This is a genomic window from Variovorax sp. LjRoot84 (assembly GCF_964254305.1).
Classification (GTDB): domain Bacteria; phylum Pseudomonadota; class Gammaproteobacteria; order Burkholderiales; family Burkholderiaceae_C; genus Variovorax.
Genome location: NZ_CAXUTE020000001.1, coordinates 3,572,347 through 3,796,824 on the forward strand (window position 1 = coordinate 3,572,347; position 224,478 = coordinate 3,796,824).

At 66.7% G+C, this 224,478-nt stretch carries 208 protein-coding genes, 1 tRNA gene and 2 pseudogenes (2 of these 211 cut by a window edge); 63 read left to right on the forward strand and 148 right to left on the reverse strand.

Annotated features, from left to right (window positions below; genetic code table 11):
- The 19 genes from ACSQ9I_RS17795 to ACSQ9I_RS17885 form a co-directional block, all read right to left on the reverse strand.
- Positions 1–35, reverse strand: the start of a protein-coding gene (locus tag ACSQ9I_RS17795; RefSeq protein WP_436292791.1) for a hypothetical protein. It extends 301 nt beyond the left edge of the window; only the first 35 of its 336 coding nucleotides appear in the window; its start codon is at positions 33–35; its stop codon lies off the left edge, out of view.
- A gap of 42 nt (positions 36–77) precedes the next feature.
- On the reverse strand, positions 78–920 hold the full coding sequence (locus tag ACSQ9I_RS17800; protein ID WP_436292790.1) for an ATP adenylyltransferase family protein: 843 nt from the start codon (positions 918–920) through the stop codon (positions 78–80).
- Positions 921–965: 45 nt separating this feature from the next.
- Positions 966–2,330, reverse strand: coding sequence for a sigma-54-dependent transcriptional regulator (locus ACSQ9I_RS17805; RefSeq protein WP_436313947.1), 1,365 nt, complete (start codon positions 2,328–2,330; stop codon positions 966–968).
- 7 nt (positions 2,331–2,337) lie between these two features.
- A complete protein-coding gene (locus ACSQ9I_RS17810; RefSeq protein WP_436313948.1) occupies positions 2,338–4,128 on the reverse strand; it encodes a sensor histidine kinase in 1,791 nt (596 codons plus the stop codon).
- 124 nt (positions 4,129–4,252) lie between these two features.
- Positions 4,253–5,248, reverse strand: a complete 996-nt coding sequence (locus ACSQ9I_RS17815; protein WP_093107978.1) for a cytochrome d ubiquinol oxidase subunit II — start codon at positions 5,246–5,248, stop codon at positions 4,253–4,255.
- Positions 5,245–6,663, reverse strand: coding sequence for a cytochrome ubiquinol oxidase subunit I (locus tag ACSQ9I_RS17820; protein ID WP_436309271.1), 1,419 nt, complete (start codon positions 6,661–6,663; stop codon positions 5,245–5,247). Before ACSQ9I_RS17820 ends, ACSQ9I_RS17815 begins: the two co-directional genes overlap by 4 nt.
- A 46-nt stretch (positions 6,664–6,709) precedes the next feature.
- The gene (locus tag ACSQ9I_RS17825; RefSeq protein WP_436292786.1) at positions 6,710–7,363 is read right to left on the reverse strand and encodes a DUF6781 family protein; all 654 of its coding nucleotides are present in this window, start codon (positions 7,361–7,363) and stop codon (positions 6,710–6,712) included.
- 10 nt (positions 7,364–7,373) lie between these two features.
- Positions 7,374–8,126: an acetoacetyl-CoA reductase gene (gene phbB, locus ACSQ9I_RS17830; protein ID WP_093107984.1), complete on the reverse strand. Its 753-nt coding sequence runs from the start codon at positions 8,124–8,126 to the stop codon at positions 7,374–7,376.
- Positions 8,127–8,166: 40 nt separating this feature from the next.
- Positions 8,167–9,351: an acetyl-CoA C-acetyltransferase gene (locus ACSQ9I_RS17835; RefSeq protein ID WP_436296302.1), complete on the reverse strand. Its 1,185-nt coding sequence runs from the start codon at positions 9,349–9,351 to the stop codon at positions 8,167–8,169.
- Positions 9,352–9,399: 48 nt separating this feature from the next.
- Entirely contained in the window at positions 9,400–10,869 is a 1,470-nt protein-coding gene (locus ACSQ9I_RS17840; protein ID WP_436313949.1) for a PHA/PHB synthase family protein, read from the reverse strand.
- Positions 10,870–10,881: 12 nt separating this feature from the next.
- Positions 10,882–12,216 (reverse strand): NAD(P)/FAD-dependent oxidoreductase, encoded by a 1,335-nt coding sequence (locus tag ACSQ9I_RS17845; RefSeq protein WP_436313950.1) that lies wholly within the window; start codon positions 12,214–12,216, stop codon positions 10,882–10,884.
- A gap of 32 nt (positions 12,217–12,248) precedes the next feature.
- Entirely contained in the window at positions 12,249–13,592 is a 1,344-nt protein-coding gene (locus ACSQ9I_RS17850; RefSeq protein WP_436304438.1) for a dicarboxylate/amino acid:cation symporter, read from the reverse strand.
- An 18-nt stretch (positions 13,593–13,610) separates the two neighbouring features.
- Positions 13,611–14,555, reverse strand: a complete 945-nt coding sequence (gene lipA / locus ACSQ9I_RS17855) for a lipoyl synthase (protein ID WP_436315772.1) — start codon at positions 14,553–14,555, stop codon at positions 13,611–13,613.
- A gap of 10 nt (positions 14,556–14,565) precedes the next feature.
- Positions 14,566–16,848 (reverse strand): NADP-dependent malic enzyme, encoded by a 2,283-nt coding sequence (locus ACSQ9I_RS17860; protein WP_436313951.1) that lies wholly within the window; start codon positions 16,846–16,848, stop codon positions 14,566–14,568.
- 42 nt (positions 16,849–16,890) lie between these two features.
- Positions 16,891–17,685, reverse strand: a complete 795-nt coding sequence (locus ACSQ9I_RS17865) for an alpha/beta fold hydrolase (protein WP_093107997.1) — start codon at positions 17,683–17,685, stop codon at positions 16,891–16,893.
- Between the two features lie 11 nt (positions 17,686–17,696).
- Positions 17,697–19,448, reverse strand: a complete 1,752-nt coding sequence (lpdA, locus tag ACSQ9I_RS17870) for a dihydrolipoyl dehydrogenase (RefSeq protein ID WP_436313952.1) — start codon at positions 19,446–19,448, stop codon at positions 17,697–17,699.
- A gap of 13 nt (positions 19,449–19,461) precedes the next feature.
- Positions 19,462–21,057, reverse strand: coding sequence for a dihydrolipoyllysine-residue acetyltransferase (gene aceF, locus ACSQ9I_RS17875; protein WP_436313953.1), 1,596 nt, complete (start codon positions 21,055–21,057; stop codon positions 19,462–19,464).
- A 13-nt stretch (positions 21,058–21,070) separates the two neighbouring features.
- Positions 21,071–23,743 carry a pyruvate dehydrogenase (acetyl-transferring), homodimeric type gene (gene aceE, locus ACSQ9I_RS17880; protein ID WP_436292776.1) on the reverse strand — a complete coding sequence of 891 codons (2,673 nt, stop codon included), beginning with the start codon at positions 23,741–23,743 and terminating at the stop codon, positions 21,071–21,073.
- Positions 23,744–24,044: 301 nt separating this feature from the next.
- On the reverse strand, positions 24,045–24,269 hold the full coding sequence (locus tag ACSQ9I_RS17885; protein WP_436296304.1) for a hypothetical protein: 225 nt from the start codon (positions 24,267–24,269) through the stop codon (positions 24,045–24,047).
- Positions 24,270–24,444: 175 nt separating this feature from the next.
- Between ACSQ9I_RS17885 and ACSQ9I_RS17890 the strand changes: the two genes are divergently transcribed.
- Complete coding sequence (locus tag ACSQ9I_RS17890) at positions 24,445–25,113, forward strand: nitroreductase (RefSeq protein ID WP_436313954.1); 669 nt, start codon at positions 24,445–24,447, stop codon at positions 25,111–25,113.
- Between the two features lie 9 nt (positions 25,114–25,122).
- Here ACSQ9I_RS17890 and ACSQ9I_RS17895 read toward each other — a convergent pair whose 3' ends face one another.
- Positions 25,123–25,947, reverse strand: coding sequence for a crotonase/enoyl-CoA hydratase family protein (locus ACSQ9I_RS17895; protein WP_436313955.1), 825 nt, complete (start codon positions 25,945–25,947; stop codon positions 25,123–25,125).
- Between the two features lie 97 nt (positions 25,948–26,044).
- Here ACSQ9I_RS17895 and ACSQ9I_RS17900 point away from each other — a divergent pair, with 97 nt between their 5' ends.
- Entirely contained in the window at positions 26,045–26,437 is a 393-nt protein-coding gene (locus ACSQ9I_RS17900) for a DUF488 domain-containing protein (RefSeq protein WP_436313956.1), read from the forward strand.
- Between the two features lie 92 nt (positions 26,438–26,529).
- Here the strand turns inward: ACSQ9I_RS17900 and ACSQ9I_RS17905 are convergent, their stop codons facing one another.
- Positions 26,530–27,432: an SDR family oxidoreductase gene (locus ACSQ9I_RS17905; RefSeq protein WP_093108013.1), complete on the reverse strand. Its 903-nt coding sequence runs from the start codon at positions 27,430–27,432 to the stop codon at positions 26,530–26,532.
- A gap of 103 nt (positions 27,433–27,535) precedes the next feature.
- On the opposite strand from ACSQ9I_RS17905, the gene ACSQ9I_RS17910 reads away from it, so the two are divergent.
- Complete coding sequence (locus tag ACSQ9I_RS17910) at positions 27,536–28,411, forward strand: CoA transferase (RefSeq protein ID WP_436313957.1); 876 nt, start codon at positions 27,536–27,538, stop codon at positions 28,409–28,411.
- 6 nt (positions 28,412–28,417) lie between these two features.
- Here ACSQ9I_RS17910 and ACSQ9I_RS17915 read toward each other — a convergent pair whose 3' ends face one another.
- Positions 28,418–29,398, reverse strand: coding sequence for a Bug family tripartite tricarboxylate transporter substrate binding protein (locus tag ACSQ9I_RS17915; RefSeq protein ID WP_436313958.1), 981 nt, complete (start codon positions 29,396–29,398; stop codon positions 28,418–28,420).
- Positions 29,399–29,492: 94 nt separating this feature from the next.
- On the opposite strand from ACSQ9I_RS17915, the gene ACSQ9I_RS17920 reads away from it, so the two are divergent.
- Both ACSQ9I_RS17920 and ACSQ9I_RS17925 read left to right on the forward strand, forming a co-directional pair.
- Complete coding sequence (locus tag ACSQ9I_RS17920; protein ID WP_436313959.1) at positions 29,493–30,002, forward strand: hypothetical protein; 510 nt, start codon at positions 29,493–29,495, stop codon at positions 30,000–30,002.
- Positions 29,999–31,351, forward strand: coding sequence for a GAF domain-containing protein (locus ACSQ9I_RS17925; RefSeq protein ID WP_436313960.1), 1,353 nt, complete (start codon positions 29,999–30,001; stop codon positions 31,349–31,351). Before ACSQ9I_RS17920 ends, ACSQ9I_RS17925 begins: the two co-directional genes overlap by 4 nt.
- Here the strand turns inward: ACSQ9I_RS17925 and ACSQ9I_RS17930 are convergent.
- Together ACSQ9I_RS17930 and ACSQ9I_RS17935 are read right to left on the reverse strand one after the other, a co-directional pair.
- Positions 31,348–32,064 carry a hemerythrin domain-containing protein gene (locus tag ACSQ9I_RS17930; RefSeq protein WP_093108023.1) on the reverse strand — a complete coding sequence of 239 codons (717 nt, stop codon included), beginning with the start codon at positions 32,062–32,064 and terminating at the stop codon, positions 31,348–31,350. The two genes, ACSQ9I_RS17925 and ACSQ9I_RS17930, sit on opposite strands and share 4 nt — an antisense overlap.
- Positions 32,065–32,208: 144 nt before the next feature.
- Complete coding sequence (locus tag ACSQ9I_RS17935; protein WP_436313961.1) at positions 32,209–32,373, reverse strand: hypothetical protein; 165 nt, start codon at positions 32,371–32,373, stop codon at positions 32,209–32,211.
- Between ACSQ9I_RS17935 and ACSQ9I_RS17940 the strand changes: the two genes are divergently transcribed.
- The 3 genes from ACSQ9I_RS17940 (at position 32,372) to ACSQ9I_RS17950 (ending at position 33,668) form a co-directional block, all read left to right on the forward strand.
- The gene (locus ACSQ9I_RS17940) at positions 32,372–32,773 is read left to right on the forward strand and encodes a toxin (protein ID WP_436313962.1); all 402 of its coding nucleotides are present in this window, start codon (positions 32,372–32,374) and stop codon (positions 32,771–32,773) included. The genes ACSQ9I_RS17935 and ACSQ9I_RS17940 overlap by 2 nt on opposite strands.
- Positions 32,770–33,084 (forward strand): helix-turn-helix domain-containing protein, encoded by a 315-nt coding sequence (locus ACSQ9I_RS17945; RefSeq protein ID WP_436313963.1) that lies wholly within the window; start codon positions 32,770–32,772, stop codon positions 33,082–33,084. Before ACSQ9I_RS17940 ends, ACSQ9I_RS17945 begins: the two co-directional genes overlap by 4 nt.
- A gap of 317 nt (positions 33,085–33,401) precedes the next feature.
- Entirely contained in the window at positions 33,402–33,668 is a 267-nt protein-coding gene (locus tag ACSQ9I_RS17950) for a hypothetical protein (RefSeq protein ID WP_436313964.1), read from the forward strand.
- A gap of 16 nt (positions 33,669–33,684) precedes the next feature.
- On the opposite strand, the gene ACSQ9I_RS17955 is transcribed toward ACSQ9I_RS17950, so the two are convergent.
- Positions 33,685–33,912 (reverse strand): hypothetical protein, encoded by a 228-nt coding sequence (locus tag ACSQ9I_RS17955; protein WP_436313965.1) that lies wholly within the window; start codon positions 33,910–33,912, stop codon positions 33,685–33,687.
- Positions 33,913–34,333: 421 nt separating this feature from the next.
- On the opposite strand from ACSQ9I_RS17955, the gene ACSQ9I_RS17960 reads away from it, so the two are divergent.
- Positions 34,334–35,245, forward strand: a complete 912-nt coding sequence (locus ACSQ9I_RS17960) for a DMT family transporter (protein WP_436313966.1) — start codon at positions 34,334–34,336, stop codon at positions 35,243–35,245.
- A 240-nt stretch (positions 35,246–35,485) separates the two neighbouring features.
- Entirely contained in the window at positions 35,486–35,743 is a 258-nt protein-coding gene (gene dfrB / locus ACSQ9I_RS17965) for a trimethoprim-resistant dihydrofolate reductase DfrB (protein ID WP_436315773.1), read from the forward strand.
- Positions 35,744–35,762: 19 nt separating this feature from the next.
- Here dfrB and ACSQ9I_RS17970 read toward each other — a convergent pair whose 3' ends face one another.
- Both ACSQ9I_RS17970 and ACSQ9I_RS17975 read right to left on the reverse strand, forming a co-directional pair.
- Complete coding sequence (locus ACSQ9I_RS17970) at positions 35,763–37,106, reverse strand: IS110 family transposase (RefSeq protein ID WP_436312701.1); 1,344 nt, start codon at positions 37,104–37,106, stop codon at positions 35,763–35,765.
- A 487-nt stretch (positions 37,107–37,593) separates the two neighbouring features.
- Entirely contained in the window at positions 37,594–38,907 is a 1,314-nt protein-coding gene (locus tag ACSQ9I_RS17975) for a hypothetical protein (protein WP_436313967.1), read from the reverse strand.
- Positions 38,908–39,090: 183 nt separating this feature from the next.
- Here ACSQ9I_RS17975 and ACSQ9I_RS17980 point away from each other — a divergent pair, with 183 nt between their 5' ends.
- Positions 39,091–39,537, forward strand: a complete 447-nt coding sequence (locus tag ACSQ9I_RS17980; RefSeq protein ID WP_436313968.1) for a universal stress protein — start codon at positions 39,091–39,093, stop codon at positions 39,535–39,537.
- Between the two features lie 18 nt (positions 39,538–39,555).
- Here ACSQ9I_RS17980 and ACSQ9I_RS17985 read toward each other — a convergent pair whose 3' ends face one another.
- Both ACSQ9I_RS17985 and ACSQ9I_RS17990 read right to left on the reverse strand, forming a co-directional pair.
- Positions 39,556–40,428: a hypothetical protein gene (locus tag ACSQ9I_RS17985; RefSeq protein ID WP_436313969.1), complete on the reverse strand. Its 873-nt coding sequence runs from the start codon at positions 40,426–40,428 to the stop codon at positions 39,556–39,558.
- 130 nt (positions 40,429–40,558) lie between these two features.
- Entirely contained in the window at positions 40,559–42,901 is a 2,343-nt protein-coding gene (locus tag ACSQ9I_RS17990) for a YgiQ family radical SAM protein (RefSeq protein WP_436313970.1), read from the reverse strand.
- Between the two features lie 165 nt (positions 42,902–43,066).
- On the opposite strand from ACSQ9I_RS17990, the gene ACSQ9I_RS17995 reads away from it, so the two are divergent.
- Positions 43,067–44,020, forward strand: a complete 954-nt coding sequence (locus ACSQ9I_RS17995) for a bifunctional helix-turn-helix transcriptional regulator/GNAT family N-acetyltransferase (RefSeq protein WP_436313971.1) — start codon at positions 43,067–43,069, stop codon at positions 44,018–44,020.
- Here the strand turns inward: ACSQ9I_RS17995 and ACSQ9I_RS18000 are convergent.
- From ACSQ9I_RS18000 to ACSQ9I_RS18010, 3 genes are all read right to left on the reverse strand, one after another.
- Complete coding sequence (locus tag ACSQ9I_RS18000) at positions 44,010–44,792, reverse strand: 3-hydroxybutyrate dehydrogenase (RefSeq protein WP_436313972.1); 783 nt, start codon at positions 44,790–44,792, stop codon at positions 44,010–44,012. The genes ACSQ9I_RS17995 and ACSQ9I_RS18000 overlap by 11 nt on opposite strands.
- Positions 44,793–44,895: 103 nt before the next feature.
- Positions 44,896–46,095 (reverse strand): patatin-like phospholipase family protein, encoded by a 1,200-nt coding sequence (locus tag ACSQ9I_RS18005; RefSeq protein ID WP_093108037.1) that lies wholly within the window; start codon positions 46,093–46,095, stop codon positions 44,896–44,898.
- Positions 46,096–46,139: 44 nt separating this feature from the next.
- Positions 46,140–46,589: a CHRD domain-containing protein gene (locus ACSQ9I_RS18010; protein WP_436313973.1), complete on the reverse strand. Its 450-nt coding sequence runs from the start codon at positions 46,587–46,589 to the stop codon at positions 46,140–46,142.
- 105 nt (positions 46,590–46,694) lie between these two features.
- On the opposite strand from ACSQ9I_RS18010, the gene ACSQ9I_RS18015 reads away from it, so the two are divergent.
- Positions 46,695–47,240: a DUF924 family protein gene (locus ACSQ9I_RS18015; protein ID WP_436313974.1), complete on the forward strand. Its 546-nt coding sequence runs from the start codon at positions 46,695–46,697 to the stop codon at positions 47,238–47,240.
- Here the strand turns inward: ACSQ9I_RS18015 and ACSQ9I_RS18020 are convergent.
- Complete coding sequence (locus ACSQ9I_RS18020; RefSeq protein ID WP_436313975.1) at positions 47,237–48,127, reverse strand: YihY/virulence factor BrkB family protein; 891 nt, start codon at positions 48,125–48,127, stop codon at positions 47,237–47,239. The two genes, ACSQ9I_RS18015 and ACSQ9I_RS18020, sit on opposite strands and share 4 nt — an antisense overlap.
- A gap of 77 nt (positions 48,128–48,204) precedes the next feature.
- Here ACSQ9I_RS18020 and ACSQ9I_RS18025 point away from each other — a divergent pair, with 77 nt between their 5' ends.
- The 7 genes from ACSQ9I_RS18025 (at position 48,205) to ACSQ9I_RS18055 (ending at position 52,049) form a co-directional block, all read left to right on the forward strand.
- A complete protein-coding gene (locus tag ACSQ9I_RS18025; RefSeq protein ID WP_436313976.1) occupies positions 48,205–48,792 on the forward strand; it encodes a chromate transporter in 588 nt (195 codons plus the stop codon).
- A 79-nt stretch (positions 48,793–48,871) separates the two neighbouring features.
- Positions 48,872–49,471, forward strand: coding sequence for a chromate transporter (locus ACSQ9I_RS18030; protein ID WP_436313977.1), 600 nt, complete (start codon positions 48,872–48,874; stop codon positions 49,469–49,471).
- Positions 49,472–49,491: 20 nt separating this feature from the next.
- Positions 49,492–50,457, forward strand: a complete 966-nt coding sequence (locus tag ACSQ9I_RS18035; protein ID WP_436313978.1) for an aldo/keto reductase — start codon at positions 49,492–49,494, stop codon at positions 50,455–50,457.
- Positions 50,458–50,548: 91 nt separating this feature from the next.
- Complete coding sequence (locus ACSQ9I_RS18040) at positions 50,549–50,719, forward strand: SoxR reducing system RseC family protein (protein WP_139191699.1); 171 nt, start codon at positions 50,549–50,551, stop codon at positions 50,717–50,719.
- Positions 50,720–50,841: 122 nt separating this feature from the next.
- Positions 50,842–51,279, forward strand: a complete 438-nt coding sequence (locus ACSQ9I_RS18045) for an Hsp20/alpha crystallin family protein (RefSeq protein ID WP_436313979.1) — start codon at positions 50,842–50,844, stop codon at positions 51,277–51,279.
- A gap of 14 nt (positions 51,280–51,293) precedes the next feature.
- The gene (locus tag ACSQ9I_RS18050) at positions 51,294–51,674 is read left to right on the forward strand and encodes an Hsp20/alpha crystallin family protein (RefSeq protein ID WP_436313980.1); all 381 of its coding nucleotides are present in this window, start codon (positions 51,294–51,296) and stop codon (positions 51,672–51,674) included.
- 63 nt (positions 51,675–51,737) lie between these two features.
- Positions 51,738–52,049 (forward strand): hypothetical protein, encoded by a 312-nt coding sequence (locus ACSQ9I_RS18055; RefSeq protein WP_436292757.1) that lies wholly within the window; start codon positions 51,738–51,740, stop codon positions 52,047–52,049.
- Positions 52,050–52,063: 14 nt separating this feature from the next.
- Here ACSQ9I_RS18055 and rlmB read toward each other — a convergent pair whose 3' ends face one another.
- Together rlmB and ACSQ9I_RS18065 are read right to left on the reverse strand one after the other, a co-directional pair.
- On the reverse strand, positions 52,064–52,816 hold the full coding sequence (rlmB, locus tag ACSQ9I_RS18060) for a 23S rRNA (guanosine(2251)-2'-O)-methyltransferase RlmB (RefSeq protein WP_436313981.1): 753 nt from the start codon (positions 52,814–52,816) through the stop codon (positions 52,064–52,066).
- Positions 52,817–52,837: 21 nt separating this feature from the next.
- A complete protein-coding gene (locus ACSQ9I_RS18065; RefSeq protein ID WP_436304470.1) occupies positions 52,838–53,539 on the reverse strand; it encodes an ABC transporter ATP-binding protein in 702 nt (233 codons plus the stop codon).
- 16 nt (positions 53,540–53,555) lie between these two features.
- On the opposite strand from ACSQ9I_RS18065, the gene ACSQ9I_RS18070 reads away from it, so the two are divergent.
- Positions 53,556–54,209: an arylesterase gene (locus tag ACSQ9I_RS18070; RefSeq protein WP_436313982.1), complete on the forward strand. Its 654-nt coding sequence runs from the start codon at positions 53,556–53,558 to the stop codon at positions 54,207–54,209.
- 77 nt (positions 54,210–54,286) lie between these two features.
- Here ACSQ9I_RS18070 and ACSQ9I_RS18075 read toward each other — a convergent pair whose 3' ends face one another.
- Positions 54,287–54,490: a hypothetical protein gene (locus ACSQ9I_RS18075; RefSeq protein WP_093108061.1), complete on the reverse strand. Its 204-nt coding sequence runs from the start codon at positions 54,488–54,490 to the stop codon at positions 54,287–54,289.
- A gap of 69 nt (positions 54,491–54,559) precedes the next feature.
- Positions 54,560–55,753 (reverse strand): PLP-dependent transferase, encoded by a 1,194-nt coding sequence (locus tag ACSQ9I_RS18080; protein ID WP_436313983.1) that lies wholly within the window; start codon positions 55,751–55,753, stop codon positions 54,560–54,562.
- A 48-nt stretch (positions 55,754–55,801) separates the two neighbouring features.
- On the opposite strand from ACSQ9I_RS18080, the gene ACSQ9I_RS18085 reads away from it, so the two are divergent.
- Both ACSQ9I_RS18085 and ACSQ9I_RS18090 read left to right on the forward strand, forming a co-directional pair.
- Positions 55,802–56,617 carry a helix-turn-helix domain-containing protein gene (locus ACSQ9I_RS18085; RefSeq protein ID WP_436313984.1) on the forward strand — a complete coding sequence of 272 codons (816 nt, stop codon included), beginning with the start codon at positions 55,802–55,804 and terminating at the stop codon, positions 56,615–56,617.
- A 71-nt stretch (positions 56,618–56,688) separates the two neighbouring features.
- Positions 56,689–57,132, forward strand: a complete 444-nt coding sequence (locus ACSQ9I_RS18090) for a VOC family protein (RefSeq protein ID WP_093108065.1) — start codon at positions 56,689–56,691, stop codon at positions 57,130–57,132.
- Between the two features lie 4 nt (positions 57,133–57,136).
- Here the strand turns inward: ACSQ9I_RS18090 and ACSQ9I_RS18095 are convergent, their stop codons facing one another.
- From ACSQ9I_RS18095 to ACSQ9I_RS18190, 20 genes are all read right to left on the reverse strand, one after another.
- Positions 57,137–57,661 carry a phosphoribosyltransferase gene (locus ACSQ9I_RS18095; protein WP_436304475.1) on the reverse strand — a complete coding sequence of 175 codons (525 nt, stop codon included), beginning with the start codon at positions 57,659–57,661 and terminating at the stop codon, positions 57,137–57,139.
- Between the two features lie 149 nt (positions 57,662–57,810).
- Positions 57,811–59,142 carry an adenylosuccinate synthase gene (locus ACSQ9I_RS18100; RefSeq protein WP_214697900.1) on the reverse strand — a complete coding sequence of 444 codons (1,332 nt, stop codon included), beginning with the start codon at positions 59,140–59,142 and terminating at the stop codon, positions 57,811–57,813.
- A gap of 20 nt (positions 59,143–59,162) precedes the next feature.
- A complete protein-coding gene (locus ACSQ9I_RS18105) occupies positions 59,163–60,314 on the reverse strand; it encodes an ATP phosphoribosyltransferase regulatory subunit (RefSeq protein ID WP_436313985.1) in 1,152 nt (383 codons plus the stop codon).
- Positions 60,315–60,358: 44 nt separating this feature from the next.
- Positions 60,359–60,547, reverse strand: coding sequence for a DUF2065 domain-containing protein (locus tag ACSQ9I_RS18110; RefSeq protein ID WP_093108272.1), 189 nt, complete (start codon positions 60,545–60,547; stop codon positions 60,359–60,361).
- A 94-nt stretch (positions 60,548–60,641) separates the two neighbouring features.
- Positions 60,642–61,541: a protease modulator HflC gene (gene hflC, locus ACSQ9I_RS18115; RefSeq protein ID WP_093108073.1), complete on the reverse strand. Its 900-nt coding sequence runs from the start codon at positions 61,539–61,541 to the stop codon at positions 60,642–60,644.
- A gap of 10 nt (positions 61,542–61,551) precedes the next feature.
- Positions 61,552–62,889, reverse strand: coding sequence for an FtsH protease activity modulator HflK (gene hflK / locus ACSQ9I_RS18120; RefSeq protein WP_436304478.1), 1,338 nt, complete (start codon positions 62,887–62,889; stop codon positions 61,552–61,554).
- A gap of 76 nt (positions 62,890–62,965) precedes the next feature.
- Entirely contained in the window at positions 62,966–64,135 is a 1,170-nt protein-coding gene (hflX, locus tag ACSQ9I_RS18125) for a GTPase HflX (protein ID WP_436313986.1), read from the reverse strand.
- Positions 64,136–64,189: 54 nt separating this feature from the next.
- The gene (gene hfq / locus ACSQ9I_RS18130) at positions 64,190–64,435 is read right to left on the reverse strand and encodes an RNA chaperone Hfq (RefSeq protein ID WP_093108079.1); all 246 of its coding nucleotides are present in this window, start codon (positions 64,433–64,435) and stop codon (positions 64,190–64,192) included.
- Between the two features lie 186 nt (positions 64,436–64,621).
- A complete protein-coding gene (gene der, locus ACSQ9I_RS18135; RefSeq protein WP_436313987.1) occupies positions 64,622–65,968 on the reverse strand; it encodes a ribosome biogenesis GTPase Der in 1,347 nt (448 codons plus the stop codon).
- Between the two features lie 18 nt (positions 65,969–65,986).
- Positions 65,987–67,129 carry an outer membrane protein assembly factor BamB gene (bamB, locus tag ACSQ9I_RS18140; protein WP_436304481.1) on the reverse strand — a complete coding sequence of 381 codons (1,143 nt, stop codon included), beginning with the start codon at positions 67,127–67,129 and terminating at the stop codon, positions 65,987–65,989.
- Positions 67,126–67,821 (reverse strand): YfgM family protein, encoded by a 696-nt coding sequence (locus ACSQ9I_RS18145; RefSeq protein WP_436313988.1) that lies wholly within the window; start codon positions 67,819–67,821, stop codon positions 67,126–67,128. The genes bamB and ACSQ9I_RS18145 overlap by 4 nt, the downstream gene beginning before the upstream one ends.
- Positions 67,822–67,827: 6 nt before the next feature.
- Positions 67,828–69,138, reverse strand: coding sequence for a histidine--tRNA ligase (gene hisS / locus ACSQ9I_RS18150; RefSeq protein WP_436313989.1), 1,311 nt, complete (start codon positions 69,136–69,138; stop codon positions 67,828–67,830).
- Between the two features lie 8 nt (positions 69,139–69,146).
- Positions 69,147–70,439 carry a flavodoxin-dependent (E)-4-hydroxy-3-methylbut-2-enyl-diphosphate synthase gene (ispG, locus tag ACSQ9I_RS18155; protein ID WP_436313990.1) on the reverse strand — a complete coding sequence of 431 codons (1,293 nt, stop codon included), beginning with the start codon at positions 70,437–70,439 and terminating at the stop codon, positions 69,147–69,149.
- Positions 70,436–71,386, reverse strand: coding sequence for a helix-turn-helix domain-containing protein (locus ACSQ9I_RS18160; RefSeq protein WP_436313991.1), 951 nt, complete (start codon positions 71,384–71,386; stop codon positions 70,436–70,438). Before ACSQ9I_RS18160 ends, ispG begins: the two co-directional genes overlap by 4 nt.
- On the reverse strand, positions 71,379–72,212 hold the full coding sequence (gene pilW, locus ACSQ9I_RS18165) for a type IV pilus biogenesis/stability protein PilW (RefSeq protein ID WP_436313992.1): 834 nt from the start codon (positions 72,210–72,212) through the stop codon (positions 71,379–71,381). Before pilW ends, ACSQ9I_RS18160 begins: the two co-directional genes overlap by 8 nt.
- A gap of 4 nt (positions 72,213–72,216) precedes the next feature.
- Positions 72,217–73,377 (reverse strand): 23S rRNA (adenine(2503)-C(2))-methyltransferase RlmN, encoded by a 1,161-nt coding sequence (gene rlmN, locus ACSQ9I_RS18170; protein WP_436292748.1) that lies wholly within the window; start codon positions 73,375–73,377, stop codon positions 72,217–72,219.
- Between the two features lie 19 nt (positions 73,378–73,396).
- Positions 73,397–73,816 (reverse strand): nucleoside-diphosphate kinase, encoded by a 420-nt coding sequence (ndk, locus tag ACSQ9I_RS18175; protein WP_436292747.1) that lies wholly within the window; start codon positions 73,814–73,816, stop codon positions 73,397–73,399.
- 150 nt (positions 73,817–73,966) lie between these two features.
- Positions 73,967–75,601, reverse strand: coding sequence for a pseudouridine synthase (locus ACSQ9I_RS18180; protein WP_436313993.1), 1,635 nt, complete (start codon positions 75,599–75,601; stop codon positions 73,967–73,969).
- Positions 75,598–76,353, reverse strand: coding sequence for an SMC-Scp complex subunit ScpB (scpB, locus tag ACSQ9I_RS18185; RefSeq protein ID WP_436313994.1), 756 nt, complete (start codon positions 76,351–76,353; stop codon positions 75,598–75,600). Before scpB ends, ACSQ9I_RS18180 begins: the two co-directional genes overlap by 4 nt.
- A gap of 129 nt (positions 76,354–76,482) precedes the next feature.
- Positions 76,483–77,499: an RluA family pseudouridine synthase gene (locus ACSQ9I_RS18190; RefSeq protein WP_436306312.1), complete on the reverse strand. Its 1,017-nt coding sequence runs from the start codon at positions 77,497–77,499 to the stop codon at positions 76,483–76,485.
- A gap of 23 nt (positions 77,500–77,522) precedes the next feature.
- Here ACSQ9I_RS18190 and ACSQ9I_RS18195 point away from each other — a divergent pair, with 23 nt between their 5' ends.
- Positions 77,523–78,332: an outer membrane protein assembly factor BamD gene (locus ACSQ9I_RS18195; RefSeq protein WP_436304490.1), complete on the forward strand. Its 810-nt coding sequence runs from the start codon at positions 77,523–77,525 to the stop codon at positions 78,330–78,332.
- Between the two features lie 38 nt (positions 78,333–78,370).
- Here ACSQ9I_RS18195 and ACSQ9I_RS18200 read toward each other — a convergent pair whose 3' ends face one another.
- Positions 78,371–80,371, reverse strand: coding sequence for an ATP-dependent DNA helicase (locus tag ACSQ9I_RS18200; protein WP_093108104.1), 2,001 nt, complete (start codon positions 80,369–80,371; stop codon positions 78,371–78,373).
- Positions 80,371–80,574, reverse strand: a complete 204-nt coding sequence (locus ACSQ9I_RS18205) for a DUF465 domain-containing protein (protein WP_093108106.1) — start codon at positions 80,572–80,574, stop codon at positions 80,371–80,373. The genes ACSQ9I_RS18200 and ACSQ9I_RS18205 overlap by 1 nt, the downstream gene beginning before the upstream one ends.
- Before the next feature lie 89 nt (positions 80,575–80,663).
- Here ACSQ9I_RS18205 and ACSQ9I_RS18210 point away from each other — a divergent pair, with 89 nt between their 5' ends.
- Positions 80,664–81,479, forward strand: coding sequence for a PP2C family protein-serine/threonine phosphatase (locus tag ACSQ9I_RS18210; RefSeq protein WP_436313995.1), 816 nt, complete (start codon positions 80,664–80,666; stop codon positions 81,477–81,479).
- A 21-nt stretch (positions 81,480–81,500) separates the two neighbouring features.
- Here ACSQ9I_RS18210 and ACSQ9I_RS18215 read toward each other — a convergent pair whose 3' ends face one another.
- The 8 genes from ACSQ9I_RS18215 to ACSQ9I_RS18250 form a co-directional block, all read right to left on the reverse strand.
- A complete protein-coding gene (locus ACSQ9I_RS18215; RefSeq protein ID WP_436304492.1) occupies positions 81,501–82,151 on the reverse strand; it encodes a hypothetical protein in 651 nt (216 codons plus the stop codon).
- Complete coding sequence (gene zapE / locus ACSQ9I_RS18220) at positions 82,148–83,245, reverse strand: cell division protein ZapE (protein ID WP_436313996.1); 1,098 nt, start codon at positions 83,243–83,245, stop codon at positions 82,148–82,150. Before zapE ends, ACSQ9I_RS18215 begins: the two co-directional genes overlap by 4 nt.
- A 4-nt stretch (positions 83,246–83,249) precedes the next feature.
- Complete coding sequence (gene lpdA, locus ACSQ9I_RS18225; protein WP_436304494.1) at positions 83,250–84,680, reverse strand: dihydrolipoyl dehydrogenase; 1,431 nt, start codon at positions 84,678–84,680, stop codon at positions 83,250–83,252.
- A gap of 11 nt (positions 84,681–84,691) precedes the next feature.
- Positions 84,692–85,966 (reverse strand): 2-oxoglutarate dehydrogenase complex dihydrolipoyllysine-residue succinyltransferase, encoded by a 1,275-nt coding sequence (gene odhB, locus ACSQ9I_RS18230; protein WP_436313997.1) that lies wholly within the window; start codon positions 85,964–85,966, stop codon positions 84,692–84,694.
- A gap of 51 nt (positions 85,967–86,017) precedes the next feature.
- Positions 86,018–88,903 (reverse strand): 2-oxoglutarate dehydrogenase E1 component, encoded by a 2,886-nt coding sequence (locus ACSQ9I_RS18235; RefSeq protein WP_436313998.1) that lies wholly within the window; start codon positions 88,901–88,903, stop codon positions 86,018–86,020.
- A gap of 167 nt (positions 88,904–89,070) precedes the next feature.
- A complete protein-coding gene (locus ACSQ9I_RS18240; protein WP_436313999.1) occupies positions 89,071–90,981 on the reverse strand; it encodes a propionate--CoA ligase in 1,911 nt (636 codons plus the stop codon).
- 515 nt (positions 90,982–91,496) lie between these two features.
- Positions 91,497–92,003, reverse strand: a complete 507-nt coding sequence (locus ACSQ9I_RS18245) for a type II toxin-antitoxin system YhaV family toxin (protein ID WP_436314000.1) — start codon at positions 92,001–92,003, stop codon at positions 91,497–91,499.
- Positions 92,000–92,326 (reverse strand): type II toxin-antitoxin system PrlF family antitoxin, encoded by a 327-nt coding sequence (locus ACSQ9I_RS18250; RefSeq protein ID WP_436294912.1) that lies wholly within the window; start codon positions 92,324–92,326, stop codon positions 92,000–92,002. Before ACSQ9I_RS18250 ends, ACSQ9I_RS18245 begins: the two co-directional genes overlap by 4 nt.
- A gap of 649 nt (positions 92,327–92,975) precedes the next feature.
- Here ACSQ9I_RS18250 and ACSQ9I_RS18255 point away from each other — a divergent pair.
- The 6 genes from ACSQ9I_RS18255 to ACSQ9I_RS18280 all read left to right on the forward strand — a co-directional run bounded on the left by ACSQ9I_RS18255 (position 92,976) and on the right by ACSQ9I_RS18280 (position 97,721).
- Positions 92,976–93,254, forward strand: coding sequence for a hypothetical protein (locus ACSQ9I_RS18255; RefSeq protein ID WP_162588573.1), 279 nt, complete (start codon positions 92,976–92,978; stop codon positions 93,252–93,254).
- A gap of 454 nt (positions 93,255–93,708) precedes the next feature.
- Positions 93,709–94,620, forward strand: coding sequence for a Ku protein (locus tag ACSQ9I_RS18260; RefSeq protein ID WP_436314001.1), 912 nt, complete (start codon positions 93,709–93,711; stop codon positions 94,618–94,620).
- Positions 94,617–95,456, forward strand: coding sequence for a tetratricopeptide repeat protein (locus ACSQ9I_RS18265; protein WP_436314002.1), 840 nt, complete (start codon positions 94,617–94,619; stop codon positions 95,454–95,456). The genes ACSQ9I_RS18260 and ACSQ9I_RS18265 overlap by 4 nt, the downstream gene beginning before the upstream one ends.
- Positions 95,457–95,593: 137 nt before the next feature.
- Positions 95,594–96,475, forward strand: a complete 882-nt coding sequence (locus tag ACSQ9I_RS18270) for a helix-turn-helix domain-containing protein (protein WP_436314003.1) — start codon at positions 95,594–95,596, stop codon at positions 96,473–96,475.
- A 158-nt stretch (positions 96,476–96,633) separates the two neighbouring features.
- On the forward strand, positions 96,634–97,047 hold the full coding sequence (locus ACSQ9I_RS18275; RefSeq protein WP_436314004.1) for a nuclear transport factor 2 family protein: 414 nt from the start codon (positions 96,634–96,636) through the stop codon (positions 97,045–97,047).
- A 26-nt stretch (positions 97,048–97,073) separates the two neighbouring features.
- A complete protein-coding gene (locus tag ACSQ9I_RS18280) occupies positions 97,074–97,721 on the forward strand; it encodes a hydrolase (protein ID WP_436314005.1) in 648 nt (215 codons plus the stop codon).
- A 73-nt stretch (positions 97,722–97,794) separates the two neighbouring features.
- On the opposite strand, the gene ACSQ9I_RS18285 is transcribed toward ACSQ9I_RS18280, so the two are convergent.
- The 28 genes from ACSQ9I_RS18285 to ACSQ9I_RS18420 all read right to left on the reverse strand — a co-directional run bounded on the left by ACSQ9I_RS18285 (position 97,795) and on the right by ACSQ9I_RS18420 (position 134,064).
- Positions 97,795–99,438, reverse strand: a complete 1,644-nt coding sequence (locus ACSQ9I_RS18285) for a hypothetical protein (protein WP_436314006.1) — start codon at positions 99,436–99,438, stop codon at positions 97,795–97,797.
- The gene (locus ACSQ9I_RS18290; RefSeq protein WP_436314007.1) at positions 99,435–103,022 is read right to left on the reverse strand and encodes a BadF/BadG/BcrA/BcrD ATPase family protein; all 3,588 of its coding nucleotides are present in this window, start codon (positions 103,020–103,022) and stop codon (positions 99,435–99,437) included. The genes ACSQ9I_RS18285 and ACSQ9I_RS18290 overlap by 4 nt, the downstream gene beginning before the upstream one ends.
- 2 nt (positions 103,023–103,024) lie before the next feature.
- A complete protein-coding gene (locus ACSQ9I_RS18295; protein ID WP_436314008.1) occupies positions 103,025–103,294 on the reverse strand; it encodes a hypothetical protein in 270 nt (89 codons plus the stop codon).
- On the reverse strand, positions 103,287–104,447 hold the full coding sequence (locus ACSQ9I_RS18300; RefSeq protein ID WP_436314009.1) for a prolipoprotein diacylglyceryl transferase family protein: 1,161 nt from the start codon (positions 104,445–104,447) through the stop codon (positions 103,287–103,289). Before ACSQ9I_RS18300 ends, ACSQ9I_RS18295 begins: the two co-directional genes overlap by 8 nt.
- A gap of 16 nt (positions 104,448–104,463) precedes the next feature.
- Positions 104,464–106,566, reverse strand: coding sequence for an eCIS core domain-containing protein (locus ACSQ9I_RS18305; RefSeq protein ID WP_436314010.1), 2,103 nt, complete (start codon positions 106,564–106,566; stop codon positions 104,464–104,466).
- 159 nt (positions 106,567–106,725) lie between these two features.
- Positions 106,726–107,322 (reverse strand): HEAT repeat domain-containing protein, encoded by a 597-nt coding sequence (locus ACSQ9I_RS18310; RefSeq protein ID WP_436314011.1) that lies wholly within the window; start codon positions 107,320–107,322, stop codon positions 106,726–106,728.
- Between the two features lie 12 nt (positions 107,323–107,334).
- On the reverse strand, positions 107,335–109,440 hold the full coding sequence (locus ACSQ9I_RS18315) for an eCIS core domain-containing protein (RefSeq protein ID WP_436314012.1): 2,106 nt from the start codon (positions 109,438–109,440) through the stop codon (positions 107,335–107,337).
- A 59-nt stretch (positions 109,441–109,499) separates the two neighbouring features.
- Positions 109,500–111,260: an eCIS core domain-containing protein gene (locus tag ACSQ9I_RS18320; protein ID WP_436314013.1), complete on the reverse strand. Its 1,761-nt coding sequence runs from the start codon at positions 111,258–111,260 to the stop codon at positions 109,500–109,502.
- Positions 111,261–111,374: 114 nt separating this feature from the next.
- Positions 111,375–112,235: a hypothetical protein gene (locus ACSQ9I_RS18325; protein WP_436314014.1), complete on the reverse strand. Its 861-nt coding sequence runs from the start codon at positions 112,233–112,235 to the stop codon at positions 111,375–111,377.
- Between the two features lie 11 nt (positions 112,236–112,246).
- On the reverse strand, positions 112,247–113,017 hold the full coding sequence (locus tag ACSQ9I_RS18330) for a hypothetical protein (protein WP_436314015.1): 771 nt from the start codon (positions 113,015–113,017) through the stop codon (positions 112,247–112,249).
- Between the two features lie 22 nt (positions 113,018–113,039).
- On the reverse strand, positions 113,040–115,184 hold the full coding sequence (locus ACSQ9I_RS18335) for a phage tail protein (RefSeq protein ID WP_436314016.1): 2,145 nt from the start codon (positions 115,182–115,184) through the stop codon (positions 113,040–113,042).
- A 6-nt stretch (positions 115,185–115,190) separates the two neighbouring features.
- Complete coding sequence (locus tag ACSQ9I_RS18340) at positions 115,191–116,180, reverse strand: hypothetical protein (protein WP_436314017.1); 990 nt, start codon at positions 116,178–116,180, stop codon at positions 115,191–115,193.
- 4 nt (positions 116,181–116,184) lie between these two features.
- Positions 116,185–119,007 (reverse strand): hypothetical protein, encoded by a 2,823-nt coding sequence (locus ACSQ9I_RS18345; RefSeq protein ID WP_436314018.1) that lies wholly within the window; start codon positions 119,005–119,007, stop codon positions 116,185–116,187.
- Positions 119,008–119,009: 2 nt separating this feature from the next.
- Positions 119,010–121,145, reverse strand: coding sequence for a putative baseplate assembly protein (locus tag ACSQ9I_RS18350; RefSeq protein ID WP_436314019.1), 2,136 nt, complete (start codon positions 121,143–121,145; stop codon positions 119,010–119,012).
- 4 nt (positions 121,146–121,149) lie between these two features.
- Positions 121,150–124,626 (reverse strand): putative baseplate assembly protein, encoded by a 3,477-nt coding sequence (locus tag ACSQ9I_RS18355; protein WP_436314020.1) that lies wholly within the window; start codon positions 124,624–124,626, stop codon positions 121,150–121,152.
- Positions 124,623–125,036 carry a GPW/gp25 family protein gene (locus ACSQ9I_RS18360; protein WP_436314021.1) on the reverse strand — a complete coding sequence of 138 codons (414 nt, stop codon included), beginning with the start codon at positions 125,034–125,036 and terminating at the stop codon, positions 124,623–124,625. The genes ACSQ9I_RS18355 and ACSQ9I_RS18360 overlap by 4 nt, the downstream gene beginning before the upstream one ends.
- Before the next feature lie 4 nt (positions 125,037–125,040).
- Positions 125,041–125,322 (reverse strand): PAAR domain-containing protein, encoded by a 282-nt coding sequence (locus ACSQ9I_RS18365; RefSeq protein ID WP_436314022.1) that lies wholly within the window; start codon positions 125,320–125,322, stop codon positions 125,041–125,043.
- A gap of 11 nt (positions 125,323–125,333) precedes the next feature.
- Positions 125,334–125,999, reverse strand: a complete 666-nt coding sequence (locus ACSQ9I_RS18370) for a phage baseplate assembly protein V (protein ID WP_436314023.1) — start codon at positions 125,997–125,999, stop codon at positions 125,334–125,336.
- 5 nt (positions 126,000–126,004) lie between these two features.
- The gene (locus ACSQ9I_RS18375; protein WP_436314024.1) at positions 126,005–127,198 is read right to left on the reverse strand and encodes a phage late control D family protein; all 1,194 of its coding nucleotides are present in this window, start codon (positions 127,196–127,198) and stop codon (positions 126,005–126,007) included.
- Positions 127,198–127,851 carry a CIS tube protein gene (locus ACSQ9I_RS18380; RefSeq protein WP_436314025.1) on the reverse strand — a complete coding sequence of 218 codons (654 nt, stop codon included), beginning with the start codon at positions 127,849–127,851 and terminating at the stop codon, positions 127,198–127,200. The genes ACSQ9I_RS18375 and ACSQ9I_RS18380 overlap by 1 nt, the downstream gene beginning before the upstream one ends.
- Positions 127,852–127,854: 3 nt before the next feature.
- A complete protein-coding gene (locus ACSQ9I_RS18385) occupies positions 127,855–128,595 on the reverse strand; it encodes a hypothetical protein (protein WP_436314026.1) in 741 nt (246 codons plus the stop codon).
- Positions 128,596–128,623: 28 nt separating this feature from the next.
- Positions 128,624–128,833, reverse strand: a complete 210-nt coding sequence (locus ACSQ9I_RS18390; protein WP_436314027.1) for a DUF6760 family protein — start codon at positions 128,831–128,833, stop codon at positions 128,624–128,626.
- Positions 128,785–129,150, reverse strand: coding sequence for a phage tail assembly protein (locus tag ACSQ9I_RS18395; protein ID WP_436314028.1), 366 nt, complete (start codon positions 129,148–129,150; stop codon positions 128,785–128,787). The genes ACSQ9I_RS18390 and ACSQ9I_RS18395 overlap by 49 nt, the downstream gene beginning before the upstream one ends.
- Before the next feature lie 16 nt (positions 129,151–129,166).
- Positions 129,167–129,592, reverse strand: a complete 426-nt coding sequence (locus ACSQ9I_RS18400; protein WP_436314029.1) for a phage tail protein — start codon at positions 129,590–129,592, stop codon at positions 129,167–129,169.
- Between the two features lie 11 nt (positions 129,593–129,603).
- Complete coding sequence (locus tag ACSQ9I_RS18405) at positions 129,604–130,785, reverse strand: phage tail sheath family protein (RefSeq protein ID WP_436314030.1); 1,182 nt, start codon at positions 130,783–130,785, stop codon at positions 129,604–129,606.
- A gap of 18 nt (positions 130,786–130,803) precedes the next feature.
- A complete protein-coding gene (locus ACSQ9I_RS18410; RefSeq protein WP_436314031.1) occupies positions 130,804–131,634 on the reverse strand; it encodes a Pvc16 family protein in 831 nt (276 codons plus the stop codon).
- Positions 131,624–133,789, reverse strand: coding sequence for an ATP-binding protein (locus ACSQ9I_RS18415; RefSeq protein ID WP_436314032.1), 2,166 nt, complete (start codon positions 133,787–133,789; stop codon positions 131,624–131,626). Before ACSQ9I_RS18415 ends, ACSQ9I_RS18410 begins: the two co-directional genes overlap by 11 nt.
- Positions 133,786–134,064: a hypothetical protein gene (locus ACSQ9I_RS18420; RefSeq protein WP_436314033.1), complete on the reverse strand. Its 279-nt coding sequence runs from the start codon at positions 134,062–134,064 to the stop codon at positions 133,786–133,788. Before ACSQ9I_RS18420 ends, ACSQ9I_RS18415 begins: the two co-directional genes overlap by 4 nt.
- Positions 134,065–134,400: 336 nt before the next feature.
- Between ACSQ9I_RS18420 and ACSQ9I_RS18425 the strand changes: the two genes are divergently transcribed.
- Entirely contained in the window at positions 134,401–135,447 is a 1,047-nt protein-coding gene (locus ACSQ9I_RS18425) for a sigma 54-interacting transcriptional regulator (RefSeq protein ID WP_436314034.1), read from the forward strand.
- Positions 135,448–135,491: 44 nt separating this feature from the next.
- Here the strand turns inward: ACSQ9I_RS18425 and ACSQ9I_RS18430 are convergent, their stop codons facing one another.
- Positions 135,492–136,523 carry an isocitrate/isopropylmalate dehydrogenase family protein gene (locus ACSQ9I_RS18430; RefSeq protein WP_093108128.1) on the reverse strand — a complete coding sequence of 344 codons (1,032 nt, stop codon included), beginning with the start codon at positions 136,521–136,523 and terminating at the stop codon, positions 135,492–135,494.
- A gap of 109 nt (positions 136,524–136,632) precedes the next feature.
- On the opposite strand from ACSQ9I_RS18430, the gene ACSQ9I_RS18435 reads away from it, so the two are divergent.
- Complete coding sequence (locus ACSQ9I_RS18435; RefSeq protein ID WP_436314035.1) at positions 136,633–137,763, forward strand: 3-deoxy-7-phosphoheptulonate synthase; 1,131 nt, start codon at positions 136,633–136,635, stop codon at positions 137,761–137,763.
- A 38-nt stretch (positions 137,764–137,801) separates the two neighbouring features.
- On the opposite strand, the gene ACSQ9I_RS18440 is transcribed toward ACSQ9I_RS18435, so the two are convergent.
- Positions 137,802–138,710: a LysR substrate-binding domain-containing protein gene (locus ACSQ9I_RS18440; RefSeq protein WP_436292729.1), complete on the reverse strand. Its 909-nt coding sequence runs from the start codon at positions 138,708–138,710 to the stop codon at positions 137,802–137,804.
- 146 nt (positions 138,711–138,856) lie between these two features.
- On the opposite strand from ACSQ9I_RS18440, the gene ACSQ9I_RS18445 reads away from it, so the two are divergent.
- From ACSQ9I_RS18445 to ACSQ9I_RS18465, 5 genes are read left to right on the forward strand one after another with little or no spacing between them, the layout of a single operon-like run.
- On the forward strand, positions 138,857–139,657 hold the full coding sequence (locus ACSQ9I_RS18445) for an ABC transporter permease (protein WP_436292728.1): 801 nt from the start codon (positions 138,857–138,859) through the stop codon (positions 139,655–139,657).
- Positions 139,654–140,682 carry an ABC transporter ATP-binding protein gene (locus ACSQ9I_RS18450; protein ID WP_436314036.1) on the forward strand — a complete coding sequence of 343 codons (1,029 nt, stop codon included), beginning with the start codon at positions 139,654–139,656 and terminating at the stop codon, positions 140,680–140,682. The genes ACSQ9I_RS18445 and ACSQ9I_RS18450 overlap by 4 nt, the downstream gene beginning before the upstream one ends.
- Before the next feature lie 41 nt (positions 140,683–140,723).
- The gene (locus ACSQ9I_RS18455) at positions 140,724–141,803 is read left to right on the forward strand and encodes an extracellular solute-binding protein (protein ID WP_436314037.1); all 1,080 of its coding nucleotides are present in this window, start codon (positions 140,724–140,726) and stop codon (positions 141,801–141,803) included.
- A 6-nt stretch (positions 141,804–141,809) separates the two neighbouring features.
- Positions 141,810–142,631, forward strand: a complete 822-nt coding sequence (locus ACSQ9I_RS18460; RefSeq protein ID WP_436315774.1) for an ABC transporter permease — start codon at positions 141,810–141,812, stop codon at positions 142,629–142,631.
- Entirely contained in the window at positions 142,582–143,130 is a 549-nt protein-coding gene (locus ACSQ9I_RS18465; RefSeq protein WP_436314038.1) for a TIGR00725 family protein, read from the forward strand. Before ACSQ9I_RS18460 ends, ACSQ9I_RS18465 begins: the two co-directional genes overlap by 50 nt.
- 24 nt (positions 143,131–143,154) lie before the next feature.
- Here ACSQ9I_RS18465 and ACSQ9I_RS18470 read toward each other — a convergent pair whose 3' ends face one another.
- Positions 143,155–144,681, reverse strand: a complete 1,527-nt coding sequence (locus ACSQ9I_RS18470; protein WP_436304514.1) for a CoA-acylating methylmalonate-semialdehyde dehydrogenase — start codon at positions 144,679–144,681, stop codon at positions 143,155–143,157.
- A 106-nt stretch (positions 144,682–144,787) separates the two neighbouring features.
- Between ACSQ9I_RS18470 and ACSQ9I_RS18475 the strand changes: the two genes are divergently transcribed.
- Positions 144,788–145,717 carry a LysR family transcriptional regulator gene (locus ACSQ9I_RS18475; protein ID WP_436314039.1) on the forward strand — a complete coding sequence of 310 codons (930 nt, stop codon included), beginning with the start codon at positions 144,788–144,790 and terminating at the stop codon, positions 145,715–145,717.
- Between the two features lie 15 nt (positions 145,718–145,732).
- On the opposite strand, the gene ACSQ9I_RS18480 is transcribed toward ACSQ9I_RS18475, so the two are convergent.
- Both ACSQ9I_RS18480 and ACSQ9I_RS18485 read right to left on the reverse strand, forming a co-directional pair.
- Positions 145,733–146,332 (reverse strand): isochorismatase family protein, encoded by a 600-nt coding sequence (locus tag ACSQ9I_RS18480; RefSeq protein WP_093108134.1) that lies wholly within the window; start codon positions 146,330–146,332, stop codon positions 145,733–145,735.
- 72 nt (positions 146,333–146,404) lie between these two features.
- The gene (locus tag ACSQ9I_RS18485) at positions 146,405–147,514 is read right to left on the reverse strand and encodes a PQQ-dependent sugar dehydrogenase (protein ID WP_436315775.1); all 1,110 of its coding nucleotides are present in this window, start codon (positions 147,512–147,514) and stop codon (positions 146,405–146,407) included.
- Positions 147,515–147,721: 207 nt separating this feature from the next.
- On the opposite strand from ACSQ9I_RS18485, the gene ACSQ9I_RS18490 reads away from it, so the two are divergent.
- Complete coding sequence (locus tag ACSQ9I_RS18490; protein WP_436292722.1) at positions 147,722–148,318, forward strand: C40 family peptidase; 597 nt, start codon at positions 147,722–147,724, stop codon at positions 148,316–148,318.
- A gap of 60 nt (positions 148,319–148,378) precedes the next feature.
- On the opposite strand, the gene lpdA (ACSQ9I_RS18495) is transcribed toward ACSQ9I_RS18490, so the two are convergent.
- Genes lpdA (ACSQ9I_RS18495) through aceE (ACSQ9I_RS18510) form a run of 4 tightly spaced genes read right to left on the reverse strand, consistent with a single transcriptional unit; the run spans position 148,379 to position 155,211 of the window.
- Entirely contained in the window at positions 148,379–150,196 is a 1,818-nt protein-coding gene (gene lpdA, locus ACSQ9I_RS18495) for a dihydrolipoyl dehydrogenase (RefSeq protein WP_436314040.1), read from the reverse strand.
- Complete coding sequence (locus ACSQ9I_RS18500; RefSeq protein WP_436304518.1) at positions 150,193–150,783, reverse strand: MFS transporter; 591 nt, start codon at positions 150,781–150,783, stop codon at positions 150,193–150,195. The genes lpdA (ACSQ9I_RS18495) and ACSQ9I_RS18500 overlap by 4 nt, the downstream gene beginning before the upstream one ends.
- Positions 150,780–152,438, reverse strand: coding sequence for a dihydrolipoyllysine-residue acetyltransferase (gene aceF, locus ACSQ9I_RS18505; RefSeq protein ID WP_436314041.1), 1,659 nt, complete (start codon positions 152,436–152,438; stop codon positions 150,780–150,782). The genes ACSQ9I_RS18500 and aceF (ACSQ9I_RS18505) overlap by 4 nt, the downstream gene beginning before the upstream one ends.
- A gap of 46 nt (positions 152,439–152,484) precedes the next feature.
- Positions 152,485–155,211: a pyruvate dehydrogenase (acetyl-transferring), homodimeric type gene (gene aceE / locus ACSQ9I_RS18510; RefSeq protein ID WP_436314042.1), complete on the reverse strand. Its 2,727-nt coding sequence runs from the start codon at positions 155,209–155,211 to the stop codon at positions 152,485–152,487.
- A 217-nt stretch (positions 155,212–155,428) separates the two neighbouring features.
- Here aceE (ACSQ9I_RS18510) and ACSQ9I_RS18515 point away from each other — a divergent pair, with 217 nt between their 5' ends.
- From ACSQ9I_RS18515 to ACSQ9I_RS18535, 5 genes are all read left to right on the forward strand, one after another.
- The gene (locus ACSQ9I_RS18515; protein ID WP_093108146.1) at positions 155,429–157,972 is read left to right on the forward strand and encodes a PAS domain S-box protein; all 2,544 of its coding nucleotides are present in this window, start codon (positions 155,429–155,431) and stop codon (positions 157,970–157,972) included.
- The gene (locus tag ACSQ9I_RS18520; protein ID WP_093108148.1) at positions 157,969–158,601 is read left to right on the forward strand and encodes a response regulator transcription factor; all 633 of its coding nucleotides are present in this window, start codon (positions 157,969–157,971) and stop codon (positions 158,599–158,601) included. The genes ACSQ9I_RS18515 and ACSQ9I_RS18520 overlap by 4 nt, the downstream gene beginning before the upstream one ends.
- Positions 158,602–158,678: 77 nt before the next feature.
- A complete protein-coding gene (gene folD, locus ACSQ9I_RS18525; protein ID WP_436314043.1) occupies positions 158,679–159,536 on the forward strand; it encodes a bifunctional methylenetetrahydrofolate dehydrogenase/methenyltetrahydrofolate cyclohydrolase FolD in 858 nt (285 codons plus the stop codon).
- A 34-nt stretch (positions 159,537–159,570) separates the two neighbouring features.
- Positions 159,571–161,619 (forward strand): M3 family metallopeptidase, encoded by a 2,049-nt coding sequence (locus ACSQ9I_RS18530; protein WP_436314044.1) that lies wholly within the window; start codon positions 159,571–159,573, stop codon positions 161,617–161,619.
- A 60-nt stretch (positions 161,620–161,679) separates the two neighbouring features.
- Positions 161,680–162,303, forward strand: coding sequence for a glutaredoxin family protein (locus ACSQ9I_RS18535; protein WP_436314045.1), 624 nt, complete (start codon positions 161,680–161,682; stop codon positions 162,301–162,303).
- A gap of 97 nt (positions 162,304–162,400) precedes the next feature.
- Here ACSQ9I_RS18535 and rpiA read toward each other — a convergent pair whose 3' ends face one another.
- Entirely contained in the window at positions 162,401–163,102 is a 702-nt protein-coding gene (rpiA, locus tag ACSQ9I_RS18540) for a ribose-5-phosphate isomerase RpiA (protein WP_093108156.1), read from the reverse strand.
- A gap of 40 nt (positions 163,103–163,142) precedes the next feature.
- Between rpiA and ACSQ9I_RS18545 the strand changes: the two genes are divergently transcribed.
- Entirely contained in the window at positions 163,143–164,210 is a 1,068-nt protein-coding gene (locus ACSQ9I_RS18545) for a quinone-dependent dihydroorotate dehydrogenase (RefSeq protein WP_436292713.1), read from the forward strand.
- 13 nt (positions 164,211–164,223) lie between these two features.
- On the opposite strand, the gene ACSQ9I_RS18550 is transcribed toward ACSQ9I_RS18545, so the two are convergent.
- From ACSQ9I_RS18550 to uvrB, 14 genes are all read right to left on the reverse strand, one after another.
- Positions 164,224–164,913, reverse strand: a complete 690-nt coding sequence (locus tag ACSQ9I_RS18550; RefSeq protein WP_093108160.1) for a phage holin family protein — start codon at positions 164,911–164,913, stop codon at positions 164,224–164,226.
- 42 nt (positions 164,914–164,955) lie between these two features.
- Positions 164,956–165,264 (reverse strand): glycine zipper domain-containing protein, encoded by a 309-nt coding sequence (locus ACSQ9I_RS18555; RefSeq protein WP_126837873.1) that lies wholly within the window; start codon positions 165,262–165,264, stop codon positions 164,956–164,958.
- Between the two features lie 93 nt (positions 165,265–165,357).
- Positions 165,358–166,455: an NAD(P)/FAD-dependent oxidoreductase gene (locus ACSQ9I_RS18560; protein ID WP_436304526.1), complete on the reverse strand. Its 1,098-nt coding sequence runs from the start codon at positions 166,453–166,455 to the stop codon at positions 165,358–165,360.
- Positions 166,456–166,488: 33 nt separating this feature from the next.
- On the reverse strand, positions 166,489–166,635 hold the full coding sequence (locus ACSQ9I_RS18565; protein ID WP_093108166.1) for a stereocilin: 147 nt from the start codon (positions 166,633–166,635) through the stop codon (positions 166,489–166,491).
- Between the two features lie 117 nt (positions 166,636–166,752).
- Positions 166,753–166,827: transfer RNA gene (locus ACSQ9I_RS18570), tRNA-Val, on the reverse strand.
- An 86-nt stretch (positions 166,828–166,913) separates the two neighbouring features.
- Entirely contained in the window at positions 166,914–167,633 is a 720-nt protein-coding gene (dnaQ, locus tag ACSQ9I_RS18575; protein ID WP_436304544.1) for a DNA polymerase III subunit epsilon, read from the reverse strand.
- Complete coding sequence (gene fdx / locus ACSQ9I_RS18580; RefSeq protein WP_093108170.1) at positions 167,633–167,971, reverse strand: ISC system 2Fe-2S type ferredoxin; 339 nt, start codon at positions 167,969–167,971, stop codon at positions 167,633–167,635. The genes dnaQ and fdx overlap by 1 nt, the downstream gene beginning before the upstream one ends.
- An 8-nt stretch (positions 167,972–167,979) precedes the next feature.
- Positions 167,980–169,836 carry a Fe-S protein assembly chaperone HscA gene (hscA, locus tag ACSQ9I_RS18585; RefSeq protein ID WP_436314046.1) on the reverse strand — a complete coding sequence of 619 codons (1,857 nt, stop codon included), beginning with the start codon at positions 169,834–169,836 and terminating at the stop codon, positions 167,980–167,982.
- 93 nt (positions 169,837–169,929) lie between these two features.
- The gene (gene hscB, locus ACSQ9I_RS18590; RefSeq protein ID WP_436314047.1) at positions 169,930–170,448 is read right to left on the reverse strand and encodes a Fe-S protein assembly co-chaperone HscB; all 519 of its coding nucleotides are present in this window, start codon (positions 170,446–170,448) and stop codon (positions 169,930–169,932) included.
- Between the two features lie 61 nt (positions 170,449–170,509).
- The gene (gene iscA / locus ACSQ9I_RS18595; protein WP_093108176.1) at positions 170,510–170,833 is read right to left on the reverse strand and encodes an iron-sulfur cluster assembly protein IscA; all 324 of its coding nucleotides are present in this window, start codon (positions 170,831–170,833) and stop codon (positions 170,510–170,512) included.
- 1 nt (position 170,834) lies between these two features.
- Positions 170,835–171,248: a Fe-S cluster assembly scaffold IscU gene (iscU, locus tag ACSQ9I_RS18600; protein ID WP_436292707.1), complete on the reverse strand. Its 414-nt coding sequence runs from the start codon at positions 171,246–171,248 to the stop codon at positions 170,835–170,837.
- Positions 171,249–171,270: 22 nt separating this feature from the next.
- The gene (locus ACSQ9I_RS18605; RefSeq protein ID WP_436314048.1) at positions 171,271–172,491 is read right to left on the reverse strand and encodes an IscS subfamily cysteine desulfurase; all 1,221 of its coding nucleotides are present in this window, start codon (positions 172,489–172,491) and stop codon (positions 171,271–171,273) included.
- A gap of 80 nt (positions 172,492–172,571) precedes the next feature.
- On the reverse strand, positions 172,572–173,108 hold the full coding sequence (iscR, locus tag ACSQ9I_RS18610) for a Fe-S cluster assembly transcriptional regulator IscR (RefSeq protein ID WP_093108182.1): 537 nt from the start codon (positions 173,106–173,108) through the stop codon (positions 172,572–172,574).
- 220 nt (positions 173,109–173,328) lie between these two features.
- Positions 173,329–175,461, reverse strand: coding sequence for an excinuclease ABC subunit UvrB (gene uvrB, locus ACSQ9I_RS18615; RefSeq protein WP_436309339.1), 2,133 nt, complete (start codon positions 175,459–175,461; stop codon positions 173,329–173,331).
- Between the two features lie 110 nt (positions 175,462–175,571).
- On the opposite strand from uvrB, the gene ACSQ9I_RS18620 reads away from it, so the two are divergent.
- From ACSQ9I_RS18620 to ACSQ9I_RS18630, 3 genes are all read left to right on the forward strand, one after another.
- Positions 175,572–176,768, forward strand: a complete 1,197-nt coding sequence (locus ACSQ9I_RS18620) for an amino acid aminotransferase (RefSeq protein ID WP_093108186.1) — start codon at positions 175,572–175,574, stop codon at positions 176,766–176,768.
- A gap of 96 nt (positions 176,769–176,864) precedes the next feature.
- Positions 176,865–178,253 (forward strand): polyhydroxyalkanoate depolymerase, encoded by a 1,389-nt coding sequence (locus ACSQ9I_RS18625; RefSeq protein WP_436314049.1) that lies wholly within the window; start codon positions 176,865–176,867, stop codon positions 178,251–178,253.
- Positions 178,254–178,265: 12 nt separating this feature from the next.
- On the forward strand, positions 178,266–178,886 hold the full coding sequence (locus tag ACSQ9I_RS18630; RefSeq protein ID WP_093108190.1) for an RnfABCDGE type electron transport complex subunit B: 621 nt from the start codon (positions 178,266–178,268) through the stop codon (positions 178,884–178,886).
- Positions 178,887–178,925: 39 nt separating this feature from the next.
- On the opposite strand, the gene ACSQ9I_RS18635 is transcribed toward ACSQ9I_RS18630, so the two are convergent.
- From ACSQ9I_RS18635 to scpA, 7 genes and pseudogenes are all read right to left on the reverse strand, one after another.
- Entirely contained in the window at positions 178,926–179,402 is a 477-nt protein-coding gene (locus ACSQ9I_RS18635; RefSeq protein ID WP_436304550.1) for a VOC family protein, read from the reverse strand.
- Positions 179,399–180,433, reverse strand: coding sequence for a biotin synthase BioB (gene bioB / locus ACSQ9I_RS18640; protein ID WP_436315776.1), 1,035 nt, complete (start codon positions 180,431–180,433; stop codon positions 179,399–179,401). Before bioB ends, ACSQ9I_RS18635 begins: the two co-directional genes overlap by 4 nt.
- On the reverse strand, positions 180,433–182,490 hold the full coding sequence (locus tag ACSQ9I_RS18645; protein WP_436314050.1) for an acetyl-CoA carboxylase biotin carboxylase subunit: 2,058 nt from the start codon (positions 182,488–182,490) through the stop codon (positions 180,433–180,435). Before ACSQ9I_RS18645 ends, bioB begins: the two co-directional genes overlap by 1 nt.
- 15 nt (positions 182,491–182,505) lie before the next feature.
- Positions 182,506–184,038: an acyl-CoA carboxylase subunit beta gene (locus ACSQ9I_RS18650; RefSeq protein ID WP_436314051.1), complete on the reverse strand. Its 1,533-nt coding sequence runs from the start codon at positions 184,036–184,038 to the stop codon at positions 182,506–182,508.
- On the reverse strand, positions 184,035–185,120 hold the full coding sequence (gene meaB / locus ACSQ9I_RS18655; protein WP_436315777.1) for a methylmalonyl Co-A mutase-associated GTPase MeaB: 1,086 nt from the start codon (positions 185,118–185,120) through the stop codon (positions 184,035–184,037). Before meaB ends, ACSQ9I_RS18650 begins: the two co-directional genes overlap by 4 nt.
- Before the next feature lie 162 nt (positions 185,121–185,282).
- Positions 185,283–185,492: pseudogene (locus ACSQ9I_RS18660) on the reverse strand (GIY-YIG nuclease family protein); the annotation flags it as partial.
- A 73-nt stretch (positions 185,493–185,565) separates the two neighbouring features.
- Positions 185,566–187,725: a methylmalonyl-CoA mutase gene (scpA, locus tag ACSQ9I_RS18665; RefSeq protein ID WP_436314052.1), complete on the reverse strand. Its 2,160-nt coding sequence runs from the start codon at positions 187,723–187,725 to the stop codon at positions 185,566–185,568.
- Positions 187,726–187,850: 125 nt separating this feature from the next.
- Between scpA and ACSQ9I_RS18670 the strand changes: the two genes are divergently transcribed.
- Positions 187,851–188,498, forward strand: coding sequence for a GntR family transcriptional regulator (locus ACSQ9I_RS18670; protein ID WP_093108204.1), 648 nt, complete (start codon positions 187,851–187,853; stop codon positions 188,496–188,498).
- Positions 188,499–188,611: 113 nt separating this feature from the next.
- Here the strand turns inward: ACSQ9I_RS18670 and dusA are convergent, their stop codons facing one another.
- Positions 188,612–189,613, reverse strand: a complete 1,002-nt coding sequence (dusA, locus tag ACSQ9I_RS18675) for a tRNA dihydrouridine(20/20a) synthase DusA (protein WP_436314053.1) — start codon at positions 189,611–189,613, stop codon at positions 188,612–188,614.
- A 95-nt stretch (positions 189,614–189,708) separates the two neighbouring features.
- On the opposite strand from dusA, the gene ACSQ9I_RS18680 reads away from it, so the two are divergent.
- From ACSQ9I_RS18680 to ACSQ9I_RS18690, 3 genes are all read left to right on the forward strand, one after another.
- Complete coding sequence (locus ACSQ9I_RS18680; protein WP_436314054.1) at positions 189,709–190,926, forward strand: site-specific integrase; 1,218 nt, start codon at positions 189,709–189,711, stop codon at positions 190,924–190,926.
- Between the two features lie 59 nt (positions 190,927–190,985).
- Positions 190,986–191,639, forward strand: coding sequence for a hypothetical protein (locus ACSQ9I_RS18685; protein WP_436314055.1), 654 nt, complete (start codon positions 190,986–190,988; stop codon positions 191,637–191,639).
- Between the two features lie 476 nt (positions 191,640–192,115).
- A complete protein-coding gene (locus ACSQ9I_RS18690) occupies positions 192,116–193,342 on the forward strand; it encodes an IS110 family transposase (protein ID WP_436314056.1) in 1,227 nt (408 codons plus the stop codon).
- Here ACSQ9I_RS18690 and ACSQ9I_RS18695 read toward each other — a convergent pair.
- From ACSQ9I_RS18695 to ACSQ9I_RS18735, 9 genes are all read right to left on the reverse strand, one after another.
- Positions 193,339–194,919, reverse strand: a complete 1,581-nt coding sequence (locus ACSQ9I_RS18695) for a PepSY domain-containing protein (protein ID WP_436314057.1) — start codon at positions 194,917–194,919, stop codon at positions 193,339–193,341. The genes ACSQ9I_RS18690 and ACSQ9I_RS18695 overlap by 4 nt on opposite strands.
- A gap of 7 nt (positions 194,920–194,926) precedes the next feature.
- Positions 194,927–197,119, reverse strand: a complete 2,193-nt coding sequence (locus tag ACSQ9I_RS18700) for a TonB-dependent receptor (protein WP_436314058.1) — start codon at positions 197,117–197,119, stop codon at positions 194,927–194,929.
- Positions 197,120–197,251: 132 nt separating this feature from the next.
- The gene (locus tag ACSQ9I_RS18705) at positions 197,252–198,118 is read right to left on the reverse strand and encodes a hypothetical protein (protein WP_436314059.1); all 867 of its coding nucleotides are present in this window, start codon (positions 198,116–198,118) and stop codon (positions 197,252–197,254) included.
- Entirely contained in the window at positions 198,115–198,462 is a 348-nt protein-coding gene (locus ACSQ9I_RS18710) for a nitrile hydratase accessory protein (RefSeq protein WP_436314060.1), read from the reverse strand. Before ACSQ9I_RS18710 ends, ACSQ9I_RS18705 begins: the two co-directional genes overlap by 4 nt.
- 11 nt (positions 198,463–198,473) lie before the next feature.
- Entirely contained in the window at positions 198,474–199,103 is a 630-nt protein-coding gene (gene nthA / locus ACSQ9I_RS18715) for a nitrile hydratase subunit alpha (protein WP_436314061.1), read from the reverse strand.
- Positions 199,100–199,867: a nitrile hydratase subunit beta gene (gene nthB / locus ACSQ9I_RS18720; RefSeq protein WP_436314062.1), complete on the reverse strand. Its 768-nt coding sequence runs from the start codon at positions 199,865–199,867 to the stop codon at positions 199,100–199,102. The genes nthA and nthB overlap by 4 nt, the downstream gene beginning before the upstream one ends.
- Positions 199,864–200,886 (reverse strand): CobW family GTP-binding protein, encoded by a 1,023-nt coding sequence (locus ACSQ9I_RS18725; RefSeq protein ID WP_436314063.1) that lies wholly within the window; start codon positions 200,884–200,886, stop codon positions 199,864–199,866. Before ACSQ9I_RS18725 ends, nthB begins: the two co-directional genes overlap by 4 nt.
- Positions 200,887–200,896: 10 nt before the next feature.
- On the reverse strand, positions 200,897–202,603 hold the full coding sequence (locus ACSQ9I_RS18730) for an MFS transporter (protein WP_436314064.1): 1,707 nt from the start codon (positions 202,601–202,603) through the stop codon (positions 200,897–200,899).
- On the reverse strand, positions 202,600–203,358 hold the full coding sequence (locus ACSQ9I_RS18735) for an alpha/beta fold hydrolase (RefSeq protein WP_436314065.1): 759 nt from the start codon (positions 203,356–203,358) through the stop codon (positions 202,600–202,602). The genes ACSQ9I_RS18730 and ACSQ9I_RS18735 overlap by 4 nt, the downstream gene beginning before the upstream one ends.
- Positions 203,359–203,609: 251 nt before the next feature.
- On the opposite strand from ACSQ9I_RS18735, the gene ACSQ9I_RS18740 reads away from it, so the two are divergent.
- A complete protein-coding gene (locus tag ACSQ9I_RS18740) occupies positions 203,610–204,983 on the forward strand; it encodes a sigma-54 interaction domain-containing protein (RefSeq protein ID WP_436314066.1) in 1,374 nt (457 codons plus the stop codon).
- Here the strand turns inward: ACSQ9I_RS18740 and ACSQ9I_RS18745 are convergent.
- Positions 204,931–206,484 (reverse strand): PLP-dependent aminotransferase family protein, encoded by a 1,554-nt coding sequence (locus tag ACSQ9I_RS18745; protein WP_436314067.1) that lies wholly within the window; start codon positions 206,482–206,484, stop codon positions 204,931–204,933. The genes ACSQ9I_RS18740 and ACSQ9I_RS18745 overlap by 53 nt on opposite strands.
- 84 nt (positions 206,485–206,568) lie before the next feature.
- On the opposite strand from ACSQ9I_RS18745, the gene ACSQ9I_RS18750 reads away from it, so the two are divergent.
- The 5 genes from ACSQ9I_RS18750 to ACSQ9I_RS18770 all read left to right on the forward strand — a co-directional run bounded on the left by ACSQ9I_RS18750 (position 206,569) and on the right by ACSQ9I_RS18770 (position 210,106).
- Positions 206,569–207,201, forward strand: a complete 633-nt coding sequence (locus tag ACSQ9I_RS18750) for an FMN-binding negative transcriptional regulator (RefSeq protein WP_436314068.1) — start codon at positions 206,569–206,571, stop codon at positions 207,199–207,201.
- Between the two features lie 22 nt (positions 207,202–207,223).
- Positions 207,224–207,568 carry an antibiotic biosynthesis monooxygenase family protein gene (locus tag ACSQ9I_RS18755; RefSeq protein ID WP_436314069.1) on the forward strand — a complete coding sequence of 115 codons (345 nt, stop codon included), beginning with the start codon at positions 207,224–207,226 and terminating at the stop codon, positions 207,566–207,568.
- A gap of 80 nt (positions 207,569–207,648) precedes the next feature.
- Entirely contained in the window at positions 207,649–207,960 is a 312-nt protein-coding gene (gene sugE / locus ACSQ9I_RS18760; protein WP_436314070.1) for a quaternary ammonium compound efflux SMR transporter SugE, read from the forward strand.
- A 75-nt stretch (positions 207,961–208,035) separates the two neighbouring features.
- A complete protein-coding gene (locus ACSQ9I_RS18765; RefSeq protein WP_436314071.1) occupies positions 208,036–209,157 on the forward strand; it encodes a trans-sulfuration enzyme family protein in 1,122 nt (373 codons plus the stop codon).
- Positions 209,158–209,218: 61 nt separating this feature from the next.
- Positions 209,219–210,106, forward strand: coding sequence for a LysR family transcriptional regulator (locus tag ACSQ9I_RS18770; RefSeq protein ID WP_436315778.1), 888 nt, complete (start codon positions 209,219–209,221; stop codon positions 210,104–210,106).
- Positions 210,107–210,126: 20 nt separating this feature from the next.
- On the opposite strand, the gene ACSQ9I_RS18775 is transcribed toward ACSQ9I_RS18770, so the two are convergent.
- The 9 genes and pseudogenes from ACSQ9I_RS18775 to acuR all read right to left on the reverse strand — a co-directional run bounded on the left by ACSQ9I_RS18775 (position 210,127) and on the right by acuR (position 219,906).
- Complete coding sequence (locus ACSQ9I_RS18775) at positions 210,127–211,332, reverse strand: trans-sulfuration enzyme family protein (protein WP_436314072.1); 1,206 nt, start codon at positions 211,330–211,332, stop codon at positions 210,127–210,129.
- Positions 211,333–211,393: 61 nt separating this feature from the next.
- Positions 211,394–212,134: an amino acid ABC transporter ATP-binding protein gene (locus ACSQ9I_RS18780; RefSeq protein ID WP_436314073.1), complete on the reverse strand. Its 741-nt coding sequence runs from the start codon at positions 212,132–212,134 to the stop codon at positions 211,394–211,396.
- Between the two features lie 18 nt (positions 212,135–212,152).
- A complete protein-coding gene (locus tag ACSQ9I_RS18785; protein WP_436314074.1) occupies positions 212,153–213,244 on the reverse strand; it encodes an amino acid ABC transporter permease in 1,092 nt (363 codons plus the stop codon).
- A 2-nt stretch (positions 213,245–213,246) separates the two neighbouring features.
- Complete coding sequence (locus tag ACSQ9I_RS18790; RefSeq protein ID WP_436314075.1) at positions 213,247–214,470, reverse strand: amino acid ABC transporter permease; 1,224 nt, start codon at positions 214,468–214,470, stop codon at positions 213,247–213,249.
- Positions 214,471–214,497: 27 nt separating this feature from the next.
- Positions 214,498–215,517: an amino acid ABC transporter substrate-binding protein gene (locus tag ACSQ9I_RS18795; protein WP_436315779.1), complete on the reverse strand. Its 1,020-nt coding sequence runs from the start codon at positions 215,515–215,517 to the stop codon at positions 214,498–214,500.
- A 142-nt stretch (positions 215,518–215,659) separates the two neighbouring features.
- Positions 215,660–216,453 (reverse strand): annotated as a pseudogene (locus ACSQ9I_RS18800) (aldolase).
- 126 nt (positions 216,454–216,579) lie between these two features.
- The gene (locus ACSQ9I_RS18805) at positions 216,580–218,220 is read right to left on the reverse strand and encodes a thiamine pyrophosphate-dependent enzyme (protein ID WP_436314076.1); all 1,641 of its coding nucleotides are present in this window, start codon (positions 218,218–218,220) and stop codon (positions 216,580–216,582) included.
- Positions 218,221–218,233: 13 nt separating this feature from the next.
- The gene (acuI, locus tag ACSQ9I_RS18810; protein WP_436314077.1) at positions 218,234–219,220 is read right to left on the reverse strand and encodes an acrylyl-CoA reductase (NADPH); all 987 of its coding nucleotides are present in this window, start codon (positions 219,218–219,220) and stop codon (positions 218,234–218,236) included.
- 20 nt (positions 219,221–219,240) lie between these two features.
- On the reverse strand, positions 219,241–219,906 hold the full coding sequence (gene acuR, locus ACSQ9I_RS18815; RefSeq protein ID WP_436314078.1) for an acrylate utilization transcriptional regulator AcuR: 666 nt from the start codon (positions 219,904–219,906) through the stop codon (positions 219,241–219,243).
- 276 nt (positions 219,907–220,182) lie between these two features.
- Here acuR and ACSQ9I_RS18820 point away from each other — a divergent pair, with 276 nt between their 5' ends.
- The 4 genes from ACSQ9I_RS18820 to ACSQ9I_RS18835 are packed head-to-tail and all read left to right on the forward strand — an operon-like array spanning position 220,183 to position 223,737.
- Complete coding sequence (locus ACSQ9I_RS18820) at positions 220,183–221,166, forward strand: Bug family tripartite tricarboxylate transporter substrate binding protein (RefSeq protein WP_436314079.1); 984 nt, start codon at positions 220,183–220,185, stop codon at positions 221,164–221,166.
- 23 nt (positions 221,167–221,189) lie between these two features.
- Entirely contained in the window at positions 221,190–222,392 is a 1,203-nt protein-coding gene (locus tag ACSQ9I_RS18825; protein ID WP_436314080.1) for an acyl-CoA dehydrogenase family protein, read from the forward strand.
- The gene (locus ACSQ9I_RS18830) at positions 222,389–223,051 is read left to right on the forward strand and encodes a CoA transferase subunit A (protein ID WP_436314081.1); all 663 of its coding nucleotides are present in this window, start codon (positions 222,389–222,391) and stop codon (positions 223,049–223,051) included. Before ACSQ9I_RS18825 ends, ACSQ9I_RS18830 begins: the two co-directional genes overlap by 4 nt.
- On the forward strand, positions 223,048–223,737 hold the full coding sequence (locus ACSQ9I_RS18835; RefSeq protein WP_436314082.1) for a 3-oxoacid CoA-transferase subunit B: 690 nt from the start codon (positions 223,048–223,050) through the stop codon (positions 223,735–223,737). The genes ACSQ9I_RS18830 and ACSQ9I_RS18835 overlap by 4 nt, the downstream gene beginning before the upstream one ends.
- 44 nt (positions 223,738–223,781) lie before the next feature.
- Here the strand turns inward: ACSQ9I_RS18835 and ACSQ9I_RS18840 are convergent, their stop codons facing one another.
- Complete coding sequence (locus tag ACSQ9I_RS18840) at positions 223,782–224,390, reverse strand: helix-turn-helix domain-containing protein (protein WP_436314083.1); 609 nt, start codon at positions 224,388–224,390, stop codon at positions 223,782–223,784.
- 18 nt (positions 224,391–224,408) lie between these two features.
- Positions 224,409–224,478, reverse strand: partial view of a PDR/VanB family oxidoreductase gene (locus ACSQ9I_RS18845; protein ID WP_436314084.1) — the end only. Its footprint extends 881 nt past the window's final position; the window shows 70 of its 951 coding nt (coding positions 882–951); its start codon lies off the right edge, out of view — the gene reads right to left on this strand; the stop codon is at positions 224,409–224,411.

Genomic DNA, 224,478 nt, shown 5'->3' on the forward strand with positions numbered 1-224,478 from the left:
ACGACCTGACCGGATGATGCGTGGGGGAGTGCCATGCGGGGCAGTTTGGCAAGGTGGGCTTACGTTGTCCAGATCGGTCATACGTCATGAGGCACGTCCTGCGGCATCGCCACCGCGCGCAGCACCTGCATTGGTCCCACTGCGTGGACGCGGTCCAGTTCCTCTTGCGAACGCAAGAACAATGAGCCAGCGAAGCCGAGCCCGTTCACGGAGATCGATTCGAAGCATGCGCGCGAACGCGGCACGACGAGCATCCAGCCTCGGCGAATCAGCAGGTTGTAAGGTGCCGACTGAACTTCGCCCTCTTCGGCGGCGACAGCGGAAATGCCGCACCGATGAAGCAGCTCGCGATAGAGGACATGCAACTCGGGAGCCGTCGCTTGCGGCGCCAGACGTGCGAACGCATGCCTGAACGGCAGCGGTGAACCGCTGCCGAGCACCCGCTCCATCGGCACTTGGTCCGGGCTTTCGCGTGTAAGCGGGAGCGGCACAAGCTGCAGGTGCTTATGCCGCTGGCTGGCCCCGGCTTCGACGCCCCCGTTGTAGAAGCCGAGTCCATCGACCTCGCTCAGGCAGGCGATGAGCGCCGCGAAATCCTCAACGGTAAGGAGGCGCTCCTGGCGTTCGAAGCGGCGCGTGACGAGCAGCACATGGCCGGCGAGCAGTTGGAACTTGTTCAGCAGAATGTAGTGCGAAGGCGCGAGGTCACCTACGAACAGAGAACGGTCGTAGTCGCCGAGTGGATCCGTGGCCGCCGCGACATGGCGCGCCTTGTCCTTGCGCGCGAGGCTCGACACCGTGCGCACGACGAACCGAACGCCATCGCTGTCGAGGAGGATGGTCTGAGTCTCGATCGGCTGCAGTGCACCGTCTGCCAGGGCGCGCTGCCTTGCGTTCTGGACGACGGACAGGGAAAACATGCCGTCATTCTCGACCCGTTCCGGGCAACGAGGCACGCCCAGGCACTAAGACTTGAATTCTTCCGCCGTGATACCGAGCTTGCGCAGCTTGTCGTGCAGCGTCTGCCGCGCGATCGCCAGCGCGCTGGCGGTGGCCGGCTGGTCACCCTGGTGCTTGCGCAGCGCCTCGACGATCACCGCCCGCTCGAAGGACTCGACCTGCTGCGGCAGTCCGCGCGGCAAGGCCGGCATGCCTTCGGCGTTGCCGCGCGCCTGCGTCAGGCGCTCGCCCAGCAGGCCAAGCACGAAGCGGTCGGCCACGTTACGCAGCTCGCGCACGTTGCCGGGCCAGGCGTAGGCCATCAGGTCGGCCACCTGCGCGCCGCTCAGGATCGGCGCGACGCGCTCATAGCGCGCGGCCGCCAGCAGCGTGAAATGCTCGAACAGCAGAGGGATGTCCTCGCGCCGTTCGCGCAGCGGCGGCAGCTCGATGAAGGCAACGCCGAGCCGGTAGTACAGGTCGGCCCTGAACTTTTGCCGGTCGCTCATATCCTTGAGGTCGTCCTTGCTCGCGGCCACCACGCGGCAGTCGAAGGGTATGGCCTTGTTGGAGCCGATGCGCTCGATGGAGCGCTCCTGCAACGCACGCAGCAGCTTGATCTGCACCGCCATCGGCATGCTCTCGATCTCGTCGAGAAAAAGCGTGCCGCCGTTGGCGTATTCGAACTTGCCCACGCGCACGCGGTTGGCGCTGGTGAAGGCGCCGGCCTCGTGGCCGAACAACTCGCTCTCGGCCAGCGCCTCGGGCAGGCCGCCGCAGTTGAGCGGCACGAAATGCTGGCGCCGACGTTCGCTGTGCTCGTGCAGGCAGCGGGCGACGAGCTCCTTGCCGGTACCGGTTTCGCCGTAGATCAGCACGTCGGCCGAGGTCTCAGCCAAGGTCATCACGGTGCGGCGCACCTGCTGCATCTGCGCCGAGCGGCCGATCAGCACTGCCTGGATGCCGTGCCAGTTCTCCAGCGCATCACGCAGCGCGCGCACCTGCAGCGTGAGCTGCCGGCGCTCGATGGCGTGGCGCACGATGGCCACCAGCCGCTCGGAGCTGAAAGGCTTCTCGATGAAGTCGTAGGCGCCCTCGCGCATGGCCTGCACTGCCATCGCGATGTGGCCGTGGCCGGTGACCAGGATGACGGGCAGCTCGGCGTCGGCGTTGTGGAGCTCGATCAGCCATTCGGTGCCGCTCAGGCCCGGCAGGCGCACGTCGCAGACCACGATGGCAGGCACGCCGAAACCGATCTGCGCGCGCGCGCGTTCGGCGCTCGCGAAGGATTCGACCTCGAAACCGGCCAGGGTCAGCACCTGGGTCGTGCTGATTCGGACGTCTTCGTCGTCCTCGACCAACAGCACCCGGATGGCAGGGGCTTCACTCACTTTTTGATCACTCCTGTGGGGTGGGGGTAAGGATGGTGCGGATGGCGGCCGGCAGGTCGACCACGAAGCAGGCGCCGCCGTCCGGCAGGTTGGCGGCACGCAGCGTGCCGTCCATGGCCCGCACCAATTGTGCCGAGATCACGAGGCCCAGGCCCAGCCCGGTGCCCGCCGGCTTGCTGGTGACGAAGGGCTCGAACAGGCGCGGCAGGATGTCGGGCGGAATGCCCGGCCCGGTGTCGCTCACGCGCAGGATCACGCGGCCGTCCTGCGGTCGCGCTTCCAGGCGCAGCGTGCGCCGCGGCGATGCCTGCATGGCGTCGATGGCGTTGCGCATCAGGTTGACGAGCACGCTACCCAACGCGGCCTCTTCGGCCATGACGCTCAGGGTGGCGGGCTGCACATCGACCTCGATGACGATGCCGTTCTTCTTCGAGGCTTCGGCGACGATGACCTGCGCGTCGGCCGCGACCTGCGCCATCGGCACCGGCGCGAGCGGCAGCTCGCTCTTGTGCGCGAAGGTCTTGAGCTGCGAGGTCAGGCGCGCCAGGCGATCGACCATGCCGCGGATGCGCTGCAGGTTGCCGCGCACGTCATCGAAGCGGCTCTTGTCGAGCAGGATGGCGGCGCTTTCCGAGAGGGTGCGCATCGCCGTGAGCGGCTGATTCAGCTCGTGCACCACGCCGGCCGACATCTGGCCCAGCGCCGCCATCTTGCCGGCATGCACCAGCTCGCCCTGAGCCGCGCGCAGCTGGGCGGTGCGCGCGACCACGGTCGACTCGAGGGAGTCGTGCGCCGCCTGCAGCGCGGCCTGGTTGGCCAGCTTCTGCCGCACGGCGCGGCGGCGCTGCCACAGCGTGACGGCGATCAGCAGCAGCACCGCCATCGCCAGGCTCGCTGTGATGGCCGCGTAACGTGCACCGACGCGCACCGGCGCCAGATCGTCGAGCACCACCAGCTGCCAAGGCGCCCCGCGCAGCGCGCGCGTCGAAGCGAGCTGGTCCACGCCGTCGAGCGCGATGACCTGCACGTTGCGCGCCAGCGCCTCTTTCTGCGTCCACTGCAGCGGCTGCAGGCCGGCCTCGCCGTAGGGGCGCGAGCGCTGCACCTCGGCGCGCTGCGAAGCGTCGAGCGGCCACAGCGGCCGGAACTTCAGGTCCTCGCGGGTGGCGAGGATCACCACGCCGCGCTGGTCGATCAGCGCCACGTTGCCTGGCAGCATGCGCCAGGCGCGCTCGGACTCCTCGAGATTAACCTTGACGGCCACCACGCCGCGCGCGGGCTGGTCGTGGCGCAAGGCGTACGAGAGGTAGTAGCCGGGCTTGCGGCTGGTGATGCCGACGCCGTAGAAGCGGCCCCTGCCCTGCCCCAGCGCATCGATCACGTAGGGCCGGAACGACAGGTCCTGGCCGATGGTGGTGCCGGGCCGGTCCCAGTCGGACGCCGCCAGCGAGGTGCCGGCGGCGTCGAGCACATAGAGCATCTCCGCGCCCGCGGTGGCGTTGACGCCGTCGAGGTAGCGGTTGACCGCGTCGCGCAGCCTCGAGTCCGACGGCGTGCCGAGCAGCGCCGGAACGATGGGCGTCATCTCCAGCAGCGCTGGCAGATACTCGAAACGGGCCAGGTCGGCATCGAGCCCGGTCGCGAGCATGTCGAGCCGGTGGTCGGCCGCCTCGCGCAGCCGCGCCAGGCCGTTCTGCATGGCGAGGTGATGGCCGGCGACGGCGGCCAGGGCCACCAGCGCCAGCGCGCCGCACCAGCGCGGCAGGCCGCGCCAGCGTCTTTGAGTGTCGGAAGGCAAGTCGAAGCGCCGGGCCGGCTCCCGTGAATTCATGAACCCGTTATTGCACAAGGCCGCGCGGGCCGCATCAGTGGCTGCCCGGTGGCGCGTGTCACGGGTGGTTTCATTCAGGCCCAGTGTCTGCTCAGGCATAGCGCAGTTCGCCGGTCTTGCCGCGGAAGACCCGGTAGGAGAATACGGTGTAGCCCACGATGGCCGGCACCGAGATGCACACGCCCACCAGGATCACCTTGAGCGCCGGTGCGCTGCTGGCCGCCTGCCAGATCGTGAGCTGGCCGATCACCACGTAGGGATAGATGCTGTAGGCCAGCCCCAGGAAGCCGAGCACGAACACCATGACCAGCAGCACGAAAGGCAGCCAGCACACCGGCCCGCGCACCATGCGCGTGTTCAGCAGGCCGCGCACGGCGAGCAGCGCCGCGCCGGTCATGAGCGGAATGGCGGCCAGCGCCAGGATCTCGGGCAGCGCGAACCAGCGCTCGCGCACCTCGGGGCTGATCCAGGGCGTGGCCATCGAGATCAGCAGCATGCCGCCGACCATCGGCGCCCAGGCGGTGCGTGCCCATTGCACGGCGCGCTCCTGCAGCGCACCCTCGGTCTTCATGATGAGCCAGGCCGCGCCCATCAGCACGTAGGCCATCGGCAGCGCCACGGCGATGGCGGCGGCGAACAAGGGATAGTTCCAGCCGGATCCGAAGCCGCTGATGTAGCGCCCGAGCATCCAGCCCTGCGCCACCGAGGCCAGGGTGGAACCCGCGAAGAAGAGCCGGTCCCAGGTGCGCTTGTGGCTGTCGCGCGCCTTCACGCGGAAATCGAAGGCCACGCCGCGCAAGGTGAGGCCGACGAGCATCAGCGCCACCGGCAGGTAGAGCTCGCCCAGCACCAGGCCGTGCGCCTTCGGGAAGGCAACCAGCAGGATGCCCACGCCCAGCACCAGCCAGGTCTCGTTGGCATCCCAGAACGGGCCGATGGAGGCGACCATCACGTCCTTCTCGGCGTCGCTCGCGCGGTGCATGAGCATGCCCACGCCAAGGTCGTAGCCGTCGCTGACCACGTAGACCAGCATCGAGGCGCCCATCAGCACCATGAAGATCACCGGCAACGCGGCGTCGAAGCTCATGCGCGGCCTCCTTCGGCCATCGGCGCGGTGATCGCGGTGATCGCGCCCGGCGGCGTCGCGGCCCGCTCGACGGCCTCGGTCACCAGCACCTCGTCGGGCTTCTCGGCCATGTACTTGAGCACCGCGACGTACGCCACGATGAGCGCGAGGTACAGCGCGATGTAGAGCGCGAGCGTGAGCCCGATCATCGCGGGCGGCACCTTCGACACCACGTCGGCCGTGCGCACCAGCCCGTAGACGATGTAGGGCTGGCGGCCGATCTCGGTGACGTACCAGCCCGCCACCGTGGCTATCCAGCCCGAGAAGGTCATCCCCGCGAACAGCCACAGCAGCGCGCGCGGCAGCAGCGCCGGTTGCCAGCGCGCGCGGCGGTACAGCCACCAGCCGAGCCAGCTGGTCGCGAGCATCAGCACGCCCATGCCGACCATGATGCGGAAGGCGAAGAACATCGGCAGCGGCGGCGGATGCGCGCCGGCAAAGTCGTTCAGGCCGCGGATCTCGCCGTCGGCCTCGTGCGTGAGGATCAGGCTCGCGCCATTCGGCACCGCGATCTCGAAGCGGTTCCTGCGCGCCTCGGCGTCGGGAATCGCGAACAGCAGCAGCGGCACGCCGCGCCCGGTCTCCCACACGCCTTCCATGGCAGCAATCTTGGCGGGCTGGTGCTTGAGCGTGTTGAGGCCGTGCATGTCGCCCACGACGATCTGCACCGGAATCAGCACCGCCGCCAGCGTGAGCCCTACCCGCATCACGCGCGCCGCGCTGCGCTGTCCCACGCCGCGCAGCACCTGCCAGGCCGACAGGCCGATCAGCAGGAACGCGCAGGTCAGCGCGGAGGCCAGCAGCATGTGCACGAAGCGGTACGGAAACGACGGGTTGAACACCACCGCCGGCCAGCTCGCGACATGGAATTCGCCGTTCACGACCTCGTGGCCCGCGGGCGTCTGCATCCACGAGTTGAGAGCAAGAATCCAGAAGGCCGACAGCGTGGTGCCGAAGGCCACCATGAAGGTCGACAGCAGGTGCACGCGCTCGCCGACCTTGCCGTGGCCGAACAGCATCACGCCGAGAAAACCCGCCTCCAGGAAGAACGCGGTGAGCACCTCGTAGCCCAGCAGCGGCCCCGCCACGTTGCCGACGCGCTCCATGAAGCCCGGCCAGTTGGTGCCGAACTGGAAGCTCATGGTGATGCCGCTGACCACGCCGAGCGCGAAGGTCAGCGCGAACACCTTGGTCCAGAAGCGGTAGGCGTCGAGCCAGCCCTGCGCCAGCGGTGCATTGCCGCCGCCGCGCGTGCGCAGCCAGCGCCAGCGCAAGAACAGCAGCAGCCAGCCCAGTGCGATGCTGATCGTGGGGAACAGGATGTGGAAGGTGATGTTGGCCGCGAACTGCATGCGGGCGAGGATCAGGGCGTCCATCAGGTTCCTTTCGGGCCGGCGGCGGCGCGGCCGCCGCCGGCCTGGGTCATCGCTTCGCCGCCCCGCCCTGCTTCAAGGCTTCCGACATGCCGATGAGCACGCCGCTCACCAGCGCCGAGTAGCTGTCGATCAGCGCCTGCGAGGCGCGCAGGCCCATCGCGCGGCCGTCGCGCAGGCTCTTCTGCGTGTCTTCCATGAGCTGCTCGAGCGCCGCCGTGGCGCGCGCGCCGGTGCCGGTGCCCTTGCCCTGCATCGCCTGGAAGACGCCGCTCCACGGACCGTCGGCCGGCGCCGCCTTGCGCACGCTGGCGAACAGCGTCTCCTCCATCTTCTCGATGTCGGCGAGCGCCTTCTTGAGCTGCGTCTCGCGCAGGCTCACGCCCTGGTCGACCAGCTGTTGCAGCGCGCGCTGGTTGGCCAGCACGGCCTGCTCCAGCGCGCCGTCCATGCCGGCAAAGACCTTGCCGAGCAGGCCTTCCACATCGGGCGCGGGCAGCTTGCTGCCGGCCGCGCCGGCCGAGGCCGTCCTGGTGACCGTGCCCAACACCTGCCGGATGTTCGCCAGCGTGAGCTCGCGGCCCTGCAGCGCCTTGAGCGTGGCCTCGTGCACCGCCTTGCGCACGGTCTCGCCCTGCTTGGCGGAGGCCTCGGAGAACTTCTTGATCAGTGCGACCTGATCGATGCCGTTTTTGAGGATCATGGTCGTTTGCTCATTGCATGTGCTGGCCGCCATTGATGGCGATGTTGGCGCCGGTCACGAACGCCGCCTCTTCCGAGGCGAGGTAGATGATCAGGCCCGCCACCTCCTCGGGCTTGCCGAGACGGCCCACGGGGATGTGCGGCAGGATCTTGCTGTCGAGCACTTCCTTCGGAATGGCCGTGACCATCTTGGTGCCGATGTAGCCCGGCGAGATGGTGTTCACGGTGACGCCCTTCTTCGCCACCTCGAGCGCCAGCGCCTTGGTGAAGCCATGCACCCCGGCCTTGGCGGCCGAGTAGTTGGTCTGTCCGAACGCGCCCTTCGAGCCATTCACCGAGGACACGTTGATGATGCGGCCCCAGCCGCGGTCCACCATGCCGTCGGCCACCTGCTTGCTCATGTTGAACAGGCTGTCGAGGTTGGTGCGCAGTACCGCGTCCCAGTTGATGCGGTCCATCTTCTTGAAGGTCATGTCGCGCGTGATGCCGGCGTTGTTGACCAGCACGTCGACCGGGCCCAGCCGCGCCTGCACCTCCGACACGGCGCGCGCGCACGAGTCGAAGTCCGCCACGTCGCAGGGCACGGCCAGAATCTCATAGCCGCGCTGCGCCATCTGCGCCACCCACTCGGCGTGCGACTTGTTGCCCGGCGAATAGGTCACCGCGAGCTTGTAGCCTGCATCGACCATCTTGGTGGAGATCGTCTCGCCCAGGCCACCCATGCCGCCGGTGACCAGGACCACTTGTTGCTGCTTCTCGCTCATCTGCTTTCTCCTTGGTACGTTGTGTGACTAAGAAAATCGGTCAGGCGCGCTCGACGGCCAGCGCCACGCCCATGCCGCCGCCGATGCACAGCGAGGCCAGGCCCTTGTTGGCGCCGCGGCGGCGCATCTCGTGCAGCAGCGTCACCAGCACGCGGCAGCCCGAGGCGCCGATGGGGTGGCCGATGGCGATGGCGCCGCCGTTGACGTTGATGCGGCTGGTGTCCCAGTCCATCTCGCGGTTGACCGCGCAGGCCTGCGCCGCGAAGGCTTCGTTGATCTCCATCAGGTCGAGGTCCTGCGCCTTCCAGCCGGCCTTCTTCAGCGCCAGCTGCGAAGCGGGCACCGGGCCCATGCCCATGAGCGACGGGTCCAGCCCTGCGCTCGCGTAGGCGCGGATCACCGCGAGCGGCTGCAGGCCGAGTGCGGCGGCGCGCGAGGCCGACATCACCAGCACCGCGGCCGCGCCATCGTTCAGGCCCGAGGCATTGCCGGCCGTCACCGAGCCGGTCTTGTCGAAGGCCGGGCGCAGGCCGGCGAGCGCATCGGCGTTGGTCTTGCGGTTCACGAACTCGTCGGCCGCAAAGACGACGGGGTCCCCCTTCTTCTGCGCAATGCTGAAGGGCAGGATCTCGTCGTCGAAGCGCCCCGCGTCCTGCGCGGCCGCGGCCTTCTGCTGCGAGGCCAACGCCAGCGCGTCCTGCATCTCGCGCGTAATGCCGTACTTCTTCGCCACGTTCTCGGCCGTGGTGCCCATGTGGTACTGGTTGTAGACGTCCCACAGGCCGTCCACGATCATGGTGTCGACCAGCTTCCAGTCGCCCATGCGCTGGCCGTTGCGCGAATTGGGCAGCACGTGCGGCGCAGCGCTCATGTTCTCCTGGCCGCCGGCCACCACGATCTCGGCGTCGCCGCACTTCACGGCCTGCGCCGCCAGCATCACGGCCTTCAGGCCCGAGCCGCAGACCTTGTTGATGGTGAGGCCCGGCACGCCGACGGCCAAGCCGGCCTTGATCACGGTCTGGCGCGCGGGGTTCTGGCCCGAGCCGGCCGCGAGCACCTGGCCCATGATCACCTCGGACACCGCATCGCCCGGCACGCCGGCCTTCGCGAGCAGGCCCTTCACCACATGCGCGCCCAGCTCGGGCGCGGCCGTGCCGGCGAGCGAGCCGCCGAACTTGCCGACCGCCGTGCGTTGCGCGGCCACGATCACGATATCGTCTGACATGAGAGTCTCCTTGGGGGTTGATGCGAAGGGAATGACGACGGCCCGGCTTCAGGCCGCCTTGGCTTTGACATAGCGCCCGGGAGCGGGCTCGATCACGGGAAAATCCGCGCTGCCCAACGCGCGGCGGGCGGCGACCTTCGCGCCGGCATGCGCGGCGAGCCAGTCGCTCCACGCGGGCCACCAGCTGCCGTCGATGCTCTGCGCGCCATCGAGCCAGGCGCCGGCGTCGGACGCGAGATCGCCGACCCAGTGGTTGCGCTTCTTCTTCGCGGGCGGGTTGATCACGCCCGCGATGTGGCCGCTGGCGCCGAGCACGAAACGCGTGTCGCCGCCGAGCAGTTGCGTGCCGGCATAGGCGGTTTTCCACGGCACGATGTGGTCGTCGCGCGAGGCGTAGACGAAGGCCGGCGCATCGACGCGCGATAGATCCACCGGCACGCCGCACTGCACCGTGCCGCCGGGTACGCGCAGCCTGTTCTCCAGGTAGGTGTTGCGCAGGTACCAGCAGTACATCGGCCCCGGCAGGTTGGTGTCGTCGCCGTTCCAGTACAGCAGGTCGAAAGCCGGCGGCGCCTTGCCTTTGAGGTAGCCGTTGACCACGTAGGGCCAGATCAGGTCGTTGGCGCGCAGCGCGGCGAACACGGTCGCGAGCTCACGGCCCTTGAGCAGGCCGCCGCGGCCGATGGTGGCTTCGCGCGCGGCCACCATGGCCTCATCCACCATCAGGCCCAGTTCTCCGGTGTCCGAGAAATCGAGCATCGCGGTCAGCAGCGTGACGCTGGCGGCCGGCGTTTCACCGCGCGCGGCGGCTACGGCCAGCGCGCTGCCCAGCAGCGTGCCGCCGATGCAGAAGCCCAGCGTGTTGACCTTGTCGGCACGGGCGATGCTCCGCGCGACATCGAGCGGCCGCAGCACGCCTTGCTCGACGTAGTCGTCCCAGCCCAGATGGCCCTGCTCGGCCGAGACATTGCGCCACGACACCAGGAAGACGGTGTGGCCCTGTTCGACCGCATAGGCAACCAGCGAGTTACCCGGCTGCAGGTCGAGGATGTAGAACTTGTTGATGCAAGGCGGCACGATGACCAGCGGGCGCTTGTGGACCTTCGCCGTGGACGGCGTGTACTGCACGAGCTGCATCAACTCGTTCTCGAACACCACGCTGCCGGGGCTGGTCGCGACGTTGCGGCCGACCTCGAAGGCCTCGTCGTCCGACATCGAGATGCGGCCCTTCGCCACGTCCGCCAGGAAGAGACGCGCACCTTCGAGCAGGCTCGCACCGCCGGAGTCGAGCGCGGCCTGCATCGCCTCGGGGTTGGTGGCGAGGCTGTTGGCCGGGTTCATGGCATCGACGACCTGCCGCAGCGCGAAGTCCATCTGTGCCTTGCCGCGCGCGTCGAACGGCGCCGCCTCCAGCGCACGGCGCATCAATGCGCCGAACTGCGTGTGCCCCTGCGACAGGCCCTGCTGCCAGGCTTGCAACCACGAGGTCGCATCGAGATCGGGTGAGGGTTGGGTCATGGCCGTGACTGCTCAATGCAGCTTGACGTGGGGTTCGGTGCGCCGCGTGATGAGGCGGGCGAGCGTGTCGAGCGAGACCTTGACGACGCCGTGCAGCGCCAGCTCGTGCATCTTGTAGAGCGACATGTACATGAGCCGCGCGAAGCGGCCTTCGATCATCAGGCTGCCGCCGACGGGCCCGCCCATCATGTTGCCGACGGTGCTGAATTCGCCGAGCGACACCAGCGAGCCGAAGTCGCGGTAGCGGTAGGGCTTGAGCGCCTTGCCCGCCATGCGCCGGCGGATCTGCGCCGCGACGTGCGAGGCCTGCTGGTGCGCCGCCTGCGCGCGCGGCGGCACCAGGCCGCCCTTGCCGTCGTTGGCCTCGGGCCAGTCGCAGGCCGCACAGTCGCCGATGGCGAAGATGTCGGCATCGCGCGTGGTCTGCAGCGTCGGCAGCACCGCGAGCTGGTTGCTGCGGTTGGTTTCGAGTCCCGCGATGTCCTTCATGAAATCGGCCGCCTTCACGCCCGCGGCCCACACCACCAGCTCGGCCGGCAGCGTGCGGCCGTCGGCCAGGCGCACGCCCTCGGGCAGCACCTCGGCCACCCTGGCCGAGGTGTGCACGTCCACGCCCAGCTTGCGCAGGAGCGCCTCGGTGGCGGCCGACATGCGCGGCGGCAGCGCGGGCAGGACGCGATCGGCGGCCTCGATCACGCTGACCTGGATGTCCTTCTCGGCATCCACGCGATCGAGCCCGTAGGCCACGACCTCGCGCGTGGTGCGATGCAGCTCGGCCGCCAGCTCCACGCCGGTGGCGCCCGCACCGATGATCGCCACGTGCAGCTGCTCGGGCCGCAGCGGCGCGGTCTGCGCGTGCGCGCGGATGCAGGCGTTGACCATGCGCTGGTGAAAGCGCTGGGCGTCCGCCTTCGACTCGAGCCGCAGCGCATGCTCGCGCACGCCGGGCGTGCCGAAGTCGTTGCTGAGACTGCCGATGGCGACGACCAGCGTGTCGTAGCCGAACGCGCGCGCCGGCGTGACCAGCCGGCCCTCGTCGTCCATGTAGGGCGCGACATGCACCTCGCGCCGCTCGCGGTCGATGCCGGTGAGCTCGCCGAGCCGGAAGCGGAAGCGGTGCCAGTGCGCCTGCGCGAGATAGTCGACCTCGTGCGCACTCATGTCCATGCTGCCCGACGCGATCTCGTGCAGCTTGGGCTTCCACACGTGGGTGCGGTGCTTGTCGATCAGCGTGATGTCCGCCATGCCGCGCTTGCCCAGCGTATCGCCGAGACGCGTGGCCAGCTCCAGACCGCCGGCACCGCCGCCCACGATGACGACTCGGTGCCTCTGCACGGGGCTGTTCATGGTTGGCTGCTCCGTACAGGCATGTGGTCGCTTCAGCGCGGCTGGGCCACGGGCATGTGGGTTTCGACCTGATCCAGCACTGCCTCGGGCGCGTCGGCCTCGGCCGGCGTCTCGTTGTCCAGGATGCGCTTCATGCGGGCGGCGTCCAGGTCGTTGGTCCACTTGGCGACCACCACCGTGGCGACGCCGTTGCCGATCAGGTTGGTCAGCGCGCGGGCTTCCGACATGAAACGGTCGATGCCCAGGATCAGCGCCAGGCCCGCCACCGGCACGTGCCCCACTGCCGACAGCGTGGCGGCCAGCACGATGAAGCCGCTGCCGGTCACGCCGGCCGCGCCCTTGGACGTCAGCAGCAGCACCAGCAGCAGCGTGATCTGTTGCGTCACCGTCATGTCGGTGTTGGTGGCCTGCGCGATGAACACGGCCGCCATCGTCAGGTAGATCGAGGTGCCGTCGAGGTTGAACGAGTAGCCGGTCGGGATGACCAGGCCGACCACCGACTTCTTGGCGCCCAGGTTCTCGAGCTTGGCCATCATGCGCGGCAGCACCGATTCGCTGGAGGAGGTGCCCAGCACGATCAGCAGCTCTTCCTTGATGTACTTGATGAACTTCCAGATCGAGAAGCCGTGCGCCCGCGCGATGCCGCCGAGAATGACGAAGATGAACAGCAGGCACGTGGCGTAGAAGGTCGCCATCAGCTGGCCGAGCTGCAGCAGCGAGCCGACGCCGTACTTGCCGATCGTGAATGCCATCGCGCCGAAAGCGCCGATCGGCGCCACCTTCATGATGTAGCCGACGATGACGAACAGGACGTGGGAGAACTTCTCGATGAAGTCGAACACCAGCGTACCGCGACCGCCGAACTTGTGCAGCGCGAAGCCGAACATCACGGCGAACAGCAGCACCTGGAGAATCTCGCCCTTGGCGAACGCGTCGACCACCGTGCTCGGGATCACATGCAGCAGGAAGTCGACCGTGCCCTGCATCTGTCCAGGCGCTGTGTAGGCGGCGATCGCCTTGGTGTCGAGTTGGCTCACGTCGATGTTCATGCCGGCGCCGGGCCGCACGACGTTGATGATGACCAGCCCCACCACCAGCGCAATGGTGCTGACGATCTCGAAGTACAGCAGCGCCAGGCCGCCGGTCTTGCCGACCTTCTTCATGTCCTCCATGCCGGCGATGCCGACCACCACCGTGCAGAAGATGATCGGCGCGATGATCATCTTGATGAGCTTGATGAAGCCGTCGCCCAGCGGCTTCATTGCCGCGCCGGTCTGTGGATAGAAATGGCCCAGCAGCACGCCGATGACGATCGCAGTGATGACCTGGAAGTACAGGGACTTGTAGAAGGGCTTGGATACGGGTTGGTGGTCCACGAATGTCTCCTAGAAAATTCAGACGCCGGCGGCATGCGCCTGCCGGTCGGCGTGGTAGCTCGACCGCACGAGCGGTCCGCAGGCGGCATGGGCAAAGCCCATGGCGTGCGCCTGCTGCGCAAGAGTTTCGAATTGCGCCGGAGCGACGTAGCGCGCAACCGGCAGGTTGCCGGGGCGCGGCTGCAGGTACTGGCCGACGGTGAGCATGTCGACGCCATGGCGGCGCAGGTCGCGCATCACCTCCAGCACTTCGTCGTCGGTCTCGCCCAGGCCCAGCATCAGGCCCGACTTGGTGGGCACGCCGGGGCAGCGCGCGCGGAACGACTGGAGCAGCCGAAGCGAGTGCATGTAGTCGGCGCCGGGTCGCGCCTGGCGGTACAGGCGCGGCACGGTCTCGAGGTTGTGGTTCATCACGTCCGGCGGGTCGGCCGCGAGGATGTCGAGCGCAACCTCGGCGCGGCCGCGGAAGTCGGGCGTGAGCACCTCGATCTGCGTGCCGGGCGACTGCCTGCGCACCGCGCGGATGCAGGCGGCGAAATGCGCCGCACCGCCGTCGCGCAGGTCGTCGCGGTCGACGCTGGTGATCACCACGTACTTCAGGCGCAGCCGAGCGACCGTGTCGGCCAGGTGCTGCGCCTCCTGCGGATCGGGCGGCTGCGGACGGCCGTGGGCCACGTCGCAGAAAGGGCAGCGACGCGTGCAGAGGTCGCCCAGCACCATGAAGGTGGCGGTGCCCTTGCCGAAGCATTCGCCGATGTTCGGGCACGAGGCCTCTTCGCACACGGTGTGCAGGCTGGCCTCGCGCAGCGTGCGCTTCACCTCGCGGAAGCCCTCGCTCTGCGAGACGCGCACGCGGATCCAGTCGGGCTTGGGCAGGGCCGGGCCTGCCTCGGCCACGCGGATCGGTATCCGGCGCGTCTTGGCGGCGCCGCGCTGCGGGCCATGGAGCACGATGTCGTTCATGGCCGTGCCGTCAGGACGCGCCGCGGTGCGAGTTGGCATCGACCACCGTCAGCGCCGTCATGTTGACGATGCGGCGCACCGTGGACGACGGCGTGAGGATGTGCACCGAGCGCGCGGCGCCCAGCAGGATGCCTCCCACCGTGATGCCGCTGCCGGCCGCCATGCGCAGCAGGTTGTAGGAGATGTTGGCCGCGTCGACGTTGGGCATGATGAGCACGTTGGCTTCGGTGTCCAGCGCCGAGTCCGGGAACTCGTGGTCGAGGATCGACTTGGACAGCGCCGCGTCGCCGCGCATCTCGCCTTCCACCGCGAGCTGCGGATCGCTCGCCTTGATGAGCGCGAGCGCCTCGCGCATCTTCACGGCCGAGGCCGCATCCGAGCCGCCGAAGTTCGAGTGCGACAGCAGCGCCACGCTCGGCGTCACGCCGAAGCGGCGCACCTCTTCGGCCGCCAGCAATGTGATCTCTGCGATCTGCGCCGCATCGGGGTCGCGGTTGACGTGCGTGTCGCAGATGAAGAGCTGGCGTCCCGGCAGCATCAGCATCTGCATGGCGGCCATGGTCTTGGTGCCTGGGCGCAGGCCGATCACGTCGCGCACATGGCGCAGGTGATCGCCGTAGCCGCCCAGCGTGCCGCACAGCATGGCGTCGGCCCGGCCCTGGCGCACCAGCATCGCCGCGAGCAGCGTGCCGCGGCTGCGCATCTCGGTCTGCGCCACCAGGCGCGAGACGCCGTCGCGGCGCTTGAGCTGGTAGTAGGCCTCGGCGGCGTCGCCGTGCACGGCGGGGTCGAGCAGGTCGACGGCCTCGCAGTCGGTGCCCAGCGCAAGGCGCAGGCCGTACTGCGCGATGCGCTCCGCGATCACCTCGGGGCGGCCCAGCAGCAGCGGCCGCGCCAGGCCTTCGTCCACCACCACCTGCGCGGCGCGCAGCACGCGCTCGTCCTCGCCCTCGGCGTAGACCACGCGCTTGGGCGACTGCTTGGCGGCTGCGAACAGCGGCTGCATGCTGCTGCCCGACTGGTAGACGAACTGCGACAGGCGCTGGCGGTAGGCCTTCATGTCGGCGATGGGCCGTGTCGCCACGCCGCTGTCGACCGCGGCCTGCGCCACCGCGGGCGCGACCGCCTCGATCAGGCGCGGGTCGAAGGGCTTGGGGATCAGGTAGTCGCGGCCGAAGCGCAGGCCGAGCGCGCCGTAGGCCTGCGCCACCACTTCGGGAATCTCGGCATGCGCGAGCTCCGCGATGGCGCGCACGGCGGCAAGCTTCATCTCCTCGTTGATGGTGGTCGCGCCCACGTCGAGCGCACCGCGGAAGATGAACGGAAAACACAGCACGTTGTTGACCTGGTTCGGATAGTCCGACCGGCCGGTGCCGAGGATGGCGTCGGGGCGTACGGCGAGCGCGTCTTCCGGCAGGATCTCCGGCGTCGGGTTGGCCATGGCGAGGATGATCGGATCGCGCGCCATCTCCTTCACCATCTCCGGCTTGAGCACGCCGCCGGCCGACAGGCCGAGGAAGATGTCGGCGCCGCCGATCACGTCGGCCAGCTTGCGCGCCGAGGTGTCCTGCGCATAGCGGGCCTTGTTCGGGTCCATCTGCTCCTTGCGGCCGGTGTAGACCACGCCCGCGCTGTCGGACACGTAGATGTTGTGCAGCGGCAGGCCGAGGCTCACGATCAGGTCGAGGCAGGCCAGTGCCGCCGCACCGGCGCCCGAGGCCACCAGCTTCACCTCGCGGATGTCCTTCTTCACGTGCCGCAGCGCGTTGAGGATGGCGGCGGCCGCGACGATGGCGGTGCCGTGCTGGTCGTCGTGGAAAACCGGGATCTTCATGCGCTCGCGCAGCTTCTTCTCGATGTAGAAGCACTCGGGCGCCTTGATGTCTTCGAGGTTGATGCCGCCGAAGGTGGGCTCCATGCGCGCGATGGTGTCGATGAGCGCGTCGGGGTCGGTCTCGTCGAGCTCGATGTCAAAGACGTCGATGCCGGCGAACTTCTTGAACAGGCAGGCCTTGCCTTCCATCACCGGCTTGCCGGCCAGCGCGCCGATGTTGCCGAGTCCCAGCACCGCCGTGCCGTTGGTGATGACCGCCACCAGGTTGGCGCGCGAGGTGAGATTCATGGCCTCGGCCGGGTCGCGCGCGATCTCCATGCAGGCGTCGGCCACGCCGGGCGAGTAGGCGAGCGCAAGATCGCGCTGGGTGGCCATCGGCTTGGTCGGGTTCACCGAGATCTTGCCGGGCGTGGGAAAGCGGTGGTAGTCGAGGGCAGCTTCGCGCAGGTTGTCGGACATGGTTTTGTCTCCGTGTGTCTGTCTGTACTGAGGGTGTCGGGATCAGCGCGGGGCGAGCGCGCAGGCGTCGCCCAGCCAGCCGTGCAGGCCGCACAACAGCGCTTCCGGTTGATCCGCGTGCACCCAGTGGCCGGCCTCGGTGATGTGCTCCAGCTGCGCGCAGGGGAACATCGCCTGGATGCGTGGAAGCGAATCGGGTCGCACGTAGTCGGACTCCGCCGCCGCGAAGAACAGGGCCGGCCCGTCGTAGCGTTCGCGCAGCAACTGTTCCGGGAACCCGCAAAGGTCCGGCATGCACAAGGCCGTCGCCATCAGATTGAGCCGCCAGTCGAAACGCTCGGTCTGGCGCCGCAGGTTCTGCATCATGAAGTCCACAGGTGCGGTGCCGCCCAGACCGTCCAGCAGCGCCTGGCTGATCCGCCGGCGGCTTGCCGCGGCAGCGGTGTCCAGGCCTCGCATGGCGGACACATGCGAGGCGAACTGGTCGGCATAGCACTCGGGCGCGATGTCGATCACCGCGACGCCGCCAATGGTCTTTGGGTGGCCGAGCGCCAGGGCCATGGCGGTCTTGCCGCCCATGCTGTGGCCGACGACGAACGGCCGCTCCAGCTGCTCTCTTTCGATGAGAGCCAGCACGTCGAGCGCCATGTCGGTGTACGACATGGTCTCGGCCCACGGCGAAGCACCGTGGTTGCGGGCATCCGGCAGGTAGACGCGGTAGCCGGCGGCCAGCGACTGGGCGATCTGCGTCCAGTTGCGGCCGGCGCCGAACAGGCCGTGCAGGATCACCATGGGAGGCCCCGATCCGAGTGCCTCGAAGGCAAGTTGAACTGGCATGGCAGCGCGTCCTACTTCTTCTTCACCGGCGGCAGATCGGTGCAGACGCCCTCGAACAGCTCGGCCGCCATGCCAATCGATTCGCCCAGTGTCGGATGCGGATGGATGGTCTTGCCGATGTCGCCGGGCTCGCAGCCCATCTCGATGGCCAGGCACAGCTCGCTGATCAGGTCGCCCGCATGCGTGCCGACGATGCCGCCGCCGACGATGCGGTGCGTGGCCTCGTCGAACAGCAGCTTGGTGAAGCCTTCGTCGCGCCCGTTGGCGATGGCGCGGCCCGACGCCGCCCAGGGGAACACGGCCTTGCCGACCTTCAGGCCCTCGGCCTTGCACTGCTCCTCGGTCTTGCCGGCCCAGGCCACCTCGGGGTCGGTAAAGGCCACCGAGGGGATCTGCCGCGCATCGAAGAACGCCGCTTCGCCGTGCGCCGCCTCGGCCGCCACGTGGGCCTCGTGCACGGCCTTGTGCGCGAGCATGGGCTGGCCGACGATGTCGCCGATGGCGAAGATGTGCGGCACGTTGGTACGCATCTGTTTGTCGACGTCGATGAAGCCGCGCTCGGTGACGGCCACGCCGGCCTTGTCGGCGCCGATCTTCCTGCCGTTGGGGCTGCGGCCCACGGCCACGAGCACGAGGTCGTAGACCTGGGCCTCCTTCGGCGCCTTCTCGCCTTCGAAGCTCACCTCGATGCCAGCCTTGGTGGCCTTGGCGCCGACGGTCTTCGTCTTGAGCATGACGTGGTCGAAGCGCGGCGCGTTGAACTTCTCCCACACCTTGACGAGGTCGCGGTCGGCGCCCTGCATCAGGCCGTCGAGCATTTCGACCACGTCGACGCGCGTGCCCAGCGTCGAGTACACCGTGGCCATCTCCAGCCCGATGATGCCGCCGCCGACCACCAGCATGCGCTTCGGAATGCTCTTGAGCAGCAGCGCGCCGGTGGAGTCGACGACGCGTTCGTCCTCGGGCATGAAAGGCAGCTCCACGGCCTGCGAGCCCGCGGCAATGATGGCCTTGGCGAACTTCACCACCTTCTTCGCGCCGCCCTCGCCCACCACCTCGACATGGTGCGGATCGAGGAAGCTGCCGACACCGGTGACGACCTCGACCTTGCGCGCCTTCGCCATGCCGGCCAGGCCGCCGGTGAGCTTCTTGACGACACCGTCCTTGAAGCCGCGCAGCGCGTCGATGTCGACCTCGGGCGCGGTGTACTTGATGCCGTGGTGGCCCAGCAACTTGACTTCGTCCATCACGCTTGCGGTATGCAGCAGTGCCTTCGACGGAATGCAGCCAACATTGAGGCACACGCCGCCGAGCGTGGCGTAGCGCTCCACGAGCACGGTCTTCATGCCGAGGTCGGCGCTGCGGAAGGCGGCCGAGTAGCCACCCGGGCCGGCGCCGAGCACGAGCACCTCGCACTCGATGTCGGCCTTGCCGGCGTAGCTGCCGGCCGTGGGCGCGGGTGCGGCGGCAACGGGAGCCGCCGCGGCGACAGCGGCGGCCGGCGCCGCTGCAGGCGCGGCCGCCGATGCCTCCACCACCAGGATCACCGAGCCTTCGCTCACCTTGTCGCCGAGCGCGACCTTCAGTTCCTTCACCGTACCCGCATGGCTCGACGGAATCTCCATCGAGGCCTTGTCGGACTCCACCATGATCAGGCCGGTATCGACCGCGATGACCTCACCGGGCTTGACCAGCAGCTCGATGACCGCGACATCCTTGAATTCGCCGATGTCGGGGACCTTGACTTCCACCATGTGTGCCATTTGGGAGCTTCCTTCAGAACAGCACGCGCCGCAGGTCGGCGAGCACGTTGGCGAAATAGACGTTGAAGCGCGCAGCGGCGGCGCCGTCGATCACGCGGTGGTCCCACGACAGCGAAAGCGGCAGCGTGAGGCGCGAGGTGTAGGTCTTGCCGTCGGAAGAGTGCTGCTTCCAGTAGCTCTTGCACACGCCCATGATGGCGACTTCGGGCGCGTTGATGATCGGCGTGAAGTAGATGCCGCCGATGCCGCCGAGCGAGCTGATGGTGAAGGTGCCGCCCGACATCTGGTCGGGCTTGAGCTTGCCGTCGCGCGCGAGCTTGGCGAGCTCGCCCATCTCCTTCGCGATCTCGGGCACGGTCTTGCGATCGGCATCGCGGATCACCGGCACCATGAGGCCGTTGGGCGTGTCGGCCGCGAAGCCGATGTGCCAGTAGTTCTTGAGCACCAGCGCATCGCCGTCGAGGCTGGCGTTGAACTCCGGGAACTTCTTCAGCGCCGCCACGGCCGCTTTCATCATGAAGGGCAGCATGCTGATCTTCACGCCCGACTTTTCCAGCTCCTTGTTCATCTGCACGCGGAAGGGTTCGAGCTCGGTGATGTCGGCCTCGTCGTGCGTCGTCACGTGAGGAATGACGACCCAGTTGCGGTGCAGGTTCGCTGCGCTGATCTTCTTGATGCGTGACAGTTCCTTGCGCTCGGTCGGTCCGAACTTGGCGAAGTCGACCTTGGGCCAGGGCAGCAGGTCGATGCCGCCGACGCCACCGCCCGCAGGGGCTGCAGCGGCCTTGCCAGCGGCCGGCGCGGCAGTTGCACCGCCACCCGTCGCGAAGGCCTCGACGTCGGCGCGCACGATACGGCCGTGCTCGCCGGTGCCCTTGAGCTTTCCGAGATCGACACCGAGTTCGCGCGCGAGCTTGCGCACGGCGGGGCCGGCGTAGGCGAGCGCGAAGGCAGCTTCGTCGATGGCGCCGCCGACGGCCGCAGCGGACTGCGCCGGTGCGGGCGCGGCAGATGCTGCCGGCGCCGGTGCAGCGGCGCTCGCCGCAGGCGCATCGCCGGTCGCGAGCGACAGGATCACCGAGCCCTCGCTGACCTTGTCGCCGATCTTGATGCCGATGGCCGTCACCACGCCCGAGAGCGGCGCGGGCACGTCCATCGTGGCCTTGTCGGATTCGAGCGAGACGAGCGGGTCCTCGGCCTTCACCGTGTCGCCGACCTTCACGAAGATCTCGATGACGGGCACGTCCTTGAATTCGCCGATGTCCGGCACGCGCACCTCGGCCACGCCGGCAGGCGCGCTGGTGGCCGACGGCGCCGCACTGACGCTGGGCTTGGCGGCTTCGGCCGGAGCGGGCGCAACCGCGCCGCCCTCGGCCTTGAACGTCATGATGACGCTGCCTTCGCTGACCTTGTCGCCCAGCTTCACGGCGATGGACTCGACCACGCCGCCGCGCGGGGCGGGCACGTCCATCGTGGCCTTGTCGGATTCGAGCGAGACCAGCGGGTCCTCGGCCTTCACCGTGTCGCCCGGCTTCACGAAGATCTCGATGACGGGCACATCGCTGAAGTCGCCGATGTCGGGAACCTTGATGTCGATTGCGTTGCTCATGTTCTGCCTTGCCTCAGACGGTCCAGGGGGCGGCGCGCTCGGCTTGGAGCCCGTATTTCTCGATGGCCTCGGCCACCACGGTGTGCTTGATCACGCCGTCGTCGGCCAGCGCCTTGAGCGCGGCCACCACCACGTGCCAGCGGTCGACCTCGAAGAAGCGGCGCAGCTTGCGGCGGTAGTCGCTGCGGCCGAAGCCGTCGGTGCCCAGCACGGTGTAGCGCCGGCCCGCGGCCTGCACGTACTCGCGCACCTGGTCGGCATAGTTGCGCATGTAGTCGGTGGCCGCGATGACGGGGCCGTCGTGGCCGTCGAGGCATTGCTCGACATGGCTCCGGCGCGCGGGCTGGGTGGGATGCAGGCGACTCCAGCGTTCGGCGGCCATGCCGTCGCGGCGCAGCTCGTTGTAGCTGGTGGCGCTCCACACGTCGGCCGCGATGCCGAAGTCGCTCTTGAGCAGCTCGGCCGCGAACATCACCTCGCGCAGGATGGTGCCGCTGCCCATCAGCTGCACGCGGTGGCCTTTCTTCGGCGTCTTGCCGCCCTCGCTCAACTGGTAGAGGCCCTTGAGAATGCCCGCCTCGCTGCCCTCGGGCATGCCGGGGTGCGGGTAGTTCTCGTTCATGAGGGTGATGTAGTAGTACACGTCCTCCTGCTCGGCGTACATGCGCCGCATGCCGTCGCGCACGATGGCCACCACCTCGTAGGCAAAGGTCGGGTCGTAGGAGACGCAGTTGGGAATGGTGCCGGCCAGGATGTGGCTGTGGCCGTCCTCGTGCTGCAGGCCCTCGCCGTTGAGCGTGGTGCGCCCCGCGGTGCCGCCGAGCAGGAAGCCGCGCGCACGCATGTCGCCGGCCAGCCAGGCCAGGTCGCCCACGCGCTGCAGGCCGAACATCGAGTAGTAGATGTAGAACGGAATCATCGGCACGTTGTTCGTGCTGTACGAGGTGGCCGCGACGATCCAGCTGGACATCGCGCCGCCCTCGTTGATGCCTTCCTGCAGCACCTGCCCGTCCTTCGACTCGCGGTAGTACATGAGCTGGTCGGCGTCCTGCGGCTTGTAGAGCTGGCCGAGCGAGGACCAGATGCCGAGCTGGCGGAACATGCCCTCCATGCCGAAGGTGCGCGACTCGTCGGGCACGATGGGCACCACGTGCTTGCCGATGGCCTTGTCCCGCACCAGCGTGCCGAGCATCTGCACGAAGGCCATGGTGGTGGAGATCTCTCGCTCGCCGGTGTCCTTGAGCAGGCGCTCGAAGGTGGCCAGTGGCGGAATCTCGAGCGCGGTCGACTTGCGGCGGCGCTGCGGCAGGTAGCCGCCAAGCGCGGCGCGGCGCTCGCGCAGGTACTTCATCTCGGGGCTGTCTTCGGCGAGCTGGATGAAGGGCACGTTGGGCAGCTCTTCATCGGACACCGGGATCTGGAAGCGGTCGCGGAAGCCGCGCAGCGCGTCCTGCGTCATCTTCTTGGCCTGGTGCGCGATCATCTGGCCCTCGCCCGATTCGCCCATGCCGTATCCCTTCACCGTCTTGGGCAGGATCAGCGTGGGCTGGCCCTTGTGCTTGACGGCGGCGGCATAGGCGGCGAACACCTTCTCCGGGTCGTGGCCGCCGCGGGTCAGCGCCCAGATCTGCTCGTCGCTCATGTCGGCGACCAGGGCCTTCGTCTCGTCGTACTTGCCGAAGAAATGCTCGCGCACGTAGGCGCCGCTCTTGCTCTTGAAGTCCTGGTACTCGCCGTCGACGCACTCTTCCATGCGCTGCAGCAGCTTGCCGCTCTTGTCCTTGGCGAGCAGCGCGTCCCAGCCGCTGCCCCAGAGCACCTTGATGACGTTCCAGCCGGCGCCGCGGAACACGCTCTCGAGCTCCTGCACGATCTTGCCGTTGCCGCGCACCGGCCCGTCGAGGCGCTGCAGGTTGCAGTTGATGACGAACACGAGGTTGTCCAGGCTCTCGCGGCCCGCGAGCGAGATGGCGCCGAGCGATTCGGGCTCGTCCATCTCGCCGTCGCCCATGAAGGCCCAGACCTTGCGCGGCGCGGTGTCGGCGAGGCCGCGGCCGTGCAGGTACTTGAGGAAGCGCGCCTGGTAGATCGCCATCAGCGGGCCGAGGCCCATCGAGACGGTGGGGAACTGCCAGAAGTCGGGCATGAGCCAGGGGTGCGGGTACGACGGGATGCCGCCACCATCGGCCTCCTGGCGGTAGTTGAGCAGCTGCTGCTCGCTCAGGCGGCCTTCGAGGAAAGCGCGCGCGTAGATGCCGGGCGAGCTGTGGCCCTGGATGAAGAGCAGGTCGCCGCCATGCGTGTCGGTGGCGGCATGCCAGAAATGGCCGAAGCCAATGTCGTAGAGCGTGGCCGCCGACTGGAAGCTCGCGATGTGGCCGCCGAGTTCGGACGAGTCCTTGTTGGCGCGCAGGATGATCGCCATCGCGTTCCAGCGGATGATGGAGCGCAGGCGGTGTTCGATCTCGCGGTTGCCGGGAGACTTTTCCTCCTTCTCGGGCGGGATCGTGTTCCTGTAGGCCGTGTTCAGCGAACGGGGCACGTACACGCCGTCGCGGCGGCCCTCGTCGACGAGGCGATTCAACAGAAAATTCGCGCGCTCGCTGCCGCGGTGTTGTTGAACCGCGCCAAGCGCGTCGATCCACTCGCCAGTTTCCGTGGGGTCAAGATCACCCATGGTGCTCATCGGTTTGTCTCCTGTGTCATGGCCAGGATCCGCATCGGGCGACGCGGTCGGCCTTGCTACAGAGCAATCGATGTGCCACGCGGCGCGCGGCGCGCAAAGCACGCTAAGTCGTTGATTTCATGAGGGATGAGCTGAGGATGGGGCGAGTGCTCCGCCGATGATCCGGATGCGGAGCGAAGAGGCCGTCCGAATCGCCGGACCGGTGATCCGGGCAAACCCTGGGGTCACTCAGGCGTGCGAGACGGAGACCGCCGTGCTCCATCACGCCGCGGTCAGCATGCGGATCAGGGCGACTTGGCGGCTAGCGCCGCGGAAAGCGCTTGATCATGCTGTGTCCCAGCGAGGTGATGGCGATGACAGTGGCCGGCGGCTGGTTGTAGCCGTCCAAGGTCCGCACGGGTTTGGGGATGGACGCCCTGACGTGACCCGCGAGGCTCAGCACGCGCACGGCATCGACGTCCGAACCGTGGTTGACGGCGACCGGCAGATCGTGTTCTGCCAAACGATGAAGCAGGATGATGGGCACCCAGCGAGTATGCCGGCTCGCGGCGTCAGGTCTGCGACAGGCTTGTAGGGCGAATACAGCAGGCAACGCGCGTCGATGCCTGACTGCCGGCCCGCCGCGAAGGCCGGTAGGCGCCGGCAAGCGCTGACGACGCGGAGCGTATAGGCTTGGCCCATTTTTTCTGCGGGCCGATCCCATGCACGTTCAAGAAGCTGTTGCGAGCCGCCATTCCATCCGGGCTTTTCTGTCGACGCCGGTCGACGGCGAGACGATCCGCCGCGTGCTGACGGCCGCCGCTCGCGCGCCTTCCGGCGGCAACCTGCAGCCTTGGCACATCGACGTGCTCGCGGGGGACGCGCTGGCCGAACTCAGGCAGCGCATGCAGGCGCGGCTCGCTGCCGGCGAAACGGAGCCCGCCGCTTACGACATCTATCCCAGAGAGCTGCGCTCGCCCTGGCGCGAGCGGCGCTTCCAGGTCGGCGAGGCGATGTACGCGCGCCTCGGCATTCCGCGCGAGGACAAGGCGGCGCGGCGGCGCTGGTTTGCCAACAACTACGGATTCTTCGGCGCGCCGCTCGCGCTGTTCTGCTCGGTCGATCGCTCGATGGGCCCGCCGCAATGGTCGGACCTCGGCATGTACCTGCAAACCGTCATGCTGCTGCTGCGCGGCGAAGGCCTCGACAGCTGCCCCCAGGAGTGCTGGGCCATCTACCCGGACACGGTCGCGAGCGTGCTGCGACTGCCGCCCGAACGCATGCTGTTCTGCGGCATGTCCATCGGCCACCGCGATCCCGAGCATCCGGTGAACGCGCTTGTCAGCGACCGGGCGCCCGCCGACGAGTGGCTGCGCTTCCACGGCTTCTGACGAAAGCGTTCAGGGTTCCGGCACAAAACGCGGCGCGCGCCGCTCGATGTTGGCACGCACGGCCTCGGTCTGGTTGGCGCTGCCGACCAGCGCCTTCTGTTCGACCGATTCGGCCAGCAGCAGGTCGGCGGCGCTGTGCGCCATTGCCGCGTTCAGGAGCCGCTTGCCGGCGCGGATCGCATCGGGACTCTTCTGCGCGATCTCGTGCGCCATCTGCAAGGCATCGGCCAGCGGATCGGCCGACACCCGCGTCGCGAAGCCGAGCGCCACCGCCTCCTCGCCCGAGAAGATGCGGCCGGTGAAGGTGAGCTCGCGCACCACGTCGGTCCGCGCCAGCTCGCGCATCAGCACCATGCCGCCCATGTCGGGCACCAGGCCCCACTTGATCTCCATCACGGACAGCTTGGTGTCGGGCGCGACGAGCCGCACATCGGCACCCAGCGCGACCTGAAGGCCGCCGCCGAAGGCCACGCCGTGCACCGCGGCGATCACCGGCACCGGCACTTCGCGCCAGACCATCGCCACCTGCTGCGCGGCGTTGGCGATGCCGTGCGTGCGCGCGAGCAGGTCCGCAGCGGCGCCTGACCCGATGACACCGCTCGCGCCGCCCTGCCCCATGCGCTCGAAGGACTGCATGTCGAGCCCGGCGCAGAAGGCCTTGCCGCGGCCTGCAAGGACCACCGCGCGCACGCGCGTGTCATCGCCAAGCCGCGTGCCGGCATCGATCAGCGCATCGAACATCGCGGGGTCCAGTGCGTTCATCTTGTCGGCGCGCGAGAGCTGGAGTTCGACCACGCCATCGGCGTGGCGGATCGATTCGATGCGGTCGTTCATTGGATGTCTCCGGGTTGGATCGATGCAAGTATCGGCGCCCGGCGATGATGGCGCCTGTCTCGCAGCCAACAGTACAGTCCATCCAGGAGGAATGCCCATGGCCATCCGCATCGTTCGCCTCGGCTCCGAACGCGCACCCGGCGAGGGCCTGCGCATCGGCACCGTGCGCCGCCCGCCGCGCGGCGTGCCGAAGACCGAGTTCGCCTCGCAGAACTGGTACGACGTCTGGTACCCGAATCTCGCGCCCTCGGTCGAGACCATGAAGATGGCTCAGGCCGCCGAAACCCTGGCGCAATGGGCGGCCTTCGGCCGCAAGTTCAAGAGCGAGATGGCCGAGGCCGACGCCAGCCGCAGCCTCGACCTGCTGGCCGCGCTGTCGCACCAGAGCGCGTTCTCGATCGGCTGCTATTGCGAAGACGAGGCGCACTGCCACCGCTCATTCTTGCGCGAGTTGCTGGCCGAACGCGGGGCCGACATCGCCAAGGACTGATCCGGCCGCCGCCGGGCCGCCCAAGGCGGCCGGGCCTCCCCCCCGGGGGGTGGAGTTACACGCAGCGAAGCGGAGTGAAAAGCCGGGGGGCCTTATCTTTGCGCCTTGTCCTTCTGGTTCTGCGCCTCGATGCGCTCGCGCGCCTCCTGCCAGTCGGCATCGCTCCACTGCCGCAGCTCGTAGAAGTTGCCGCCGGTCGCCAGCGCGTTGCCGCCGTCCATCATGATGCTCTGGCCGGTGAGCCAGTCGCACTGGCCCGGCGCCATCAGGAAGGCCGCGAGGTTCTGCAGCTCGCTCATCTTCCCGGTGCGCGCCATCGGGTTGTTGGCCTTGCTGCGCGCGCCGGGCTCCTCGCCCGGGTTCAGGCGCTTGCTCATGCCCTCGGTGGGGATCTCGCCCGGTCCGACGGCATTGAGCCGGATGCCGTGGCGCGCCCATTCGATCGCGAGCGACTTGGTCATCACCTCCACGCCGGCCTTGCTCATCGCCGAAGGCACGACGTAGGGGCTGCCGTTGTCGACCCACGTCACGATGATGCTCATGACGCTGCGGTACGGGTCGCCCGCCTTCCACTGCCCTGCCTTGGCCTCGGCGATCCAGCGCTTGCCCACCGCCTGCGTGACGTAGAAGCTGCCATGGAAGACGATGTTGGCCACCGCGTCGAAGGCGCGCGGCGACAGGCTCTCGGTCGGCGCGACGAAGTTGCCGGCCGCGTTGTTGATGAGCCCGGTCAGCCCGCCAGATTGCCAGAGGGCTTCGACCATCTCTTCCACGCTCTGCGCGTTGCGAATGTCGACGCCGAAGGCATCGATGCGCCGCCCCGGAAACTGGGTGCGCCATTCGGCCGCCGTCTCCTCGACCACCGCCTGACGCCGGCCGCAGATCGCAACGTCGGCGCCCAGGCCCAGGAAGCGCTCGGCCATCGCCCGGCCGAGGCCGGTGCCGCCGCCGGTCACGAGAATGCGCCGGCCGGCCATGAGATCGGATTGGTACATGTGGGTCTCCTTGTCTTGGGTTTGAGGGCTGTGCAAGCCGCATCGTAGAGCGGCCGGCCCGAGCCGGTAAGCTCCCAAGGTGACACCGCCGAGGACACCCAGCATGCCGACTTCCCCTGCCCCCGCCTTCGCACCGCTCGCCGGCGTGCGCGTGCTGAGCCTCGCGCTCAACCTCCCGGGCCCCGCCGCGCTGCTGCGCTGCCGTGCCATGGGCGCGAGCTGCGTGAAGTTCGAGCCGCCGACGGGCGACCCGATGGGCCACTACAACAAGGCCGCCTACGCCGCGCTGCACGAGGGCGTCGACGTCCGGACTGCCGACCTCAAGACGGAGGCCGGCCAGGAAGAGCTGCATCGCACGCTCGAAGAAACCGACGTGCTGCTGACTTCGTTTCGCCCTTCGGCCCTCGACAAGCTGGGCCTGGGCTGGGCGGCGCTGCATGCGCGCCATCCGGCGCTCTCGCAGGTGGCGATCGTCGGCGCACCCGGCGCGCGCGCCGAGGAGCCGGGCCACGACCTCACCTACCTGGCCGAAAGCGGCCTCGTCACCGGCACCGAGCTGCCGCCCACGCTCTATGCCGACATGGGCGGTGCCGTGCTCGCGAGCGAGGCGGTGCTGAAGGCCCTGCTCCATACCCGCGCCGCGCCGGGGACGGGCGCGTACCTCGAAGTCGCGCTCAATGCCGCGGCCGACTGGCTCGCACTGCCGCGCACCTGGGGCCTGACCCGGCCCACCGGCGCGGTCGGCGGCGCGCATGCGGGCTACCGCGTCTACCCCTGCGCCGATGGGCGCGTGGCGGTGGCTGCGCTGGAGCCGCATTTCGCCACGCGCCTGTGCGAAGCCGCCGGCGTGGCCTCGCGCGACATGCTGGCGCCAGGCACCCGCGAAGCGCTCGCGGCCTGGCTGCGCACGCGAACGCGCGCCGAGCTGGAGGCGATGGCCAGCGAGCGCGACGTGCCACTGCTCACGCTGGCCGACTGAACCAACTCAAAGCTTGATGCCCGCGCCTTTCACCGTCGGGCCGAGCACGCCCACCTGCTCCTTCACGAAGCTCTCGAAGCGCGCCGTGCTCTCGGGCTTGCCGACGATGCCCAGCTCGACGAGCTTCTTCTGCACCTCGGGCATCACCAGCACCTCGTTGCAGGCGGTGTTGAGCCTGGCGACCATGTCCGCGGGCAGCTTCGCCGGCCCGCTGAGCCCGAAGAAGTTCTCGAGCACCAGCTTGGGCTGGCCGAGTTCCACCACCGTCGGCACCTCGGGCATGAGCGGCGAGCGCGCACTGCCGGTCACTGCCAGCGGCACCAGCTGGCCGCTCTTGAAGAAGGGCACGTAGGCGGTGATGACGTCTATGCCGACCGGGATCACGTTGGCGATCAGGTCGGTGGTCATCGGCGCGCCGCCGCGGTAGGGCACGTGCACCAGGTTGGCGCCAGTCGTCTTGCGGATCAGCTCGCCGTGGATATGGCCGATCGATCCGGGACCGCCCGAGCCGAAATCCAGCCGCCCTTCCTTGCGCGCTCGCGCGTCGAGCTCGGCATAGCTCGCGATGCCCGAGGGCTTGCTCGCCATGATCGCCAGCGGCGCCGAGCCCAGGTAGGCGACGTGCGTGAAGGCCTGCAGCGGATCGTAGGGCTGCTTCTCCAGCGTGAAGGGCCCGAGCGCGATCGGCGTCGTGTTCGAGAGCATGAAGGTGTAGCCGTCGGCCGGCGCCGCGGCCACCAGCGCGCCGCCGATGGTGCCGCCGGCGCCGGGCTTGTTGTCCACCACGACGGGCTGGCCCAGCTTCTTGCCGAGCTGCTCGGCCATGACGCGCGCCAGGATGTCGCTCGACCCGCCGGGCGGGAAGGTCACGATGATCTTGATCGGCTTGTCGGGCCACTGGGCAAAGGCCGGCAGCGCCAGCGAGGCGGCGCCGGCGGCCAGCAGTTGAAGCGCGCCGCGGCGCGTGGAGCGGGTGGTGAGGGTCATGGCGCTTCCAAGCAAAAGCGATGCCCGCGCGCAAATCATGCGGCGAAGCGCCACTTTGAACCACAATGCCCCTCTTCCCGCTCCAGGTCCTTTCATGACCGCCGCCCCTCCACCGCTGCTGCTGAGCCCCGATCGCATCGCGATGATCGGCAAGGGCGTGTCCGCCATCGTGGCTTCGCGCAACGCTGCGCTTCGCCCGAGCCTGATGCGCGCCGTCGGCACCGGCATCTCGGCCGAGGGCTCGGAGATCACCGTGTACCTCGCGCGCACCCAATCGCGCCAGCTGCTGCAGGACCTGGCTGCCACCGGCCATGTGGCCGTGGTGTTCAGCGAGCCGCTGAGTCACCGCACCGTGCAAGTCAGGGCCAAGGCGGTGCGGCTTCGCGCTGCCGACGACAGCGACCTGCCGGTGCTGCGCCGCTACCTGGCCTCGATGGAACACGAAGTGGGCTGCGTGGGCTACGGCGCCGTCTTCGTGCGCGCGATGCTCGCCTGCCAACTCGGCGACGTGGTCGCCGTGAGTTTCTGCCCCACCGAGGCCTTCGACCAGACGCCCGGCCCGCGCGCAGGCAGCGCCCTGCCCGCTTCGTCGGCCGCGCCATGACCGCAGGCATCGCGCCCTCGCTGCCCGCAATCCGCGCCTGCTTCGAGGGCGCGATCCCGGCCATGATGGCGACCTGCGCCGAGGATGGCACCCCCAACGTGGCATACATCTCGCAGGTCTATTACGTGGACGAGCGCCATGTCGCGCTGTCCTTCCAGTTCTTCAACAAGACGCGCCGGAACATCCTGGCCAATCCGCACGGCAGCGTGCTGGTGATGGATCCGGTCACGGCCGGCTTCTACCGACTGCAGATGCGCTACCTGCGCACCGAAACCGGGGGCCCGCTGTTCGAGGGCATGAAGGCGCAGCTCGCGGGCATCGCCTCGCACTCGGGCATGGCCGGCGTGTTCCGGCTGCTCGGTTCCGACATCTACGAGGTCGAGGCCGTCGAGCGCCTGGAAGGCGAATGCCTGCCGGCAGCGCCGCGCCCGGGCCTGCTCGCCGGCGTGCGGCGCGCGGCTGAAGGCCTGGCCGCCTGCAGCGCGACCGACGAGCTGCTGCAGGCCGCGCTGGCCGCGCTCAACGACCACCTGGACATCCGGCACGCGATGGTGCTGATGCTCGACGCGGCGACGCAGCGCCTCTATGCCGTGGCGAGCTGCGGCTACGCGACCTCCGGCGTCGGCTCCGAGATCGAGATGGGCCATGGCGTCATCGGCGTGGCCGCGCGCGAACGCACGCCGGTGCGCATCGGCCACATGACGAACGCGGCCGCCTACAGCCACGCCGTGCGCAGCAGCATGCGCGAGAGCGAACCCGGCCTCGCGCTCGACACCGAGATCCCCTTCCCGGGCCTGGCCGAGCCGCACAGCCAGCTGGCCGTGCCCATCCTCTCGACCGGCCGGCTGCTCGGCGTGCTGTTCGTCGAGAGCCCGCTCGACATGCGCTTCGGCTTCGAGGACGAGGATGCGCTGGTCGCCATCGCGGGCCACCTCGGCGCGGCGCTCGATCTGCTACACACCGTGGCCGAGCCCGCGGCGCCCGAGGAGCCCGTGGCGGCGGCTGCGCCCTCGGCCAGCGGCCCGCCCTTCCCGGTGCGGCACTACCTCGCCAACAACAGCGTCTTCATCGGCGAGCGCTACCTGATCAAGGGCGTGGCCGGAGCCATCCTCGGCAAGCTGCTGCGCGAGCACGCGCAGCAGGGCCGCTCGGAGTTCACCAACCGCGAGTTGCGGCTCGACCCGGCCATCCGGCTGCCCGACCTTTCGGACAACCTCGAGGCGCGCCTGGTCCTGCTGCAGCGCCGCCTGGTCGAGAACTGCCCGCACATCCGCATCGAGAAGACCGGGCGCGGCCGCTTTCGCCTGCGCGTGGACCGGCCGGTCGCGCTCGAAGAGATCCCTGCTTAGGCGGCAGGCAGGCCCAGGCTCGCGCCGAGCTTGGCCCATTCGCGTTCGCTCAGGTGCGGGCGCACCACGTCGAGTGCAGCCGCGAAGGCCGGCGCCGGCGCATGCGCGCGCATGTCGGCCAGCATGGCGGCACGCTCGGCGGGGTTCATGAAAGGCACCAGCCAGCGCAGCACGAACATCATCTCTTCGGGCGGGATCGATGCGACCAGCGCGTTGTGGATCTCGATCAGCTCGGCATCGGTGTAGCGCGCCCACAGCACCGCGTTGTGCGCCGTTTCCTCCACGTGCATGTGCTCGAAGTTGTGGGCGACGAAGAGCGAGAGCGCCCGGTACAGCGCGAGCGCGCCAGCCGCCCGGTTCGCCGCGCTGTCTTGCAGCAGCGCGGCGGTCTGGTTCGCGAGCACCGCGATCTCTTCCTCGTGCTGGGCATGCTCGTGGGCGATCTGGCCGCTGGCGCCGGGTGCGCGAGCCTCCATGGCAGCATGCACGAACTCGTTCTCGTGCCGCAGGTGCGAGCGGCAGAAGTCGAGCAGCTGCATCACGCGCTGCGCAACCTGCGCCAGTTCGAGTGCATCGTCGCTGTCCATCCGCCCGACGGCCAGCAGGGTGTCGGCCATCAGCGCGCGCAGCGCCTTGTGGATGCCGGCGTAGAGGTCGACGCGGGGCATGGCCGCCTGGGCGACATTGCGCATCTCGCGCTGATCGATGTTCATGGGGTGTCCTTCTTTTCGGTGAGCGGCCGGTGCACCATGCACCGGCCTACTGGAAAAGAAGTCTAGGAATCCGAGGCCCGCGGCGCCGCTAAGAATTGCTTAAGCAATCCCTCACGAAACCTTAAATTTCGCGAGGCCCGGGCTTCAGGGCGCCGGAAGCCGCAGTTCGCCGAGCTTGCGCTCGAAGCGCAGCAGCCAGATGCGCGTCGGCCGCTCCAGCTCGCTGCCGCGCATGATGCGCGCACCGACCGCGCCCGCCGGGCAGCCGCTGACGATCGCGCCGGCGGCGTCCACGGTGCAGTCTTCCATGCTGCCAGCCACGCGCTGGCCGCTACTTGATTGCCATACGCAAGTTGCGTATACTTCGAGCGTGAAAGCTGTTTTCGTCGAACTACCCGCGTTCCAGCGCCTGCGCCAGAACTACCTCGACGATGATGGGTTTCGCGGCCTGCAAGGCGCCTTGATGAAGAACCCGGAAGCGGGGGACGTTATCGAAGGCACTGGTGGTCTGCGCAAGCTGCGACACGGCGATGCCCGGCGGGGCAAGGGAAAGAGCGGCGGCCTGCGGGTCATCTACTACTGGTGGGATGGCGGCTCGCAATTCTGGCTGTTCACCCTCTATGACAAGGATGAGGCGACCGACTTGAGGCCCGACGAAAAGAAGGCGCTCAAGAGCATGCTGAAACGCGAACTGGAGTCCAGAAAATGACGAAGCGAAACCTCTTTGCCGAGATTGCTGAGGGTTTCGAGGCCCTCGCAGAGCATCGCGCCGGCAAGCGCACGCTGCGCACGCATGAAGTTCAGGACATGCCGGCGCCAGCGATCCCGGCGAGCGAGTTGATCGCCCTGCGCGAAAGCCTCCATTTGTCCCGTCCTGTATTCGCCCGCTACTTGCGCACCAATCCGAGGACGCTGGAGAACTGGGAACAGGGCCGCGCCAGGCCGAATGCGCAGGCTGCACTTTTGATCCGTCTTGTCCAGCGCTTCCCTGATACGGTGGATCGGCTCGCATCCGTTTGAGTCTTGTCGATAAACGATGGCTGATGTCCGTCGCCGGGCCAGAACCAGACCTTCGCACCTCAACTCCAGTTCGACTTCAATTCAAATCGCATGGCTCCAAGCATCCAGGTAGACCTCGCTGACGGCTCGGTGAAGCTGCCCGCCCTCGCGCTCGTGATTCGCCGAGGCATGAACCAAACGAGCGCGGAGACAGAGGATGGCGCCCGAGCGGGGCCGTCTTCTGCTGCGGAATCAGCCGTCAACCATGACGTTGCTCCCGTTGCGTCCGGTCAGGAGTGGCGCAATACTGGGCTGCAGAAGCCTCACCTTGACCACCGATGAACATTTCCCCGGCGCGCGACCACGCCGATCCGCCTGCTGCTCCACCGGATTGGACAATCGAGGTGGGATCCGAGCCCGTGGGCGAAGGCATTTACTTCTTTGCCGATGTGAAGCGGGCCGGGGAAATGATGTTCCGGGTCGGAGTTGGCGGCGTATCCGAAGAGGCAAAAGCGCGGAAGCTGCTTGCGACCAAGGCGCGCGAATGGATCGACGAGTTCCTGATCCGAGAACAGCAATCTGGCGCTTCGTCCCAAGGCAACTGAGCCGGTCAGCCGCTGCTCAGTCCTCGTCGTCGAGCAGGTCCAGTTTTGGATCTTCCATGCCCATGCGTGATCGAAGTGCCGCGCACCCCGCTTCCCAGGCGCTCTCATAGGTTGGGAAGCCGAGATCCGAGCGGGCCAAGGGCTCAAAGTCGGGCACGTCATCGAAGGATTCGAAGAGCACCCATTCGAACGCTCCAGACTGGAGTGCGTCAACCATCAATATAAGAAAGCGGAAGCGGCTCATGCAAGCAATGCTGGGCGTGTGCATTGCCCTTGCCGTAAGCCGGCGCCTTCGTTTGATGGAAGGAAAGCTCGCCGCGCTCCATGCTGAGTGGCGCGGCCCTGGCCGGCGCAGCCCGGCTGGTCGTGAGACTGTCGTCGACTATGCTGCGGCGCCATGGGAAGGCAGTGACTGCAGCGGTAGAGGCGAGGGCCCTCGCGCTTCATCATTTGAAGCCTGCCGCCGAGTGACGGCTAGTCAGGTCATCAACCCTTCAGCGACAGACATGCCCCGCCACCCGGCGCGCGCACAACGACCGAGAAGCTTTTTTCGGCGATCACGCGCGCCGCGGGTAGCAGGCGACCGGCGAAGCGGGGGCTGGCGGCAGCGGTCAGACCCGAGGTGCCACAATATTGGCACTCACCTCCTGACCAAAGCGTCCCCTTTGAGCAAGAACAACAGAACGACCGGCACGCTCCAAATGATGGCGGCCATGCTGATTTCCGGAACCATCGGCTGGTTCGTCGTCTACTCTGGGCAGCCGATCATTCAGCTGCTGTTCTGGCGCTGCGTCTTCGGGGCGGCGACGCTGCTGGTGGTGTGTGCCCTCACAGGATCGCTGGGGGGAGCACTCACGCTGCGGCAGGTAGGCTGGGCCGCCCTCGGAGGCGCGGCCATCGTCCTCAACTGGCTTCTGATCTTCGCCTCCTTTTCCCGGGCCTCGATCTCCGTCGCCATCGCGGTCTACAACACGCAGCCCTTCATGCTGGTCGGCCTCGGCGCGATCTTTTTCTCCGAGCGCATCACTGCCACGAAGCTCGTGTGGCTTGGCATCGCTTTCGTGGGCGTCCTGCTCATCGTCCAGGCGAGGCCCTCCGCGGCCGCCTATGCGGGTCCGGACACGGCCTACATGGCCGGGGTTCTGATGGCACTCGGCGCCGCGTTCTTCTACGCCATTGCGGCGATCGTGACCAAGAAGCTCGACGGTACGCCGCCGCACCTCATCGCGCTGATCCATGTCTGCGTCGGGATCCTGATGATTGCGCCCTTTGCGGACCTGACGCATCTTCCGACCGACTATCGCGCCTGGGGCGATTTCGTGGTGATGGGCGCGGTGTATACCGGCCTGGTATTCGCCCTTCTGTACGGGGCGATCCAGAAGCTGCCGACGCACTCGGTAGGCGCGCTGTCCTTCCTCTACCCGATCGTCGCCATGGTGGTGGACTTCATCGCCTTCGACCACCAGCTCAAGGCGCTGCAGTTCGTCGGCTCCGCTGCCATCCTGGTCGCCGCTGCTGGGATGACTCTCCGGTGGCCTTTGCATCGCACCATAACGCCTTCCCGCAAGCTTGAGTGATTCACTAGCCCTTGTCCCAGCTTCGGCTAGTACCGGCCAAGAGCGGCAGTCCGCCAAAGGCCGCTTAGCGGCACGCCAGCATGATTGCTTCGATTTTGCTGTTTGGCCGTCAACGCCAATGGCGCCGGCCGAGCGCGGGGCTCATCTCGCGCTGCATGGCCCGCCTTACCCGTTCAAGGCCGGCGCACAGTAGATATGGATCAACAGATCACCTCAAGACATTCACAAGAAAGGTTAGGTATGGATCAAAGTAGTAATGAGGTCAGTACTCCAGTTGCTGGCCAGTTTGCGCTCCCATTGCGCGCCACGTTTGGCCTGGGAGATCGCGTACGCAAGAAATCTGGCGCCGCTTGGCAGGGTCAAGTTGTCGGCTGGTACTGCACAAAACTGACCCCTGAAGGCTATGCCGTCGAGTCCGAGTCTCACCCAGGCTCAGTACAAATTTATCCCGTGGCTGCGCTTGAACGCGTGGCCTCTCAAGAAACACCGCGCAAGTGATTGATTCTTAACGGTGTATTCATGCGGATTGAGCGACGGGCACGATCTGCATGCCGAGTTTCTTTGCGCGTTCGGTGAGGTTTCGCAGCACGCGCTCGCGGTAGCGCGCCTCGAAGTAGTCTTGCCCTGCATCGGTGTATTCCTCGCCCTTGGTGAGCATCGCGTAGATCAGCCGTGCGAGTTTGTGAGCAGCGGCAGTGACAGCTTTTCCTTTGTCCATGCGTGAGCACAGACGCCGGAAGTACGCACCCAATGCCGAGTGACTGGAGCGCAGCGCGGCGGCTGCCAGACGCAGGGCCTGTGCGGCGCGGTTGGCGCAGCGCTTGGTCTTGCCGCTCATCACCTTGCCTCCGGTGATCTTCGTTCCTGGACACAAGCCCAGCCACGAGGCGAAGTGTTTGTCGCTGGGGAAGCGTGCCAGGTCGGCACCGATCTCGGAGATGACGACCAGTGCAGTGGTGACGTCAATGCCATCGATGCGGGTCAAGTCCACCCCGCACATCTGGAACAGTTGCTTGCGTAGATCGAACCTCGGGGCATTGCGAGCGCGGCCACGCTTCTTGCCCTTGGCGGGGTCGCCATCGTGGGTGTGCAGGCGCTGCAGTTGGGCCTCGATCTCGCTGTCGCATTGGCCGAGCTGGGTGCCGCAGAAGTCGAAGGCGTCCAACGCCTGCTTGAGTGCGAACAGATGTTCTGCGCGCCAACTGCCCTGCAAGCTGGCGGCGATCTCGCTCTCGCTGGCGTGAATGCGGGAGTTCTTCAGTGCGGCGAGCTTGCGACCGTCGCGCTCGCCAGCCACGATGGCGCGCAGGATCTTCTGTCCGGTCTCGCCGGCCACATCGGAGATGGCGTTGGCCAGTTGAATGTTCATCTGCGTCAGCGCCTTTTGCATGTGCTGCACATGGCGTGCCTGAGTGCGCAGGATCGTGGCGCGCTGGCGGGTCAGCGCACGCAGTACGCAGACCTCATCGGCCGGGCGGAACGCGCCGCGCAACAGCCCGAAGCTCATGAGTTGTTGCAACCACTGGCAATCCATGACATCGCTCTTGCGCCCCGAGACGTTCTTGACGTGACGCGCGTTGACCAATAACACGGTGAAGCCGCGCCGCTCCAGCAGTTCAAACAGCGGTATCCAGTACACGCCGGTGGACTCCATGGCCACGATGTCCACGCCGCAGGCATCGAGCCAGTCGCCCAGGCGCTCGAGATCGGCGGTGAAGCTCTTGAATTCGCGCACGGGCTCGTCGTCGCGCTCCGGTGGCACCGCACAGAAGTGCGAGGCACAGCCGATGTCGATGCCGGCCGCGTTGGGGTGGGTGAGGCTGAGACCGCCTCGGGAGATCATCCGGTTGCGTTGCGCCATGGGGTCCTCCATGATTGAGGTTGGAACGTGGCGCCGGATCGGGTACGTCGTCTTGATCACTCTCTCAAACGGGATATCGCCGTGCGAGCCAACAACCCGCATGACGATTCACCAATGTCGATGACGCAGCCCAAGACCACGCTAACCCGCGGGCAATTTGCACCATTGCTGCTTCGGTCTTCCCCGGCGCCACGCTCCACCGTGCCACGATCTGGCGCGACACGCCACGTGTTTCTTCGGGGCGATTTGCGGCGCAAGCGGGCCGATTACTTCGCTAACCCCTCAATCGAGAGGACGTCGCCCGGCAAGCCGGGCGCCGCCTCTCATCTCGAACGTCAGCTTTCGCTCTCCGGTTTCGGCATCCGCACTGGCCGCTCAGGGCCCATTCCAGCCCGCCAGCGGACATCATGGTTGCCGGAAAGCGGTCGTCGGCGGCGCCAGCCAACCCGCGACCAGGTCGTGCGGACGGGCAACCGGAAAATTCAATCTATGGTGAAAAACCCGCCCGAAAATTCAATGTGTGGCGAACAGCGGGTTCAAAGTAGCGTGCGGAACCGGCGCCTAACACCTTGATGCGCAAACGGTCGGCGGAGCCATCATGGGCGCCGATCGACAACAGCACGTTGCGGGCCTTGTCGAGCACCATCGTCTCCGGGTCGAGGCCGTTGGCGTCGAAGCCGGCCTTGGCGGCGTCGAACACGTAGTTCTCGGTCAGCGGCGTCTCGCCGGTGGAGCCCACGCCCGACTGCGGCGGCAGGCCGGTGAGCTTGCGCGCGGCATCGAGCCTGAGCGGCGTGCTCGACTGCAGCACCGCGCCGTTCTTGCCGACGGTGACCACGCCGAAGCTCGGCGCAAAGGACGGCGCCGGGAACACCTTGCTGATGTTGGTGGCGCCGCCGCCGCCGGGCACGGGCGCCGTCGGGCCGTCGCCGTTGGGGCCGCGCTCGGTGATGGCGTAGAACTCCAGTGTGCCGTCGGCCGCCGTGCCCTTGAAGGCCAGACCCGAACCGTAGGCTGGCAGGAAGCCGTCCGCGAACTCGGCGCGGGTCTTCTCGTTGCTGCCTTCGTAGGGCACGTAGAACTTCTTGTCGGCCTGCAGCTGATGGCGCGTGACGTTCACCGCGATGCTGCCGAGCGCGTTGGTCTGTGTCGAAGCTTCGGTCACCGGCGTGCCCAGGTTGGCGGCCAGCGTGTTCTCGAAGTGTTCGCGCGCCAGCAGGCGGCGGCCGGCATCGATCACGCGCGTGCTGTACGGGCTGGGCAGAGCTGCGAGCAGCGTGCCGAGCTTGGCGTCGAAGGCGCTGGCCTCGGCGTCGAAATCGAGCAAGCCGGCCGTGAGCGCCGCCTTCAGCGCATCGGTGATCTTGATGCCGTTGGAGGGGGCGCCGTCCTCGTCGAAGCTCTGCAGCGCGAACAGGCGATTGACCACCTTGTCGGCCTTCACGCCGGCCGCGGTGGCTTGCAGATTGGCCAGCGTGAGCGGGGTGATCGCAGCACCGCAGGTCGCGCTGCCGAGCACGAGCGCACCCAGGCTGAAGCGCACCGTCTCGCCTTCCTTGCAGACGAATTCGCCCTTGGCGGAGGTGACTGCCTTGGCGGACGAGCCCGCCATGTAGTCCAGGCCTTCGACGGCGGAATCGAGGAACACGCCGGTGACGCTCCTGGCTGCAGGCGGTGCATCTCCACCGCCCGACGACGGCGCGAAACCGCCCCCGCCCCCGCCTCCCCCGCCGCCGCATGCCGTCGCCACCACGCCGGCAGTCATCGCTGCCAGCCACCCCATCCTCGATCGCTTGTTCATTCTTGTTCCTGCTGGTTCGCCCCGCGCACCGTGCGCGAGCCCCGGGGATTGAGGCGAAGCTTTGTGACGCTGCGGTGAAACGCTAGGCTGGCCCGCCTAGAACGCGCCGGATGCCTTGCTCGGCACCGGTCCGCGCATTAACCTGCAAGCAGGGGCGGGGCCCCTCCCGCCCGGGAGACCGCCATGTATGAACGCATACTCGTCGCCACCGACGGTTCCGAACTCTCGGAACAAGCCGTGACCAGCGCGATCGACCTGGCCATCCTGATGAAAGCCGAACTGGTTGCCGTCAAGGTGGTGCACCACTACCCCACCGGCTATTTCGAGGGCTCGCTGCTCTTGAACCAGATGGAAGTCACGCGCCTGCAGGAACAAGCCGATGCCGAAGCGCAGCGCGTGGTCGATACGGTGAAGGAAAAGGCGCTGGCCAAGGGCGTCGAGAGCACCAAGGCGGTCGTCATGAAGTCCGAGCTCGTCTCGGAAGCCATCATCGAAGCCGCCCGCAACTTCCGCTGCGATCTGATCGTCATGGCATCGCACGGCCGGCGTGGCATCAAGCGCCTGCTGATGGGCAGCGAAACGCTGCACGTGCTGACGCACTCGCACACGCCGGTGCTGGTGCTGCGTTAAGCGGATAACAGGGTCTGGTCAGCGCGCCGCGCCGGCTTCGCGCTGCCGGTCCTCGTGCTTGTGCGCGAGGTAGGTTGCGAGGTCGATCTCGTGCAGCTGCTCCGGATATTGCTCGACGGCTTCGAACCAGCGATGCAAGCGCTTCTCCGAGCGCTTCGCTGCCGGCACCTTGAGGCCGGCCAGGTAGGCATCGAGGGTGAGGAAGTAGCGCATCGCGTTGCGCTCCATCAGGCCGCGCAGTCCGCGGATGTATTCGGGCTGGCCGTTCGGCGCCTTTCCGACCACGGTGAAACCCACCTTGTGGCTGCCGAAGGTCGCGAGGTAGGCCATGGTGGCGTAGCGCGCCATCATGTTGTGGTCGTAGGCGTAGCCGAAGTGCAGGAAGGTCTGGCGCTCGCCGAGCGGCGTGGCCTCGAGCATCACGCGGTAGCGGCTGGTGCCGAGCGGCCCTGCTTCCGCGGACAAATCGATCGCCAGGTAGTCGCGCGTGGCGCTGGCGGTGCGATGGGTGAAGGGGAGCTCGAAGGCCTGCTCCACCGGCGTGTCGTAGCGCCGCACCACGCTGAGCGTGAGCACGTCGCCGTCCGGCTGCCGGACCACGCGGCAACGCCGGTTGTTGATGTGCAGGCGCAGCATCTCGCACCACTGAGACGCATTGCCGAGCGCGGCGCGCACCTCGCCCAACGGGTGATCGACGACGGCATAGATATCGCCTTGGAGCCCGTTCTCCGTTTCCACCGATTCCAGATGCATCGGCCGCTTCAGCGGGCTGCGTGCGAGCTGGCCGGCCAGCTTCTGGTGCAGCTCGCGCAGGGCCTGCGCCGAGCCGGCCTCTTGCGCAATTGCCTGCGCGCCGAGCGCCCAGGCACCCAGCGCGAGCCACAGGACCATGCGAGATACGCAGCGACACGAAGCGGCCAAGAAGCTGTTCATGTCCGACACCATACAACGGCTCGGCTTTCAGCCGCTGCCGGCGCGCCTGCGCCGCGTGCGCGAGAGACAGGCTTAGAGGCCGCAGCGCTCAGCGGCTCTTGCGCAGCGGCTTGCCGCGCCCGGCGCCGTTGTCGCGCGGCGGCAGCCCGGTGTGCTGCGTGAGGATGCGGCCCTTGACGGGCTGCACGGGCTTCAGCTCGACCGTGGTCGAGTTCTTGCGCCGGGCGCTCTGGTAGCTGCCGTCGGTCAGCGGCTGATAGGTCGGGATCAGGTGGTGCTTGCCGTTGCCGATCAGGTCGGCGCGGCCCATCTTCTTGAGCGCCTCGCGCAGCAGCGGCCAGTTGTTGGCATCGTGGTAGCGCAAAAAGGCCTTGTGCAGGCGGCGGCGCTTGTCGCCGCGCACGATGTCCACCGTCTCGCTCTCGCGGGTGATCTTGCGCAGCGGATTCTTGTTGGTGTGGTACATCGTCGTCGCGGTGGCCATCGGCGACGGATAGAAGGTCTGCACCTGGTCGGCGCGAAAGCCGTTCTTCTTGAGCCAGATCGCGAGGTTCATCATGTCCTCGTCGCTGGTGCCCGGATGCGCAGCGATGAAGTAGGGGATCAGGTACTGCTTCTTGCCCGCTTCCGCGCTGAACCTCTCGAACATCTGTTTGAACTTGTCGTAGCTGCCGATGCCGGGCTTCATCATCTTGGTGAGCGGGCCCTGCTCTGTGTGCTCGGGCGCGATCTTCAGGTAGCCACCCACGTGGTGCTGCACCAGTTCCTTCACGTACTCGGGCGACTGCACGGCCAGGTCGTAGCGCAGCCCCGAACCGATCAGGATCTTCTTGATGCCCTTCAGCGCACGCGCGCGGCGATAGATCTTGATCAGCGGGTCGTGATTGGTGTTGAGGTTCGGGCAGATGCCCGGGTACACGCAGCTGGGCTTGCGGCAGGCCGATTCGATCTCGGGGCTCTTGCAGCCGATGCGGTACATGTTGGCCGTCGGCCCGCCGAGGTCGGAGATGGTGCCGGTGAAGCCTTTCACGCTGTCGCGGATGGCCTCGACCTCCTTGATGATCGATTCTTCCGAACGGCTCTGGATGATGCGGCCCTCGTGCTCGGTGATCGAGCAGAAGGTGCAGCCGCCGAAGCAGCCGCGCATGATGTTCACGCTGAAGCGGATCATTTCCCAGGCCGGGATCTTGGTCGCGCCGTCGTGGCTGCCGTGCTCGTCGGCGTAGCGCGGATGCGGGCTGCGCGCGTACGGCAGGTCGAACACGTGGTCCATCTCTGCCGTGGTGAGCGGGATCGGCGGCGGGTTGATCCAGACGTCGCGCGCGGTCGTGCCCTCGCCATGCGCCTGCACCAGGGCCCGGGCATTGCCAGGGTTGGTCTCGAGGTGCAGCACGCGGTTGGCATGGGCATAGAGCACCGGGTCGGCACGCACCTGCTCGTAGGAAGGCAGGCGGATCACCGAGCGCTCGCGCGGCGGGACCTTGAGCTTGCTGCGACCCTGCAAGGCCGGGTTGGGCACGAAGTTCAGCGGCTTGATGGCTGGGTTGACCGAAGCAGCCGCCTGCGCCGCAGCGGCCACCGCCTCGGCCTCGTCTTCCTTCGCACAGGTCGCGCCATTCGCCTTGGCCTGCTCCGAGACCATCAGGTAGGGGTTCACATGGGCTTCGACGCGGCCGGGCTCATCGACGCTGGTCGAGTCGATCTCGAACCAGCCTCGGGCCGACTCGTCGCCATTACGCCGCACGAAGGCGGTGCCGCGCACGTCCGTGATCTGCGCCACGGGCTCGCGCGCGGCCAGGCGGTGCGCGATCTCGACGATCGCGCGCTCGGCATTGCCGTAGAGCAGCAGGTCGCACTTGGCGTCCACCACGATGGATCGGCGCACCTTGTCCTGCCAGTAGTCGTAATGGGCGATGCGGCGCAGCGACCCTTCGATGCCGCCGAGCACGATCGGCACCTCGTTCCAGGCTTCCTTGCAGCGCTGCGAATAGACGATGGCCGCGCGGTCGGGCCGGCCGCCGCCGACGTCGCCGGGCGTGTAGGCATCGTCGCTGCGGATCTTGCGGTCGGCCGTGTAGCGGTTGATCATCGAATCCATGTTGCCGGCGGTCACGCCGAAGAACAGGTTCGGTTTGCCCAGTGCCTTGAAGGGCTCGGCGCTGTGCCAGTCGGGCTGCGCGATGATGCCGACGCGGAAACCCTGCGCCTCCAGCATGCGGCCGATCACCGCCATGCCGAAGCTCGGATGGTCGACGTAGGCGTCGCCGGTGACGATGACGATGTCGCAGCTGTCCCAGCCGAGCGCGTCCATCTCCGCGCGCGAGGTGGGCAGGAATTTCGCCGTGCCGAAGCGGGCTGCCCAGTACTTGCGGTAGCTGGTCAGCGGCTTCGCAGCACGCTGGAAGAAAGAGACGTCGACAGGGGCGTTCATCGGGGGAAGGGGTGGCGGCTGGACATGCCGCGGCGGCCCGTTTTCGGGCAACCGGCGATTTTACGGGTTCGGGGTGGGTCTGTCGCCCTAAAGGCCTTGGCGGGACGCGAAGGCGAGTCCCGCAAATGCTTGCTCGAGTCAACTATTCAATTGACAATAGCAAGCATGTCCGTCGAAACACCTTTTCTTTCCGACGTGGCCGCCGTCAAGGCGGTGCGCCAGTTCAACCGCTTCTATACGCGCCGCATCGGTGCCCTCGACCCCTACCTGGGCAGCGAGATGTCGCTGACCGACGTGCGCGTGCTCTACGAGCTTGCCCACCGCGAGAGCGCGGTGGCGAGCGAGATCGGCAAGGACCTCGGGCTCGACGGCGGCTACCTGAGCCGCATCCTGCGCCGCTTCGAAAGCGCCGACTGGCTCACGCGCGAGACGCATCCGAAGGATGCCCGCCAGAGCCTGCTGCGCCTCACGGAGGCCGGCCATGCGGCCTTCGCGCCACTGCAGCAGAAATCGCGCGACGAGGCACGCGCCCTGCTCTCGGCGCTGTCGGCGCCGCAGCAACGCCAGTTGATCGATGCGATGCACACGGTGCAGGCGCTGATCGAACCCGCGGCCAACGCGCCGGCCAAGCCCCGCACCGCCGTGCTGCGCGATCCGGGCCCCGGCGACATCGGCTGGGTGGTGCAGCAGCATGGCGAGATCTATGCGCGCGAGTACGGCTGGAACGGCGAATTCGAAGCGCTTGTGGCCGAGATCGCAGGCCAGTTCCTGCGCAAGTTCCAGCCCGAATGGGAGCGCTGCTGGATCGCCGAGCTCGACGGCGAGCGCGTCGGCGCCGTGTTCCTGATGCGCAAATCGGCCACCGTCGCCCAGCTGCGGCTCCTGATCCTCACGCCGCAGGCGCGCGGCCTGGGCCTGGGCGCCCGGCTCACCGACGAATGCATCGCCTTCGCGCGCCACAAGGGCTACAAGAAGATGCTGCTGTGGACCAACAGCTGCCTGAGCGCCGCACGCGGCATCTACGCCGCGCGCGGCTTCAAGCTGGTCAAGTCCGAGCCCTACGAAGGCTTCGGCCAGCAGCTGGTCGGCGAGACCTGGGAGCTCAAGCTCACTGCATGAACCAGCCGTGGCTCACGACCAGCGACTGCCCGGTAAGCGCATTGGTCGGGAAGGCCGCGAACATCAGCGCCACGCGCGCCACGTCGTCGGTGGTGGTGAACTCGCCATCCACCGTCTCCTTGAGCATCACGTTCTTGATCACCTGCTCCTCGGTGATGCCCAGCGTCTTGGCCTGCTCGGGGATCTGCTTCTCGACCAGCGGCGTGCGCACGAAGCCCGGGCAGATCACGTTGGCGCGCACGCCGTGCCTGGCCCCCTCCTTCGCGACCGTCTTGGCCAGCCCGATCAGGCCGTGCTTGGCCGTGACGTAGGGCGCCTTGAGCAGCGAGGCTTCCTTGGAATGCACCGAGCCCATGTAGATCACGCTGCCGCCGCGGCCCTGCGCGTACATGTGCTTGAGGCAGGCCTTGGTGGTGAGGAAGGCGCCGTCGAGGTGGATGGCCAGCATCTTCTTCCAGTCGGCGAAGCTGAACTCCTCGACCGGATGCACGATCTGGATGCCGGCATTGCTGATCAGGATGTCGATGCCGCCGAAGGCCTTGGCGGCTTCCCCGACGGCGGCATCGACCTGTTCTTCGCTGGTGACGTCGACGCCGACGCCGATCGCCTGTGCGCCGGCCTCCTTGAGCTCGGCGGCGGTGGCGTCGGCCGCCTGCTTGTTGAGGTCGGCGATCACGATCTTCGCGCCTTCCTGCGCGAACAGGATGGCGATCTCCTTGCCGATGCCGCTGGCCGAACCGGTGATGAAAGCGACCTTGTCCTTGAGTTGCATGGGATCTCCTTGGGATGAAAGGTGAAGAGAGGATGGCGCGTGCAAGCTGCGTGCCTGTGACGCAGCCTGCGCCCGAAGTCTTGAATGAAGCTGACCAGTGCCCTCAGCGACCCGCCGGAATGGCCGGCACCCGCATCGGATGGCGAACGCGCGGCGCGCTGGGCTGGGCCAGGTCGAAGGTGGTCACGCCGTTGACCTGCGAAGCGCTCTGCAGCAGTTCCGGATGCTCCAGCGTGTTGCAGATGTCGCGCAGGCCGGACTCCCAGTGCTCGTCGACCGAGGCGCGCGAGAACTCGTAATCCTTGGAGTCGAGCTCGTAGGGCTTGTCGCGGTAGATCAGGTGCACGATCTCGATCGGCTGGTGCGTCAGCTGGGCGCACACGGCGGCGACGCTGGCGTCCTTGCGCAGCGCGGCGGGCAGCCTGGCGATCAGGTCGGCCACCGCCTGCTGCAGGTTCATGTTCGAGGCCATGGCGTCGGTGTTCATGCGCGTGCGGCTCGAGTAGGTAATGTCCTTCTGCCGCTCCAGGGTCTCGGCCAGCGTGCGCGGCATGATGCCGCGGGCGCTGAACAGGTCGACCTGCAGCACCATCAACGGCTCGCTGCGCGGATGCGTGTCGAGCACGTACTGCAGGGGCGTGTTGGAAACGATGCCGCCGTCCCAGTAGTCCTCACCCTCGATGTGCACCGGCGCAAAGCCGGGCGGCAAGGCGCCGCTGGCCATGATGTGCTCGGGGCCGATGCGCTGCTTCTTGTTGTCGAAATAGACCGAGTTGCCGCTGCGCACGTTGACCGCGCCCACGCTGAAGCGGATCTCGTCGTCGTTGAGGCGGTCGAAATCCACCAGCCGCTCGAGCGTGGACTTCAAGGGCGCGGTGTCGTAGTAGCTCAGCACCGGCGCCGCGCCGCCGAGCAGCAGCGCCGGGCTGCGGCGCGGCGTGAAGAAGCCCGGCACGCCGAATACCGCGGCGGAGGTGGCGCTCCACTGGTTGAAGAGCGCGCGGTCGCCCCAGCCCGGCGGCAGGCGCTGGGCCGGGCCCGATGAGACGAGATCCCAGAACTCGCGCAGGCGGGCGACGCGCAGCTCGGGCGCGTTGCCGGCGATCAGCGCGGCATTGACCGCGCCGATCGACACGCCGGCCACCCAGTCGAGCTCTTTGTGCTTCTCGAACACGCCGGCGTACACGCCGGCCTGGTAGGCGCCCAGCGCGCCGCCGCCCTGGAGCACCAGGGCTTTCTTGGCGGTCGTGATGTCGACGCGAGGGGTGGAAGGATGCGAGTTCGGTTTTTTGGCGGCGGGCATGGATCAATTTGACACCATGCGCACCGCCGCCGCGGCTCGCAGGGCTACATCTTCGGCAGCATCTGCCCGCGGATTTCGCCGCCAGGATTGGCCGCCGTGTGGATGTTGGCGTACCACTTGCCGGCCATGAGGTCGGCGGCCTGGGCCGGCGTCAGCGTGGCCTGGCCCTCGATCGGGCTGGCCGGACTCGCGAAGGGCAGCACGATGCCGGCATTGTCGCCGGCGGCGGCCGGACCGTGGAAGTGCGCCGCGGTGGCCGGACCGCTCAAGCCGGTATAGACGATCTTGTACTTGAGGACATTGGTGTCCTTGTTCAGCCAGGCCTCGGCCAGGCCGCTGCCGCGCGTCATGTTGGGGGGCACCTGGCTGGCCGCATTCATGCTGCCGCTGAAGCTCGCCGTGTTGGACTTCGACATCATTCCGCAGCCCGCGAGTGCCGCGGTCGCGACGCCAGCCACGAGGGCCATGCGCAAGAGGGTCCCATATTTGTTCATTGCGATCTCCGTCAGTTTCAAGAGCACCCAGCATAGACAGCGCCCGGCGGGCAGCGTGTCGGCCACGAGCCCGACTTCGGGGCACCCGATGGCATCATCGAGCCCATGAAATCCCTGCCTACAGCCCACGATGTCGCGACCTTCTGGACCGAGGCCGGACCGAAGCGCTGGTTCGCCAAGGACGAGGCCTTCGATGCCGAATTCAAGTCGCGCTTCGAAGCCGCCCACCATGCCGCCGCCATCGGCGCGCTCGACGCCTGGGCGGCCGATGCCGAAGGCGCGCTCGCCCTCATGGTGCTGCTCGACCAGTTCCCGCGCAACGCGTGGCGCAACAGCGCTCACATGTTTGCCACCGACGGCAAGGCGCGCGCCATCGCGGGTACGGCGATCGAGGCCGGCCTGGACCGGCAGGTCGAAGCCGCGCTGCGGCCCTTCTTCTACCTGCCCTTCATGCATTCCGAATCGCTCCAGGACCAGGAGCGCTCCGTCGAGCTGAATGCCGCGCTCGATGCCAACACGCAGCGCTACGCGGTGCTGCACCGGGACATCATTGCGCGCTTCGGCCACTTTCCCCATCGCAACAAGGCGCTGGGCCGCGAGACCACGCCGGAGGAGCAGGCGTTCCTCGATGAGGGCGGCTTCGCCGGCTAGGCGCGCGTCGGCGAGGAAGGCGCGCCCGGTCGCGCGACGTCGTGCAGCGATCCGTACTTGTGCGCGTAGACCCAGGTGAACTCGGCGCCCAAGAGGAAGATCTGCGCCGAGTAGTAGACCCACACCAGCACCACCACCAGCGAACCCGCGGCGCCGTAGCCCGAGGCCACGCTGCTCTTGCCGATGTACAGGCCGATCAGGTGCTTGCCCACGGTGAACAGCAGCGCCGTGACCGCGGCCCCCACCCACACGTCGCGCCATTGCACGCGCACGCGCGGCATGATCTTGTAGATCATCGCGAAGCCGACCGTCACCATCGCGAAGCTGAAGACGAAGTTGACCGCCTGCGCGAGCGTCGCCCAGCCGCCGAAGACCGGTGCCCACCACTTGCTGAGCGCCGCCAGCGCCGCGCTGGCCACCAGCGACACCATCAGCAGGAAGCCAATCCCCATGATCATGCCGAAGGACAGCAGGCGCACCCGCAGCAGGCTCAGGAGACCGCTGCTCTCGTCGCGCGCAGGGGCGCGCCAGATGCGGTCGAGCGCATCCTGCAGTTCGCCGAACACCGTGGTCGCGCCGATCACCAGCAAGGCGATGCCGATCACGGTGGCGACGATGCCTTCCTTCGGCTTGTTGACGGCCTCCAGCATGCCCTGCACCGCCCGCGCGCCCTGCTCGCCCATGAGGCCCGAGAGCTGCGTCATGATCTCGCCGCGCGCCGCTTCCTGGCCGAACACCAGGCCGGCCACCGAGATCACGATCAGCAGCAGGGGCGCCACCGAGAACACCGTGTAGTAGGCCAGTGCCGCGCCCATGCTCGGCGCGTAGTCGGCCTTCCAGGACATGAGGGCCTCCTTGCAGAGATCGAAGAGTTCGCGCGGCTGCATGGCGCGAGTGTCGCAGCATGCGCAGCGCCGGCGTGTCGGCAAACGGCCCGCCCGACCTGCCCCGATAATCGAGCGCGATGCACCCGGCCCCTACCGATGCGGCGGCACCCGACCGCCCGCAACCCCGATCCACCCGCGACCTCTTCGTTTCGTTCACCTGGCTCGCATTGCAGGGCTTCGGCGGCGTGCTCGCGATCGTGCAGCGCGAGATGGTCGAGAAGAAGCGCTGGCTCACGGCCGACGAATTCCTCGAGGACTGGGCAGTCGCCCAGGTGCTGCCGGGGCCGAACGTGATCAACCTGGCGCTGATGATCGGCGACCGCTACTTCGGCCTGCGCGGCGCCGTGGCCGCGGTGGCTGGCATGCTGACGGTGCCGCTGGTCGTGATCCTCGCGCTGGCCGTGCTCTACGCCCACTACGCCGGCAACCCGCAGGTCGCCGGCGCCTTGCGCGGCATGGGGGCGGTGGCCGGCGGGCTGATCGCCGCCACCGGTATCAAGCTGATCCCGGCGCTGCGCCGGCATCCGCTCGGCTTCGGCGCCTGCCTGGGCTTCGTGGCCCTGGTCTTCGCTGCCATCGCGTTCGCGCGCATTCCGCTCGGATGGGTGCTGCTGGCGGTGGGCGGCGTAGCCTGCGTGTGGACCTGGCGAAAGATCGGACCATGAGCATCGCCGGGCCGCCCCAAGATGCGAGAGCCCCCTCGGGGGGCAGCGAGCACACGCCAGTGCCGAGCGTAGGGGCCACATGACCATTGCCATGCACTGGCACGACTGGCTGGCCCTTTTCGGCCAGTACCTGCTGCTCTCGCTGCTCTCGATCAGCGGCGCCATCACCACCGTGCCCGACATGCACCGCTACCTGGTCGCCCAGCACGGCTGGCTGACCGACGCGCAGTTCAGCTCCTCGGTCGCGATCGCGCAGGCCGCGCCGGGGCCCAACGTGCTCTTCGTTGCGTTGATGGGGTGGAACGTGGGCCTCAATGCCGGCGGCGGCATCGGTGCCGGCCCGCAGGCCTGGGGGCTCGGCCTGCTCGGGCTCGCGGTCACGATGGTCGGCATCATGCTGCCGAGCACCACGCTGACCTACGTCGCGACGCGCTGGGGCCATCGCAACCGCACGCGGCGCGAGGTGCGCGCCTTCAAGCAGGGCATGGCGCCGGTGGTGGTGGGCCTGCTGATCGCGACCGGCTGGGTGCTCGCCGCCGGTAACCATGGCGGCGGTGCGCCCGCCTGGCACCTCTGGCTGCTGACCGGCGTGGCAGCATTTATCGTCTGGCGCACCCGCATCCATCTGCTCTGGCTGCTCGGTGCCGGGGCGCTGCTGGGCGCGCTGGGCTTCGTCTGAGTCTTCAAGGAAAGCATCCCATGCAACTTCGCCCCCTCGGCCGCTCCGGCCTCCAGGTCTCGCCGCTCGCCTTCGGCGGCAACGTCTTCGGCTGGACCGTCGACGAGGCGCTCTCGTTCCGGCTGCTCGATGCCTGGCTCGACGCCGGCTTCAACTTTGTCGACACCGCCGACGTCTACTCGAGCTGGGTGCCGGGCCACAGCGGCGGCGAATCGGAAACCATCATCGGCAAGTGGCTGCGCCAGACCGGCAAGCGCAACCGCGTGGTGCTCGCGACCAAGGTCGGCAAGCCGATGGGCGAAGGCAAGAAGGGGCTTTCGCCGGCCTACATCCGCGCGGCGGTCGATGCGTCGCTCAAGCGCCTCAAGACCGATCACATCGACCTCTACCAGTCGCACGACGACGATGCCGAGACGCCGCTGGCCGACACGCTCGGCGCCTTCGCCGACCTGATCAAGGCCGGCAAGGTGCGCGCCATCGGCGCCTCGAACTACAGCGCGCCGCGGCTGGCGGACGCGCTCGAGGTCGCCGAGCGCGAAGGCCTGCCGCGCTACGAGAGCCTGCAGCCGCTCTACAACCTCTACGACCGCGCGATGTTCGAGGACGCGCTGGAACCGCTGTGCCTCGAACGCGGCGTCGGCGTGATCAACTTCTACGCGCTCGCGGCCGGCTTCCTCACGGGCAAGTACCGCAGCGAGGCCGACGCCGCCAAGAGCGCGCGCGGCGCGAACACCACGAAGAAGTACCTCAACCCACGCGGCCTGCGCATCCTGGCCGCGCTCGATGCGGCGGCCAATGCGCATGGCGCGACGCCGGGCCAGGTCGCGATCGCCTGGCAGATCGCGCGCCCCTCCATCACGGCACCCATCGCGAGCGCCACTTCGCAGAAGCAGCTCGACGAGTTGGTGGCCGCGGCCAGCCTTGCGCTCGATGCCGAAACCATCGCCGCGCTCGACGCCGCGAGCGCCGAGACCGCGGCGCGGTAGGCACCCTCCCACACGCATTGGCGGCACCAGCCGCCGTGCCTGGCCGATTCCCCGGACACACTGGCTCGATCCAAACATCGGAGAGAGAACCATGTCCTTTGCGCTCTACCTGATCGGTTTTCTGATCTTCCTGGCCGGCGTGGCCTGGGGCGCCTCGGTGGCCGGCGTGCCGACGCTCTACATCGGCATCGGCGCGCTCATCCTGCTCGGCATCGGCATCTTCACCGCCGTGGGGCGCACGCGCAGCAAGGATCCTTCCTGAGCTTTTTTTAGCGCTGCCCCGCCTCTTGAAATCCGCGCGGGCCGGTCCTACCTCCTTGACCGGAAGCGCCGGAGGCGTCTCCGGCGCTCCGTTTGTCTCTTCAGCCAAATGGAGGTTTCGCCATGTATCGATCCCTGTTCCCACGCGATCTGTTCGCCGAGATGGAGCGCCTGCAACGCGAAATGCAGCAGGCCTTCGATCTGTCTCCGAGCATCCGAGGTTTGGGCCGCGGCGGTTTCCCGGCCCTGAACGTCGGCGGCACGCCGCAAACGGTAGAAATCTACGCCTTCGCCCCCGGCATTGATCCGGCCACGCTCGAGGTCCAGCTCGACCGTGGCTTGCTGACCATTGCCGGCGAGCGCAAGTCGTTGCTGCCGGAAGACGACTCGCCTTCCACCGTGCACATCCACGAGCGTTTTGCGGGCAGCTTCCGCCGCGTTCTCACGCTGCCGGAAGACGCAGACCCCGACGCCGTCGACGCCAAGTACCGCGACGGCATCTTGCACATCACGATCCAGCGGCGCGCTTCCGCGCAGCCCCGTCGCATCGCCATCCAATGAAAGGAGCACTTGCCATGAACGAGCTTGACACCCTCGCCCGCAAGGACAAGGCGGGCTACGGCGAGGCGGCGCTCACGCCGCCGGTGGACGTGGTGGAGGACAGCACCGGCATCACGCTCTATGCCGATCTGCCCGGCGTCTCCAAGGACAAGCTGCGGCTCCAGGTGGAGTCCGACACGCTCACCATCGACGCCGAGTCGGACCTGGCCGTCCCCGAAGGCCTGCAATCGAGCCACGCCGAGGTCGGCCTCGCGCGCTTCCACCGCGTCTTCACGCTGAGCAAGGAGCTCGACACCGAGAAGGTCTCGGCCGAGCTGGCCAACGGCGTACTGACGCTGCGCATCCCCAAGGTGGAACAGGCGCAGCCGCGGCGCATCGACATCAAGGTAGCCTGAGCGCTCGGACCGCCCCCGGCGGTCAAAGCAAAGTAGGCCCATGCGGAAGGTTTAAGCTTCCGCATGGATCAATTCGGCCATCGGAACAAAAAGACCTTGAGCGAGGAAATCATGAATGAAGACGGCGAAGTCAAACGCTTCGTCTATGCGGACTGGGAGATTCGCGTCTGCCTGAGTGCCCTGGGGGTCGATGGTCAGACGGCCGGACATGCCGATCTGTGGCGAGAAGGAGCCCACCTGTGCCGCGTTGCGCTGTCGGGCCGCTTTGAGGACGACGCGCAGGCCTGCGACGCCTTGGAACGCAAGGCCAGGGATTGGGTCGACGACTGGAGTTCCCGCGACCACACCGGCAACACCGGCTTCGTCAGCCTTTAGGGCCTGAACAGGCCCTAAGCCGCGAGGCTGCGCTGCCGCATCGCTTCGTAGAGGCACACCCCGCTCGCGACCGAGACATTGAGGCTCTCTACCGCGCCGGCCATCGGAATGCTCACCAGCGCGTCGCAGGTCTTGCGCGTGAGCTGCCGCATGCCCTCGCCCTCGGCGCCCAGCACCAGCGCGAGCGGGCGCCTCAGGTCGCTCTGGTAGAGCGTGCCCGGCGCGTCGTCGCTGGTGCCGACACACCAGATGTTGCGTTCCTTGAGTTCGCCCAGCGTGCGCGCGAGGTTGGTCACCATGAAGTACGGCACCGTCTCGGCCGCGCCGCTCGCCACCTTGGCCACGGTGGCGTTGATGCCGGCCGCATGGTCCTTGGGGGCGATCACCGCGTGCGCGCCCGCGCCGTCGGCCACCCGCAGGCAGGCACCCAGGTTGTGCGGGTCGGTGACGCCGTCGAGCACCAGCAGCAAGGGCACCGTGCCGGCCGCCTCGAGGCCTTCGAGCAGCTCGTCGAGCGAGTGGGTCTGCGGAATCGGCTCCACGCGCGCAGCCACGCCCTGGTGGCCGTGGCTGCCGCTGAGCTTGGACAGGCGCAGGCCGTCGGCCTCGACCAGCCGCACGCCGGCCTCCTGGGCCCGGGCGACGAACTGCCGCATGCGCGCATCGCGCCGGCTGGCATCGAACAGCACCTCGATCACCGATTTGGGCGCGGTCTTGATGCGCACGCCCACGGCATGGAAGCCGAAGATCACTTTGGGGGAAGACATGCGGGGATTATCGAGCCGGGTTCAGACCCCGTTTTCGTCCCCGGGGACCACGCGTCCGGCCTCGATCGTGATGCGGCGCTCGCACTGCGCGGCGATGCCGCGGTCGTGCGTCACGAGCACGAGCGTGGTGCCGAGCTCGCGGTTGAGGTCGAACATCAGCCGCATCACCTGCTCGCCGGTCGCGAAGTCGAGACTGCCGGTGGGCTCGTCGGCCAGGAGCAGCGCCGGCTGCACGACGAAGGCGCGGGCCAGCGCCACGCGCTGCTGCTCGCCGCCCGAAAGCACCTTGGGATAGTGGCGCAGGCGCTGGCCGAGGCCGACGCGGCCGAGCATCTCGGTGGCGGCCTTGCGTGCGTCGCGGCGGTCGGCCAGTTCGAGCGGCAGCATCACGTTCTCGAGCGCGCTCAGGTTGCCGAGCAGCTGGAAGCTCTGGAACACGAAGCCGACCTTGCGGGCGCGCAGCGCGGCGCGCTCGTCCTCGTCGATCGCGAACAGGTCTTCGCCCGCGAGCCTCACCGTGCCGCGGGTGGGTGTGTCGAGGCCAGCGACGATCGACAGCAGCGTGCTCTTGCCCGAGCCCGAAGCGCCGACGATGGCGGCCGTCTCCCGGGCGCCCAGCGTGAAGTCGATGTCCTGCAGAATGTCCAGCGTGCCGGCGGAGTCGGTGACTGACTTGAAAACATGTTCGACGGCAACAATTGCTTCGGATCGGGTACTGGACATTGAAAGGTTTCGCGTGGTGAATCGACGTCACTTTATCTTGACCGGTGCGCTCGCCGGCAGTGCGGGGTCATGGCTCCATGCCCAGGCCCAGCCAGCGGCCGGCAAGAAGCCCGTGATTCTCGTTGTCGGCGACTCGCTTTCCGCCGAATACGGCCTCAAGCGCGGCGAGGGCTGGGTCCCGCTGCTGGAGAAGCGGCTGGCCGAACAGAAGATCGCCGCTACCGTGATCAATGCCAGCATCAGCGGCGACACCACGGCCGGCGGCCGCGCCCGGCTGGCGGGCCTGCTCGCGCAGCACAAGCCGACGCACATGGTGCTGGAATTGGGCGCCAACGACGCGCTGCGCGGCCTGCCGCTCGCCAGCACCGAAGACAACCTGACGCAGATGACCAAGGCGGCGCAGGCCGCCGGCGCGCAGGTGCTGATCGTCGGCATCCAGGTGCCTCCCAACTACGGCCGTGATTACACGCGGCGCTTCGACGCGGTCTTTACCAAGGTGGCGGGCAGCACCAAGTCGCCGCTGGTGCCCTTTCTGCTGAAGGGCGTGGCGGACGGCCCCGACGCGGCGGGCCTGTTCCAGGCTGACCGCATCCATCCGACGGCCGCGGCCCAGCCGCGCATGCTGGACAACGTGTGGCCGGCGTTGCGCAAGCTGCTCGCCGGCATGTGACCCGAAAAGGAAAAAGCCGCCGCAGGCCCTGCCCGCGGCGGCTTTTTCGTGGGTACCGTGAATCCGGGTCGAACGGATCAGCCGTTCTTGGTCGGCAGATTCGGAATGGTGGGCGGATCGTGCTCCAGCGAGGCCACATCGGTTTCCGGATCGCCCTGGGCCAGGCCTTCGCTGCTCGGGCTGAGCTTGCGGGCGGCCTTTTCCCGCAGCTTGTCTTCCTTCTTCTTTTTCTTGGCCAACTCCTTCTGGCGCTTCTCGTAGCCGTAATTGGGTGTTGCCACTGCTTCTCCTTGAGGCGAGGCAGTCACGATGACTGCACGTGTCCGACTGTACGCGATAACCGGCGCGCTTCAGAGGGCCGCGAGGGCCTGTTCGAGGTCGGCGCGCAGGTCGTCAACGTCCTCCAGCCCGACTGAAAAGCGCACCAGCGTGCCCTTGTGCGGCCAGCGCGCAACGCTGGCATCGCGCATGAGGCCGATGTCGTAGGGCACGACCAGGCTGATCGGCCCGCCCCAGGAATAACCAAGCCGAAAAAGTTTCAGGCTGTCACAGAAACGATCGACCTGCTCGGCGCTGTAGCGGGCATCGAACACCACCGAGAACAGGCCGGCCGCGAGGTCGCTCGCGCCGCACAGCCGCAGCCAGTGCGCATGGCCCGGCGAGCCCTCGAGCGCCGGATGCAGCACCTGCGCGATCTCTGCACGGCCGTCGAGCCACATGGCGAGTTCGCGCGCGCTGCGGTCGTGCGCCTGGTAGCGCAGCGCGATGCTCGGCAGCGAACGCAGCAGCGTCTCGACATCGCCGACGCCGATGCCCAAGCCCATGCGCATGTGGCTCAACTTGAGCGCGCGGTGCAGCCGCTCGTCGCGGGTGATGACGCTGCCCATCAGCAAGTCGCCGCCGCCGCTGGGGTACTTGGTGAGCGCCTGGACCGAGATGTCGACGCCCTGCCCGCTGCCGTTGAAATCGAAGGGCGCAAAGGCGAGACCGGCGCCCCAGGTGTTGTCGAGCGCCGTGATCACGCCGCGCGCGCGGCAGGCGCCCACGAGCGCCGGCAGGTCCGGGAATTCCATCGTGACCGAACCCGCGGCCTCGACCCAGACCAGCCTGGTGCGGTCCGACAGCTTGGCCGCGAGGTCGGCCGGATTCATCGCGTCATACAGCCTGTGGGTGATGCCGAAGTTGGCCAGCTCGCCGTTGCACAGCGCCTTGTTCGGGCCGTAGGCGTTGTCGGGGATCAGCACCTCGTCGCCGGTTTTCAGGAAGGCAAAGGCCACCAGCGCGATGGCTGCCAGCCCGCTGGGCGCGAGCAGGCATTCGGTGCCGCCTTCCAGCGTGGCGAGCCGCTCCTCGAGCGTGAAGGTGGTCGGCGTGCCGTGCAGGCCGTAGGTGTAGCCGGCCTTGGTCTTCCAGTCGCGCGCGCGCATCGCAGCGACGTCGGCGAAGAACACGGTGGAAGCCTTGAACACGCCGGGCTGGGGCGCGGCGAATTTCGCGGGCGGGGTGTAGGGATGGTGGATCAGGTCGGTGATGGGCTTTCGCATGCCGCCATGCTAGTCGACGCGAAAAGCCGGGTGCCGGACAATGGCCCGATGCTGCTGACGCGCGCTCCCGCCTCCTGGCTGCGGCCTTACGTCCGATCGATGTGGGCGATGGTGCCTGCCGCCACGGTGTCGAACACGCCGCTGCGCGAACACGTGCTGCCGACCGGCGACATGCACCTGGTGTTCCGGCTCTCCGGCCCGCCGCTGCGGCTGTTCGCCGATGCCGAGGACCGCACTGGTTACACGGTGGGCTATGCGATCGTGGGCGGCGCGCGTTCGGCCTTCTACGCGCGCGACGTGTCGGTCGCGACGCATTCTGTGGGTGCGCAGCTGCGGCCCGGCGCGGCCCGCGCGCTGTTCGGCCTGCCCGCTCATGAACTGGCCGAACGCCACACGCCGCTCGATGCGCTCTGGGGCACAGCGGCCGCGCATGCCCTCGAACGCATTCATGCGGCCGGCGCCCTCGAAGCGCAACTGGAAGTCTTCGAGGCCCTGCTGACCGAGCGCCTGCGGTCCCGCCCGCAAGCCATGCACCCCGCCATCGCGCAGGCCCTGGCCCGGCTCGGCGGCGGCGCGCCCATCGGCGAACTGGTAGCAGCCAGCGGCTACAGCCACCGGCGTTTCATCTCGCTGTTCCGGGACGCTGCCGGGCTCCCGCCCAAGCGCCTGGAACGGGTGCTGCGCTTCCAGTGCGTGATGGCCGCATGGACCGGCGCGCGCACCCTGCCCTGGGTCGACCTCGCCCTGCAGGCCGGCTACAGTGACCAGCCCCATTTCAACCGCGACTTCCTTGAGATCACCGGCATGACGCCGCAGGCCTATGCCCGAGCCGCGCCCGCTTCGCCGAATCACGTGCGGGCCTGAGGTCAATTTCCTTCAAGACGGGCAGCGTGCGGCATGCGCAGAATCGCGACCAGACCCCACAGGAGACTCCGATGGCCACCCACGAACTGTTTGCCTACCTCTGCGTGAACGACACCGCGGCGGCGATCGCCTACTACGGCGAGGTGTTCGGCGCGCGCGAGAAGTTCAGGCTGACCGAGCCCGGCGGCCGCATCGGCCATGCCGAGCTCGACTTCGACGGCGCGACGCTGATGCTCAGCGACGAGTTTCCGGAGTACGGCATCCTTGGCGCCAAGGCGATCGGCGCCACCGCCGTCACCATCCACCTGCACGTGGACGATGCAGACGCCGTGATCGAGCGCGCGCTGAAGGCCGGCGCCACGCTCGAGATCCCGATACAGGACCAGTTCTACGGCGAGCGCTCCGGCTCGTTCCGCGATCCCTTCGGACATCGCTGGAACGTCGGCCACAGCATCGAGGAGGTATCGACCGACGAGATGCAGCGGCGCTACACCGCGATGCTGAAAGCGGACTGAGCCCTTAGACGGACCACTTCTCCAGCAGCTTTTCCGCGCCCATCGAGTCATAGCCTTCGAAAGGCTGATGGATCCATGGGTTGGTCTGCAGGAACTCGACCGAATAGTCCGGCGTGAAGGTCGACAAGGCCTTGGTCCAGATCACGGCGCTGCGCAGCTCGGTGATCGGCGGGTACTTGGTCCTGAGCATGTCCACCACGGCATGCAGCGTGTAGCCCGAGTCGGCGAGGTCGTCGACCAAGAGCACCTTGCCGGCGATCTCGCCCTTGGGCGTGGTGATGTAGCGCGCGATGTCCAGGTGGCCCTGGATCGTGCCGGCATCGGCGCGGTAGGAGCTGGTGGACATGATCGCCAGCGGCTTGTCGAAGATGCGCGACAGCACATCGCCCGGCCGCATGCCGCCGCGCGCCAGGCACAGGATGGTGTCGAACTCCCAGCCGGACTGGTGCACCTTGATCGCGAGCTTCTCGATCAGGTTGTGGTACTCGTCGTAGCTCACGTAAAGGTGTTTGCCGTCTTCGGTCAACATGCGCTCTTCTCCATCATTGCTTCGGTAGGGGTCTCGATGTCTTCGCGGGAAACACCGCGCAATCGGCTTTGCCAGCCCGCTGGTGTTGCCCCCTGCAAGAGGGTTGGCGGAGCGACACGAAGTGCGCGCAGCCTGGGGGTGTGCGTCATTCAGTCGGCGAGATAGGGGTGGCGCATCATGATCGTGTGATCGCGGTCCGGGCTGGTCGACACCATGTGAATCGGCACGCCCGTGACCTGCTCGATGCGCTGCAGGTAGAGCCTCGCGTTGACCGGCAGCTTGTCGTACTGGGTGATACCCACCGTGCTCTCGCTCCAACCCTCGAGCTTCTCGTAGACCGGCGTGCAGCGCTCGATTTCGTCGGCGCCCATCGGCAGGATGTCGGTGTACTCGCCGTCGAGCTGGTAGCCGGTGCACAGCTGCAACTCCTCGAGGCCGTCGAGCACGTCGAGCTTGGTGATGCACAGGCCGCTCAGGCCGTTGACCTGCGCCGAGCGCTTGAGCAGCGCCGCGTCGAACCAGCCGCAGCGGCGGCTTCGGCCGGTGGTCACGCCCTTCTCGGCGCCGACCGTGCTCAGGTGGTAGCCGACGGTGCCCGGCGTCGCCCAGTCGAGCTCGGTCGGGAAGGGCCCGCCGCCGACGCGCGTGCAGTAGGCCTTGGTGATCCCGAGCACGTAGTGCAGCATGCCCGGACCGACGCCCGAGCCGGCGGCCGCATTGCCCGCCACGCAGTTGCTGGAGGTCACATAGGGATAGGTGCCGTGGTCGACGTCGAGCAAGGTGCCCTGCGCTCCTTCGAACAGCAGGTTGGCGCCGGCGCGGTGCGCGTCGTTGAGCTCGCGCGAGACGTCGGCCATCATGGGCTTGAGCAGCTCGGCATGGCGCATCGCCTCGTCGTAGACGGCATCGAACTCGATCGCGGGCGCGCTCAGCACTTGCGTCAGCACGTGGTTGTGCAGGTCGAGCAGCACGCGCAGCTTGGCGGCGAAGCGCTCGGGATGCTTCAGGTCCTGCACGCGCAGCGCGCGGCGCGCGATCTTGTCCTCGTAGGCCGGGCCGATGCCGCGGCCGGTGGTGCCGATCTTCTCGACGCCGCCCTTCTCGCGGTAGGTCTCGCGCGCGATGTCGAGCGCCGCATGGAAAGGCAGGATCAGCGGGCAGGCTTCGCTGATGCGCAGGCGCGATCGCACCTCGACGCCGGCCTTTTCCAGCCCTTCGATCTCCTCGAACAGCTTGGCCGCCGAGAGCACCACGCCGTTGCCGATGTAGCACTTGACGCCGGGGCGCATGATGCCGCTCGGGATCAGGTGCAGCGCGGTCTTGACGCCGTTGATGACCAGCGTGTGGCCCGCGTTGTGGCCGCCCTGGAAGCGCACGACGCCCTGCGCGCTCTCGGTCAGCCAGTCGACCAGTTTGCCCTTGCCCTCGTCGCCCCATTGGGTGCCGACGACGACCACGTTTCGTCCGGTGGTAACGCTCATGATGTTCCGCTTAAGAAGATTCAGATGGCTTGCACGCGCCACTGCCCGTCGCGCTCGACGAGCTCGCGGTCGCAGTGGAATTCGTCGATTTCGCTTTCGTGGCCGGGCAGCACGCAGACCACGGTCTCGCCCTGGCTGCGCAGTTCGGCGATGGTCTTGCCGAGGCCCGCGGCATCGCTCCAGGGCGCGCGGATCGCGGCCCGCAGCGGCCGCGCCGGCAGCACGCCGACCAGCTCGCGCACGTCGAGGCTGAAGCCGACCGCCGGGCGGTTGCGGCCGAACACGGCGCCCACCTCGTCGTAGCGGCCGCCGCGCACCAGCGCGTCGCTGGCGCCGTCGGTGTAGATGCCGAAGCGCATGCCGCTGTAGTAGGCGTAGCCGCGCAGGTCGGCCAGGTCGAAGCTGACGCGGGCGCCGTCGAGCCGGCTCGCCAGCTGCTTCAGGTCCGACAGCGCTGCGCGCACGCCGGCCGAGGCCGGGAGCACGCGATCTGCCTCGTCGAGTACCGCGGCATCGCCGTAGAGCTGCACGAGCGCGAGCAGACCTTCGCGCGACGCTGCGGGAAAGCCCTCCGTGAGTTCGCGCAGGGTGCTCGTGTCCTTGGCCGCCAGTGCCGCATGCACGCGCGCGATGGCCGCCGCATCGACCGGCACGCCGGCGAACAGCGCGCGCACGATGCGCGCATCGGCCAGGTCGACGATGACCGGGCCCTGCACGCCGGCTGCGTGCAGGCAATCGAGCCCGAGGCGCAGGACCTCGGTATCGGCTTCGAGCCCCGCATGGCCGTAGATCTCGGCGCCGAACTGGAGCGGCTCGCGCGTCGCGTGCGGGCGGTCGGGCCGGGTGTGCACCACCGGGCCGCAGTAGCAGAGCCGCGCCACGCCGCGGCGGTTGAGCAGGTGCGCGTCGATGCGCGCGACCTGCGGCGTGGTGTCGGCGCGCAGGCCCATGCTGCGCCCGGACAGCTGGTCGACCAGCTTGAAGGTCTGCAGGTCGAGCGCCTCTCCGGTGCCGGAAAGAAGGGATTCCAGGTGCTCCAGCAGAGGCGGCATCACCAGCTCGTAGCCATAGCCACGGGCGGTATCGAGCAGCTGGCGTCGAAGTTCTTCGATGTGGCGCGCCTCGGAAGGCAGCACATCGGCAATGTGATCCGGGAGGACCCAGGCGGACATGGGGATCGGGGGCGTGGTTAAACCGGGATTCTACCGGCCCCGGGTCACCCCAGAATCCAGAGCAGGAAGAGGCCCAGCAGGATGCTGCACAGGCCGAAGAAGCGCAGCTGCCCGTCGCGCAGCTGCAAGAGCTGGCTGAAGCCGCGCCGCCAGCTGCCCGGCGAAAAGAAGGGCAGGAGGCCTTCGATCACCAGCACGAGCGCCAGTGCGCTCCAGAAGGTTTCTGCGCTCACGCCTAGGTCGCCGCCAGGCCGCCCCAAGGCGGCCGAGCCTCCCCCTCGGGGGGTGGCGAAGCACACGAAGTGGCAAGCCGGGGGGCAGTCACGGTTATCGACGAGGAGCAGCCGCGGCCGCGCCCGACCCCTGCATCGCGCGGAAGAAGTCCGACGAAGGGTCCAGCACCATCACGTCGCTCTTCTTGTTGAAGCTCTGCTTGTAGGCGTCCAGGCTGCGATAGAACTGTGCGAACTGCGGATCGCGGCCGAAGGCGCCGGCGTAGGCAGATGCCGCGCTGGCATCGCCCTCGCCCTTGATCTTCTGCGCGTCGCGGTACGCATTGGCCACGATCACCTCGCGCTGGCGGTCGGCATCGGCACGGATCTTTTCGCCTTCAGCGAAGCCGGTCGAGCGCAGCTCGTTGGCCACGCGCTTGCGCTCGGCCTCCATGCGGCGGTAGACCGATTCGGTGATCGCCTCGACGTAGTCGACCCGCGTGATCCGCACGTCGATGATGTCCACGCCCCAGGGCTTGGCGCCCTTCACCACGGCCAGCACTTCGCGCTGGACGTCGGCCATCAGGGCCTCGCGGCGCACCGAGATCAGGTCGCGCACGGTGCGCTTGTTGACGTTTTCCTGGAAGGCGTTGCGCACCACGCGGTTGAGCTGCATGGCGCCAGCGTTCTCGTCCAGGCCGACGTTGCGGATGTACTCCGAGGGGTTGGTGATGCGCCAGCGCACGTACCAGTCGACCACCACGCGCTGCTTCTCCGCCGTGAGCATGGGCTCGGGGTCGAGGCTGGACAGCGTGAGCAGGCGCTTGTCGATGTACGACACGTTCTGGAACGGCGGCGGCAGCTTGAAGTTCAGGCCCGGCTCGGTGATCACTTCCTTGATCTGACCAAGGGCGTAGACGATGCCGAACTGGCGCTGGTCGACCACGAAGAGCGTGGAGCTCAGGAGCGCGAGCACCACGAGGATCGACGATGCGATGAATCCGATTCTGTTCATGAGTGTTTCCTCAGCGCACGTCGCGGTCACGCGAGCGGCCGTCGCGCGCACGCGCGTCGCCGGATGAAGGCGGTACGACCGGAATCACGGACGACTGCGGCGGCGCGGTGCCGGCGACGTTGGGACTGGCGCCGTCGACCGGAGTGCCGGCGGCGCTCTGGCCGCTCATCTGCACCAGCTTGTCGAGCGGCAGGTACAGCAGGTTCGAACCCTGCTTGGAGTCGACCAGCACCTTGGTGGTGCTGGCGTAGATCTGCTGCATGGCGTCGGTGTACATGCGGTCGCGGGTGACCTGCGGCGCCTTCTGGTATTCGGTCAGCACCGAGGCGAAGCGCTGGGCATCGCCCTGTGCCTGCGCGATGATCCGCGCCTTGTAGGCCTCGGATTCCTCCTTCAGGCGCGAAGCGGTACCGGTGGCACGCGGCACCACGTCGTTGGCATAGGCCTGCGCTTCGTTCTTGGTGCGTTCGCGTTCCTGCCCGGCCTTGAGCACGTCGTCGAAGGAGGCCTGCACCTGCTCCGGCGGGCGCACGCCGCCCTGCTGCAGGTTGATGCCGACGACCTCGACGCCGACCTTGTAGCGGTCCAGGATGGTCTGCATCAGGGCGCGCACGCGCGGCGCGATCTGGTCGCGTTCCTCGGCGAGGGCCGCGTCCATCTTCATCTTGCCGACCACTTCGCGCACCGCCGTTTCGGCGACCTGCACCACGGTGTCGGCCGGTGTCTTGCTCTCGTAGAGATAGGCGCGCGCATCGCTCAGGCGGTACTGCACGGCGAACTTGATCTCGACGATGTTCTCGTCTTCGGTCAGCATGGCCGATTCGCGCAGGCCGGTGGAACGCACGATGGTGTCGCGCCCCACGTCGGTGGAGCGGATCTGGGTCACGACCACGAGCTCGTGGCGCTGGATCGGGTAAGGCAGCCGCCAGTTGAAGCCGGCGCCCACGGTTGCCTTGTAGCGGCCGAACTGCGTGATCACGGCCTGCTGGCCTTCGTTGACGATGAAGAAGCCGGTGCCCAGCCAGATCAGCACGGCCACCGCGGCGACCAGGCCCAGGCCGACGCCCGCATTCTTCATGTCGGGCTTGAGGCCACCGCCGTTGCCGCCGTTCGGGCGCCCGCCGTTGCCATTGCCGCGGCCGCCGAACAGGCCGCCGAGCTTGCGGTTGAAGTCGCGCCAGAGTTCGTCGAGGTCCGGCGGCCCCTGGTTCGGGCCCTGGCCGCGCGGGCGATTGTTGTTGCCGGGCGGAGGCGTCGGCTCGTCGTCGGGGCGGTTCGCATTCGGACGGTCGCCATTCGAGGAGGGCTCATCGCCCCGGCCCCATCGTCCGTCGTTCAGGTTGAACATGCCCTGAAATCGTCTCCACACTGGCTTTGCATTCATTCGGTTCTGTTCTCTCGTCAGTGAGGGGGGATTGTGCCAATCAGTTGGCGGCATCGTGCAATTCGGTGTCGTACTCTGGGGTCATGGCCTCGTTCATCGACTGCGACCGTTGCGCGAGTTCGGCGCGGAGCGCCGGAACCCCCTCGCCGGTGTGGGCGCTCAGGAAGACGCGAAGCATCTGCACGCCATCGACGTCGATCTCGTCGCGCAGATGCAGGGGGTGTTGCGTACTTTCAAGTGCGTCGAGCTTGTTGAACACCAGGAGCTGCGGCACCGTGTCGGCGCCGATTTCCTTGAGCACTGCCTGCACCTCGGCCATCTGCTCGGGATGGTGGGGGTTGGAAGCGTCCACCACATGCAGCAGCAAGTCAGCATCGACCGCCTCCTGCAAGGTGGCCTTGAAGGCATCGATCAGGCCGTGAGGCAGCTCGCGAATGAAACCCACGGTGTCGGAGATCGACACCTTGCGGCGAGCATCGCCCAGGTACAGGTGCCGCGTGGTGGTATCCAGCGTCGCGAACAGCTGGTCGGCCGCATAGGCGCGCGCCTTCACCAGCGCATTGAACAGCGAGGACTTGCCGGCGTTGGTGTAGCCGACCAGCGAGATGTTGAAGGTGTCGCGCCGCTCGCGCTGGCGGCGCTGGGTGCCACGCTGGCGATGCACCTTGGCGAGTCGTTCGCGCGTGCGCTTGATGGACTCGCCGATCATCCGGCGGTCGAGTTCGATCTGCGTTTCGCCCGGGCCGCCGCGCGTGCCGATGCCGCCGCGCTGGCGCTCCAGGTGAGACCAGCGCCGCACCAGCCGCGTGCTGAGATACTGCAGCCGCGCCAGTTCTACCTGCAACTTGCCCTCGTGCGAACGTGCGCGCTGGGCGAAGATTTCGAGGATCAGGAAAGTGCGGTCGTACACCGCCACCCCGAGCTGGCGCTCGAGGTTGCGCTGCTGCGCCGGGCTCAGCGCCTGGTCGAAGACCACTTCGCTCGCGCGATGCAGATCGGCCAGCTCGCGGATTTCGTCGGCCTTGCCGCTACCGACGAACAGCGCCGCATCGGGCGCCTTGCGTTTGCACACCAGGCGCGCGACCGGCTCGAGGCCTGCGGTCTGCGCGAGCAGGCCGAGTTCCTCGAGTTCGCCGTCGAAATGGGGCAACCCGAAATCGACACCGACGAGTACGACGGCGCCCTCTTCCCGGGAAATCAGTTCAGACAAGCGGAATCAAATTGGAAGAAAGCGCGGCGGGCGAGCCGCCGCGCTCCGTGCCGATCAGGCGGCTGCTTCGTCGTTCTCGGCAGCCGAGAAGTTGACGGCCCGACCCGGCACGATGGTGGAGATGGCGTGCTTGTAGACCATCTGGGTCACCGTATTGCGAAGCAACACGACGTACTGGTCAAACGACTCGATCTGACCTTGCAGCTTGATGCCGTTGACCAGATAAATCGAAACCGGCACGTGCTCGCGACGCAAGGTGTTCAGGAAGGGGTCTTGTAGGAGTTGCCCTTTATTGCTCACGATATTCTCCGTGTTCAAGAGTAGTTGTTGGAACCGGTCACCTTACCACAGCACTTCCGCACTGCAGCACGAAACCCGAATAGCCTTCCAAAAATAACGGCACCTAAAAGCGGGAACTTCGGGCGCCGGCATCGCTCAACGGTGGTCAATGGAGGCCAAGCGCCCCATCCGGGGGGCACGGGGTCTTCAGCCCTCCTTGTCTGCGTACGGATTGTGCGAGGTCTTGAGCTCGATGCGCAAGGGCGTGCCGACAAGGTCGAATTCCTTGCGGAAGCGCCCCTCGAGAAAGCGCTTGTAGGCGTCGGTGACGTGTTCCAGCGAGTTGCCGTGGATGACGATCACCGGCGGGTTCATGCCGCCCTGGTGGGCGTAGCGCAGCTTGGGCCGGAACATGCCGGACTTCTTGGGCGCCTGGAACTGCACCGCCTCCATCAGCAGCCGCGTGAGCACCGGCGTGGACATCTTGCGGGTGGCCGACTTGTGAGCCTGGGCGATGGCCTGCCAGACCGGCCCCAGCCCCTGGCGCTTGATGGCGGAAATGAAGTGCAGCGCGGCGAACTTGAGGAAGGGCAGCCGGGTCTCGATCTGGCGCTGGATCTGCTCGCGCTGGTAGCTATCGATCGCGTCCCACTTGTTGATCGCGATCACCACCGCGCGCCCGCTTTCGAGGATGTAGCCCGCGATATGGGCGTCCTGATCGGTCACGCCCTGCGTGGCGTCGAGCAGCAGCAGGACCACGTTGGCCGATTCGATCGCCTGCAGGGTCTTGACCACCGAGAACTTCTCGATCGCCTCGAACACCCTGCCCTTGCGGCGCAGTCCCGCGGTGTCGATCAGCTCGAAACGCTGGCCGTTGCGCTCGAAGGGCACGGCGATCGCGTCGCGCGTGGTGCCGGGCAGGTCGAAGGCGACCAGGCGCTCCTCGCCGAGCCAGGTGTTGATCAGGGTCGACTTGCCGACGTTGGGGCGGCCCGCGACCGCCAGCTTGATCGGCTTGTTGTTGGCCTCTTCCTCTTCGGCCTCCTCGTCGGGATCGGGCAGCCCGAGCGGCTCGAGCGCGAGTTCGACCAGGCTGCGGATGCCTTGCCCGTGCGCCGCCGAGATGCCGTGCACCTCGCCGAAGCCGAGTTCGTAGAAGTCGACCAGCTTCGCGCCATCCTGCATGCCTTCGGCCTTGTTGGCCACCAGCACGCAGGGCTTGCCCAGCCGGCGCAGTTCATTGGCGATGTCGTGGTCCTGCGCCGAGATTCCCTCGCGCGCATCGACCACGAAGATCACCACGTCGGCCTCGGCCACGGCCTGGCGCGTCTGCTTGGCCATCTCCTTGAAGATGCCGCTGCCCGCGTCGGGCTCGAAGCCGCCGGTGTCGATCACGATGAACTCGTGCTTGCCCTGGCGGCCGTTGCCGTAGTGGCGATCGCGCGTGAGGCCTGCTAAGTCGGCGACGATGGCGTCGCGCGTCTGGGTGAGGCGATTGAACAGCGTCGACTTGCCGACGTTGGGACGCCCGACCAGCGCAATGACCGGTTTCATGGTCGGGCTCTCGATCGATTATTCAGGCCGATAGCCGAACACGCCGCCATTGCGGGTGACGACCACGACCGTGTTGCCGGAAAGCACCGGCGTCGCGGCGATGGCCGAGCCATCGGGGGTGAGGCGGTTCAGCGGCGCGCCGTCCTCGCGCGAGATCAGATGCACGAGGCCGGTGCTGTCGCCGATGACCAGCGAGCGGCCGACCGCGAGCGGCGCGGTCAGGGTGCGGTACTTGAAACTCTCGATCTGCCAGGCGCGCTCGCCGTCGGCGCGGCGCCAGGCCACCACATTGCCGTTTTCCTCGGTGCCGTAGACGAAGCGGTCGTCGCCGCTCACGCCGTCCGCGCCCGTGGCGGGCTTGCTCCAGAGCAGCGCGCCGCGCGAGGTGTCCACACAGCCGACGCTCGCATAGTAGGCGCGCGCGCAGACGACATCGCCGACACGGCTCACGCTGCCGGTCAGGTCGACCAGGCGCTCGACGTCGTTCGTGCCGCGCGGTGCGGCGATCGGCGATTCCCAGCGCGAAATGCCGTTGGCCGGATTGATGCCGGCGAGCCGGCCGCCGATACCGCTCACCAGGGTGTCGCCCACGGCGATCAGCACCCCGGGCCTCTTCAGCACCAGGTTTTCGGCGGTGCGCTGCTGTGCCCAAAGGCGACGACCGCTCTGGCCATCCCAGGCGCTGGTGCTGCGGTCGGCAGCCTGCACGAAGACGCGACGGCCGGCCACCAGCGGCGCGGTGTACGCCTGGGCCGTGAGCCGCTGCTTCCACAGCACCTTGCCGCTTTGCATGGCGACCAAGTCGTTGTTGGCGGTGACGACGGCAACCAGCGATCCATCGCTGCCCACGCCGGCCACCAGCGGCGCACCGGCACTGGCACGCCACGATTCCTGCCCCGAACGCGCATCGATCATGACCACCGTGCCGTCGGTGGCGGCCACCGCCACCATGTCGCCGCTCACGTTGGTCGCCAGCGGGAAGCTCACCGCCGGAATGCGCACGCTCCAGGCCTGGCGAACGCCCAGGAGTGCCGGGTTGGCCGACAGTTCCGCGGGCTTGGGCCTGGGCGTGCCCGAGCAGGCCGCGAGCGCGGCGACCACGACCGCGGCCGCACCAGCGCGCAGGATGAATGCAGGAGTCACGAAACGCTTGAAATTCATGGTGTGGTCTTGGCAGGGGTGGCGGTGCCGGCAGCGGCCGGTGCCAGGCTCTTCGGGTCGACGCCGACGGCGTTGAGCTTGATCTCGACCAGGCGGCGGTAGTCGGTGCCGGGCGCGAAGGCGGTCCAGGCCTTCTGGTACTCGGCCTTGGCCTCGTCGCGCTTGCCCTGCGCCAGGTGGATGTCGCCCTTGCGGTCGGCCACCAGCGCTTCGAACTCCTTGGGAACGTTGCCCGAAAGTTGTTTGAGCGCCTCGTCGTAGGACTTGGCTTCGAGCAGTTCGGCGGCCAGGCGCAGCTTGGCGACGGCCTGGTAGCCCGGATCGACGGCATGCTCGGCCACCCACGCGAGCGCTGTGCGCGAGGCGTCGGCATTGCCCTTCTCGTTCAAGGTCTTGGCCGCCAGCAGGCCGGCCTGCTGGGCGTAGGCGGTGCCGGCGAACTTCTCCTTCATGTCGGCCAGCGCGCGCTCGATGCGAGCCACGTCGCCTGCCTGCGCGCTGCGTTCGATCTCGTCATAGAGCACCGAAGCGCGCGCCGCCTTGTCGCGTTGGAAATACTGCCAGCCGTTCCACGCCATGAAGGCGCCGGCCGCCAGCAGCACGAACCAGGTGATCAGCGTGCCGTAGGTGTTCCAGAAATGCCGGAGCTGGTCGAGCTGTTCCTGTTCTTCGAGGTCGAGATGGGTTGCCATGCGCTGTCAGTTGTTGGGAGCCGGGGATTGTAGGGTGGCGGCCCAGGCGGGCAGCTCGGCCAGCGGGCGGGCGATCTGCGCCCCGCTGCCGTCGCGCAGCGCCTTGACCGTGACCTCGCCGCGCGCGAGTTCGTCGGCGCCGAAGACCAGTGCGTGCGCGGCGCCGCTGGCGTCGGCCTTCTTGAACTGCGACTTGAAGCTGCCGAGGCCGTCGGCGGTGGCCGCGTGCATCTGCACGCGCACGCCGGCATCGCGCAGTTGCTGCAGCGTGCGCAGCGCGACCGGCATCGCCGCCGCATCCGGCACCACCGCATAGGCATCGGGGGTCGAAACGGGAACCGCGGTCCCCTGCTCCTTCAGCAACTCGAGCACACGCTCCACGCCGATCGCCCAGCCCACCGCCGGCGCGGGCTTGCCGCCGAGCTGCTCGAACAGGCCGTCATAGCGCCCGCCAGCGCACACCGTCCCCTGCGAGCCGAGCCGGTCGGTCACGAATTCGAAGACGCTGAGGTTGTAATAGTCGAGGCCGCGCACCAGGCGCGGGTTGATGGTGTAGGCGATGTCGTTGGCGTCGAGAATGGCCTTCAGCCCCTCGAAGTGCGCCAGCGACTCGGCGCCGAGAAAGTCGATCAGCTTCGGCGCCGACTCCACCACCGCCTTCATCGCCGGATTCTTGGTGTCTAGGATGCGCAGCGGATTGCTGTGCAGGCGGCGCCTGGCATCCTCGTCGAGCTGGTCGGCGTGCGCGTCGAAGTGCGCGATGAGCTGGGCACGGTGCTGGGCGCGCTCGGCCGGCTGGCCCAGGCTGTTGATTTCCAGGCGCACGTCGGTCAGGCCGATGGCCTTCCACAGCCCGCTGGCCAACAGGATCAGTTCGGCATCGACGTCCGGCCCGGCGAAACCCAGCGCCTCGACGTCGATCTGGTGGAACTGGCGGAAGCGCCCGCGCTGCGGCTTCTCGCGCCGGAACATCTGGCCGATGGCCCACAGGCGCTTGCCGCCGTCGTAGAGCATGTTGTGCTCGATCGCGGCGCGTACGATGCCGGCGGTGTTCTCGGGGCGCAGCGTCAGGTGGTCGTTGTCGCCGTACTTGTCCGAGCGGTCGTGGAAGGAGTACATCTCCTTCTCGACGATGTCCGTGACCTCGCCGATGCCGCGCACGAAGAGCGCCGTGTGCTCCAGGATCGGCGTGCGGACGTTGCGGTAGGCATAGCGCGCCATCAGCTCGCGCACGGTGGCCTCGAGCCACTCCCAGCGCGCCGATTCGGGCGGCAATATGTCGTTCATGCCTTTGACGGCATTGAGTTTTTCAGCCATTGCTTGTGTCAGGCGACTTCGGTGGCGTGGCCGCCGAAACGCTTCTCGATGTAGTTTTCGACCAGTTGATGGAACTCGGCGGCGATGTTCTCGCCGCGCAGCGTGAGCGCCTTCTCGCCGTCGATGAAAACCGGCGCCGCGGGCGCTTCGCCGGTGCCGGGCAGGCTGATGCCGATGTCGGCATGCTTGCTCTCGCCCGGGCCGTTGACGATGCAGCCCATCACGGCCACCTTCATCGTCTCGACGCCCGGGTACTTGGTGCGCCAGACCGGCATCTGCATGCGCAGGTAGTCGTCGATCTCTTTGGCGAGTTCCTGGAAGGTGGTGCTGGTCGTGCGGCCGCAGCCCGGACAGGCGGTGACGCTCGGCACGAACACCCGCAGGCCCAGGGCCTGCAGGATCTCGTTGGCGATCAGCACCTCCTGCGTGCGCGATTCGCCCGGCTGCGGCGTCAGCGAGACGCGGATCGTGTCGCCGATGCCTTCCTGCAGCAGGATCGACAGCGCCGTGGCCGAAGCCACCGTGCCCTTGGTGCCCATGCCCGCTTCGGTCAGGCCCAGGTGCAGCGCGTAGTCGCCGCGCTTGGCGAGTTCGCGGTAGACCGAGACCAGATCCTGCACGCCGCTGACCTTGCAGCTCAGGATGACCTGGCTGCCGTTCATGCCCATCGATTCGGCGAGCTGCGCGGAATCGATCGCCGAAGTCACCAAGGCCTCGTACATCACCTGCTTCGCGTCCCACGGCTCTGGGCGCTGGCTGTTGATGTCCATCAGGCTGGACAGCAGTTCCTGGTCGAGGCTGCCCCAGTTGACGCCGATGCGCACCGGCTTGTTCCAGCGCATGGCCGCATCGATCATCTGGCCGAACTGGCGGTCGTGCTTGTCGCCCTTGCCGACGTTGCCGGGGTTGATGCGGTACTTGCTGAGCGCCTCGGCACAGGCCGGATAGTCGGTGAGCAGGCGGTGGCCGTTGTAATGGAAGTCGCCGATCAGCGGCACGTCGACGCCCATGCGATCGAGCTGTTCGCGGATATAGGGCACCTGCGCCGCCGCTTCCGGCGTGTTGACGGTGATGCGCACCATCTCCGAGCCGGCCAGCGCCAGTTCCTTGACCTGGATCGCGGTGCCGATCGCGTCGACGGTGTCGGTATTGGTCATCGACTGCACGCGCACCGGGGCGTCGCCGCCCACGGTGACGGTGCGCGGCCCCCAGACCACGCTGGCCTGGCGCGAACGGCGCGGCCGCGGCGCAGCGGACTCGATCGGCAGGCAGCTCAGGGGGCTCGACGTGTCGTCGTTCATGGCTTGACCTCGAAACGCGCGACGCCGCCCGAACGCGTCAGGGGCGCCAGGTCGAAAGCCTTGCCGCGCACTTGCACCTCGATACCCGAGGCACGACCGACGACCACCGACAGGGGTGGCGCGCCCGTCACCCCGACGGTCTCGCCGGCCTGCACCGTGCGCCGCAGCAAGGACTTGCCGTTGGCTTCGTTCACCGTGACCCACGAGTCTTCGCGCGCGACGAAGACGATCAGGCTGGCACCGGCCACGGCAGGCGCTGCTGCCGCCGTCTGGGCCGCAGGTGCCGCGGGAGCCGCTGCCGGCGGGATGATGGGCGCTGCAGGAGCCGCAGCGGCAGCGACTGGTGCCGCGGGTGGTACCGCGGGTGGTACCGCCTCGACGACCGTGCCGCTGACCACTGCCGACCGTTCCGTCGACGGCGACGCCTCGATGTTGTTGCTGGCGGCCGTCAGGCGAGAGATCGACTCGCCGATCCGATCGAAGACCGACTGCGGCAGCCAGAACAGCACCGCGGCGCCGATCAGCAGCAGCAGGACCACGATCAGCAGCGCGCGCGACGGTTGCCCGTTCGAACCGCCGACGCCGCCCGAGCGCGGCGCGGCCGAGCGCAGGCTCTTGCTGATGGTGCGGTCGGCCTCCGCCAGGCCCGCGGGCTGCGCGCCGGGCAGCTTCGCCAGCACAGGAGCCGGGTCGATCCGCAGCGCCCGGCACACGCTCGCGGCCAGGGCACGCGCGAACACTGGATCGGGCAAGGCGTCGATGTCGTCGGCCTCCAGTGCCGCCAGCTTCTGCGTCGACACCTTGAGCGCGGCCGCCACCATGTCGATGTGCAGACCGTGGGCCTCGCGCGCCTCGCGCAGCATGTCGCCGGCCGTCATGAAGGTGCTGTCGCCGCTCACCAGCGGCACCGCGGCCGAAGCCCCGAATTCGCTGGCCTTCTCAATCATTGAAATTCCCGCGCTCGTACGCAATCGCCTCCCGCGACTGGGGGAAGCGCCGCTGCAACTGGCTCGCGAGTTGCGTGATCGCTTCACGGTTGTTGAGCCGGCGTTCTATCTTGATGCCGAGCCAGAGCGTCTCGGCATTGGCCGACGGACTGTTGTTGACGCGGCGGATGTAGAACTGCGCGCGCGACCAGTCCTCGCGCTGCGCGAGCAGCGAGGCCAGATTGAAGCCGACCACCGGGTTGCCGGCATCGAGTTCGTAGGCCTGCGTCAGGCTGCGCTCTGCCTCGGCACGCTGGCCGGCGCGGAGCTGGCACACGCCCTGCGTCATGAGCGTCTTGGAACGGTCGCCGTAGGCGGGGATGGCCAACGCGGCCGAGAACTGCTGCTGCGCGTCGCCGAAGCGGTTCTGCTGGCACAGCAGCCATCCGTAGTTGTGCAAGGTGTTCGCCTCGCGCGGGTTCAGCGCGATCGCGCGGCGGAAGCTGTCTTCGGCCTGAGGCGCATCGTCGAGACGCATGTAGACCAGGCCGCGCAGGTTGTAGGCATCGGCGAAGGTCGGATCGTTGGCCAGGGCCTGCTTGATCTCGTCCAGCGCCACGGTGGTCTGCCCCTGCTCGAAGTAGCCGATGGCCAGTTCGACGCGCAGCCGGGCGCGCTTGCGGGCGTTGGTTTCGTCCGAGTCCGTGATGATGGGTGCGGCATTGCTGCTGCCCGTGCCCGGCGCGGAAGGGTCCTTGGTGGCGCAGCCGGCGAGCAGGAACGCGGCCGCAAGGCCGAAGAGCGCTTGCATCACTCGCTGGTGCACGATCGGAAAGGCCTGGCTCATCGGTTCATGGCTCCTGGGCAGTGGAAGTGGCGGCCTTCTTGCGGGCCGGGTGCAGCACGACGGTGCGCCGCTGCGCCATGCGCTCGGCCGCATGGGTCCGGTCTTTCACGTCGCCCGCCAGCTGGCCGCAGGCCGCATCGATGTCGTCGCCGCGCGTCTTGCGCACGGTGGTCACGATGCCGGCTTCGCTCAGCACCTTGGCGAAGGCCAGCACGCGCGGCTGCGGCGAACGCAGCAGGCCGGACGCCGGGAAAGGATTGAAAGGAATCAGGTTGAACTTGCAGGAGATCCTCTGCGAGCGCACCAGATCGACCAGTTGGCGCGCATGCTCGGGCTGGTCGTTCACGCCGTCGAGCATGCAGTACTCGAAGGTGATGAAGTCGCGCGGCGCGTGCGCGAGGTAGCGCTGGCAGGCCTCGAGCAGTTCGGCGATCGGGTACTTGCGGTTGAGCGGCACCAGGTCGTCGCGCAGCGCGTCGTTGGGCGCATGCAGCGACACCGCGAGCGCCACCGGGCAGTCGGCGCCGAGCCGATCGATCATCGGCACCACGCCCGAGGTCGACACCGTCACGCGGCGGCGCGACAGGCCATAGGCGTTGTCGTCGAGCATGGTGCGCAGGGCCGGCACCAGCGCCGCATAGTTCTGCAGCGGCTCGCCCATGCCCATCATCACGACGTTGGAGATCACGCGCCCTTCCTGATCGGGAGTGCGCTTCAGGTGCTTGCGCAGGAAATGTTCGGCGAACCACAGCTGGGCGACGATCTCGCCCGTCGTCAGGTTGCGGCTGAAGCCCTGGTGCCCGGTCGAGCAGAAACGGCAGCCGACGGCGCAGCCGGCCTGCGAAGAGACGCACAGCGTGCCGCGGTCGTCCTCCGGAATGAACACGGCCTCGACCGCATTGCCGTCGCCGACGTCGAACAGCCACTTGATGGTGCCGTCGGCCGATTCGTGCTGCGTGATCATCGGCAGCGCCTCGACGCGCGCGCTGCCCGCGAGCTTCTCGCGCAGCGACTTCGCAAGGTCGGTCATGTGCGCGAAATCGCTCGCGCCGCGCTGGTGGATCCAGCGGAACAGCTGGGTGGCGCGGAAGCGCTTCTCGCCGAGCTTTTCGCAGAACGCAGCCAGCCCCTCGAGATCGAAATCGAGCAGGTTGGCCGTGGTCATTGCGTGGGAAGGCTCCGCCTCAGCGTGCCTTGAGCTCGGGGAAGAAGAAACCGATTTCGACCTTCGCGGTGTCGACGGCGTCGGAGCCGTGCACGGCGTTGGCATCGATGCTGTCCGCGAAGTCGGCGCGGATCGTGCCCGGGGCTGCCTTCTTGGGATCGGTCGCGCCCATCAGGTCGCGGTTCTTGATGATGGCGTCCTCGCCCTCCAGTGCCTGCACGAACACGGGGCCGGAGATCATGAACTCGACCAGATCCTTGAAGAAGGAACGCTCCTTGTGCACCGCGTAGAACTGCTCGGCGTCGGCGCGCGACAGATGCACCAGCTTGGCCGCCACGATCTTGAGGCCGGCAGCCTCGAAGCGGGAGACGATCTTGCCGATGACGTTCTTCGCCACGGCGTCGGGCTTGATGATGGAGAGGGTGCGTTCGATGGCCATTGAGTTGCTTTCCTGAGAGCTTGGATTTCGATGAGTTCTGTCAAGCCGCAACGCTTCGGTTGCACTGCCTTGACAAAGCCTCTGATTTTAACCGGCGCGCTCGACACCACCCGTGACGGGCCAGTGAAAGACCGCGACCGATGCGCGATTTCAGCGGCCGCGGCGGCGCCCGCCGCCCTGCCCGCCGAAATTGCCCCCGCCCCCGCCGGGCGGGCCGCCGCGTCGCGGGCCGGAACGCTGTTCCTTGCGCTGGCGCGAGAAGCTGTCGGCCCCGATATAGCCGAGCGAAGTCTTCATCGGATCGGGCTGGTTGGCGCCGCTCGGCGGACGATCCTCGCCGCGGTTGCCGCCCTGTCGGTCGTCGCGGCGGTTGCGGCGGCCCTGCTGCGGCGGACCGCCATTGCCGCCTCTCCGATTCCGGTCGTCCCGCGCCGCCGGACCGCTGCCCAGCGGATTCGGGATCGGCGGCTCGCGGCCTTCGGCCTGCGCGCCGCCGCCGTTGTTGCGATTGCCGCGGCGCTTGCGGTTGCGGTTGTTGCGGCCGCCGCCCTCCTGGCCCGGTCCCTTCGGGCCGCCGCCCGCGCGTCCCGGCCGTTCGCCGGCACCGCCGGCTGCCTGGAACAGCGCGCGGATGTCACGCTCGTCGAGCTCCATCCAGGCGCCGCGCTTGAGGCCGCGCGGCAGCACCATCGCACCGTAGCGGATGCGGATCAGGCGGCTGACCGCGTGGCCGACCGATTCGAACAGGCGACGCACTTCGCGGTTGCGGCCTTCGGAAATGGTGACGCGGTACCAGCAGTTCGAGCCTTCGCCGCCGCCCTCTTCGATGGTGCCGAAGTGGGCCATGCCGTCGTCGAGCCGCACGCCTTCGAGCAGGCGCTGTTTTTCCTCGCTGCTGAGGGCGCCCAGCACACGGACCGCGTACTCGCGCTCCAGCCCGAAGCGCGGGTGCATGAGCTGGTTGGCCAGTTCGCCCGAGCTGGTGAAAAGCAGGAGGCCTTCGGTATTCAGGTCGAGGCGACCGACCGATTGCCACTTGCCCTGCTGGAGGCGCGGCAGCTTGCGGAACACCGTCGGACGGTTCTGCGGATCGTCGTGCGTGACGACTTCGCCGACCGGCTTGTGGTAGGCGATCACGCGCGCCGGCGGCGGCGCGATGCGGTAGCGGATCGGCTTGCCGTTGATCTTGACCTGGTCGCCGAACTGGATGCGCTGGCCGATGTGGGCCGGCTCGTTGTTGACGGAGATGCGGCCCTGCAGGATGAGCTGCTCCATCTCGAGCCGCGAGCCGAGGCCGGCCTGCGCCAGCACCTTGTGCAGCTTGGGCGAATCGGCTTCAGGCAGCAGCACGCGCTTGAGCGGCGGGACCTCGGGGCTTTCCTCGTCGGCATCGAACTGGCCCGAGATGACATCGGCAAAACGGATCGGCTCGGGCGGCGGGGCATTGCGCTGCTCGCGCTCGGCGGCGCGGCGAGCCCGGTCGAGGTCGTCTTCCTCCTCGTCCGGCTCTTCCTCGTCGTCCAGGTCGTCCTCGGCCACGTTCTGCGCTTCACCGGCCGCCGGCGGGGTGAATTCGGCCGCTTCCACCGCCATCTCGACGGGGGCCTGGCCAGCGGGCTTGCGCCGGCGCGGCCGCCGCTTGCGAGGCGCCTCCGCCTCGCCTGCGCCTTCGGGGGTCGGCTCGGTCACGCCGTCCGCGGGCTGTGCGGGGGTCGCCGCCGCACGATCTTCGGAAACAGGTTCGGCCGGCAGCGTCGCTGCATCATCGGGATCGGATGGGCTCATGGTCGGGTTCCGGAGGAGACGACGGTGATGTCAACCTCATCGGGCTCGGCATCGGGCTCGATGGGGGACGAGGACTGGAGTTCGGGCTCGGGCTCGGGCTCGGGCAAGGTTTCGGCAACCGCCTCGGTTTCGGCCTCGCTCACGGCCTCTGCGGTCTCGACGGAAGACTCGTCGATCGGCAAGGCCGGCTGGTCGCCGCCGGACGCCTGTTCGAGCGCGTCGATCAAGGCACCCTGCTGCGCCGGCGATTCGATGACCGGCAATTGATCCAGCGAAGCCAGGCCCAGGTCGTCGAGAAACTGGCGCGTGGTCGCATAGAGCGCCGGCCGGCCGACCGTCTCGCGATGCCCGATCACCTCGACCCAGTTGCGGTCTTCGAGCTGCTTCAGGATCAGCGAGTTGATGGTGACGCCGCGGATGTCTTCCATGTCGCCGCGCGTGACCGGCTGGCGGTAGGCAATGATTGCCAGCGTTTCGAGCGCGGCGCGGGTATAGCGCGGCGGCTTTTCCGGGTGCAGGCGATCGAGATGGTCGCGCAGTTCGGGACGGCTCTGGAAGCGCCAGCCGGTGGCGACGCTCACGAGCTCCAGGCCGCGTTGCGACCAGTCTTCCTGCAGTTCGAGCAACAACGACTTGATCGTGTCGGCGCCCAGTTCGTCGTCGAACAGCACGCGCAGTTCGCGCACCGGCAAGGGCTGCGTCGAACAGATCAAGGCGGTTTCGAGAATGCGCTTGGCATCCGCCGTATTCATGGTTCGCGGTATCCGGGAAAAAGGCGCCACGAAGGACGCTTGATTTCAGAAGGATGAAGAGGCGCTGCCGGCCCGCAGGCGCTTTGCAGCAAGGCCGGCATCGGGTGGCCGGCGCGGCCCTCGGGGCCGTCAGGCACGATTGTAATCCAGCCCCCAGGCCTGCAAAGCCTGCACCAGATCGGGCGGGGGCGGCGCGCGAAACTCCATCGGCTGATGCGTGACCGGATGCACGAACGCGAGCCTGAAGGCGTGCAGCGCCTGCCGTGCGAGGCCGGCCGCGGCAGCGCCGCCGTAGAGCGTGTCGCCGACCAGCGGATGGCCGATCGAAGCCATGTGCACGCGGATCTGGTGCGTGCGCCCGGTCTCCAGGGTGCAGCGCACGGCACAGCCCTGCTCGTTGCTGTCCAGCGCTTCGATCAGCGTGCGCGCGGGCTTGCCCGAATGCCGCTGCAGATCGACCGCCGCCATGCGCAGCCGGTTGCGCGGGTCGCGCCCGATCGCGGCGTCCACGTGGCGCGCAGCGGCGCCCTGCCAGCTGCGATGCGCGAGCGCGAGGTATTGGCGCGTGACCTCGCGTGCCGCAATCAGCGCCACCAGCGCATCCATCGCGCAACGGCTGCGCGCGACCACCATCAGGCCGCTGGTGTCGCGGTCGAGCCGGTGCACGATGCCGGCGCGCGGCAGCAGCGCGGCCCGCGGGTCCAGGGCCAGCAGGCCATTGAGCAGCGTGCCGCTCCAGTTGCCGGGCGCCGGATGGACCACGAGACCGGCCGGCTTGTCGATGACGCGCAGGTGTTCGTCCTCGTGCAGCACGGTGATCGGCATCGGTTCGGGCCGGAAAGCCTGGCTCTGCGGCGTGGGCCGCAGCTCGATGCGCCCGGCAGCGCCCGCATGCACCGTGGTCGAAGCCTTGGTGAGCACGCGCCCCTGGATCGCCACCATGCCGGCTTCGATCAGTTGCTGCAGGTAGCTGCGCGAAAACTCGGGCACCAGCGCGGCCAGCGCACGGTCGAGCCGCTGCCCATGCTCGTCCTGGCCGAACAGAAAGTTGCGAATCTCGCTCGGCTCGGACAGCTCCGCGCCCTCGTCGTGCTCGACCGCGCCTGGGGATTCGTCCAGGGGGTCGGCCGATATAATTGACGGCACCTGTTTCACGAAAGCCTTATGTGATGTTTCGCGCCAAATTATCGGTTGTCCCCGGCTGGCTGGCTCTTTGCGCGGCCGCGTGGCTCGTGGCCGGCTGCTCGTCGACCACCGTCGATCGGACCGCGAACTGGAGTCCCAACCGCATCTACTCCGAAGCCAAGGAAGAAGCCAGCTCCGGCGCCTACGACAAGGCCGTGCCGCTGTTCGAGAAGCTCGAAGGCCGCGCCGCCGGCACGCCGCTCGCGCAGCAAGCACAGCTGGACAAGGCCTATGCGCAGTACAAGGCCGGCGAAAGGCCCGCGGCCATCGCGACCCTCGATCGCTTCATCAAGCTGCACCCGGCCAGCCCCGCCCTCGACTACGCAATCTACCTTAAGGGCGTGATCAACTTCAACGACGACCTCGGCCTGTTCGCGTGGATGACGCGGCAGGACCTGTCCGAACGCGACCAGAAGGCGGCCAAGGAGTCCTTCGAGGCGTTCAAGGAACTGATCACCCGCTTCCCGGAATCGCGCTACACGCCCGATGCGCGCCTGCGCATGAACTACATCGTCAACTCGCTGGCCCAGTACGAAGTGCATGTGGCGCGCTACTACTACACGCGCGGCGCCTACCTGGCGGCCATCAACCGCGCCCAGCTGGCCCTGGCCGACTACCGCGAAGTGCCGGCGCTCGAAGAGGCGCTGTACATCATGGTCCAGTCCTACGACGCGCTCGGCCTGACCGACCTGCGCGACGACGCCAAGCGCGTGCTGACCAGCAACTACCCGAAGAGCGAATACCTGACGCGCGGCTTCAGGGCCAAGGACGACCCCTGGTGGAAGCTCTGGTAACGACTCCAACAAAGGCCCTTTCCGGGCCTTTTTGATTTTCAGCCCGCGAGTTCCAGCAGCGCGGCGTCGAACGCGTCTTCGCTGTCCAGCCTGCGCATCGGCGGCAAGGCCGCCAGCAGCCGCCGCCCGTAGCCCATCGCGACCAGCCGCGTGTCGCAGATCACCAGCACGCCCCTGTCGGTTTCGCGCCGGATCAGGCGCCCTGCGCCCTGCTTGAGGGCCACGGCCGCTTCCGGCAGCGAATAGTCGCTGAAGGCGCTGCGACCTTGCGATTCGAGGCGCTGCGAACGCGCTTCGACGAGCGGATCGTTCGGCGGCGGAAAAGGCAGCTTGTCGATCACGACCAGCTGCAGCGCATCGCCAGGCGCATCGAATCCTTCCCAGAACGAGGCCGAGGCCACCAGCACGCAGCCCGCACGCCCGTCGGCCGCACCTTCGCGGAAGCGGTCCATCAGCGCGCGCTTGGGCAACTCGCCCTGCACCAGCACCTCCGGCCGGCGCCCGGCTTCCAGCCGCTCGAACTGCTGCTTGATGGCATCGCCGATGGTGCGCAGTGCACGCAGCGTGGTCGTGAGCACCAGCGTGCGTCCGCCCAAGGCCTCGGCGCCCCGGGCCGCGAGCGTCGCCACCTGCACGCTGTGTGCCGGATCGCTGGGTTTGGGAAATGCGCGCGGAACGTAGAGCGCAGCCTGGCGCGCGTAGTCGAAGGGACTCTGGACGCGCAGCACCTCGGCGTCGTCGAGCCCGCAGGGTTCGGTGAACCAGCGCAGCTTCGGATCGTCGCCGAGCGTGGCCGAGGTGAACACCCAGGCACGTCCCTGTTCTTCCGGATCGACCGCGTCGGCCTTGAGCACGCGCGTGCGCACCGCCTCGGCAATATCCAGCGGCGACTCCACCAGCCGCAGCTGCGTGCCCACGTCCACCCATCGCACCGATTCCGCGGGGCAGGCCTGGGCAAAACGGGTCGCGCGTTCCGCGAGCTGTTCCGCGCGCTCGTGCAGGCGCACGAAATCGGGCGAGAGTTCGCTCACCGTGTCGAGTGCCCGCGCTGCGTGCTCGAAGGCCTGCTGCAGGGCGTCGAGCGCGGCCTGCCAGGCCTCGGCAGGCACGGCCTCCGGCGACGCGCCTGCCCAGCGCAGCTTGGCACCGGGCCACTGCTTGCCGGCCGCGAGCCGCAATTCGCGCGCGCCGCGTTCGACTGCAGCCACCAGCTGCTGCCAGTCGACCAGCCCGCGCGCCTGCTGCAGGCCGGCGGCCAGCATGTCGCGCGCGAAATCCAGCGCCTGCCCGCTGCCGAGCTGCACGCCGAGGAACTGCACGCCGGTCTCGTTGAGCTGGTGCGCTTCGTCGAACACGACCACGCGCACGGTCGGCAGCAGTTCCGCCATGCCCGATTCACGCACCGCCAGGTCGGCGAAGAACAGGTGATGGTTAATGACCACCACGTCGGCCGCCATCGCCTCGCGGCGCGCCAGGTTGACGTGGCAGGGCTTGAACTGCGGACATTGCGCGCCAAGGCAGTTCTCGCGCGTGGAGGTCACCAGCGGGATCAGCGGCGAGCGCTCGTCCAGGCCCGGCAGCTCGGCCAGGTCGCCGGTGCGGGTGGCCTTCGACCACTGCTCGATCTTCGCCAGCGTGCGAACGCTGCCGCGTTCGGGCAGGGACGCGTCATGGCGCGCCAAGTCGAGGCGATGCAGGCACAGGTAGCTCGCCCGCCCCTTGAGCAGCGCGGTGCGCACCGGCAGGCCCAGCGCCTCGACCAGCCGCGGCAGATCGCGCCCGAAGAGCTGGTCCTGCAGCGTCTTGGTGGCAGTCGAGAGCAGCACGCGCTCGCCGCTCAGCAGCGCCGGCACCAGGTAGGAGAAGGTCTTGCCGACGCCGGTGCCGGCCTCGACCACGAGCACACCGCCCTGGTCGATGGTGCGGGCCACGGCCAGAGCCATCTGGGTCTGGCCTTCGCGCTCGCGGAACTGTTCGGCCGCGTGCGACAGCACACCGTCCTGCGCGAAGGCGTCGCGCACCATTTGATCGAGCGACATCAGGCGGGCTCTTGCGGATCGAGCATGCGCTCCAGGCGGACGATCTGGTCGCGCAGGGCGAGCCGCCTTTTCTTCAAGCGCCGCAGCAGGAGTTCGTCCTGCGGCACGGCCTCGACGAGTCGGTCGATGGTGGCGTCCAGGTCGGCGTGCTCGATGCGCAGTTCGATCAGCTGACGGGAAAAGGAGTGAAGATTGGAGTCCAACGGGGGCGATGCGAAGACGATGCAACGGCGATTCGGGCTTCGCGCGGGGTTGACTCGATAATACGTCTTCGTTTCCATCACACGACCACATGAAAGACCGAGCCACCGTCGCCTCCGCGCCCACGACCCCAGGCTTTCGACTCGCAGCGGCCACCGGTCTTCACAAGGGGGACCGCCCCTACCAGCAGGACCAGGTCCTGATCATGAACCACCCGCGCACGCCGGGTTGCGTGCTCGGCGTCGTCGCCGACGGCATGGGTGGACGCAGCGGGGGGCGCAAGGCATCGGACCAGGTGCTGATGACAGCACGCCAGTTGTTCTCGCGCTACAAGCCGGGTCGCGACGAGGCCGTGGCCACACTGCGCCAGCTGCTGGAAGACGCCAACACGGTGATCAAGCTCACCGCGATCTCCAGCGAGGAGGAGCCGCACAGCACGCTGGCGGCGTTCCTCATGAATCCTGGAGGCGACTGCGTCTGGATCCATGCGGGCGATTCGCGCATCTACCATTTCCGCAACGGCCAGCTGATCAAGCGAACCAAGGACCACTCCTACGTGCAGGCGCTGGTGGACCGCGGCGAGATCAGCGAGGCGGAAGCCAACATCCACCCGCAAGGAAACATCCTGCTCGGCTGCCTCGGCATGAAGTCCACGCCGCCGCCGGTCGACATCCACCTGGTTCCCAAGCTGGAACCCGACGATCTGCTGATGGCCTGCAGCGACGGGCTCTGGCACTACTTCACGCCGGAGGAGATGGGCAGGGTGCTGCACGAACAATCGCCCCGCGCGGCAGCCGAACTGCTGGTGTCGGAAGCGCGGCGCCGCGCGCGCGGCACCGGGGACAATATTTCGCTGGTCGTGCTGAAGCTCGAAGCGCTTCCGGTGGCTGCGGACGCTGCGGACTGAGGCCGAGCCGCCGGCACGCGCTCAAGGCGGCGTCGGCAAGGACGGCGAACGGGCCTTGTCCTTCGTCTTCTCGGCGTTGCGGCGCTCGCGATCGGCGCGATGCTCCTCTGCCTTCTGCTGCTTGCGCTCGTAGGCTTCGCGCTCGACCGGCGCCTCGGCACGCCGGGCAGCAGCCTTGGCCTGGTTCTCGGCATGCGCGCGCTGCTTGTCTTCGAGCTCGCGTTTCCGCAGGGCGGCATCGGAGGCCAGGCGGGCGCGGCTCGTCGCATGATCGGCCGAGCGCTGCTCGCGCTCCTCCTGGTTCTTGATCGACTGCTCGCGCTGCGAGGGTGTGTCCTGCGGGCGCGGGCTGGCCTTTTTTTCCTCGAGCCGATCGAGCGCAGCGGCCCCGCGGCGCTTGCGTTCGATGTCGTTGATGGCGGCTTCCTGGCGCTTGATGTCGTCGGTGGCGGTGCGCCGGCGCCGGCGACTGTCTTCCAGGCAGCCCTCGACCGCAAACTTCTGGTAGCAGGCCTTCTGCTCGGTCTGGAAGCGTTCTTCGACCACCTTGCGCTCCTGCGACAGGCGCGCTCGCTCCGCTTCGAAATCGGTGTTGCCGGTCGTGGCGGTGGACTGCGCCCACAGCGGCAGCGCGGTCAAGGCCATCAAGAGTGCAAGGACGGTGTTCTTCATGTGAGGCGGGTGTCGACGACGCGGCGCTCGAGCGCCAGGAATTCGGCCGACTGCATTTCATTGAGTCTGGACACGGTGCGAGGAAATTCGTGGGCCAGCGGACCCTCGGTGTACAACGCCTCCGGCGGAACCTCCGCCGACATGATGAGCTTCACGCGCCGATCGTAGAACACGTCGACCAGCCATGTGAAACGACGTGCTTCAGAGGCCATGCGCACCGGCATGTACGGCACGTCGGAAAGGAGCACGGTGTGGAACTGGGTCGCGATCTCCAGGTAGTCGTTCTGCGAACGCGGACCGCCGCACAGGGTCTTGAAGTCGAACCAGACCACGCCGCCGGCCTTGCGGCGCGCGTGGATCTCGCGCGACTCGATGTGCAGCACGGGGTTCTCGTCCGCGCTTTCGGCGAGGCGCTCGAAGGCGTGGCGCATCTCCTTGTCGGCCGCCGCGCCGTTGGGCGTGAGGTAGAGGCGTACCTGCTCCAGCGTGCGGCGGCGGTAGTCGGTGCCGTTGTCGACGCCGATCACCTCGAGCCGCTCGTTGAGCAGCGCGATCGCAGGCAGGATGCGGTCGCGATGCAGCCCGCCGGGATAGAGATCGTCGGGCTTGAAATTCGAGGTCGTGACGAAGCCCACCCCGTTCTCGAACAGCGCCGTCAGCAGCCGATGCAGGATCATGGCATCGGTGATGTCGGCGACATGGAACTCGTCGAAGCAGATCAGCTTGTAGCGCTTGGCGATCCGGCGCCCGAGTTCGTCGAGCGGGTTGACCGTGCCCTGCAGCTCGGCCAGCTCGCGATGGACCTCGCGCATGAACTCGTGGAAGTGCAGCCGGGTCTTGCGCCTGAGCGGGACCGCGTTGTAGAAGCAATCCATCAGGAAGCTCTTGCCGCGCCCCACCCCGCCGTACATGTAGACGCCGCGCGGAATGTCCAGCCGGTTGATCAGCTTCTTGAGCGCATTGGAGCGCCGCGCCTTGTAGTCGCCCCACTCGCTCGCGCAGCGATCGAGCGCTTCGACGGCGCGCAGCTGCGCGGGGTCGCTCTGGTACCCCCTCGCAGCCAGCTCCGCTTCGTAAGCCTGTTTGACGCTCAAGTGGTCAGAAATTGAGCGTGCGCTTGTCGACGGCCAATGCAGCTTCCTTGGTCGCTTCGGACAGCGATGGATGCGCGTGGCAGATGCGCGCGATGTCCTCGGCGCTGGCCTTGAACTCCATCGCCACCACCGCCTCGGAGATCAGCTCGCTGGCCATCGGGCCGACGATGTGAACGCCGAGAATCTCGTCGGTCGCCGCATCGGCGATGAACTTGACCATGCCGGTCGTGTCGCCGAGCGCACGGGCGCGCCCGTTGGCCATGAACGGGAAGGTGCCGGCCTTGTAGGCGCGGCCTTCGGCCTTGAGCTGCTGCTCGGTCTGGCCGACCCACGCGATCTCGGGCGAGGTGTAGATCACCCACGGGACGGTGTTGAAGTTCACGTGCCCGTGCTGGCCCGCGATGCGCTCGGCCACCGCCACGCCCTCTTCCTCGGCCTTGTGCGCGAGCATCGGGCCGCGCACTACGTCGCCGATGGCCCACACGTTCGGCAGGCTGGTCTTGCAATCGTCGTCGACCACGATGGCGCCGCGCTCGTCGAGCTTCAGGCCGACCGCCTCGGCGTTGAGGCCGATGGTATTGGGTACGCGGCCGATCGAGACGATGAGCTTGTCGACCTCGAGCGTCTGCGCTTCGCCCTTGGCATTGGTCCAGGCAACGCTGACGCCCTTCTTGCCTGACTTGACCTCGCCCACCTTGACGCCGAGCTCGATCTTCAGGCCCTGCTTGGTGAAGGCCTTGTGCGCTTCCTTGGCGATCTGCTCGTCGACCGCGCCGAGGAAGGTCGGCAGCGCTTCGAGCACCGTGACCTCGGCACCCAGGCGGCGCCAGACCGAACCCATTTCGAGGCCGATGACGCCGGAGCCGATCAGACCCAGCTTCTTGGGCACGCCGGTTATGCGCAGCGCGCCGTCGTTCGAGAGGATGTTCTCCTCGTCGAAGTCCGCGCCCGGCAGCGGGCGCGGATTGGAGCCGGTCGCCAGGATGATGTGCTTGCCCTCGATGGATTCCTCGGCCGTGCCCGTCACCTTCAGCTCATAGCCGGCGCCGGACGCCTTCACGAAGGAGCCGCGGCCGTGGAAGAACGTGACCTTGTTCTTCTTGAACAGGTAGGTGATGCCGTCGTTGTTCTGCTTCACGACCGCGTCCTTGCGCGCCAGCATCTTGGCCAGATCGAGGCTCAGGCCCTCGACCTTGATGCCGTGGTCGGCAAAGTGATGCCCGGCGTGGTCGTAGTTCTCGGACGACTGCAGCAGCGCCTTCGAGGGAATGCAGCCGATGTTGGTGCAGGTGCCGCCCAGTGCCGGGCCGCCCTTGCCGTTCTTCCACTCGTCGATGCAGGCGACGTTGAAGCCGAGCTGCGCTGCGCGGATGGCCGCGACGTAGCCGCCGGGGCCGCCACCGATGACGATGACGTCGAATTGCTTGTTGGACATCAGGTGGCTCCTCAGATGTCGAACAGCAGGCGGGCAGGATCTTCCAGCGCCTCCTTCATGGCCACGAGGCCCAGCACGGCTTCACGGCCGTCGATGATGCGGTGGTCGTACGACATCGCGAGGTAGTTCATCGGGCGCACGACGATCTGGCCGTTCTCGACCACGGCGCGGTCCTTGGTCGCATGCACGCCGAGGATGGCGGACTGCGGCGGGTTGATGATCGGCGTCGACAGCATCGAGCCGAACACGCCGCCGTTGGAGATGGAGAAGGTGCCGCCGGTCATCTCCTCGATGCCCAGCTTGCCGTCCTTGGCCTTCTGGCCGTACTCGGCGATCTTCTTCTCGATGTCGGCAAAGCTCATCTGGTCGGCATTGCGCAGGATCGGCACCACCAGGCCGCGCGGCGAACCGACGGCGATGCCGATGTCGAAGTAGCCGTGGTAGACGATGTCGTTGCCGTCCACCGAGGCGTTGATCACCGGGTATTTCTTCAGCGCATGCACCGCGGCCTTCACGAAGAAGCTCATGAAGCCGATCTTGACGCCGTGCTCCTTCTCGAACTTCTCCTGGTAGCGCTTGCGCATTTCCATCACCGGCGCCATGTTGACCTCGTTGAAGGTGGTCAGGATGGCGTTGGTCGCTTGCGACTGCAGCAGGCGCTCGGCGATGCGGGCGCGCAGGCGGCTCATCGGCACGCGCTCTTCCGGACGCTCGCCGAGATCCGGCGCGCGGGCAGGCGCAGCGACCTGCGGCAGCGCCGTCTTGGGCGCGCCCGTCGGGATGGCCACCGGCGCAGCCACCTTGGCCGTGACGCCGGAGGCGACCGCACCGAGCACGTCGCCCTTGGTGACGCGGCCGTCCTTGCCGGTGCCGGCCACGTCGCCCGTCGTGAGCTTGTTGTCGGCCAAGAGCTTGGCTGCCGCGGGCATCGCGACATCGGACTTCGAGCCACCGGCCGGGGCGGCAGCGGCGGCTGCCGCGGGAGCCGGAGCGGCCGCTGGCGCTGCCGCCGGAGCAGCGGCGGGCGCGGCTGCCGCGCCCTTGCCCTCGGTGTCGATCTTCGCGATCAACTGGTCGGCGACGACGGTGGCACCGTCGCCCGCCACGATCTCGGCCAGCACGCCGGCGGCCGGCGCCGGAACTTCCAGCACGACCTTGTCGGTCTCGATCTCGATCAGGATCTCATCGACCGCGACGGCTTCGCCGGCCTTCTTCTTCCACTGCAGCATCGTGGCTTCGGCCACGGATTCGGACAACTGGGGGACTTTGACTTCAACGATAGACATTACTGATGTGCTCCGCTTCGTGTTTCTTCGTAGGTGTGAATGTGGTTCTTCTTACTTGGTCAGCACGAAGCCCTTGAGCTTGGCAAATGCGCCGTCGACCAGCGCCTTCTGCTGTTCCTGGTGCAGGTGCGAATAGCCGACCGCGGGCGACGCCGAGGCGGCGCGGCCCGAGTAGCCGAGCTTCTGGCCTTCCAGCATGTTCTCGTGGATGTAGTGCTGCACGAAGAACCAGGCGCCCTGGTTCTGCGGCTCGTCCTGGCACCACACCACGTCGACGAGGTTCGGGTACTTCCTGAGTTCCGCGGCGAAGGCCTTGTGCGGGAACGGATAGAGCTGCTCGACGCGGATGATCGCCACGTCGTCGGCGCCCTTTTCCTCGCGCTTCTTCGCCAGGTCGTAGTAGACCTTGCCGGAGCAGGCAATGAGGCGCTTGACCTTCTCGGCCTTCAGGTCCTTGTTGTCGGGAATGACGGTCTGGAAGCTGCCCTTGGTGAACTCGGACAGCGGGGAGGTCGCGTCCTTGTTCCGCAGCAGCGACTTGGGCGTCATGATGACCAAGGGCTTGCGCAGGTTGCGCACCATCTGCCGGCGCAGCACGTGGAAGATCTGGCTCGCGGTGGTGGGCTGCACGACCTGCATGTTGGCGTCGGCCGACAGCTGCATGAAGCGCTCGAGGCGCGCCGAGCTGTGCTCGGGGCCCTGCCCTTCGTAGCCGTGCGGCAGCATCAGCGTGATGCCGTTGACGCGGCCCCACTTCACTTCGCCCGAGGCGATGAACTGGTCGATCACGACCTGCGCGCCGTTGACGAAGTCACCGAACTGCGCTTCCCAGATCACCAGCGTGTTCGGATCGTTCGACGCGTAGCCGTATTCGAAGGCGAGCACCGCCTCTTCGGAAAGGATGGAGTCGATGACGACGAAGGGCGCCTGGTTGTCGGCCACGTTCGAAAGCGGCACGTAGGTGCCCTCGTCGAACTTCTCGCGGTTCTGGTCGTGCAGCACGGCGTGGCGGTGCGTGAAGGTGCCGCGGCCGCTGTCCTCGCCCGAAAGGCGCACCGGATAGCCGCTGGCCACCAGCGAGGCGAAAGCCATGTGCTCGCCCATGCCCCAGTCGACGTTGACGTCGCCGCGGCCCATGGCCGCACGGTCGTCGAGCACCTTCTTGACCAGCGGATGCACGGTGAACTTTTCCGGCGCCCTGGTGATGCGCTCGGCCAGGCGCTTCCATTCCGCGGTGGGGATGGCGGTGTCGCCGGCGTCGGTCCACTTCTTGTTGAGGAAGGGGCTCCAGTCGACCGCGTACTTGCTCTTGAAGTTGGTCAGCACCGGATTGGTGGTGTTCTTGCCGGCGTCGAAGGCCGCACGCTGCGTCTTCACCATGTCGTCGCCGAGCGTGTCGCCCAGGCCCTGGGCGGCGAGTCTCTCGGCATAGAGCTTGCGCGTGCCCGGGTGCGCCGCGATCTTCTTGTACATCAGCGGCTGGGTGAGCGAGGGCGTGTCCTGCTCGTTGTGGCCGAGCTTGCGGAAACAGATGATGTCGACCACCACGTCCTTCTGGAACTCCATGCGGAATTCGAGGGCGAGCTGGGTCGCGAGCACCACCGCTTCGGGGTCGTCGCCGTTCACGTGCAGCACGGGCGCCTCGACCATCTTGACGATGTCGGTGCAGTACAGCGTCGAGCGGCTGTCGCGCGGGTCGCTGGTGGTGAAGCCGATCTGGTTGTTGATCACGATATGGACCGTGCCGCCGGTGGAATAGCCGCGCGTTTCGGCCAGCGCCAACGTCTCCATCACGACGCCCTGCCCTGCGAAGGCGGCGTCGCCGTGCACGATCACCGGCAGCACCTGCTTGCCGAGCGGGTCGGCACGGCGGTCCATGCGCGCGCGCACGGAGCCTTCGACCACGGGGTTCACGATCTCGAGGTGCGAGGGGTTGAAGGCCAGGCTCAGGTGCACCGGACCGCCGGGCGTCGAAACGTCGGAGCTGAAGCCCTGGTGGTACTTGACGTCGCCGCTGGGCAGGTCTTCAGGCGCCGTGTGGTCGAACTCGGCGAACAGGTCGGCCGGCATCTTGCCGAGCGAGTTGACCAGCACGTTGAGACGGCCGCGGTGGGCCATGCCGATCACGATCTCCTGCACGCCCTTGACGCCGGCCTGGCTGATCAGCTCGTCCATCGAGACGATAAAGCTCTCCCCGCCTTCGAGCGAGAAGCGCTTCTGGCCGACGTACTTGGTGTGGAGGAAGCGCTCCAGGCCTTCGGCCGCCGTCAGGCGTTCGAGGATGCGCTTCTTCTGCTCGGTGCTGAGCTTCGGGTTGGTCCGCGCGCTCTCGAGCCTCTGCTGCCACCAGCGCTTGTGGTTCTGGTCGGTGGTGTACATGTACTCGACGCCCATCGTGCCGCAGTAGGTCTCGCGCAGCGCGTTGAGCAGGTCGCGCAAGGACATCGTGTCCTTGCCGAAGAAGGTGTTGCTCGTGTTGAACACCGTTTCGAGATCGGCATCGGTGAAACCGTAGAACGAAGGCTCGAGTTCCGGAATCGACGGGCGCTCCGCGCGCTTCAACGGGTCAAGGTCGGCCCAGCGGACGCCGACGTTGCGGTAGGCCGCGATCAGCTGCTGGACGGCGGTGCGCTGGCGGCCCAGCTCCGAATCGGCGCCGCTGGCCTGCACCACCCTCGTGGTGCCCTGCTTGGCGCGCTCGGCGAAGGCATTGATGACCGGCTGGTGCGGCACGTCGCGGGTGGTGCTGCCGTCGGTGGCGGGCACGTGCTGCAGCGCATCGAAGTACGAGCGCCAGTTGTCGGGCACGCTGCCGGGATTGCTGAGGTAGTTTTCGTACATCTCCTCGACATAGGGCGCGTTGCCGCCGAAGAGGTAGGTGTTGCCTTGGTAGGCGTGATAGACGGACGCGCCGGGCGTCGACGATGAATCGCTCATATTCCGCTGACCTTCGCTTCCCTGTAGGAAGCATTAGCTGGTTTAAGAAACCTTCCGCGACACGGCTGAACCGGATGGCGGATGCGACTGTGGCTGGGGAAGGGCCTGAGTACCCTGGCATTGTGCCATGGCAACTACGTGACGGCGGAAAGCGCCTTCGCAAGCCCTCAAGGGGATAGCGATTGCCTGATCTGCTGGAGGGCGCCGGGGTCTTCTATCGTGGTTAGGTCGCCCGGGTCGCGCTGTTCGCACACGGCCTGGATCGCGCGGCGCAGCAGCTTGCCGCTGCGCGTCTTGGGCAGCGCGCTCACGAAGCGCACGCGCGCGGGACGCGCCAGCGCGCCGAGCTGGTCGGCCACCTGCTTCATGATTTCCCCTTCGAGGAGAAGGGCTGCCTGGTCGTCGCCGAGCGCTGCACCATCCTTCGGCACCACGAAGGCCATCGCCACCTGCCCCTTGAGCGCATCGGCTACGCCGACGACCGCGACTTCGGCGACCTTCGCATGGCCCGAGATCGCTTCCTCGATCTCGCGCGTGCCGAGCCGATGGCCGGCGACATTGATCACGTCGTCGGTACGCCCGAGGATGTAGAAGTAGCCGTCCTCGTCGCGGATGCCCCAGTCGAAGGTGGAATACACCAGCTTGCCCGGCACGCTCTTCCAGTAGGTGTTGACGAAGCGCTCGTCGTCCTTCCACACGGTCTGCATGAAGCCCGGCGGCGTCGGCCCCTCGATCACCACCACGCCCTTCTCGTTGGCGCCGCTCAGTTCCTCGCCGGTCGCCTCATGGAGGATCTTCACCTTGTAGCCGTACATCGGAACGCCGGGGCTGCCGAACTTGCTTCGCGTCTGCTCAACCCCGTTGGCCACCGTGAGGATGGGCCAGCCCGACTCGGTCTGCCAGTAGTTGTCGATGATCGGCACGCCCAGGCCCTCGCTGATCCAGCGCGCCGTGGGCTCGTCGAGCGGCTCGCCGGCCAGGAACAGCGCGCGCAGGCTCGAGAGGTCGTACTTCTTCAAGAGCGCCGGGTCCTGCTTCTTGAGCACGCGCACCGCGGTGGGCGCGCTGAACATCACGGTCACCTTGTATTTTTCCACCAGCCGCCACCAGATGCCGCCGTCGGGTTGCCGGTCGAGGCCCTGCGTGGGCAGGCCCTCGTACATGAGGGTCGCCATCCCCGCGATCAGCGGGCCGTAGACGATGTAGCTGTGGCCCACCACCCAGCCGATGTCGCTGGTCGAGAAATAGGTTTCGCCGGGCCGGCCGTCGAAGATGTGCTTCATGCTGGCGGCCAGGGCCACGGCATAGCCCCCGGTGTCGCGCTGCACCCCTTTGGGCCGGCCGGTGGTGCCGCTGGTGTAGATGGTGTAGCTGATGTCGGTCGCGTCCAGCCAGGCGCAGGGCACCTGCGCATCGCGGTGCTTCTCGACCAGCGCGGCCGCCAGATGGTCACGCCCTTCGGTCAGGGCCATCGGCGCCAGGCCGCGATCGACCAGCAGCACCGACTCGGGCTTGTGCGAGGACTGCCGGATCGCCTCGTCGAGCAGCGGCTTGTACGCAAGCACCTTGCCGCCGCGCGACCCGGCGTCGGCGCTGACGACGACTTTCGGCGTCGCATCCTCGATGCGCGAGGCCAGCGAGCCGCTGGCGAAGCCGCCGAACACCACGCAGTGGATCGCGCCCAAGCGCGCGCAGGCCAGCATCGCGAAGGCGGCCTCGGGAATCATCGGCATGTAGATCAGCACGCGGTCGCCCTTGCCGACGCCGAGCTCCATCAGGCTCGCCGCAAAACGCTGCACCTCGGCATGCAGTTCCTTGAAGCTGTAGCTTTTTTCGGTGCCGGTCTCGGTGGAAACGGCGATCAGCGCGGGCTGATCGCCGCGGGTGGCGAGGTGGCGATCGACCGCGTTGTGGCAGAGATTGGTCGTGCCGCCCGCGAACCAGCGCGCGAAGGGCGCGTTAGAGGCATCGAGGATCTGCTGCGGCGGCGTTTTCCAGTCGATGAGCTTGGCCTGTTCGGCCCAGAAGGCCTCCGGCGCATCGATCGACTGGCGATAGAAGTCTGCATAGCGGCTCATGGGCGTGTCTCCAGTTCTGGCTTTGACTTGTCGTAGAAACTGAATTCATAATTATGAGGGCCGTGCTTGCAGCAGGCTGACAGGCAGTCGGACCACCTGGTGCGAGCAAATAGAGTGTAAGAACGCGAAATAGAGTTCCAAACTCAGCCCTGATGCCCGATTGAGACGACAAATAGAGTGCCAAACGTGGATCGGCGGATCCCTCAACGCCCGCGCCCGAATGGATCACTAAGCTTCCCTCCCCTGCGCAGAGAGACCGCACAATCGAACGATCGCTTCAGGGCATCCTTTGCGTCCGCTCAAGGGCGGCTATGGGCCCTTGCGGTCCTTCACGTCTGTGGAAGCGGAAGTTCGGTGCGATGGTCGACAGAATGCTGCGCAGGGCTGGCCGCCCGCATGACGACGACAGTTTCTTCACCCGGCCCTCGCCAGTCCAGGGAGGCAATCTCGGCCAGCGATTGCCGGGCTGAGATGGCAGCCTCAAACCCAGAGACGCTGTCCGCCTCCACCGGGACCTACTTCGTCGCCGCTGCCACCTTGGCCAGCCGCTCGATCTGCTCCCGTCCCTCCTTCAGCAGCGCATTCCAGCTGTCGGGCGGGTTGCCATCCTTGAGCATCTTTCGGAAGGTCTTGTAGGCATCTGTATCACTCTCATAGGCACGCCTTGTGTCCTCGTCGTTCACCCAGGCCAGCAGGATCGTCTTGGTCTCGGCGTGGTAGCGGAAGAACAGGCGGTACTGCTGCAGGAACTTGGCACGGAACCAATGCTTGTACTCGTCTCCCAGGGTGTCGCCCTGGCGGAACTGCAGATGCGTAGGGTCTTGAGGGATCAGTTCAAACGCGACCTTCGTTACCGCAGCCAGGCGCTTGGCCGCGTTCTTCTTCATCCAGCCCTTCGAGTCGCGCTTCTTCAGCGCCTCCACCTTTTGCGCGAGTTCCTCGAGTTGGTCCAGGAAGAGCGGGTGCGCGAAGATGTTCCAGCCGTTGATGATCAGAGGCCTCGGTTCAGCGGCCTCGGTCATTCGTCGTCACACGACAGCGCAGCGTCCAGGTCGACATCGACGCCTTCGGTAAGGCCACGCAGGCGCTCCACGAACCCGGCGTCCACGGCCTTCACGCGCTCCGGGTGGGCAGCGATGTCCTTGGCCAGGAAATTCAAGAACTGGCCCATGACAGGATCCGCCTCGGCGGCTGCTTCGGCTCGGCTGATCACGACGTTACCATCCTTCAGCTCGTAGTGGATCTTGTCGCGCTTGCCCAACCGCAACGCCTGCCGAATTGGCTCGGGCACTGTGGTCTGGTAGCGGTCGGTGAGGGTGCTTTCAGCTTCGAGGGTGGCAGCCATTTCGGCCTCCTGAAAATGTTGCTTCCCCGGATAGTAATGCAATTGCATTGTCTTGGCAATGCACTGCATTGTCAGCAGCGCTGCTCGCCGCTCTCACCGGTCCCGCGGGTTCTGAGGTGCCGTCGCACGCCCGCTTATGGCCGTCACTTGCCGTTTGGTGGCCTAATGGCCGCGACTTTGTACACCACGTCATTCTTGTCGTAGGTCGTCCACGTTCCGAGGTGCGCTCCACGCTCAAAGGAGCCCTGCCAGCTTCAAACGACACAGCGCCGAAGAACTCCGAAGTCGAACCGTCAAGGTCGGTCTTTGCAAACACGCAACGCGCCTTGACGGGCGCCCGAGACAACGGTCGACAACTTTGGACATGACCACCGAGGCCACGAACTCGGAAGGCGAGACCGGGGCCTGTCGCGCCTGCGTCAAGCCCTGCGAGCATCCATGAACGTCAAAATGTAATGCGAATTGACTAGTTCAACATCGCGGCCGTTAAATGGCCAAGGCTACCCACCTCGCCCTGGCCTGAAACCACCAATGAGACCCACATGAACTTCGTCGACTGGTGTCCAAGCCAGACTGGCAACCTTGGCGCGTAGCAATCAGGCTTTCAAAGTTCCAATCTGAGCGGGTGCCTGCTCAAAGGAGAAATGACATGCCCAAGGTAGTAATCACAGCGCAGATTGAAGACCCGGACAAGTGGGAGAAGGGCTTCCGGACCCACGGTCCGCTTTTCAGGAGCCAAACCGTAACCAAGCCAATTAGTTTCGCGACCATCGCAGGCAATCAAGTCGCGGTGTGCGCCGAGCCCGATGACTTGGACGCGTTCATGAAGGGCATGGATTCCCCCGCGACGGCGGAAGCCATGGCCTTCGATGGCGTAAAGAGAGAGACCGTCAAGATATTCGTCCTGGACAAGGAATTCAAGGTCTAGTGAGCGTCTCGCGCGAGATATTGAACACGCGCTCGCCGTTGGGCATCGCCATCGTGCCGGGACGCTCCGCGCGGGCGGTTGTGCAAAGCGGCACCTGCGCCTCAGGTCGCGGACTGGATGCGGTGCGCGTAGCAGCCGCTTGCAATCCTCAAGTTCGAGGAGCTGTCTCGCGTGGGGCGCGCCTCGCAGTGCGCGTCGCGCATGAGATTGCGGCATGCGCTCCGATGTTGTCCCTGCCGGAAATAGGTCGTTTTGAAACTCCCAAGCGGCTGAGATGCGAGCAGCACCAAGGCCCTCTGCGCTCGGCAACGCCTGTCGAGCTCCTTCGGCACCATATTTCGCGTGACCACCACCACCGACCGCGGCGGCGCCTCCCCTTCGCTCTGTTCGAGGACTCAGGAAAGTGGCATCCTCAGGCCAGGAGGTGCCGGCCGCACGTCCAACGGAGGTCGGCATGCCCGCTCGTTCCATCGCGTCCTTGTCTCTCAGCTTCGGATTGGTCTCCATCCCGGTCAAGTTGTATTCCGCGACCGAAAGCGCCGCAACGGTCAAGTTCAACTTGCTGGCCAAGGACGGCTCTCGCCTCAAGCAGCAATATGTTTCGGAGAAGGATCAGACCACCGTCGTTCCCCGTTCGGAAATGGTCAAGGGGTACGAGTTCGAAAAGGACCGCTACGTCCTGTTCACCCCCGACGAGTTGAAGGCCGTGGAAGAAAGCGCGACCCACACGATCGACATCGTTGCCTTCATCCCGGAAAAGGCGGTCGACCCCCTCTATTACGACAAGGCGTACTTCATCGCACCCGACAAGCGCGGCGCCAAGCCGTACACCCTCTTGCGCGCGGCGATGCGCAAGAGCGGCCGCTGCGCGCTCGCGAAGTGGGCCTGGAAGGGAAAGCAGTACATTGTCCAGGTCCGCGCGGCAGAGGACGGCCTGGTGCTGCAGCAACTGCTCTATGCCGAAGAGGTGCGGTCGATGAAGGACCTCGAGATCGAGGAGATCACGCCTTCCGATGCGGAGGTGAAGCTGGCGCTCCAGCTCATCGACCAGATATCCGAGGAAAGCTACGACCCGACGCAGTTCGAGGACGAAGAGAAGAAGCGAATCCTGGCAGCCATCGACGCGAAGATCGCCGGGAAGCAAATCGTCGCCGTGGAGCAGCATGAGCCGCCTGCGAGCGGCCAGATCATCGACCTGACCGAGATGCTGCGCGCCAGCCTGGCACGCGGCGGCGCGAAGCGCCCGAGTCGCGTGCCGGCCGCAGAGGCAGTCACGGCACTGGCATCGAAAGAGCGCAAGGGCGCGAAGCGAGCGCCCAAGACCGCCGCTCCAGCTTCCCCGGCAAGCGCGCGATTGAGGAAGTGAGCAACGATCCGTCGGAGGCACCGCACACCCTGCGCAGCATTCAGGAGATGTTGGGTCTCTCCCGAAGTGCGATTGCAGGGCTGATAGCGAACGGCTTCGTGAGTCCCTCGCGCGGACCGCGCAACGAGTACCGTTTTTCCTTTCGCGATGTCGTGCTTCTGAGGACCGCCCATCAGCTGCAAGCGGCCGACATCCCGACTCGCAAGATCGTGCGCGCGCTGCAGCGACTGAAGGCGACGCTTCCTGCGGAGTTGCCGCTGACCGGACTGCGAATCACCGCGGTGGGAAACACGATTGCGGTCCGTGAGCGCGACAGCCAATGGGAGGCCGAATCAGGCCAACTGCTCATGGACTTCGAGATCGCCGCAGCGCGCGGTTCAGTGGCCTTCGTGGAACACCTGCGCAGCGAGGATCCGAGCTTGGGGCAAGCTCTTGCAGACGAGCTGTTTGCACAAGGAGAAGACCTCGAAACCAGAGACAGCGAAGCCGCCGAGCTCGCCTACCGAAAGGCGTTGGCCTTCGCTCCCAACCATGCGGATGCCTATCTGAACCTCGGCGCGATGCTGTGCGAATCCGAACGGCATGCCGAAGCCGTGGCTCTCTACGACGAAGCCCTCGCCCACTGCCCGCGTGAGGCGCTGCTGCATTTCAATCGCGCCGTGGCACTGGAAGATCTGGGGCAGCTGACCGACGCGCTCCAATCCTACGAGCGATGCCTGGAGCTCGATCCCGCCCTCGGCGACGCGCATTTCAATGCCGCCAGGTTGCATGACCATCTCGGCCACAAGCAGGAGGCCATTCGGCACTTCAGTGCCTATCGGCGCCTCCAGAAATAGTCGAGCGCAATGCGCGCTTGCCGCCCGGCAAGCCAGCCGTTTCGCCAGCCGTGCAAGGGAGACAGCGTTTGAGCTTTCTTGTTTGTCGGAATACAAATCACGACGTGACCACTCCTCAACACTCAGAGCCGCCACCCTTGTCCACCCGCATCGCCCGCCTGACCCCTTTGCCAGAGAATGTGCTGAGCCTGTCGGCGTCGGGGCGCGCATGGAACGGCGTGCACGTCGACATCACCGAATTCCATTGCGCGGGCCGGGTGGTTCATCACCTGTGCTACGAGACCGAAACCCGCCTAAGCGTTCTGCTGGAAGAGGTCGGAAGCCACTGCGAGCCCCGCCTGCGCGAGGACCAGCCCTGTCCGATCGGCTACATGCCCAGGCACATGCACTTCGCGCCGGCCGGCATGGAGATGTGGGGCTACAGCGCCGACACGCGCTTCGTGAAGGACACCACCCTGAGCTTCGATCTCGCGATGCTGGGCGAGCGGCTGGCTGTCAAGTTCGACGCCGATGCGACCGCCACGCCGCGGCTGCGCTTTTCCGACGATCGCATCTGGACCCTGGTCAGGCTGCTGTCCGACGCGGTGAACGACCCCGACCCGTCGACGCAACTCTATGGCGACGGGCTGACCGCAGCGATCACGGCGCGACTCTTCGCCCATCCACCGGAGCCCGGCGCGGACGACAAGGGCCTGGCTCCCTGGCAGCTTCGGCGTGTCGTCGAGTATCTGGACGCGCAGCTGCCCAAGCGCGTCGACCTCGGGCAGCTGGCGGCGCTGGCGGGTCTGTCGCAGTCGCACTTCAGCCGGGCATTCAAGGCCTCGACCGGGATGGCGCCCTACCGCTGGCAACTCGACGCGCGCATCCGGCGGGCGCAGGCTCTGCTGATCGACACTCGCGCCTCGCTCGACCAGGTCGCCGAGGCCACCGGCTTTGCCGATGCAGTGCATTTCGGGCGGACGTTCCGCAAACTCACCGGAGCAACGCCGGCGGCGTGGCGACACGACCGTAAAAACTGATCACGATTCCGCAGCGGATTCGGACTGCGAATCGCAGAATCGAACAGTGCCTTGCGCAAAGCGGCATGACAACATTCACTCGACCGGACAGGCGAGTGAAACCGTACTGAGCGTTTGACGACACGCGCCTCCCGGAACCCTGATCCCGGAAGGCGGAGATGATCGATCAACAGAAGTCCACATCCCATCGGGCGACGCCGGAAGCGCCCATCGACTATGACCGCCTGATGCAGGCGAACCTCGCACGCGTGTTCGGCGAGCGCGACCCCGGGCGGCGCATCGAGGCGATCCGCGAGCTCTATGGGGAAGACGCGGTGCTGCATGAGCCGCATGCCTCCGTCCGCGGCCATGCCGCAATCTCCGAAACCGTGACTGCGCTGCTCGCCAGCCTGCCGCTGGGCTTCGTCTTCAGCGCGGCGGGTCCGGCTGTCGGTCACCACGGTGTCGGGCGCCTCCAATGGCGCTCCGGCCCGCCCGATGGCCCTGTCACCGTCACCGGCACGGATGTCGCCCATTTCGAGGGCGGCCTCATCCGCGCCCTCTATGTCTTTCTCGATCCCATCGGCGCCTGAGCGTCAGTTCACCCAAGGAGTTCCAATTGCCCAAGACCGGCCTCGACGCCCTGCTTCGCCCCGAAGACAGCATCCTCGTGCTGGTCGACCATCAGCCGTATCAGTTCACCAACCTGAACAGCCACGAGCCGACGATGATCATCAACAACGTCATCGGCCTCGCCAAGACGGCGAAAGTCTTCAACGTGCCGACGATCCTGACCACGGTGATCGAAGAACGCGGCGGCTATCTGATCAAGGGGCTTCAGGATGTCTTTCCGGACCAGAAGCCGATCGACCGCACGTTCATCAACACCTGGGAGGACCCGAAAGTTGTCGACATCGTGAAGAAGAGCGGGCGCAAGCAGCTCGTGCTGGCCGCGCTCTACACCGAGATCTGTCTCGCCATGCCGGCGATCCAGGCGCTCGCCGAGGGATACGACGTCTTCATCGTCACCGACGCCTCCGGTGGCGTCACCGCGGAAGCCCATGACATGGCCGTGCGTCGCATGGTCCAGGCCGGCGCGGTGCCGATCACATGGCTCGCCGTGCTGGGCGAATGGCAGCGTGATTGGGCGCGCGAGGAGACGGCCGCCGGCGTCGCGAGCGTCGTTCTCGAACATGGCGGCGCCAGCGCTGTCGCCTTGGCCTGGGAGCTGCAGCTTCTCGCTGGCCGAGCTGGCGCGGGCGTCTGACATGCCTGCTGCGTCAGCGCCCATCCGTATCGGGTACTGCCTGTCGCTGACCGGTCCGCTTGCGGGCAACAGATCACGCATGCGCCGTAGCTGAGGGCACGCGCAGCTCGTGCACGACACGCGCCGCGGTGCCAGCCAGCCCCTTCGCCGACGGATAGCAGAGCGCCCCGCAGATCGCCGGATGCCCCGTGTTGCGCCGGCGGAACCGTTCCTCGTCCTCACCCGAGGAGCGGAGCGCCTCGGCATACTCCTCGCGCGCCAGCCGGCGTGCCTTGAAGAGATCGAGCATCACCCGGCTCTGCGCGTTGACGGCGCCGTCGCCGGTGGTTTCGATGGCGCAGAAGATGGCCTGCGGGTACTTCTCCGTCACCAGCGACTGCACGCCGTCCGAGACGCCCGATGAAGGCATGCAGCCGAAGGGCTTGACGCTGATCACCATGTGCGACTTGCGCTGGTCGACGCTCTGGATGAGCTTGCCGATCTCCATGTGCCCTTCCCCGCCTCGCAGGTGGTTGTCGTAGTACTGATGCGAGATCGTCGCGATCTCGTCCATGTCGGGCAGCCGGTGGGCCGTCAATCCGACCAGCGTCGCGTAGAGGCCGAAGACGCCGCGCAGGGCAAAGTCGGCGGCGCGGAGCACGGCGAGCCTTCGAAGCGGATGCTTGCCGGCCAGGCCCTGCCTCGCATCATCGAGGCCCGGGAGCCGCATGCGGCGCAAGGTGTCCCAACGCACCTGCCAGAGGTTGTAGAGCAGCCAGGCCGTGACCGGCTGGACGTCGACCTCCGCACCTTCGGCCTCGAGGAAGCGCTGCAGCCTGTAGTTGCCGTCGCCCTCGGTGGTCATGGCCCAGAACTCGCCGATGATGCAGACCTTCGGCTTGACCTTCAGCCGATCGACGGCAACCTGATGCAGTAGCCGGCGGCATCGCCAGAGCGCGACCGCCACGCTTCCTCGCCGTGCCAGCGCGTCGTGCAGCAGGGCCTTGCAGCGTTCCAGCGCAGCGTCCGTCGCGCCGGGCACCGTTTCATAGGGCCGCAGCCGGTAGCCGATCGCATTCAGCACATCGCCCGCCATGACCGCCCGCAGCAGGGCGAAGAAGAACGCCCTGTTCAATTCCAGCCCATCGCCCTCGCCGCAGGCCTGCCGCAGCCCGCCCTGCTGCTGGAACAGCATGACCCTGAAGCCCTCGAAGCCCGCATCGCGCAGCGCCTTGCGGTACTCGGTGGCGTAGGTGCCGAAGCGGCAGGGGCCGCAGGCGCCGGCGGTCACGAAGACGTGGCCGTCGACGATCTCGCTCGTCGCCATGCCCTGCTCGTCACGCAGGTGGATCAGGTACTTCACCAGGTTGCCGACGGTGAAGTAGGTCGGGTTGCATTGGCCCCTGTTGCCGAACTCGCGGCCGACGCGCAGGGCCTCGTTGTCCGGCGTGTCCAGCACCTTGACCCGGTAGCCGATGCCACGGAGGGCACCCTGGATCAGCAGGTCCTGTGCCTGCGTCAGGCCGCCGCACAGCAGCGTCGTGTGCTCGCGCTGCGCGCGGGTGAAGCGCTTCGGATTCGGGTCGTGCCAATGCGCCGCGGGTTCCTCGGGCAAGCCGAGCCGGGCGCGCTGCTGCCGTTCATAGCGACCCAATTCCTGCTCGATGTCGTCGAAGGCCGCGGCCTTTTCATGGCGCCAGACCACTGCATGCTCCCGCGCTTCGACGGACCGATTCATATCCGGCTCCTTTGCCGATGAATGGTGATCGGCTTGATGCTCGGCTGTGCCGGCATCGAACTTTCGCAGGCCCGGTTCTCCCGGGGTTCGACCGGCCCGAGCCGGACGGCCTTCTCTGCGCCCTGGCACTCGGCATAGGCGAGGTCCATGGCGGCGTCCACGGCCGCGGCGGCATTGCGGCGCGCCTGCAGCTCCTGGCGCTTCGCGTCGACCAGGCACTGCAGCTCCGTGCGGCTGGCCTTCAGCTCCTGCAGCCTGTCGGCATGCCGGCGCAACGCGTGTTCGTAGGTCCGCACCCGGATCTTGATCGAGCCGCCGGGCTTGTTCGCATCGATGTCGTGCAGCGCCGCGTACGGCGTGCCGCTCGCGGAGATGATGCTGTCGATCATTCCGTAGGTCGGTGCATCGTGGCCGCATTTGAAGCTCGAAAAATCCAGCACCACGAGGTTCGGATGACGGGCGGCGAACTTCGCGGCCCACACCTTCTCGGCGCTGTTGGTCGAATAGGCCTCGGGCCACACGTCGGAGATGGCCAGCGGCGCCATGCCGTCCGGTCCCTGCGCGAAGAAACGGCGCAGCCATTGCGCATCCTTGGGAATCGACCGGATCGACAGCAGCGGATAGCCGAGCGCCTGGAACTCGTCGAGCACATCGTGGTTCAGGCCGGGGTCGTTGTGATAGGGCCGCCCCAGCACCAGGATGCCGACCCGGTTCTCCTGCTCGAGCTGCTCCAGCAGCAGCAGGCCGCGGCGCTGCATCTCGGCATCGAAGCGCCGCATCGCCGCGAAGGCCTGCCCGACCGCGAAGTCGCTTTCGTCCGAACTCACCCGAAGCCGTGGGCCCCAGGCATCGAACATCTGCCGCTTCAGGTAGCAAGGCTCGGTCAGCGTGAGCGCCGGGTCGACGAACTCGACGCCGGCGCGGGCGAAGTGGTCGCCTTCCTTGGTGAACGCCGCGCGCATGACCTTCGGCGCGCCCGCGACGATCGGGCAGGCGGTGCTGTCTGGCATGCCCTCGACGAAGCTCGGCAGATGGGTCAGGCAGGGAAAGAAGATGAAGTCCAGCGGCGCCTTGACGTGCTTCGCGAACAGCAGGTCGTGGATGTGCGCCTGCACCACCTTGGATGGAAAGCACGGGTCGATCGATCCGTAGCGCCCGCCCGCCTCCCACATCTCCGGGCTCGTCGGGTCGGAGAAAACGATGTTCCGGCTGGCGACGCCCAACGCCTCGAAGTACGTTCGCCAGAAAGGCCCGGTCGAGTACATGTTCAGCACGCGCGGCATGCCGATGCGCAGGCGGCCGCGATGCGCCTGGCAGTCGTCGTCGGAGCGCTGGAAGCCGCGCGTGAAGGACTTGCGCTCGACGCCGCCATACCAGGACCGTCGAACGCGCACATCGGCCACCGGCGTGCCTTCGTCGGGCAACGCGTCCGCGGGATGGAATTGCTTGAACGCCAGCTGCGCTTCATAGTCGACCAAGTTCGGGAACTGCGCCTTGAGCGACTTGCGGTGCAGGGCCAGCGTCTTCAGCGCGTCCCTGGATTCGACGGTCCCGTTCTCGCAGGAGAAGCCCGCGATGTACCGGCTGCTCTTCCCCTGCGGCGTCATCGCGTCGATAAAAGTGCGCCTGCACGCGTTGGGGCAGAAGTGGCAGACGGTGCTCTCGTCGTTGCGCGTCGTGTAGGCCAGCCCGATCGCGGCCTCGAGACCGATGAAGCTGCTGAAGCCCCGGCGCTGGGTGGCCCGCCGCGCGTCCAGCGCGGCGCCGATGGCACCGGCCTCGCCGCAATGCGGATGCACGCGCACGACCGCATCGGGCACGCGCTGCACAATGTAGTCGTGCTGCGCCTTGACGGCGGCGAGGTTGTGCTGCGTCCCGCCTTGAAGCACGAACACACGGCCCAGTTGCGCGAGCCGCGGCATCTGCACCACGTACTGCCAGATGTTCTTCGGCAGCACCAGCGCGAGGCCGGCCATCAGCTCTTCCTTGCGATAGCCCTCACGCTGGAAATTCACGCGGTCGGTATCCAGGAACACCGCGCAGCCGTAGTTGAAGGTCGGGCTCCGTTTCGCCTCGAAGGCCAGCTCGGCATAGTCTCGCATCGGCACGCCGAACTGGCTGGCCATCGCCTGCAGCAGCATCCCGTTGCCGGCCGAGCACTGGTTCGACAGGCGGAAGTTCCGGATCCGGCCCTGCTCCATGAACAGGACCTTGATGTCCTGCCCGCCCACGTCGCAGATCACGTCGGCGTCGCTGAAGCAGCGCGTCGCCGAGATCATGTGCGCCACGGTCTCGACGATGTTCGCGTCGGCGCCGATGGTTTCCTCGAGGATGTCGGCCGCATAGCCGGTCGCGCCGACGCCCAGCACTTCCAGGCTCGCGCCCTGGTCCGCGGCGAAGGCGCGGATGCTTGCAAAGATCTGCTTCGCATCGGCGATCGGATTGCCTTGCGAGAGCTGGTAGTGCTTGCAGAGCACCTCACCCTCTTCGTCGAGCAGGACGGCCTTCGACGAGGTGGAGCCGCCGTCGATGCCGATGTAGCCCCTGAGCTTCTGCCCCGGCGACAGCACCGCCGGCACGAAGGCGGGGACGCGGTAGCGTTCGACGAACGCATCCCGTTCCGCCTCGCTGGCCACCAGCGGCGGGCCGTCCGCGCGCTCGCGTCGAGGGCCTTCCCGCATGGATTCGGCCAATGCGTCGAGGCCCCTGAAGCGCCCCACCTCCTCCGGCTCCTGGAGCCCGTAGACCGCGGCGCCGTAGGCCGCATACAGCTCGGCGTTCGCGGGGACGAAGACCAGCGCATCCGCCGCCAAGTCGCGGGGATAGTCGTAGCCCCTCGCCTGCCAGACCTCGAGAATGCGCTGCCGCCAGCATCCCTGCAGAAATGGCAGGTAGGTGTTCGGCCCACCCAGCAGCAGAACGCGATGCTGCAGCGTATGGCCGCGTGTCAGCACCGAGAGGTTCTGCATGACGATCGCATCGGCCAGCGAACACATCACCTCCGCTGCCGGAATACCCGACTTCAAGAGGCCGACGATGTCGGTCTCCGCGAACACGCCGCACTTCGCGGCCACGGGATGCAGCTTGTCGGGATTCCAGGCCAGCGCGCCGAGCCTGTCGGCCTGCATGCCGACCTTGATGACGCACTTGTCGATGGTCGCACCCGTGCCCGAGGCGCATTTGTCGTTCATCGAGGCGATCACGCGCCGCTCGCCGGCCTGCGAAGTCTTCTTGTAGATGATGATCTTCGCGTCCTGCCCGCCCAGCTCGATCACGCTGCCGGCCTCGGGATGGAGCACATCCACCGCGATGGTGACCGCATTGACCTCCTGCACGAACTTCGCGCCCAGCGGCTGGATCAGCGGCCCGGCGCCGGAGCCCGTGATGAAGGCGCGCATCGCCGACGAGTCCACGTGCGGGAAACGTTCTTGCACGGCCGACAATTGCCGCGCCACCGTGGCCACCTGGCGTGCTTCATGGCGCCGGTAGTCGGACCAGAGGATTCGCCTGCTCGCGGCATCGACGGCGACGGTCTTGACCGTGGTCGATCCGACGTCGATGCCCAGAAGCAGCGCGTCGGCCATGGTCAATGCTTCGCTTCTGAAGACCGACCCGACAACCGACCCCAGGCAGCGGCCAGCCTTTGCAGCAGATGGGGCGCCGGCGTTGGAAGCTCCTTGGTCTGCGACGGCGGCAGCCGGGGCGTCAGCAGCCGTGCCACCTCGCGGTTGCCGATGGTCTGCTGCAATCGCAGCACCGTGCGCACGGGCAGCGCACGGCCGGCCTGGAGAACGCGCTCCGCCTGGGCGAAGGCCGAGATCTGCGACGATGGAATCCGTGGCGATCGATCAGGCATGCAGGGCCCCCTTCGCTGGATCGGGTTGCGGCGCGTCGCGCAGGATCAGATGGAAGACGCCGTGGCGACCGGGCCGCAACTCGGACTGATGGCGCGCGCAGGCGAGATTCATGATCAGGCCCGCCAGCGCCCGCGCTTCGCCTGGCGTCAGGCTGCGGTCGGCACGCGACAGCGAATACAGCACGGCCCGTGCCTCGCGCAGCCGGCCCAGCGATTGCGTCGAGATGCCGATGGACTGCGAGGTTCGGCGTACCGACACGGCACCGCGCTCCGATGCGGCCAGCCTCTTGATGATGTCGGCCACTTCACCCGCATGATGAGGATGCAGCACCTCATACTGCGCCCGTCGCGTGCCGGCAAGAACAAGCATCGACGCGGCGGCGCCCAGACCCATCGCGAAGTGCCAGCCCGACCATGGAAGCCGCCCCTGCCACTCGCCGAGCATGACGCCCGCGATCAAGACCAGCGAGGTCCACTGCGCCTCGGAGAACCTTCCCCAGTAAGGCCGCGCACCGTCGCCGCGCAGCTCCTCGAGCCAGATGCGCACGGCCGAGTAAGTGACGACGTAGGTGGACAGGACGGTGCCCGCCGGCCTGTCCTGCAGGAACTGCCAGGTGCCCGCGGCGACGATCGAGAGGACGACCAGCGCTTCGATCGCCTGCACCGGGAAGAGCCGCACGCCCACATAGCAGGCCGGGAATCCTTCGGCTGCATGTTCCTCGCTGTAGCGCACGCCCCAATGGTGCGGCCTGCCGTGGCAGCAGCCCACCATCAGGCAACCGCCGCGCCCGCAACTCAGAAAGACGCCGAGCCACAGCGCGTTCAGGTCCAGGTAGGGCAGCACCGGCAGGCCGAAGGCGGACAGCACGGCAGCGGCGCAAAGCAGGATGGCGACCTCGTGGTGGTAGTAGATGAGGGTTTCGTTTCCGGTGAGCGCCTTGGTCGCCATCGCGAGAACGAGAAAGGTGATGAGCCCGGTGGCGAGAAGGCCGGCGGCGACCACCTGCGAGAGCCCGGCGTGCGCCGTCAAGGCCAGGGCCAGGGCGGTCGCGAGCAGCAACCCCATCACGCCGCAGGCTCGGAAGCTGTGGACGCGCCTGCCGAACAGCACGAGGGTCGGCCGAATGGGAAGGGTGTGCCTTTCGGATGTCATGGCGACTGCGTCCGGGTTACTTGGGGATCTGGATCTCGTACCGGCGGATGTACTTGTCGACATACGCCTGCTTTTCTTCTTCGGTGGCTGGCGCATGCGCCGTGGCGAAGAGCTTTTCCATCAGCGATGCATACCGGTCGGGGTCATTCGCTCTCAGCGGCAGCAAGGGCTTTGCAGGCTCCGCCAGCGCCTTCGAGAACTCCTTCTTTCCGATGAACTCGCGACCCTTCAAGGGCTCCAGATTGCCGATGAAGTCCGCCGGCGCGCCGGCGGCCTTCATCTCCACCAGGGTCTGGTCGGTGATCACGAAAGGCCTGCCGGGGAAATCCTCGGAGTTCTCGGCCAGTCCGCGCTTGATCTGCGCCTCCGAAAGCTTGGCACCCATGGGATGCGCGTCATAGCGGTCCTGATCGGCCTGCTTCCCTTTAGTCCTCTTGACCGCGTTCTCGTACCGCCAGGGCGAACGGGCGTGCACGCTTTCATTGGTCCAGTTCACCTTGGTGCCGACAGGCGCGTTGGCCCACAAGTCGTCGAACTTGCCGCCCTCGAGCCCCATCTCGATGTTCTCACGCACATGGGTTTGCCTCTCGAGCCCGGTCGTTTCTTGCGGCCGCAGCCGCAGGTTGCTGAACTTGCTGTCGAAGTCGGTGTTGGACAGCGTATGACGCCACGCGTAAAGCCAAGTGAGCTCCGTGAACAATGCGCAATCGCACTCCCAGCGATCCAGGTGTGCGAACAGCTGGTCCACCGACACATGGGGCTCCTTGGTCGGCTCGAATGCGACCCGGTACTTTCGAACCTCGTCCCCGTGGGTGATCTGACGCCAGTATTCCTTGTCATAGCGCCAAGCCTCGGCGGGCTTGTCGCCGGGGAACGCGCAGCCCTTCTCCTTACCCTTTTTGCCGACGGAATCGTTCAGCAGATCGAGCCCCTCCTGGAACGCAGCCTCCCAGCTTTGACGAAGCACCTTGTCGGTCTGAAGGTTCGGCGCTGCGGCCGGCTTCTTCGTATTGCCACTGCAGCGCTGCAGGCGCAGGCTCGATCTGAGGCCGGGCTGCGACGGCTTGGCCGCCGCGCGCCCCTGTCCCTGGCGTCCGCTCCAAAGCGCCGTCACAGCGCCTACTGCCGCGGTATCGGCCTCCTCCTCGAGCGCGCCCTCCCCCGGGCCGCTCTTCGCCTGGGGCGGGCCGGCCGTGCGACCGCCCTGCTGCAAGACATGCGCGAGTTCATGCGCCATCAGTGCATCGCCGACCAGCGTGCCCGGCCGGTATTCGCCAGCCCCGAATGCCACATGCTCTCCGAGCGTGAACGCGCGTGCATTGAGCTGCTCCGAGAGCTGCGCCGCTTTCGCATCGGTATGGAGGCGAACGCCGGCGAAGTCCGCGCCGAACGCTGACTCCATCCGCGTGCGCACCGCGCCCGGCAGAGAACGGCCACTGCCGAGCTGGTCACGAACCGAAACCGGGTCCGCTTCGCGCGCACCGCCAGGCCGGGCCTTGAAGAACATCCCGCCGAACGCGTCGAGCATGCCGCCGCCCGGCATGGCGTTGCCCGGCAGATCCTCGGGCATGCCTTCGATCTCCCCCGTGCGGGCCCAGGTGTCCACGCTTCGGCTCACGCGCGCCGTCACGAACCGGATGTAGTCGCGCGCGCTTGCCGCGGAAGCGGCCTCGGGCGCGTACTTGAGGATGGCCCGTTCGAGCTGGGCGGCGCTGCGGCCCTCGTAGTGGCCCAGCCAGTGATCGATCCACGGGCAGCCCTGCGAGTCGCGCCCCGTGCCGCGCAGACCCGCATCCACCGTCGCGCACACCTGGGCGCGCAGCGCGGCCATGAATTCGCTCTTGCGCATCCGGTCGCCGGCGGCGTCGGCATCGTCTTCGGCGAGCAGGTCCGATGCCGCGTCACGGCGCGCGACCGCCGGCGCCGTCTCCGCCTCCGCCACGCTAGTCTCGGCGGGCGCCTCCGCCGCCGGACCCTTCGGCGCGAGCCGCACTTTCTCCTCTTCTTCCTTACGGTCCTCTTCTTCCTTGCAGGCAGCGCACTGGCGCTGGATCGAAGCGTCGGACGACGATGCCGCCGACCACTCCGAACGGTAGCTCTCCAGCGCCTTGCCGGACATGACCGCATCCGCCACGCGGTCCGCTTCGCGCTCGAACGCGTCGCCGGCAGGCCCAATCGGCTCCTTGAAGCCGAGCGAGGCCGCGCGGCGAGCGCCGCCGTTTCCCCTGCGTCGCGGGCCCGGGGATCTGGTCGATTGGCTCATCTTCGTCTCGCCCGGTCAGCGTCTTGCCGGATCGCCGATGCCTGCAACGCGGATGAGCGTGCGGACCTCGTCGTCCGTCTCACGCGCCAAGTGCTCGCTCAGCGCGGCGCGCGCCGCGGCATCGTCCATGCGGATGAGCCCGACCGCGGCGGCGTGGCGCCGCGATGCATCGTCGCTGGCGAGGAGCTGGCGCAGGGGCGCGAGCACCGCAGGCGCGCGCGTATGCCCGGCAAGCATCGCGGCGTGCTTGACGACATCGGGATTGGGATGGTCGAGAAGCGCGACCAGCTCGCCGACGGCCTCCGGCGTGCGGAAGGCTGCCAATGCCTCCATGGCTCCCGAACGGACGATCGGATCGTCGCGGCGAAGCGAGCGATGCAGGGCGGCGCGGATCACGGGGATCGTCTGCTCGACACCGAGCTCGCCGAGGATCAGCAGAATTCGCCGGTGTGCCATCAGGCCGAGGCGCTCGTCCTCCAGCCCGTCCAGGAGGAGCGGGATGCCCTGCGCGCCCTGCGCGATGAACGAACGCCTGGCCGCGTCATGGATGGCCCATGCATCGCTCGCCAAGTCCATGAGCTGCACAGCCGGGAGGTTTCGAGGCGTGGTCATGCGTGCCCTTTCCTACGGACTCGCGCCGAAGACGAGCTTGACCTGTTCGGCGAAGAACTTCTTGTCGCGCTCGAGGATGTTGGGCGATGCGTCCACCCTTCGCTTCAATTCCGCGACCACCGCCCTGGCCACCTCGGGATGCAGGTTCTTCTTCAGTTCACCGAGCTGGCGGGGCACGTCCACGTCCGGCTGGTCGGTGGGATTGGGCGGCGCGGTCCCGGTCTCGGGCTTGCTGTAGCGCCGCTCCCGCAGCTCCGCGAAGATCTCCGTCTCGGCGTACTCGTAGACCATGAAGAACTTCTGTCTGAGCGTGGGGTCCGTCTTCCATTTCTCGCGCTCGGCCTCGGGCAGCTTCTCCAGCGCCTCCATCATGATCTCGGTCGCGTACGCCTTGCCATATTCGAAGTGGCCGCCCAGTTCATGCGCGACGTTGGGCCAGACGTTCTTGGGATCCTTCTCGGCGAGATCCACCCACATCATCCCGACGTTCAGCTTGTTGCCGAGCTGGGCGCCGAAGTAGTCCTGCTCCAGCGCTTCCTTGGGAACGAAGTTCAAGCTCTTCCCCTTGACCACCTTCTCCAGCTCCGTGCCCGCCACGCTGGCGACCACCTTGGTCCAGGCAGCCGCTGCGCGCTTCTTCCAGTCCTCCTGGGTCTTCGCATCGAGCTTGGTCCATGCGTCGGCCGGCTTCGGCGGATCGGCGGCCTTCGTCTCCTGCTTGATGATGTCGTCCACGGTCACCGTGGGCGGCGTGACCGGCGGCGGCAGTCCGGACTTCTTCGCGGCCTCCTCCGCCTCCTTGCGCTTCTTGTCTTCCACCTCCTTGCGCTGCTGCTCCAGGAAGTCGTACTGCAATCCGCCCAGGCGCTCAACTTCCTTCTGCCGCTCCGACTTGCCGCAGCGGCTCAGCCGCAGGCCGGTGCGGATGCGGGGCGCGGCATGGACGCGCACGCTGCCCATCGATGCCTTCGCGCCGCTCCAGAGCGAGGACACCGCCGCGACGGCCGAGCGATCGGCGTCCGCCTCCAGGCGTCCCGCGCCGTCGGGCGACTTGGCCACCGGGTCGGCCGCTTCGGCGCCGCCTTGCTGAACCACGTGCGCCAGCTCGTGCGCGATGAGCGCGTCTCCCGCCGGCGTGCCCGGGCGAAACTCGCCCGGGCCGAAAGCCACGTGCCGCCCGAGCGTGAAGGCGCGCGCGTTCAGCTCGTCGGAAAGGCGCGCGCCCTCGGCATCCGCGTGCAGGCGCACGCCCGAGAAGCTGGTGCCGAAGACCGGCTCCATGCGGCTTCGCAACTGCGCGGGCAGCGCTTGCCCTTCGCCCATTTGCTCGCGCACGGAGCCCGCCTGCTGCGCCGGGCGCGGCCCGCCGGGCCGGGCCTTGAAGAACATTCCGCCGAAACTGCCCAACAGCCCGCCGCCCAGCATCGCGCCGCCGGGCATGTCCTCCGGCACGCCGGTGATCTCGCCTGTCTTCGCCCATATCGTGGCGCTGCGCTGCACCCTGGCTGCGACCGACCGGATGTAGACATCGGTGCTGGTGGCGCCGCGTGCTTCGGGTGCGTAGCGCTGAATCGCGAGTTCGACCTGGCTCGCGCTGCGCTCGCGGTAATAGTCCAGCCAATGGTCGATCCACGGGCAGCCCTGCGAGTCGCGTCCGGTGCCGGCGAGCGCGCCGTCGACGGCGGCGCAGATGTCCACCCGCAGCGCGGCCAGGAACTCGCTCTTGCGCATCTGGCCGCCGGTCGCTTCGGCATCGTCTTCCGTCAGCAGAGTCGGGCCGGTCTGGGCGGCCGGCTTCGTCGAAGCCGCGGGTGACGCGGGCGCGGCTTCGGCCGTCGGTTGCGGGGCCGACTCCTTGGCTGCCCGCTGGATCACTTCCTCCGGTGCAGCCGCAGCCGACCAGCCCAGGCGACCCGCGCGCGCCGGCCCGCCTTGCGCCACCACGTCAGCGATGCGGTCCGCTTCCCGCTCGAACGCATCACCAGCGGGTCCGATCGGCTCCTTGAAAGACCCTGCCCCTGCGCGACTGCCCAGTTCAGAGCTGAAAGGGGACGCACGAGGCAGCTCCTCGCCGCCCCTGCGTCGTCGCGTGCCCATGGGTTTCGATGAGTTGCTCATCGCAGTTTCCGCGCGGATTGGATTTGTTTCGAACAGGTGCTCTTGTTCACTCCGTCTGGCTACAGGTCAAGTGCGCACTCCTTCTTGCCCGTCTTTGCGGCACCGACGTATTCCCGGGCGGTCTTGCAAATGTCAGCGTTCACCGCCTCATCGACAGCTTTGTTATACGCGCCACTGGGCTGCATGACGGTGCCCGCTGGCCCATGGGTTCCGATACCCATTGCATGCCCAAGTTCGTGACCCACGATGGTGGGGTCACTGCCATCCACCAGGATGATCTTCGCGCTTGCAAGCCCAAAGTCTTTTGTGGTGCCACCTCCAGCAACCATCTTGCCGGCATTGGCTCCTCGCCGAATCGTGTCGACGATCGCCAGTTGCACGCCGCCAGCGATACCCGCGTCCGCAAAGAGCGCGCTTTCCTCGGCAGTCAGGGGCGCGCCGGAACCTGCATCGTCGATCTCCTTATAGGCACTCTTGCTCACCGTCACCGGGGCATCGCCCACCACATTGATGCAGCATTTGCTCCAGACACGTTTCGCCGACGCCAACGACGGCACGCTCGTCGGGGCTGAACCGTCGTCCTCCGCCACTCGAATCGGCTTGATGCTCACCTGCAATGTCTCCTTGGATTCGTTTTTTGAGCATCGCGACAGCTGGAGACCGGACTTGAGGCCCGGTCTCAAATCGGCAATGCCTCCCTTGACTCCGCCCCAAAGGGAAGCAACCACGCCGATTGCCGAGCGATCTGCTTCCATTTCCAGACGTCCTGTGCTCTCGGGTGCCTTGGCCATCATGGTCTGCGACTCAGCGCCGCCTTGCTGCACGACATGCGCCAGTTCATGTGCGATCAAAGCGTCTCCAGCGATGCTTCCCGGACGGAACTCGCCCGCACCAAACGCGATGTGCGGGCCTACTGTGAAGGCCCGCGCGTTGAGTTGATCCGACAGTTGCGCGCCCTTGGCGTCCGTATGGAGTCTGACGCTGCCGAAGTTCACGGCAAATGCGGATTCCATGCGCGTCCTCAGATCGCCGGGCAGCGCTTGCCCGCTGCCAAGTCGTTGACGCACCGACCCCGGGTCTTCGCGGCGCGCCCCGCCAGGTCGAGCCTTGAAGAACATCCCCCCGAACGCGTTGAGTACAGCCCCTCCTGGCGACTCGCTTGCGGGAACGTCTTCCGGAACCCCTGTGATCTCGCCAGTCCGTGCCCATACCTCCGCGCTGCGTCGAACACGTGCCGTCACGATCCGGATGTAATGCTGAGCACTGGTCACCCCGCGGGCTTCAGGGGCGTACCGCTGCAACGCACGCTCGACCTCGACGGAACTGCGAGCCCCGTAGTAGCCCAACCAATGATCGATCCAGGGGCAGCCCTGCGAATCTCTCCCTGTGCCGCTCAATGCATCATCGACCGCCGCGCAGACATCTGCGCGAAGCGCGGTCAGGAACTCGCTCTTTCGCATCTGGCCGCGGCTCACTTCGGCATCATCGTCGGTCAGCAGATGCATTGCGGGCTCGGCGCGCGCCTCCGAGGGACTCGCGGGGGTATCGGCCACCACGGCAGTCGGCCCGGAAGGCAGACCGGCCTCCTGCGTTTGCGCCACGGATTCCGTAGCCGACTCCCTTGGCGCACGCCGTATCTTCTCCTCCTCTTCTTCCTCGCACTCTGCGCACTTGCGCTGAATCGTTCCGTTCGACGTGGATGCGGCGGACCACCGCGGCTGGCCGCCCGACCACGCGTCGCCTTGCATCACCGCATCCGCGATCCGGTCCGCCTCGCGCTCGAAAGCATCGTTCGCTGGACCGATCGACTCCTTGAACAAGCTTGCGCGAGCCCCGGGCAGCGCGGCCCCGGAAGACTGCCCGCGCTGCGCGCTCGCGGCCTGGCTGGTGGAACTGCTCGACCTGCTCACCAGTGCACCCGCTGCGGCATTGCTCTACCCGATCGGCGGCCGCGTCCCGCCGCCGCCGGTTGGCGCGGGAGCAGGTACGGGTGCCGGCGCCGGCGCAGGCGCAGGCGGCGCCACCACGATCGGCGGCTCATTGCATTTCCACCAGTACGGCGCCAACGACAGCAGCATGCGCCGGCACTTGCAGTTGTCGATCTTCGAGACCACGCCCTTGGCGTCGGTCGTCACCTCCGCCAGCACCACCCAGGGATCGGTCGGACAGGGAATGCAGTCCGGAATGCCGCTCGGCTTCGTGAGCTTGTCGAGAACGGGCGGCTCGGCATGCGAATCCGGGCAGTGGTCGAGCACGCAGATCTCGTAGCCGTCGCGCCAGCGCGAGTACTCGCAGCTCGTATCGTCGCAGCCGCATCCCACGGGCTGCACGCGCACGGGGCGCGAAGGCATCTCCTTGTAGCGCACCGCGATGTACCACGGCGTGTTCGCCTCTCGCGCATCCAGCGTACGGTCGGAGCACAGCGGATCGACGATCTCGTCGCAGGCATCGATGCTGTCGACCTCCACGCAGCGCGTGCGCACGTCGAAGCAGATCTCGCGCTCGATCACGATCTCGTCGCCGTAAGGACCGAGGATGTAGCCCGGCTGGACGATCACCTTCCAGGGCTTCTTCGCTTCGACCACGCGCGTGCCGCAGACCACGCCCCAGCCGTGGAGGTAGCGGTTGATGCGCCGCATCTTGTGGCGGAAGTAGTCCTGGCCCAGCGTCAGGTCCTCGGAGGTCACCAGTTGCCGCGCGAAGAAGCGCGGCCGTTCGATCGACCCTTTGCCGGTCGCGGCATCGGATGCGGCCGTCGATCCGCAGCCGCAGGTGCTTTCGGTCATCTTTGCCATGGTCGTTCCCCTCAGTGCTTGCCGGTGCGCCGGTTCTGCGTTTCATGACTCAGCGAGAGCACGAGCTCCCACAGCAGGTCGAGGCTGTAGACAATCGGGCGCACCGATATGTCGATGTGCGAGAGCTCGACCGTCCCGTCGCCCGAAGGCAGGCGGATGTTGGCCAGCGTGATGCACGCGCTGCCGGAGCGCCGACCGCAGGGCGCGCTCACCCACCGCGCCAGCGCGCGGTAGTCCACGTTGTTGCCCTTGATCAGGTCGGGAATGCTCGAATCGACCGGGATGTCGGGCGCTTTGCCTGGCTCCAGGCGAAGCTCGTAGCCCTCGCGGATGGCGCCCGGCGAGCAGCGCTCCGGCCCCTCGCAGCCGCCGGACAAAACCGGCTCCGGATCGGTCTTGCATTCGTCGTAGCAGATGACGAGGTGCACCCAGTCGTCGTCGCAGCCGTCGTTCTTCTTGCCATTGCTGCCGTTGTTGCCCTCATCCACTGGCTTCGGCTCGATCGGAATCTCCTTCGACCGCGAAGGCACGACGATCTCGCGGCCGCGCTTGTCGAGCGCCACCCCCGGCAGCACGACGACGCTGTGATCGTCGTCGCCGACCTGCACGTCCAGGCCGCAGACCACGCCGAAGCCGGAGATCAGGCGGTTGAGCATCCATTGCTTGCGTTTGAAGTAGGCCTGCTCGGACTCGAAATGCCGAACATCGAGCAGCTGGCCATGGAAGTAGCGCGGGCGCGAGAAGCTTCTCACCGCGTCCGCTGCTGCATAGTCGTCGTCCATTGCTTTCTCCTTGATCAAGAAACTACAGCTGCGTACCCGTTCCCAGCCGGCTGTCGATGCCCAGCTTCGCGCGGGGCTGGCCGTCCAGCACCAGCGCGGATTCGCCCAACGGGCCCGGCGCGGGGCCACCGCCCAGCAGCGTGTCGATGCCCAGCCTGGCCTGCCAGCCGATGCGGATGCCGACGTCGATGACGCACAGCTCGTACAGCGTGTGCGCCGGCTTCTCGCGCTCGACGATCGCCCTCACCTGCTCCAGCTTGCCGGCGCACGCCAGCTCGCGGGCATAGAGCCGCACGACGAAGCGGTAGGCCGCGGCGTCGAAGAGCGGCGTGCCGAAATCCTCTTGCGCGATCAGCTGGGAGCCGTCCAGCGTCGCGGTGGTGCCGACCACCGCGCCCTGCGGCTCCGCCGCCGCCAGCACGGTGTTGAAGCCGAGGATCGAATCGCCGCCGTCGACCCAGGTTCCGGCCTCGCCGGGCTTGCAGCTGGTCGAGAGCGCGGGCATCGACCACCAGCCCATGGCCTGCAGGGGCTCGTCGATCCACGCGCGCACGCCGGCCTCGGCGCGCAGCGCCTCGCGCAGCCCCTCCACGGTGCCGCGCCGCGCATAGCGCGCGTAGGCGCCGGCGATGGCCTCGCGCTGCGCGTCGTCGTTCTGGACTTCGGGCAGCGGGAGCGCGAGGAAGCTCGCGAGCCAGGGCAGCGCATCGCCCGGCGCCGCGGCAGGGTCCAGCAGCGCCGGCAGGTCCTGGATGCGCGTCTCGAATTCGTCGAAGAAGCTTTCGAAGAGGCTGACGTAGCGCAGCAGGAAGTTGCTGTTGTCGGCCTTCAGCAGCGTCGGTGCATTGGCGGCCCAGTCCTTCTCGCGATAGATCTCGGGCAACTGAGGCAGGTAGCTGGCCTGGTCGAAGTCGAGCCGCGCCTGCGACAGGACAGGCGTCGCATGACTGTCGTTGGCGAAACGCGCGCCGATCCACAGCGCCTCCTGGCGCGTGTCTCCGAAGCTCAGGAAGAAGTCGCTCACGTCGTCGCCCACGGCGCGCCACGGCGCGGCGAAATGGCCATCGGCTGCGGGCGAAGGCGGCGGTGCGTTCGCCGCTCCCGCATGGACGAAGAACTGCACATGGGCGTCCGCCGGCAGCGCGATGTCCGCATGCAGGCGGTTCCAGAAATGCTTGACCGCATCGACCGTGATCGCGCCGCTCCAGAGCCAGCCTTCCGGCCTGAAGCTCTGGTCGATGCGCAGGCGCAGCGGCGCGATGCAGCAGCCGGGCGACACCAACAGGCCGCCCGCGCGATCGGGCGCAAGCGCGGCCACCGGTCCTTCGTAGCCGGCCGCGTGGCCCGCGAACTTGTAGGCGCCTGCACGGTCCCGCCGCAGCACGGTGATGCGGCGGCGCTCCGGATCGCCCACGTAGAGAACGCCATCAACCACCGTGAATACGCTGGCCCCGCTGATCGCTGTTTCGGCTTCCTCGATCAAGCCGGCTGCAGAGAAGACGCAGATGTTGTGCGTCTGCCCATCCAGCAGGTAGACGAGATCCTCCTCCCCTTGTCGTTCGCAAGCCACCGCGAGCGGGTCGGTGACCCGGCCGCTGGCCTGCGCCATCTCCCAGAACGCGGGAACCGGGTCACCCGCGATGCTGAACTGGTCGACGCGCTTTACTTCGGTATCGACGACGTAGAGATTGCCGTCCTCGTCCAGGGCGATCGACACGGGCCGCTTGAACCCGTCCAGGATCTCGATCAGCGCCATCGTGCCCAGGTCGAAGACCTGCACGCGATGGTTGCCGACATCCGCCACGTAGAGCGCGCGCCGATGGCTGGCTACCCCCAAGGCCGCCGGCTCGCACATCTGCGTCGCGCCCGAGCCCTTTCCGCCGATGCAGGCCGCCGCCTCGACCTGATCGAAGCAGCCGTCGATGCGGCGGATGACCGCATGCGACGGGTCGGAGAAGTAGATGCTGCCCTCCTCGTCGATGGCGACGCCGCCGGGCAGCTGCACCGATGCAAGCCGCTCCAGCTGCGGCGGCAGGACGCCATCGAGCCGCGGCACGGGCATCAGGCGCAGCGCGCCGTCGGCGCCCAGTTCGAGCCCGGCCCAGCCAAAGCCCGGCCATGCGCCGTCGTCGTTCAGGTGACGGTAGGGCCGCGTGTCTTGCGTCATGGCGTCTCAACCTTCCACGCCGATCCAGTCGACCGTCCAATTGGTGTTGGTCTGATCGACCAACTGCTTCTCGAAATTCGGGTCCGTCTGCGGATTCGGATCCGAGGGGTCTTCCGGCACCTTCGAAAGCAGCGAATCCGGAACGAGCAGCGAGAAATCGAAGCCGGACTTGTTCGCCGCCAGCAGGATGACGAAGCCGTCGAGCACGCGCTTGACGTCCCGGTTCTTCACCCGGAAGGTGAATTCCCGGCTGCCCAGCAGTTGCGCCGAATAGCACGGCGGCGTGCGGAAGCCGGCGGCCGTGGCGTCGATGCTGGCCGTGAGCTGCAGCCCGACCCCCAGCGAGGTCGGCCCGTTCGGCAGTTTCCATTCGAGCTGGGTCGCGTTGCCGCAGGCGACATAGGGCTGCTCCGCCGGCTTGGCGTTGCGCCGCTGCGCGAGCGACAGCGGCAGGTCCAGCTTGCAGTTGAGCACCTGTGCGCGCGCCAGGCGCAACTGCAGGCCCTTGACCACCGCATCGCGGAGCGTCTTGTCGGTGGGCAGCCGGTCCGGCGGCGCGCCCAGGCGCACCCAGCAGAACACCGGCGCCTCGCGCAGGCGGATGGCGCCCCTCGCCGCGCCGCACACGCCATCGCGCGTCTCGGCTGCATTGAGCGCGCGCTCGTCGGGATAGGACACGGTCAGGTCGAAGAACACCGGCCCGCCGAAATCATCGCCCGCGACCGGCGGCACGGGCTCGATCGCGGTTTCGGTCAGCACGATCTCGCGTCCTTCGGCATCGATGGCATAGCCCGGCTGGATGACCACCTGGCGGTCGCCCTTGTTGCCGCTGGTGGCGAAGCCGGCACCGATGCCCGGCTGGTGCAGGCTCTGGTTGTGGAGCCAGCGCATCTGGCGGTTGAGTTCCTCGACCCCTTGCAGATCCGAGGCGAACAGGCGCTGGCCGTTGAAGAACTGGTTGCGCTCGACGAAACGGGTGTCACCGATGATCGACATGGTTTCAGTCCTCCGAAGAGTTGTCCTGCCCGCAGGGTTCGGCAGGCTGCCGCCCGGGGCAACCGAAGGCCGGCGTGAATTCCTGCACGCAGCCGGTCCAGCGCACAGAGAGCTTCTGCTTCTGCGCGAAGGTCGCGAAGGCGCGTGGAAACTCGGTGTTGAAGCTCGTGATCAGCGACAGCGTTTCGGGCCGGAAGCGAAAGGCCGCGTTCGCATCCAGGCGCAACAGCCCGACCCGTCCGCTCGCGGCTTCGATCAGGATGGGGAACACGCTGCTCGACACGAAGCGCCCGCTCAGCAGGTCGAGGCCATAGGCCACCGAAGGCGCCGGGCGTTCGAGGCCGTCGCTCGTCTCCATGCGGACGAAGGGCTGCAGCTGCGAGGGAAAGGACTGCTGCGCCCCCGACAGGTAGCTCACGGCCGCGGGGCCGACGATGCCGCCGTCGATCCAGCCTTCGTTCACGATGCCGTCGCCGTGCTCGATGCCGGGCAGCGCGAGGGTCAGGATGTTGCCTGCGACTGTTTCGACCAGGCCGGGGTTCGAGTTGTCGGCGTAATGGGTCAGCATGCCGACGACGTCGTTGTCGCGAAACTCGAGCTCGCCGTCCACTTCGATCTCGGTCGGGTCGATGCTGCCGACGGCCGTCAGCAATACGCGATCGCGCCAGTGCACGCAAGCGAGTTGCTGCCCCGGGCTCAGGGGTCCGGGCGATTCGCTGAGAACGATCTGCGTGCCGCTGGCCGCGACGACCTGCACCACCGATCGCGCGGCCGCCGTGCCATCGACCGGCAGCAGCACGACGCTGTCCCCGGGAGCGAGGCGACCCGGCTCCGCGACCACGATCCGTTCTTCCTGCGCGTCCTGCGCGACCACCGTGGCGATGCCGGGGAACACGCCGATGGCGAGGGTGTCGAGCCGTTTCAGTTCGGCGAAGGGCGTGGCCAGCGTCAGCGTGGCACCCTGCACATTCGTGACCGGCACCGGCGCGGAGAACTCGTCCCCGATGCGCAGCACCACGAAGGACCCCGGCACCGCCGCGTTTGCGCGACCGACGACGACGCGGGTCGTCGCCGGGACATCCACGCCGCTGACCGTGGTCGCGCAGCGCCAGTTCGCCGCCACCACCTGCTCGCCGACCTGGACCTTGTCGAGCGTCGACCCCAGCTCGAGCTGCTTCTTGCCGGCGTTGATCTTTTCAACGAGAGCGATCTGCCCGGGCCGGCCGACGACGGACACGAAATCGCCGACGTCAAAGGGGCCGACGGTCTGCACCTTGATGACGCTTCGGCTTGCGGGCTCCAGGCTCTGGACCGTGATGGACGCTTCCGCGGGCGCGACGCGCTTGAGCGCGGCGAGCTCCCCCGCCGGCAGCAGCGGCTCGGCCTCGATGACGGCGCCGCTGCGGCTCGTCACCTTCGCGATGGTCGCGAAGGGAAGCTTCTGCGCATCGAGCAGGACAAGGGTCATGCCGACCGCGACGGCATGGCTCGCGGGCTTCAGTTCGATCGACATCTTCGAACCGTCCGCGGACAACGCTGCGCTCTTCACCTCCACCGATGCGGCCATGCGCGCAGCCGTGAGCGCGTCCGTGGTCTTCCAGTCGTCGAAGGGCTCGCCCACCGTGAGCTTGCCCTGCGCGACGCGATCGATGACGGCGAGCTTGCCGTCCGCCGTGCGCAGCAGGACATCGCCCTTCTTCACGGGCGGCGCGACGGTGAACGTTGCGAGCACGGCGGGGTCTGCGGGCTGCACCTCCACCACGGCGGCGACGCGCGGCAGATTGCCCACCGCCAGTTCGCTCCCCGGCCCGGCGCCCTCCAGCGGCGCCTCCAGCGACAGCTTGCTCGCCGAACTCTCCAGCACACGCACCACCGAATCCGCCCGCGGGCGCAGTTGCGCGACCATGTCGCCCTTCCTGAAAGCCGCGGTCGCGCCCACCTCGACCTGCAATCGATCGCCGATGCCGCGCGTCGTCGCGGCCGCGCGCGAAGAATCGAACCAGGCGCTGTAGCGCCGCCGCGCGATCTCCGTCATCAGGAGCCGGAAGGTGAACCCGTCCACGGTGGCATCGGCGACATGAGGGAAGAAGGCCGGCGCGAACTCGGCCTTGGCAAGATCCCACGCCTGGCTCTGGATCGTGGCGATATAGCAAGGCGTGCGCGTGAAGCCGGCGGCCGAGGTGTCGATGCGGGTCTGCACGCCGACCACCTTGTTGCGGAATCCACCCTTGCCGTCGGGCTCCTGGATGGTCCAGGGCTCCCACGGCGTGTCGCCGCGCACCGTCTCGCCGCGGGCCAGCCGGGGCTTGGCGAGGGGCCTCGCCTGCCGGGAGCGGAAGTCCGGGTCCAATGCGCCTTCGGCATTCAGCTTCGCCAATGCCACGCCTTCCACCGGCTCGAAGACACCCTTGACCCAGGCCAGCTCGAAGTCCGCATCGAGCAGCAGCGCTTCCTCGGGGACGCAGGCGGGGTCGGAGCTCGTGCAGCAGGAAGAAGAATCGGAAGAACCCTTCGCAATCTTCCTTGGACGCAGCAGCAGCCAGCCGGCCTCCATCGGCACGGTGATCCGGCGCGGGCGCTGCAGCAGCAGCTCGCGCCCGCGGCAGTCGTAGGCCATGCCGCAGGCGACCTCGTAGATCGCCAAGTCGTCGCTGACCGTGGTCACGCCGAGGCCGAAGCTCACGCCCTCCGTCGAATGGAGCGCGCGGTTGTGCAACCGGCGCCGCAGCGCATCGAAGCGGCGCTGGTCGCGATCGTCGGCGGCGCGAAGCGTCTGCCCCTGCCAATAGCGCAGCCGCTCGAACTCGATGCGGTAAGGCGTCGACATGGTCATTGCACCTCGATCTCGTGGCTGCCCGCGGCCACCAGCCAGGTGGGTTGCAAGCAGAGGTTGCCGCAGGTGGGCTCGCAGCCCTGCGCCATCAGCTCCAGCGACAGCACGTGGTCCACGCCGGGCGTCTCGTCGATGACCTGCATCAGCTCCGCGCGGTAGACGTCGCGGCCCAGCGGCCAGCCGGTCTTGTCCGGGCCGCCGGTCAGCGGATGGAAGAATGCGTCGATCGCCGCGGCCACCTGCCGGGCCAGGCGCGCCTTGTCCTTGCCGTCGAACGCCCTCAGCCGCGCGCGCACGGCCACTTCGAGGTAGCGCGGTGCGCTGACCACAACGCGCGTGCCGATCATGCGGCGCCGCTCCAGCCGCGTGCTGACGGCGCCGATCAGTCCCGTGCTCGGCGAGGGCCGCGACGCGGGCAGCGAGGGCAGCACGATGACGGTCACCACGCCCGGTGCGCTCACGCACTGGAGGCCGGGGTACAGGTTCGGCCGCGCGATGGCGCGCGCGACCCGCATGCCCGGCGTCGCGCGGGCCAGGGCTTCGAAATCCTCCACGGTCACCGCACGCAGGCGCGCCTCGCGCGACTCGATCCCGCGGCCGATCGCATGGCTCAGCGTTTCGGCCGCCTCGCCGGCTGCCAGCTCGATCGGCGGGCTCGCGGTGATGCGCCCGATCACGCCGGGGTCGGCCAGCAGCACGCGGTTGCGCGGCGTGTCGGCGATGCCGGACACACGCACCATCGCCGGGGCCGGCTGCATCGCTTCGTAGAAGGCGAAGAGCAGGCAACCGGCGGGCACGACCCGGCCTTTCTCACCATCTCCGAAGCTGATGTCGCCGCTTGTCGGATCGAGCAGGAAATGCGCGTCCGCACGTTTGGACGCGGCCAGATCGTCGACCTGCCGCCACGACCGCCAGCGCGTGCCTTCGAGGCTGAAAAGGCGCAGTGTCGATTCCAGCAGCGGTCGTCGGCCGAGCGTGATCACCTGGCCGGGCTCGGCACTGCCCGTGCCGGCCAGCATGGCCTGCACGGTCAGCAGCCCGGAGGCGCCGGCAGTGGGCGCGACATAGCCCAGCACCATGAAGCGCGGCGCGTCGGGGTCGTCGTCGACCGAGAGCTCGGAGAGCTCGCCGCCCTGCATCTTCAACCGCAGGCCGGTCTCCTGCCCGGGGGTGACCGGGCCCGAGACCACGGCGCCGCGCGCGATGGTCCACGACTGCCAGACCGGCACCGACTGCACCAGCTCAACCGCGTTGGCCAGCACGCGCCCGGCGCGCGGCGCTTCGTCGAAGGCGCCCTGCGTGAAGCGGCAGCGCAGGTAGCAGAGCGCTTCGCTCACCGCGCCCACGGCCATGGCCTTCATCGGCTTCGCCGGGCTGACGCGCACCGCGCCGCTGAGGGTGAACGTGCGCGTGTCGTCCCGCGATTCGAGCGGCAGCCATCGCGCGGACCCGCCGACATCGGCGAGGTATTCCCACACGGTGCGCGCGCTGTGATGGCGAAGCATCCCGGCGGCGTTCGTGTCGGCTTGAATGCGCCGGCGCTCTTCGGAACTCGCCAGCGTGCCGCCGACGAAGAAGTAGAGCTGCGCCCACGCGCCGACGGGCAGCGGCTGGTCGAAGCCCAGGTAGATCTCGGCGCCGGGTCGCGGGTCTTCGCCGAACAGCGCGATCGCTTCACGCCGCGTCCATGCTGCCGTGATGTTCTGGAAGCCGTCGGCGTCCTTGCGCTGGATGGCGCGCAGGGCGGCCGGCCCTACGTCGATCGCGGCCGTCGACGTCAGGACAGCGGCCGTGCCGTCGAGCCTCGCGCCGGCAAACTCCAGCGATGCGGGAAGCGCCACCGGGCTCGTGCCCGTGGCGATCTGCAATGCGACCACCACCGTGGCGGGCCGCGGTGGCTTCGGCCGGATGTCCATCAACTGGAGCAGGCGGCGCTTCTGCCGGTCGGTCAGGCGGTTGAGCCGGAAGACGTCCGTCTCGGTCACCCAGGCGAACAGCTCCATCAGCGTGATGCCGGGGTCGGAGGCGTTGTGGTCCGTCCATTCGGGCGCATGCAACGGGATGAGCGCGCGGCCCTGCTCCACCAGGTCGGACCAGCGGCGATCGTCGAGGTTGGGCAGCGAGATGGACATGGCGCTATCGCTCCGCCTCGTTGAGCCGCAGCAGGATCGTTCCGGCGGCGACCACTTCATCGTCGGCCACGCGCACCGATTCGCCTTGCGGCACGCCATCGATCACGAGCGCCAGTTCCTCGATGTAGTCGACGCCCGGCGTGCGCTCCAGTTCGGCGGCGATGTCCGACATGAACACGTCGCGGCCCAGCTCCCATCCTGCCCCGCCCGGCCCGCCGAAGAGCGGATGCAGAAAGAGTTCGAGCGCCGCGCGCACCGCCTTCTCGACCGCGCCGGCCCGACTGGGATCGGTGGGCGCGATGCGGGCCGAGACGCCGACGGCGAGGTAGGTCGGGCCCGTCACATGGATGCGGTGCAGCGCCGCGATATCCGCCGGCGCACGCTGCTCGATGAACTTGCGCACCTGCTCGCGCAGGCCGAAGGACGGATAGGGCCGCGGGTCCTTGCTGTAGGGCACGATCAGCACGGTGACCCAGCCGGGCAGCGTCTGGCCGGAGGCACAGCGGCCCGGGATCGCGCGCACGACCTTCACCGCGGGCGAGGCTTCGGCAGCGAGCGCTTCATAGTCGGCCGGCGCCAGCGCGCGGCCGCGGTGGCGCACGGTGCGAGGGCCCCGTTCGAGCACCGCCGAGCCCGGCTCGCCATCGGCACCGCCCTCCGCGGCGCGGGGATTGAAGACCTCCTGGATACCCGGCACCACGCCCAGCAGCTGCGTGATCTTGCGCGCTTCGACGTTGCCCTTGGAGCCGCCGCCCACGCTCATCTCGCGCACCAGGATGGCCGCGCCGGCGGGCGGCACGCGGCCGTTCTCGCCGTCGCCGAAGTGCAGGCGCCCGACGCTGCCGTCGAGCGCGTAGTGGCGATCCGAAGGGCCGGAGAAGAACAGCTGCTCGCGGCGCTCCCACAGCACCCAGGCCTCGATCACCTGCTTCTGCCGGTTGCGCCGCAGCCGGAGCGGGCCGAGCGACACCTCGGTATCCTGGCTCTCGCGCGCGAGCCTCTGCTCCAGCTCGGCCAGCACCGTGCTGTCGCCGCCCCAGAGCTCCATCGCCAGGATGCGCCATTCGACATTGGCGCGGGCGCCGCCGAGCTCGCGCACCTCGATGCGCTCGCCCGCGAGGATGGGCGTCTGCGTCAGCGAGAAGACCTGGCTGGGGGTGCCGTTGCTCGTGCCCACCGGCAGGTCGCGCATCGTGTGGCGCTCCGATGCCCACACGGCGTTGACGTGCAGGCCGGTGAAGACCGGTTCGCCGGGCGGGCCGTCTTCCTTCAGGCGGGCGCGCAGCCAATGGAGCGCGCGGCCGAAGCGCGCCAATTCGGCGTCGTCCGATTGCGCGAGAAGGTTCACGATGCCGGGTCGCCGCAGGTAGCCGGTCTCGTCGTCCACGGGCGTGCGGCGCCACTGCGAACCCTCGCCCCAGTATTCCCAGACCAGTGCCGGGCCCGCGGCGCTGCCGGGCGCCTCCACCACGTCGAAGAACAGGCCGAGCTGATCCGCGGGCGGCTTCTTGTCGAATCCCAGGTACAGCGTGGGCGTCAGGTCCGCGACGCGTTCGAACGGCGCAAAGGTCGTCCCCGGCCACATCGCCTCCGAGGTCCGCTCCCGATAGGCGAAGTCGTTGTAGGCGAACACGCGCTCGGCATGGAAGGGGCCGTGCTGCCACGTATAGCCGATGGCAAAGGCGGCGAGCACCGGCGGCTGCGCGGCCACGTAGGTGAAGGTGCTGTTGGGGCCGGCCGGCGGCGGCGCGTCGGTCTTGAAAGCGATGGTCTGCTTGAAGCCGTAGGAGCCGCTTTGCAGGCGCACGCGCACCCAGCGTTCTTCCTTGTCGTTGACCTTGACCGGCTCCATGTCGATCGGCACGGTGAAGTCGATGACCTCGGTGCGGTTCAGGTCGAGCTGCGAGCCGACGAAGTTCGAACTCACCTCGAGCGGCGCCCACAGCCGGCCGTTCCAGTAATCCCAATCGACCTGATGGTCCAGCGTCTCGGCGCCGGACACGGCGCCTGCGTCCTGCGGCGACAGCGTGCGCGCCAGGTAGATGCGCACCTTCGCGAGCGGCTTGGTGAATGCTTCGGCGTTGGTGAAATAGAAGGTGGAGCCGGGCTGCTGCTGCTGGCCGAGCGGATAGAAGGGCTTGCTGGGATCCAGCGCCGTGGCGTCGGCGAAGGCCTTGTCGGGCGCGAGACCTTCGATCGACAGGCTGAGGTTCACCACCGGTTTGGCTGCCGAGGCCTGTTCCTTGGGCCGGCGCGTCTCCTCGGGCCCGGAGAATCGAATGTCCGCGAAAGCGACCTCGAAGAGATAGGGCCGGCTGAAGTTGACGTTGGGGATCTCGTAGATGCCCTTGTCCGTGGTGGGCTGCGAGCTGTACGCCGGCCGGGTCGGGTCGGCGGTGTCGGTCAGTTGCACCACGGCGCCTTCGACCGGCTGCCCCGCATCGTTGGTGACCGTGCCGCGCAAATCGGGCGGGGCCGAGGCCGGCGCCGCCGAGATCGAACTCGCGGCCAGGAACACGGTGCCGGCTCCCGTCGAGACCGACGGCGGGCTGGCAGGCTCGGCAACGGCGATCCTTCCACGCAGCGCCCCGTTCACCGTGCTCGACAGGCGGATCGTGTCGACCTCCGGCAGCGTCTGGTCCGGATCGGACAGAAGCGGCTCGGTGAGCCGTGCGCGCAGCCAGTAGCCCTCGACTTCGTTGACCTTGATCCTGGCCGCCGCCGCGCAGTCGGCTTCCAGCAGGTAGCTGCCGCTTTGCGTAAGGCCGTCGGTGCTGTCGAGGTCCTCGGCCTGCTTGCCGCCGCATTCCTTGCTGCTGGCGATGAAACCGCGCCAGGTTTCGCCGTCCCAGTATTCCCAGACCAGGTCGAGGTGCTCGGCAGCGCCGTGCTGCAGTTCGAACTCGACCGCGAGCTGCACCTTGCCGGACAACGCGAGCAGCACCGGGTGAGAGAGCAGCAGATGGTGCGGGACCGGCTGGCGCAACCGGGCCGCGAAGGGCTCGACGGGCGCGCCCGCCTCGAACGCCGCGCTGTGATCGATGTACTCGTCGCGGCCCGGCCAGAGGCTCACGATCTGCGCGATCCTGCCCGCGGTGACGCCGAGGGCGCGCTCGGTCTCGAAGAGGATCTGCTCGCTGCTGCCCGCCGGCGGTGCCGCGCCTACCGGCGTGCGGGCCGGCGCCGAACCGCCCGCGGCCTGGTCGCCGAGCCGGAACACGACCGGCGCGCGCGCCGCCTGCGCAGCGATGAGGCTCAGCCCGGCGATATCGAGGAAGGCCATCTTCAATTTCTCGGGCACCTGCCCCAGCCGCTGCGCCAGGGCCTCCAGGTAGCGCGCCGCGATCGCCGCCAGCGCGCGGCCGGCCGTCTTGTCCGACGCCAGCCACTCGGGCGTGTAGCCCGCGCGGCGCGCGAGGATCGCCGCGAGCAGCGCTTGCGCGTCGCGGCGATCGAGCTCGATGGAAGGCTTCGTGTTCACCGCGCCGATCCTTCCTCGAGGTAGAAGGGATACACGAGGTTGTGGTGCGAGTTGGTGGCGCGCACGCGGTAGCTGACCTCGATGAGCACCTTGCCCTCGCCTCCCGCCGCTGCGCTGGCGCTGACCTTCTCCACGTCGATGCGTGGCTCCCAGTCCACCAGGGCCTCATTCACGCGCCGGCGCAGCGCTTCCATCGTGGCCGGGTTCAGCGGCTCGAAGACGAAGGCCCGGAGCCCCGCGCCGAAGTCCGGCCGCATCACGCGCTCGCCGGGATCGGTGCCCATGATGATCAGGATGGCCTGCTCCACATCCTTGTCGTAGGCCGCGGTGGCGGTGAGCCCGGCTTCGATGACGACCGGGAACGCCCAGCCCCTGCCGAGGAAGGGTGGAGAGATTCCGGATGCGTTCATGCGCCTAGCCTCCGATCTCGACCAGGGGCATGCCCATGACGATGGGCGCGCCGCAGCCACTCATGTCGCCGACGCGGGCCGCGGGCCGCCCGCCGATGAGCACGGTCATGCTGCCCTTGGCGATGGGCGTCGGCGGATGCGGACCCGCGACCGGCGGCATCGAGCAGGCATGCATGTCGCCCATCACGGCCGCCGGCATGCCGCCGATGAGCACCGTGGCCACACCCGGCCCGGTGATCACGCCCGGATGGGCCGTGGGGTCGCCGACTCTGGCTGCGGGGGGCATGGTCCGCTTCCTCAGTTCAGCTTGATCGGCAGGCCCTGCACGGTGCACGGGCCCGACGACTGGATGTTGACCATGGAGCCCTTGATGTCCACCTGCACGCCCTCCAGCGAGATCTGCGTGGCCTTGAGCTCGATCTTCAGCGCCGACTGCACGCTGACCGTCTGCGATGCGTTGTCCAGCGCGATCGACAGCGTGCCCGCGGTGTTCTCGATCTTGATCGAGAGCGGGTCGATGGTGATCTTCTGCTGCGTGCTGCTGGTGATGGTGATGGACTGCGTCAGGTCGTCGAAGACCACCTCGTGGCCCAGCCCTCCCGCCATGCCGGTCTTGATGACGCGCTTGACCAGGAAATCGTTGGGCAGCGTGAGCGGCGGCCGGTCGGCGGTGCTCCACAGGCCGCCCAGCACATAGGCCGCGCTCGCGTCGTTCTGCGCAAAGGCCACCAGCACCTCGTCGTTGATCTGCGGAATCCACAGGAAGCCGCGCCCCGAGCCGCCGCCCATCGAAGGCATGCGCGCCCAGGGCTCCATGGCCGGGATCGACGGAATGCGCACCTGCACGCGGCCTTCGGAGATGGCGTCGAGGTTGTTGGTGACGATGCCGGGCGCGATGGCGAAGCCTTCGGTCACGGACTCCGGGCCCAGTTGCTCCAGCCGTTCGAACAGTGCTTCATCCATGGTGTTCAGACAGAAAACTGCCCCTGTAAACGCACCAGCCCGCCGGCCCCCTTGGGTGCGGGAATGGAGCCGAACCAGACCTCCTTGCGCGCCTGGAAGCTGGTCTTGTAGCCGCCGCCGTCGATGGTGTGGGTGGCCGAGGTGATGCGGTAGAGGCCGCCGAACTGGCCGCCCAGGCCTTCGAGGTTCACCACGCGGCTGGCCTTGATGCGCGGATCGCCCGTCGTGCTGCCCGAGCCCGTGAGCCGGTTGTTCAGCTTGGGCAGCAGCTCGTTCAATATCTTGCGCGGCGCCGTGGCGTAGCTGGCCGGCTTGATCGTGGTGACCTTGCCCGGCGCCAGCAGCTCGCCCAGCTCGCCGCCGGGCGTGATGGAGAGGTTGAACATCGCGCGGTCGTAGTCCCAATTGAGCGCGATGACGAAGTCCATCTTGATGCTGTCGACCCAGACGCGCGCCGCCACGCCCTCGATCTCGCCGACCGTGGACAGCCGCGGCGTGAAATCCATCAGCGAGGCGCCCCACTTGAGCGTGAGGCTGGGCGCGTAGTCCTGGATCAGGAACTGGAACTTGAGCACCCGGCCGTGCGGCTGGGCCGTGTGATCGATGTACATCTGCCAGCCGTTGTCCTTCGCCACCTCGGTGAGGAACTGGAAGTCGTTGACGCCGCTCTGCTTGCGCACCGACATCTGGGCGAACTGCGGAAACGCGAGGAAGGTGGCCAGGCCGATCAGCGTGGACAAGGTGCCGCCGACCGGATCGAGGTCGGGAATCAGGCCATTGGTGCCGCTCACCAAGGCCGCCACGGCGGAATCGGGCAGAGGGAAGTTGCCGACCGATGGAATCTTGATGCGGAACGAGCGGTCCTTGGTGCCGATCTGAAGCCGCTGCAGCAGGTCCTGCGCCGTCAGCCGAATCATCGGAATGCCGCTCGCGGGAAACGAGGGCTCGATGCCAGTGATCTCGCCGACGAACACCTCCTCCAGCGGCCCGGGCGCATAGCCGATCGACAGCCGGAACTCGTTGTTGACCTGCAGCAGCGGATGGTCGAGCCATTGCAGCGAGGGATTGGCGATGCTCACCTCCACCCGGTCGGCACCTTCGATGCCATCCGTGTAGCTGATGCTGACGATGGAAGCGCGCAACGCAGCCGGGATGGCATTGCCATCGATGCCGAGCGCGAATTCAGGAGCGAGGCGCATCAGACGGTTACCTCCCCGCTGGCCGGATCGGTGAAAGGCAGCGCCGGTACGTGCAAGGCCTGGCCCGGCGCGATGCTGCGCGGATCGTCGATGCGGTTGGCCACCGCGATCGGCCGCCACAGCGCCGGATCCTCGTAGAAGCGGAAGGCGATGGCCGTGAGCGTGTCGCCGGGCTGGACCGTGTAGGCCTTGCTGAAATCAGCCGTCTGGCGGTTGACTTCCTTGGCCTCGCGCTCGGGGTCGATGAACTCGCTGAAGCTCACGGTGACGCGCGCCCGCGTGGGCCGGCCGTCTTCCAGGAACTTGATGAACTTCTGGTTGGCGCGCGCCAGCACGCAGCGCAACTGCAGCGAGCCCCAGGCCACGCGCACCACGGGCGGCGCATGGAGCTCCGGATCGATCTTGAGCAGGTCGACCACCTTCTGCGTTTCGTTGCGCACGTCGGTGCGCACATCGGTGGTGTCGAAGAACAGCTCCATCTCCAGCGTGCGCAGGTTGCCGTGCACGAACTGGAGGATGGGAGAACTCAACCCCGGGATCGCCTGCGAGGCGTAGTTGTTGTCCTTGTTGAGGCTGTATTCCTCGGGGTTGAACATCACGTCGAACTGCTGCCCGCTGTGCTCGATCGTGATCCTTGCCTTTGCCAGCGCCATGCTTCAGGCCCTCCCCATCCGTTCGCGGTACGCGATCAACCTGCGGTCGATCTGCTGTATCACGAGGCCAGTGAGCGCTTCGACATTGACGGCGGCGGCCGGCGACGGCGCCCTGCCCTCCTCCCATTGCACCGGCGACATCGGCGCGGGCATCCATGCGTTCGCCGGCGCGGCCGCGGCCGGCGCGGGCATGCGATGCGCGGCGACCAGCACCGCGGGCTTCGAAGGCGGCGACAGCTCCTGCCGTGCCGCGCGGCGGTGCAGTCGCGTGACGAGCTCCGCCGCCTGCGCGGCGACCACGGAAGCGGCATGCGACTGTCGGGCCGGATCGAAGATCGGTGCGATGCTCGCTTGCGGAAACTGCGCGGATGCATGCCTGTGATGCGCCTGCGCGAAGACCGGCGATGCGAAGCGCGGCGCCGCATACGCGGGCGGCTGCTCGCGTTCGGCGGCAGCCATGGGGCGCGACGCTGCGGGGTCCAGCTGACGATGCGGCGACACGCCAGGCCCATGGACGAAGACCTGTCTCCTCTCCCGCATTGCCGGCAGCGCCGGCATGTTGACGGGCCGCACCACGCCGAAGCGCGCATGAACCTGCACGATCGGCCGCCATGCCGTGACGAGCACCTGCGAAGGCATGCCGCCGCCGCGCTGGAGCAGCACCATCGCCCCCCGCGCATGCCGGGCCTCGCGCCGGCCATGCTGCCGCCGCAATTGCCGCGCCCATCCTTGCCATCTGTTCACGCCGACTCCTGGTTGAAGCTGCTTGACGCTACGGATTCGCTTCGCTGTTCGCTCGCTCGTTGATCGCCGAGATCTCTTCGACCCATCGCTGCCGCTCGGCATGCTCGAGCGTCAGCACCGCTTGCGGCGACCAGTGAAAGTGATAGGCGATAAAGGCTACCTCCCTGTACAGCGCCGGCAGGGGGTAGCCTACGATCCCCCCGGGCTGTTCATCTCCAGCGCGAACTCGTGGGCGCATCTCGGGCACTCGGCCTCGATGGTCGCCTTGCCGCTGCGGTTGATGCGGTTGTAGAACTCCTGCAGGTAAGCGAGGTCGGCCGCGTACAGCCCCTCGACCACCTTCGGCGTGACCTGCGCCACGGCGCCCAGGCGCGCGATCACGCGCGACAGCAGGATCACCGTCAAGTAGGCCTCGTTGCTCTGCACGCGCGGGTCCTTGAGCGGCAGGATCTCGTCGGCCGCCGTGGCCAGCCGCATCACGCCCTCGCGGTGAAGATCGCCCTCGGCATCCACATAGCCCAGCGGCAGCGTGAACTCGTATTCGGTCTGGAACATCGCGCGCTCCTCGCCGCTACGCGCGTTCGACGCGTTCGCAGCTGACGGTCATGCTGTCCAGCGACACGTCGTTGCCCTTGGCGTTGAAGTCCGGCCCGTCGTACTTGCTCGGCCAGGCGCTGAAGAAGTTCCAGCGCACCTTCTCCTGCCCTGCGTCGTCCTGGAGAATGATGGAGCCGTTGCGCCGGTCGATCGTGCCGTTGACGGCGGCCAGGTGCCAGTCGTAGAGCTCCCGCGAATCCGTCACGCCCCACTTGAGCGTGATGTCGGGATAGGAGATTTTTCCGGGCAGCTTGCGCACCGTCGCGGCCTCGCCGCCTTCGCGGTACTCGATCACCTCGATGTTCGAGCCGAAGCCGCTGCACTCGGAGAAACCCGCCTGCACGATGCCTTCGATCTCGACGAGAAATCGAAAGTTTCTGTAGGGATCCTTTCTGGCCATGAGCGTCTCTCCTATTCACCGGTGGTTTGCTGGATGCGGAAGATCACGAACTCGGCAGGCTTGGTGACCGCCACGCCGATTTCTGTGATGACCTGGCCGAGCTCGCGAAGGCTCGGCGGGTTGGTTTCCGCGTCGCACTTCACGTAGAAGGCCTGCTTGGGCGTCTCTCCGAACAAGGCGCCGTCGCGCCACTGGTTGTAGAGAAAGTCGCTCACCGAGCGGATGATTCGCTGCCAGAGCGCGGGGTTGTTGGGCTCGAAGACGACGAACTGCGTGCCTTCGTCGATCGACTCCTTGAGAAAGTTCATGAAGCGCCGGACGTTCAGGTAGGTGTACTCGCCGTTGCGTTTGCCGCCGAGCGTGCGCGCGCCATAGACCATCGGCGCGCCGCCGAAGGGTCGTATGACGTTGATGCCGTCGGGGTTCAGGGCCTTCTGCTTGTCCTTGTCGATCGGACGCTCCAGGTCGACGATACCTAGCACCCCCTCGTTGGCCGGCGCCTTGTGCACGCCCCTCGCGGCATCGACGCGCGCCCAGATGCCGGCGACGTGTCCGCCCGGCGGCTGATCGATGAGCTTCGGCTCCGCCCCGCCTTCGACGAACAAGGGGTTGAAGACCTTCACCCATGGGAAGTAGATGGCGGCATAGCTGAACTGGTCGGGCGTTGCGGGTCCGGGCCCGGGCATGGGGCCGCCGTAGATGTCGGCCGGCGTGCTGTCGGAGGTCGGCAACTTCACGCCATCGAGCAGCGCCACGCGGTCCTGCATGTTGATGCAGTGCGTCATGATCTGGACCTTGCGGGCGACATCCTCGACGCCGGGTGCGGCGACGATCGCGATCTCGTCGATCGGTTTCAGCTTCTCGAGCACCGGGTCCAGATTGGCCATGTCGGCCGCGGCGACGGGCAGTACATAACAGGTGGTGCCGCCGTTGTTGAAGAAGCCGAATACCGCCAACGCCAACATGCGGTTCGCGGTGGTGTAGATCGGCGTGGTGTCGGTCGGCGCGGCGCCCTTGATGAAGGCCGCGAACTCGCTCCAGTTGGTGAACTTCTTCGGCTTGCCGACGTCCGCCGGGTCGAGCCGATCGGCCACGCCGATGAACGCGGCCGTGCTGGTGCCGACGCCTGCGATCGGCCTGGCCAATGGTGGAACTTCCTCGACGTACACCCCAGGCGCTTCATAGGTAGGCATCGCTTGTTTCTCCTCGACTCAAGTCAGTTGAACGTCGTAGCCGCCCAGCGCGGGTGCCGGGACGACGATGGCCCGGTCCTGCGTCACGGCACCCGCCGTCACGCGTAAGGTGAAATTGCCGCCCGGCAAGGCCGACAACGAGAACCTGCCTTCTGCATCGGTGAGCGTGCTGCGCCCGCGCTCGACCACGCTCACGCCCGCATTGACGACGGGCGCCGAAGCCGCATCCAGCACGGTGCCGCCGATGCGGAAGAAAGGCGCGTCGAGATCGGCGCCGCCCGGAACGGTCTTCAGGCGGATGCCGCTGCTGATGACGCTCGGATACTCCGCCGTATCGAAGACCTGCAGCGACACTGTGACCGACACCAGGAGCGAGGCCTTGATGCGGTTGCCGATCGCGGCCCAGAACTCCGCGGGGTTGCGCACGCCGTCGGGCTGAACCACCATCATCGGCAGCGTCGGCTCCTGCAGCTGCAACTGGGGCGTGAGGAAGGCCGGCGGAATGACGGGCGCGCCGGCGATCAGCTGCAGCACCTGGGCCAGCAGCTGATGCTCCTGCTTCGGCAGGTCGGTGCCGCCCACGGGCCATGCGGTCACGAGATAAAGGCAATTGGCGCGGTAGGCCGGCGGTTCGACGAAGGACTGCCCGCCGACGCGGCGCGTGACGCTTTCGTTCGAGCGAAGTTCGAGGTTCTCGCGGACCTCGAACAGGAAGAGATTCACCGTCGTCTGGTCGAGCGCATACGGATCGGTGGGCCGGTCGAAGCGGATCGCGGCGTCGCGCAGCGGGGGCTGGAGCCCGGGCTGCTTCAGGAAAGCCTCGAGGCTCTCGGTGACCTCATGAATCATGACGTCCCTCCGCCGCCAGCGCTTCGACCTTCTGGCCATAAGGGCCGAATTCGGAGCCCGCCACCCGGCGTCCCGATTTCTCGATCTCGCGTCGCGCCGCCCACAACAGGTGTTCGGTCCGGAGTTCGCCGCCGTCCCCTGCTGCCAGAAAGGCCGCGGCCACCGCGATGTTCTTCACCGCGCCGCCGGGCAGCTTGAACTGCGTTGCCATGAACTCGAGGTCGAGGTCCTTGCTTCGCGGCACCTGCGCCGGCCAGATGGATTGCCACAGGCGACGCCGGCTCTGCTCGTCTGGAAAGGGAAACTCGACGATGAAGCTGAGCCGCCGCGTGAAACCGACGTCGAGGTTCTGGCGCAGATTGGTCGCCAGGATGCTCAGCCCTTCATGCTCCTCCAGCTTCTGCAGCAGGTAGGCGACCTCGATGTTGGCGTAGCGGTCGTGGGCATCCTGCACCGTGGTCCGCTTGCCGAAGAGGGCGTCGCATTCGTCGAAGAACAGGATCGCGTTGCCCGCGCGCGCTTCGGCGAAGAGCCGGTCGAGGCTCTTCTCCGTTTCGCCGATGTACTTGCTCACGACCTGCGAGAGGTCGATCTTGAAGAGCTCCAGGCCCAGGTCGTTCGCGATCACTTCGACCGCCATCGTCTTGCCTGTGCCGGGCGGGCCGGTGAAGAGCGCACTCAGTCCCTTGCCGAGCGAAAGCTTGCGATCGAAGCCCCAGTCGTCGTAGACGACATGCCGCAAGCGTGCCTGCCGGCACACTTCCTCCAGCTGCGCGATCTGGTCGTCCGGAAGCACCAGGTCGTCCCAGCCATAGAAGGGCTTGATCTTCTGCGCGAGCGTGCCGGGGTCGCGCGCGACCTGCTGCCGCGCCGCCTTCGCCAACGCCGAGATATCGGGCCGGCTCCGGCCCAGCGCCGCCTGCCTGCCGGCGCTGCCGACGGCGTTGCGAATCTGCGCGTCGCCGAGCCGGTAGCGCGAGGCCAGTTCGTCGATGCCTCGACCATCGATCTCGATGCGCTGCTCGCGCAACTCGGAAGCCCACAGCGCGCAGCGTTCGGCAAAGGTCGGCGGTGCGACGTTGATCGACGTCATCGTGTTGAAGCGGGCGCTGCAAGGACGCTCGCCTGCCCCGATGACGACGACGCTGCGCGAATCCTCCAAGCGCGATTGCAAGGCCCGCGCCTCGTTCGACTTGTCCTGCCCGAGCACGGCATCGAAGCCGGTGATGTGAAGGACTGCGTTGTGCAGGCGGGCTTCGCGGAACAAGGCGTCGAGCGCGGCATCGAACTCGCCCATGAGCGCGACGGCCTTGCCGAGATCCACCACCAGCAATGGCAGCCGAAGCCTTGCCGCGAGCCTTGCGGCTGCCGCGTACTTCGCTCCGCCGGCGGGCCCTTCGAGGTAGCAGTGCGCCGAGTCGCCGGCTGCCAGCACGTGCGCCAATGCATGGTCCGCCGGGCTCTGCTCCGTGCCGCCCTCGGCGGAAGGCGCCATCTCCAGATGCGCGATCGATTGAAGCCGCGCGTCGACGCCCGGCTGCCCAAGCAGGAAGCGCACGATGGGTTCTTCGAGCTTCAGGTACTGCGCCAGCAAGGGAGGCGGCGGACCCGCTCCATCGGGCACCAGTTGCAGCAGCCGGTGCTGCATCAACGGCGCGTCGGGCGCGAAGCGGCGGCGGCCGACGATCTTTGCCTCGCGCGTTGCACACAACAGATTCAAGCTCAGATCCACCGTGGGTCGACGGCGCGTCACGTCGTCCTGCAAGTACGCGAAGAGGCGCTCGTAGCGCAGATCGACTTCCGGCGCGAGGGCGATGAGCACGAAGTCCAGGTCGATCGCATCGAGCCCGAAGACCTGCTGCAGCCATGGAAAGCGCGAGCTTGCCGGCATTGCAGCTCCCGTGCCCGGTGCGCCGGTGCCGGCGAAAGTGGGCTCGCCGGGATTGCGCCTGATCAGGCGCTGCACATCGTCTGCCGTGATGTAGAGACCGCGATAGGGTTCCACCCCGGCGGACGCTGTGGAAGCCGCCGCGGCATCGGCAGCGGTCGTGGCTCTTTCCAGCATGCCGTCGAGCCGGCCGAGCGCATCCCACAGCCCTTCCATCTGGAAGTCGGGCGCGGGCGCCTGGGTCTTTGCGGCATGATCCAAGCTCAATGGAGCCTCCTGGGTTCTGTCCGATCGGCATTCATCCGACGACGGGCCGCGCGGTAGACCGTGAGGCCGTCGACCCCTGTCGAAGCCTCGATCTGGCCGCGCGCGACCAGCTGCTCGACCGCGGCGGCGACCTCGCTGCGAGCGTCCTCGTGCCGCTGCCGCGCCAGCCACCAGTCGCTGATGCCTTCGAGCGAATCGCAGGCATCCGGATGGGCGGTGATGTAGCGGAGGATCGTCTCCACCACTTCCGCGATCTGCAATGAGTTGGATATCACGGCAACTTTTGTCTTCATTGGATGGAAGTGCGTGACACTTCATGCGCGAAGCGTGCCAAGCCCGCGCAACGCGCAAGTGCTTGATTTGATTGCCTTTGTGGCGCGGTGCTTCTTGTGGCCCGAGTGCGAAAAGACACGGCCCCACCGCAAGGCCGCGACGCACCTACACCCTTCGTCGCCCTTCGTGATCGCGCGATCGAAGAGACCGTGTCGACAACGACACGGATGTGCAAGGAACACACGGTCCGCACTACCCCGTTTGGACGATGTTCGTACGCACGTCGCCTTCCTAGAATCCCCCGTCGATCGACGTGCTCGATCGAAAGGAGCACTCGCATGGACGAAGGCTGTTCGATGGAACATGCGCAGTTCGGCGCCGGCATCGTGGGCGCGTCGCGGGCTTTCAAGACAGCCATTTCATTGATGGTGCGCTACACGTCCTGCACCGCGCCGGTACTCGTCGTCGGAGAAAGCGGAACCGGCAAGGAACTCGTCGCCCGCGCCACGCACTACCTGGGCCCTCGGCGTGACAGGCCTTTCATTCCGGTCAACTGCGGCGCGCTGCCCGACACACTCATCGAAAGCGAGCTGTATGGCCATGCGCGCGGCGCCTTCACCGACGCCAGCCGTGCGCGGCGCGGCCTCGTTCGCCAGGCCGAAGGCGGCACGCTCTTCCTCGACGAAGTCGAGGCGCTCACGCCGCGCGGGCAGGTGGCGCTGCTGCGTTTTCTGCAGGATGCTTCGTTTCGCTCGGTCGGCGAAGACCAGGTGCAGCATGCCGACGTGCGCATCGTCGCCGCGTCCAACTCCGACCTGCGCGAGCAGGTGCGGCGCGGCGAATTCCGCGCCGATCTCTTCTTCAGGCTCGATGTTCTCCGCGTCGAACTGCCGCCGCTGCGCGCGCGCCCCGGCGACCTCGATCTGCTGGTGCCCTATCTGCTGAAGAAGGCGGCGCGAACCACCGGTGGTCCGCCGAAGACGGTGAGCCGCGCGGGCTTCGAACTGCTGCGCGCGTTCACGTGGCCGGGCAATGTGCGCGAACTCGAGCACACCTTGCTCAGGGCGCACCTGACAAGCACGGGCCTCTGCATCGAGGCCGATGCGCTGCTGGCGAGCGCGCCCGCGCTGGCCTGCGCGGGCGCCGCGCCGTCGAGTGTTGCCATCGCCGCATGCTCGTCATTGCGCGAAGCGAAGCGCTCGGCGCTGAACGTTGTCGAACGCCGCTTCGTGGAAGACGCGCTGGCGATGACCAACGGCAACATCAGCGAAGCCGCGCGGCTGTGCGACATGCAGCGCGCGTCGCTGAGCAAGCTGGCGAAGAAGTACGCGATCGTCCGGCCCAATGGGGCCGAAGATTCGTCGGCAGTGCCGGGCGTGAAGTGAAGCTTTCGCGGCACCGGCCGCTGCACCCTCAGCGCGGCAACGACTCAGCCGCCGGCTATTCGGCTCACCAGCGCCTTCGTGAAAGCGGCGGTCCCGGCGCTGCCGCCCAGGTCGCCCGTGCGCACCTTGTCGATGTTCAGCGTCTCGTCGATGGCCTTGCGCAAGCGCCCCGCGAGTTCCGGCAGCTTGCAGTGATCGAGCATCAATGCGGCGGCCAGCAGCAGCGCGGTCGGATTCGCGACACCCTTGCCGGCAATGTCGGGCGCTGAGCCGTGCACCGCTTCGAAGATGGCCGCGTCGGCGCCGATGTTGGCACCGGGCGCCATGCCCAGACCACCGACGAGCCCCGCCACCAGGTCGGACAGGATGTCGCCGAACAGGTTGGTCGTGACCAGCATGTCGAACTGCCAGGGGTTGAGCACCAGCTTCATCGCGCAGGCGTCGATGATGACCGTGTCGAGTTCGAACTTGCCCTTGTACTTGCGTTCGTACAGCTCGAGTCCGGTCTCCAGGAAGATGCCGGTCAGCGCCTTCATGATGTTGGCCTTGTGCACGATCGTGACCTTCTTGCGGCCGGTCGCGACGGCGGTCTCGAATGCATATTCGAGCAGGCGGCGGCTGCCTTGGCGCGTGTTGATGCCGGTGGCCATCGCCACTGCATGCGGATCGCCGTCGATCGGCACGTAGTGCTCGTGACCGATGTACAGGCCCTCGAGATTTTCGCGCACGACCATCAGGTCGACGTTGTCGAAACGGCCGCCGGGAATGATGGTGCGCGCGGGGCGCAGGTTGGCGTAGAGCTGGAACTCCTCGCGCAGGCGAACGTTCGAGGACCGATAGCCGCCGCCCGATGGCGTTTCGAGCGGTCCCTTCAGCGCAAGACGCGTACGGCGGATGCTGTCCAGCGTGGCTGCAGGAAGCGGGTCGCCAGCCAGTTGCACGCCGGCGAGGCCGGCAACCTGGCGATCCCACTCGAAAGGCGCGTGCAAAGCATCGAGGGCGGCGAGCGTCGCATCGACGATCTCGGGGCCGATGCCGTCCCCGGCGATCAAGGTTGCGGGAATGACATCGGACATGGGGTGACTCCAGGAAGTAAAGAAGCGCTCGATTCGGCAGCGCGGACCGGGCGATTATCGACGGACAATCCGGTGGTCCCCACGCATGAACCGCGCCGCGACCGAACACATGACCAGACTTGACGACCCCCTCCATGACGCCGAGATCGGCTCCCGCGACAGCACGATCGATACCACCCGCATCGACGACGTACGCATCGGCGCCGTCCGCCCGCTGATGACGCCTGCGCTGCTGCAGGAACGCGTCCCGGTGCGCGACGACACGCTCGCGCTGGTGGAAGCCAGCCGCGCGGCGATCGCCGACGTGCTGCATGGCCGCAGCGACCGGCTCGTCGTGGTCGTGGGCCCCTGCTCGATCCACGACCACGACCAGGCGCTCGAATACGGCCACCGGCTGAAAGCCGTGGCCGACGAGCTGCAGGACGACCTGCTGATCGTGATGCGCACCTACTTCGAGAAGCCGCGCACCACGGTGGGCTGGAAGGGCTACATCAACGACCCGCACCTCGACGGCAGTTTCGCGATCAATGAAGGCCTCGAGCGGGCGCGGCGCCTGTTGCTGGAGCTGACGACGCTGGGCCTTCCTGCCGGCACGGAGTTCCTCGACCTGCTGAGCCCGCAGTTCATCGCCGACCTGATTGCCTGGGGCGCCATCGGCGCACGAACGACGGAAAGCCAGAGCCACCGGCAGCTGGCCTCGGGACTGAGCTGCCCGGTCGGCTTCAAGAACGGCACCGATGGCAGCATCAAGGTCGCGGCCGACGCGATCCTTGCGGCGCGGGCTCCGCATGCGTTCATGGGCATGACGAAGATGGGCATGGCCGCCATCTTCGAAACCCGCGGCAACGACGACTGCCACGTCATCCTGCGCGGCGGCAAGACGCCCAACTATGCCGCCGCGGATGTGGCCGCGACCTGCGAGGCGCTGCGCGCGCTGGGCCTGCGCGAGCAGGTCATGATCGACGTCTCCCACGGCAACAGCAGCAAGCAGTACCAGCGCCAGATCGAGGTCGCGCAGGACGTGGCCGGGCAGATCGCCGCCGGCGAGCGACGCATCGCCGGCGTGATGATCGAAAGCCACCTGGAGGAAGGCCGGCAGGACCTGGTTCCAGGCGTCGCGCTCAAGCACGGCGTGTCGATCACCGATGCATGCATCGGTTTTTCGCAGACGGTGCCGGTGCTGCAGGAACTTGCCGCCGCGGTTCGGGCGCGGCGGCGGCTCTCCGACGGACGTCGTTGAACGCAAGCTGCGGTTCGTTGCCGGCGGTCCGGGCGCCCTCAGTCCTCGGCGCCGCGCGACTTCTGCCCTTCGGCCAGCAGCCATTCCCGAAACGCGGCGAACGCGGGCAGGTTCAGGCGATCCGGCCGATAGCACAGGTAGTGGCCCTGGTCGACCGTCACCGGCGCGCCGCAGGGGCTCTGCAGCGAAGCCTCCGCCAATTCCTCCTGCACCAGCAGCTTCGGCACCAGGCCGATGCCGAGCCCGTTCAGTGCGGCCTGTATCAGCGCGGAGTACTGAGCGAAGCGGGGTCCTGCGACGGTCTGTATTTCGGCCACCCCATGCTGCGACGCCCATTGCCGCCAGGCGGTCGGCGCGCCCTCGTGATGCAGCAAGGTGTGGCCGAGGATGTCGGCCGGCTGCGCGATGCGGTGCTGGCCGGCGGCCAGCGCGCGCGAGACGATCAGCACGAATTCGCGGCCCGCGATGTACTCGGAGACCACGCCCGGCCAACCGTCCGAGCCATAGCGGATGGCGGCGTCGACACCGGCAGGAATTCCGTCGGTCGGCTCCAGATGGCGACTGAAATTCAGCGTCACATGCCGGCTCTTCTGGCTGAAGGCCGGCAGCCGCGGGATCAGCCATTTGGTGAGAAAGGTCGGCACGCTCGCCAGCGTGAGAAGGCCGGCGCCGGCATCGCCGGATCGGGCCTCGAAGGTGGCGGTTTCGATCGCACGCAAGCCACCCGCGACCTTCTGCCAGTAGACCCGGCCCTGAGGGGTGAGTTGAACGCCGCGGCCGTTTTTCTGCAGCAGCGGACGACCCAGGAAGGCCTCCAGCCCGGCGACCTGCTTGCTGACCGCACTCACGGTGATGCACAGGGCGCCGGCCGCGAGCGTGATGCTCTCGTAGCGCGCCACCGCATCGAAGGCCAGCAATTCCTGGATGGTGGGGCAGTCGCGTTTCATGGTTCGGAAGATGACATGTCGGTGAAAAACACTTTCCTTCTGCTCAATCGATGTGATCCAACATTCACGCATTCGCGTGCCCCGTCTTCCTAGAATTCCGGTGCTGACACGATCTTGTGCAGCCAACACTAGAGCATCCGGAAAGTATGACCGGGCTAGCGCAAGATTGGGAGACAAGCTTGATTCGTGGCGCCGCACTGGCTTACGGCCTCTACCTGCTGCTGCCGATCGCACTGCTGGTGATCGGCAGCGCGGGCGGCAGCTGGACCAACAGCCTGCTGCCCCAGGGCGTCACCGGCCAGTGGTACGTCGACCTGTGGCAGGACAGTTCCTTCCGCAAGGCCTTCTTCAACAGCCTGGTGGTTGCGCTCTCGGCCTGCGCCATCAACACCGTGCTCTCGCTGCCGTTGGCCTATGCGCTCTACCATGGCGCGCACCGCAGCGGCAGCTTCGCGGCCCGCATCGTCAGCGCCATGCCGGTGGCGGTGCCCGCCATCACGCTCGGCTTCGGCTACGTGATCGTGTTCAACACCGACTGGCTGCCCTGGCTGGGCTCGATGCCGCTGCTGATCGCAGCGCATGCGATCAACACGCTGCCCTACCTCACCAACACGCTGCTGGCCGACCTGCGCCATCTCGGCCTGGACCGACTGGAGCAGGCTGCAGCCACGCTGGGCGCCTCGGGCTGGCAGCAGTTCGCGGGCATCGTGCTGCCGAGCCTGCGCCAGAGCCTGCTCAGCGGGCTGGTGATGGTGGCGGCGATCTCGGTCGGCGAGTTCGGCCTGTCGAACCTGCTCACCAGCTTCCAGAACCGCACCTATCCGGTGGTGCTGCTGCAGGCCTTCTACGGCGCGACCGGTTTTGCCTGCGCATCGACCGTGATCCTGCTGCTGCTGGCCAGCGCCTCGGCCTTCCTGTCTTCCTCTCTCGTGAAAAAAAGCGCATGAGCCTGGTTCTCGATCACGTCCGCTACACCTACCCCGGCAGCACGCACGGGCTCGACGACGTCTCGCTCGATGTGCGCACCGGCGAGCTGGTCGCCGTCATCGGCCCGAGCGGCTCGGGCAAGTCCACGCTCCTCAAGCTGGTGTCGGGCCTGGAGACCGGCCACACCGGCCGCATTGCCCTGGATGGCGAGGATCTGTCCGGCAAGCCGGTACACCGGCGGCATATCGGCATGGTGTTTCAAAGCTATGCACTGTTTCCCCATCTGAACGTGCAGGACAACGTGGCCTACGGCCTCAAACTGCGCAAGGTGGCGACCGGCGCTCGCCGCAAGCGCGCGCAGGAACTGCTGGACCTTGTCGGCCTCGGCAGCTTCGCGCAACGCGCGGTCGCGCAGCTCTCGGGCGGGCAGCAGCAGCGGGTGGCACTGGCGCGTGCGCTCGCGATCGATCCGCGCGCGCTGCTGCTCGACGAGCCGCTCTCGGCACTCGATGCCGGCGTGCGCGGCCGCCTGCGCGACGAGATTCGCGCGATCCAGCAGCGCTTCAACGCCACCACGCTCCTGGTCACGCACGACCAGGAAGAGGCGTTGACCATGGCCGACCGCGTCGCCGTGCTGCAGGACGGCCGTCTGCTGCAGATCGCCACGCCGCGCGAGATCTACGAACAGCCGGCCAGCCGCGCGGTGGCCGAGTTCGTGGGCCTGTCCACCGTGCTGCCGGCCACCGTGGCAGCGCCCGACCGCATCGACCTCGGATTCGCCCTGCTGGCGGCGGCTACGCAGGGGCGCGCAACGGGCACCTCGGTGCATGTGCTGATCCGCCCCGAGCATGTCCAGCCCGACCCGGCACCCGACGCCCTCAATCGCCTGGCGGGCCGCACCAGCGCGCAGCGCTATCTCGGCGCACTCACGCGCTACGACTTCGAGGTGTCCGGCGCCGGCAAGCCCTTTCTTGCCGAATCGCGCGCGGCCGCTTCCCAGGCCATCGCCGTCGCGCCCGAGCACATCCGGCTGCTGGACGACTGAAGCCGCCGACATCCATCCCAACCCGTACCCAGGAGCACTTCATGCAACGCAGACACCTGATCCAGGCCGCCGGCTCGCTGCCCTTGGCAGCGCTCGCCGCCCGCACCGCCTTTGCTTTCGACGGACCCGAGCTCTACGTCGGCGAAAAGGCGCTCTATGCCGAAGCGCAGAAGGAGGGCCTGTGCGTCTCCTTCGACACCGGACCCGAATGGGCCAACTGGAAATCGCTGTTCCGCGATTTCAAGAAGCGCTACCCCGACATCGAGCTGACCTACAACGACATCGGCTCCGCGGCGACCGTGGTGGCGCTCGAGAAGACCCGGCGCCGCCCGCAAGCCGACACCGCGTACTACTTTGCCGCCTCGGCCGTCGATGCCGCAAGGAAGGACGTGGTCGCGCCCTTCAAGCCCGTTTCCTTCGACAAGCTGCCGGCCGTGTTCAAGGAGCCCGAGGGGCGCTGGTTCACCATCCACACGCTCAACATCGCCTTCCTGATCAACAAGAAGCTGGTGAAGAACATCCCCGCGAGCTGGGCCGACCTGCTCAAGCCCGAGTACAAGAACACGGTGGTCTACCTCGACCCGCGCTCCACCGGCATCGGCCAGGTGCTGACTTTCGCCGCGGCCTACGCGAACGGCGGCGGCGTGGACAACGTGCAGCCCGGCACCGACTACCTCGGCAAGCTGCATTCGGCCGGCAACGTGCTTCGCGTGGAAGGCACCACGCCCTATGCCAAGTTCCTCAAGGGCGAGATTCCGATCTGGATCAGCTACGAGAACGACGGCCTGAAGGCCAAATACGTCGACGGGATGGGCGACGCGGCCGAAGTGGTGATCCCGAAGGAAGCGAGCGTGGCGGCGCCCTACGCGATCAGCTTGGTGAAGAACGGACCGAACCCGAACGCCGGCAAGCTGTGGCTCAACTTCATCATGAGCGAAGCCGGCCAGTCGCTCTTCGCGCAGGGCTTCGTGCGACCTGCGGTGCCCGGCACGCCGCTCGCGCCGGATGTTGCGGCCAGGATGCCGGCTGCGCCGCAGGTCCGTCCGCTCGATGTGGTCAAGGCCTCGGAGCGCAAGGCCGAGGTGGACCGCCTCTGGGCCCAGGCCACGGTGGGCAAGTAGGCGATGATGCGGCGCTTCGGTGCCTGGCCCGCCTGGGCCTTCATGGCGCTGTTCTTTCTGGCGCCGCTGGTGGCGCTGCTGCCCGAGGCCTTCGCCGAAGGCGGCGGCGCCTTCGCACGCCTCTTTGCCAACCCGCTTTTCTACGGCGCGCTGCGCAACACGCTCGCGCTCGGCCTGGTGGCCGGTGCGCTGTCGGCCCTGGTCGGCACCTGCATCGCGATCGAACTGGCGCGGCAGCCCGAGCCTCGCCGGCAATGGATGATGACGCTGCTGGGCTTGCCGCTGGCCTTCTCCGGACTGGTGATCGCCTACGGCTTCATTCTGGCGTTCGGGCGCGCGGGCTTCGTCACGCAGTTGCTCGCCGGACTGGGCGCCGATCCGGCCGAGGTCGGAAGCTGGATCTACAGCGTGTCGGGGCTGGGCTTTGCCTATGCGTACTACCTGATTCCGCGCGTGGCGCTCTCGCTCTATCCGGTGTTCGCCAACCTCGACACGCGGCCGCTGCTGGCGGCGCGCACGCTGGGCGCCTCGCGCGCGCGGGCGTTCCGGGATACCGTGGTGCCGGAGGTCGCGCCTTCGGTGCTCTCCAATGCCTGCCTGGTGGCGGCGCTGGCGATGGGCACCTACGGTACCGCGCTGGCGCTGGTGGGAACGCAATTGAACATTCTTCCGCTGATGCTGCTGGCCCAGGTCAGCGACGGCGGGTCGGACTTCTCGATGGCAGCAGCCTTGTCGCTGGTGCTGATGGTGGCGTGTGTGATCGTGATGGGAGCAGGTGATGTCGTTACGCGCAGACGCGAACGCGGTGCTGTCGGTGCCGGTCATTGAGGCGCTCGAGCGCCTGGCGCAAAGGCAGCGGGGACCGGCGCGCCACCGGCAGCCGGTGGCCGTGATCGGGCCCGGCGATGGCGGCCTGCGCGAATGCGATGCCGCCTACGCGGTGGCCTGGCATCTTGCGCGCGCGGGCATGGCCGTGATCTGCGGCGGGCGCGGCGGCGTGATGGCAGCCGCCTCGCGCGGCGCCGTCGAGGCGGGCGGCATCGCGCTCGGCATCCTGCCTGAAGAGGACGACCGCGCGGCCAACGAATGGCTCAGCGTGGCCGTGCCGACCGGCATGGGCGAGATGCGCAACGCCATCATCGCGCGCAGCGGCGTGTGCCTGGTGGCGATCGGCGGCGGCATGGGAACGCTGTCGGAAATGGCGCTCGGCCTCAAATGGGGCAAGGCGGTGTTCGTGATGTACGGCGACGTCTCGCTGCCCGGCGCTGTGCCCGCCGAGAACGTGGACGAGCTGCTGGGCAGGGTCGCGGCCTGCCTGCTTGCCTGAGGATCCGAAACGGCGGAGTGCCGCTTACTTCGCCGTCGGCATCACGAACTCGGCGCCCTTGGGCGTGCTCTCGGGCCAGCGCTGCATGATCGACTTCTGCTTGGTGTAGAAGCGCACGCCTTCCTCGCCATAGGCGTGCATGTCGCCGAACAGGCTCTTCTTCCAGCCGCCGAAGCCGTGCCAGGCCATCGGCACCGGGATCGGCACGTTGATGCCCACCATGCCGACCTGGACGCGGCGCGAGAACTCGCGCGCCACGTTGCCGTCGCGCGTAAAGCAGGCGACGCCGTTGCCGAACTCGTGGGCATTGATCAGGTCCACGGCCTCCTTCAGGTCGTGCACCCGCACGCAGGAAAGCACCGGGCCGAAGATCTCTTCCTTGTAGATGCGCATCTCGGGCGTGACGTGGTCGAACAACGTGCCGCCCATCCAGAAGCCGTTGGCGCAACCCTCGCCTGCCTGCGCGGCATCGAAGCGGCGGCCGTCGACCACCAGCTTCGCGCCTTCCTTCTCGCCCTGCGCGATGTAGCCGGTGATGCGCTCATGCGCCGCGCGCGTGACGATCGGGCCCATCTCGGCCGCGAGGTTCTCGCCGTCGAGCACCTTGAGCGTCCTCGCGCGTTCGATCAGCTTCGGCATGATCTTGTCCGCCGCGTCGCCCACCAGCACCGCGACGCTGATCGCCATGCAGCGCTCGCCGGCCGAGCCGTAGCCCGCGCCGATCAACGCGTCCACCGTCTGGTCGATGTCGGCGTCGGGCATCACCACCATGTGGTTCTTGGCGCCGCCCAGCGCCTGCACGCGCTTGCCGTGGCGCGCGCCGGTCTCGTAGATGTAGTTCGCGATCGGCGTCGAGCCGACGAAGCTGATCGCCTTGACATCGGGATGCTCGATCAGCGCGTCGACCGCCTCCTTGTCGCCCTGAACGACGTTGAACACGCCGTCGGGCAGGCCCGCCTCCTTGAGCAGCTCGGCCATGCGCAGCGAGGCGCTGGGGTCGGTCGGGCTGGGCTTGAGCACGAAGGTGTTGCCGGCGGCGATCGCGACCGGGAACATCCACATCGGCACCATCACCGGGAAGTTGAAGGGCGTGATGCCGGCCACCACGCCGAGCGGCTGGCGCAGCGTCCAGTTGTCGATGCCGGTGGAGACCTGGTCGGTGTAGTCGCCCTTGAGCAATTGCGGGATGCCGCAGGCGAACTCGACGATGTCGATGCCGCGCGTGACCTCGCCCTGCGCGTCGGTGAAGACCTTGCCGTGCTCGGCCGTGATCAGATGGGCGAGCTCGTCGCGATGGCGGTTGAGCAGCTCGAGGAACTTGAACATCACGCGCGCGCGGCGGATCGGCGGCGTGTCGGCCCAGGCGGGAAAGGCGGCCTGCGCGGCGGCCACCGCCGCATCGACGTCGGCGCGGTTGGCCAGCGCGACATTGCCGGTCACGGCACCGGTGGCGGGATTGAAGACGTCCTGGGTACGCGACGAAGCTCCGCCGGCACGACGGCCCGCGATGTAGTGCGCGATCGGGGTGGGAACGGAGATCTTGGTGGTCATGGCCGGGCCGGTAGTGGAGGGAAAGGCGGCCAGTCTAGAAAGCCGCGCCGCTGTTGCCTAGGCGCTGGCGCTGAATTGATTGTTTGCCATAGTGAACAATAGAGCCATGGATGACAAAAAAGTTGAACTGCTCTGGACCCATCTGCACTGGCTGATCGTCCTGGAGCAGCAAGGCAGCTACACGGCGGCGGCGGCCCGCTTGGGCGTCAGCAAGGCGGCCATGAGCCAGCGCATCGCCGAGCTGGAGCGCGCCGCCGGCGTGCCGCTGGTGCGCCGCACCACGCGCAGCGTGCGCCTCACCGAGGCCGGCCAGCGCCTGGTCGACGACATGCGCGCGCCTTTCGAGCGGATCGCGCACAGCTTCTCCAGCGTACGCGACCTGGCCAGCGCGCCGCGCGGCCTGCTGCGGGTGACGGCGCCGGTGGCGTTCGCGCGCCAGCAGCTGGTGCCGCGCCTTGCAGACTTCCTGCGTGCCTACCCGGAAGTGCGCCTGGAGCTGGACATGTCGGATCGCCTGCGCTCGCTCGCGATGGAAGGCTTCGATCTCGCCGTGCGGCACACCGCCGCGCCGCCGGAGACGCACGTGGCGTGGATGCTGGCGCCCACCCGCTCGGTGCTGGTCGCGAGTCGCGCCTACCTGCGCCGCCGCGGCGTACCGAACCTGCCGCAGGACCTGGCGAAGCACGACTGCCTGCACTACCCGCGGACGCAGGACACGCCCGCCTGGAGCTTCGTGCGCGACGCCGATGGCGAACAGGCGACGGTGCCGGTCAGCGGCCCGTTCGCCGCCAACAACAGCGAGGCGTTGCGCGATGGGGCGGCGACAGGTCTAGGCATCGCGCTGCTGCCGGACTTCAGCGCGCAATCCGGCCTGCAGGCGGGCCGGCTGGTAGAGGTGTTGCCGCAGTGGCGGCCGGTGGGCGCTTTCGGCGAGCGCCTGTATGCGATTCGCCCCTACTCCGCCCATGTGCCGCGCGCGGTGGAGGCTTTCGTCTCCTATCTGCGAGAGGCCTTCGCGGCGGGCTTCGCGGCCTGACGCGGCCGCGCTTCGCTAGCGAATCAGCGCCAGCACTTCATCGAAGCGCGGATGCTCGGCCGTTCGCAGCCACTCGAAGCCGACCATCTCCGTGGTGACGAGTTCCGCGCCGGCGCCGGCCAGGCGGTCGAAGGCCGCATCGCGATTGCGCTCCGTGCGCGAACTGCAGGCATCGGTCACCACCCAGACTTCGAACTCGTCCTCGAGCAGATCGAGGGCGGTCTGCAGCAGGCACACGTGGGCTTCGCAGCCCGCGATCACGATGGTGTTGCGCTCTTCGGCGGCCGCCGCCTTCTGTAAGTGCTTGGGCAGACTGCGTGCATTGCCCTGGGGGGCCTTGGCAGGCGCGCGCAGCCATTCGCCCAGCCCCTCTTCCGCCGCGCTGAAATGCATCTTGGCCAGCGTGCGCTGGCACAGGGCGCGGATGTCGGCCAGGTTCTCGCCGAGCTTCGAGGGGTTTTCTTCGGTGCCCCAGACCGGCACCTCGAGCAGGCGGGCCATCCGGCCGAGCCGCACCGCGTTCTCGACCACGGCCTCCGCTTCGAAGATCGCCGGCATCAGGCGCGCCTGGTAGTCGACCAGGACCAGTTGGGATTGCGATGCATCGAGCAGCATGAGGCGGAGTCTTTCACGAAAAAGCGAGGGGGCTAGACCGTACCACCGAACAGACCGGCCCGATCGGGCCGCTCAGTTCGGCCGCAAGCGCAGCAGCTTGCCGTCGGACTCGTCCGTCAGCACGTAGAGCAGCCCGTCGGGCCCCTGCTTCACATCGCGGATGCGCGCCCTGCCGTCTTCCAGCAGCTTGTGCTCGGCGACGACCTTGCCGTCCATGAGCTCGATGCGATCCAGGTAGCCGAACTTGAGCGATCCCACGAAGAGATTCCCCTTCCAGCCCGTGCCGTAGCGATCGCTGGTCAGGAAGGCCATGCCTGAGGGCGCGATCGAAGGCACCCAGTAGTGCAGCGGCTGCTCCAGCCCGTCCTTGCGCGTGATGCCGTCGCCGATCCTGCCGCCGCCGTAGTTCTCGCCATAGGTGATCACCGGCCAGCCGTGGTTGCGGCCGGCCTCGGGGATGTTGATCTCGTCGCCGCCCTGCGGACCGTGCTCGTGCATCCAGAGCTTTCCGTCGGGCGCCAGCGCGGCGCCCTGGCCGTTGCGATGGCCATAGCTCCAGATCTCGGGCAGCGCACCGGCTCGACCGACGAAGGGGTTGTCCGCGGGCACGCTGCCGTCCTTGGCGATGCGCACGAGCTTGCCCAGGTGGTTGTCGAGCTTCTGCGCGTCTTCCTTGCGGCTGAAGCGATCGCCCAGCGTCAGGAACAGGCTGCCGTCCTTCGCCTCGACAATGCGGCAGCCGAAATGGTGGCGGCTGGCGACCTTGGGGCGCTGGCTGAAGATCACCTTCAGGCCTTCGAGACGGCTGCCGTCGGCCGACAGCTGCGCACGCGCCAGGGCCGTACTGTTGGCCGAGCCACCCGCCTCGGGTTCGGAGAAGCAGAAATAGAAGGTCCTGTTCCTGGCGAAGGCCGAGTCCACCAGCACATCCAGCAGCCCGCCCTGGCCGCCGGTGGCGATGGCGGGCAGCCCGGCCACGGGCGCACCCAGCTTGCCGTCGGCACCGACGACGCGAATGCGGCCGGACTTCTCGGTCACCAGGAAGCGGCCGTCGGGAAGAAAGCCCACGCCCCAGGGATTTTCGAGACCCGAAGCGACCACCTCCGGCCGCGGCGCCGCCATCGCGACACCCACTGCGGCGATCGCCAGACCCGAGAGCAACGCAATCCGAAACCGAACCATCTTGAATACTTTCGATGAATTCATGAGAGATCCTTCGAAATGAGTGAAAGCGCACCAGGCGAAAAAGTATCACCCATAACTAAAAACTTTCGCTTTACATCACGGAACAACTTATGGCTGATAACGGAGAGCTTTACATTTCATAAAATCAGCGAATGTAAAAAACGTAGCCAGGACAATGGGTTGCGTGCAGAATCCCGAATCCGCATGAAATTGACATCGCTATTTGTCATCCATATCCTACGCGCCATGCGATTTCTCCTACCCGCCTGCCTCTTGATTGCATTTGCCGCCCATGCCGCACCGCAACAAGACCGTACCGAAGAACTGGATTCCCTGCTTGCCGACAAGGGGCTGATCAATCAGCTTCAGCAGGTTCGCCAAACCGTCGTCGATCGCACCTCCGATCTGGTCGTTACCGCCATCGGTTTTCTGGGCGTCCCCTACCGCCGCGGCGGCAACACGGTGGAAACCGGCTTCGACTGCAGCGGCTTCGTGCGCGCGATGTACAACCAGACGGTCGGCCACCTGCTCCCGCGCCGCGCCGAAGAACAGGCCGCCGCCACCCAGAAAATCGATCGCAGCGAACTCAAGCCCGGCGACCTCGTGTTCTTCAACACCATGCGCCGCGCGTTCAGCCATGTCGGCATCTACGTCGGCGAAGGCAAGTTCATTCACTCTCCCAAGCCCGGCGCGCAGGTCCGCGTCGAGGACATGAGTGGAAGCTACTGGCAGCGCCGCTTCAGCGGTGCACGTCGCGTGCAGGCGGCGCAGGGCGAGATCAACGCCAATACGGGCGACTGAGTCGGAGAGTTCACCAAAAAAGAAACCCGCCGTCGGCGGGTTCTTTTTTGGTTGATGCCTTCAGCGTTTGACCGGCGGCAAATCCGTGCAGTGGCCGTGCACGGCCTCCGCTGCCAAGCCGATGCTCTCGCCGAGCGTCGGATGCGGGTGGATCGTCTTGCCGATGTCGATCGCGTCAGCGCCCATCTCGATCGCCAGCGCGATCTCTCCGATCATGTCGCCGGCGTGCGTGCCGACGATGCCGCCGCCGACGATGCGATGCGATTCGGCATCGAACAGCAGCTTGGTGAAGCCCTCATCGCGGCCGTTGGCGATCGCGCGACCCGAAGCCGTCCACGGGAACAGGCCCTTCTCGATCTTCACGCCTTCGGCCTTGGCTTGGTCTTCGGTAAGCCCCACCCAGGCGATCTCGGGGTCGGTGTAGGCCACGCTGGGGATCACGCGGGCGTTGAAGGCCGCGCTCGCGAGTTCCTTGTCGCCCTTCTGCTCGCCGGCGATCACCTCGGCCGCCACGTGCGCCTCGTGCACCGCCTTGTGCTCCAGCATCGGCTGGCCGACGATGTCGCCGACGGCGAAGATATGCGCCACGTTGGTGCGCATCTGGATGTCGACCGGAATGAAGCCGCGGTCGCTGACGTTCACGCCGGCCTTCTCGGCACCGATCTTCTTGCCGTTGGGGCTGCGGCCCACGGCCTGCAACACCAGGTCGTAGAGCTGCGGCTCCTTGGGTGCCTGCTCGCCTTCGAAGCTGACGCGGATGCCGTCCTTGGTGGCCTCGGCGCCGACCGTCTTGGTCTTCAGCATGATGTTGTCGAAGCGCGGCGCGTTGAGTTTCTGCCAGACCTTGACCAGGTCGCGGTCGGCGCCCTGCATCAGGCCGTCGAGCATCTCGACCACGTCGAGCCGCGCGCCCAGCGTGGAGTAGACCGAGCCCATCTCGAGGCCGATGATGCCGCCGCCCAGGATCAGCATGCGCTTGGGATCGACGCCGAGCTCCAGCGCGCCGGTCGAATCCACCACCCGCGGGTCCTTGGGCATGAAGGGCAGATGCACGGCCTGCGAACCGGCGGCGATGACGCAGTGGCGGAACTTGACCGTCTGTGCCTTGTCGGTGGTGGCCTTGCCGTCGCCCGTGGTTTCCTGCACCTTGACGTGGTACGGATCGACGAACTCGCCGATGCCGCGCACCGTCGTCACCTTGCGCATCTTGGCCATCGCGGAGAGGCCGCCGGTGAGCTTGCCCACCACCTTGTTCTTGCGGCCGAGCAGCTTGGCGCGGTCGACCTTGGGTTCGCCGTAGCTGATGCCGAGGTCGGCGAAATGCTTGACCTCGTCGATCACCGCGGCCACGTGCAGCAAGGCCTTCGAAGGAATGCAGCCGACGTTGAGGCAGACGCCGCCCAGCGTCGCGTAGCGCTCGACGAGCACCACCTTGAGGCCGAGGTCGGCCGCGCGGAAGGCAGCGGAATAGCCGCCGGGGCCGGCGCCCAGCACCAACAGATCGCATTCGAGATCGACCGAACCGGTGTAGCTCGATGCCACGGCGGGAGCTTGAGTGGGCGCTGGGGCCTGCTTCGGTGCCGCTGCGGCGGGTGCCGGGGCCGGCGCTGCCGGCGCGGGTGCCGGCGCAGCGGCGCCTTCCGCCACATCCAGCGTCAGCACCACCGAGCCTTCGCTCACCTTGTCGCCGACCTTCACGGCCAGCGCCTTGACGACACCGGCATGCGACGACGGGATCTCCATCGAAGCCTTGTCCGACTCCACCGTGATCAGCGACTGCTCGGCCTTCACCGTGTCGCCCACTTTCACTAGCACCTCGATCACCGCGACTTCGTCGAAATCGCCGATGTCCGGCACCTTGATTTGCTGTTCGCTCATTTGGACACCTTCAGTTTGAGTGTGAGAACGTCGATGGGGCCCGCCGAATTGCGATCGAATTCGCAGGCCGCGGCGACGCCGGCTTCCGCGATCTCGCGCGCCGAGCGCACCTTGTCGTAGGCCGCATGCATGGCGCCGAGCGCAAAGCTGCGTCCCGAGCCGATGCTCCAGAACTGCTTGAACTCGAAGACCTCGCGGTAGCTGTAGATCCCGTAGATGCCGCTCGGGTTGGCGAGCAGCATCGTGAACTGGCTCGATTCGTAGGGATCGTGCTCGTCTTCCTTGGTCTGCAGGAAGAAGGACTCCTTCAACACCGGATGCAGCAGCGTGAAGGTGCGAAAGATCTGGTCCTTGCTGCCGAAGCGCAGCGCATCCGCCGGCTGGGCTGCCAGCGCCTGCTGCAGCACCAGGAAGTGCGCGGCCGCGCCGGCGACGGCGAAGACGCTCTCGCCCTCCGCGTCGGCGACCCGGAAGAGCTTCTGGTTCGCCTCGGCGTTGAACGACAGCCGCGTGTCCCCGAAGGTCACGAGCGCATCGGCCGCCATCACCACTTGACCGCCTTTACGGACGGCCACCACCGTGGTCATAGGAGAACGCGGCGGAAGTCGGCGAGGACCTGGCCCAGGTAAGCGTTGAACCGGGCGGCCGAAGCGCCATCGATGACGCGATGGTCGTACGACAGCGACAGCGGCAGGAGCAGGCGCGGCTGGAAGGCCTTGCCGTCCCACACCGGCTTCGTCGCGCTCTTGGACAGGCCGAGGATCGCGACTTCGGGCGCGTTGATGATGGGCGTGAAGTGCGTGCCGCCGATGCCGCCGAGCGAGCTGATCGAGAAGCAGCCGCCCTGCATGTCGGCCGAGCCGAGCTTGCCGTCGCGCGCCTTCTTGGCGAGCTCGCCCATTTCCTGGCTGATCTGCAGAACGCCCTTCTTGTCGGCATCCTTGAGCACCGGCACCACGAGCCCGTTGGGCGTGTCGGCCGCGAAGCCGATGTGGAAGTACTGCTTGTAGACGAGCTGGTCGCCGTCCAGGCTGGTGTTGAACTCGGGGTACTTCTTCAGCGCCGAGACCACCGCCTTGATCACGAAAGCCAGCATCGTCACCTTGACGCCGGACTTCTCGTTTTCCTTGTTGGTCGAAACGCGGAAAGCTTCGAGCTCGGTGATGTCGGCTTCGTCGTTGTTGGTGACGTGCGGGATCATCACCCAGTTGCGGTGCAGGTTGGCACCGCTGATCTTCTTGATGCGCGACAGGTCCTTGCGCTCGACAGTGCCGAACTTGGTGAAGTCGACCTTGGGCCAGGGCAGCAGACCGAGCGCTTCGCCGCCGCCGCCCGCGGGCGCCTTGGCCGCCGAGGCCTTGGTGCTGGCCGCGCCGCTCATCACCGCGCGGGTGAAGTTCTGGACATCTTCCTGCGTGACGCGGCCCTTGGGCCCGCTGCCCTTGACTTCCTCGAGCGGCACGCCGAGTTCGCGTGCGAACTTGCGTACCGAGGGCGATGCATGCGGCAGCTTGCCGCTGGGCGCGACCGTCGGGTCGTGCGCGGGCGGCGCGGCAGCCGGGGCAGCGGATACCGCCGGAGCGGCTGCCGGCGCAGGCGCCGATGCGCTCGCCGGCGCAGGCGCCGCGGCCGCCTGCGCCGGAGCGGCGGCAGCGCCGCCGCCCGAACCTTCGACCACCGCGATCAGGTCCCCGATGTTGACCGTGTCGCCGACCTTGACCTTGAGTTCCTTCAGCACGCCGGCCGCGGACGACGGAATCTCCATCGAGGCCTTGTCCGACTCGACCGTGATCAGCGACTGCTCTTCCTTGATGGTGTCGCCCGGCTTCACCAGCACCTCGATCACCGCGACATCCTTGAAGTCGCCGATGTCCGGCACCTTGACCTCGACCGGGCCTGTGGCCGCGGCAGCGGCCGGAGCAGCCGCAGCCGGCGCTGGTGCAGCTGCTGCCGGCGCCGGTGCCGCGGCCGGCGGCGCGGATGCAGCAGGTGCCGCAGCTGCGCCCTCGCCTTCGAGCACCAGCACGACCGAGCCTTCCTTGACCTTGCTGCCGACCTGGACCTTGAGTTCCTTCACGACGCCGGCCTGGCTCGACGGAATTTCCATCGAGGCCTTGTCCGACTCCACCGTGATGAGCGATTGCTCGGCCTTCACCGAATCGCCCACCTTTACCAGCACTTCGATCACTGCGACTTCATCGAAATCGCCGATGTCCGGCACCTTGACTTCCACTGTTGCCATAAAAGTGTCTCCCGCCCTAGAGGCGCAGTTGATTGTTGGTTGTTGTTTACGCGTAGAGCGGGTTGATCTTTTCAGCGTTGATGCCGTACTTCTTGATCGCCTCTGCCACCTTGGCAGCCGGCACCGTGCCCTCGTCGGCCAGCGCCTTGAGCGCGGCCACCACGATGAAGTGGCGGTTGACCTCGAAGTGCTCGCGCAGCTTGTTGCGGAAGTCGCTGCGGCCGAAGCCGTCGGTGCCCAGGACCCGGTAGGTGCGGCCCTTCGGAATGAAGGGGCGGATCTGTTCGGCGTAGGCCTTCATGTAGTCGGTCGACGCCACGACCGGACCGGTGCTCGCCGAAAGCTGCTCGGCAACGAAGGACAGGCGCGGCTCGTCGGTCGGGTGCAGCAGGTTCCAGCGATCGGCTTCCTGGCCGTCGCGCGTGAGCTCGTTGAAGCTCGGGCAGCTCCACACGGAGGCGCTCACGCCCCAGTCCTTCTCGAGCAGTTCCTGCGCCGCGATGCTCTCGCGCAGGATCGTGCCGCTGCCCAGCAGCTGCACCGTCGGCGCCTCCTTGCCCTTCGCGGCCTTGACCACCGGGGCCTGCTTGCAGAGGTACATGCCCTTGATGATCTGCTCCTCGGTGCCGGGTTGCAGGCCGGGCATCGGGTAGTTCTCGTTCAAGAGCGTCAAGTAGTAGTAGACGTTGTCCTGCTTCTCCACCATGCGCTTCAGGCCGTGGTGCAGGATCACGCCGACCTCGTGCGCGAAGGTCGGGTCGTAGCTCACGCAGTTCGGGATGGTGTTCGCGAGGATGTGGCTGTGGCCGTCTTCGTGCTGCAAGCCTTCGCCGTTGAGCGTGGTGCGCCCCGAGGTGCCGCCCAGCAGGAAGCCGCGCGCCTGCATGTCGCCCGCTGCCCAGGCCAGGTCGCCGATGCGCTGGAAGCCGAACATCGAGTAGTACACGTAGAACGGCACCATGATGCGGTTGTTGGTGCTGTACGAAGTGGCCGCGGCGATCCAGCTCGACATGCCGCCGGCCTCGTTGATGCCTTCCTGCAGGATCTGGCCGCTCTTGTCTTCCTTGTAGTACATGACCTGGTCCTTGTCGACCGGGGTGTACTGCTGGCCATCGGGGTTGTAGATGCCGATCTGGCGGAACAACCCTTCCATGCCGAAGGTGCGCGCTTCGTCAACCAGGATCGGCACCACGCGCGGACCCAGCGCCTTGTCGCGCAGCAGTTGCGTGAGGAAGCGCACGTAGGCTTGCGTGGTCGAGATCTCACGGCCCTCGGCCGTGGGCTCCATCACGGCCTTGAAGGTGTCGAGCGCCGGCACGGTGAAGCTCTCGTCGGCCTTGGTGCGGCGATGCGGCAGGTAGCCGCCGAGGGCCTTGCGGCGCTCGTGCAGGTACTTCATCTCGGGCGTGTCGTCGGCCGGCTTGTAGAACGGCAGCTCGGCGATCTGGCTGTCGGGGATCGGGATGTTGAAGCGGTCGCGGAAGGCCCTGATGTCCTCGTCGCCGAGCTTCTTGGTCTGGTGGACCGTGTTCTTGCCCTCGCCGATCTTGCCCATGCCGAAGCCCTTGACGGTCTTGACCAGCAGCACCGTGGGTTGGCCCGTGTGCTTGACGGCCGCATCGAAGGCCGCGTACACCTTCTGCGAATCGTGGCCGCCGCGGCGCAGGTTCCAGATGTCGTCGTCGCTCATCTTGGCGACCATCTCGAGCGTGCGCGGATCCTTGCCGAAGAAGTGCTTGCGCACGTAGGCGCCGTCATTGGCCTTGAACGACTGATAGTCGCCGTCGTTCGTCTCCATCATGATCTTGCGCAGCGCACCGTCCTTGTCGCGTGCCAAGAGCGGATCCCAGCTGCTGCCCCAGATCAGCTTGATCACGTTCCAGCCCGAGCCGCGGAATTCGCCTTCGAGTTCCTGGATGATCTTGCCGTTGCCGCGCACCGGGCCGTCCAGACGCTGCAGGTTGCAGTTAATGACGAAGATCAGGTTGTCGAGCTTCTCGCGCGCGGCCAGGCCGATGGCGCCCAGCGATTCGACCTCGTCCATTTCACCGTCGCCGCAGAACACCCAGACCTTGCGGTTCTCGGTGTTGGCGATGCCGCGGGCATGCAGGTACTTGAGGAAGCGCGCCTGGTAGATCGCCATCAGCGGGCCCAGGCCCATCGAGACGGTGGGGAACTGCCAGAACTCGGGCATCAGCTTCGGGTGCGGATAGCTCGACAGGCCCTTGCCGTCGACTTCCTGGCGGAAGTTGAGCAGTTGCTCCTCGGTCAGGCGGCCTTCGAGGTAGGCGCGTGCATAGATGCCGGGCGAAACGTGTCCCTGGATGTAGAGGCAGTCGCCGCCGTGGTTTTCGCTCTCGGCGTGCCAGAAGTGGTTGAAGCCGGCGCCGAACATGTTGGCCAGCGAGGCGAAGGAGCCGATGTGCCCCCCCAGATCGCCGCCTTCGGCGGGATGGTGGCGGTTGGCCTTCACGACCATCGCCATCGCGTTCCAGCGCATGTAGGCGCGCAGCCGCTCTTCGATCTCAAGATTGCCGGGGCAGCGTTCTTCCTGGTCGGTCTCGATCGTGTTCACGTAGGCGGTGTTGGCCGAGAACGGTTTGTCGATGCTGTTCTGGCGTGCATGTTCGAGCAGTTGCTCGAGAAGGAAGTGCGCACGCTCGGGGCCTTCGCTTTCGATGACGGCCGACAGGGCCTCCATCCATTCGCGGGTTTCCTGTGCGTCCGGGTCGTTCGCGGCCGAGCCGTACAGGTTCTCGGGATTTGCCGACATGCTTGTCTCCTTTTGAGGGGGGTTGTGGCTGTAATTTAGTGCCGTATCCGGCAGCGCGCGGGAGTTTCGCACAGAAATATCCAAATTTCAAATAGTGCGTGATGATTTCTTAATATGAAATATATGGATGCTGTCAGAGGTGAAGGTGGCCTCGTTCGAAGTCATGTCACTGCACGCAACCACGGCCCGCAGCGGGCCCTTCCCCTAAACTCGCGCGATGCCCTTTTCCTCTCCGATCGCGGTCGCGCGCAGCGCTGTCAACGCGTCGCCGCTGTCCTGGTGGCGGCGCTGGTGGCGCCGGCAGACGCCGGTGCTGCAGGATGCGGTCGCGATGCTGGCGCCGCTGGCGGCGGTGCTGCTTTTTCTTGCAGCCATCGTCGCGGCCTTCTGGTATCTGCGCGCAGAAGAGGTGGAGCGCGAGCAGGAGTCGGTCAAGCGCGACGTGGAGTACGCGCAGCAACGCGTGCGCCTGCGGCTTCTGGAGCGGCAGGAGCAGCTGATGCGCCTGGCGCGCGATGCCTCCAACCGCGAGATCGACGCCACCGAATTCGCGAGCCGCTCGGAGTCGCTGGTGAGCCAGTTTCCCGAACTTCAGGCGATCAGCTGGATCGACGACCGGCGCCGCTTCAAGGCGGGCTACGCGGCGCCCAGCGTCCATCCGGCACAGCAGCATGCCGTGGGCGACGTGCTGCGGCCGGGCGACATCGAGAGCAATTACGCGCTGGCGCGCGAGCTGCGCCAGCCTGTGTTCTCGCAACCGGTGGCCGGCGGCGACCCGCCGTCGATGCTTCAGCTGCACATCCCCTTCTTCGACCAGGGCCTGTTCGCGGGCATGGTGCTGGGCGAGTTTTCGATCGATGGCCTGCTGCGCTACGGCATGCCCTCCGAGGTGTCGGCGCGCTACGCGGTGTCGCTGCTGGATGCCAAGGGCGGCCTGATCGCCGGCAACACGGTTGCCAGCCCGCGCGAGGCCGAGACCCGCCTCCTGCCTTGGTCCGAACAGACCAACGAATACGAAGTCCCGGTCTCGCCGGTGGGCAACGCACTGGTGCTGCGCGCGCAGGCCTACCGCACCTCGCAGGGCGTGGTCGGCAATGGCCTCTTCTGGCTGGTTGGCGCGCTCAGCGTGCTCACGAGCTGGATGCTGATCGGCACCTGGCGCCACACGCGGCGCCGGCTTCAGGCCCAGCAGGCGCTGGTGGCCGAAACCAACTTCCGGCGCGCGATGGAGAACTCCATGCTCACCGGCATGCGCGTGCTCGATCTCGAGGGCCGCATCACCTACGTCAACGCGGCCTTCTGCCAGATGACAGGCTGGGACGAGAGCGAGCTCGTGGGCCAGACGCCGCCCTTCCCCTACTGGCTGGAATCCGATCGCGAGATCATGAACGAGCGGCTCGAGGAAGAGTTGCATGGCCGTGCGCTCCCGGGCGGCTTCCAGGTGCGCGTCAAGCGCAAAAACGGCAGCGTGTTCAACGCCCGCCTCTACGTGTCGCCGCTGATCGATGCGCGCGGCCATCAGACCGGCTGGATGACCTCGATGACCGACATCACCGAGCCCACCCGCATCCGCGAGCAGCTCTCGGCCTCCTACGAGCGCTTCACCACGGTGCTCGAGGCGCTGGACGCCTCGGTGTCGGTGGCGCCGCTCGGCAGCGAGGAACTGCTGTTCGCCAACAAGTTGTACCGGCTCTGGTTCGGCTCCGACACCGTGGGGCACCTGGGCATGGTGGCGCAGGCCGGCGTACCGGCCTCGCACGCGCACGACGACGCACTCGACGACGTCGATCCTTTCGCCGGCCTGCCGATCGACCAGCTGACCGCCGCGCAGCCTGCCAACAACGAGATCTTCGTGCCCGAACTCGGCAAGTGGCTCGAGGTGCGTTCGCGCTACCTGACCTGGGTCGACGGCCGGCTCGCGCAACTGGTGATCGCCACCGACATCACGCCGCGGCGCGATGCCGAAGACCTGTCGGCCGCGCAGGCCGACCGCGCGCAGGCCGCCAGCCGGCTGATCACCATGGGCGAGATGGCGTCCAGCGTCGCGCACGAGCTCAACCAGCCGCTGACCGCGATCACCAACTACTGCAACGGCATGATGTCGCGCATCCGCGGACAGCAGATCGATTCCGAGGCCCTGCTCGCGGCGCTCGACAAGACCTCCAAGCAGGCGCAGCGCGCGGGCCAGATCATCCAGCGCATCCGCTCCTTCGTGAAACGCAGCGAGCCGAACCGCACGCCGGCCGAGGTCTCGACCATGGTGAGCGAAGCGGTCGAACTCGCCGGCATCGAGCTCCGCCGCCGCAACGTGCGCCTCAACCACTACGTGGCCGCGCGCCTTCCGGTGGTGCGGGTCGATCCGATCCTGATCGAGCAGGTGATGGTCAACCTGCTGAAGAACGCGGCCGAGTCGATCGACCTGGCCGACCGGCCGCTCGCGCGTCGCAGCGTCGAGCTGCGCGTGCTGCCCAAGGTCATCGACGGCCAGAACGCGGTCGAGTTCTCGGTGCAGGACACCGGCATGGGCCTCGCGCCGGAAGTGATGGATCGGCTCTACGAAGCCTTCTTCTCGACCAAGCCCGAAGGCATGGGCATCGGGCTCAACCTCTGCCGCACCATCGTCGAGTCGCACCGCGGCCGGATGAAGGCGGAGAACATCTACAATGGCCCGGATGTCGTCGGATGCCGTTTCTCCTTCTGGATTCCGGTGTTGGACGCTATTGATTCCGTAGCAAGCAACGAGGCGAAGGTACCTGCATGAGTTTGATTCCCAAGAAGGGCACGGTCTATGTCGTCGATGACGACGAGGCAGTCCGCGATTCGTTGCAATGGCTGCTCGAAGGCAAGGACTACCGGGTTCGCTGCTTCGATTCGGCCGAATCCTTCTTGTCCCGCTACGACCCGCGCGAGGTCGCCTGCCTGATCGTCGACATCCGCATGGGCGGCATGTCGGGCATCGAACTTCAAGACCGCCTGATCGAGCGCCGCTCGCCGCTGCCGATCGTCGTCATCACCGGCCACGGCGACGTGCCGATGGCAGTCGACAGCATGAAGAAAGGCGCCATGGATTTCATCCAGAAGCCCTTCAACGACGATGCGCTCGTAGCGCTGGTCGAACGCATGCTCGAACACGCGCGCGGCGCCTTCGCGCAGCACCAGCAATCGGCCAGCCGCGACGCACTGCTTTCCAAGCTCACCGGCCGCGAGGCGCAGGTGCTCGAGCGCATCGTCGCCGGCCGGCTCAACAAGCAGATCGCCGACGACCTCGGCATCAGCATCAAGACGGTGGAAGCGCACCGCGCCAACATCATGGAAAAGCTCAACGCCAACACGGTGGCCGACCTGCTCAAGATCGCCTTGGGACAGGCGGCGCCCGGCAAGGCAGCCTAGCGGCTATCGTCCCGATAGCGATACCGATCTTCGACGCCTGCGCAAGCGGGCGTTTTTACTTGGAAAATCCAAAACCGATGACAGCTCAACTGATCGACGGCAACGCCCTCTCCCGAACGCTGCGCGCCGAAGTGGCGACGCGGGCCGCGGCGCTCAAGTCCCGCGGCGTCGCGCCCGGGCTGGCCGTGGTCCTGGTCGGGGAGAACCCCGCCAGCCAGGTCTACGTGCGCAACAAGGTCAAGGCCTGCGAAGACAACGGATTGCATTCGGTGCTCGAGAAGTACCCGGCCGAGCTGAGCGAGGCCGAGCTGCTGGCGAGGGTCGAGGCGCTCAACAAGGATCCGGCGATCCACGGCATCCTGGTGCAGCTGCCGCTGCCCGCGCACATCGACGCGCAGAAGGTCATCGAGGCCATCGCCCCCGCCAAGGACGTCGACGGCTTCCACGTCGCAAGCGCCGGTGCGCTCATGACGGGCATGCCCGGCTTCTGGCCTTGCACGCCCTACGGCTGCATGAAGATGTTCGAGTCCATCGGCTATGAACTGCGCGGCAAGCACGCCGTCGTCATCGGCCGCAGCAACATCGTCGGCAAGCCCATGGCGCTGATGCTGCTCGCCAAGAACGCGACCGTCACCATCTGCCACAGCGCGACGCAGGACCTCGGCGCCATCACGCGCCAAGCCGACGTGGTGGTCGCGGCCGTCGGCAAGCGCAATGTGCTCACGGCCGACATGGTCAAGCCCGGCGCCGTGGTGATCGATGTCGGGATGAACCGCAACGACGAAGGCAAGCTCTGCGGCGACGTGGATTTCGCCGGCGTGCGCGAGGTGGCCGGCTGGATCACGCCGGTGCCCGGCGGCGTCGGCCCGATGACCATCACGATGCTGCTCGTCAACACGATCGAGGCGGCCGAACGCGCCGCCGAGGCCACTTGAACTCGAGCCCCCTGCCCGCCATCTGAACAAGACCATGACCAATCCGCTCCTCGACTTCAACGACCTCCCGCTGTTCGACCGGATCAGGCCCGAGCATGTCGCGCCCGCCGTCGATGTGCTGCTCGCCGACGCCGAGGCCGCATTGCAGGCAGCGACCACGCCCGAATTCCCGGCCGACTGGACCGCGATCGCCAAGGTGCTCGACGTCGCCTCGGAGCGTTTCAGCCGCGCCTGGGGCGCCGTGGGCCATCTCAACGCGGTCGCCGACACGCCGGAGCTGCGCGCCGCCTACAACGAAGCGATGCCCCGCGTCACCGCCTTCTGGACCCGCCTCGGCTCCGACGAGCGGCTCTATGCCAAATACAAGGCGATCGATCCGGCGACCCTGAATCCCGAGCAGCGCCAGGCGCACCTCTACGCCGTGCGCAACTTCGTGCTCGGCGGCGCCGAATTGCAGGGCGAGGCGAAGAAACGCTTTGCGGAAATCCAGGAACGCCAGGCCGAGCTGAGCCAGAAGTTCAGCGAGAACGCGCTCGACGCGACCGATGCGTTCGCGTACTACACCCAACTCGGCGAACTCGAGGGCCTGCCGGAAGACGTGGTCAGCGCGGCGCGCGCGGCGGCCGAAGCCGAGGGCAAGGAAGGCTACAAGCTCACGCTGAAGATGCCCTCCTACCTGCCGGTCATGCAGTTCGCCAGGAGCAGCGCCCTGCGCGAGAAGCTCTATCGCGCCTACGTCACGCGCGCCAGCGAATTCGGCGACCCCGCCTTCGACAACACCGAACTGATCCGCGAGATCCTCGCGCTGCGCCAGGAGGAAGCGAAGCTCCTGGGCTATCCCAACTTCGGCGAGCTTTCCATCGTGCCCAAGATGGCGGAATCGGCCGGACAGGTCATCAAGTTCCTGCGCGATCTCGCGGCCAAGGCCAAACCCTACGGCGAGCGCGACCTGGCCGACCTGCGCGTGTTCGCGGCGCAGCAACTCGGCATCGTCGACCCGCAACCCTGGGACTGGAGCTACATCGGCGAGAAGCTCAAGGAAGCGCGCTACGCCTTCAGCGAGCAGGAGGTCAAGCAGTACTTCACCGCGCCGAAGGTCATGGCCGGCCTGTTCAAGATCGTCGAGACGCTGTTCGAGGTGTCGATCCATCGCGACAGTGCGCCCGTGTGGCATCCGAGCGTCGAGGTCTACCGCATCGAACGCGCGGGGCAGAAGGTCGGCCAGTTCTATCTCGATCCGGCGGCCCGTGCCGCCAAGCGCGGCGGCGCCTGGATGGATGATGTGCGCGCCCGCTGGCTCAGGCCCGACACCGGCGCGCTGCAGACGCCGGTCGCGCAACTGGTCTGCAACTTCGCCGAGGGCGTCGACGGCAAGCCGCCGCTGCTTACGCACGACGACGTGACGACGCTGTTCCACGAGTTCGGCCACGGGCTGCACCACATGCTCACGCAGGTCAACGAGCGCGACGTCTCGGGCATCAGCGGGGTCGAGTGGGACGCCGTCGAGCTGCCGAGCCAGTTCATGGAGAACTTCTGCTGGGAGTGGGATGTTCTGGCGCACATGACCTCGCACGTCGACACCGGCGAACCGCTGCCGCGCGCGCTGTTCGACAAGATGACCGCGGCCAAGAACTTCCAGAGCGGCCTGCAGACGCTGCGCCAGATCGAGTTCTCGCTGTTCGACATGCTGCTGCACACCGAATACGACGCCGCCGGCGCCCAGCCGGGCGACGTGATGGCGCTGCTCGGCAAGGTGCGCGACGAGGTCGCGGTGATGCCTTCGCCACCCTTCAGCCGCACGCCCAACACCTTCAGCCACATCTTCTCGGGCGGCTACGCGGCCGGCTACTACAGCTACAAGTGGGCCGAGGTGCTGAGCGCCGACGCCTACGCGGCCTTCGAGGAAACCGCCGGCGCCAATGGAGAGCCGAGCATCGAGACCGGCCGCAAATACCGCCAGGCCATCCTCGAGGCCGGCGGCAGCCGCAGCGCGATGGAGTCCTTCAAGGCCTTCCGGGGCCGCGAGCCGCAGCTCGATGCGCTGCTGCGACACCAGGGAATGACCGAGGCGCAGCCGGCCTGAGATGGCGCGGCGCCCGCGCGGCCTGAGATACTCCGCTCCATCGGATCACGAAAGTCATCGATGAAGCTCAACGCACATCTCTCAGGCCTCGCCCTGCTGCTCGCCGCCGGCGCCGCCCTGGCGCAGCCGGTCTACCGCCATGTCGACAAGAACGGCAAGGTCACCTTCTCGGACCAGCCGCCTGCCGCCAATGCGCAACCCGCGACGCCGCGCGGCGGCAGCGCGGCGGGTGCCAGCGCCGGCCTGCCCTACGAGCTGCGGCAGGTTGCGCAGCGATACCCGGTCACGCTCTACACCAGCGACGAGTGCGGGCCCTGCGGCGCGGGCCGCTCGCTGCTGGTGACACGCGGAATCCCCTTCGACGAACGGACCATCAAGAGCAACGAGGACGTGGAGGCGCTGCAGCGCTTGAGCGGCCAGGCCTCGCTGCCGCTGCTGTCCATCGGCACGCAGCAGCTCAAGGGTTTTTCGGATGCCGAGTGGTCGCAGTATCTCGACGCGGCAGGCTATCCCAAGAGCGCCCAGTTGCCGGCGAGCTACCGCAATCCGCCGGCGCAGCCCCTTGTGGCTGCCCAGCCAGCGCCTGCGGCGCAGCCCCAGCGTGCTGCGCCTGCGCCATCTACCCCGCAGCCGCCTGCTGCGACCGGCCCGACACCGAGCAATCCGGCCGGCATCAAGTTCTGAATCAATAGCCCCCACGCTCCGTCGCTTCGCGTACTCGCTGCCCCCCGAGGGGGCCGCAGGCCGCCTTGGGGCGGCCCGGCGCCGGCCTGACCCTCGCTCAGTCGAAGCGAAGCGTCTGCACGCCGGACGGCGTGCCCAGCAGACACACGTTGGCCCGTTGGTGGGCGAAAACCCCCACGGTGACCACGCCGGGCCATTGATTCACTTCGCTCTCGAAGCCCAGGGGGTCGGTGATCCGGAGACCCGTCACGTCGATGATGTGCTGGCCGTTGTCGGTGACCAGCGCCACGCCGTCCTTCTCGCGCACCTGTGCCATGCCGCCGAGCCGCGCGAACTGCCGTATCACGCGCTGCGCCGCCATCGGGATCACCTCGACCGGCAGCGGGAATGCGCCGAGCGTGTTCACGCGCTTGGAAGAATCTGCAATGCAGACGAAGCGCCTGGACTGGGCGGCGACGATCTTTTCGCGCGTGAGCGCGGCGCCACCGCCCTTGATCATGTAGCCGCGGCCGTCGATCTCGTCGGCGCCGTCGATGTACACAGCCAGTTCCTCGACCTCGTTGCTGTCGAACACCGGGATGCCCAGCGCATGCAGGCGTTCGGTCGACGCCACCGAGCTGGACACCGCGCCGCGGATGTCGCCCTTGATCGTCGCCAGCGCGTCGATGAACTTGTTCACCGTCGAGCCGGTGCCGACGCCGACGATCTCTCCCTTCACCACGTGGGCGAGCGCGGCGCGGCCGACCTGCGCCTTGAGTTCGTCCTGGGTCAGGGCCGATGCGGGAGCGGGGGAAGTCATCGGAGAGAATCCTTGGGGCTACGAAGTCCAGAATTATCCGATGTCCCTGCTGCTCCCCTCCTCTCTTTACGGTCTTGCCCGACCTTTCCTCTTCGGCTTCGATCCCGAGCACGCCCATGAGCTGACGCTCGACGCACTGGCGCGCACGCAGAACACGCCGCTGGCCTGCGTCTATGCGGCGCCCCGCATCGAGGACCGGCGCACGCTGGCCGGCCTCTCGTTCCCGAACCGGGTCGGGCTCGCTGCCGGACTCGACAAGAACGCCCGCTGCATCGATGCCTTTGCCGCCATGGGCTTCGGCTTCGTCGAAGTCGGCACGGTCACGCCGAAGGCGCAGCCGGGCAATCCGAAGCCGCGCATGTTCCGCCTGCCGCAGCGTGACGCGCTGATCAACCGGCTCGGCTTCAACAACGAAGGGCTCGAGGCCTTCCTGGCCAACGTGCAGCGCGCGCGCTTTCGCCGCAACGACTCCAAGCGGCCGATGCTGCTGGGGCTCAACATCGGCAAGAACGCCGCGACGCCGATCGAGCGTGCAGTCGACGACTACCTCGTCTGCCTCGACGGCGTCTACCCGCATGCCGACTACGTGACGATCAACATCTCCAGCCCCAACACCGCCAATCTGCGTTCGCTCCAAAGCGACGAGGCGCTCGATGCGTTGCTCGGGGCGGTGGCGGACAAGCGCGCTGCGCTCGCCGCACGGCATGGCAAGCGGGTTCCGCTGTTCGTGAAGATCGCACCGGATCTCGACGAGGCCCAGGTTCGGGTGATCGCGGCCACGCTGCGCCGCCACGGCATGGACGGCGTGGTCGCCACCAACACCACGCTGGCGCGTGACGCGGTGGCGGGCCTGCCGCATGCGAACGAAGCCGGCGGCCTCTCGGGTGCGCCGGTCAGGGAAGCGAGCAATCGCGTGATCCGCCAGCTGCGATCGGCACTGGGCAGTGATTTTCCGATCATCGGCGTCGGCGGCATCCTGAGCGCCGCCGATGCCGAGGCCAAGATCGCCGCCGGCGCCGATCTCGTGCAGATCTACACCGGGCTGATCTACCGGGGTCCGGCGCTGGTGCGCCAGGCAGCTCAGGCACTGCGCAAGCGCAGCGCCTGAGCGTCTTCCCGGATCAGCGCATCCGCCACAGCACCGGCACGACGATGGCCGCCCAGCGCAGCAGGCGGCGCGGACCGAGCACCGCGACGGCCGCCGCGGTCACGACGCCGGTCGCCACCGGATGCTCGCGCGCGATCCGCAGCGCTGCGGCGCCGGGGGACTCGTCGTCAGGCGGCGCGTCGGCCTTCTTCGACGACGCGCCCTGCAGCGTCGCGATGCGCTCGCGCTGGCGCGCGATGCGCTCGAGCAGTTCTTCGCGGCTCTGGGGCCTGGGTTCACGCGGTGGCGCTTCGGCCTCGTCGCCGAGACCGAAGCGGTCTTGAACCCATTCCCAATCGCGCTCGAACTCGTGGCGTGCGGGGCCGAAGGCTTCCGAGGTCTTGCGCAAGGTGCTCATCAACGCCACGGCCGCAACCAGCCAGAGCGCGATCCATATCGCCGCCACTGCCCAGGCGGCCGCAACGCGGTTCGGCGTCTCCCAGAAATGCACGACCACCGCCACCGACAGCAAGGCGACGGCGACCGTCGTGAGCCCGATCACCGCGATCACCAGGACCAGCATCAGCTGCAGGCGCTGCTTTTCTTCTTCCCATGCCAGCTGCAGCAGCTGGACACGGTCTTCGGCTGCCAGGGCGCCTTCGCTGGCTGCGATGCGCAGCCGGCGAAGGCGCGAGTCCAGCCCGAACAGGGACAACAGCCTCATGCGAGGCCCCCGAGGCCCTCGCGCCGGCCGAATCGGCGAGGCTCAGCGGCGACCAAGCAGCAAACCCACCAGCACACCCACCGCCAAGGCGGCACCGGCGATTTGCCACGGCTCGTCATGGGCGTAGGCATTGGCGGTGTTGGCCGCTTCACGCGCCTTCTTGGCGGCGAGCTTGCTCTTCTCGGCCGCGAGCTCGCGTGCGATCGCCAGTTTGCTGTCGATGCGCTGGCGCAGGGCCTTGATGTGCGGCAAGGTGTCGAGATCCTTGCTGGCGAGCACACCGCGAACGTCGCTGGCGATGTCTTCGGCCACGGCGTTGGCAGCCGCTTCGAGATTTGAGGATGCAGTCATTGAAATCTTCCCTCAGTGGATTGCACCGGCACCGTGCCGGCGGCTTCACGCCGGCAAACGGCGTGGCGTTCCATGGTACATGGCCGCGCGGGTCTACGGCAGCAATGCGGCCACATGCCGGCCGATCGCGAGGCTGCTGGTGAGCCCTGGCGACTCGATGCCGAACAGATTGACCAGCCCCGGAACGCCGTGGGTGGCCGGGCCCTCGATCAGAAAATCGCGCGCCGCCTCGCCCGGGCCGGACACCTTCGGCCGGATGCCGGCGTACCCGGGGATGAGCGCGCCGTCCGGCAACGCCGGCCAGTACTTGCGCACCTCGGCATAGAAGCCGTCGCCGCGCTTCGGATCGACCACCAGGTCGTCGGGTGAATCGACCCACTGAACGTCGGGGCCGAACTTGGCCTGGCCGCCCAGATCGAGCGTCAAGTGCACGCCCAGGCCTGCCGCTTCGGGCACCGGGTAGATCAAACGACTGAAAGGCGCGCGGCCCGCCAGCGTGAAGTAGCTGCCCTTGGCGAAATGGGCCGACGGCACTGCGCTCGCAGGCAAACCGTCGAAGCGCCGTGCGAGTGCGGGCGCGGCGAGACCGGCCGCGTTCACGACGCTGTTGCAACGCAGGGCGGTGCCGTCCTGGGCCATCAAGACGACGACGCCGTCCGCGCACTCTGCGCGCACGACCGCTGACTTGAGGGCGAGGACGCCGCCCGCATGCTCGAGATCGCCCTGCAGGCTCAGCATCAGCGCATGGCTGTCGACGATGCCGGTGCTCGGCGAATGCAGAGCGGCCAGGCATTCGAGCTGCGGCTCCATCGCGCGCGCCTGCTCCCGCGTGAGCAGCACGAGATCGTCGACGTCATTGGCCCGCGCCTTGGCGGCGATCGCGTCCAATTGTGCGACCTGCGTCGGCGCCGTGGCCACGATCAGCTTGCCGCAGCGCCGGTGCGGCAGGCCGCGCTCGGCCGCGTAGTCGTAGAGCAACTGCTTGCCTTCGACGCACAGACGCGCCTTGAGCGAACCCTCGGGGTAGTAGATGCCCGCGTGGATCACCTCGCTGTTGCGGGAGCTGGTGCCGGTGCCGATGGCGCCTTCGGCCTCGAGCACGACCACCTCGCGGCCTTTGAGCGCAAGCGCTCGGGCAACGGCCAGGCCCACGACACCGGCGCCGATGACAGCGCAATCGAATTCATCCATCCGGCGAGCTTAGCGGGCCCGCGCCCGCCAGGTTCACTCCGGCTGGGCCGGGAACGGGTTTTCGGGATCCGAAGGACCGCCCGGCGGGGTGGCGGGACCTTCGTCCGGCTCGACCGGAAGCTCCGGCACGTCGGGCGGATCGGAGGTGATGGGCGTCGGAAGATCGGGACTCGTGGCCATGATCGCTTCTCCTTTCCCTAGCGTTCTACGCGCTTTGCGGCGCGCGACAAGCAGCGCACTGCCGCAGTTGACGTCGGCACCAGCCGACACAACAAACAGGATAAGGAAAAAGGAAATTGGTGGGCGGTGGAGGCTTCGAACCTCCGACCCCAGCAGTGTGAATGCTGTGCTCTACCCCTGAGCTAACCGCCCCTCGACGCCATCGGCGTCGAATCAAATGATGTCCGACGCTCGGTGCGCCAGATGGATTTTCGTGCCGTGTGGCGCGAAGCCCGCAATTATGCCACAGCGTTTCCGTCGATTTGCCGGAAAAGCGTTTGGCCTTTGCTGGATTTGTCGAGCTGCAGCAGCAGTTCTTCGTGGGCGGCGAGTTCGTGCTCGGTCGCCACCAGCACGGGCAGTTCGATGCTGCGCAGATCGATCATCACCACCGTGCCCGTGGTCGGCTCGTTCGATGCGACGTCGATCAGGAGCGCATCCTGGCCGCGCGTCAGGTTGATGTAGACGTCGGCCAGCAACTGCGCATCCAGCTTGGCGCCGTGGAAGGTGCGGTTCGAGCGGTCGACGCCGAAGCGGTCGCACAGCGCGTCCAGCGAATTGCGCTTGCCGGGGTAGACCGCCTTCGCCATCGCCAGCGTATCGGTGACTTCGCCGACGAAACTGCGCAGCGGCGGCAGGCCGGCAAGCTCGAATTCCTTGTTGAGGAAGCCGACGTCGAAGGCCGCGTTGTGGATGATCAGCTCGGCATCGCGCAAGTACTCGACGACGTCGTTCGCGAGCGTGACGAACTTCGGCTTGTCGCGCAGGAAATCGGTCGTCAGTCCGTGGACCTTGAGCGCGTCTTCGTGGCTCTCGCGCTCCGGATTGAAATAGATGTGCAGGTCGTTGCCGGTGAGCTTGCGATTGAACAGCTCGACGCAGCCGAGCTCGATGACGCGGTCGCCGTTCTCTGCCGAAAGTCCTGTGGTTTCGGTGTCCAGGACGATCTGGCGCGTCATCAGTGGTTTTCCTTGGCGTGGTTGATCGAATATTTCGGAATCTCGACCGTCAGATCGGTCTGCCCCAGTATCGCCTGACAGCTCAGCCGTGACTGCGGCTCGAGTCCCCAGGCGCGGTCGAGCAGGTCTTCCTCGCCCTCTTCCGCCTCGTTCAACGATTCGAGCCCCTTGCGCACCACGACGTGGCAGGTGGTGCAGGCGCAGCTCATCTCGCAGGCGTGTTCGATATGGATGTGGTTCTCGAGCAGCGCCTCGCAGATCGAGGTGCCGGCCGGCGCGCTGATCTCGGCGCCCTGCGGGCAATACTCGGAATGAGGAAGGATCTTGATCGTGGGCATTGAGGGTTCTAGAGAGATTCGATCTGGCGGCCCGAGAGCGCACGCGCGATGCCCGCATTCATTCGCTCGGCGGCAAAGGCTTCGGTGCCATCCGCCAATGCCTTGGTCGCGGCTTCGACGACCGCTGCGTCGTTGGCTGTTCGCGCCTCGCGCAGCGCGGCCATCAGCGCCTCGATCGCCCCGCGCTCCTCGGCGCCCAGGAGCTCGCCGTCGGCATCCAGCGCGCTCTGCGTGGCCAGCAGCATGCGATCGGCATCCACGCGCGCCTCGACCAGCGCACGCGCCTGCATATCCTGCTCCGCGGTCGAGAAGCTTTCCCGCAGCATGGACGCGATCTGGTCGTCGGAAAGGCCGTAGGACGGCTTCACCGTGACGCTCGCTTCCACGCCGCTGCCTTGCTCCTTCGCGCTCACGCTGAGCAGCCCATCGGCATCGACTGTGAAGGTGACGCGGATGCGCGCGGCGCCCGCAGCCATCGGCGGAATCCCGCGCAGCTCGAAACGCGCGAGGCTGCGGCAATCGGCGACCAGGTCGCGCTCGCCCTGCACCACGTGCAGTGCCAATGCGGTCTGGCCGTCCTGGTAGGTCGTGAAGTCCTGCGCCATGGCCGTCGGGATGGTCTGGTTGCGTGGCACGATGCGCTCGACCAGTCCGCCCATGGTCTCGATGCCGAGCGAGAGTGGAATCACGTCGAGCAGCAGCAGGTCGTCGGCGCCGCCGTTGCCGGCGAGCTGGTTGGCCTGGATCGCGGCGCCGAGCGCGACGACTTCGTCGGGGTTCAGGTTGATCAGCGGCTCGCGGCCGAAGAATGCGGCGACGGCATGCCGAATCTGCGGCATGCGCGTGGCACCGCCGACCAGCACGATGCCCTGCAGCTCGCCCGGCTGGAGCCGGGCATCGCGCAGCGCCTTGCGCACGGCCGCGATGGTGCGTGCGGTGAGGCTGGCGGTGGCGGCCTCGAACTGCTCGCGCCGGATTTCGACGCGCAGCGGGGTGTCTGCCACGTCCGCCGCGAAAGTGGCGGATTCGGCAGCCGTCAGCGCCTCCTTGGCGGCCCGCGCGGCCACCAGCAGCATGGCCTTGTCGGTGTCGCTTTGCGCCTCGAGACCGGCTTGCGCCAGCACGAGATCGGCGAGCGCATGGTCGTAGTCGTCGCCGCCGAGCGCCGAGTCGCCGCCGGTGGCGATGACTTCGAACACGCCCTGCGTGAGCCTCAGGATCGAGATGTCGAAGGTGCCGCCGCCGAGGTCGTAGACCGCGTAGACGCCCTCGCTCGCGTTGTCCAGGCCGTAGGCGATCGCGGCCGCCGTCGGTTCGCTGATCAGGCGCAGCACGTTGAGCCCGGCAAGCTGGGCCGCATCCTTGGTGGCTTGGCGCTGGCCTTCGTCGAAGTACGCGGGCACGGTGATCACGGCGCCGTAGAGCTCGTCGTCGAAGGTGTCCTCGGCCCGATAGCGCAAGGTCGCGAGGATTTCGGCGCTCACCTCGACCGGCGACTTCTCGCCGGCCGCGGTCTGCACCTTGGCCATACCCGCATCGCCGCTCAGGCGGTAGGCCATGGCATCGCGGTTGACGATGTCCTGCACGCCGCGCCCCATCAGGCGCTTGACCGAGGTGATGACGTTGGCCGGGTCGACGGCACGCGCGGCCAGCGCATCGAAGCCGATCTGGCGGCGATCCTTGTCGAGGTAGCGCACGGCCGACGGCAGCACCACGCGGCCTTCGGCGTCGGGCAGGCATTCGGCCACGCCGCTGCGCACCGCCGCCACCAGCGAATGCGTGGTGCCGAGGTCGATGCCGACCGCGATGCGGCGCTGGTGCGGATCCGGCGCCTGGCCGGGTTCTGAAATCTGGAGCAATGGCATCAGGCCTCCCGCCGGGCCGCCCCAAGGGGGGCCTGCGCCCCCTCGGGGGGCAGCGAATACACGAAGTGATGAGCGTGGGGGCAATTCATCCCGCTATTGTCCCCACTGCTCGGACTTGGCTTCAATGTCCTGTGCAAAGCGCTCTATGAACATGAGGGCTCTCACCTGGCGCGCCGCGCCGGGGTAATCGCCTTTCTCGTCGATCAGCCGGTCGAGCGAGGACAGCGCACGAGCGCGGCCGGCCTCGACCTCCGCGCGCAGCTTGTCGAGCGCGGCGGCGTCGCGCGCGTCATCGAGCTCCTCCCGCCATTCCATCTGCTGATGGAGGAAATCCGGGGGCATCGCCGTGTTTTTCTCGGCATCGATGGGGGAGCCGTTCAGCGCGCACAAATAGCTCGCCCGCTTGATCGGGTCCTTGAGCCGCTGATAGGCCTCATTGATGCGCACCGACCACTGCATCGCAACACGCTGTGCCGCAGCGCCCTGGGCCGCAAAGCGATCGGGGTGCGCCTCGCGCTGCAGTTCCTTCCAGCGCGCGTCCAGCGCGGCACGGTCCTGCGCAAAGCGGGCAGGCACGGCGAAAAGTTCGAAGTCGGTGTCGTTCAGGTTCATGGCGATAAAAAGCCGCCAGCACATGACATGGTGGCGGCTCGGGCGCGAAGCCGATCGGAAATCAGATGCGGAAGCTTTCGCCGCAGCCGCAGCGGTCGCGTTCGTTCGGGTTGTTGAACTTGAAGCCCTCGTTGAGGCCTTCCCGCACGAAATCCAGCTGCGTGCCGTCGATGTACGCCAGGCTCTTGGGGTCGACCAGCACTTTCACGCCATGGTCTTCGAACACGACATCTTCGGGCGCCAGTTCGTCCACGTACTCGAGCTTGTAGGCCAGGCCCGAGCAGCCCGTGGTCTTGACGCCCAGCCGCACGCCCACGCCCTTGCCCCGCTTCCCGAGGTAGCGGGTGACGTGGCGCGCGGCCGATTCGGTGAGGGTCACAGCCATGTCAGTGAGCAGCTTCCGTGCTTGCCACGGCAGCGCCGTGCTTGGCCTTGTAGTCGCTGACCGCCGCCTTGATCGCGTCTTCCGCGAGGATCGAGCAGTGGATCTTGACCGGCGGCAGCGCCAGTTCTTCGGCGATCTGCGCATTCTTCAGCGCGGCCGCTTGGTCGAGGGTCTTGCCCTTGACCCATTCGGTCACGAGGGAAGAGGACGCGATCGCCGAGCCGCAACCATAGGTCTTGAAGCGCGCGTCTTCGATCACACCGGTTTCCGGGTTGACCTTGATCTGCAGCTTCATGACGTCGCCGCACGCCGGTGCGCCGACCATGCCCGTGCCCACCGAGTCGTCGCCCTTTTCGAAGGAGCCGACGTTGCGGGGGTTTTCATAGTGGTCGATGACCTTGGATGAATATGCCATGGGTGTACCTCTCAGTCGTTGTTCAATGCGCCGACCACTGGATCGTGCTGATGTCGATGCCGTCCTGGAACATTTCCCACAGGGGGCTCAGCTCGCGGAGCTTGGCGACGTTGTGCTTGATGGTGGAGATCGCGTAGTCGATTTCTTCCGCGGTCGTGAAGCGGCCGATCGTCATGCGCAGGCTGCTGTGCGCGAGCTCGTCGCTACGGCCGAGCGCGCGCAGCACATAGCTGGGCTCCAGGCTGGCCGAGGTGCAGGCCGAACCGCTCGACACCGCCAGGCCCTTGATGCCCATGATCAGCGACTCGCCCTCGACATAGTTGAAGCTCATGTTGAGGTTGTGCGGCACGCGGTGTTCGAGGTCGCCGTTGATGAAGACCTGCTCGACGTCCTTCAGGCCGTTGAGCAGGCGCTGCTGCAAGGCACGCGCCTTGACAATGTCTTCCTTCATCTCGAGCTTGGCAAGGCGGAAAGCCTCGCCCATGCCGACGATCTGGTGGGTGGGCAGAGTGCCCGAGCGCATGCCGCGCTCATGGCCGCCGCCGTGCATCTGGGCTTCCAGCCGCACGCGCGGCTTGCGACGCACGTACAGCGCGCCGATGCCCTTGGGGCCGTAGGTCTTGTGCGAAGCCAGGCTCATGAGGTCGATCGGCAGGTTCTTGACGTCGATCTCGACCTTGCCGGTGGCCTGCGCCGCATCGACGTGGAAGATCACGCCCTTTTCGCGGCAGATGTTGCCGAGCGTCACCACGTCCTGGATCACACCGATCTCGTTGTTCACGAACATCACGCTCGCGAGGACGGTGTCGGGGCGAATCGCGGCCTTGAAGGCCTCGAGATCGAGCAGGCCGTTTTCCTGCACGTCCAGGTAGCTCACTTCGAAGCCCTGGCGCTCGAGTTCACGCATGGTGTCGAGCACGGCCTTGTGCTCGGTCTTGACCGTGATCAGGTGCTTGCCCTTGCCCTTGTAGAACTGCGCCGCGCCCTTGAGCGCGAGGTTGTTCGACTCGGTGGCGCCCGAAGTCCAGACGATTTCGCGCGGGTCGGCGCCGATCAGGTCGGCCACGTCGGCACGCGCCTTCTCGACGACCTCCTCCGCTTCCCAGCCCCAGGCGTGGCTGCGCGATGCCGGGTTGCCGAAGTGCTCTCGCAACCAGGGAATCATCGCGTCGACGACGCGCGGATCGACCGGCGTCGTCGCGCCGTAGTCGAGATAGATCGGGAAATGAGGAGTGACGTCCATGGCTGGCTCAGGCTGGCGGGGGTTTATCTTTGTCGAAACGGGGTCAAAGCGGATCGAGCGGCGCCGCGAGGCGCCCCCGATCACGACTTGGCGAAGACGTTGCCCAGTGCGAACACCGAATTCGGGGCGTTGACCCGGATCGGCTTGACCACCGGCTGGCTCGAAATCGCGCGCTTGACCGCCGGCTTGTTCTCGATCTGCACGCCCTTGGCGAGCTGGTCGTCCACCAGCTTCTGCAGTGTGACGGAATCGAGGAACTCGACCATGCGCTGGTTCAGCGATGCCCACAGCTCATGGGTCATGCAACGGCCGGCTTCACCCAGGCAGTTTTCCTTGCCGCCGCATTGCGTGGCATCGATGGGTTCATCGACGGAAACAATGATGTCGGCCACGGTGATATCCGCTGCCTTGCGGCCGAGCGAATAGCCGCCGCCGGGGCCGCGGGTCGACTCGACCAACTCGTGACGGCGCAGCTTGCCGAACAGCTGTTCGAGGTACGAAAGGGAAATCTGCTGCCGCTGGCTGATCGCGGCCAGCGTGACCGGACCGGTGTTCTGGCGCAGCGCCAGATCGATCATGGCTGTGACCGCAAAACGGCCTTTGGTAGTGAGACGCATCGCAAGCTCCTTTGAGTGCTTACCGTTGAAATGACACCGCGGCTGTTGTGGGCTTCGGTGACGCCGTCTCCGCCCTTCCCGACCCACTTTCCGCTGGTGATCCAGTCGGTAGGAGCCGGTTCTTCATCGCGAAGTTCGTTTGCTTGAGTAATTCGCTCAAGTATAGCAGAAGGCCCTTCGGCTTGCTCGGGTAAACCCGATTGAAAGCTCCAAATGACGATCAGGAGCCCGCCTCGCCCACGGACGGTATTGTGATGTTGTCCCTGCCGGGCGCGCCGAAAGCCTGCTCGCGCAACAACGCCAGTTGGTCGCGCACCCGGGCGGCTTTCTCGAACTCGAGGTTGCGCGCATGTTCCAGCATGAGCTTTTCCAGCCGCTTGATCTCGCGCGCGACATCCTTTTCGGACATGTCCTCGACCTTCGCGCGCTCGAGATCGCGCTTGGCGGCTTCCTTGGTCGATTTTTCGCTGTAGACGCCGTCGATCAGGTCGCGCACCTGTTTCACGATGCTGCGCGGCGTGATGCCGTGGGCCTCGTTGTGGGCGATCTGCCGCGCGCGCCGCCGCTCGGTCTCGCCGATGGCTTTGGTCATCGAGTCGGTCATGCGGTCGGCATAGAGGATGGCCTTGCCGTTCAGATTGCGCGCCGCCCGGCCGATGGTCTGGATCAGCGAACGCTCGGCGCGAAGAAAACCTTCCTTGTCGGCATCGAGGATCGCCACCAGCGACACCTCGGGAATATCGAGGCCTTCGCGCAGCAAGTTGATGCCGACCAGCACGTCGAAGGCCCCGAGGCGCAGGTCGCGCAGGATCTCGACGCGCTCTACCGTGTCGACATCGCTGTGCAGGTAGCGCACCTTGACGCCGTTGTCGCTCAGGTAGTCGGTCAACTGCTCGGCCATGCGCTTGGTGAGCGTGGTGATCAGCACGCGCTCGTTCTTGTCGACGCGCAGCCGGATTTCCTGCAGCACGTCGTCCACCTGGTGGGTAGCGGGGCGGACCTCGACTTCCGGGTCGATCAGCCCGGTCGGCCGCACCAGCTGCTCGACCACGTTGCCGGCGTTGTCCTTTTCGTATTGCGCAGGCGTAGCGGAGACGAAGATGCACTGCCGCATGCGCGTTTCGAACTCGTCGAACTTGAGCGGCCGATTGTCGAGCGCCGACGGCAGCCGGAAGCCGTATTCGACCAGCGTGGTCTTGCGCGCGCGGTCGCCGTTGTACATGCCGCCCAGCTGGCCGATCATCTGGTGGCTCTCGTCGAGGAACATCAGCGCGTCCTTCGGCAGGTAGTCGGTCAGCGTCGCGGGCGGTTCGCCCGGCGCGGCGCCCGAGAGATGGCGGGTGTAGTTCTCGATGCCTTTGCAGTGGCCGATCTCGGCCAGCATTTCGAGATCGAAGCGCGTGCGCTGCTCCAGCCGCTGCGCCTCGACCAGCTTGCCCTGGCTCACGAACTCCTTGAGCCGGCCGTCGAGCTCGATCTTGATGGTCTCGACCGCGCTCAGCACCTTGTCGCGCGGCGTCACGTAGTGGCTCGAGGGGTACACCGTGAAGCGCGGGATCTTCTGCCGGATGCGCCCCGTGAGCGGATCGAAGAGCTGCAGCGTCTCGATCTCGTCGTCGAACAGCTCGATGCGGATCGCCAGCTCGCTGTGCTCGGCCGGAAACACGTCGATCGTGTCGCCGCGCACGCGGAAGGTGCCGCGCGAAAAATCCTGCTCGTTGCGCGTGTACTGCATGCGAATCAGCCGGCCGATCACGTCGCGCTGGCCGATCTTGTCGCCGGTGCGCATGATGAAGCGCATCTGCGTGTAGTCCTCGGGCGTGCCGATGCCGTAAATCGCGCTCACCGTGGCCACGATGACGGTGTCGCGCCGCTCCAGCACGCTCTTGGTCGCCGACAACCGCATCTGCTCGATGTGCTCGTTGATCGAGCTGTCTTTCTCGATGAACAGGTCGCGCTGCGGCACGTAGGCCTCGGGCTGGTAGTAGTCGTAGTAGCTCACGAAATACTCGACCGCGTTCTTCGGAAAGAACTCGCGGAACTCGCTGTAAAGCTGCGCGGCCAGCGTCTTGTTGGGCGCGAACACGATGGCCGGCCGGCCCAGCCGCGCGATCACGTTGGCCATGGTGAAGGTCTTGCCCGAGCCGGTGACGCCGAGCAGGGTCTGGAACACCTCGCCGTCCTGCACGCCCTCGACCAGGCCGGCAATCGCGTTCGGCTGATCGCCTGCAGGCGGATAAGGCTGGTAGAGCTCGAACGGCGAACCGGGGAACTTGATGAATTCGCCCTGCTTTGCAGGACCGACGGGGTCGGCGTGTTGCGGCTCGGGAATGGCTTCAGTGATTTCTGGCATGGCGTGGACCCTGGGAGTTGGTGGCGCGGCCGGTAAAATTCAAGGCAACCGGAAAGCTTAAACGCTGATCCGGTGTTCCGTGCATCGATCACCCCCCAAAGGACTTTTCCATGTCAATGTTCACCGCCGTCGAGATGGCGCCGCGCGACCCGATCCTGGGCCTCAACGAGCAATTCGCCGCCGACAGCAACCCCAACAAGGTCAATCTCGGCGTCGGCGTCTACTACGACGACAACGGCAAGCTGCCGCTCTTGCAGTGCGTACAGGCGGTCGAACAGAGCATGACCAAGACGCCCACCGCGCGCGGCTATCTGCCGATCGACGGCATCGCGGCCTATGACAACGCCGTGAAGGGCCTGGTGTTCGGCGCCGACAGCGAGCCCGTGAAGTCCGGCCGCGTCGCGACCATCCAGGGCATCGGCGGAACCGGTGGCCTCAAGGTCGGCGCCGACTTCCTCAAGAAGCTCAACCCCGACGCCAAGGTGCTGATCAGCGACCCGAGCTGGGAGAACCACCGCGCCCTGTTCACCAACGCCGGCTTCCCGGTCGAAAGCTATCCCTACTACGACGCTGCCAAGCGCGGCATCGACTTCGAGGGCATGCTGGCCGCGTTGAACGCCGCCCCGGCCGGCACCATCGTCGTGCTGCACGCCTGCTGCCACAACCCGACCGGCTACGACATCACGTCGGCCCAGTGGGACCAAGTCGTCGCTGCCGTCAAGTCAAAGAAGCTTGTGGCCTTCCTCGACATGGCCTATCAGGGCTTCGGCTACGGCATCCAGGAGGACGGCGCGGCCATCGGCAAGTTCGTCGCTGCCGGCCTGGACTTCTTCGTCTCGACCTCCTTCTCCAAGAGCTTCAGCCTCTACGGCGAACGCGTCGGCGCCCTCTCGGTGCTGTGCGAAAGCAAGGAAGAAGCCGCGCGCGTGCTGAGCCAGCTCAAGGTCGCGATCCGCACCAACTACAGCAACCCGCCGACGCACGGGGGCGCCGTGGTCGCAACCGTGCTCGGCACGCCCGAACTGCGCGCGCTGTGGGAACAAGAGCTCGGCGAGATGCGCGTGCGCATCAAGGCGATGCGCCAGAAGCTGGTCGACGGCCTCAAGGCCGCCGGCGTGAAAGAAGACATGAGCTTCATCACCACGCAGATCGGCATGTTCAGCTACTCGGGCCTCAGCAAGGACCAGATGGTGCGCCTGCGCGAAGAGTTCGGGGTCTACGGCACCGACACCGGACGCATGTGCGTGGCCGCGCTCAACAGCAAGAACATCGACCACGTCTGCCAGAGCATCGCCAAGGTCATCTGATACAAATTGGCCAGACCAATTGGGTGTTTGTGCCTAGCACATTTGGTCTGCGCCGCTGATATATTGCATCGCAACATCCCATAACGCGCAGACCTCATGCTCTATCAACTCTACGAAGCACAACGCTCCCTGATGGAGCCGTTCGCCGACTTCGCGCAGGCTGCCTCCAAGCTCTACGGTCAAGGCGCCGTCTTCGGCCAGACACCGCTGGCGCAGCGCATGGCGGCCGGCTACGACCTCCTCTACCGCCTGGGCAAGGACTATGAGAAACCGGGGTTCGACATCAAGACTGTCAAGGTCGACGGCGATGATGTGGTGATCCAGGAAGTCGTCGAGATCGAGAAGCCCTTCTGCCAGCTGCGGCGCTTCAAGCGTTTCACCGACGAGCCGCACACCCTGCAGACGCTCAAGAGCCAGCCCGTGGTGCTGATCGTGGCGCCCTTGTCGGGGCACTACGCTACGCTTTTGCGCGACACCGTGCGCACCATGCTGCAGGATCACAAGGTCTACGTCACCGACTGGGTCAATGCGCGCCTCGTCCCGTTGTCCGAAGGCGAGTTCCACCTCGACGACTACATCAACTATGTTCAGGAGTTCATCCGCCACCTGCAGGCCGAGTACGGACACTGCCACGTGATCAGCGTCTGCCAGCCCACGGTGCCGGTGCTGGCTGCGGTGTCGCTGATGGCCAGCCGCGGCGAGAAGATTCCGCTGTCGCTGACCATGATGGGCGGCCCCATCGATGCCCGCAAGTCGCCCACCGCCGTCAACAACCTGGCGATGAACAAGAGCTACGAGTGGTTCGAGAACAACGTGATCTATCGGGTGCCGGAGGGCTTTCCGGGCGTCGGCCGCCGCGTGTACCCGGGCTTTCTGCAGCACACCGGTTTCGTCGCAATGAATCCGGATCGCCATGCAAGCAGCCACTACGACTACTTCAAGGACCTGATCAAGGGCGACGACGCGAGCGCCGAGGCACACCGCAAGTTCTATGACGAGTACAACGCCGTGCTCGACATGGATGCGGACTACTACCTCGACACCATTCGCACCGTGTTCCAGGACTTCAAGCTTGTCAACGGCACCTGGGAAGTGAAGAGCCCCGAAGGCGTGCTCGAGCGCGTACGTCCGCAGGACATCCATTCGACCGGCCTGCTGACGATCGAGGGCGAACTGGACGACATCTCGGGCTCCGGCCAGACCCGCGCCGCGCACGAACTGTGCACCGGCGTCAGCGCCGCCCATCAGCAGCACTACGAAGTCAAGGGCGCCGGCCACTACGGCATCTTCAGCGGTCGCCGCTGGCGCGAACGGGTCTACCCCGAGGTGAAGGCCTTCATCGCCGCGCACGACCAGCCGCAAAAGCGCGCCGAGCGCTCCAGCGTGACGGCCGAAGACACGGTCAAGGCCGCTGCGGCGGCCAAGCGCCCTGCCGTGGCGCGCAAGTCCGCCCCTGCGCGGCGGACGCGCGGCGCTGCGCGTTGACGATCCAGGGCCGTGTACGCGCTGGCTGCACGCATCCTCGACGCACTGCCCCAAACGCAGTGCACGCGCTGCGGCTATCCCGATTGCGCCGGGTACGCACAAGCCATTGCAGAAGGCAGTGCCGGCATCCACCAATGCCCGCCGGGCGGCGCCGAAGGCGTGGCGCGCCTGTCGCAGCTCACCGGCCAGCCGGTGCGGCCGATCGACCCGCAATTCGGCGCCGAAGGCCCACGCGCCCTGGCCGTGATCGACGAGGCCTGGTGCATCGGCTGCACGCTGTGCCTCGACGCCTGCCCGACCGACGCGATCCTCGGCATCCACAAGCGCATGCACACCGTGATCGAAACACACTGCACGGGCTGCGAACTCTGCATTCCGGCCTGCCCGGTCGACTGCATTTCGCTCGAAGTGGCGACGCCGGGCAAGAGCGGCTGGCAAGCCTGGTCGCAGGCCCAAGCCGATCAGGCACGCAAGCGCTATGAGGCGCACGGCAAGCGGCGCGAGAAGCACGACGAACCCCGGGTCGCCAAGGCGCCCGAAGCTGCGCCGGACCGCAAGCGTGCCGTGATCGAAGCCGCCCTGGCACGCGCGCGCGCTGCGGCCGCTTCGCGTGCCGACGGCAAGAAAACCTGATCCTCGACGCCCTGCTGCCCTGCATGGGCGCTGGAGCGCTCAGCCTGCCGCCAGGGCCGAGAAAGCCGCTACCACTTCCGGCGGCGCCTGCACGAGTTCGATCAGCACGCCTTCGCCCGCGATCGGGAACTCCTCGTTGCCCTTGGGGTGCAGAAAGCAGATGTCGAAACCGGCCGCGCCCTTGCGGATGCCGCCCGGCGCGAAGCGCACGCCCTGGGCGCCGAGCCATCCGACGGCGGCAGGCAGATCGTCGATCCACAGGCCCACGTGATTGAGCGGCGTGGTATGGACGGCCGGCTTCTTCTCGGGATCGAGCGGCTGCATCAGGTCGACCTCGACCTTGAAAGGTCCGCTGCCGATCACGCAGATGTCCTCGTCGACGTTCTCGCGCTCGCTCTTGAAGGTGCCGGTCACTTCGAGGCCGAGCATTTCGACCCAGAGCTTCTGCAGGCGCGTCTTGTCGGGCCCGCCGATCGCGATCTGCTGGACGCCGAGCACCTTGAATGGACGGTTCATGCACATGCTCCTTGTTCGCTGGTCCGCCGCGCCTCGAGCCCCAGCTTGCGCAGCAGTTGCACGTCGGCTTCCACGTCCGGGTTGCCGGTCACCAACAGCTTGTCGCCATAGAAGATCGAGTTGGCGCCGGCCAGGAAGCACAGCGCCTGCACCGCTTCGCCCAACTGCTGCCGGCCGGCAGACAGCCGCACACGCGCCTTGGGCATCGTGATACGCGCCACGGCGATCATGCGCACGAAGTCCAATGGGTCGATCGGGTCGGCATCGGCCAGCGGCGTGCCCGGCACGCGCACCAGGCTGTTGATGGGCACGGACTCCGGATAAGGATCGAGATTGGCCAGCTGCGCGATCAGGCCCGCGCGGTGCACCGGCGTCTCGCCCATGCCGACGATGCCCCCGCAGCACACGCTGATGCCGGCGGCGCGCACGTGGGCCAGCGTGTCGAGCCGGTCCTGGTAGGTGCGCGTGTCGACGATGTCGCCGTAGTATTCGGGCGCGGTGTCGAGGTTGTGGTTGTAGTAGTCCAGGCCCGCGGCCTTGAGCTGCTTCGCATGCTGCGGCTCGAGCATGCCCAGCGTGGCGCAGGTCTGCAGGCCCAGGCCCTTGACTGCTTCCACCAGCACCGCCACCTTCTCGACGTCGCGGTCCTTGGGCGCGCGCCAGGCCGCACCCATGCAGAAGCGCGTGGCGCCGGCGTCCTTGGCCGCCTGAGCAGCGCGCACGACCTCGTCGACTTCCATCAGCTTCTGCGCCTTCACGCCGGTGTCGAATTCGGCGGACTGCGGACAGTAGCCGCAGTTCTCGGGGCAGCCGCCGGTCTTGACCGACAGCAGTGTGGCCAGCTCGATGTCGCCCTCGGGGAAGTGCGCACGATGCACGGTCTGGGCTTCGAACAGCAGGTCGTTGAAGGGCTTGTCGAGCAAGGCCTGCACGGCCTCGACCGGCCAGGGGCCGCGCGGCGCCGCCGGCTTGGCGGCCGACCGATGCAGGGTAACGGCTTTAGCAGCCGGAAGCAGATCGTTGACACCCATCATGCAAACTCCAGGATCACTTGATCGACCGCGAGCGATTCGCCCTTGGCGGCCGAGATGCTGCCGACCACGCCATCCTGCGTGGCGAAGAGCACGTTTTCCATCTTCATGGCCTCGATCACCGCAAGCTTCTCGCCGGCCTGCACCTGCTGGCCCGGCTGCACCGAGACCTCGACCAAAAGGCCCGGCATCGGCGACATCAGGAACTTGCTGAGGTCCGGCGGCGCCTTGTAGGGCATGAGCTTCAACAAGCGCGACCCCAGCGGCGAGAGCACGATCGCTTCGATCTGCGTGCCGTTGTGCGAAACGCGCAGCGCCAGCGGATTCTTGCCGGCACCCCGCTCGACCCGCGCGGTAAAGGCGCGGCCGTTCACCGTGCCCTCGACGCGGACGCTGCCGAGCGGCGCATGGCTGTCGATCTTGTAGCTGTGGGCACCCACCGCGACCGCGCTGGAACCCGTCTGCCCGTGGAAGTCGTTGACCGTGACGGGCGTGTGCACATGCTGGCCCTTCGCATCGAGCACGACCGCCACGAACTGCTCGCCCACTTTCACACTGTGCCCCTCGAGCTGCCCGCTGATGCCCGAGGCGCGCGCGCGGTAGCGCCGGTGCATGTAGGCTGCCAGCGCGACCAGGAAATCCGGATCGTCGTGCGGCACGTCCTCGGCATGGAAACCCTTGCCGTAGTGCTCGCCGATGAAGCCGGTGTTGAATTCGCCGCTCACGAACTTGGGATGCGCGAGCAGCGCGGCCTGGAAGGGGATGTTGCTGCCGATGCCGCGGATCACGAAGCCGTTGAGCGCCTCGCGCATCAGCGCGATCGCATGGTTGCGGTCGCGCCCGTGCACGATCAGCTTGGCGATCATCGAGTCGTAGAACATCGGGATCTCGCCGCCGTCGTAGACGCCGGTGTCGACCCGCACGCCGCCGTAGGCGCTCGAAGCCGGGCGCTCCGCGGCGAACAGCGTCTCCTTCGGCGGCTGGAAGCGCACCAGCCGTCCGGTCGACGGCAGGAAATTGCGGAACGGATCTTCGGCGTTGATGCGGCACTCGATGGCCCAGCCGTTGCGCTGTACCTCTTCCTGCGCCAGCGGCAGCTTCTCGCCCGCGGCCACGCGGATCATGAGCTCGACCAGGTCCAGCCCGGTGATCGCCTCCGTCACCGGATGCTCCACCTGCAGCCGCGTGTTCATCTCGAGGAAGTAGAAGCTCTGGTCCTTGCCGACCACGAACTCCACCGTGCCTGCGCTCTGGTAGTTCACCGCCTTGGCGAGTGCCACCGCCTGCTCGCCCATGGCCTTGCGCGTGGCCTCGCTGATGAAAGGCGACGGCGCCTCTTCGATCACCTTCTGGTGGCGCCGCTGGATCGAGCACTCGCGCTCGTTGAGGTAGATCACGTTGCCGTGCGCGTCGCCGAGCACCTGGATCTCGATGTGGCGCGGCTCCTCGACGAACTTTTCGATGAACACGCGGTCGTCGCCGAAGCTGTTGCGCGCCTCGTTGCGGCAGGAGGTGAAGCCCTCGAAGGCGTCCTTGTCGTTGAAGGCCACGCGCAGGCCCTTGCCGCCGCCGCCGGCCGAGGCCTTGATCATCACCGGATAGCCGACCCCGCGCGCGATCTCCACCGCGCGCTCGGCCGTTTCGATCGCGTCGTTCCAACCCGGGATGGTGTTGACCTTGGCCTCGTTCGCAAGCTTCTTCGAGGCGATCTTGTCGCCCATGGCCGCGATCGAGTAGTGCTTGGGGCCGATGAAGACGATGCCCTCTTCCTCGACCTTCTTCGCGAAGCCTTCGTTCTCGGACAGGAAGCCGTAGCCCGGGTGCACGGCTTGGGCGCCGGTCTTCTTGCAGGCGGCGATGATGCGCTCGGCCTGCAGGTAGCTCTCACGGCTCGGCGAGGCGCCGATGTGCACGGCTTCATCGGCCAGCTCGACATGGCGCGCGTCCTTGTCGGCATCGGAATACACCGCGACCGTGAGGATGCCCATCTTCTTCGCGGTCTTGATAACGCGGCAAGCGATCTCGCCGCGATTCGCAATCAGGATTTTCTTGAACATGTTGTTGTCTCCGGCTCAGAGCGGGATGTTTCCGTGCTTGCGCCACGGGTTGTCGAGCTTCTTCTCGCGCAACATCACCAGGCTGCGGCAGATGCGCTTGCGCGTTTCGCTCGGCAGGATCACATCGTCGATGTAGCCGCGCGTGCCCGCCACGTAGGGATTGGCGAAGCGCGCCTTGTATTCGGCCTCGCGCGCGGCCAGCTTCTCGGGATCGTTCTTGTCCTCGCGGAAGATGATCTCCACCGCGCCCTTGGCGCCCATCACCGCGATCTCGGCACGCGGCCAGGCGAGATTGACGTCGCCGCGCAAATGCTTGGAGGCCATCACGTCGTAGGCGCCGCCGTAGGCCTTGCGCGTGATCACCGTGATCTTCGGCACCGTGCACTCGGCATAGGCATAGAGCAGCTTCGCGCCGTGCTTGATGATGCCGCCGTACTCCTGGCTGGTGCCGGGCATGAAGCCGGGCACATCGACAAAGGTGACGACCGGGATGTTGAAGGCATCGCAGAAGCGCACGAAGCGTGCAGCCTTGATCGAGGACTTGATGTCCAGGCAACCGGCCAGCACCAGCGGCTGGTTAGCGACGATGCCGACGCTCTGCCCCTCCATGCGCGCGAAGCCGATCACGATGTTCTTCGCGTAGTCGGGCTGCAGTTCGAAGAACTCGCCGTCGTCGACCACCTTCACGATCAGCTCCTTCATGTCGTAGGGCTTGTTCGGGTTGTCGGGCACCAGGGTGTCGAGCGACAGGTCGGCGCGATCGGCCGGGTCGCCGCTCGGGCGCACCGGCGCCTTCTCGCGGTTGTTGAGCGGCAGGTAGTTGTAGAGCCGGCGCAGCATCATCAGCGCCTCGACGTCGTTCTCGAAAGCCATGTCGGCCACGCCGCTCTTGGTGGTGTGCGTGGTGGCGCCACCGAGCTCCTCGGCCGTCACGTCCTCGTGGGTCACGGTCTTCACCACGTCGGGGCCCGTGACGAACATGTAGGAGCTGTCGCGCACCATGAAGATGAAGTCGGTCATGGCCGGCGAATACACCGCGCCGCCCGCGCACGGGCCCATGATCATGCTGATCTGCGGCACCACGCCGGAAGCCATCACGTTGCGCTGGAACACCTCGGCATAGCCGCCGAGCGAGGCCACGCCTTCCTGGATGCGGGCGCCGCCCGAGTCGTTGAGGCCGATGACCGGTGCGCCGACCTTCATCGCCTGGTCCATCACCTTGCAGATCTTCTCGGCATGCGCTTCGCTGAGCGCGCCGCCGAAGACGGTGAAGTCCTGGCTGAAGACGAAGACCAAGCGGCCGTTGATCATGCCGTAGCCGGTGACCACGCCGTCGCCGGGGATCTTGTTGTCGGCCATGCCGAAGTCGCTGGAGCGGTGCTCGACGAACATGTCCCACTCTTCGAAGGTGTTGTCGTCGAGCAGGAGTTCGATGCGTTCGCGCGCCGTCAGCTTGCCCTTGGCATGCTGGGCATCGATGCGCTTCTGGCCACCGCCGAGCCGCGCCTGGGCGCGCCGTTTTTCGAGTTGTTCGAGGATTTCTTTCATGTCGTCCCGTCGGAAGTGTTGAACTGCGCTCGCCCCGCCTGGGCTGCGAGCAGATTGCGTGCGGCGGTCGAGGCCGGCAGCGTGCCGGCCGCCACCTGGGCGCTGGCCTTCGGCAGCAGCTCGCGCACCTGCGGATGCTGGCGAAATGCCTGCTTGAGCCCTGCGTCGATGCGTTCCCACATCCACGCGAGCGCCTGTTTTTCGCGGCGCGTGGCAAGCTTGCCGTTGGCGGTTTGCAGCGCCTTGAACTGCAGCACCGCGGCCCAGAAGGCGTCGATGCCGGTGCCCAGCAGCGCGCTCAGCTGGATCACCTTGGGCAGCCAGAAGCGCACTTCCGCTTCCGGCGAACCGGGCGCCGCATGGGCCGCGTGCATGTGCTGCGCGTGCGCCGGATTGCCGTGATGGCCGAAGAGCCGCAGCGCCGAAGTGATCTGGGCCTGCGCGCGCGTCGCCGCATCCTTGTCGATGTCGGCCTTGTTGATGACGACCAGGTCGGCCAGCTCCATCACGCCCTTCTTGATCGCCTGCAGGTCGTCGCCGGCATTGGGCAGTTGCAGCAGCACGAACATGTCGGTCATGCCGGAGACCGCGGTTTCGCTCTGGCCGACACCCACGGTTTCGACGATCACGATGTCGTAGCCCGCGGCTTCGCACACCAGCATCGCCTCGCGCGTCTTCTCGGCCACTCCGCCCAGCGTGCCGCTCGAGGGGCTGGGCCGGATGTAGGCGCGTTCATGGACCGACAGCTTCTCCATGCGCGTCTTGTCACCGAGGATCGAGCCGCCCGACACCGTGGACGAAGGGTCGATCGTGAGCACCGCGACGCGATGGCCCTGCCCGATCAGATGGAGGCCCAGCGTCTCGATGAAGGTCGACTTGCCGACACCGGGCACGCCGGAGATGCCGAGCCGGAAGGACTTGCCGGTGTGCGGCAGCAGCGCCGTGAGCAGTTCGTCGGCTTGGGTGCGGTGATCGGGGCGCGTGGATTCGAGCAGCGTGATCGCCTTGGCGATGGCGCGGCGCTGAACTTGCGGATGGTCGCCCAGAACCCCACCCAGCACCGCGGTCGCTCGCTCTGACAGAGCTTCGCCCGCCCCCACCCGTTCGGGCTGAGCTTGTCGAAGCCGCGCGAGCCCTTCGACAGGCCCAGGACGGTCGGGTTTGGGGCGATCCGCCGACCTGGATCGCGCATGCTGCTTGATCTCATCCCAGTCACCACGAATCAACGCCTCCTTTTTCGCCCGCGACCAGCCCTTGATTTGCTGCTCGAAAGCGATGGCGCCCTCCCGCGTTTCGAATTCGGCCTTCCACACCAACTCGACCGGCTTGCGGGTGGCGGTGTAGCCGATCTGTCCGTCGCCATGCTGCTGCATGCGCAGGTCGATGTCGTCGGTCTGGCCGGCGTAGTAGGAGCCGTCCGAACAACGCAGCAGATAGGCGTAGAAGGGTTTCACGTGGGCAAGGCAGGGAAGGCTTCGACAAGCTCAGCCCGAACGGGTGGGTGGGTTGGCGTGACCCGGCGCACTATCAAGCGGCAACCGCCGCGCGAATCTGTTCCAGGACGTCCTTGGCGCTGGCCGGAATCGGCGTGCCCGGACCGTAGATGCCCTTGACGCCTGCCTCGTACAGAAAGTCGTAGTCCTGCCGCGGAATCACGCCGCCGACGAAGACGATGATGTCGTCGGCGCCCTGCTTCTTCAGCTCCTGGATGATCGCCGGTACCAGCGTCTTGTGGCCCGCCGCGAGGGTGCTCACACCCACCGCATGCACATCGTTCTCGATCGCCTGGCGCGCGCACTCCTCGGGGGTCTGAAACAGCGGCCCCATGTCGACGTCGAAGCCGAGGTCGGCGAAGGCGGTGGCGACGACCTTGGCGCCGCGGTCGTGGCCGTCCTGGCCGAGCTTGGAGATCATCACGCGCGGGCGCCGGCCCTGCTCTTCGGCGAAGGCCGCAATCTCGTGCTGCAGCGCCTCCCAGCCTTCGGCCGAGTCGTAGGCGGCGGCATAGACGCCCGTCACCTTCTGCGTGTCGGCGCGGTGCCGGCCGTAGACCTTTTCGAGCGCGTCGCTGATCTCGCCGACCGTGGCGCGCAGGCGCACCGCCTGGACGCTCAGGTCGAGCAGATTTTCCTTGCCGCTTTCTGCAGCCGCCGTGAGCGCATCGAGCGCCGCTTGCACCGCAGCGCCGTCGCGCTTCTCGCGGATCGCCTTGAGCCTGGCGATCTGGCCGTCGCGCACCTTGACGTTGTCGATCTGAAGAATGTCGTGCGTGTCCTCGGACTCGAGCTTGTACTTGTTGACGCCGACGATCACGTCCCGGCTCGAATCGATGCGCGCCTGCTTGTCGGCTGCGGCCGCCTCGATCTTGAGCTTGGCCCAACCGCTGTCCACCGCCTTGGTCATGCCGCCCATGGCCTCGACCTCCTCGATGATCGCCCAGGCGGCGTCGGCCATGTCCTGCGTGAGTTTCTCCATCATGTAGCTGCCGGCCCACGGGTCGATCACGTTCGTGATGTGCGTCTCTTCCTGGATGATGAGTTGCGTGTTGCGCGCGATGCGCGCGCTGAACTCGGTCGGCAGCGCGATGGCTTCGTCGAGCGCGTTGGTGTGCAGGCTCTGCGTGCCGCCGAACACCGCCGCCATCGCCTCGATGGTGGTGCGCACCACGTTGTTGTACGGGTCCTGCTCGGTCAGGCTCCAGCCCGATGTCTGGCAATGGGTGCGCAGCATCAGGCTCTTGGGGTTCTTGGGGTTGAACTCCTTCATGATCCGGCACCACAGCAGGCGCGCCGCGCGCATCTTGGCCACCTCGAGGTAGAAGTTCATGCCGATGGCCCAGAAGAAGCTCAGGCGCCCGGCGAAGCCGTCGACGTCCAGCCCCTTGGCCAGCGCGGTCTTCACGTACTCCTTGCCGTCGGCCAGCGTGAAGGCGAGCTCGAGCGCCTGGTTGGCGCCGGCCTCTTGCATGTGATAGCCGCTGATCGAGATCGAGTTGAACTTCGGCATCTTCTGGGCCGTGTACTCGATGATGTCCCCGATGATGCGCATCGAAGGCTCGGGCGGAAAGATGTAGGTGTTGCGGACCATGAACTCCTTGAGGATGTCGTTCTGGATGGTCCCCGAGAGCTGGTCCTGCGCGACACCCTGTTCCTCGGCCGCGACGATGTAGCCCGCGAGCACCGGCAGCACCGCGCCGTTCATGGTCATCGAGACGCTGACCTTGTCGAGCGGGATCTGGTCGAACAGGATCTTCATGTCCTCCACGCTGTCGATCGCCACGCCGGCCTTGCCGACGTCGCCGGTCACGCGCGGATGGTCGCTGTCGTAGCCGCGGTGCGTGGCCAGGTCGAAGGCCACGCTCACGCCCTGCCCGCCCGCGGCCAGCGCCTTGCGATAGAAGGCGTTCGACTCCTCGGCGGTCGAGAAGCCCGCGTACTGCCGGATGGTCCACGGGCGCACCGCGTACATGGTGGCTTGCGGTCCGCGCAGGTAGGGCTCGAAGCCAGGCAGCGTGTCGGTGTACTTCAGGCCCTGCAGGTCGGCGGCGGTGTAGAGCGGCTTGACGGTGATGCCGTCGGGCGTGATCCAGTTCAGCGCCGACAGGTCTCCGCCCGGAGCAGACTTGGCAGCGGCTTGGGTCCAGGCGTCGAGGGTCGCGGTTTTGAAGTTCGGTTCGGATTTGCTCATGGGCGCCGCTTTGCAAGGTCGTGCAAGTGTCGAGGAGTGTCCACGCAGGGGCGAGACAGTTCAAGGCGAGTCTAACCCATCTGTAATTATTAATTCAGAGTCCGTACTTGCGGTACATTCCGTGCATGTCCGCCCTCACCCTGACCCCGCGCGCCCTCTATGAAGAGGTGGCGGAGCTGCTGCGCCAGCGCATCTTCAACCGCGAGCTCGAGCCCGGCAGCTGGATCGACGAGCTCAAGCTGGCGGAGGAATACGGCATCAGCCGCACGCCGCTGCGCGAGGCGCTGAAGGTGCTGGCGGCGGAGGGCCTGGTCACGATGAAAGTGCGGCGCGGCGCCTATGTGACCGAGGTGTCCGAGAAAGACCTGGCCGACGTCTATCATCTGCTGAGCCTGCTCGAAAGCGATGCCGCCGGCGTGGTGGCTGAACACGTTTCCGAGGCGCAGCTGGCCGAGCTGGAAGCGCTGCACGCCGAGCTCGAAGCCGCTGCCGCCCCCGGCAAGGTGGACCGCGCCCACTTCTTCGCGGTCAACGAGCGCTTCCATATGCGGCTGCTTGCCATCGCCGACAACCGCTGGCGCGACCAGATGGTGGCCGACTTGCGCAAGGTGATGAAGCTCAACCGGCACAACTCGCTGTTGAAGTCGGGCCGCATCGCCGAGTCGCTCAAGGAGCACCGCGCGATCATGGCCGCGATCCAGGCGCGCGATCCGGCTGCTGCCATGGCGCGCATGCAGCAGCACTTCAAGAACGGTTTGGAAGCCGCGACCTGAAGCCGCTCAGCAGCACCCTGCACCGCGGCAGGCGCTACGACATCGCCGAGCGCCGCGAGCTGCGCCGCACCACCATCGAGGACGTGCCCGAAGCGCGGCTGATGGCGGCCTGATCAGGCCGCCTGCGCCACAGGCTCGTGCGCGAGCGCCATCACGTCGTGCGGCGCCAGCGCCTTGAGCCTGTGGTCGCTCCACACCTGACGCCAGCGGCGCGCCCCCGCGAGGCCGTTGCGCAGGCCCAGCATGTGGCGCGCGATGTTCGACCACGGCGTGCCGTGCTCGGCGGCCTCGCGCACCATGTAGTCGCACATCGCTAGCTCGACCTCTTCGCGCGTGAGCGTGGACGGCGCTTCCTTGAAGAAGACCGCGTCCCATTCGCTGAGCCACCAGGGGTTGTGATAGGCCTCGCGCCCGATCATGACGCCGTCGAGCAGGCGCAGGTGCGCATGCATCTGCGCGTTGTCGTCGAAGCCGCCGTTGATCGAAAAAACGAGCTCGGGGAAGTCGTGCTTCAGCCGGTGCACCAGCTCGTAGCGCAGCGGCGGCACCTCGCGGTTCTGCTTGGGCGACAGGCCCTTGAGCCAGGCGTTGCGCGCATGGACGATGAAGGTGCGGCAACCCGCCTCGCTCACCGCGCCGACGAAATCGCGCACGAACTCGTAGCTCTCGGTCTTGTCGATGCCAATGCGGTGCTTGACGGTGACCGGCACCTTCACCACGTCGACCATCGCCTTCACGCAGTCGGCCACCAGCTGCGGCTCGTTCATCAGGCAGGCGCCGAAAGCGCCGCGCTGCACGCGCTCGCTTGGGCAGCCGCAGTTGAGGTTGATCTCGTCGTAACCCCATTCCTCGCCGAGCTTGGCGCAATGCGCGAGCTCGGCCGGCTCGCTGCCGCCGAGTTGCAGCGCGACCGGATGTTCCTCGGCGTTGAAGCGAAGATGCCGCGGCACGTCGCCGTGCACCAGCGCGCCCGTGGTCACCATCTCGGTGTAGAGCAAGGCGCGGCGCGTCAGCAGCCGGTGAAGGTAGCGGCAGTGGCGGTCGGTCCAATCCATCATCGGAGCGACCGAGACGCTTTTCTCTTTTAAATTCAACGACTTAGCGATATCATTCATACACTTAGAACCCCTCGTGTGCACGCTCGTGTGCACTCCAAAACGCCCGAACACGCCCCATTTCGCCCTGTCAGTGCACACATAGCGCACACGAAATGCCCACCTTCAAGCAGCTTCCGTCCGGCAACTGGCGCGCGCAAGTCCGCCGCAAGGGTGTCTACGCGAGCGAAACCTTTCGGCGGCACAAGGATGCCCAGGAGTGGGCTCTCGCGACCGAACGCCGCATCGATCTGGGCGAGCCCGCCAGCCGTTCAAAGGTCAAGGACCCGACCACCTTCGGCGATCTGATCGATCTGCATGTCACCGACATGAAGGAGGTGCTGCGAGCGCCTCGGCGCTCCAAGGCCTTCACCCTCGATGCACTCAAGACGAAGCTGGGCAAGCTGAAGCTGAAGGACCTCACGCGCGAGCGGCTCATCCAGTTCGGCAAGGACCGCGCCAAGGAAGGTGCCGGCCCCGTCACCATCAGCATGGACATCGGCTACATCAAGCTGGTAGTTTCTCACGCGGCGGCCGTTCACGGGGTCCGCATTCAGGTCGAGCCCATCGACCTGGCCCGTATCGCGCTCAAGCGCCTGGGCCTGGTAGGCAAGGGGCGGGAACGCGACCGCCGTCCTACCCTCGACGAACTGCAGGCGCTTGCCGATTACTTCGCCAGCAATTCACGGCAGGTCATCCCCCTGGGGCGAATCATGCGGTTCGCCGTCGCTACTGCGATGCGCCAGGACGAGATCTGCCGCATCCGATGGGAGGACATCGATGCCAAGGCTCATACCGTGATCGTGCGTGACCGGAAAGATCCACGGGACAAGAATGGCAATGACCAGAAGGTGCCATTGCTTGATGTCACGGGCTTCGATGCCTGGGCCATTCTCGAGGAGCAGAAACCGTTCTCCGGGAACAGTAGCCTTGTCTTTCCGTACGACGGGCGCTCTGTCGGGACCGCTTTCCGGCGGGCATGCAAGGAATTGAGGATCAAGGACCTCAAGTTCCATGATCTACGGCACGAAGCAGCCAGTCGCCTCTTCGAGGCCGGGTTCACCATCGAGCAGGCTGCGCTTGTGACTGGGCATAAAGACTGGAAGATGCTCAAGCGATACACCCACCTGAGGCCTGAGCATCTGCGCAGCATCAAGCCAAAGAACATCCCGACGTCGCTCGATATACCCACCGGCCCGACGCCGGCAGACATCGCGTTGGGTGCCTGGAGCAACCCGGAGCGCCGTGTCCCACAGACCAACTCGGCCCACTCCTCGCAAGTTGCAAAGCCACATCATGAACATGAAGCCCTCGGCCTGAGCGCTTCAATCTAGTTCGACTTCGGACCGTGCCACTTCAACAGACGCCCTTCTATCGATCACACCTGGCTGACTTGCACCAAGTCCTGCTTGCCCATGAAATCACGCAGACTTACCTGACTGGCACGCGCGTCAGGTTTGATGGCGTTGAGTTGGACCCAACAAACAGTTTTGAATTCGCCTTCGGTAGCTTGTCGACCCTGGAATTCATCCACTTGTTCTCCGTGTTCGACGGGAGCCGCGTCCACCGGCAGGCCGAGAGACGGCCGGGCCGCGACGACGCGCCGCCCGGCATGTATTTCACGGTGATCAACGCCAAGGTCATTCAGGCGGGCCACAAGAACAAACTGGTGATCTTCAGCGAAGAGACTGGCACCGCGGGTCTCTTCATCGAGGGAATACACATCGACCATTTTTTCCTGGACAAGCACCGGACGCCCCACGGTCTGGGCGCCATTGCATTCGCCCTGTGTGCCGTCACTGCCCATCTCGCAGGTTTGACCCAGATCTCACTGATCGCCGCGGGCGGCAAAGGGTTCCAGGAACGCCACGTCGGGTTCAAGGTATGGCCGAAGCTTGGTTTTGACGCCGCACTCTTACTCGATGAGCAGCGTAGTGCGCCGCACCTGCAGGGCTGTCGAACTGTCCAGGATATTCTGGACGTCGATCCGGCATGGTGGGAGGCGGAAGGATCACTCCTGGCTCAAACTGCTAACCTATACGGGTGAGAAATTCTCTGTCGGAGGTCCCCATGACTAGCCCCACAGCCATCAGGAAGCCCGCAAAGGCAGCGAAGGCAGCGCCCGGCCGCGTTTTCAATGTCTCAAGCAAGGGCATCCCGCGCGTGACAACCCAAGTCAAGGCGAAGATCGAAGCGGCGGCAAGGTCCACAAGCAGCAAGCGGCGTAACTATCCTGAGTTGATTTCAGACTCTTAATCAGTAGTTCGCCATCGGGCGAGCCCGACCCCGGGGCATGAAGCGGGGGACGTGGCTGGCGACAGATGGCGCGTGGTTGTAGGATGAATTTGGGCGCTGCTGACGAGGTCGGCTTTCCCTTGGTGCGACAAGCCCGTTCAGTAGTTGGACCCGCAGTCCTGCGAGCACCCCGGAATGTGGCAGAGGGCGGCGACGCCCCGAAGCACGCTTAGTAGAGTTCGATGACGAGGACTGCCTGCGGTGCCCATCAACCGCCAGGAGGTTCTCATGCAAGTGCTTTACACGCGCTGTGCGGGCCTGGACGTGCACAAGGACACCATCGTGGCCTGCGTGCGATGCGTCTCGCCGCCCATGCATCAGGAGGTGCGCAGCTTCGGCACCACAACCACCCAGTTGCTCGAACTGGCCGATTGGCTGGCCGAGCACGACTGCACCCACGTGGCGATGGAGGCCACCGGCGTGTACTGGAAGCCGGTGTGGCATGTGCTGGAGGCTGAGTTCGAGTTGGTGCTGGCCAATGCGGCGCATATTCGAAACGTGCCTGGTCGCAAGACCGACGTCAACGACGCGATGTGGATTGCCGATCTGCTCGCGCACGGCTTGATCCGCTCCAGCTTCGTGCCGCCGCAGGCCATCCAGCAGCTGCGCGACCTCACCCGCACCCGCAAGCAACTCGTGCGCGAGGTCTCTCAGCACTCGCTGCGCATTCAAAAGGTGTTGGAGGACGCCAATCTCAAGCTGGGCAGCGTCCTGTCGGATGTGCTGGGCAAGAGCGGGCGCGCCATGCTCGATGCCATCGTCGCCGGCCAGAGCGATCCGGCGCATCTGGCCGCGCTGGCCCAGGGCACGGCGCGCAACAAGAGCGCTGAGCTGCGCGAGGCGCTGCGCGGACGCATCACCGAGCACCATCGCACGATGCTGCGGCTGCACCTGCAGGTGATCGATGCCCTGCAACGCACGTTGGCCGAACTGGATGCGGCCGTGGGAAAAGCGCTGGCGCCGATCCGGCAGCGCGCCCGCCTGCTCACGACGATGCCGGGGGTCAGTGACCTGACGGCCAGCGTCATAGTGGCGGAGATCGGCGTAGACATGTCGCGCTTCCCCAGTGCCGGCCATCTGATCTCCTGGGCAGGCCTGTGTCCGCGCAGCGACGAGAGCGCCGGCAAGCGTCGCTCCACCCGCGTGCGCAAGAGCGGCACCTGGATCAAGACCACCCTGGTGACCGCCGCCTGGGCCGCGGTGCGCGTGAAGACCAGCTACCTGCGAGCGCAGTTCCTGCGTATCAAAGCACGCCGCGGAGCCAAGAAGGCCATCCTCGCTGTGGCCGCCTCGATGCTCACCGCCGCGTACCACATGCTTCGCGACGGCACCGAGTACAACGACTTGGGCAGCGAACACTTCGACCGCCAGGATCGAACCAAGATCATCCGTCGCCTCATGAAACGACTTCAAGACCTCGGCTGCGATGTTCCCGCGCTGGTACATACGGGTTAGCGCTTCTTAGTAGGTCGAGTGTTCGTGTCACTCAGGGCCTGGCACCGCATCCTGCCCGGCGAAGGGCGCGTAGCCGATTTCGACAGAGCGCGCCATCCAATGACGCACGATGTGATGCACAGGGCCGTACCGAGCAGCGAAAGAATCAGCACCAGGGCTTCGCGCAACCAGGGCCGTGCGCGCAGCGGCTTGAAGTCGAGACTGTGCAACCCCTGGTAAAGCAGCCGCTGCCAACGCCCTGACGTGTCGACTCGCAACAGCACTTTGCCCGAGGTGGCGTCGGCATACAGGTCCGTGCCGTCGGGCCAATGGGCGTGCCAGACGGGCAGCGGCCGGGTGTCCAGCGCCTCCACCGAGGGCGGATTCTTCGCGTAGTAGACATCGTCGTAGCGATCGATCCGCGTCACGCTCAAAGGGGGGCGGTCGATGCCGCGCAGGCGTTGCAGGGAGCCCGCCACCAATCCGTCCGGCAACACCGATTCCACCGCCGGCATGGCGCTCGCATCGTCCGCGCGCACCCACCACTGTCGCTGCGTGCCCTGGATGCGGTACCAGACTTGCCCGTCGATGCGAATCCGCTCCAGTTCCAACGGCTGTGCACCTGCCTCCCGGGCCACGATTGCAGTCAGGGCAAGCTGCGGCGCCACAAGGGCGCCCCGGTCGGCGCCGAGCCAGCGGTCGCGCTCGACGGCCGAAAGTCCCCGTGAAGAGAACACTCCGTAAGGATTCATCGACATCAGGCCCGAGAAGATCCAGGTGAGCGTGGACACTGCGGCGACCAGGCCCGCGATGTGATGCCAACGCATCCAGAACTTGCGATAGGGAATCCAGCGCGTTCGATTGAGGAACAACTGCCAGATGCCCAGCGCCAGTCCGGTCCCGGCCAGCACCACGCCAGGGATCGAGAGCCAGACGACGACCTGGTTCCACGCTTGCGGGAACTGCCGTAGAACGGTCGGATAGATCCAGTGCGGCACGGCGCCGATCCAGTTCCAGAACCGCTCGGCACGGCGCGTGTCGCGCACTACTTCGGCAGCCGTGCTGGACACGTACAGTTCGAGGCCGTCGTCGCCTTCCAGGCTGACTTTGAAGAGCGGACGGTAAGAATCCAATCCTTGTGGAACCGTCCACTGGTCACGCTCGAGCCCGTCGGCCTGAAGCGCTCGCCGGCCGCTGAAGGTCTCGGCCACCTTCATGGCCTGGACGGACGTCAGCGGCGCCATCCGCGCACCGGTGCGGGCATCGAGCGATTGCCACTGCGGGGCGCCCTTGTTGCCGATATCGACCAGCAGCCGCCAGGCCGGCGTCTCTTCCCCGGTCATCGCGAGGCGTGCTTCGGTGAACGCCACGCCGGCTCGTCCTGCCGCTTCTTCGGCCGTCAGGCAGCAGCCGGTGGCCGGTGCCAATGGCTTCAGCCCGGCCCGGCGCTCTGCCTGCGTGAGGTTGGGGAACGGCACGTAGTACAGCACGATGCCGCTGAGAAACCACATCACAAACAGCAGCGCCAGCGAGATGCCGAGCCACTTGTGGATGAAGATCAGGGCCGGCTTCATGCCTTTGCCATCGACTTGTTTCACACGCGCATCAGAAAGCTGCCCGGTAGCTGACTTCGAAACTGCGCGGTGCGCCGATCATGACCTGGTTGTTCGAATTCGCGCCGCTCCAATAGGCGTAGAGCTTGTCCGTCAGGTTGCGCACGCGAAACGTGAGGTCGCCCTTTGGCAGCGTCCACGTCGCATAGGCGCTGACCGTGGTGTACCCGTTCATGCGCACCGTGTTGGCGTTGTTGGCGTAGGAGTGGCCGGTCCGGTTGACGCCCGCGCCCACGCGCACCGGCCATCCCGGAACCTTGTAGTCGGCCCAGAGATTGGCAACCGTCTTCGGCACGTTCGGCGGCGTGTTTCCGGCGCGCGAGACGTTGCCGGCCTCGATCAGTTGATCGAACTGCGCATCGACGCGCGCCAGGTTGCCGCTCAGCGTCAGGTCGCGCTTCGCCTTCCAGGTCGCGGCGAGTTCGAGGCCGCGGGCGGACTGCTTGCCGCTGTTGACGGTGAGCGTCGGGTTGCTGAAATCGCGCGAGAGCACGTTGTCGAGTTCGATCTTGTAAGCCGCCACCGTGTAGTCGAGCCGCCCGCCGAAAGCCGACTGCTTGATGCCGACCTCGAGCTGCTTGCCCGTCGAGAGACTGAAGGCACTGTTGGCGGCTGAGAGCAACAAGAGGTTGCCCGTACCGACCGGCGCGCTCGCGTTGGTGTACTGCGCATAGGCCGATGTGTCGGGGTCGATGGCGAACACCACGCCCAACCGCCCCGATGTCGGCCTGTACTTCTGGGTGAACGATGTCAGGGCGCGGGTGTTCAGGTCCACGCTCTGGCGCTCCAGCTTCACGTAGTCCTGGCGCAAGCCGCCCACGACGGTCCAACGGTCGCTGATGGACAAGGCGTCTTCCAGGAACAGCGCGCTGGTGGTGATTCGTGCGCCGAAGATCGTGCGATTGCCGGCACCGGCGTAGAGCGCCGGATCGGCGGCAAAGGCGCCGTAGCTTCCCGGGAAGGTGGCGAACTCACGCACCGTGAGGGCGTTGTCGGCCGCGGCCGATCCATTCGAAAAATCGCGGTTGGAGGAAAAATCGGTCTTCGTGTACTCGAGGCCCGCCACGAACCGGTTCTTCATTCCGGCGATGGGCGAGGTGTTCGTGAGATCGAGCCGATTCGTCAGGATCTGGTGGTCGTGCGTGATCCCGACCAGGTCCCGCACGATCCGTCCGGGGGCGGCAAAGGCATAGGACTCTGCATTGCGCCACGCCCTGTCCGCCGTGTAGTAGGACAGTTCGTTGCGCAGCTTCCATTCCGGCGCGATCTGCCAGCTCAGTTTGGCACGCGCCCAAAGGCTGCGTGCGCTCATTTGGGCATCGTCTACGTTGTAGTTGCGAAAGGCGATGCTGCGATCGACCACCCGCCCCGCCGAGTCGCCGACGATGTCGGTCGGCTGCAGCGCAAAGGCGCGCGGCACCAGCGGTGTCCCCTGGTAGGACAGTGCGCGGTCTGTGGAATAGTCCATCGTCAGATCGAGCGTCAGGTCACGCGCCAATGCCGTGGTGAACCCCATGGTGAGGTTGTCGTACCGCTGCTTGTTGCGGTCGATGTACCCATTGGTCTCCTGGTGGCTATAGTCCAGCCGCAAAGCACTCGATTCGCCGATGTTGACACCCAGGCCGACGCCGGCACGCGCCGTACCGAAACTGCCGTAGGACAGCATGGCCTCGGCACCCGGGTTGTTGCGGTCGGGCCGCTTGGTCACGAAATTGACGGCAGCACCGATTGCGCCTTCGCCGTAGAGCACCGAGGCAGGGCCCTTCAGGACCTCGATGCGCTCGTAGTTCCAGGTGTCCTGCGACCGGCTCACCATCGAGGCCACTGCCACCCGATCGCCATCGAACAGGTAGGTGATGAAGCCGCCCGTGAAGCCGCGTGTCGATGCCACGGAGGGGGAACCAGGCGCGCCACCCGCGGTCATCCCCACGCTGCCGCGCAATGCCTCCTCGAAAGTTCGCGCACCGCGCCGTTCCATCATTTCCTGCGTGATCACCTCCGCAGAAGCAGGGGTTTCGCGGGCGGTCAGACGCAGCCGGCTGCCAACGGCGTGCGTTGCCTGCAGCGACGGAGACTGATCCTGCTGCGTGGCTGTCACCTCAACGGCTTGCAGGCTCACTTGCGCCAGCGTCGAGGTGCTGACCACCAGAACGACGACGCCCGGGAATGCGATGTGTTTGACCATGAGAGAACCGGAGAAGAAGATGGAAGCGCTGGGTTGCCAAGCTCTGGGCAGAGAGGCACTCGTGGCCACCGGACCGCAGCCGCGCTGCGGGCCGGCAGCTGTCGGTTCACCGACGTACGCTGCGGGGCGACATCAGGAGGTCCACGAAGGAAGGGGTGTTGGGGGCGCATCTTTCCGAAGGCCCGGCATGACGGACGCTCGCGCACTGCGTGCGCGCCTGGCACTCCACGCCCAGATACCCAGCATGACAACAACCAGCGCAGCGCCGGCGAATGAGAATGCCATGTCGTCGAGTTCGACTTCCGGCAACAACACCTTGGCCACGTTGTAGACAGCTACGCCGAACGAGATGGAAACGATGAGCCAGCCCAGTGTCCGGCGCACGCGGCGCCCTGCCTCCGGATTTTCGATGCCTCGGCCGATTCGGCAGATGATGCGGCCGTCCAGCGTATCGGTGACCATCATCCCTGCCGTGAAGGTCATCCCTGCGAGCAAGGCAGCCCATGCACCGCCGTTCTTGTTGCTGGCGACGTAGCCCCAGGCTGCCGCCTGTGTAGCGGTGTCGAAGACGGTGGCGAACAGCACGCCGATGACCACCACCGACCAGGCACTCGTCTGCTGCCGCAAGCGCGCAGGGATCAGGCTCATTTTCCAACCAGTCGGCGCGTAGACCTCGTCCCTGCGCAGCAGCAGGCGCAGATTGAGGCAACCAACCACGATCAGCAGCAAGGTTGGAATCCATCCGAAAACGGTCACCACAAGGCCCGGGGGATCGAAGTGCAGCGCCAGCTTGCTGACGACCACCGCGATCAGCGTGACCAGCAGGCCGTGACCGAGCGCGAACAAGGTCCCGATCCAACCTGCATGGGTATGCGAACGATTGAGTGCCCGCCAGGTCAGTCCGTCGATGCAGGCAATGTGGTCCGGGTCCAACCCGTGCCGCAGCCCCAAAACGAACATCAGGACCAAGCCCGAAAAGGACAGCCACTCGGCGCTCATTCATGGCTCCGCAACGGCCGATCGGCCAGGACCCAGGCCAGCTCGCCTTCAGTCACCACCTGCTGCCGCTCCAGAACCTGCAGCAGCGCCCCAAAGAACTGCTCGTAGTAGTCCCACGGCGGCTGCGCTGCGCAATCAAGTCGTTCCCAGTCGCCGATCGATTCAATCAGGTGCTGGCGGAAGTCCTCCCAGTCGAAGTGCCCCTGCTTGGCCACAGCCAGCGTCAACCCGAAGAGCTGCCGTTGCCAGGCCTCTGCAAAGAACAGCTTGCCCTGGCTGCGCGGCGGCGAATCGGCATGGCCCAGCATCTGAGAAGCTGCATATTCCTCGAAGCGAGTGAACATGGCACTCCGCCTCAGGCCGCTGTAGGCGGCGGTACCAGCGCGACGCCCATCATCGCTTCCGGCGTGACCAGCGCAGCCAGTTGCTCTTCACTGAAGCCGTCGGTGTTGGCCGGCCGCTCAGGCACAACGAACCAGCGGATCTGCGCGCTGCTGTCCCACACCTTCACTTCGATGTGCTCGCTTATCGGCACGCCGAACTCGCGCAAGACTGCACGCGGCTCGCGCACGCCTCGGGCGCGGAACACCGGATCCTTGTACCAGTACGGCGGCAGACCGAGCACCGGCCACGGATAGCAGGAACAAAGCGTGCAAATGATCAAGTTGTGCACACCCGGACCGTTGGCCACCGCGGCCATGTGCTCACCCTCGGCGCCTTCCATGCCCAGTGGCAGCTGAAGTTCGGCAATGGCCTGAGGCGTGTCGTCGAGCAGGCGCTGCTTGTAGGCCGGATCGACCCATGCCCGCGCAACGATGCGCGCGCCGTTGAACGGTCCCGCGATCTTCTCGAAATGATCGAGCACCGCATCGACCGAGTCGCTGCCGATCACGCCTTTCTCGATAAGCAAGGCCTCCAGTGCGCGCACCTTCGCGGCACTCGCCGCTTCGCGCTCGTCGTTGTACTTGAACAGATCGGTGCTCATGGCGTTTTATCTTCTTCGTCGAGCGTTCGGCATTGCAGGTAGACCTCGAAGAGGTCGGCGTAGATCGTCGTATTCGGTTCGCAGAGGTCGCGACCCCAGATGTCGCGCGCATCGAACGCAACGCGGTACACCGGCATCGGTCCTTCCAACCCATCAGGCCCGGTCGAGCAGAAATACTCGAAGGCACCCGGGTACACCTCGCGGACAGTGCCCTTCTTGTTGCGCAGGTAGCCGGGTAGCCGCGTGTGTTCAGCCGCCGCGGGGTCGGCCACCTGCACCGTCTGGCCGGCCGCGAACCGCGGTGCATGCGGCAGCGGCCGCAGGCTGGAGTCCCCTTGCAGCAGGTAGTCGACGACCTGATGTTTGATCGGCTCGCTGGGACACTCGGGCAGCGGCGCGTCGGGCTGGACGCGATAGTGGGCGGTCCGCCAGGCCAGTTCTTGGGCGGTGATGTAGCCCTCGTCGACGAAGAATTGGCTGATGCCCATCAGCCATTTCTCGTAGTAGCGGAACTTGAAGTACTCGAAGGGCTGCATGCCCTCGGCACCGGTGCGCAGCGAGGCCCAGGTCCAGGTGTGCTTGAACGTGGTGGGCAAGCTGGCCATCGGATATCTGGGCAATGCCTCTGCGAGGTGGGCGCTCTCGGCCATCATCACCGTGTGGATGCCGAAGATGCGCTTCTCCCATTCCTGCACGAAGACCCGGGTTTCGAGGCTCACAGGCCCGAGGTTCTCAAGGCCGCCCAGCGCATGCTGAAGTTTCATGGGTGCTCCATTTCAGATTCGGCGGCAGGAGCCGGCATTCGTTCAGGCTGAACCGCGAGGCATCCGAGAAAGCCCTCGCGCAAGGCGTCGCCCGCAAGTTCACGCCCGATGAAGACCAGCTTGCTGCGACGCGGCTCGTCGGGACCCCATCGCCGCCCAGGCCGCGCATCGAGCAGCATGTGCACGCTGTGACAGTGAAACTGGCGCGCCTCGCCGTTGAAGTGAAGCACGCCCTTCGTGCGCATCAGCCGTGTGCCTTCGCGCTGGATCAGTTGGTTCATCCAGCGGCTGAAACGCTCCGGGTCGATGGCACCGCCGGTTTCAATGCAGCACGAGCCGATCGAGGTGTCGTGCTCGTGGTCATGCGCCTCGCCGTCCAGCAGATCGGGCTCGATCGAAAGCACGTGCGGCAAGGAGAAGCGCTTCGTGCCCAGCAGCTCGGCGGCCGAGACCTGTGCTCGCTCGGTCCGGACCAGGTGCGCAGCCGGATTCAGCCGGCGCAGCTCTTTCTCGAGTTGCTCCAGCTCCGGTGCGCTGGGGATCTCGACCTTGTTGAGCACGATCACGTCCGCAAAGGCGATCTGCTCGCGCACGATGTCGTCGCCGATATGGAGCAGGATGTGGTGGGCATCGGCGACGGTGACCACCGACTCGAGTTCCACGAGTTGCAACAAGGCGGGATCGGCAAGAAAGCTCTGCAGCACCGGAGCGGGATCGGCCAGGCCGGAAGTCTCGATGATCAGCCGCTCGACCGGACGTTCGGCGCGTTGCAGGAGCTCGTTCACCGCCGCCGTCAGGTCCTTGCGCACCGTGCAGCAGACGCAGCCATTGGTGATCTCGATCAGCGGCTGGTCGTCGGCGACGATCAGCTGCCCGTCGATGCCGACCTCGCCGAACTCGTTGACGATGATGCCGATGTAGGTGCCGCTGCACTGCGCCAGCAGGTGGTTCACGAGCGTGGTCTTGCCGGCCCCCAGGAAGCCGGTGACGATCGTGACGGGGATCTTGGCTAGAGCCATGGCGGTCGGGCTACTGTTCCGACGCAGCGAGCGTCGAAGTGGCGCGCGGCGTTTGCGTTGCCGCCACTGGCTCGCGCATGTCGAGCCCCCGGCGATCACGAATGCAGAAGGCACCCACCACCAGCGTGAGCAACGCTACGGCAATCGTGTAGATGAGGCCACGGAAGATGTCGCCGCTGCTCACGACCATTGCAGTGGCGATGAACGGCGCAAAGCCACCAATCCAGCCATTGCCAAACTGCAGAGCCACGGAGACGCCGCTGTAACGCACCTGCGTTGGAAACTGCTCGACCAGGAACGCGCCCATCGGCCCGTACACCATGGTCGCGAGCAGGACCAGCACGAACAGCATCAGCACGACCATGGACGCATTCACGCGTGCCGGGTCGGCCGTGAGCGGCATGCCGCGCTCGACCAGCACGCGGCGCAGTGCCGCTTCATCGAAACCGGTCAGCGTCGTTTCGGCGACCACGAACTGCAGCTCGCCCGCCTGCGGCCGCAACGTATACGGCACGCCTTGCGCGGCCAGGAACGAGCGGGCACGCGTGCACGGCTTGGTCGCCTTTGGCTGGAACAGCTGGCCGATGAAGGACTGGTCCTCGCTGCAATCACCACCTTGGATGACGACCTGGGTGCGGGCGCGGAACTCCTCTTGCGCCGGGTTGCCGTACTTGGCCATGCCCTGGAAAAGCGGCATGAACAGGATTGCGGAAAGCAGGCAACCCGTCAGCATGATCCACTTGCGCCCAATCAGGTCGGACAGCCAGCCGAAGAGCACGAAGAACGGGGTGGCCAGCACCAGGGCAATCGTGAGGTAGGCGTAGGCGGACTGCGGCGGCAGCTTGAGCGTCGCCGTGAGGAACTGCAGGCTGTAGAAGTGCGCGGTGTACCAGATCACCGCCTGCCCGGCCACGGCGCCGAAGATCGTCACCAGCACGATGCGCAGGGTGCGCGGATCGCCGAAGGTGTCCTTGACCGGGTTTCGCGAGCCCTTGCCGTGCGCTTTCATCTCGAGGAACACGGGCGACTCTTCCAGCCGCATGCGAACGTAGAGCGAGTACGCGAGCAGCCCGATCGACAGCATGAACGGCACGCGCCATCCCCACAAGGCGAAGGACTCAGCGGACATCGACGAGCGCAGCACCATGATCACCCCCAGGGAGACGAGCAACCCGATGGTTCCGGTGATCTGCAGCCAGCTGGTCATGAAGCCCCGGCGGCGCGGATCGGAATGCTCGGCGATGTAGGTAACCGCGCCGCCGAACTCGCCGCCGATCGCCAACCCCTGCAGAAGACGCAACAGCACCAGAAGCGTGGGCGCGGCCCAGCCGATGGTCTCGAACGTGGGCAGGAAGCCAATAGCGGCGGTGGCGGTGCCCATGATCATCATCGTCACCAGGAAAGTCTTCTTGCGCCCGACCAGATCGCCCAGACGCCCGAAGACGATTGCACCGAAGGGCCTCAGCACGAAGCCTGCGCCGAAGGTCGCTAGCGACGCGAGGATGGCCGCCGACTCATTGCCCTTGGGAAAGAACAACCCGCCGAAGAACACGGCGAGGCTGCCGTATATGAAGAAGTCATACCACTCCAGCACCGTGCCAAGCGCCGCGGCGAAGACCACCCGGCGCGTTTCACGCGAACGCTCGGGCGTTGCGGGGGATGTTTCAACTGTTGTTGTCATGTCCATACTCCTTGATGTATGGCGGGCGCGCGTCAAGCGCCGCTCCGGTTGTCGATGCGAGCGATGAAGTCGCGCAGGATCGAATTGAAGCGCTCGGGCTGCTCGAGCATCGGAAAGTGCGCGGCGCTGGGCACCAGCTGCAGTATCGCGCCGGGAATGCCGGCGGCGAGCGCATTCGACTCGGCCGGCGGCGTGATGGCGTCCTCCTCGCCGCAGACAACGAGCGTCGGCAATGCCAGGCGTGCGAGCTGCGCCCGGCTGTCGGCCTCGTTCAGCGAGACGATGGCTTCGCGGGCGACGAATTCCGGCGTCTGCGCCACCTGCTCGCGCGCGAAGGCCACCAGTTCAGCCGAGGCGGAGGAGGCAAACGAGCGGTCGATTACCGCGTGGCTCGCCGCAGTGACGCCGAGGGCGTCGATGGCGCGCAGCACATTCTTCACGTTCACGTCAGGGCCGAGTCCGTGCGGGGTGGCGCCCACCAGCACCAGCGCGCGCAAGCGGCTCCGGTGCGCGAGCGCGAAACGCTGGGCGATCGTGCCGCCCATCGACAGCCCCACGAGAATCGCATCGTCGAGACGCAGCTTGTCGAACAGCAGCACGAGGTCGTCAACGAACGCATCGATCGTGTAGCGGCGTGAGCGCGGTGACGCCGAGCGGCCGTGGCCAGGCAGATCGGGCACCACCAATCGGTGGTCGTGCGAGAACGCGCCCATCTGCTGGCGCCAGAACTCGCCGGTCGTGGTGAAGCCGTGGCAAAAGACGAGCGCCGGGCCGTGGCCCGCCACGCGCACGTGCATGTCTCCGATTGAAATAATGTCGTTCATGTGCATTTCCAGGTGAAAGGGTGGAAGCCGCCGCGATGCTTCGAATGCGAGGCGGAGGGCACAGAGCAAATCCGAGGCCCGCTCGACCGACCTCTTCGCAATTTCGACAAGTGCTTGATTTGCTTGGAGAAATGCTCACCGCGAGCTTCGATTGACGGCCTGGAGCACATGCCTTAGTCTCAGTATTGAGTCCAAACGTCGCAACTACGAGACGAGAAATGCCCTTTCCCGAATGGTTCGGCTCCGGCCAGAACGAGGCCGAGTTCCTGCGCCGCGTGCTCGACCACGTGTCCGACTGCCTGGTGGCCGTCGACACCAATGGCCGCGTCGTGCTCATCAATGCGCCCTATTGCCGCCTGCTGGGCGGCCCCCCGGAAGACTTCATCGGCCGCCACATTACGGACGTCGTGTCGCCGCAGACGCGCCTGCACCATGTGGCGCGCGGCGACCTCAGCGTGACCATGATGCCGCTCGAAGTGCGGGGTCACCAGTTGCTCGCGCGGCAGGTGCCCGTCTACCAGGACGAGCGAATCATCGGGGCGGTGGGCCTGGCGCTGTTCTCCAATATGGCGGCGCTGAAGAAGGCGGTCGCTGTCGTCGGTGACCAGGGGCGCGCCATCCATAGCCCGCCCACGCCATGGACCGCGCGCTACGGGCTCGACGACATCCTGGGCCAGGGCGCCCGGATGGAGGCGGTGCGTGCGGCCATCGAACAAGCCGCGCCGCTGTCGCTGCCGGTGCTCGTCCAGGGCGAGACCGGCAGCGGAAAGGAACTGGCGGCCAACGCCATCCATGCGCTGTCGCCGCGCGCCCGACGGCCGTTCGTGTGGGTCAACTGCGCATCCATTCCGGAATCGTTGATCGATGCGGAGCTCTTCGGTTACGAAGGCGGCGCCTTCACCGGAGCCCGGACGCGCGGCAAACCGGGCAAGTTCGAGCTCGCGAGCGGCGGCACGCTGTTCCTCGACGAGATCGGCGACATGCCCCTCAGTTTGCAGGCCAGCCTCCTGCGTGCAGTACAGAACCAGGAGATCGTGCGGGTGGGCGGCGTCTCGCCGATCCCGATCGATACGCGTGTCGTCTGCGCCACCCACCGCGACCTTCAGGAGCGTGTGGACGCGGGCCAGTTCAGGGCCGACCTGTACTACCGGCTCAATGTGCTCGGCGTGCACATGCCCGCGCTGCGCGAGCGCGACGACCTGGAGTGGTTGGCCGAGCAACTGGTCGAGCGCATGGCGTTGCGCGAAGGCCTGCCGGGGCGCCGGGTGCCCCTATCTGTTCGCACGCAATGGCTGGCCTTCGACTGGCCGGGCAACGTGCGGCAATTGGAAGCCGCGCTGCTGCGCTTCCTGCTCTCTGGTGAAGCAGGGCTGCCGGATCAGCCTGCCGCAAAGCGCCCGCAGGCCATTGACGGCCGGCACGAAACGACGCCAACGACTACGCTGCAGGCACACCTCGACCGCGAGCGCGATGCCTGCATACGAAGGACGCTCGCAGAGACTGCAGGCGACAAGGACGAGGCCGCGCGCCGGCTGGGCATCAGCCGCGCGACGCTGTACCGAGAGCTTCGGCGCTCGCCCGCTTTGTCTTAGCGACCGACACGCTCGGCTTCGCACCCCGCTCGGCGATCGCTGCCGCCAACACACGCATCCCCTGATCGATCTCCTCCACCGTCAGGCTGGCATACCCCAGGATCAGTCCAGCCGGCCGGGGTTGCATGCGCGAGGGCGGCTTGGCGAACAGCGGCGACACCGAGTAGACACCCACGCCCTTGCTGCGGGCAGCAGCCGCCAGCGTGGGCTCGTCCTGCGGCCGCAGAAACGGCAGCCAGAGCACCACGTGCAGCCCGGCCGCCGCGCCGATGACCGTAGCGCTCGCAGGCAGGTGGCGCGCAATGGCATCGAGCAGCGCCGCCCGGCGACGCTCGTGCTCGCGGCGCGTGCGCCGCACGTGGCGCTCGTAGGCGCCGCTGTCGATCAGCGACGCCAGCACACGCTGCTCGAGCACGGGCGCATGGCGGTCGGCCAGCCGCTTGGCCTGCCGGAACACCGGCACCAGTTCAGGCGGCAGCACCAGGTAGCCGAGCCGAAGCTGCGGCGACAGCGCCTTGGAAAAGGTGCCTATGTAGATCACGCGTCCGTCCGTGTCTACCGACTGCAGTGCGTCGATCGGGCGCTGGCCGTAGCGAAACTCGCCGTCGTAGTCGTCCTCGACGACCCAGGCGCGGTGCGTTCGTGCCCAACGGAGCAGCTCCAGGCGCCGGCCGATGGGCAGCACACCTCCCAGCGGAAACTGGTGCGAAGGCGTCACATAGGCCAAGCGGGTGCGATCGTCGTTTGGCAGCATGGCGGTGTCCAGGCCTTGGGCGTCCACCGGTATTGCCAAAGCTTCCGCGCCGGTGGCCTCGAAGCACCGGCGCGCCATCAGGTAGCCGGGCTCCTCGAAGACGAAGGCGTCGCCGGGATTCAACAGGAGCCGCGCGCACAGGTCGATGGCCTGCTGTGAGCCGTGCGCCATGAGGATCTGCTCGGCATCGCAGGCCAGGCCCCGCGCGCGCCGGAGGTACCCCTGCAGGGAGCGGCGCAGCGACGCATCGCCTTCGGGCGCGACGTAGTAGAGCCGGCGTTGATGGCGCAGCAGTTCGGCTTGGTAGGCACGCCGCCAGGCCAGCGCTGGAAAGTCGCGAGCGGCCACAGCGCCGTACAAGAAGTCGATGCGGCAGGGTTCCGCAAGAGCAAGCCCGGGCATGTTGATCGCCGCCACGCGACGGCCGAAGGCCGAGAGAGTCGGTGCAGTCCTGCCGCGCTGCTTCGGCTTCGTATCGGAACGTTCGGGCGCAGCCAGCGGAGTTGCGACACGGGCAACCCGCCCTGCTGACGTGGCAAGGAAGCCCTCGGCCGCAAGCTGCTCGTAGGCGGCGGTGACAGTGGTGCGCGACACCCCAAAATCTGCAGCCAGGGCACGCGTGGACGGCACCTGCGCGCCCGCGGAGAGCGTCCCGTCGGCGATCTGGGAACGCAGCAGGTCGTAGATGCGGCGTCCGACCCTGTCGGCACCGGAACTTCGGCTCGATGGCGTTGAAAACTGGTCCATGCAAAATGAATAAAACTGGACCTTCCCATTGTGCCGGTTCCGCGCGACAGTACCAGCTACCCACACCATTCACACCCTCCCCCGATGTACCTCCCCACGCACTTCGCCGAAACAAGACCCGAGGAACTGAACCGCATCATCCGCGAGCATCCGCTGGGTGCGCTGGTCACGCATGGGGCCTCGGGACTGGATGCCGATCAACTCCCCTTCGAGTTCGATCCCGACGTGGGAACGCATGGCTTGCTGTCGGCGCACCTCGCTCGCGCCAATCCGCTCTGGCAGCGCTGCCCCACGGGAACTCTTGTGATGGTCATCTTCGGCGGTGCGCAGGCCTACATCTCGCCCAACTGGTACCCGTCCAAGCACGAGACGCACCGCCAGGTGCCGACCTGGAACTACGAGGTGGTGCACGCGCACGGCGTGCTCACCGTGCACGACGACGAACGCTTTGCGCGCGGCATCATCGCGCGCCTGACGCGGCGGCACGAGGCGGCCGAACCGAAGCCCTGGAAGATGGGCGACTCCGCGCCCGAGTACATCGACAGCATGGTGCGCAACATCGTGGGCATCGAGATCGCCGTTACGTCGCTGGTAGGCAAGTCCAAGCTCAGCCAGAACAAGGAAGCGCGCGACCGCCTCAATGCCGCAGAGATGTTGAAGGCGCGGGGACACGAGCAAATGTCGGAATTGATGCGCAACGCCAGCGAAGCGAGCTGACGAGGCCAGCACAAACAAACCCATGTACACGTCCACCTTCACTTTCGCAAAGGGCGAGTTCGACGACGAGTTCCATGCCCTGGACAACGTCATTGCCCAGGTTGCCAAGTCCATCCCAGGCTACCTTGGCGAAGAGATCTGGGAGAGCCCTGCAACAGGGCTCGTTTCCAACGTGTACTACTGGAAAACGATGGAGGCACTCCAGGAGCTCATCGGGCACCCTGCGCACATCGCTGCAAAGCAGCGCCAGGCGCTTTGGCTCAAGGGCTACCAGGTGGTCATTGCACAGGTTGTCCGCTTCTATGGTGATGGCGGCATTCCGCACCCGCTCGCTGGCGAAACGCGATCAGTACCTTGTGTCCGCTGAAATTCGGCGGTCTTATGAACAACGATAGAGTCGATCGGATGCGGCGTCTGGATCGCCGAACGGAGAATCGTACGGCCTGGATGCTTCTGCTTGTCGCCGGTCTTCTTGAAGTAGGCTGGGCCATCGGCCTGAAGTACACAGATGGATTCACCAAGTTGTGGCCAAGCATCTTCACGATCGCTTCCATGGTCATCAGCGTCGTGTTGCTGGGAATCGCCATGAAGTCCCTACCCGTTGGCACCTCATACGCCGTTTGGGTCGGAGTCGGCGCAGTCGGCACAGCACTCCTCGGCATTGTCCTGTTCGGGGAATCCGCAGCACCCGGTCGGTTGGTTAGTCTGGGGCTCATCGTTGCCGGTATCGTCGGCCTCAAACTGGCAAGCTCGGCGTAGTCTGCTTGGCTGCACGTGCGAGCTTTCGAGTACGACGCGTTGCGTCGCATCACAGATTTTTTGGAAATACTGAGAATGGAAAAGCGCACTTCTGCAATCAAGCTGGAATCGTGGCTCGTCACGGCAGGCCGTGCCTCTGAGCCCGGCGCTCCGTTGAACGTGCCGCTGATCCCGGCATCGAACTTCATACTCGGCAGGGGGCGCGATTACTCGCGTGATGACGGTACGCCAACCTGGGAAGCACTCGAAGAAGTCGTCGGTGGGCTTGAGTCAAGCAAAGCCGTGGCGTTCGCCTCCGGCATGGCCGCCATTGCCTCGGTGTTTGATCAGCTTGCGGCTGATGCCGTTGTCGTGCTCCCAGATGATTGCTATCAAGGTGTTGCAGGCCTAGCGGCAGCGGGCGCTGAAAGAGGGCGTTGGTCCGTGCAGCGCGTGGCGGCGGACCATACAGCTGGTTGGATTCAAGCCTGCGGCGCCGCTGACCTGATTTGGCTTGAATCGCCTTCCAATCCACTGCTGACTGTCGCGGATCTGGAGGCCATCTGCGCAGCTCCGCGCAAGCCCGGGGCGATCGTGGCAGTGGACAACACCTTCGCCACGCCCTTGAATCAGCAGCCGCTCGACTTTGGCGCGACAGTGTCTCTGCAATCGGCAACCAAGTTCATCGGCGGCCACTCCGACTTGCTGGCGGGGGTCGCCACGACGAGAGACGATGCGCTGTGGCACGCTCTCAGAAAATCCCGCGAGTTGACTGGTGCGACACCAGGAACGCTAGAAGCCTTTCTTGCCGTTCGCGGCGCGAGGACTCTCGCGCTTCGCTTACAACGGGCCCAGCAAACAGCCATGCTGCTTTCAGAGCGGCTTAAGGGACATCCGCTGATCACCTGTGTCCGATATCCAGGCTTGCCCTCGCATGCGACGCATGCAATTGCCAAGCGCGTGCTCAAAGGCTTCGGAACGATCATTTCGTTCGATATGCGTGGCGGGGCTGAATTTGCTGATAGTGTCTGCCGAAACGTCAGACTCATCCGCCACGCCACCAGTCTTGGCGCAGTGGAATCAACGATGGAAAGAAGAGCTGCGATCCCCGGACAGGGCCACCTTCCACCTTCGCTTCTGCGGCTCAGTGTCGGCATTGAAGATGCGGACGATCTCTGGAGCGACCTCGACTCGGCAATACGTTCCGCTTCACCGTAACAGCCGATTTCGCACGTACTTCGAACACGTACACAGCGACCAACCAAGAAATACCATGGCGATCGAAACACTTGACCGACCGCTGCGGTATTTCCTTTGCATCGCGGAACTGGGCTCGCTCTCCAAGGCTGCCGACAAACTCGACCAGACACAGTCGGGATTGAGCAAGCAATTGGGCGCGCTCGAATCGAATATTGGCCAATCGCTGTTTGTCCGCACGGGTCGCGGCGTGGAGCTGACCGAAGCCGGTACGAAACTCTACGACGCCCTGGCCCCGGCCTTCAGAGAGATCGACCGTGCTGTCGACAGCGTGCGCCGGCAAGGAGTTACGCATGGCACAGTCCGCTTGGCGACGGTCCATACGCTCAGCTACTACTTCGTCGCTGACGTGTTCTCGCTCTTCGTCAGCACACATCCGGATGTGAATCTCTCGCTGCTGAGCCGCAGCTCACCCGAAGTCGTCGCTCTGGTCGAGAATGGCAAGGCGGATCTGGGTTTCGTCTACGACTCCGCGGTGGATTGCGGAACCTTGGCATCGAAGCCGCTGTTCGAGGACGAAATGGCGTTGGTCGTCCTCGACAACAGTCCCCTGGAATCGCCCCAGGACCTGTCGACCCTCAGCCTGCGCCTGGTCGGCTTTCCCGCGCACTACGCTCTGAGGCGGATGATCCATAGCGCTGGGTTGCAGGCCACCTATGTTGCCGAAGCAGAAACCATAGACGCCATGCTCAAGCTCGTTTCTTCCGGGGTCGGTCATTGCATCTTGCCGTCGCGCATTCCCGACAGGCTGCTTGCCGACTACGGGCTTCGCAAGGTGTCCATCGAACGCCCCGCGCTGCGCCGCCGGGTGGTGGTCATCTCCAACCCGGGCAAGGCGATGGCACCGCTGACCTCCGACCTGCTCGCTTGCGTCTTGCAGGTCGCCGAACAACTGCAACGCTCAACCTGATGGCGATGCCGCCCCTCTCGCTACTGCAACGAGTCCAGTGCCTGCCGAAGGTCGGCGAGGATGTCATCCACATCTTCCAGCCCGACAGACAGCCTGATGAGGTCCATCGTCACGCCGGCGCTGAGGCGCGCGGCAGGCTCGACCTTCTGGCGCGCCAGGATCAGGGTGCCGGGATGGGTGATCAGGGTTTCGGTGTCGCCCAGGCTGATGGCCCTGGAGATGAGCTTCAACTGGTCGATCATCGCAATGGCCCCGTCGCCACCGGCGTGCAGCTCGAACGAGAGCATGCCACCACCCGCACTCATCTGAGAGAGGCCGAGTGGACGATCGGGGCTGCCTTCGAGATAGGCATACCGCACGAGCTTCACCGCCGGATGGGCGTCCAGCATGCGGGCAACCCTCAACGCGCTCTCGCTGTGCTGCCGCATCCGCAGCGTCAACGTCTTCAGTCCGCGCAAGACCAGGAAGCACAGCATGGGCGATAGCGTCGCGCCGGTCATGTACTTGAGGCCCTCCGACCTGATCCGCTTGATCGTGGGCAGATCTCCAAGCACAACCCCCGCGAGCAGATCGCCGTGCCCGTTGATGTACTTCGTCATGGAGTGCACCACAAGGTCGGCACCGTGCTCGATCGGCCGCTGCAGCGCGGGCGAGCCGAATGTCGAATCGACAAGCACCCGAACGCCCGGACGGCTGTGCGCCACTTTTGCAAGTTCGCGAATGTTCAACAGCTGAGCCGTGGGGTTCACGGGCGTTTCGAAGTACACGAGCCGCGTGCGATCGGACAATGCTTCTTTCAGCTTCTCGGGCCGTGTGAGGTCGACCTTCGTGACCTTCACCCCGAAGCGCGGTAGGCCCTCGTCGACCAATGAAGTCGCCGTCGAGTACATCGTGTGATGCACGATCAACTCGTCTCCGGCGGAGAGGAGCGTGAGCAAGGTGGAGCAGATAGCACCCATGCCCGAGCCGGTGGCCAGCGCTGCCTCGGCCCCTTCGAGCTCTGCAAGCCTCGTCTCCAGGAGGTTTTGCGTCGGGTTGTGTTGCCGGCCGTAGACGTAGCGCTCGCTTTCTCCGGAGAACACTGCTGCCGCCTGCGCCGTGTTCTCGAAGGCAAAGGTTGAGGTCATGTAGATCGGTGGCGAAACGGCCCCGTAGGGATCGGATCTGTCGTGGCCGTGATGCAGCGTGCGTGTCTGGAAACCCAGCCCCTGCGATTCCTCTTTCATGCTTGATTCTTTCATTGTGGAATGTACTGGTGAGGCCAATCTGGCGCAGCATCGGCCGCGGCTAGTGGACGATCTGGTTCAGAAATTGGCGGGCGCGATCTGTCTGCGGGTTGCCGAAGAAAAGATCGGGAACGTTCTCTTCGACGATCTCCCCCCGGTCCATGAAGATGACCCGGTCCGCCACCTTGCGGGCGAAGCCCATCTCGTGCGTCACGCAAAGCATGGTCATCTTCGTCTCCTCGGCCAGGCTCACCATCACGTCGAGCACTTCCTTGACCATTTCGGGGTCGAGCGCCGAAGTGGGCTCGTCGAACAGCATGACCTTGGGCGCCATGCACAACGACCTCGCGATCGCAACGCGCTGCTGCTGCCCCCCGGACAATTGGCCTGGGTATTTGTGCGCCTGGTCGGGGATGCGAACCCGCTCCAGGTACTTCATTGCGATCGCCTGCGCCTCGGCCAGCGGTTTCTTCAGAACCCAGGTCGGTCCCAGCGTGAGGTTCTCCAGAACGGTGAGGTGAGGAAACAAGTTGAAGTGCTGAAACACCATGCCGACTTCCTTCCTGACCGCCTCGACGCGCTTCAGGTCATGGATCAGTTCGACGCCGTCCACCGTGATGACTCCCGACTGGTGCTCCTCGAGCCGGTTGATGCACCGGATCATCGTGGACTTGCCCGACCCGGAAGGCCCGCAGATCACGATGCGCTCTCCTTTGTGCACCTTCAGGTCGATATCCTGCAGGACATGAAAGTCCCCATACCATTTGTTGACCTTCTGCAGACTGACGATGACTTCGCTCATTGATGTTCCCATTGCACGCTAGCGCTTCAGATTCCGTTCGAGCGATTGGCTGTACCTCGATATGGAATAGCAGAAGACGAAATAGATCAGGCCGATGAAAAGGTAGGCCTCCACGCCGAAGCCTGTCCACGCGGGATCCGCGAGAGCCGCCTTCGCTGCTTGCGTGAGGTCGAAGATTCCGATGATGACGACAAGCGACGTGTCCTTGAACAGCGCGATGAAAGTGCTCACCAGCGGCGGAATCACTACCTTGAGGCCCTGGGGGAGGACGATCTTGCGCGTCTGCTGCCAGTAGCTCAATCCGATGGACTCGGCGCCCTCGTATTGACCCTTGGGAATGGCCTGGAGTCCGCCACGGACAATTTCTGCAACGTAGGCCGCCGCAAAGAAGATGATCGCCAGCTGTGCCCTCAAAAGCTTGTCGATGCTGAAGCCCTCCGGCAAGAACAGGGGCAGCATCACCGAAGACATGAATAGCAGGCTGATCAAGGGCACGCCGCGTATCAGCTCGATGTATGCGACGCACATTGCCTTGATAGCCGGCATCCGGGAGCGGCGTCCCAGGGCGAGCAGGATGCCGATGGGAAAGGCAAACGCGATTCCGAATGTCGACAGGATCAGTGTCAGGGGCAAGCCGCCCCAGCGCGTGTTCTCAACGAACTCTAAGCCGAGGAAGCCGCCCCACATCAACGTCGCCACCGCCAGGATCGTGAACACCCACAGCCCGACAATCTGGAGTCCGGCCAGCCGGCGTGTGGCCGTCCAGACGATCGACGCGACGAGCAGCGCCGTCGCGAGCAATGGCCGCCATTGCTCGGCGTGCGGGTAGGTACCGAAGAGCATCAGCCGATACTTCTCCCGGATGAAAGCCCAACAGGCCCCACCCGCCTCCCTGCAGGCCTGGGCGTCGGGGGCTTGGAAGCTGGCCTTAACCAACATCCACTGCACAAGTGGCGGTGCCAGCATCAGGACGAGCCAGATCGTCAGGATGGTCAAGACCGCACTCGCCGGAGACTGGAAAAGGCTATGGCGCAGCCTGGTCACGAGCCTGGCCCGGACTCTGGACGGCGCTAGCAGGACGGGCCGATCCGTGTGGGTGGTGGTGCTCATGCCTATCTTTCCACCAGCGCGATGCGCTTGTTGTACCAGTTCATCAACAGCGAGACCGTGAGGCTCACGGTCATGAAGGCCGCCATGATGATCAAGACGCCCTCGATCGCCTGGCCGGTCTGGTTAAGGACGGTGTTGACGACGGAAACCAGGTCGGGGTAGCCGATCGCGACGGCGAGCGAGCTGTTCTTGACCAGGTTCAGGTACTGGCTCGTCGTGGGGGGAACGATCACGCGGAGCGCCTGGGGCAGGATGACGAGCCGAAGCACGCGCGACCGTGGAAGCCCGAGCGTCTGTGCCGCCTCCCATTGGCCATGGCTCACCGATTGGACGCCGGCACGGACGATCTCTGCAATGAACCCGGCGGTGTAGGTGACGAGCCCGACCAGCAATGCGAACAACTCGGGAGAGAGCGCCCAGCCTCCTTCAAAGTTGAATCCGCTCCGGTGAGGAATGCTGAGATGAAATTCGCGCCCTCCGACCAGCCAGCCGACCATTGGCATGAGCAGCAAGAGCATCAGGGCGAACGGCCAAAGTCTCGATTGGGCACCGGTCCGGCGCCGGCTGGAGCGCTGCCAGCGGCCAACCGCCACGATCGTGACTACAGCGAGCACCAATCCCCAAATAATTCCCGCAACGGCCGGTCCATCGACCGATGGCATCAGCATGCCGCGGTTCGACAGGTAGATGCCCGGAAGCGGATGAAAGGCCGACTTCGGACCCGCCAGCAGCTCACCGATGACGGCATACCAGATCAAGAGCTGCAGTAGAAGCGGCACATTGCGGATCAGCTCGACGTATGCACTAGACAGCCGCACGATGAGCCAGTTACTCGACAGCCGGGCGATCCCGACAATGACGCCGAGCATCGTGGCCAACACCAATGCGACGGCGGAGACCCGCAGCGTGTTGGCAAGTCCCACGAGAATGGCGCGGGCGTAGGTGTCCGAAGGCGAATACTCGATCAGGGACTCTCCGATGGCGAATCCCGCTTCCCTTTCCAGGAATGCAAAACCAGTCGCGATGTTGCGCGTCGCGAGGTTGAGCAAGGTGTTGGAGACAAGGTAGTACGCCATGAGGGCGGCCAGCCCCACGACGACGACCTGATAGGCAAGTGCCCTGAATTCCGGATTGTTCCAACTGAACTTGAGCGGAGCGCGTCGAGGTGAGCTCATGGAAATGTCGGGTGCGGGTTTGGCGCGATCGCGGCGGTGCGCGCGCCACATGCGCGTCGCATCTGCCGCAGCGTTGAGCTATCGAATGGGCCACCCGTACATCAAGCCGCCCTTCGTGTACAAGGCATTCAGGCCGCGATCGAGCTTCATCGGACTCCCTGCGCCCAGGCTGCGGTCGAACATCTCACCGTAGTTTCCGACTTGCTTGATGATGTTGTATGCCCACTTGTCGTCAAGCCCCAGTCCCTTGCCCATGCCAGGAGAGGTACCGAGGATCCGCTGGATGTTGGGCGGGATGCTGCCCTTCGCGATCTCGTCGACGTTCTTGGACGTCAGGTTGTATTCCTCCGCCTCCAGAAGCGCATTGAGGGACCAGCGCACGACGTTGAACCAGGCTTCGTCGCCTTGGCGGACCATCGGTCCGAGAGGCTCCTTGGACAGCGGCTCCGGCAGGATCACATACCTTTCGGTGTTTCCAAAGGCGATGCGCGCCAGCGCCAGCTGCGACTTGTCCATCGTGATGCCATCGCAGCGGCCCGCCGCGAACGCGCGCTTGATCTCGTCGACGGTGTCCAGCAGCACCGGCTTGAAGCTTTGCTTGAGACCGCGAAACCAGTCGGTGAGGTTCAGTTCGGTTGTGGTTCCGGGCAGGACGCAGATGGTTGCGCCGGCGAGATTCTTCGCGCTGCTGACGTTGGCATCCTTGGTCACCATGATGCCCTGGCTGTCGTAGAAGTTCACGCCAACGCCGATGAGGCCCAGGGTGGTGTCGCGCGACATCGTCTGGGTGGTGTTACGCGTCAGCACGTCGACTTCGCCTGACTGCAGCGCAGTGAAGCGTGCTTGCGTGGTGAGCGGGATCACCTTGAACTTGGCCGCATTTCCGAACATCGCGGCTGCAATGGCGCGGCAGGTGTCCACGTCGATGCCCTGCCACTCTCCCTTGCTGTCGGTGAATGCGAATCCGGGGAGATTCGTCGAGACACCGCACTGCACGAAGCCGCGCTTCTTCACCGTGTCGAATGTTTGGCCGGCATGGCTCATACCTGAGAGACAAAGGCCCATCAGGGCGGCGGCCGCGAGGCGGACAAGTTTCATGGCGATCTTCCTTGTGGACTGGGAGTTTTCAGCGAAGACGCTGAGCGTGGAGAAGCGGGCGGGCGAACGAGTCCGGGACGAACATGCCAGATGCACGTCCATCGGATTCAACGCCGGAAGGCGGAAGGGTCGAGCGGGCGCTCTATGGCCGCGGTCGGCAAGCGGGCGGCGCCGAGCCTGCTTCGGTCTGCCGGCACCAATAGTCGAAGGTGCTGTTCACGATCGACGGCTTCAGCAGATAGTCGTGCGCCTCGCGCGCCAAAGCGTCGTCCACCGGCGTCAAAGGGCCGAATGCGGCCTGGGCCCGCAGCTGCATCCGTGCGGCACGCTCGAGATAAACCGACAGGTAGGTGGCTTCCTGTGTCGTCTTTCCCGCCGTCAGGTAGCCGTGGTGCGCCAGGACGATCGCTCGCTTCGATCCGAGCGCCCGCGAGATGATGACCCCTTCATCATCCGCAATGGGTACCCCCGGCCACTCTGCGAGGAACGCGCAATCATCATGCAAGGGGGTCATGTCCATCTGGGCGATGACCAATGGCTGCCTGGCTGCAGCGAGCGCGGAGGCCCAGGGGGAATGCGTGTGGACGATGGACTGAACGTCAGGCCGCGCCTCGTACACCCACAGGTGGAAACGCGTCGCGGGGTTCGGCATGCCGCTGCCCGTCAGCGTGTTCAGGTCGCCATCGACTTCGATGAAGTCCTCCGGCGTGGCTTCGTCGAAGCCGAGGCCGAACCGGAGCGTCCAGTACGCGCCTGCCCTCTCGGACCGTGCGCTGATCTGGCCTGCAAGACCCGCTTCCTGCCCCGTCATGGCAAGAATCCGGCAAGCGCAGGCAGGGTCTCCTTCATGGTCCGGCGAGGTGACACTAGATGCCTGGCCATGTCCCTGGTTGCACGATCGTCGAAGTAGTCCTTGGACCGCAAGTCTTCAGCCATGTGGTTTGTCTCCGTGACTTTGTAATGACACAAAGTATCCTGGGCTGCCGCACAAGAAACCATGCACCACAGCTCATAGCAGCTATGAGCTTCGCGCGGCGACACGCCGGAAGACTGGATAGGTGCTCACTCCCACTTGAGAGAGCGTTCCACCGACATGTCCGGATCGCTGCAGACTTCGATCAACGCCGGTCCCTCGACGCTCATGGCTTGCTCGACGATGCCTGCGGCATCCCTCGAGTGCTCGATCCTGAATCCGCGAGCCCCGAAAGCCTCGGCAAGTCTTGCGAAGCCGGGATTCGCGAGGTCCGTGCCGCTGATGCGATGGGGAAAGTGCCGCTGCTGGTGGGTGCGGATGGTGCCGTACGACCCGTTGTTCGACACCACCACGCGCAGGTTCAGCCTTCTGTCGACCGCAGTGATCAGTTCGTTGCCGTTCATGAGAAATCCTCCATCGCCGACGAAAGCGAGGACTTCTCGCTCCGGATGGCGCAAGCCAGCCGCGACACCTGCGGGAACACCGGTTCCCATGGCTCCGCATGCCGAGCCGAGCAGCCGGTTCGCCGGCGTCATCTTGAAGATGCGGTGAACCCAGGAGGCGAAGTTGCCCGAATCGGTGGTCAAAACCGCATTGCTCCGGGCGAGCCGCGCAAGCGCCATGATGGTGTGGCCCAGGACGTCGCTCGCCACCACATTTTGTGGCTGCCAGCCGTGCGCACGGTCGGCCGCCGCGCGCACCCGCGCGAGCCACTGGCTGGAAACCGCCCCGGAGCCGCCATGTCGCAATGCTGCACGCACGAAGCCATGCGCCGTCGAGACGATCGGCAGTTCCGCCGAAAAATGGCGCCCGATCATGGCCGGATCGGGATACACGTGAACGAACTTTTGCGGATTGGTGCCTTGCCGCGGAAAGGCGAAGCCCAGGGACGACACATCGCCCATGCGGCTGCCGATCGCAACGATCAGGTCGGCCCCGCTGAAGAGCGCGGTGTGCGCGGGCGAAGTGAAGAAGCTCAGCTGGCCAACCCAGCGAGGGTCTGTGTTGGAGAACTGGTCCTGGTTCTTGTTGGTGACGGCAACGGGAATGCCCCACCGGCCGACGAGCTCCTGGAGGTCGTTGCGGAAATCATCGGTCCGGCACTCCCCACCCACGATCAGGATCGGCCGGGCGGCCCTGGAAATCAGCTCGTGCACGCGCGCCGCATCCTCCAGAGTCGCCTCTGCGAGTGCCGCACCGTGAACCCGCGCAGGCTGCCGCTCGACCAGTTCGGTCAGAACGTCTTCGGGCAACTCGACGGCGACCGGGCCGGGCGTACCCGAAACCGCCGCGGCAAAGGCGCGGGCCATCACTTCGGCGGCGCTTGCCGCCTTGTCGATGCGCCCCGACCATTTCAGCAAGCCGGAGAAAGCCTTGCTGGAATCGATTTCCTGAACGGCGCCGCGGCCCAGGTTCGGCGTTTCGACTTGGCCTATCAGTAGGATCAGCGGAACGGCCTCTTCGGCCGCCACGTGAACGCCGATGGCAGCATTGAACGCCCCGGGGCCCCGGCTCGCCATGACGATGCCGGCGCGGCCCGTCAACTTGGCGTCCGCAATCGCGGCCAGCGCCGCGGAGCCTTCGTGCCGGCATGTCACCAGATCGAAGTCCTCTCGCGCGTGAAGCGCGTCCAGGAGCGCCAGGAAGCTTTCACCGGGAACGCTGAAGGCACGGTCCGCACCATGCGCGACCATGCTGTCGACGATGGCCTCGGCAACTCTGTACGTCATGAACGTCCTTCTTTTATGACGCGTTCACGTCGACGATCAGGCGACCCCGGATCTCGCCCCGCATGAGCCGGGCGGCTGCGTCGATCGCTTGCGGCAGCGCAATCTCGGCCGCAATGTCTTCCAGGATCGGGCCATCCAGATCGCGCGCCAGCCGCTCCCACGCCGCGACACGGTCTGCCTTTGGCCGCATCACGCTATCAACGCCTACGAGGCTTACCCCGCGGAGGATGAACGGCGCGACCGACGCAGGCAGGTCGAGCCCCTGGGCCAGGCCACACGCAGCAACCACGCCGTTGTATCGAAGCTGCGCGCATACATTGGCCAGCGTGTGGCTGCCAACGGAGTCCACGGCGGCGATCCAACGCTCCTTCTGCAGCGGCTTGCCCGGTTCGCTCAGCTCCCTGCGATCGATCACCTCGGTAGCACCGAGCCGCCGAAGATACTCGGACTCGTCGGGCCGCCCGGTGGACGCGGTGACCGTGTACCCGAGCTTGGCCAGCAGCGCGATCGCAACGCTTCCCACGCCGCCGTTCGCACCCGTCACAAGCACCGGTCCATCGCCCGCCTTCAGCCCGTGCCGCTCCAGAGCCATCACGCACAGCATCGCGGTATAACCCGCGGTCCCGATGGCCATGGCATCCCTGGTGCTGAAACGCTTCGGAAGCGGAATCAACCAGTCGCCCTTCACGCGCGCACGCTGCGCAAGCCCGCCCCAGTGCGTCTCGCCGACGCCCCAGCCGTTGAGCACCACCGCATCGCCTGGCTTGAATCCGGGATGGTCGCTCTGCTCCACCACGCCCGCAAAGTCGATGCCCGGCACCATGGGAAAGCTCCGGACCACAGGGCCCTTTCCGGTGATGGCCAGGCCGTCCTTGTAGTTCAGCGTGCTGTATTCGACGCGGACCGTGACGTCGCCTGCGGGCAGGCGGTTTTCATCTATCTCGGTCAGCGAGGCGCGGTAGCCCTGCGCGTCTTTTTCCACGACGATGCCTTTGAACATGTTTTCGCTCCAGTAATAAATCAGTGACCCGCCGCGTGGCGGGGCGAGGCCTGGGCGCGTACACCCAGGCTGGACAGGAATGCCTCGATGAAGGTCACCAGGGGACGGTCCGACTGCACCAGCCTGGCTCGGAGCACGGCACCCTCCCAGGCGATCCAGAAGAACTCGGCGAGTTGCTCGACGTCCAGCGTCGCCGAGATGGTTCCTGCCGTCTGAGCCTCTCGCAGGCAGCAAGCCACCCGCTCTTGCCAGCCGACAAGAATGGCGTCGAGGCGTTCGCGAAAATCCAAAGGCAGGGCACCCAGTTCCTGGCTCAGGTTGCCGACCAGGCATCCCCGCGTGAAGCGGTGTTTGCGCATGCCCCTGGATGCATCGGCAATGAAGTCGGCAAGCCGATCGAGCGGCGCGCGTTCCTGGTTCAACAACCACCGGTCGAGCTTGCGCTTGAAGTAGTCGTCATAAGCGTCCATCACGGCGGCTCCGAATGCGTCCTTGTTCGCAAAGTAGTGATAGAACGAGCCCTTGGGCACGGTCGCCCGCTTCAGCACGGCATCCAGGCCCGTCGAACTGAAGCCCTGCTCGGTGAGCAGCTCCATCCCGCATCGGATCAGTACATCACGCGTTGCCGCATACGCCGGCGAAGGCCGCTTGCCGCGCGCCACGGCCGTTCTGGGTTTTTCTGTCATGCGGCAATTCTAGACCGATCGTTTAGAGATCATCCACTGCTTTCTCCGAGGCGAACGCGCATCCGCCGAAGTCGCACCAACATGCGGACACGTGTGCACTTTCATTGAGCGATCTGCACTTATGCACGGTCGACAGATGAAATCTACAGATTCTTCCCCGATTCGCTCGCAGGCCTAAGTCTTGCTCTCGCAAACCCTGATACGAGTCCTAATTGACACAATGTGTCCTGTAGCCAATACTTCGACCACCTCCTCACTTCTGCAGAAGGAAGCCTCATGAAGCCCCACTCCATCAAGAAATGGCTTGTCGCCGCCGGCCTCGCCTGCCTGGCCATCACCACCGCGCTGGCCGACGAGCCGTATCCGTCAAAGCCGATCAAGCTCGTGGCGGGTTTCCCGCCAGGGGGTCCCACGGACATCATTGCCCGCGTGATTGCGCAGGGCCTCGGCAAAGAGCTCAACGGCACGGTCATCGTTGACAACCGCGCAGGTGCCGGCGGCGTCATCGGCGCCGATGCCGTCGCCAAGTCGAAGCCGGACGGCTACACCCTGCTCGTCGCGGTGGAGTCCTCGCAGACGCGCGGGCAAGCCCTGAATCCGACGCTTTCCTATGACCAGCTCAAGGACTTTGCCTACGTCAGGAACGTCGCCAAGCAGCGCAATCTCGTCGTCGTGAATCCCGACGTGCCGGTCAACAGCATCAAGGAACTCATCGCCTACGCGAAGGCAAACCCCAGCAAGCTGAATTTCGGCGGCACCTTCGGCGCGACATCGCACATCGGCGGAACGCTGTTCGATGCACGCAACGGCACGCAACTCACGTTCGTGAACTACAAGGGCGGCGCGCAACCCATCACCGATCTCATGGCCGGCGTGGTGCAGGTCGGCTTCTTCACCGAGGCGACGGTCGCTCAGCACATCCGTGCCGGAAAGATCAAGGCTCTGGCAGTAGCGGCGCCGGAGCGCTCGCCCGCGTTCCCGGATCTGCCCACGCTTCAGGAAGCCGGCAGCAAGCCGATCGACCTTTCGCCTTGGTTCGGCATTGCGGCGCCTGCGGGCACGCCGGGTCCCGTCGTCCAGAAGATTGCGGTGGCGCTCGACAAGGTGGTGACGAGCCCCGAGTTCCTGGCGCAGCTGGAGACGCTCGGCGCGGTTCCGGTGAAGGTGTCGACGCCCGATCTGTACACCAAACAGGTGGCCAAGGAGATCGTGTTCTGGAACGATTGGGCGAAAACGCAGACGACCCCCTTGGCCCGCTGACCGACTGCCCGGTATTCGATCCGATGAACTTCTACGACCTCTACGACGAGAGACTGTCCGCGGCGGAGCGAGCGCTCGTCGAGGCCGCTGCCGACTTCTGCCGCGGCGAATTCAGCGCCCACCTCCTGGAGTCGCACACGCAGGGCCGCGCCTACGATGCCTCATGGATCGACAGGTGGGCAAAGGAAGGCTTCCTGGGGCTTCAAACGCCAAGGGAATTCGGCGGCCACGACGCCTCGTTCCTCTGCAAGATTCGCGTGGCGCAGACGATGGCGGAGCACGGCTTTGCCGCGGCCTTCGCCATCAACAATCTGCAGGGCTCCGTGACTCGCGTGGCGCGCTTCGGCTCCGAGAAGCAACGTCTCGAACTCCTCGACGGCATGCTGGGTGGGCGAACGCTGTGCGCCCCCGCCATGTCCGAGCCCGATGGCGGCAGCGACCTGGCCGCGCTGAAGACGAGGGCACGGCGCGTGGACGGCGGATGGCTGATCAGCGGCACCAAGTCGTGGATCACCAACGGTTCGATCATCCAATGCGCCAACCTGCTTGCAAGAGTTGAGGACCCAGTCGGCGCGGAGGCCGGTGATATCGCGTCTTTTCTGGTGCCGCTGGTTGATGGGCCGACGCTGCGAAGGGATGAACCCGTCATGCCGGGCGCCCTATCCTTCAGGCTGGCATCCCTGGTTTTCCAGGATCATTTCGTTCCCGACTGGTGTCTCTTCGACCCGCCAGGGCAGGCGTTCAAGTCTTCCATGGCATCGGTCAATGCCGCACGCGTTCATGTCGCGGCGATGTGTGTCGCCTCCGCGAGGGCGGCCTTGGCAGAGACGGTCGGCTACGCGGATTCAAGGGGAGCATTCGGCAAGCCGCTGCTCAGGCATCAGGGGCTCGGATGGGAGCTCGCGGAGGTCTCCCTGCGCCTGGAGGCGGCCAATGCACTCGTGCTGCGCGCAGCGATTGCCGTGCAAACAGGAAAGGCGGCACTGACGCTGGCCGCCCAGGCAAAAAAGTTCGCCGTCGACGTGGCCGTGTGGGCGCTCGACCAATGCCAGCGTGCAATGGGCGCCACCGGCGCGAGCGCCGATCACCGCCTTGCCATGCTGTCGAGCGAAACACGGCTGGCGGCATTCGGCGATGGCACCAGCCAGATGCTGCTCGACCGCATCGCCAAAGGCCTGGCCAAAGACTATGGGCCTTCGCCCGCGCAAAAGGAATCCGATCAATGAGAAATGTGGTCGTCAAGGATGCGAACGCCGCAGTCAGCGGTTTGCGCGACGGAGACACGGTGATGGTTGGCGGCTTCGGCGGCGCAGGCGTTCCGCGCGGAATGATCGAGGCGGTACTGGACCTTGGGGTGCGCGAACTGACCGTCATCTCCAATAACGCAGGCTCCGGCGGCCAGGACCTCTCGCTGTGGTTCGGTTCACGCATCGTCCGGAAGATCATCTGTTCCTATCCGAGAAGCGCGGACGTGTTCGCCGACCAATACCGGGCCGGCGATGTCGAACTCGAACTGGTCCCGCAGGGCACGCTGGTCGAGCGCATCCGGGCCGGCGGTGCGGGCCTTGGCGGATTCCTCACTCCGACGGGTGTAGGCACCGTGTTCGAGAAGGGCAAGCAGAAGGTCGTGGTCGATGGCCGCGAGTTCCTTCTGGAGAAGCCCTTGCACGCGCAGTTCTCGCTCCTGAAGGGCCGGCAGGCCGATGTGCTCGGCAACTTGAACTACAACAAGACGGCACGAAATCATTCTGTGGTGATGGCCACTGCCGGAGAGGTGGTTGCGGTGGAAGTCGACGAACTCCTGGAGCCCGGCGAGCTCGACCCCGAAGGCATCATCACTCCCTGCATCTTTGTCGACCGCGTCTTTCTCTCGAGGCCCGCATGAACTCGCTATCCAGACTGGAACTCGCGCGCCTGGTCGCACACCAGCTTCCCAAGCAAGGGTTCGTCAACCTCGGCATCGGAGCACCGACGAACGTGGCGGACTATCTTCCCTCCGACACCTCGGTCATGCTCCACAGCGAGAACGGCATTCTCAACGTCGGTCCCAAGCCGGCCGAGGGAGAGGAAGACCTGGACCTGATCAATGCCGGGAAAATGCCCGTCACGCTCGCCCGCGGCGGGTCCTTCTTCGACTCGAGCCTGTCTTTCTCGATGATGCGCGGAGGCCACCTCGACATCGCCATCCTTGGTGCGTTCCAGGTCTCCCAGCACGGCGACCTGGCCAACTGGACCACGGGCGACCTGAACGGCGCGCCGCCGGCTATCGGCGGAGCTATCGATCTTGCCGTGGGAGCCAAGCAGATCTGGGTGATGATGGAGCACACCACGCGCGATGCCCAGCCGCGCCTGGTCGAGCGTTGCACCTTGCCGCTCACGGCAGTGGGTGTCGTGGCCAAGGTGTTCACGAACCTGGCGATCATCGACATCAGCGCCGATGGATTCGTCGTGCAGGCGCTTTTCGAAGGCGCAACGCTGGAGTCCGTGCAGCAGCTCACCGGGGCGCCGCTGAAGCCGGCGCCCACGCTGCGGCGATTCTCTTCTAATGGGGTGCTCGCGCCGTCCCGCTGAGATCGATCGAGATGCGGGCTACGGGACGAGCCGCGCGTCGAGACCTATGCGGTGGCGGCAATCACGACAAGGGCCGACGCCGGTTCATCGGTGAGCGCCGTGAGCTTGTGCGGAATGGTGGAGTCGAACTGCACGCAGTCGCCTGGCTCCAGCCGCTCCTTGCGTGACCCGATCTGCATCTCGATATGGCCGGTGAGAACGAAGAGGATTTCCTCGCCCTCGTGGTGGCTCATGATCCGGCCGCGCTTCTGGGTTTTTCCCGGCCGCACGATGAATGCCCGCATCACGCGGTCGTTGCGAAGGCCCGCGACCAGCGAGAGATGCGTCGTGGGATCTCCCGCGATGGAGCCGTTGCCCCGGACGATCGAAACGACGTCTTCCTCCGGCTGTTGTCCGAAGAGCCGGTCCACCGTCACACCCAGGGCCTTGGCGATATTGAGTGCCGACTCGATCGACGGCGTGGATACGCCACGCTCGATCTTCGACAAATAGCTGCGCGTGAGCCCTGAGTCTCGAGCCAGATTCTCCAGCGTCAATCCGCTTTGGACGCGCAGGTACTTGAGGTGTAATGCCAAGGCTTTGAACGGGTCTGCTGCAGGCCGATCGGCTGCTCGCAACCCACTGGAAATTGCTGCGGGGCCCGATTCTGGCACGAGTGTGTCGCTCGCTGCCTAGATGTCGAGAACCAGCCGGGGCCCTGCACACTCCGCAACGCAGACGATCACTTCATGCGTGCGCTCC

Coding starts and splice junctions, on each gene's coding strand:
- ACSQ9I_RS18275 (WP_436314004.1), top strand. CDS start 96,634: ATGATCGATCAACAGAAGTCCACATCCCATCGGGCGACGCCGGAAGCG.
- hscA (WP_436314046.1), bottom strand. CDS start 169,836: ATGCCATTGCTCCAGATTTCAGAACCCGGCCAGGCGCCGGATCCGCAC.
- ndk (WP_436292747.1), bottom strand. CDS start 73,816: ATGGCCATCGAACGCACCCTCTCCATCATCAAGCCCGACGCCGTGGCG.
- dnaQ (WP_436304544.1), bottom strand. CDS start 167,633: ATGACGCGCCAGATCGTCCTGGACACCGAAACCACAGGACTTTCGGCA.
- ACSQ9I_RS18710 (WP_436314060.1), bottom strand. CDS start 198,462: ATGTTCACTCGCTTCGAGGAATATGCAGCTTCTCAGATGCTGGGCCAT.
- ACSQ9I_RS17865 (WP_093107997.1), bottom strand. CDS start 17,685: ATGCCAGTTCAACTTGCCTTCGAGGCACTCGGATCGGGGCCTCCCATG.
- ACSQ9I_RS18430 (WP_093108128.1), bottom strand. CDS start 136,523: ATGTCCGATGTCATTCCCGCAACCTTGATCGCCGGGGACGGCATCGGC.
- aceE (WP_436292776.1), bottom strand. CDS start 23,743: ATGAGCACCATGGGTGATCTTGACCCCACGGAAACTGGCGAGTGGATC.
- ACSQ9I_RS18015 (WP_436313974.1), top strand. CDS start 46,695: ATGAAATCCCTGCCTACAGCCCACGATGTCGCGACCTTCTGGACCGAG.
- ACSQ9I_RS18805 (WP_436314076.1), bottom strand. CDS start 218,220: ATGACGTACAGAGTTGCCGAGGCCATCGTCGACAGCATGGTCGCGCAT.
- ACSQ9I_RS18625 (WP_436314049.1), top strand. CDS start 176,865: ATGCTCTATCAACTCTACGAAGCACAACGCTCCCTGATGGAGCCGTTC.
- ACSQ9I_RS18455 (WP_436314037.1), top strand. CDS start 140,724: ATGCAACGCAGACACCTGATCCAGGCCGCCGGCTCGCTGCCCTTGGCA.
- ACSQ9I_RS18020 (WP_436313975.1), bottom strand. CDS start 48,127: ATGCAGCCGCGCGAACTCTTCGATCTCTGCAAGGAGGCCCTCATGTCC.
- ACSQ9I_RS18260 (WP_436314001.1), top strand. CDS start 93,709: ATGCCCGCTCGTTCCATCGCGTCCTTGTCTCTCAGCTTCGGATTGGTC.
- ACSQ9I_RS18350 (WP_436314019.1), bottom strand. CDS start 121,145: ATGTCCATCTCGCTGCCCAACCTCGACGATCGCCGCTGGTCCGACCTG.
- scpA (WP_436314052.1), bottom strand. CDS start 187,725: ATGAGCAAATCCGAACCGAACTTCAAAACCGCGACCCTCGACGCCTGG.
- ACSQ9I_RS18480 (WP_093108134.1), bottom strand. CDS start 146,332: ATGCTGCTCGATGCATCGCAATCCCAACTGGTCCTGGTCGACTACCAG.
- aceF (WP_436314041.1), bottom strand. CDS start 152,438: ATGGCAACAGTGGAAGTCAAGGTGCCGGACATCGGCGATTTCGATGAA.
- ACSQ9I_RS18620 (WP_093108186.1), top strand. CDS start 175,572: ATGTCAATGTTCACCGCCGTCGAGATGGCGCCGCGCGACCCGATCCTG.
- ACSQ9I_RS18830 (WP_436314081.1), top strand. CDS start 222,389: ATGAGAAATGTGGTCGTCAAGGATGCGAACGCCGCAGTCAGCGGTTTG.
- ACSQ9I_RS18335 (WP_436314016.1), bottom strand. CDS start 115,184: ATGACGCAAGACACGCGGCCCTACCGTCACCTGAACGACGACGGCGCA.
- ACSQ9I_RS18105 (WP_436313985.1), bottom strand. CDS start 60,314: ATGTCCGCCTGGGTCCTCCCGGATCACATTGCCGATGTGCTGCCTTCC.
- hflK (WP_436304478.1), bottom strand. CDS start 62,889: ATGTTCAACCTGAACGACGGACGATGGGGCCGGGGCGATGAGCCCTCC.
- lpdA (WP_436314040.1), bottom strand. CDS start 150,196: ATGAGCGAACAGCAAATCAAGGTGCCGGACATCGGCGATTTCGACGAA.
- pilW (WP_436313992.1), bottom strand. CDS start 72,212: ATGAGCCAGGCCTTTCCGATCGTGCACCAGCGAGTGATGCAAGCGCTC.
- ACSQ9I_RS18410 (WP_436314031.1), bottom strand. CDS start 131,634: ATGATTCATGAGGTCACCGAGAGCCTCGAGGCTTTCCTGAAGCAGCCC.
- ACSQ9I_RS18530 (WP_436314044.1), top strand. CDS start 159,571: ATGACCAATCCGCTCCTCGACTTCAACGACCTCCCGCTGTTCGACCGG.
- ACSQ9I_RS18200 (WP_093108104.1), bottom strand. CDS start 80,371: ATGTCGCTCGATCAAATGGTGCGCGACGCCTTCGCGCAGGACGGTGTG.
- ACSQ9I_RS18380 (WP_436314025.1), bottom strand. CDS start 127,851: ATGGCGCTGGCAAAGGCAAGGATCACGATCGAGCACAGCGGGCAGCAG.
- ACSQ9I_RS18310 (WP_436314011.1), bottom strand. CDS start 107,322: ATGACCACGCCTCGAAACCTCCCGGCTGTGCAGCTCATGGACTTGGCG.
- ACSQ9I_RS18025 (WP_436313976.1), top strand. CDS start 48,205: ATGCACCCGGCCCCTACCGATGCGGCGGCACCCGACCGCCCGCAACCC.
- ACSQ9I_RS18095 (WP_436304475.1), bottom strand. CDS start 57,661: ATGTTGACCGAAGACGGCAAACACCTTTACGTGAGCTACGACGAGTAC.
- nthA (WP_436314061.1), bottom strand. CDS start 199,103: ATGAGCACCGATCTGTTCAAGTACAACGACGAGCGCGAAGCGGCGAGT.
- ACSQ9I_RS17980 (WP_436313968.1), top strand. CDS start 39,091: ATGTATGAACGCATACTCGTCGCCACCGACGGTTCCGAACTCTCGGAA.
- folD (WP_436314043.1), top strand. CDS start 158,679: ATGACAGCTCAACTGATCGACGGCAACGCCCTCTCCCGAACGCTGCGC.
- ACSQ9I_RS18395 (WP_436314028.1), bottom strand. CDS start 129,150: ATGTTCCAGACCGAATACGAGTTCACGCTGCCGCTGGGCTATGTGGAT.
- ACSQ9I_RS18755 (WP_436314069.1), top strand. CDS start 207,224: ATGTACACGTCCACCTTCACTTTCGCAAAGGGCGAGTTCGACGACGAG.
- scpB (WP_436313994.1), bottom strand. CDS start 76,353: ATGAATACGGCGGATGCCAAGCGCATTCTCGAAACCGCCTTGATCTGT.
- ACSQ9I_RS18325 (WP_436314014.1), bottom strand. CDS start 112,235: ATGGCAAAGATGACCGAAAGCACCTGCGGCTGCGGATCGACGGCCGCA.
- ACSQ9I_RS17925 (WP_436313960.1), top strand. CDS start 29,999: ATGACCGCAGGCATCGCGCCCTCGCTGCCCGCAATCCGCGCCTGCTTC.
- ACSQ9I_RS17995 (WP_436313971.1), top strand. CDS start 43,067: ATGTCCGTCGAAACACCTTTTCTTTCCGACGTGGCCGCCGTCAAGGCG.
- ACSQ9I_RS18690 (WP_436314056.1), top strand. CDS start 192,116: ATGCAAGTGCTTTACACGCGCTGTGCGGGCCTGGACGTGCACAAGGAC.
- ACSQ9I_RS18145 (WP_436313988.1), bottom strand. CDS start 67,821: ATGGCAACCCATCTCGACCTCGAAGAACAGGAACAGCTCGACCAGCTC.
- ACSQ9I_RS17845 (WP_436313950.1), bottom strand. CDS start 12,216: ATGAACAGCCCCGTGCAGAGGCACCGAGTCGTCATCGTGGGCGGCGGT.
- ACSQ9I_RS17820 (WP_436309271.1), bottom strand. CDS start 6,663: ATGGACGCCCTGATCCTCGCCCGCATGCAGTTCGCGGCCAACATCACC.
- bamB (WP_436304481.1), bottom strand. CDS start 67,129: ATGAATTTCAAGCGTTTCGTGACTCCTGCATTCATCCTGCGCGCTGGT.
- ACSQ9I_RS18740 (WP_436314066.1), top strand. CDS start 203,610: ATGCCCTTTCCCGAATGGTTCGGCTCCGGCCAGAACGAGGCCGAGTTC.
- ACSQ9I_RS18705 (WP_436314059.1), bottom strand. CDS start 198,118: ATGAGCGCCGAGTGGCTGTCCTTTTCGGGCTTGGTCCTGATGTTCGTT.
- ACSQ9I_RS18825 (WP_436314080.1), top strand. CDS start 221,190: ATGAACTTCTACGACCTCTACGACGAGAGACTGTCCGCGGCGGAGCGA.
- ACSQ9I_RS17910 (WP_436313957.1), top strand. CDS start 27,536: ATGCCGACTTCCCCTGCCCCCGCCTTCGCACCGCTCGCCGGCGTGCGC.
- lpdA (WP_436313952.1), bottom strand. CDS start 19,448: ATGGCACACATGGTGGAAGTCAAGGTCCCCGACATCGGCGAATTCAAG.
- ACSQ9I_RS18250 (WP_436294912.1), bottom strand. CDS start 92,326: ATGGCTGCCACCCTCGAAGCTGAAAGCACCCTCACCGACCGCTACCAG.
- ACSQ9I_RS17930 (WP_093108023.1), bottom strand. CDS start 32,064: ATGAACATCGATCAGCGCGAGATGCGCAATGTCGCCCAGGCGGCCATG.
- ACSQ9I_RS18405 (WP_436314030.1), bottom strand. CDS start 130,785: ATGCCTACCTATGAAGCGCCTGGGGTGTACGTCGAGGAAGTTCCACCA.
- ACSQ9I_RS17905 (WP_093108013.1), bottom strand. CDS start 27,432: ATGTACCAATCCGATCTCATGGCCGGCCGGCGCATTCTCGTGACCGGC.
- ACSQ9I_RS18030 (WP_436313977.1), top strand. CDS start 48,872: ATGACCATTGCCATGCACTGGCACGACTGGCTGGCCCTTTTCGGCCAG.
- rpiA (WP_093108156.1), bottom strand. CDS start 163,102: ATGACTTCCCCCGCTCCCGCATCGGCCCTGACCCAGGACGAACTCAAG.
- hscB (WP_436314047.1), bottom strand. CDS start 170,448: ATGAACCTGAACGACACCGACTTCGAACTTTTCGCCGTGCCTGCCCGC.
- iscU (WP_436292707.1), bottom strand. CDS start 171,248: ATGGCATATTCATCCAAGGTCATCGACCACTATGAAAACCCCCGCAAC.
- ACSQ9I_RS17860 (WP_436313951.1), bottom strand. CDS start 16,848: ATGTCCGACAACCTGCGCGAAGCTGCCCTCGACTACCACCGCTTTCCC.
- ACSQ9I_RS18285 (WP_436314006.1), bottom strand. CDS start 99,438: ATGAATCGGTCCGTCGAAGCGCGGGAGCATGCAGTGGTCTGGCGCCAT.
- ACSQ9I_RS18215 (WP_436304492.1), bottom strand. CDS start 82,151: ATGAAGAACACCGTCCTTGCACTCTTGATGGCCTTGACCGCGCTGCCG.
- ACSQ9I_RS17890 (WP_436313954.1), top strand. CDS start 24,445: ATGCACGTTCAAGAAGCTGTTGCGAGCCGCCATTCCATCCGGGCTTTT.
- ACSQ9I_RS18340 (WP_436314017.1), bottom strand. CDS start 116,180: ATGTCGATCATCGGTGACACCCGTTTCGTCGAGCGCAACCAGTTCTTC.
- ACSQ9I_RS18635 (WP_436304550.1), bottom strand. CDS start 179,402: ATGAACCGTCCATTCAAGGTGCTCGGCGTCCAGCAGATCGCGATCGGC.
- bioB (WP_436315776.1), bottom strand. CDS start 180,433: ATGGGTGTCAACGATCTGCTTCCGGCTGCTAAAGCCGTTACCCTGCAT.
- ACSQ9I_RS18010 (WP_436313973.1), bottom strand. CDS start 46,589: ATGAACAAATATGGGACCCTCTTGCGCATGGCCCTCGTGGCTGGCGTC.
- ACSQ9I_RS18315 (WP_436314012.1), bottom strand. CDS start 109,440: ATGAGCAACTCATCGAAACCCATGGGCACGCGACGACGCAGGGGCGGC.
- ACSQ9I_RS18065 (WP_436304470.1), bottom strand. CDS start 53,539: ATGTCCAGTACCCGATCCGAAGCAATTGTTGCCGTCGAACATGTTTTC.
- ACSQ9I_RS18465 (WP_436314038.1), top strand. CDS start 142,582: ATGTCGTTACGCGCAGACGCGAACGCGGTGCTGTCGGTGCCGGTCATT.
- fdx (WP_093108170.1), bottom strand. CDS start 167,971: ATGCCCACGATCAAGATCCTTCCTCATTCCGAGTATTGCCCGCAGGGC.
- ACSQ9I_RS17800 (WP_436292790.1), bottom strand. CDS start 920: ATGTTTTCCCTGTCCGTCGTCCAGAACGCAAGGCAGCGCGCCCTGGCA.
- ACSQ9I_RS18050 (WP_436313980.1), top strand. CDS start 51,294: ATGAACGAGCTTGACACCCTCGCCCGCAAGGACAAGGCGGGCTACGGC.
- ACSQ9I_RS18240 (WP_436313999.1), bottom strand. CDS start 90,981: ATGAGCCGCTATGCAGACTTCTATCGCCAGTCGATCGATGCGCCGGAG.
- ACSQ9I_RS18370 (WP_436314023.1), bottom strand. CDS start 125,999: ATGGATGAAGCACTGTTCGAACGGCTGGAGCAACTGGGCCCGGAGTCC.
- phbB (WP_093107984.1), bottom strand. CDS start 8,126: ATGAGCGAGAAGCAGCAACAAGTGGTCCTGGTCACCGGCGGCATGGGT.
- rlmB (WP_436313981.1), bottom strand. CDS start 52,816: ATGTCTTCCCCCAAAGTGATCTTCGGCTTCCATGCCGTGGGCGTGCGC.
- ACSQ9I_RS18775 (WP_436314072.1), bottom strand. CDS start 211,332: ATGAAAGAGGAATCGCAGGGGCTGGGTTTCCAGACACGCACGCTGCAT.
- ACSQ9I_RS18000 (WP_436313972.1), bottom strand. CDS start 44,792: ATGCAACTCAAGGACAAGGTCGCTTTCATCACCGGTTCGGCCAGCGGC.
- ACSQ9I_RS18305 (WP_436314010.1), bottom strand. CDS start 106,566: ATGTCCGGCAAGGCGCTGGAGAGCTACCGTTCGGAGTGGTCGGCGGCA.
- lipA (WP_436315772.1), bottom strand. CDS start 14,555: ATGAACGACATCGTGCTCCATGGCCCGCAGCGCGGCGCCGCCAAGACG.
- ACSQ9I_RS18440 (WP_436292729.1), bottom strand. CDS start 138,710: ATGAAACGCGACTGCCCCACCATCCAGGAATTGCTGGCCTTCGATGCG.
- ACSQ9I_RS18475 (WP_436314039.1), top strand. CDS start 144,788: ATGGATGACAAAAAAGTTGAACTGCTCTGGACCCATCTGCACTGGCTG.
- ACSQ9I_RS17990 (WP_436313970.1), bottom strand. CDS start 42,901: ATGAACGCCCCTGTCGACGTCTCTTTCTTCCAGCGTGCTGCGAAGCCG.
- ACSQ9I_RS17945 (WP_436313963.1), top strand. CDS start 32,770: ATGACGAAGCGAAACCTCTTTGCCGAGATTGCTGAGGGTTTCGAGGCC.
- ACSQ9I_RS18460 (WP_436315774.1), top strand. CDS start 141,810: ATGCGGCGCTTCGGTGCCTGGCCCGCCTGGGCCTTCATGGCGCTGTTC.
- aceF (WP_436313953.1), bottom strand. CDS start 21,057: ATGAGCAACGCAATCGACATCAAGGTTCCCGACATCGGCGACTTCAGC.
- ACSQ9I_RS18375 (WP_436314024.1), bottom strand. CDS start 127,198: ATGCGCCTCGCTCCTGAATTCGCGCTCGGCATCGATGGCAATGCCATC.
- ACSQ9I_RS18400 (WP_436314029.1), bottom strand. CDS start 129,592: ATGGCCAGAAAGGATCCCTACAGAAACTTTCGATTTCTCGTCGAGATC.
- ACSQ9I_RS17895 (WP_436313955.1), bottom strand. CDS start 25,947: ATGAACGACCGCATCGAATCGATCCGCCACGCCGATGGCGTGGTCGAA.
- ACSQ9I_RS18470 (WP_436304514.1), bottom strand. CDS start 144,681: ATGACCACCAAGATCTCCGTTCCCACCCCGATCGCGCACTACATCGCG.
- ACSQ9I_RS18450 (WP_436314036.1), top strand. CDS start 139,654: ATGAGCCTGGTTCTCGATCACGTCCGCTACACCTACCCCGGCAGCACG.
- ACSQ9I_RS18790 (WP_436314075.1), bottom strand. CDS start 214,470: ATGTGGCGCGCGCACCGCCGCGATCGCGCCAAACCCGCACCCGACATT.
- ACSQ9I_RS17975 (WP_436313967.1), bottom strand. CDS start 38,907: ATGAACAAGCGATCGAGGATGGGGTGGCTGGCAGCGATGACTGCCGGC.
- ACSQ9I_RS18445 (WP_436292728.1), top strand. CDS start 138,857: ATGACCGGGCTAGCGCAAGATTGGGAGACAAGCTTGATTCGTGGCGCC.
- ACSQ9I_RS18300 (WP_436314009.1), bottom strand. CDS start 104,447: ATGACATCCGAAAGGCACACCCTTCCCATTCGGCCGACCCTCGTGCTG.
- ACSQ9I_RS18235 (WP_436313998.1), bottom strand. CDS start 88,903: ATGAGCGATTCATCGTCGACGCCCGGCGCGTCCGTCTATCACGCCTAC.
- ACSQ9I_RS17835 (WP_436296302.1), bottom strand. CDS start 9,351: ATGTCAGACGATATCGTGATCGTGGCCGCGCAACGCACGGCGGTCGGC.
- ACSQ9I_RS17840 (WP_436313949.1), bottom strand. CDS start 10,869: ATGACCCAACCCTCACCCGATCTCGATGCGACCTCGTGGTTGCAAGCC.
- der (WP_436313987.1), bottom strand. CDS start 65,968: ATGAAACCGGTCATTGCGCTGGTCGGGCGTCCCAACGTCGGCAAGTCG.
- ACSQ9I_RS18245 (WP_436314000.1), bottom strand. CDS start 92,003: ATGACCGAGGCCGCTGAACCGAGGCCTCTGATCATCAACGGCTGGAAC.
- ACSQ9I_RS18390 (WP_436314027.1), bottom strand. CDS start 128,833: ATGCGCCCACGAGTTCGCGCTGGAGATGAACAGCCCGGGGGGATCGTA.
- ACSQ9I_RS18750 (WP_436314068.1), top strand. CDS start 206,569: ATGTACCTCCCCACGCACTTCGCCGAAACAAGACCCGAGGAACTGAAC.
- rlmN (WP_436292748.1), bottom strand. CDS start 73,377: ATGACCACGGCCAACCTGCTCGATTTCGATCTCGAGGGGCTGGCTGCG.
- ACSQ9I_RS18745 (WP_436314067.1), bottom strand. CDS start 206,484: ATGGACCAGTTTTCAACGCCATCGAGCCGAAGTTCCGGTGCCGACAGG.
- ACSQ9I_RS18545 (WP_436292713.1), top strand. CDS start 163,143: ATGTCCCTGCTGCTCCCCTCCTCTCTTTACGGTCTTGCCCGACCTTTC.
- ACSQ9I_RS18785 (WP_436314074.1), bottom strand. CDS start 213,244: ATGAGCACCACCACCCACACGGATCGGCCCGTCCTGCTAGCGCCGTCC.
- ACSQ9I_RS18565 (WP_093108166.1), bottom strand. CDS start 166,635: ATGGCCACGAGTCCCGATCTTCCGACGCCCATCACCTCCGATCCGCCC.
- ACSQ9I_RS18645 (WP_436314050.1), bottom strand. CDS start 182,490: ATGTTCAAGAAAATCCTGATTGCGAATCGCGGCGAGATCGCTTGCCGC.
- acuI (WP_436314077.1), bottom strand. CDS start 219,220: ATGTTCAAAGGCATCGTCGTGGAAAAAGACGCGCAGGGCTACCGCGCC.
- ACSQ9I_RS18090 (WP_093108065.1), top strand. CDS start 56,689: ATGGCCACCCACGAACTGTTTGCCTACCTCTGCGTGAACGACACCGCG.
- ACSQ9I_RS17825 (WP_436292786.1), bottom strand. CDS start 7,363: ATGATCCTCAAAAACGGCATCGATCAGGTCGCACTGATCAAGAAGTTC.
- ACSQ9I_RS18680 (WP_436314054.1), top strand. CDS start 189,709: ATGCCCACCTTCAAGCAGCTTCCGTCCGGCAACTGGCGCGCGCAAGTC.
- dfrB (WP_436315773.1), top strand. CDS start 35,486: ATGGATCAAAGTAGTAATGAGGTCAGTACTCCAGTTGCTGGCCAGTTT.
- ACSQ9I_RS18195 (WP_436304490.1), top strand. CDS start 77,523: ATGTTTCGCGCCAAATTATCGGTTGTCCCCGGCTGGCTGGCTCTTTGC.
- ACSQ9I_RS18425 (WP_436314034.1), top strand. CDS start 134,401: ATGGACGAAGGCTGTTCGATGGAACATGCGCAGTTCGGCGCCGGCATC.
- ACSQ9I_RS18290 (WP_436314007.1), bottom strand. CDS start 103,022: ATGGCCGACGCGCTGCTTCTGGGCATCGACGTCGGATCGACCACGGTC.
- ACSQ9I_RS17970 (WP_436312701.1), bottom strand. CDS start 37,106: ATGGCGCAACGCAACCGGATGATCTCCCGAGGCGGTCTCAGCCTCACC.
- iscA (WP_093108176.1), bottom strand. CDS start 170,833: ATGGCTGTGACCCTCACCGAATCGGCCGCGCGCCACGTCACCCGCTAC.
- ACSQ9I_RS18365 (WP_436314022.1), bottom strand. CDS start 125,322: ATGCCCCCCGCAGCCAGAGTCGGCGACCCCACGGCCCATCCGGGCGTG.
- ACSQ9I_RS18490 (WP_436292722.1), top strand. CDS start 147,722: ATGAAATTGACATCGCTATTTGTCATCCATATCCTACGCGCCATGCGA.
- acuR (WP_436314078.1), bottom strand. CDS start 219,906: ATGACAGAAAAACCCAGAACGGCCGTGGCGCGCGGCAAGCGGCCTTCG.
- ACSQ9I_RS18100 (WP_214697900.1), bottom strand. CDS start 59,142: ATGAGCGTTACCACCGGACGAAACGTGGTCGTCGTCGGCACCCAATGG.
- ACSQ9I_RS18080 (WP_436313983.1), bottom strand. CDS start 55,753: ATGCGAAAGCCCATCACCGACCTGATCCACCATCCCTACACCCCGCCC.
- ACSQ9I_RS18650 (WP_436314051.1), bottom strand. CDS start 184,038: ATGAAAGAAATCCTCGAACAACTCGAAAAACGGCGCGCCCAGGCGCGG.
- ACSQ9I_RS18835 (WP_436314082.1), top strand. CDS start 223,048: ATGAACTCGCTATCCAGACTGGAACTCGCGCGCCTGGTCGCACACCAG.
- dusA (WP_436314053.1), bottom strand. CDS start 189,613: ATGAATGATATCGCTAAGTCGTTGAATTTAAAAGAGAAAAGCGTCTCG.
- sugE (WP_436314070.1), top strand. CDS start 207,649: ATGCTTCTGCTTGTCGCCGGTCTTCTTGAAGTAGGCTGGGCCATCGGC.
- ACSQ9I_RS18085 (WP_436313984.1), top strand. CDS start 55,802: ATGCTGCTGACGCGCGCTCCCGCCTCCTGGCTGCGGCCTTACGTCCGA.
- ACSQ9I_RS18360 (WP_436314021.1), bottom strand. CDS start 125,036: ATGAACGCATCCGGAATCTCTCCACCCTTCCTCGGCAGGGGCTGGGCG.
- ACSQ9I_RS18765 (WP_436314071.1), top strand. CDS start 208,036: ATGGAAAAGCGCACTTCTGCAATCAAGCTGGAATCGTGGCTCGTCACG.
- ACSQ9I_RS18295 (WP_436314008.1), bottom strand. CDS start 103,294: ATGCCTGATCGATCGCCACGGATTCCATCGTCGCAGATCTCGGCCTTC.
- ACSQ9I_RS18500 (WP_436304518.1), bottom strand. CDS start 150,783: ATGACCACGGTGGTGGCCGTCCGTAAAGGCGGTCAAGTGGTGATGGCG.
- uvrB (WP_436309339.1), bottom strand. CDS start 175,461: ATGCCAGAAATCACTGAAGCCATTCCCGAGCCGCAACACGCCGACCCC.
- ACSQ9I_RS18210 (WP_436313995.1), top strand. CDS start 80,664: ATGAAAGACCGAGCCACCGTCGCCTCCGCGCCCACGACCCCAGGCTTT.
- ACSQ9I_RS18670 (WP_093108204.1), top strand. CDS start 187,851: ATGTCCGCCCTCACCCTGACCCCGCGCGCCCTCTATGAAGAGGTGGCG.
- ACSQ9I_RS18795 (WP_436315779.1), bottom strand. CDS start 215,517: ATGAAACTTGTCCGCCTCGCGGCCGCCGCCCTGATGGGCCTTTGTCTC.
- ACSQ9I_RS18560 (WP_436304526.1), bottom strand. CDS start 166,455: ATGGATGAATTCGATTGCGCTGTCATCGGCGCCGGTGTCGTGGGCCTG.
- ACSQ9I_RS18035 (WP_436313978.1), top strand. CDS start 49,492: ATGCAACTTCGCCCCCTCGGCCGCTCCGGCCTCCAGGTCTCGCCGCTC.
- ACSQ9I_RS18160 (WP_436313991.1), bottom strand. CDS start 71,386: ATGATTGAGAAGGCCAGCGAATTCGGGGCTTCGGCCGCGGTGCCGCTG.
- ACSQ9I_RS18520 (WP_093108148.1), top strand. CDS start 157,969: ATGAGTTTGATTCCCAAGAAGGGCACGGTCTATGTCGTCGATGACGAC.
- ACSQ9I_RS18255 (WP_162588573.1), top strand. CDS start 92,976: ATGCCCAAGGTAGTAATCACAGCGCAGATTGAAGACCCGGACAAGTGG.
- ACSQ9I_RS18700 (WP_436314058.1), bottom strand. CDS start 197,119: ATGGTCAAACACATCGCATTCCCGGGCGTCGTCGTTCTGGTGGTCAGC.
- nthB (WP_436314062.1), bottom strand. CDS start 199,867: ATGAAACTTCAGCATGCGCTGGGCGGCCTTGAGAACCTCGGGCCTGTG.
- ACSQ9I_RS18055 (WP_436292757.1), top strand. CDS start 51,738: ATGGATCAATTCGGCCATCGGAACAAAAAGACCTTGAGCGAGGAAATC.
- ACSQ9I_RS18550 (WP_093108160.1), bottom strand. CDS start 164,913: ATGAGGCTGTTGTCCCTGTTCGGGCTGGACTCGCGCCTTCGCCGGCTG.
- ACSQ9I_RS17985 (WP_436313969.1), bottom strand. CDS start 40,428: ATGGTCCTGTGGCTCGCGCTGGGTGCCTGGGCGCTCGGCGCGCAGGCA.
- ACSQ9I_RS18535 (WP_436314045.1), top strand. CDS start 161,680: ATGAAGCTCAACGCACATCTCTCAGGCCTCGCCCTGCTGCTCGCCGCC.
- ACSQ9I_RS18435 (WP_436314035.1), top strand. CDS start 136,633: ATGACCAGACTTGACGACCCCCTCCATGACGCCGAGATCGGCTCCCGC.
- ACSQ9I_RS18605 (WP_436314048.1), bottom strand. CDS start 172,491: ATGGACGTCACTCCTCATTTCCCGATCTATCTCGACTACGGCGCGACG.
- hflC (WP_093108073.1), bottom strand. CDS start 61,541: ATGAACAGAATCGGATTCATCGCATCGTCGATCCTCGTGGTGCTCGCG.
- odhB (WP_436313997.1), bottom strand. CDS start 85,966: ATGTCTATCGTTGAAGTCAAAGTCCCCCAGTTGTCCGAATCCGTGGCC.
- ACSQ9I_RS17915 (WP_436313958.1), bottom strand. CDS start 29,398: ATGACCCTCACCACCCGCTCCACGCGCCGCGGCGCGCTTCAACTGCTG.
- iscR (WP_093108182.1), bottom strand. CDS start 173,108: ATGCGTCTCACTACCAAAGGCCGTTTTGCGGTCACAGCCATGATCGAT.
- ACSQ9I_RS18330 (WP_436314015.1), bottom strand. CDS start 113,017: ATGGACGACGACTATGCAGCAGCGGACGCGGTGAGAAGCTTCTCGCGC.
- ACSQ9I_RS18345 (WP_436314018.1), bottom strand. CDS start 119,007: ATGTCGACGCCTTACCGCATCGAGTTCGAGCGGCTGCGCTATTGGCAG.
- aceE (WP_436314042.1), bottom strand. CDS start 155,211: ATGTCGGCAAATCCCGAGAACCTGTACGGCTCGGCCGCGAACGACCCG.
- lpdA (WP_436304494.1), bottom strand. CDS start 84,680: ATGTCCAACAAGCAATTCGACGTCATCGTCATCGGTGGCGGCCCCGGC.
- ACSQ9I_RS18555 (WP_126837873.1), bottom strand. CDS start 165,264: ATGACTGCATCCTCAAATCTCGAAGCGGCTGCCAACGCCGTGGCCGAA.
- ACSQ9I_RS17955 (WP_436313965.1), bottom strand. CDS start 33,912: ATGAGCCGCTTCCGCTTTCTTATATTGATGGTTGACGCACTCCAGTCT.
- ACSQ9I_RS18180 (WP_436313993.1), bottom strand. CDS start 75,601: ATGAGCCCATCCGATCCCGATGATGCAGCGACGCTGCCGGCCGAACCT.
- ACSQ9I_RS18820 (WP_436314079.1), top strand. CDS start 220,183: ATGAAGCCCCACTCCATCAAGAAATGGCTTGTCGCCGCCGGCCTCGCC.
- ACSQ9I_RS18045 (WP_436313979.1), top strand. CDS start 50,842: ATGTATCGATCCCTGTTCCCACGCGATCTGTTCGCCGAGATGGAGCGC.
- ACSQ9I_RS18780 (WP_436314073.1), bottom strand. CDS start 212,134: ATGAGCGAAGTCATCGTCAGTCTGCAGAAGGTCAACAAATGGTATGGG.
- hisS (WP_436313989.1), bottom strand. CDS start 69,138: ATGGCTGAAAAACTCAATGCCGTCAAAGGCATGAACGACATATTGCCG.
- ACSQ9I_RS17950 (WP_436313964.1), top strand. CDS start 33,402: ATGAACATTTCCCCGGCGCGCGACCACGCCGATCCGCCTGCTGCTCCA.
- ACSQ9I_RS18485 (WP_436315775.1), bottom strand. CDS start 147,514: ATGGTTCGGTTTCGGATTGCGTTGCTCTCGGGTCTGGCGATCGCCGCA.
- ACSQ9I_RS17920 (WP_436313959.1), top strand. CDS start 29,493: ATGACCGCCGCCCCTCCACCGCTGCTGCTGAGCCCCGATCGCATCGCG.
- ACSQ9I_RS18040 (WP_139191699.1), top strand. CDS start 50,549: ATGTCCTTTGCGCTCTACCTGATCGGTTTTCTGATCTTCCTGGCCGGC.
- ACSQ9I_RS17935 (WP_436313961.1), bottom strand. CDS start 32,373: ATGGAAGACTGCACCGTGGACGCCGCCGGCGCGATCGTCAGCGGCTGC.
- ACSQ9I_RS18005 (WP_093108037.1), bottom strand. CDS start 46,095: ATGCCCGCCGCCAAAAAACCGAACTCGCATCCTTCCACCCCTCGCGTC.
- ACSQ9I_RS17815 (WP_093107978.1), bottom strand. CDS start 5,248: ATGAGCTTCGACGCCGCGTTGCCGGTGATCTTCATGGTGCTGATGGGC.
- ACSQ9I_RS18515 (WP_093108146.1), top strand. CDS start 155,429: ATGCCCTTTTCCTCTCCGATCGCGGTCGCGCGCAGCGCTGTCAACGCG.
- ACSQ9I_RS17940 (WP_436313962.1), top strand. CDS start 32,372: ATGCTGCCAGCCACGCGCTGGCCGCTACTTGATTGCCATACGCAAGTT.
- ispG (WP_436313990.1), bottom strand. CDS start 70,439: ATGAACGACGACACGTCGAGCCCCCTGAGCTGCCTGCCGATCGAGTCC.
- ACSQ9I_RS17900 (WP_436313956.1), top strand. CDS start 26,045: ATGGCCATCCGCATCGTTCGCCTCGGCTCCGAACGCGCACCCGGCGAG.
- ACSQ9I_RS18725 (WP_436314063.1), bottom strand. CDS start 200,886: ATGGCTCTAGCCAAGATCCCCGTCACGATCGTCACCGGCTTCCTGGGG.